The organism is Streptomyces sp. NPDC041940 (genome assembly GCF_055589465.1).
The window spans coordinates 1-230,044 of sequence record NZ_JBVJBP010000001.1; the positions used below are offsets into that span (position 1 = coordinate 1).

Sequence of the window (230,044 nt, forward strand, 5' to 3'; positions counted from 1 at the left end):
GAACTATCCAACGCCACCACCACTACCAGCCCCGACCTAAAAAAGAAAAGGGAAACAAACAGTGAAAACGCTCGCCAAAACAGACAATCATCCGCCCGCCCCCCCCCCCCCGTCCCTCCTCCCCCCCCCCCCCCCCCCCCCCCCCCCCCCTCCCCCTCCACGTGGTCAGGGGCGCGGGGAACTGCGCGACCAGCCCCCACGGACCCGCACCCGCCCACAGCGAACAATGTCACCGCCCCTCCGTAGACTGGGCCCGTGAGCGAGTTCCCTCCAGACCACAGCGACGACCAGCCCGACCCCCTCGACAACTTCGAAGAGATCATCGCGGAGGAGACCACCCGCGACCCCGACCTCGCGGTCATCGAAGCCGGCAGCCGAACCCTGCGCACCCAGGGCGGCCCGCCCGAGGCCGACATCCCCGCCCGGCCCGCCGACCCCGAGGTGGACAAGGCCCTGCGCGAGGTCGAGGCGGAGCTCGCCTCGCGCTGGGGCGAGACCAAGCTGGAGCCCTCCGTCAGCCGTATCGCCGCGCTGATGGACGTCCTGGGCGAGCCGCAGCGGTCGTACCCGTCGATCCACATCACGGGGACCAACGGCAAGACCTCCACCGCCCGCATGATCGAGGCCCTGCTCGGCGCCTTCGAGCTGCGCACCGGCCGCTACACCTCGCCGCACGTGCAGTCGATCACCGAGCGCATCAGCCTGGACGGCGCCGCCATCTCCGCCGAGCGGTTCATCGAGACGTACGAGGACATCAAGCCGTACATCGAGATGGTCGACGCCCAGCAGGAGTACCGGCTGTCCTTCTTCGAGGTGCTCACCGGCATGGCCTACGCGGCCTTCGCCGACGCGCCCGCGGACGTCGCCGTCGTCGAGGTCGGCATGGGCGGCTCCTGGGACGCCACGAACGTGATCGACGGTGACGTCGCCGTCGTCACGCCCATAGACCTCGACCACACCGACCGGCTCGGCACCACACACGCCGAGATCGCCACGGAGAAGGCCGGCATCGTCAAGCAGGGTGCGACGGTCATCCTGGCGCAGCAGCCGGTCGAGGCGGCGCAGGTGCTGCTGAAGAAGGCCGTCGAGGTGGACGCGACCGTGGCCCGGGAGGGTCTGGAGTTCGGCGTCGTCGACCGGCAGGTGGCCGTCGGCGGGCAGCTGGTGACGCTGCGTGGCCTCGGCGGTGAGTACCCGGAGGTGTACCTGCCGCTGCACGGCGCGCACCAGGCGCACAACGCGGCCGTCGCGCTCGCCGCCGTCGAGGCGTTCTTCGGGGTCGGCGCGCAGCGGGCCGACGCGCTGGACATCGACGCGGTCCGCAAGGCGTTCGCCGCCGTGGCCTCGCCGGGGCGGCTGGAGGTCGTGCGGAAGTCGCCGACCGTCGTGCTCGACGCCGCCCACAACCCGGCGGGCGCCCGGGCGGCTGCCGAGGCGGTCGGGGAGGCCTTCCAGTTCAGCCGCCTCATCGGGGTCGTCGGCGCCAGCGGCGACAAGAACGTCCGGGGGCTGCTGGAGGCCTTCGAGCCGGTGTTCGCCGAGGTCGTGATCACCCAGAACTCCAGCCACCGCGCGATGGACGCCGACGAACTGGCCGGTATCGCCGTCGAGGTGTTCGGCGACGACCGCGTCCAGGTCGAGCCGCGGCTGCCCGACGCGCTGGAGGCCGCCATCACGCTCGCCGAGGAGGAGGGCGAGTTCGCCGGCGGCGGTGTGCTCGTCACCGGTTCCGTCATCACCGTCGGCGAGGCCCGACTGCTCCTGGGGAAGGGCTGAGACCCGTGCGTACGCTCTGTTCCTCGACCCTGATCGGCGAGTTCTTCGTCATCGGCTTCGCCGGTCTGGTCGCCATGAAGGATCCCGATCTGTCCATGGCGACGGTGTGGACGGTCAGCGGTGTCGCGATGTTCCTGTGCCTGGTGCTGTGCGGACTGGTGACGCGCCCCGGCGGGGTCGTGCTCGGCTGGGCGCTGCAGCTCGCGCTCATCGCGTCGGGCTTCGTCGTGCCGATCATGTTCTTCCTGGGCGCGATCTTCGCGGCCCTGTGGTGGGCGTCCGTGCACTACGGGCGGAAGGTGGACGAGGCCAAGGCGCGATTCGCCGCCCAGGGGACCCAGGCGGGTCCTCCGGGTCCCTCCACACCTGACGCTGCGTAACGAGCGCCCCGACACGCCGGGTAATCTCGTGTTTCCGTAGAACCTTGACGCACACCTTGACGCTTAGGAGCCCCGTCGTGACCCAGCGCACCCTCGTCCTGCTCAAGCCCGACGCCGTCCGGCGTGGGCTGACCGGCGAGATCATCGGCCGCATCGAGCGCAAGGCGGGCTGGCGGATCACCGCGCTGGAACTGCGCACCCTGGACCAGGACACGCTGGAGCAGCACTACGGCGAGCACAAGGGCAAGCCCTTCTACGAGCCGCTGGTGGAGTTCATGGCCTCCGGCCCGGTCGTCGCGCTGATCGTGGAGGGCGAGCGGGTCATCGAGGGGCTGCGCGCGCTCGCCGGCCCGACCGACCCGATCGCGGCCGCGCCCGGCTCCATCCGCGGCGACTACGGCGTCATCGTCCGCGAGAACCTGATCCACGCCTCGGACTCGGAGGAGTCCGCGGAGCGAGAAGTGAAGATCTTCTTCCCGGGTCGCGCCTAAAGCGCGAAGGGCGAGCAAAGTCCGGGAGCGGCGCTCCCGGACTTTCCTGGCATATACGTGCCGATCGAGGGAACGATCGCCCCCGAACGCCCGTCTCCACAAGCGAACCCGCACAGCATCTGCTGACATTGGCGGAGACCCTCCCGCAGTGTTCGCGAAGGCGCGTCTACGATGGAAGCCTTCACGTCACAGCACCCACCTTTGCCTACCTGAAAAGCCCTCAAAAGCTAGTGGGAAGGCCAGACGAATCCTGATGGGGAACTCAATGTCGTTCATCGGCCGTGACATGGCTGTCGACCTCGGGACCGCCAACACGCTGGTGTACGTCAGGGGTCGCGGGATCGTACTCAACGAACCGTCCGTCGTCGCGATCAACACCAACACCGGTGGCATCCTCGCGGTCGGGGCCGAAGCGAAGAAGATGATCGGGCGCACGCCCGGCAACATCGTTGCCGTTCGTCCTTTGAAGGACGGCGTGATCGCCGACTTCGAGATCACCGAGCGGATGCTCCGCTACTTCATCCTGAAGATCCACAAGCGGAGGTATCTGGCTCGTCCGCGGGTCGTCGTCTGTGTGCCCTCGGGCATCACGGGCGTCGAGCGCCGCGCCGTCATCGAGGCGTCGTCCCAGGCCGGCGCCCGCCAGGTGCACATCATCGAGGAGCCCATGGCCGCGGCCATCGGCTCCGGCCTGCCGGTCCACGAGGCCACGGGCAACATGGTGGTCGACATCGGCGGCGGCACCACGGAGGTCGCGGTCATCTCCCTCGGCGGCATCGTCACCGCCCAGTCCATCCGCGTGGCGGGCGACGAACTGGACAACGCGATCATCCAGCACATCAAGAAGGAGTACTCCCTCCTGCTGGGTGAGCGGACGGCCGAGCAGATCAAGATCACGATCGGTTCGGCGTACGACCTCGACTCCGACGAGCACACCGAAATCCGTGGCCGGGACCTGGTGTCCGGGCTGCCGAAGACCGTCGTCATCTCCGCGGCCGAAGTCCGCAAGGCGATCGAGGAACCGGTCAACGCGATCGTCGACGCCGTCAAGACGACCCTCGACAAGTGTCCGCCGGAGCTGTCCGGCGACATCATGGACCGGGGAATCGTTCTGACCGGCGGCGGGGCGTTGCTCCGGGGCCTGGACGAGCGGCTGCGCCGGGAGACCGGTATGCCGATCCATATCGCCGAGGATCCGCTGGACAGCGTGGCTCTCGGTTCCGGTAAGTGTGTCGAGGAGTTCGAGGCGCTCCAGCAGGTGCTGGACGCCCAGCCGCGCAGATGACATAACTCTTCGATTCCGCCGTACGGGACGATCTCCTCTCGTACGGCGGATCGTTGATATAGAGGCATAAGCTCCCACAAAGCAGCCCCTCGGTTTTCCCTGGGGCTCCCCGAATTCCTATGAGGAAGGGCACGGCCGCCGCACGTGAGGGACACACGAGAGAGTCGGCTGCTCCTGGTGCTGCTGATCGCCATCGCGTTCGCTTTGATCACGGTGGACATCCGCGGTGGAGAGGACTCGCCCGTCGACGGTGCCCGGCAGGGCGCGGCGACGGTCTTCGGCCCGATCGAGAGCGGTGTCTCGGCCGCGGTCGACCCGGTCGGCAACGCGGTCTCCGCCATCCGTGAATCCGGCGAACGGCACGACCGGCTCGCCGTGCTGGAGGAGGAGAACGCGGCCCTGAAGGCGAGACTCGGCAGCGACGACCGCAGCCGCAGCCGCCTCAAGCAGCTCGACAAGATGCTGAAGGTCGCCGGTCAAGGCCAGTACGGCATCAAGGGCGCCCAGGTCATCGCCATCGGCGCCGCGCAGGGCTTCTCCTGGACCATCACCGTGGACGTCGGCGCCAACGACGGCATCAAGCGCGACATGACCGTCCTGAACGGGGACGGGCTCGTCGGCCGGGTCACCACCGTCGGCCCCAACACCGCCACGGTCCTGCTCGCCAGCGACCCCGACTTCACGGTCGGTACCCGGATGGAGTCCGGCGACGAGCTCGGCTTCGCCTCCGGGCAGGGCGACCGCCCGCTGCGCGTGGAGCTCCTCAACGGCAAGGCCGAGGTGAAGAAGGGCGACCGTCTGGTCACCTTCGGCTCGCAGGCTGACCGGCCGTTCGTGCCCGGCGTGCCCGTCGGCGTGGTCTCCCGTGTCGACCCGTCAGGCGGCGGCCTGACCCGCACGCTCTATGTCACGCCGTACGCGAGCTTCACCAAGCTCGACATCGTCGGTGTCGTCGTCGACGTGCCGAAGAAGGACCCGCGCGACACGGTGCTCCCGCCCAAACCCAAGCCCACCCCCAGGCCGACGGTGACGGTGACCGTGACGCCGTCCGCCGAGGCACCCGCAGACGGCCAGAACCAGCAAGAGCAGTAGGAGCTGTCACCTCATGCGCGTCAACCGGATCCTGCTCTCCTCCGCCCTGGTCGTCGTCGCCCTGGTGATCCAGGTGAGCGTCCTCGCCCGTCTGCACCTGCCGGGCGCCGTGCCCGACCTGATGCTCCTCACCGTCCTCGGCCTGGCCCTGGTGTACGGCCATATGGGTGGCGCCCTCGTCGGCTTCGGCGCGGGCCTGCTGGCCGACCTGGCCCCGCCCGCCGACCACGCCGCCGGGCGGTACGCGCTGGTGCTGTGCGTCATCGGCTATCTCGCCGGCCTGGCGAAGCCGGAGACGGGCCGGCTGAAGTCCGCCACCGGCCCCATGGTCGTGGTGGTCGCCGCCGCCGTCGGCTCGACCCTGCTGTACGCCGGGGTCGGCGCCCTCGTCGGTGACACCGCCGCCCGCCATGTGGGCCTGGGCAGCCTGCTGTTCACGGCCGCCCTGTACGACCTGCTGCTCGCCCCGTTCGTCGTGCCGGGGATCATGGCCCTGGCCCGGCGCGCCGAGAACGATCCGCTCGCCGATTCCGGCTCCGGCTCCAAGGCCTCCGACATCTCCTCCGGCTGGCTCTCCGGCGGCACGGGCCTGAAGATCGGCAGCCAGCGGAACGGGCTGCGGGTGAAGGCGGCCCGGGCCCGGATGGCGCGGGCCGGGCGCATCAAGGGGGTCAAGCGGCTGTGAACGCAGGGAAGTTCACCCGAACGAGGGCCTCCAGTCGGAACGCCGGCTCATGGGCCGGCCGTTCATCACTCGTATCCGCATACACGTGCCCGGACCTGCCGTCGCACCCGCTGTTCCGTACGCGCGCTGAGAGGGGGAGGCAGCACCCGTGACCAACATTCCCGAGACCGGCCGGAACACCCGGGTCCAGGTCCGGCTCGTCGTCATCCAGGTTCTCGTCCTCTCGCTCCTGCTCACGCTCGGCGGACGCCTGTGGTACCTCCAGATCCGTGAGGGCGCGGCGTACGCCAAGGAGGCGTCCGGCAACCACGTGCAGCAGGTCGTCCAGCCCGCCGTCCGGGGTTCGATCCTGGACGCGCGCGGGGTGGCCCTCGCCGACAACGAGACCCGGCTGGTCGTCTCCGCGTCCCGTACCGACCTGCTGAAGATGCCGGACGACGGCAAGGACGTCCTCGCCAAGCTCGCCAAGGTCCTGGGCATGAAGCCCGCGGAGGTCATGGCGAAGGTCCGGCTGTGCGACTCCGAGACGCCCCAGCCCTGCTGGAACGGCTCGCCGTACCAGCCCATCCCCATCACGGACGAGGCCACGCCCAAGCAGGCCCTGCAGATCCGCGAGCGAGCCGAGGACTTCCCCGGCATCACCGCCGAGCCGGAGGCCATGCGCCGCTACCCGAGCCCGGGCAAGGCCAACACCGCCCAGGTCCTCGGCTACCTCTCGCCGGTCACCGACGAGGAGATCAAGCAGGCGCAGAACACCAACTCGCCGTATCTGCGCTCCGACCAGGTCGGCCGCTCGGGCCTGGAGCGCCAGTACGACAAGGCGCTGCGCGGCAAGGCCGGCGTCACGCGCTACGAGGTCGACAACCTCGGCCGCGTCATCGGCCAGGCCGAGGCCGACCCCACCCACCCGGGCGACAACCTCGTCACCAGCATCGACTCGCGCGTCCAGCGGATCGCCGAGTACCAGCTGAACGAGGCCATGAAGGAAGCCCGCAAGCAGAACGACCGGAACACCGGCGTCAACTACAAGGCCGACTCCGGTGCCGTCGTGGTGATGGAGGCCAAGACCGGCCGGGTCGTCGCCATGGCGTCCAACCCGAACTACGACCCCAATGCCTGGGTCGGCGGCATCTCCGCCAAGGACTACGCGCGGCTCACCGGCAAGAGCTCCAACTACCCGCTGCTCAACCGCGCGATCCAGGGCCAGTCGGCGCCCGGCTCCATCTTCAAGGTCGTCCCCACGGCCGCCGCGATCAACGCCGGCTACTCCTTCGACGGCCCCTACCAGTGCTCCAGCTCGTTCTCCCTCGGCGGCCAGGTCTTCAAGAACTTCGAGTCCAAGGGATACGGCCCGATCAGCCTCGGCCGCGCCCTGGAGGTCTCCTGCGACACCGTCTTCTACCGGCTCTCCCACGACGAGTGGAAGCGCGACGGCGGAGCCAAGCCGAAGAAGAAGACCAAGGACTGGTTCTACAAGACCGCCCACCAGTTCGGACTCGGCAAGGAGACCGGCATCGACCTGCCCAACGAGGTCACCGGCCGCATCCCCGACCGCCAGTGGAAGCTGGACTACTGGAAGGCCAACAAGGACGTCTGGTGCCGCACCGGCAAGCGCAACGGCAGCTACGCCGAGAAGATCGCCTACGAGAACTGCCTCGAGGGCAACCGCCTGCGCGCCGGTGACTCTGTCAACTACTCCATCGGCCAGGGCGACACCCTCGTCACGCCGATCCAGATGGCCACCATCTACGGCGCCATCTCCAACGGCGGCACCCTCTACGACCCCTCGGTCGGCAAGGCCGTCATCAGCGCCGACGGCAAGACCGTCACGCCGATCAAGCCCAAGTCGCACGGCAAGCTGCCGATGACGAAGACGACACGCGACCGGATAGACGACGCCCTCGCGGGAGTCGCCACCCGCGGTACGGCCGCCTGGAGGTTCGGCGGCTGGCCGCAGGACAAGATCCCGATGCACGCCAAGACGGGTACGGCCGAGGTCTACGGCAAGCAGACGACCTCGTGGTTCGCCACCTACACCAAGGACTACGCGATCGTCATGACGATCGCGCAGGGTGGTACGGGCTCGGGCGCCTCGGGCCCCGCCGTCCGCAACATCTACAACGCGCTGTACGGCGTCTCCGAGGACGGCAAGATCGACAAGAGGAAGGCCCTGCTGTCCACCCCGCAGGAGGCCCTGCCGAAGGTCAGGACCGACGGCACCATCTCCTCCCCGAAGGTCTCCAAGGACCCGGCCAAGGACCAGCAGGCCGAGAAGAAGGACCCGAACGCCCCGGCGGACCCGCTCCAGCCGGCGACGGCCGCCCCGCCGACGCCGGAGAACCGTGACACCCGAAGGCGGCGGCGCCGCGGGGGAAGCCGGAGGTGGGCGGCATGACCGGCGGTGTGAACAGCTTCCAGGTCTCCGGCTACGGGCCCGAGCGCTCCGGCTGGACCCGGCTCCTCGCCCGTGACTCGGTCGTGCGGCGGCTCGACTGGCCGATCCTGCTGTCGGCACTGGCCCTGTCGCTGCTCGGCACGCTCCTCGTCTACTCGGCGACCCGCAACCGCACCGAGCTCAACCAGGACGACCCGTACTACTTCCTCGTGCGGCACCTGCTGAACACCGGCATCGGCCTCGCCCTGATGGCCGGCACGATCTGGCTCGGCCACCGCGCCCTGCGCACGGCCGTGCCGATCCTGTACGGCCTCTCGGTCCTGCTGATCCTGCTGGTGCTCACCCCGCTCGGCTCCACGATCAACGGCGCCCACTCCTGGATCAAGCTCCCCGGCGGCTTCTCGCTCCAGCCCTCGGAGTTCGTGAAGGTCACGATCATCCTGGGCATGGCGATGCTGCTGGCGGCCCGGGTCGACGCGGGCGACAAGCAGTACCCCGATCACCGCACGGTCGTGCAGGCCCTGGGCCTGGCCACCGTGCCCATGCTGATCGTGATGCTCATGCCCGACCTCGGGTCGGTCATGGTCATGGTCATCATCGTGCTCGGCGTGCTGCTCGCCTCCGGCTCGTCCAACCGGTGGGTGTTCGGCCTGCTCGGCGCGGGCACCCTCGGGGCGGTCACCGTCTGGCAGCTCGGGGTGCTCGACGACTACCAGATCGCCCGCTTCGCCGCCTTCGCCAACCCCGAGCTCGACCCGGCAGGCGTCGGCTACAACACCAACCAGGCCCGGATCGCCATCGGCTCCGGCGGACTGACCGGCTCCGGCCTCTTCCACGGCTCGCAGACCACCGGCCAGTTCGTGCCCGAGCAGCAGACGGACTTCGTCTTCACCGTGGCGGGGGAGGAGCTGGGCTTCCTCGGCGGCGGCCTGATCATCCTGCTGCTCGGCATCGTCCTGTGGCGGGCCTGCACCATCGCCCGGGACACCAGCGACCTGTACGGCACCATCGTGGCGGCGGGCATCGTCGCCTGGTTCGGCTTCCAGACGTTCGAGAACGTCGGCATGACGCTCGGCATCATGCCGGTCACCGGCCTGCCGCTGCCCTTCGTGTCGTACGGCGGTTCGTCGATGTTCGCCGTGTGGATAGCGGTCGGGTTGTTGCAGTCGATCCGGGTGCAGCGGCCGATGTCCGCGTGAACCCGAGCGGGGCGGCGCACTGCCGCCCCGCCCTCGATCCGACTAGATTCGGTTCATGGCGGACAGCAAGCGCGAAATCGAGCGGAAATACGAGTCCGAGGACAGCGGGCTCCCCGACCTGACCGGTGTCGCCCGGGCCGCGGCCGTTGTCGACAAGGGCGTCGCACACCTCGACGCCACCTACTACGACACCCTGGACGAACGCCTCGCCGCGTCGTCCGTCACCCTGCGCCGCCGCACCGGCGGCTCCGACGCGGGCTGGCACCTGAAGTTCCCGATCGCCCCGGGCGTCCGCGACGAGCTGCACGCCCCGCTCTCCGACACCCTCCCCGAAGACCTCGCCGGGCTCGTCCGCTCCCGCGTCCGCGGCGCCGAGCTGCTGCCCGTGGTCCGGCTGCGCTGCGAGCGCGACGTACGGCACCTCGTCGACGCCGACGGCGCACTGCTCGCCGAGGTCGCCGTCGACGCCGTACACGCCGAGCGGCTCACGCCCGGCGGCGCCGAGACACAGTGGACCGAGATCGAGGTGGAGCTCGCCGACGGTGGCGACCCGGCCGTGCTCGACAAGGTGGAGAAACGGCTGCGCAAGGCGGGCGTACGGCCGTCGGCGTCGGCGTCGAAGCTGGCCCGTGCCCTCGCGGAGACGGTGCCGGCGACGAAGCGCCCGTCCGCCTCCGCCGGGGCCCCGGTGACCGCAGGGGACCATGTGCTCGCCTACGTACGCGCCCAGCGCGACGCGATCGTCGAACTCGACCCGGCCGTCCGCAGGGACGCCGAGGACTCCGTGCACAGCATGCGCGTGGCCACCCGGCGGCTGCGCAGCACCTTCAAGTCGTACGGCGCGGTCCTCGACCGGGCCGCCACCGACCCGGTCGGCGACGAGCTGAAGTGGCTGGCCGGCGAGCTGGGCCTGGACCGGGACCGGGAGGTGCTGACCGAACGGCTGACGGCGGCCCTGGACGAGGTGCCCGCCGGCCTGGTCCGCGGCCCGCTGTCCGAGCGGCTGCACACCTGGTCGAGCGCCGAGCACGGCGGCGCCCGCGGCAAGCTCCTCGGTGTCCTGGACTCCCGCCGCTACCTGGACCTGCTCGACACCCTGGACGCGCTGATCGCCGACCCGCCCCTGCTCAAGGCGGCCGGCGAGAAGCCCCGCAAGGTGATCGCCAAGGCCGTGAAGAAGGACTTCCGCAAGGTCACCGGGCTGGTCCAGCAGGCACGGGAGCTGGAGCCCGGCACCGACCGGGACGTCGCGATCCACGAGGCTCGCAAGAAGACCAAGCGCACCCGCTACGCGGCGGAGGCGGGCGGACCGGCCCTCGGCAAGGCGGCCAAGAACCTGGTCAAGTCCATGAAGGCGCTGCAGAACCTGCTCGGCGAGCACCAGGACAGCGTGATGGCCCGGCAGACCCTGCGCGAGCTGTCCGCGGTGGCCCACGCGGCGGGGGAGAGCGCCTTCACCTACGGCCTGCTCCACGAGCGGGAGGAGCAGCGGGCCGCGCGCGTGGAGGCCGAACTGCCCGGATTCTGGGACGGGATCAAGGACGGGGCGGCGAGCCTCTGAGCCTCGGGCGTACGGAGACGCCCCGCGATCACGTTAGGCTGGATGGTCACCCCTGTCAGTACAGTCCAGCCCACGAAGGTGCGCGACATGCCTGCCGAAGTCGCTGCGTCGGTGTTCCCGCAGCTCGAAGCTCTGCTCCCGCACGTGCAGAAGCCGATTCAGTACGTCGGCGGGGAGCTCAACTCCACGGTCAAGGACTGGGACTCCAGCGATGTCCGCTGGGCGCTCATGTACCCGGACGCCTACGAGGTCGGTCTGCCCAACCAGGGCGTCATGATCCTCTACGAGGTCCTGAACGAACAGCAGGGCGTCCTCGCCGAGCGCACCTACAGCGTGTGGCCGGACCTGGAGGAGCTGATGCGGGAGCACAAGGTCCCGCAGTTCACGGTGGACAGCCACCGGCCGGTCAAGGCCTTCGACGTGTTCGGCCTGTCCTTCTCCACGGAGCTGGGCTACACGAACATGCTGGCGGCCCTGGATCTGTCCGGCATCCCGCTGGAGTCCAAGGACCGCGGCCTGGACGACCCGATCGTCATGGCCGGCGGGCACGCCGCGTTCAACCCCGAGCCGATCGCGGACTTCATCGACTGCGCGGTCATCGGCGACGGCGAACAGGCCGTCCTGGAAGTCACCGCGATCATCCGCGCCTGGAAGGCGGAAGGCCGCCCCGGCGGCCGCGAGGAACTCCTCTTCCGTCTCGCCCGCACGGGCGGGGTCTACGTCCCCGGCTTCTACGACGTCGAGTACCTGCCGGACGGCCGCATCGCCCGTGTCGTGCCGAAGCGCAGCGGTGTGCCGTGGCGGGTCTCCAAGCACACCGTCATGGACCTGGACGAGTGGCCGTACCCCAAGCAGCCCCTGGTCCCGCTGGCCGAGACGGTCCACGAGCGCATGTCGGTGGAGATCTTCCGCGGCTGCACCCGCGGCTGCCGCTTCTGCCAGGCCGGCATGATCACCCGCCCGGTCCGCGAGCGCTCCATCACGGGCATCGGCGACATGGTCGACAAGGGCCTCAAGGCGACGGGCTTCGAGGAGGTGGGCCTGCTGTCCCTCTCCTCGGCGGACCACACGGAGATCGCCGACGTCGCCAAGGGCCTGGCGGACCGCTACGAGGAGGACAAGATCGGTCTGTCCCTCCCCTCCACCCGCGTGGACGCCTTCAACATCGACCTGGCGAACGAACTGACGAGGAACGGCCGCCGCTCCGGCCTCACCTTCGCGCCCGAGGGCGGCTCGGAACGCATCCGCAAGGTCATCAACAAGATGGTCTCCGAGGACGACCTGATCCGCACGGTCTCCACCGCGTACGGCAACGGCTGGCGCCAGGTGAAGCTGTACTTCATGTGCGGCCTGCCCACGGAGACCGACGACGACGTCCTCCAGATCGCCGACATGGCGACGAGGGTGATCGCCGAGGGCCGCAAGGTCTCCGGCCAGAACGACATCCGCTGCACGGTCTCGATCGGCGGCTTCGTCCCCAAGCCCCACACCCCCTTCCAGTGGGCCCCGCAGCTCTCCGCAGAGGAGACGGACGCCCGGCTGCAGAAGCTGCGGGACAAGATCCGCGGCGACAAGAAGTACGGCCGCTCCATCGGCTTCCGCTACCACGACGGCAAGCCCGGCATCGTCGAAGGCCTGCTCTCCCGCGGCGACCGCCGCATCGGCGCGGTCATCCGCGCGGTCTACGACGACGGCGGCCGCTTCGACGGCTGGCGCGAGCACTTCTCGTACGACCGCTGGATGGCGTGCGCCGAGAAGACGCTGCCGGAGTTCGGCGTCGACGTCGACTGGTACACCACCCGCGAGCGCACCTACGAGGAGGTCCTCCCCTGGGACCACCTCGACTCCGGCCTGGACAAGGACTGGCTCTGGGAGGACTGGCAGGACTCCCTCGACGAGACCGAGGTCGAGGACTGCCGGTGGACGCCCTGCTTCGACTGCGGCGTGTGTCCGCAGATGGACACGGAGATCCAGATCGGCCCGACGGGGAAGAAGCTGCTGCCCCTGTCGGTCAAGAACGCCGGCCCGGCGCCCGCCGCGAGTGGGCACGCGCACTGAGTGCCCGTGCCGGTCAGGGCGTCGAAGTGCCGCTGATCGACCGGATCGCCGTCGTGCCGTACGCGCGAGAAGACTGAGCGGACCGAGGGGTGAGGTCGCTCCTCCGGGGGACCCGCTGAGCAAGGCGGGGTCGGTGACGCTCCCCCGGGGGACCGGCCCGGCCCAGGTTCCCCCAGTTCAGCCATGTGCTGGGGGAGCCGTCAGGCGAGGCGGCCCTGTTCGCAGACCCGCCGGGCGACCTCGCGGAGCTTGATGTTCTTCTCCTGGGAGAAGCGGCGCAGCACGTCGAAGGCCTCCTTCTCGGTGAGGTGGTGGCTGCCCATGAGGATGCCCATGGCCTCGCCGATGACGTGACGGGTGGCGACGGCCTGCTCCAGCTGGGCGTGGCTGCGGGCGCTGGAGAAGGCGACGGCGGCGTGCGAGGCCAGCAGCCAGCCCGCCGTCTCGCTGTCCTCCGTGAAGGATCCCGGGCGGCCGGAGTAGAGGTTGAGAGCGCCGAGTTCCTCGTCCTCGGTGTACAGCAGGAAGCCCATCATGCTGCCCAGGCCCAGGTCACGGGCCTGTGCGGCATACGCGGGCCAGCGGGGCTGCTCGCCGGTGAAGTCCTTGATGCGGTAGATCCGCTCCGCTGCGTCGCTGCGGGCCGCGTCGAAGCAGGGGCCCTCCGCCAGGCGCTCCTGCAACTGGTCGCTCTTGACGACCAGATCGGATGTGGGAGCCAGTGTCTCCACCCGTTTGCCGTGCAGGAGCAGGATGCCGGCCGCTTCGCATCCCGCCACGAGCTTCGTGGCCGAGTCGGTGATGCGTTCCAGGGTGGCATCGACCGACTGCTGGGCGAGCAGGTCCCGTGCCATGACGGCCATCTGCTGCGCGAACACGCGCCATTCCACGGTGCTTCTCCCTCGGTCGTCGCCTCGGCGTGCTCTCTGCCCACGGTGTCACGTTTCCCCGGGGTGGGCCGCCCTCTTGCGCAGTCTATCGAATCTCGATAGATTTCCATCGTAGTTCGATCGAAGGAGTGGTGATGGGGAAGCTGGCCGTGGCGACGTTGCGTGGAGTGCTCGTGGTGCTGCTCGCCGGTTCGCTGTTCGTGCAGGCGGTGATGGTCCCGCTGCTGGCCGTCGATCTGGACGGCCTGAACCCGGATCACGCCCACCTCCGCACCCCGATCCTCGTGATCACGATCCTCGGTATCGTGACGGCCCAGGTCGTTGTGGTCTGTGTGTGGCGGCTGGTGACGATGGTGCGCCGCGGGACGGTGTTCTCCACCGCCGCCTTCCGGTACGTGCACATCGTGATCGGCGCGTTCGTGGCGGCCGCGCTGCTGGTCTTCGCCCTCGCGGTCGTCCTCGCGCCGGGCGAGGCCGTCGCCCCCGGAGTGGTCCTGCTGCTGTGCGGGGTCGTCGTGGCCGTGCTGGGCGTCGCGCTGGTCGTGCTCGTGCTGCGCGTGCTGCTCGCGCAGGCCGTCGCACGCGACATCGAGGCGGCCCGGATGCGGGCCGAGTTGGAAGAGGTCATCTGATGGCGATCGCCGTCGACATCGACGTGATGCTGGCCAAACGGAAGATGTCCGTGGGCGAGCTCGCGGAACGCGTCGGCATCACCCCCGCCAACCTGGCGGTCCTCAAGAACGGCCGCGCCAAGGCGGTCCGCTTCTCGACCCTCGCCGCGCTCTGCGAAGTACTGGAATGCCAGCCGGGGGACCTGCTGCGCTGGGAGTCCGACGGCGTGGACGGCTGAGAGAACAGGAACGGGGGATCCGAACGGGACGCTGCGGCGTCCTCGACGGTATGGATGTGGATAAGCCGGCCCGCGAGGGGTCCGAGGCGCGGGTCGATCTGCGCAAGAGGGTGCCCGAACCGACCGCGCCGCCCGTACGTGAGGGCGCCGCGCCCGAGGGGTGTCTCGCTGTCGCGATCCGGATTCCCGTGCGGATCGTGGTGCTCGTACTGGTCGTCCCCGTGCGGATCGTGTGGGACGCGCTCGTCGTGGCCGGGCGGTTCCTGAACGACGCGCTGTTCCGGCCGGTGGGGCGGGCGCTGCTGTGGCTCGGGCGGGCCGTCTTCGTCTGGCCGTTCGTGGGGCTGTGGCGGTATGTCGTCGTGCCGGTGGGCAAGGCCCTCGGGTGGCTCGCGCACGTGCTCCTCGTCGTCCCCCTGGTGTGGCTGTACCGGTACGTGCTGACGCCGGTGGGGCACGGGGCCGCCTGGGTCGCGCGGGGTGCCGGGGCCGCGCTCGGCTGGGTCTACGCGTCTGTGCTCGCGCCCGTCGGGCGTGCCGTGATGTGGGTGATCGAGGGCCTCGGCGCCGTGCTCGCCGCGATCGGCATCGGGCTCTGGACAGCCCTGGCGTGGCTCGGGAAGTACCTCCTGGTCGTACCCGCCGTATGGCTCCACACCTGGGTGCTCGCGCCCGTCGGGCGCGCGGTCGCCTGGTGCGGCAAGGGGCTGGTGTGGCTGCTGAGCGCGATCGTCACCGGCATCGGAGCGGCCCTCTACTGGATCACCCGGATCCTGCTCGTCCTGCCCGCGCTCGCGCTCTGGCGCTGGATTCTCGCCCCCGTCGGCAGGGTCCTCGCCGTCATCGGACGGGAGATCGGGGACGCCCTCGGGCACGCCTGGCGCGTCGCCGGGCACATCTCGCTCGCCGTCGGGCGGTTCCTCGGCACCCTCTTCCGGTGGATCTTCGTCGAGCCGGTGCGGTGGGTGTACCGCACTGTGCTGACACCGGTCGGACACGTCGTGCGGGACACCGTCCTGCGGCCCGCCGCCGAAGCCGCCCGCAGCATGGGGCGCGCCACCCGACAGGCCCTGGCCACCGCCCGGGAGTCCGTACGGCAGGCGCGTGCCGACTTCCGGCGGATGCTCTTCGGCGAGCCGAGGCGGCCCCGGCCGGTCGACCGCGGGGAACCTTCCGGGCGCGGGACACGTACTCTTGGTAGCAGTACGACCGCTCTCACGAAGGACTGAACGACACTGGGCAAGCGACAGCCCGAAGGCCCGCCGCCCGCACCCGCGGTGCAGCGCATCCGACTGCGCTACACCAAGCGCGGCCGCCTCCGGTTCACCAGCCACCGTGACTTCCAGCGCGCCTTCGAGCGTGCGTTGCGCCGTGCCGAGGTGCCGATGGCCTACTCGGCGGGCTTCACACCGCACCCGAAGGTGTCGTACGCCAATGCCGCACCCACCGGCACGGGCAGTGAGGCGGAATTCCTGGAGATCGCGCTCACCGCACCGCGTGATCCGGAGCAGCTCAGGGCCCTTCTCGACGCGTCGATGCCCACCGGGCTCGACATCGTCGAGGCGGTCGAGGCCCGGACCTCGGGACTCGCCGACCGGCTGACGGCTTCCGTATGGGAGCTGCGGCTGGACGGTGTGCCGCCGGAGGAGGCCCGCCGCGCGGCGGACGTCTTCACCGCGGCCGAGACCGTCGAGGTCCAGCGCCAAGCCAAGAACGGCATCCGCACCTTCGACGCCCGCGCCGCCGTCGTGAGCCTGGAGATCCCAGACCACGCGGAAACGCACAGTTCGCAGGCTGATAGGCCGACCGACCAGCCCTGTGCGATACTGCGGCTGGTTGTTCGGCACGTGACGCCTGCCGTACGACCCGACGACGTCCTGTCCGGTCTCCGCGCCGTGGCCGACCTGGCGCCGCCGGTCCCCGCAGCGGTGACCAGGCTGGCGCAGGGGCTGTTCGATGAAGAGACCGGCACGGTGACCGACCCGCTCGCGCCCGACCGCGAGGCAGCGGAGGCCCACTCAACGGCCGAACCGACTGCCGCCGCGACGGCGCCGGCGTAAGGAAGGTTCCGCGAAGGGACGGACGTCGTAGCGCCGCCCTCGGACTCGGGAGCCACCTGGGTCGGGCAGCGTACCGACCAGCAGACTTTCGCCAGGCCGTACGCATTCGGCGTACGGAACCGGCGAGACAGGACACGGAGAGCTCCCGTGCGGCGCCCGCGCCCCGGACGGCGGCGACGCGCACAGCGCGAGCCGCGGACGTCACCGGCATCGCCGGACCAGGTGCGGCGCCCGGGAGCCTGACGGGAGAAAAGCCCGCATGCTCGAACCGACCGAAACCGCAGAGTCCTCAACGGGCTCCGAACAGAACACCCCCAGCGACACCCTGCCGCCTCGCCGGCGGCGCCGTGCCGCGTCCCGCCCGGCGGGTCCCCCCGTCGGCGGCACCTCCGACGCCCCGGTGGAGACCGTGGCGCCGGCCATACCGGCCGCCGATCCCGACGAACTCGCCGAGGCCGTGGAAGCCGAGGAAGCCGCCGCCGAGACGGACGAGACGTCCGAGGCCGCGCAGGCTGCTGAGGCCGCCGAAGCCACCGGGAGCGCCGAAGAGGCCGCGCCCGCCCCCCGCAAGCGGCGCCGCGCGGTCCGTCGCGCCTCCGCGCCCGCCGGGACTCCGGAGGCCACGGAGGCCGCCGAGACCGTGGTCCCGGCGACCGCCGCCGCTCCGGCCGGCTCCGAGGCGTCGGAGCAGGCCGAGGTCTCCACCCCCGCCGCGTCCGCCGCGGTGTCCGAGGACGCCGCTCCCCGGCGTGCCCGGCGTCGTGCGACGCGCACGGTGACCTCGCCTGCTGCGGCTCCGGCGGAGACGCCCGAGACAGCGCCGGCGGCCGTCACCGATGGGCCCGCCGAAGAGGCCGAGGCCGTCGCGTCCGCCGAGGTCTCCGAGGACGCCGCCCCGCGCCGGACCCGTCGCCGTGCCTCGCGGCGGGCGTCCGCGCCTGCCGGTGCGCCGGAAGGCAACGCCGAGGAGGCGAAGGCACCTGTGACCGAGAACCCCGCCACCGAGCCCGCCCGTGCCACCGAGGCCCCCGCCTCCGAGGCCGCGCCCGAGGCCCCCGCCGAAGCCACCCCTGCCGCGGAACCCGCCGAGGCCGCCGAGGACGCAGCCCCGCGGCGTCGTCGCCGGGTCGCCCGCAGGGCCGCCGGCGGTTTCGCGGAGCCTGCCCAGACCTCCAGGTCCTCCAGGTCCTCGAAGTCCGCCGCCGCGGCCACGGACACGGCCGCCGGTGAGAGCGAGTCGGCCGCGCGCCCAGCGCGTCCGGCCGTCGCCGTGTTCCAGGCACCCGTGTTCACCGAGCCCCAGTTCCAGACGCCGGAGCGGGCCGCCGCCGCTGCCGCCGCCGAGGCGGCCGTGGCCGAGGAGCCCGAGGAGACCGAGGAGACCGCCTCCGCCGAAGCCCCCCGCGAGGAGCAGTCCGGCGGTTCGCGCCGCCGGCGCCGCCGCCGGGGTGCCGGCGACGAGTCCGAGGCCCCGGCCGCCGAGGCCGCTGCCGCGCAGAGCGCCGACGACGAGTCGGAGGACGCCGACGACTCCGCCGACGGCGACGATCAGGAGGAGTCCGAGGGGAGCGGCTCGCGCCGCCGCCGTCGCCGGGGCGGTCGCCGCCGTCGGCGTGGCGACTCGGCCGACTCCGACGAGACCACGGACGACGAGTCCGAGCAGGCCGCCGGCCAGGACACCGACGACACGGCCGAGGACGACGAGGAGTCCGACGAGGCCGCCGACCGTGACGAGTCGTCCGGCGGGGGCGGCTCCAGCAGCAGCAGCCGCCGGCGCCGTCGCCGCCGTCGCCGTGCCGGTGACAGCGGCACCGAGTCCGAGGCCTCCGAAGACGACCCGGAGCGCACGGTCGTCAAGGTCCGCGAGCCCCGTCCCGCGCGGGAAAAGGGTGCCGAGCCGTCCGACGAGGTGCAGTCCATCAAGGGCTCGACCCGTCTGGAGGCCAAGAAGCAGCGCCGCCGCGAAGGCCGCGAGCAGGGCCGCCGGCGCGTCCCGATCATCACCGAGGCGGAGTTCCTGGCCCGGCGCGAGGCCGTCGAGCGTGTGATGGTCGTCCGCCAGCACGGCGACCGCACGCAGATCGGCGTCCTCGAGGACGACGTGCTCGTCGAGCACTACGTCAACAAGGAGCAGTCGACCTCGTACGTCGGCAACGTCTACCTGGGCAAGGTCCAGAACGTGCTGCCGTCGATGGAGGCCGCCTTCATCGACATCGGCAAGGGCCGCAATGCCGTCCTGTACGCCGGTGAGGTCAACTTCGAGGCGCTCGGCATGGCCCACGGGCCGCGCCGCATCGAGTCGGCCCTGAAGTCCGGCCAGTCCGTGCTCGTCCAGGTGACGAAGGACCCCATCGGGCACAAGGGCGCCCGTCTGACCAGCCAGGTCTCCCTCCCGGGCCGCTACCTCGTGTACGTGCCCGAGGGCTCCATGACCGGCATCAGCCGCAAGCTGCCCGACACCGAGCGGGCCCGGCTGAAGACCATCCTCAAGAAGATCGTTCCCGAGGACGCGGGCGTCATCGTGCGCACCGCCGCCGAGGGCGCGAGCGAGGACGAGCTGCGCCGGGACGTCGAGCGGCTGCAGCAGCAGTGGGAGGACATCCAGAAGAAGGCCAAGAGCGGCGGCAGCTCGAACGCACCGTCGCTGCTGTACGGCGAGCCGGACATGACCGTCCGGGTCGTGCGCGACATCTTCAACGAGGACTTCTCCAAGGTCGTCGTCAGCGGTGACGAGGCGTGGTCGACCATCCACGGGTACGTCTCGCACGTCGCCCCCGACCTCGCCGAGCGGCTGTCGAAGTGGACCTCCGAGGTCGACGTCTTCGCCACGTACCGGATCGACGAGCAGCTCGCCAAGGCCCTCGACCGCAAGGTCTGGCTGCCCAGCGGCGGCTCGCTGGTGATCGACCGGACCGAGGCGATGGTCGTCGTCGACGTCAACACCGGCAAGTTCACCGGCCAGGGCGGCAACCTCGAGGAGACCGTCACCAGGAACAACCTGGAGGCGGCCGAGGAGATCGTGCGCCAGCTGCGGCTGCGCGACCTCGGCGGCATCATCGTCATCGACTTCATCGACATGGTGCTGGAGTCCAACCGGGACCTGGTGCTGCGGCGCCTGCTGGAGTGCCTGGGCCGGGACCGGACCAAGCACCAGGTGGCCGAGGTGACCTCGCTGGGGCTCGTGCAGATGACCCGCAAGCGGGTCGGGCAGGGCCTGCTGGAGTCCTTCTCCGAGACCTGCGTCCACTGCAACGGCCGCGGTGTCATCGTGCACATGGAGCAGCCGACCGGCGCCGGCGGTGGCGGTGGCGGCAAGCGCAAGAAGCGCGCGCGTGCCGGTGCCGCCGACCAGCCGCACGTGCACGAGGCGGCCGCCGTCGAGACCGCCGAGCAGGAGGCGGAGACCGAGGCGGAGGTCGGTGCCGAGATCGCCGAGCCGATCGCCCTGCCCGAGCCGTCCTTCGAGCCCGACGAGGAGCTGTACAGCAGCGCCGCCGAGGCGGAGGCCGCGGCCGGGCGTGGGCGTACCCGGCGCCGGGCGAGCCGGCGGGCGTCCGCTCCGGCCGGTGCGCCGCGCGCTGAGGCGGCGGAGCCGAAGGCCAGGAAGGGCCGGAACAAGGCCGAGCAGGCCGAGGCCGAGGTGCCGACCGCTCAGGACGTGACCGCCGCCGAGGAGGTCGCCCGTCCGGTGCAGCCGGAGCCGGCCGCCGAGGCGCAGGCCGAGCCGATGGCCGTCGAGGACCCGGTCGTCGAGGCCCCGGCCGCCGAGGAGGCCGCGCCCAAGGGCCGTGGCCGTCGGCGGGCGACGCGCAAGGTGTCCGCGCCGGCCGGTTCTCCGGCGGGGGCGGAGGCGACCGTGGTGACGGTCTCCGAGACCGCGCCCGCCGCGTCCGAGGCCACTCAGGCGCCCGAGCCGGCCGAGCCGGCCGCCGCCGAGGTGCCCGCCGAGAGCGCCGCCCCGGCCCGTCCGCGGCGCCGTGCCGTGCGCAAGCCCACCGCGTCCACCGCGTCCGAGGAAGCGGCCGTCCTGGTCGTGTCGTCGGCCGCAGAGGAGCCGTCGGATGCCGGAGCCCCGGCCGCCGAGGCGACCGCGGAGAGCACCGAGGCCGCCGAGGAGCAGGCTCCGGCCAAGAAGACGGCCCGCAAGACGGCGAAGAAGGCCACGGCGAAGAAGGCCGCCACCAAGAAGACGGCGGCGAAGAAGACCGCGGCCAAGAAGACGACGGCCAAGAAGGCGGCGACCACCAAGACCGCCGCCAAGAAGACCGCGTCGAAGAAGACCGTGGCGGCGGAGCAGACGGTGTCGTCCGCGTCCTCCGTCTCGGCCTCCACCGACGAGGGCTGACCTTCCCGCCCCTGTGCGACCGGCGTGACCGGTCGCACAGGCGGCGGACCGGCCTCGGTTTGACCCCCTTGGCCGGGGCCCCGTAACCTTGACCGTCGGCGTGTCGAATGACTGACGCGTCACATCCCCGTAAACCTCACCCTCCGGGCGCCGGGCGCCCAGGAGAGGCTGCTCGCTGAGTCGGGCGGCTGGCCTGCGGGGGTGCCGTTTCCCCGAGCGAGAGAGAGTTCCGCGTGTACGCCATCGTGCGCAGCGGTGGTCGCCAGCACAAGGTTGCTGTCGGCGACATCGTTGAGGTTGACAAGATTTCCACTGCCCAGGTTGGCGACACGGTCGAGCTCTCGACCCTGCTCGTTGTCGACGGCGACTCCGTGACCAGCGACCCGTGGGTGCTGGCCGGCATCAAGGTCCAGGCCGAGATCGTGGACCACCACAAGGGCCAGAAGATCGACATTCTGCGCTACAAGAACAAGACCGGTTACCGCCGTCGCCAGGGCCACCGCCAGCAGTACACGGCGATCAAGGTCACTGAGATCCCCGCGGCTGCGAAGTAAGGGACTGAGGAGAAATGGCACACAAGAAGGGCGCATCGTCCACTCGGAACGGTCGCGACTCCAATGCCCAGCGGCTCGGCGTGAAGCGCTTCGGCGGTCAGGTCGTCAACGCTGGTGAGATCCTGGTCCGTCAGCGCGGCACCCACTTCCACCCGGGCACCGGTGTGGGCCGTGGCGGCGACGACACGCTGTTCGCCCTGGCCGCCGGTTCGGTGCAGTTCGGCACCCACCGTGGCCGCAAGGTCGTGAACATCGTTCCGGTCGCCTGACCGGAAGCTTTCGCGAGGCGGACCTCACTTCCCTCACGGGAAGCGGGTCCGCCTTTCGCGTGTTGGTTTAGAGAACACCCCGTACGTAACTGGAGGCACATCCCATGACCACCTTCGTGGACCGCGTCGAGCTGCATGTCGCCGCGGGTAACGGAGGCCACGGCTGTGCCTCCGTCCACCGTGAGAAGTTCAAGCCGCTGGGCGGACCGGACGGCGGCAACGGCGGTCGTGGCGGGGACGTGATCCTCACCGTCGACCAGTCCATCACCACGCTTCTCGACTACCACCACTCCCCGCACCGCAAGGCCACCAACGGCAAGCCCGGCGAGGGCGGCAACCGCTCCGGCAAGGACGGGCAGGACCTGGTGCTGGCGGTGCCGGACGGCACGGTGGTGCTGGACAAGGCGGGCAACGTCCTCGCCGACCTGGTCGGGCACGGCACGTCCTTCGTCGCCGCGCAGGGCGGCCGGGGCGGGCTCGGCAACGCGGCGCTGGCCTCCGCGCGGCGCAAGGCGCCCGGTTTCGCGCTGCTCGGCGAGCCGGGGGACCTGCGGGACGTCGTCCTGGAGCTGAAGACGGTCGCCGACGTGGCGCTCGTCGGGTATCCGAGCGCCGGCAAGTCGTCCCTGATCTCGGTGCTGAGCGCCGCCCGGCCGAAGATCGCCGACTACCCCTTCACCACGCTCGTGCCGAACCTCGGTGTCGTCACGGCCGGTTCGAACGTGTACACGATCGCCGACGTGCCCGGGCTGATCCCCGGGGCCAGCCAGGGCAAGGGCCTGGGCCTGGAGTTCCTGCGGCACGTGGAGCGGTGCAGTGTGCTCGTGCACGTCCTGGACACCGCCACGCTGGAGTCGGACCGCGACCCGGCCTCCGACCTCGACGTCATCGAGGAGGAGCTGCGGCAGTACGGCGGGCTGGACAGGCGCCCGCGGATCGTCGTGCTGAACAAGACCGACGTACCGGACGGCAAGGACCTGGCCGAAATGGTGCGGCCCGACCTGGAGGCGCGCGGGTACCGCGTGTTCGAGGTGTCGGCCGTGGCGCACCTGGGGCTGAAGGAGCTGTCGTTCGCACTCGCGGAGCTCGTGGCCACGGCCCGGGCGGCGAAGCCGAAGGACGAGGCCACCCGGATCGTGATCCGGCCCAAGGCCGTGGACGACACGGGCTTCACCGTGACCCTCGAGGCCGACGGCCTGTTCCGGGTGCGCGGTGAGAAGCCCGAGCGGTGGGTGCGGCAGACCGACTTCAACAACGACGAGGCGGTCGGGTACCTGGCGGACCGGCTCAACCGGCTCGGTGTCGAAGAGGCGCTGGTGAAGGCGGGTGCCCGGGGTGGCGACGGCGTCGCCATCGGACCCGAGGACAACGCGGTCGTCTTCGACTGGGAGCCGTCCCTGACGGCCGGGGCGGAGATGCTCGGCCGACGGGGCGAGGACCACCGGTTCGAGGAGGATCGCCCGGCCGCGCAGCGCCGTAGGGACCGGCAGGCCGAGCGGGACGAGGCGCAGCAGGAGTTCGACGACTTCGAGCCGTTCTGAGTTAACAGAGAGCAAATTCGCGACCGACTTTGATGCAACCAAGTCGTTCTCCGGGGTGTCGTAGAGGGCAGAGCGGATGAGGATCTTGTTCCTCGCCGTGCAGTAACTGCCCTACGATCAACGGAGTTGACGTACGTGCCCCAGTCCACGAGCAAGCGCAGGATCGGCCGAGGCATCGGAGTCGCGGCGGCGATCGCCGTCGCCGCCGCCGTGACCGCCCCCGTGGCCGCGCAGGCCGCCGGCGCGGCCGGCGCCGCCCCGGCCGCCGCGTCGAAGCTCCACGACGACTTCAACGGCGACGGCTACCAGGACCTGGCGGTCGCCGCCCCGTACGGCAAGGTCGACGGGAAGGCACAGGCCGGGTACGTGGCCGTCGTGTACGGCTCGGCCAAGGGTCTCGACCTCGGCCACAAGCAGGTCATCAGCCAGAACACCCCGGGCATACCGGGTGCGGCGGAGGCCGACGACTACTACGGCGAGGGCATCGCCGCCGGCGACCTCGACGGCGACGGTTACGCCGACCTGGTCGTGGGCGCCCCGAGCGAGGACGTCGGCGAGGTGACGGCCGCCGGCACGCTCGCCGTGCTGTGGGGCGGGAAGCAGGGCCTGTCCGGCGGCACGGCCGTCGCCACGGGCACCGAGGAGGACCGGGTCGACCCCAAGACCCCGGCGCTCGGCGACTTCGACGGCGACGGCAACCTGGACCTCGCCACCGGCAACCGCCTGCTGTCCGGGCCGTTCGACCGCACCGGCGGCGCCGCGAGCAGCCGCACCCTCGCCCTGGAGCCCAAGTACGTCACCGACGACGTGGCCGCGGGCGACGTCGACCACGACGGCGTCACCGACCTGGTCGCGCTCATCCACGACGACAGCGACGACGACATGCACGACCCCGACTACAGGCACCGTCGCGCGGTCTATCTGCGCGGTACGCAGGACGGCCTGAGCAAGCCCGTCGAGCTGAAGAACCCCGACGGCACGCGCATGCGCGGCGGCGAGAGTCTCGGCATCGGTGACGTGGACAAGGACGGGTTCGCCGACCTCGTGATCGGCCGTTCGAACGACGGCTTCGGCGAAGTCGACCTCGACGACCCGTTGCTGAAGGGCGGTCAGATCGGCGTGGTGCACGGCTCGGCCGACGGACCCGACACCTCCCGTACGACGATCATCACGCAGGACACTCCCGGTGTGCCGGGCGGTTCGGAGTGGGCCGACGGCTTCGGCGGGAGCATCTCCGTCGGCGACATCAACGCCGACGGCTACGCGGACGTCTCCACCGGCAGCTCCAGCGAGGACATCGGAGAGGTGTACGCGGCCGGCCAGGTCACCGTCCTGCGCGGCGGCAAGTCCGGGCTGACCGGCGACGGCTCCTACAGCATGAGCCAGAACACCAAGAACGTCCCGGGCGACGCGGAGCAGAACGACTTCTTCGGCGCCGACACCAAGCTGCTCGACGTCAACGCCGACGGCCGGGCCGAGCTGTTCGCCGGTGCGACCGGCGAGAACCGGGACGGGGGAGTCTGGGCGTTCCCGAACCCCGTCAACGCGCCCACCGCCAAGGGCTCGGTCAGCTTCGGCGCGGGCACCCTGGGCACGGTCGCGAACGGCTCCGCCCTCGGCTCGGGCTTCACCCGATGAGCGCCCGGATCCGCTCCCACCGCGGACGACTCGTGCTCGCCACCGGCGTCGCCCTCCTGGCCGGCGCCCTGGTGGTCCCCGCCGCGCCCGTGAGCGCCGCACCCGCCGCCGCCGAGCGTCCGCGCGACGACTTCAACGGTGACGGCTACGCCGATCTCGCCGTGTCCGCGCCGAACGCGACCGTCGGCGGCAAGAAGGGCGCCGGCTACGTCGCCGTGCTCTACGGCACGGCGAACGGGCTGAACACCACGAAGCGGCAGGTGTTCAGCCAGAACACGGCCGGTGTGCCCGGCAGCGCCGAGACAAATGACGAGTTCGGCAGCGCGCTCAGCACCGCCGACCTCGACCGTGACGGGTACGCCGACCTGGTCGTGGGCGTCGGCCGCGAGGACACGGCCGACGGCGGTGCCGAATCCGGGCTGGTCGAGGTCCTGTGGGGCGGTCCCAAGGGCCTGTCCGGTAGCGCGGTACTGGATACGGGCAAGGAGTACGACGGGATCAACGGTCAGGCGAGCCTGGCCCTCGGGGACATCGACGGCGACGGTGCCGAGGACCTGGTGATCGTGCAGAACAAGCACGATCTGCGGGTCCTGAAGGGCCCGTTCTCCCGGGACGGCTCCACGGCCCACGGCGAGCAGGTCGTGAAGGACGAGTTCGACAGCCGGATCCTCGACCTGGCCACCGGCGACGTCAACGGCGACGGTGTCACGGACGTCGCCGCCACCCAGAACGACGGCGACGAGTGGGACGCCCGCCGGGTCGTGTACTGGCCGGGCTCCCGGCAGGGACTGGAGCCGTACGCCACTGTGGAGGGCGCCGACGGCTACCGGCTCCAGGGCGGCGAGAACCTCGACGTCGGGGACATCGACCAGGACGGTGTCGACGACATCGTGGTCGGCCGGGCCGTCACCGGGTACGACAGCGACCTCGACACGCCCGCCGCCAAGGGCGGCCGGGTCACCTGGATCCCGGGCACCTCGAACGGGCCGGACGGCACCAAGGCCAAGCACCTCAACCAGGACAGCCCCGGGGTGCCCGGCAGCGCCGAGGCGGGCGACGGCATGGGTACCGACGTCCGGATCGCCGACGTCAACGGCGACGGCTACCCGGACGTGGCGACCGGGCTGCCCTGGGAAAACCTGGGCAGTGTCGCCGACGCGGGCGCGGTCGTCGTGCTGCGCGGTACCGCGCAGGGGCTCACCGGAACCGGCGCCCAGGTGGTCACGCAGAACACACCGAACGTGCCGGGTGCCGCCGAGAAGGGCGACACCTTCGGCTCGGCCGTGCACCTCGCCGACGCGAACGGCGACGGCCTGGCCGACCTGGCCGCCGGCGCGGCGGGGGAGAACGCCAAGGCCGGGTCCGTCTGGTACTTCAGGTCCGGCCCGAAGACCGTCGTCAGCCCGAACGGCACCACGACCTTCGGTAACACCCTTCTCGGCACTACCGCCACAGAGGCCCGGCTCGGCACCGGCTTCGCTGACTGATCACCTGTCAGACTCGCCCCAGCAACGGCTTGTTCCGGTGCTGGCGGCGAGTCTCTTTTTGTCTGCTTAGTTGTCATGTACGTGAACCCCGGCGTTCAGCGGGCGGGTCGCCCGCGAGCGTGAAGCTTCCCAGAGTCCATGTGGCCAGCGAGGTAAGGGAGTCAGCCGATGACAGCAGGATCGCCCGACCGACGCCGCTTTCTGACCGCCGGCGCCGCGGTGCTCGGCGCCGCCGCCTCCGCCCAGTTGTGGCTTCCGGCCGCCGCCCGCGCGGCCGAGACACCGCTGCCCGACGGTGTGTTCAGCCTCGGCGTCTCCTCAGGTGACCCGCTGCCTGACGGCATCGTGCTGTGGACCAGGCTCGCGCCCGACCCGCTGAACGGCGGGGGCATGCCCGACCGGGTGGTGCCGGTGGAGTGGCAGCTCGCGGAGGACCACCGGTTCAGAAAGCTCGTCCGCCGGGGCACCGCCCAGGCCCGGCCCGAGTACGGGCACAGCGTTCACGTGGACGTACGCGGGCTCCGTGCGGACCGTGCGTACTACTACCGCTTCCGCACCAGCGGGCAGCTCTCGCCCACCGGCCGCACCCGCACCGCGCCCCACCCCCACAGCTCCGGTGGCTCCCTGCGCATGGCCCTCGCCTCCTGCCAGAACTGGCAGCACGGCTATTTCACGCCATACGCGGACATGCTTGAGCAGGACCCCGACGTCGTGGTCTTCGTCGGCGACTACATCTACGAGTCCACGCCGTCGGCGACGGGCGTACGGCGGCACGAGGGCACCGGTGAGCCGTTCAGCCTCGTCCAGTACCGCAACCGGTACGCCCAGTACCGCACCGACCCGGACCTCGCGGCGATGCACGCGAACGCGCCCTTCGTGGTGAGCTTCGACGACCACGAGGTGGACAACGACTTCGCGGGCGAGATTCCGCAGGACCCCGACAAGCAGCCGCACGACGCGTTCGTGGCCCGGATCACCGCGGCCTACCAGGCGTTCTACGAGCACATGCCGGTCCGTGCCACCGCCGTCCCGGACGGCCCGCACATACGGATGCACCGCCGTCTGGAGTTCGGCCGCCTGGCCCGGCTCAACGTCCTGGACACCCGGCAGTACCGCAGCGACCAGGCCACCAGCCAGGCCGGGGCCCAGGACCCGTCGCTGACCATGCTGGGCGCGCAGCAGAAGCGGTGGCTGCTGGACGGGCTCAAGGACTCGCCCGCCCGCTGGAACCTGATCGCCTCCCAGATCATGATGGCCGAGACGGACCTCAAGGTCGGCGAGGGCAAGCTCTGGTTCTACGACGCCTGGGACGGCTACCAGGCCGAACGCAACGCGTTCCTCCAGGAGTTCAAGCAGGTCCGCAACCCGGTGGTGCTCTCCGGCGACCGGCACCTGACGATGATCAGCGACCTCAGGGAGGACTACGCCGACCCGGACTCCGCGGTCGTCGGCGCCGAGTTCGTCGGCACGTCCATCTCCAGCAACGGCGACCAGGACCAGGAGGCGTTCCGCAAGGAGTGGGACCCGCGGCGCCCGGACAACCCGCACTGGAAGCTGCTCGACGCGCACCGCGGCTACCACCTCTTCGACGTCCGCCGTGACGGCATCGACGCGCAGGTGAGGGTGGTCGACACCGTACGGCAGCCGACCTCGACACCGAGCACGATGGCGACGCTGCGGGTCGAGGCGGGCCGGCCGGGCGTCGAGGTGGTCTGACGGCCCTTCGACCGCCGCGCTGACGGGAGCCCGGGACTCATCGGAGTCCCGGGCTCTTCCCTTACCCCGACCGATACCGAAACGCTGCGGAATTCGGGACTTGCCCGGTCCGCGGCCACCGGCCCGTGACGATTGCCACGGCGCTCGGGTGCCGCACCACGCCGCCAAGGCGCGTAGCGTGCACCAGACACCGTCCAAGGAACTCGTGAAGGCTTCACGGAGTCGTCCCGCCAATCACCGGCACTCCCAGGTGAATGGCAGGTTGCGCGCACATATGTGGCGAAGGTCGCTCACCTTGCACTGCGGTAACCACAAGTGGGACCATTTCCAAGTTCCCTGTTGCCCCGAGGTAGGTCACCTGTGTCCCAGCACATAGCCAAGCCCCGTACCACCGCAGTGATCCTGGCCGGTGGTACCGGTCAGCGCGTGGGTCTGTCGATCCCCAAGCAGCTGCTGAAGATCGCCGGCAAGGCAGTCATCGAGCACACGCTGACCACCTTCGAGAACGCCGACTCGATCGACGACGTCATCGTGCTGATGGCGCAGGGCTACGTGCCCGACATCGAGAAGATCGTGGCGAAGGCCGGCTTCAAGAAGGTCTCGAAGATCATCGAGGGCGGCTCCACGCGGAACGAGACCACCGAGCGCGCCATCGCCGCGCTGGGCGAGGGCCTGGCCGAGGGCGAGGACGCCAACGTCCTCTTCCACGACGCCGTGCGCCCCCTGCTGTCGCAGCGCGTCATCGACGACTGCGTCGTCGCGCTGGAGCGCTTCCAGGCCGTCGACGTGGCCATCCCGTCGGCGGACACCATCATCGTCACGCGCACGCACGGCGAGGACGGCGAGTTCATCACCGAGATCCCGGACCGCTCCCGGCTGCGCCGCGGCCAGACCCCGCAGGCCTTCAAGCTGTCCACGATCAAGCGTGCCTACGAGGTCGCCTCGAACGACCCCAACTTCCAGGCCACCGACGACTGCTCCGTCGTGCTCAAGTACCTGCCGGACGTGCCGATCCACGTCGTCGCGGGTGACGAGTACAACATGAAGGTCACGCAGCCCGTCGACGTCTTCATCGCCGACAAGCTCTTCCAGCTCGCCTCGACCGCCGCGCCGGAGCAGGTCTCCGAGGAGGCCTACCGCGAGCTCCTCACCGGCAAGACGATGGTCGTCTTCGGCGGCTCCTACGGCATCGGCAAGGACATCGGCGAGCTCGCCGAGTCCTACGGCGCCAAGGTCTACGCGCTGGGCCGCTCCACCACCGGCACCCACGTGGAGAACCCGGAGGAGGTCGACGACGCCCTCTCCAAGGCGTACGCCGAGACCGGCCGGATCGACTACGTGGTCAACACCGCGGGCGTGCTGCGCATAGGCAAGCTCGCCGAGACCGACAACGCCACCATCGAAGAGGCGCTGAAGGTCAACTACCTGGCCCCGGTGCAGATCGCCCGGTCGTCGTACAAGTACCTGTCCGAGACCAAGGGCCAGCTGCTGCTGTACACCTCCAGCAGCTACACCCGCGGTCGCGCCGAGTACAGCCTGTACTCCTCGACCAAGGCGGCCATGGTGAACCTCACCCAGGCCCTGTCCGACGAGTGGGCCGGCGACGGCGTCCGCGTCAACTGCATCAACCCCGAGCGCACCGCCACCCCCATGCGCACCAAGGCTTTCGGCCAGGAGCCCTCGGGTTCCCTGCTGTCCTCCGAGGCCGTGGCCCGCACCTCGCTCGACGTGCTGCTGTCCGAGCTGACCGGCCATGTCATCGACGTCCGCCAGCAGGACCCGACGGCCGGCGCGGCCCGGGCGTCCGGCTTCGAGGGGGCGCTCGCCTCGGTCCTGGACCGGCAGGACGGCGTGTAATAATTGGCGCCAAATAGACCCCGGTAATTCAGGCCTCTGCGCTCTCCTGTTCGCGAAGTTCATCGACAGGAGTGTTCGCAGGGGCCTGAATCCATACCGTCCCGCGAATATTCACAGACCAGCCGCAATTCCGAACCAGACCGGCACACCCCTCCCAAGAGCAGGTTTCTCCGTGATATCCACCGCTATTCGCGTCGCCCGGGTGGGCAGTGCGGCCCAGCTGGCCGCGGCGGTCCTCATGATGGCGGGCTACCCCGCCCTCATGCTGGCCGCGCTCGTCCCGAGCGTTCCCGCCTTCGCGGCAGCGGCCGCCGTGACGTACCTGGCGGACCACTATCTGCACCGCAAGGGCAGCTATCTGATCAACCGCCTCAGCAAGGTGCGGGCCGGCCTGTCGATCCGCTTCCTGATCAGGCAGCTCCTGCTCGTCCTGCTGCTGGCCCGGCTGTCCCTCGCGGACAACCTGATCTACTACGGGGCGATCGCCTGCTTCATCGCCTTCTACGGTCTTCAGGCCCCGCACGGCGCGCTGGTCCAGCTGATCCGCAACCGCCGCCGCATGCCGGTCGCCACCCGCAACGTCGACCTGAAGTCGCGGATCCGCATCCCGGACGCCCCGCCGCGCAAGCTGCTGCACCGCTCCGCCGAGAAGATGCTGCACCTCGACCTCTTCGCGGTCGCCGGCATCCTGCTCGCCGCGCAGGTGAAGTCCGCCCTCGTCGGCTTCGTCGGCATCGGTATCACGGTCGCCCTCGGCACGCTCTACGTGCTGGCGCTCGTGCCGCTCGTGCGCGGCCGGAGGATCCCGCCGAAGGCCGAGACGGTCCTGGCCGCCGTGGACGACTGGCTGGGCGAGTACCAGCCGGAGACGGTCCTGTACTTCTCCGGTTCGAAGGACTCCGCCTACCAGGTCAACATGTGGCTGGACACCATGGAGAACCTGGACTCCAAGCCGCTGATCATCCTGCGTGAGCGGGCCATCCTGAACAACATGGCGCCCACCACGGTCCCCGTCGTCTGCGTGCCCGGAGGGGTGCACCTGATGAACCTGGACCTGTCCACGGTGCGCGTCGCGCTCTACGCGGCCAACGTCGGCAAGAACATCCACATGCTGCGCGTGCCCACGATCAAGCACGTCTTCATCGGCCACGGCGACAGCGACAAGCTCGCCAGCGTCAACCCGTACAGCAAGGTCTACGACGAGGTGTGGACGGCGGGCCGCGCGGGCCGCGACCGCTACGCCATCGCCGACGTCGGTGTCCGCGACGACGACATCGTCGAGGTCGGCCGCCCGCAGCTCGCCCCGATCCAGACCTGGCAGGGCGTGCCCGACGGCCGCATCCCGACGGTGCTCTACGCCCCCACCTGGGAGGGCTGGGACGGCAACCCGGGCAACACCTCGGTCGTGCTGGCCGGCGAGAACATCGTGCAGCAGCTCGTGCAGGCCGACCCGCCGGTCCGCGTCCTGTACAAGCCGCACCCGTTCACCGGCAACGTCAGCAAGGAGGCCGGCGCCGCGCACCGGCGGATCGTCGCCCTGGTCCAGAAGGCCGCAGCCGAGCGCGCCATCGACACGCGTTTCGTCGCCGACACGGCCGTGCAGGCCGACGCCAAGGCCGAGCTGGCCCGTATCGAGGCCCGGCTCGCGCAGCTCTCCGGCTCCGGCGGCGAGCGGCGCGACGAGGCCGAGGCCACCCGTGACGGGCTGGTCGACGTCGCCCGGCACGAGGAGGTCGCCCGGCTGCGCGCCGAGTGGAACGACGCCTACTGGCGTTCCTTCCCCGCCTGGGAGCACCGCGTCATCACCGGCGCCGACCCGCGGCTGTACGACTGCTTCAACGTGTCCGACGCGATGGTCTCCGACATCTCCAGCGTGGTCTCCGACTTCATCGCGAGCGGCAAGCCGTACGCGGTCACGGACTCCGCCGAGGTGGGCGTCGAGGAGTTCAAGCGGAACAACACGGCCGTGCGCGCCGCGGTGATCCTGTCCAACAGCGCGGCCGAGCTGGGCGAGCTGCTCGGCGCCGTCCGCGACCGGGCCGCCGATCCGCTGGCCGAGGACCGCAAGGAGCTCAAGCAGTACCTGCTGGGTCCCGACGAGCCGACCTCCCTCGTCCAGTTCAACACCGCCGTCGCGAACCTCGCGCTCAAGGCCGAGACGCGCAACGTCGGCCAGGAGTCACGGGTGGCGGCCGCCCTGGCCGAGGCAGAGGCCGATGCCGAGGCCGAGACCGAGCTGGCGAACGCCGTGCCCGGGCAGCGGGCGACCGCGGCCGGTGACACGGACGGCGTCGGCGCCGGCTGACCCGACCCGCCTGCAACAGGGCTCGGCCCCGAGGAGTCTCCTCCTCGGGGCCGAGCCCTTTCGCGTGCCCGCTGTCTGTCGATTCATTGTGTGACGTGTCCCACTAACACGTGCGTGCGAGGCAACCGCTTGCCCTGATCACCCGTCTACCAAGTAGCGAATGAGGCGATACGGGGGGAATATCCCATTGACTAGGGGGAAACGTGACCGTTGCGCAGCCTGATGTGAGTGTGATCATCGGTGCGTACGAAGCGATGCCGTATCTGATCGAGTGCCTCTCGTCCGTCGAGGCACAGACCATCGATCCAGAGCGCGTCGAGGTCATCGCGGTGGACGACGGGTCGACGGACGGGACGGGGGAGTACCTGGAGGAGTTCGCCGAGCGCGCTCCCATGCACGTCCTGGTGATCCGGCAGGAGAACTCCGGCGGCCCCAGCGGCCCGCGCAATGTCGGCCTGTCCAAGGCGACAGGGCGGTACGTCTTCTTCCTCGACGCCGACGACCGGCTGGGCCCCGAGGCCCTGGAGCGGATGGTCGCCATGGCCGACCGCGCGGGCACGGACGTCGTCCTCGGCAAGGTCGAGGGCGTCAACCGCTCCGCGCCGAAGTCCATGTGGGGCAAGACGGTGGAGCGGACCGACGTCTTCTCCTCCAACATCAAGTTCACGCTCAGCGCGCAGAAACTGTTCCGCCGCGAGCTGCTGGACCGGCACGGCATGCGGTTCGACGAGTCGCTGTTCACCGGCGAGGACGCGCTGTTCACCATGGAGGCCTACCTGCGGGCGGACGGCGTCTCCGTGGTCGCCGACCACACCTGCTACTACCTGGTCGGCCGCGACGACGGCAAGCACGTGACCAAGAGCGGCAGCTACGCGCTGCGGTTCGACTCGGCGCGGGCCCTGATGAACCTCATCGCCGAGCACGTCCCCGCCGGCGGCCGGCGCGACCAGCTGATGCTGCGGCCCTTACTGGTCACGCTGCTGCCGCAGTTCGGGCCCAAGTACCTCACGGACAGCGAGGAGATCCGCCGGCACAAGTTCGAGCTGGCCAAGCCCCTGCTGGACGCCCACTGGACCGAGGGCGCCGCCCAGCGCCTCAAGGTCCACGAGCGGCTGCGGCTGCACCTGGTCGCCGAGCAGCGGCCCGAACTCCTCGTCGAGGTCGTGAAGTTCGTCAAGGCCAAGAAGCAGGCGGCGGCGCTCCTGGAGCGCAAGGGCCGCCGTGTCTACCTGGCCTACCCGCACTTCCGCGACCGCGACGCGGGCATACCCGACTCGGTGTACCTCGCCGAGCCGCGCGAGGCCCGGGCCTTCCCGGGCTACCGCGAGGGCGGCGCCCACACGTTCGTACGACGGGCGGTGCGCAAGGCGCGGCGGGTGCTGACGCCGCGTGAGGTGCGGTCGGCGGCGTGACCACGGAAGCGGGGGCCGGCTTTCGCACGGCCCTCGCGTTCGTTCCGCCCGTACCGCCGCTCAGCGCGGTGCGGTCGGGACCGCTGCCCCGGTGCGCTGGCCGGGCAGTTCGGCGGCCAGCCGTTCCGCCACCCGTGCCCGGTGCTCCCCGGCCGTCTCGCACAGCTCCCGCACGGCCGTGTTGAAGCGCTCCTGGGACGGCGGCTCGGCCGGTCCCAGCAGACGCAGCTTCAACGCGGCCCGTGCCTCGGCCAGTCCGTCCTTCTCCGGGTGCCGGACCGCCTCCAGCAGGGCAGGCACCCCGTCGGCGTCCGGCGACAGCACCGTCGCCGCAGCCACCGTCGGGAACGCCGTACGGAACGCGTCCTCGCTCAGCCCGCTGGTGTTCGCCACCGCGTGCGGCTTCTCGCTCGCCAGGAAGTCGCTGATCACGCTCGACACATCACTGACCAGCAGGTCCGCCACATCGAAGCAGGAGTACAGCGCGGGCCGGACGTCCGTGATGACCTGGTGCTCACCCTCCGGCAGCGACGCCCAGTACGCCTCCTCCCAGGCCGTCGTCGCCCGCGCCACCGCCTCGGCCCGGCCCGGCTCCGGCGCCGACTGCACCCGCATGCGCTCCACCGTGTCGGCCCCGGCCCGGAAGTCGGCCGTGGTGAGGCGGTCCAACTCCCGCGTGAGACGGTCGAGTCCGACGTCGCCCGGCGGGCGAGCCCCCGTCCGTTCCCGGTTCGCCGCCCGGATCAGCTCCCGGATCCGCAGATCGGCCGCGCCCGCGCGCGGGTCCACCGACCCCGTCAGCGGATGCGGCTTGTACAGCAGCCGCACGCCCGGGTCGGCGAGCAGCGCCCGCACCAGGTTCTCGCCGGCCGCGATCACCGAGGTGTTGCCGGGGTTGCCGTCCCAGCCCTCCCAGGTCGGCGCGTACAGGACCGTCGTCCACGCACCGGCCGGCGGGCCCGCGTACGGCCGTACGGCGTCCAGCTGCGGGCGGCCGGTCTCCACCACGTCCTTGTCCTCGACGCCCACCTCGGCCAGCGCGTACCGCTCGCGCGCGGCGGGCCCGGCCACCCACACCTCGTCGTAGGCCTTCGCGTACGGGTTGCACGAGGACAGCTTGTCGCTCTCGCCGTGGTTGACGAAGGTGTGCTTGATCGTGGGGATGCGCAGCACCTGGGAGGTCTTGCCGGAGTTCGACGGGTGGACGAGCACCTGCAGCGTGGAGTGCTCAAGACGCATCAGCGTCGACACCTTCGGCAGACAGACGACCGGGATGTCCGTCGCCGCGATCTTCTGCACCATGAACCGCTCGCGCAGCACGATGACCGGCCTGCCGTCCACCCGCGCGAGCGGCTCCAGCCACATGTTCGCCTGGTAGGCCGAGGCGGCGCCGCCGGAGAAGTACAGACCGACCGTCGGCCGGTACGCGGCCAGCCACGCGTCGAACCACTCGAGCACCTCCTGCTCACCGGCCGGGCGGCGGCCCGGCAGCAGCCGGAGCAGCAGCGCGCCGAGGCCGGTCAGCGCGAGGGCGAGGGAGAGCGCGATGCCCGCCGCCGCGTACACCGGCTCGTCGCCCGGCGCGGCGGCCAGCAGCCCGGCCGTCGCGGGCAGGCCGAACGCCAGCAGTCGGTGGCCGGGGCGGCGCAGCAGCACGGCCGGGGCCGGGGACAGCCGCAGCACCGAGGCGTCGATGTTCCGGGTCACCACCGGCAGGGTGCGGGTACGGCGCACCAGGACGGAGACCGCCTGGATCGCGCAGTGCAGCACGTAGAAGGCGAGCAGCCCGGCCACCAGCGGGGCGTACACCGTCTCCCGGTCCTGCTCGCCGAGCCGCAGCAGGCCCACGACCAGCAGCAGATCGCGCAGGACGTGCCGCACGGTGATGTCCGCGTGCGACTTGGCGAACAGCGACAGCACCCCGCGCTGCCACCGGTACAGGGCGCCCTCGGTGGCCAGGGAGACGGCGGTCGCGGCGATCAGCAGCGGTACGTGGGGCAGCAGCGCCGCGACCGCCTGAGCGGCGAACGCGGCGGCCAGGACGACGGTGACCAGCCCCTTCAGCAGGGCCGGTGGACGGGGAAGAGGTACGGGCACTGCGGTCACTCCAGGAGCGTCGGGTGTCGGCGCAGGTCGGCCGTCCGGGTTAACGCGCGGCGACCTCCCGACGACACGCGCGTGTCGCCGGGCCGTAGAGGGCACTACCGTCCCGCCGTGACGTCGGACCGTAGCGGAAGATCGCATTCCTGTCGTGGGGTGGGACGGAAACAGCGCGACTGCCGTCCCGTGACGCGGGCGGCACCGTCCGTAGCGTGGACCGGCGCCGCGCCGCCCCGCGCCGTCCCGTAGATTTCCTGGTGAGGGACCGAATCGACGCGAGGGGCGGACGGGGACGTGGCAGGGGCAAGGCAGGCCGTGGGCGAGGCCCGCAGAATCGTCGTCAAGGTCGGTTCCTCCTCGCTGACCACCGCCTCGGGCGGCCTGGACGCGGACCGTGTGGACGCGCTGGTCGACGTGCTCGCCAAGGTCCGCAGCGGCGGGGAGCGGGAAATCGTCCTGGTCTCGTCCGGCGCCATCGCCGCCGGTCTCGCCCCGCTGGGCCTGCGCCGCCGGCCCAAGGACCTCGCCCGGCAGCAGGCCGCCGCCAGCGTCGGCCAGGGCCTGCTCGTCGCCCGCTACACCGCCTCCTTCGCCCGCTACGGCGTCCGCGTCGGCCAGGTGCTGCTGACCTCCGACGACATGAGCCGCCGCGCCCACCACCGCAACGCCTCGCGCACCCTCGACAAGCTGCTCGCGATGGGCGCCTTCCCGATCGTCAACGAGAACGACACCGTCGCCACGGACGAGATCCGCTTCGGCGACAACGACCGCCTCGCCGCCCTGGTCGCCCACCTCGTCCACGCCGACCTGCTGGTCCTGCTGTCCGACGTGGACGGCGTCTACGACGGCGACCCCGCGAGGCCCGGCACCTCCCGTATCGCCGAGGTGCGCGAGCCCTCCGACCTCGCGCACGTCGAGATCGGCAGCGCGGGCAAGGCCGGCGTCGGCACCGGCGGCATGGTCACCAAGGTCGAGGCCGCCCGGATCGCGGCCGCCGCCGGTGTCCCCGTCGTGCTCACCAGCGCCGTCCACGCGGCCGACGCCCTGACCGGTGAGGACACCGGCACCCACTTCCACCCCACCGGCAAGCGCTCCGCCGACCGGCTGCTGTGGCTCCAGCACGCCTCCACCCCGCAGGGCGCGCTGACCCTGGACGACGGTGCCGTCCAGGCCGTCGTGGACCGCCGCAAGTCGCTGCTGCCGGCCGGGATCGCCGCCGTCGAGGGCGAGTTCAGCGCCGGCGACCCGGTCGAGCTGCGGGACGGCACTGGACGGGCGGTGGCCCGCGGGCTCGTCAACTTCGACGCCAAGGAGATCCCCCGGCTGATCGGCCGCTCCACCCGCGAACTGGCCCGCGAACTCGGCCCCGCGTACGAACGCGAGGTCGTACACAGGGACGACCTGGTGGTCCTCCACCCGTAATGGGCCGAAACATCCGCCCCCGGTGGTGGACGTTCCGCAAAACCGCCACGCGATCCCTTGCGGCCTGCTGAACTTTGTCTCAGGGCAATATTCCGCAGGAGCACCACTGTGCAAAGGAGGCCGTCGTGAGACGAGTGCGCCCTGGGGCCACGGCGTCCCGTGGTGGTGCCGGCTCCCGCGCGGCCGGTGACGAGCGTGCCCTGACCAGTGTGGCGGCCGGGGACCGGTTCCAGGGCGAGGCCCCCGGCGACATCCCGCGCCTGTGGCACGTCACCCTCAGCGTCTCCGGCCGGGAGGCCCCGCTCACCGAGGTCCGGCGGGCCCTGGAACAGCTCGCCCACGACCACCCCTTCCTCCTGACGAGCCGCTACGCGGTCGACCACGCGGAGATCCGCTACTGGGAGGAGGCCCGCGACCTGCACGACGCGGCCGCCGTCGCCCTGCGCCTGTGGGGCGAGCACCGGCAGACCGCCGGGCTGCCGCCCTGGGAGATCGTCGGCCTGGAGGTCATCGACCGCGCGACCTACCACCAGCGCGTCGCCGAGGGGTACGGACCGCCGCCGGCGTCCCCGGTCGGAGTTCACCCGTTCTGACCCGGTCCAGGGGGTGTCTCGGGAGTGCCCCGGGGGTGTCTCGGGGTGTGAAACGAACGATGAACGCACCGGCCCGGCGCACTACGCTTCTTTCATGACCACGCTTTCGCCGTACGACTCGATGTCCCCGGTCACCGAGGCCGCCTACCGCGCCAAGGCCGCCGCCGCGAGCCTCGCGCCGCTGCCACGGGCCGACAAGGACGACGCGCTGCTCGCCATCGCGGACGCGCTGGAGGTCCGTACGAGCGAGATCGTCGAGGCCAATGGCAAGGACGTCGCCAAGGCCCGCGAGGCCGGCATCAGCGAAGGCATGATCGACCGGCTCACCCTCACCCCCGAGCGGGTCCGCGCCATCGCCTCCGACGTGCGCGACGTCGTCGCGCTGCCCGACCCGGTCGGCGAGGTCGTCCGCGGCTCCACGCTGCCCAACGGCATCGACCTGCGCCAGGTCCGCGTGCCGCTCGGCGTCGTCGGGATCATCTACGAGGGCCGGCCGAACGTCACCGTCGACGCCGCCGCCCTCTGCCTGAAGTCCGGCAACGCGGTCCTGCTGCGGGGCTCCTCCTCGGCCTACCAGTCGAACACCGCCCTCGTGCGCGTCCTGCGCGACGCCGTGGGCGGGGCCGGGCTGCCCGCCGACGCCATCCAGCTCGTCCCCGGCGAGAGCCGCGACAGCGTGCGCGAGCTGATGCGCGCCCGCGGCCTGGTCGACGTGCTCATCCCGCGCGGCGGCGCCTCGCTGATCAACACGGTCGTGCGGGAGTCGACGGTCCCGGTCATCGAGACAGGCACCGGAAACTGCCACGTCTACGTCGACGCCGCCGCCGACCTCGACATGGCCGTCGACATCCTGATCAACTCCAAGGCCCAGCGGGTCGGCGTCTGCAACGCCGCCGAGACCCTCCTGGTCCACCAGGACATCGCCGCCGAGTTCCTGCCCCGCGCCCTGGAGGCCCTCGCCGGAGCCGGGGTGACCGTGCACGCCGACGAGCGTGTGCTGGCCTTCGCCAAGGACTCCAAGGCGACCGTCGTCGAGGCGACGGCCGAGGACTGGGAGCGGGAGTACCTGTCGTACGACATCGCCGCGGCCGTGGTGGACTCCCTGGACAAGGCCGTCGAGCACATCCGGCTGTGGACCTCCGGCCACACCGAGGCCATCGTCACGACCTCCCAGCAGGCCGCCCGCCGCTTCACCCAGCTGGTCGACTCGACCACCGTCGCCGTGAACACCTCCACCCGCTTCACCGACGGCGGCCAGTTCGGCTTCGGCGCGGAGATCGGCATCTCCACGCAGAAGCTGCACGCCCGCGGCCCGATGGGCCTGCCGGAGCTGACCAGCACGAAGTACATCGTGACCGGGGACGGGCACGTGCGCCGCTGAGCGCCCGCCGCGTGAGTATGGGGAGCGGCGCATATGCGTGCGGCAGGGGCGGACCGGCCGGGCGTGCGCCGTAGGGAGCCCCGTGAACGCCGTCTCAACCGGCGGATGAATTTCCATACCGTCTGCCCAAATTGACCCCCCAGGTCTACTCTGGATCCGTGCCGGAGGACGTGGGGGGCACGCCGTTTCCGGACGGCCGGGAGCCCGACGACGACCACGACCGCGGGGTGTCGGACGAAGAGTTCGCCTCCGTGGTCTTCGACGAGGCCTTCGTCAGCGCGGCCGTGGTGCACGAGCCGACCGCCGTGGAGCGCCTCCTTGCCGCCGCACAGGCGAGAGCCGAGGCCTCCGAAGCGGAGGCGCGCCGCGCCCACTCCAGAGGCGAGCGCTACGACGACGGGTACGGCTCCGAGAGGCATGGCGATTTCGGCCATGATCCCGACCTCGACGAGCTGGACGACCCCGACATCATCGAGGACGAGTACCGCGGCACGGGTCCGTACGGCAAGCAGGTCCGCTGGCACCGCCCCGTGGCCTGGCTGCTCGCCCTCGTGATGGGCATCGGCATGGTCGCGCTGGCCTTCACGGCGGTCTACCGGGGCGCGTCCTCGAATCGCCAGGAGCCCCTGCCGACGCCCACCTCGACCGGGCTGGAACAGAGCGGTGGCGCGACCCCCTCCGCGTCCGCCGATTACACCGGGCCCGCCGTCTCGGTGATCCCGCGCACCCCCTGACCGGAACCCGCCTGTCCTGGTGAGAACCTGTCAGAACTTGTCATGGAGCGGGGCGTTTACCTGACCTTCCGGCGACCTACCCTGAAGATATGGGCGGGCCTGGCGACCCACCTGAGGGGGCCCCCGAGGGCGCTCCCGGAGGTGGAGAGGACGAGTATCGATCCGTCGTCTTCGACGAATCGTTCATTCGTGCTGCCCGCCTCCAGGAATTCTCCGCTCAGGAGCGCATCGCCGACCACGCGCCCGCCGTGCGCCGCCGTCCGCCCCTGCGCCGGGGCCTGTCCCGGCAGGCACTGGTCCTGGTCCTGCTGATCGCCGTCGCCTTCGGCACCGCGATCTACATGGGTGTACGGCACCCCTACCAGACCCCCGCCGCCCAGGAGCCCGCCGAGCCCCTGCGGATGACCGTCATCCCGCTCGCCCCCGCGGGCAAGGTGCCCGGCACGGCCGACACGGCGTATCTGTACGAGCACAGCCCCGCCGCACAGTTCAAGAGCGGCGCGGAGGGCGTGCCGCTGCCCGCCTCGCGGCGCACCGCGCACTTCTCGGACAGCCAGGTCGTGTCCGCCCTGTCCACCGCCAAGGACTACATCGTCCGGTCGGCCCTCGACCCGGACGTGCTCACGGGCGGTGAGGTCCGCGCGGTCCGCGTCCTGCTCGACCCCGAGCAACTGGGTCAGTTCGACCAGAGCTTCTCCCGCCCCACCGCGGACGGACGGCACGCGCCCACCGGCTGGCTGGTCCGCTTCGACCCCTCCCGCGCGGAGCTGGCCGACCGCAAGGTGCGGGTCCAGGGCACCCTGCAGGCGGCCGAGGCCGACTCGTCCACGCTCGAGGTCACCGCCGACCACACGTTCGTGTACGCGCTGCGGCCCGCCGGGGCCGACGGCAAGGACGAGGTGTCCCTGTTCACCGTCCGGCGCGAGCTGCACTTCCGCTTCGACCGCGACGACCTGCGCCTGCACCAGGGCCAGCTGGTCGTCTCCTACGTCCAGGCCGGACCGCTCTCCTGCGCCGAGGACTCCACGAACCACCTCCGCCCCCTCCTGGCCGGCCAGACGGCCAAGGAAGGCGGCCCCGCCGGCACGGACCCCTATGCCACAGGCAGTGCGACGGCCCTGTGCGGGTCCCTGGCGACGAGCGCGCAGCCGAAGGTGTGAGACGGGGCGGCTCGGGCGCCTCAGCTGTTGCCGCGCGGCGGCTGGTCGTCTCCGGGGGAGTCCGGCCCCGGGGAGCCCGGCGTACCCGGTGCCTCCGGGTCCTGCGGCGGCTTCGGGGACGAGTTCGTGAAACCGCCGAAGCCCCGGCGGACCCGGTCGCCCAGGTCACCGGCGCCGTCGGCGAGGTCCGTGACCAGCTTCATCAGCGGGTCCTTGGAGCTCTTCACATGGCTCGTGTAGTGGTTCGCCGAGTCCCGCCAGGAGTCCCTGACCGAGGTGTCCTTGTCCTCGTCGCGCCGGGGGTAGTGGCCGTCCATGATCCGCTGGTAGTCCCGCGACTCGGCCCACTTCTTCAGCTCGGCCGCGCGCACGGTGGTGAAGGGGTGGGAACGGGGCAGCACGTTCAGGATCTTCAGCACGGAGTCCCGCAGGTCGCCCCCGGCCTCGTACTCCTCGGCCTGAGCGAGGAACGCGTCCACGTTCATCTCGTGCAGGTGGTTGCCGCCCGCGATCTTCATCAGGCCGCGCATGGAGGCGGTCAGGTCCTGGCCGACCAGCAGCCCCGCCCGGTCCGCCGACAGCTCCGACTTGCGGAACCACTCCCGCAGCCCGGTCACGATCGCCATGATCGCGAGGTTGCCCAGCGGGATCCAGGCGACCCGGACGGCGAGGCTGGTCAGGAACAGCAGGATCGTCCGGTAGACCGAGTGGCCGGACAGCGCGTGCCCCACCTCGTGCCCGACGACCGCCCGCATCTCCTCCTCGTCGAGCAGCTCGACGAGCCCGGTCGTGACGACGATGATCGGCTCGTCCAGGCCGATGCACATCGCGTTCGGCACCGGGTCCTGGTTCACGTACATCGGCGGGACCTTCTCCAGGTCCAGGATGTAGCAGGCGTCCCGCAGCATCACGTTCAGATGGGTGAACTGCTGGTCCGAGACCCGTACCGAGTCGGACAGGAACAGCAGCCTCAGACTGCGCTCGGGCAGCAGACCGCTGAGCGCCTTGAACACCGTGTCGAAACCGCTGAGCTTGCGCAGCGCCACCAGGGCGGAGCGGTCGGCCGGGTGCTCGTACGTACGCGAGGAGATTCCGGGGAAGCGCCTGCGCTGCCTGCTGGGCACATGCTCGTGCCCGCTGTGCTCGTGGCCGTCGGACATGTCTTCCCCCATGCGTCTGTGTGGCCTTTGCGGCCCCTTGTGCGGCCTTTTGCTTCCCCGAGGCAGAGCCCAGCCTAGGCGGAGTTACGGTGGTCGGGCAGTACAGCGAAGGGAACCACCGTCATGGAGCACCACCCCGCATCCGCCTGGCTCGCCGAGGCCGCGAGCGCCGCCGAGCGGCAGGGACCGGGGATGCTCCGGATCGTCCTCATCGTGATGATCCTGGGCTGTGTGCTGACCGCGTGGTTCCTGCTGCGTGGCTACAGACGGAAGGACGACTGAGGCACCGGGAAGGTTCCCCGTCACCGACATGCGGAGTCGGGGTGATCGCGTTCGGGGCGCCCGCTTACGATGAGCCGACGTCTTTATGCCGCCCACACGCGATAGGTCCTGCCGAAGATGAGCTTCCACAGCACCGCTGCCCAGTTGGTCACCCTCGCCGCCGAGGGCGAGGAGCACGGCGGAAACCACGAGAGCCTCAGCCCCTACCTCACCGGTGGCGCCGCCCTCTTCATCCTGCTGCTCCTGCTGTGGATCACCACCCGCTTCAACCGCGACCGCTGAGCCCGGCAGGGTGCCCCGCGCAGGGCATTGCGGGGATCACAGGGGCGGCCGGACCCCTCAGGCAGGGCCGGTAGGGTCTGCACGCATGGGAGAGCAGGACATGCCTACCGGTCCGGCGAACGAGACGCCGCACGACCCGGCACAGGACACGGCGAGCGGCACCGAGCGACACTCGGAGCCTCGCCGTGCCGCCACGGAGCCCCGCCAGGCCGCCTCGGAGCCCCGCGGGGCCGACGGCCCCGGATCCGGTCCGTCGCGGCCGGGCAAGCGCCGCCTCGGCGTCATGGGCGGCACCTTCGACCCGATCCACCACGGGCACCTGGTCGCGGCCAGCGAGGTGGCCGCGGCGTTCCACCTCGACGAGGTGGTCTTCGTCCCGACCGGCCAGCCCTGGCAGAAGAGCCACCGCAGCGTCTCCCCGGCCGAGGACCGCTATCTGATGACGGTCATCGCGACCGCCGAGAACCCGCAGTTCTCCGTGAGCCGTATCGACATCGACCGCGGCGGTGCCACCTACACCGTGGACACCCTGCGCGACCTGCGCGCGCTCAACCCGGACACGGACCTCTTCTTCATCACCGGCGCCGACGCGCTCGCCCAGATCCTCACCTGGCGGGACAGCGAGGAGCTGATCTCCCTGGCGCACTTCATCGGGGTCACCCGGCCGGGCCACCACCTGAACGACCCCGGACTCCCGGAGGGCGGCGTCTCCCTCGTCGAGGTTCCCGCCCTCGCCATCTCCTCCACCGACTGCCGTGCGAGAGTCGCCAAGGGCGACCCGATCTGGTATCTGGTGCCGGACGGAGTCGTGCGCTATATCGACAAGCGCGAGCTGTACCGCGGCGAGTGAGCCGAGAGGGGCACCGGTGAACGACCGATACGACGCGGGGGCCGCGGGACATGGCGCCGACCAGTACGAGCTCGTCGGCTACGACGAGTACGGCCGGCCTGTCTACCGCCCGATCCCGGCACAGCAGACCCAGACCTACGACCCGTACGCCCAGCAAGGCCAGCAAGGCCAGCAGCAGGGCTACGGCTACGACCCGTACGCGACGGCCGCGCAGCAGCCTCCGGCGTACGACTACGGGACCTACGGCTCCTACGACCCGTACGCCACCGGCACCCACCAGGGCGGCCCCGCTGCCCCCGACCCCTACGGCCAGAACGCGGCCGGCGCCGGCACGGACCGGCAGCCCCGCGTCGCCGAACAGACCGCGCACATCCCGCAGCAGGCGGGCCCGGCAGACGAGGAAGCCCCCGGCCGGCCGGAACCGGAGTACCACACCGAGCAGTTCGCCTTCGTCGAGGAGCCCGACGCCAACTCCGAAGACGTCATCGACTGGCTGAAGTTCACCGAGAACCGCACCGAGCGCCGTGAGGAGGCCCGGCGCCGCGCCCGCAGCCGGATCGTCGCCCTGGTCGTCGTCCTCGCGCTCGCCGCGGCCGGCGGCGTCGGCTACCTCGGGTACGCGGGGAAGCTGCCCGGCCTGTCCTCCGACGACTCCACGACGGGCACCGCGACGGCGGCCGGCGCCCAGAAGCGCGACGTGATCGTCGTCCACCTGCACGACACCAACGGCGCCCCCACCGCCACGGCCCTCCTCGTCGACAACACCACCACCAAGCGGGGCACCACCGTCCTCGTGCCCAATTCCCTGGCTCTGACCAGCGACGACGGCACCACGACGACACTCGCCAAGTCGGTCGAGGACGACGGCTCCGACGGCACCCGCGACGCCCTCGACTCGGCCCTCGGCACCGACATCCAGGGCACCTGGCGCCTGGACACCCCCTACCTGCAGAACCTCGTCGACCTCGTCGGCAACGTCGACGTCGACACCGACACCGACGTCCCCGACCCCGCCGCCAAGAAGAAGGGCACGGCCCCCCTGGTCAACCAGGGCAAGGACCAGACCCTCAGCGGCAAGATGGCCGTCGCCTACGCCACCTACCGCGCCCCCGGCGAGGCCCAGAACGCCCAGCTGGAGCGCTTCGGGCAGGTCATGCAGGGCGTCCTGCGCAAGGTGTCCTCCGATCCGCAGGCGGCCACGACCACGATCCAGACCCTGGCGCAGATCCTGGACCCGTCCCTGACCGACAAGGACCTCGGCACCTTCCTCGCCCGGCTCTCCGATCTCGCCAAGGGCGGCGACTTCAGGACGGACCTGCTGCCCGTCCAGACCGACGGCACGCTCAGCGCCCAGGCGAGCGCGGGTGTGGTCAGGAACGTACTCGGCGGCACCGCCAAGAGCCCCGACAAGGACGCCGCGGTCAGCGTCTCCGTCCAGAACGCCACCGGTGTGAAGGACAACACGGAGAAGGCCCGCGTCGTGCTCCTCAACGGCGGCTTCACCTTCCTGGAGGGCGGCACGGCCGGCGCAGCCCAGGCCGCGTCCAAGGTCGTCTACGCCGACGCCGGCGACAAGGCGAACGCCGCCGAGGTCGCCAAGACCCTGGGCCTGCCCGCGGGCTCGGTCGGCAAGGGCAAGATCTCCGCGAACGCCGACGTCGCCGTGGTCCTCGGCCAGGACTACAAGCCGTAGTCCGACCGGCAGGCAGGGCTCGCCCCCCCATGTGATCCCCGTAATCACGTGGGGGGCCCACGGCGGTCCGTGAGACCCTTGGTGGCAAGTGTCCGCCGATCGAAAGCCTTGTAGTGACCGCGACCGACCGCTCTCACGAGCTCATCATCACCGCCGCCCAGGCGGCCGCCGACAAGCTGGCGCACGACATCGTCGCCTACGACGTCAGTGACGTGCTGTCCATCACGGACGCCTTCCTGCTGGCCTCGGCACCCAACGACCGCCAGGTCAAGTCGATCGTCGACGAGATCGAGGAGCGGCTCCAGAAGGAACTCGGCGTCAAGCCGGTGCGCCGCGAAGGCGACCGCGAGGCCCGCTGGGTCCTGCTCGACTACGTCGACATCGTCGTCCACGTCCAGCACAGCGAGGAGCGCGTCTTCTACGCCCTGGAGCGGCTCTGGAAGGACTGCCCCGAGCTCGACCTGCCCGAGGACGCCAAGGCCACCCGCGGCAAGGCCGAGGAGCACGCCAAGCTGCAGGCGGCGGAGGAGGCGGCGGAGCTGGACGGAGACTGGCGGTGAGCTTCGGCGAGGCCGGCAGGCCGGGCCGGGGCCGCCGCGTCATCCTCTGGCGGCACGGCCAGACCTCGTGGAACGTGGAGCGCCGCTTCCAGGGCACAACGGACGTCGAGCTCACCGAGACCGGCGTCGCCCAGGCCCGCCGCGCCGCCCGGCTGCTGGCCTCCCTGAAGCCGGACACGATCGTCGCCTCCGACCTGAAGCGGGCCGCGAACACGGCCGCCGAACTCGCCGCGCTCACCGGCCTCGACGTGACCCACGACGAGGCTCTGCGCGAGACCTACGCGGGCGTCTGGCAGGGCCTGACGCACGAGGAGATCATCAGCCGGTACGGCGACGAGTACGCCGCGTGGAAGCGCGGCGAGCCGGTGCGCCGCGGCGGAGGCGAACTGGAGAGCGAGGTCGCCGACCGCGCCGCTCCCGTGGTGCTCCGGAACGCCGAGAAGCTCCCCGAGGGCGGCACGCTCGTCGTGGTCAGTCACGGCGGCACCATCCGCACCACCATCGGCCGCCTTCTGGGGCTGGACTCCCGCGACTGGGAGAGCCTCGGCGGGCTCTCCAACTGCTGCTGGTCCGTCCTCGGCGAAGGCGCCCGCGGCTGGCGCCTGCTGGAGCACAACGCCGGCACCCTGCCCGAACCGGTGCTCGGTGACGACGACTGACCTCGGATTTCACTTTCCGGCAGGTCGCAGGCTAAAGTTCTTCTTGTTCGCCCCGCCAGCGGGGAAGGAACACGAGGGGCTATAGCTCAGTTGGTAGAGCGCCTGCATGGCATGCAGGAGGTCAGGAGTTCAATTCTCCTTAGCTCCACGTCAAGATCCCGTTCCCTTCCTGGGGGCGGGATTTTTCGTGCCCCCGGGGTTGAGTCACTCGGGCCTGCTGAGGCGTATACCTCTACGGCCACGACGCGTGCCGTGTCCGGACTGGTGCTGAGGCGTCGCTGACCGTATTGGTCCGGCCGTGGCAGAATCAAACGGCCGGAAGGGAGCGCGGCCCGACGGGAGGAGTAGCGATGCCTGCGAGCATCCTCGAGGAGGTCGACCACCTCCTCGGAGCAGCGTTGACACGGCAGATGTCCACCCGCCTCAGCTGCCCTTCCTGCGGTTCCGGGCATGTGGCCCAGATGCTCGGCGACAACGGCGGGATCTCCTACGTGTGCACGGCCTGCGGCCACAGCTGGAGCTGATCGATGGGTGCACACAGGCGGAAATGCGACTGGTGCGGCAGCGGGACTCCGATCGTCCGTGACATGGAACCGATCAATCCCGACTACCAGTACTGGTGCGAGGAGTGCGCGCGGGCGCTGATCATAAAAGGCGACCCGATCGAGACGTACCGCGAGCTGGAGGGCGAGCCGATCTACGGCCGGCTTCTGGAGGAGCACTGCACGCTCAAGCGGTTCTATTCGTTCGTCACGGCCTGAGATCCGTCAAATCGGTCATTTCAGGCAAGGCGAAACCGATTTGGTGTTGGGCCCGATGGGCCAGTAATGTTGGCGTCGCCGCCGGGGAAACCCGGAGACGCGAGGGGCTATAGCTCAGTTGGTAGAGCGCCTGCATGGCATGCAGGAGGTCAGGAGTTCAATTCTCCTTAGCTCCACAGAAGATGAGAAGGCGGGCCATCCGATCGGATGGCCCGCCTTCTTGTGTGTATGAGTACGGCGGGCTCCCCCGGAGGGGAGCCCGCCGTACGTCTGCTCAGCGGCCGAGAGCGCGCCGTCCGCGGCCCTGGGAGAGGACCGGGAGGTTGCGGGACGACGGCGCGCCCTGGGAGCGCGTGTCCTCCTCCAGGCGCAGGGCCAGCGCCGGGCAGCGGCGCACCGCGCGCAGCGCCTTGGCCTCGGCGTACCGCGGCACCTGGGCCTGCGCCACGGTGGGGAAGCCGTCGGCCCCGAGCTGGAACACCTCGGGGAGGATGTCCGCGCACAGGCCGTGGCCCCGGCACAGCGTCCAGTCGACGTAGATCTTCTGGCGGCTGGGGCCGTTCTCCTCGGACTCGCCGCCGCCCGGGATGCCCGTGGGGGCCCTGCCGCCCTCGAAGAGCGGCAGAACGCCCTCCACGGGCCTGCCGCAGCCGTTGCCGAGGACATGGGCGGCCAGATCGTCCGTGAACGCCTTGATGGTCGACTCGAGGAACATCGCCGAGCCGTCCGGGTGTGAGCACGCGCCGCGCCGCTTCACGTTCTTGGCGACCTGCTTGACCGCCTCCAGGGCGGCAGGGCCGCCGCCGTTGAGGATGTCCTCCAGGCCGCGTGCGGCGGCCGGCAGACCGAGGTAGCAGGGGCCGCACTGGCCCGCGCTCTCCTCGGCCAGCCACTGGGCGACCCGCAGCGACTCGCCCAGCGGGCAGGTGTCCTGAGTGATCGGCAGGATCGCTCCGGCGCCGAGCGCGCCGCCCACCGCGTCCAGGGAGTTGCGGGAGACGATCGCCTCGTTGACCGTCGCCGCGTCGATCCACTTGCCGTGGTAGCCGCCGGTGAGCACGCCCTGGGGCACCGGCGGTGCGCCGGCGAGCTGCAGGACGTAGCGCAGCGGCACGCCCGTCGGGACCTCGATCACCATGGGGCGGGCCACCGCCCCGGAGACCGTGAGCATGACGGTGCCCGGCTCGTCGTACAGGCCGGTGTTGCCGTAGCGCTCCGGGCCGATGCGGGCGGCGATGGCGAGCTGGGCGAAGGTCTCGGCGTTGGAGAGCAGCGTGGGGGCGCCGCCGACGCCGTTCTGCGAGGCGCTGACCTTGCGGCCCGGCGGGACGGCCGGTCCGCCGTCGATCGAACGGACCAGCGACGCGGCGGCGCCGGTGACCATGCGGACCGGGTTGCGCTGCACACGCGCGCGCAGTGCCGACCGGCGGCCGTTGTTCAGGCCGCGTTCGGCGAGCGCCGCCTCCATGGAGCGCTGTGTCGACTCACGGGTGACCCCCACCACGAGCGTGCGGGCACCCAGAGCCTCCGCGCACAGCAGTGCGCCGTCCAGGATCAGATGCGGGGCACGGTTGATCAGCACCGTGTCCTTGCGGCAGGCCGGCTCGTCCTCGCTTCCGTTGACGACGACGACCGGCCGGATGCCGCGCTTGATCGCCGATTCGGCGACCGAGCGCAGCTTCTTGTGGAAGGGGAAGCCCGCGCCGCCGCGGCCCTTCAGGTTGATGCGTTCGGCGAGTTGCGCGAGCTGCTCGCCGCCCATCGGCTCGAGCGGCCCGTGCACCTTCAGATGCATGGGCAGATCGAGCCGATCGACAAGGTCGAAGCCCGACGTGAGCTGAGGAAGTCCGACGACGCGGACTTCGGGTACGTCGGGCAGAGCCTCGTTCACTTAAAGCCTCCGGAGGGCGTGTTCCAAGGTTCGCCCGAGCCCGGAGCGTCGAAGTCGTAGGACGCACCGGGCGTTGTTTCAGTGGCGGGACCGCTGTTGTACGTGTCGTTCGGGTAGTACGTGTCGAAGGCGGCATTCGACTCACCCGTGTCGTACACGTCACTCGATCCATAGCCGGCGGCGCCTGGATTGCCATAGGCCGGGATGCTTTGTCCGGTGTCCTGCATGGGGTCGTAGGGCGGGATGTTGAAGCCCGTGTCCTGCATGGGGTCGTAGGCCGACGGCGGGGCCTCGCCGACCGGGGGCGGGGACGGGATCGGCCAGTTGCCCGAGGTGCTGGAGGGGCCGTCGACGAGCGGCATGTTCTGGGTGGGCTGCATGTCCAGCGGCAGCTCCGTGCGAGTGCTCGGCCCCGGTGCGAAGGCCTGCTGGCCCGTGGGAGGGCCGGAGACGGCCCGGTAGGCGGCCGCGAATCCGTTGGCGGGCTCCTTGGCCGCGGGGCGTTCCGCCTTCTCGTACAGCGGCCCCGACGGGGACGCCGCGGCCCTGCGGGGCGCGTCCCGGCTCTCGTAGCCCGGCAGCGTGGAGCCGCCGGTCGCCCGGGCCCGGCTCTCCTCCAGGTCCCGGCGGGCCGAGGGCTCCCCGGGGCCTATGAGGCCGGCGAACATGTCGGCGATCTTGCGCTTGACCGGGCGCGGGGCGGCGCGCAGGGCGAGGGCGGCGGCCACCCCGGCCAGGGACAGGCCGTACAGGATGACGAAGATCGGCTTGGCCGCGCGACCCGCGTAGAGCCCGTGGACCAGGGCGGCGCACCAGGCCGGGTAGGCCAGCATGTGCATGGCCCGCCAGCGGGCGGCGACGGGTGCGGGGGAGGCGAAGCGGTTGCGCAGTACGCCGGTGACGCCCACGAAGATCATGAGCGTGCTGGCCACGGTGCCGAGGCTGATGAGGAACGCCCTGCCCGTGACGGCCTCTTCGCCGGTCAGGAGCAGCCCGAAGGGGATCACGGCGGCGACCCACGAGGTGTGTTCCAGCGCCAGCTTCACCCCGATGTGGACCAGGAGGAAGACGATCGAGGCGACCGCCGTGGTCCGGTGCACGGCCTGCGCCAGGATGCGCCTGCGCGTGTCGAGCAGGACCCGGTCCTGGGCGACGAGTCCCCAGATCACCGAGCAGGACAGACACACGAGGGACAGCACACCGGCGCCGAAGTTGAGGAACTCGGCGAACGAGTCGTCCGCCGTGGAGTCGTAGGGGTTCACGGCCGGCCTCCCCACATCCCGGCGGCCGGGGGTAGCGAGGTGTTACTGCGATGAGGGTTCATGGGGGCAACTCCGAGCGGTTCGGGAAAGCGGTCCCGCTGCCGCACTCTAAGCGGAGCCATACCGATGGGTACGAGGTTTGAGTTATTGCGTTGTTATCAAAGGACAATATGGATGTTGTGATGTCCCTTAGTGACTATTACGCGAAGTAACCTTTGACCCTGGTTCAGCTTTTCGGGTACCGAACGGCCGTCCAGAAGCGCGTCGCGGCGTGCTGGGGGCCTGCGGTACCCTAACGCCATGCGTGCCGTACGCCTTCTGCTTAGCGGGCCGCGCTGATCAGTCCCGGCCACCGGACGAGTCGAGTGGCCGGAATCGGCGCGGCGTCCCCTCCTGTGCGAGGGGATTTTTCGTTTCTCGAACCCACAGCCGCAGGCAGAGACGATCGATGGAGCTTTGAGGATCATGAGCGAGACGAACCCCGCTGCCGCCGCCGAGGTGGCGGCGCCGCACCGCTACACGGCCGCCATGGCAGCCGACATCGAGGCACGCTGGCAGGACTTCTGGGACGCCGACAACACCTACGGCGCTCCCAACCCCAAGGGTGACCTGGCGGGCGATCCGGGGACCGTCGCCAAGCCCAAGAAGTTCATCATGGACATGTTCCCGTACCCCTCCGGCGCGGGCCTGCATGTCGGTCACCCCCTGGGCTACATCGCCACGGACGTGTTCGCCCGCTTCCAGCGGATGACCGGCCACAACGTCCTGCACACCCTGGGCTTCGACGCCTTCGGCCTGCCCGCCGAGCAGTACGCGGTGCAGACCGGCACGCACCCGCGCGTGTCCACCGAAGCCAACATGGAGAACATGAAGTCCCAGCTGCGCCGGCTGGGCCTGGGCCACGACAAGCGCCGGTCGTTCGCCACGATCGACCCGGACTACTACAAGTGGACCCAGTGGATCTTCCTGCAGATCTTCAACTCCTGGTACGACCACGAGGCCGGGCGGGCCCGCCCCGTCGCCGAGCTGATCGAGCTGTTCGCCTCCGGTGAGCGGCCCGTCCCGGGACACACGCGCGCGTGGAGCGAGCTGAGCGCCGCCGAGCAGGCCGACGTGCTGGGTGAGTTCCGGCTGGCCTACGCCTCCGACGCGCCGGTCAACTGGTGCCCCGGTCTTGGCACCGTGCTGGCCAACGAGGAGGTCACCTCCGAGGGCCGCTCCGAGCGCGGCAACTTCCCGGTCTTCAAGGCCAAGCTGCGCCAGTGGAACATGCGCATCACCGCCTACGCCGACCGGCTGCTGGACGACCTGGACGCGCTGGACTGGCCCGAGGCCATCAAACTGCAGCAGCGTAACTGGATCGGCCGATCCGAGGGCGCCCGCGTCGACTTCCCCGTCGACGGCGAGAACATCACCGTCTTCACCACCCGCCCGGACACCCTGTTCGGCGCCACCTACATGGTGCTGGCCCCCGAGCACCCGCTGGTCGAGAAGTTCACCCCGGCCGCCTGGCCCGAGGGCACCCACGAGGTGTGGACCGGCGGCCACGCGACCCCCGGTGAGGCCGTCGGCGCCTACCGCGCGCAGGCCGCCTCGAAGTCCGACGTGGAGCGGCAGGCCGAGGCCAAGGACAAGACCGGCGTCTTCATCGGCGCGTACGCCACGAACCCGGTCAACGGCGAGCAGGTCCCGGTCTTCATCGCCGACTACGTGCTGATGGGCTACGGCACCGGCGCGATCATGGCCGTCCCGGCCGGAGACCAGCGCGACTTCGAGTTCGCGCGCGCCTTCGAGCTGCCGATCCACTGCATCGTCGAGCCGACCGACGGCCGTGGCACGGACACCTCGACGTGGGAGGACGCCTTCTCGTCCTACGACGCGAAGATCATCAACTCCTCCGGTGAGGGTGTCTCCCTGGACGGCCTGGGCGTCGCCGAGGCCAAGGCGCGCATCACCGAGTGGCTGGAGCGTTCCGGCGTCGGCGAGGGCACCGTCAACTTCCGGCTGCGCGACTGGCTGTTCAGCCGCCAGCGCTACTGGGGAGAGCCCTTCCCGATCGCCTACGACGAGGACGGCATCGCCCACGCGCTGCCCGAGTCGATGCTGCCGCTGGAACTGCCCGAGGTCGAGGACTACTCGCCGCGCACGTTCGACCCGGACGACGCCGACACCCAGCCCGAGACGCCGCTGTCCCGCAACGAGGACTGGGTCAACGTCACGCTGGACCTGGGTGACGGCCGCGGCCCGCGCAGGTTCCGCCGCGAGACCAACACCATGCCCAACTGGGCCGGTTCCTGCTGGTACGAGCTGCGCTACCTGGACCCGCACAACAGCGAGCAGCTGGTCGACCCCGAGATCGAGCAGTACTGGATGGGCCCGCGCGAGGGCCAGCCGCACGGCGGTGTCGACCTGTACGTCGGCGGCGCCGAGCACGCCGTGCTGCACCTGCTGTACGCGCGTTTCTGGTCCAAGGTGCTGTACGACCTGGGGCACGTCTCCTCCGCCGAGCCGTTCCACAAGCTGTACAACCAGGGCATGATCCAGGCGTACGTCTACCGCGACAGCCGCGGCATCGCGGTGCCGGCCGCCGAGGTGGAGGAGCGCGACGGCGCGTACTACTACCAGGACGAGAAGGTCACCCGTCTGCTGGGCAAGATGGGCAAGTCGCTGAAGAACGCGGTCACTCCGGACGAGATCTGCGCCGAGTACGGAGCCGACACGCTGCGCCTGTACGAGATGGCGATGGGCCCGCTGGACGTCTCCCGGCCGTGGGACACGCGCGCGGTGGTGGGCCAGTTCCGGCTGCTGCAGCGGCTGTGGCGCAACATCGTCGACGAGGCGACCGGTGATGTGACGGTGGTGGACGCGGAGGCCGACGAGGACACGCTGCGCGCCCTGCACAAGGCGATCGACGGGGTGCGCGGTGACCTGGAGGGCATGCGGTTCAACACCGCCATCGCCAAGGTCACCGAGCTGAACAACCACCTGACCAAGGCGGGCGGCGCCGTCTCGCGTCCGGTCGCCGAGGCCCTGGTGCTGATGGTCGCCCCGCTGGCCCCGCACGTCGCCGAGGAGCTGTGGCGCCGGCTGGGGCACACCGACTCGGTGGTGCACCACGACTTCCCGGTGGCCGACCCGCAGTACGTCGTCGACGAGACCGTGACGTGCGTCGTGCAGATCAAGGGCAAGGTCAAGGCGCGGCTGGAGGTCTCGCCGGCCATCTCCGACGACGAGCTGGAGAAGGTCGCGCTGGCGGACGAGAAGGTCGTGGCCGCGCTGGGCGGGGCCGGGATCAGGAAGGTGATCGTGCGGGCACCGAAGCTGGTGAACATCGTCCCGGCGTAGGCGCGGGGCCTTGGGACCGCGTTCGGGGTGACCCCTAGTGGTCCTCTGGTGGTCCTCTACGGGCAGGTTCGGGGTTCTTCCGGAACTCCGGACCTGCCTGTTGCGTTTACCGTTGAAGAGCGACGTGAGGTGTGCCGCGATGTCCTGAGGAGGAGCCGGTGGAAGCAGTGATCGCAGTATTCGCCCTGCTTTTCGTGCTCTTTCTCGGGCTGGGCGTCTACGCGACCGTGAAGGTGGTCGGTGCCGCCAAGCGCGGTGTGGACCGCGGCCTCACCCAGGCCCGCCGTACCGTCGAGGACCACACCCTGCGGGCCAAGTCCTTCGCCCAGCCCGGCGCCGCGGGCGAGATCGCCCAGCTGCGGCTGAAGCTGCGCACCTCGATGCGCGCCACCCAGGACGCGCTGAACGCGGCCGTCGCCGAGGACGAGTCCCTGAAGGAGTCCATCGGCCTCTTCCAACGGCTCAGTGCGCACGGCCACGAGCTGGACGACGAGCTGAAGCGCCTGGAGACCGAGCCGGACCGCGGCGCGCTGACCCAGCGGCTGCCCGGGCTGCGCGAGCGCACCGAACGCATCACGCAGTCCGCGGACGCACTGCGCTGGGCGGCCCGCGACCGGGCCCGCCGTTTCGCCGAGGACGACCTGGACACGCTCAGCGCCCAGATCGACGTGGAGGCCGGGGCGCTGCGGCACTGGACGACGCCGGAGCCCGAGCCCGCCTCCCGGCCGTGGCCCGAAGCGCCCGCCGCCGACGCCGCCACAGCCGGGCAGACCTGGCCGGAATCCCCGCAGTCGAGCCCTGAGCAGGAGTCGGCGCGGCCCGCCATCACGCCGCCGGGACCGCGCCCCACCTACTCCTGGCAGAAGAAGGCCCGCCCCGAGAGCACCACTTGATCCGGCCACGCGCGCCGCGGGGCACCGGGGCCGGGCTGCCACGCGGGCACTACGGCAGGTAACCTCCAGCTCATGTCCCGCCATGTCGCGATCGTCACCGATTCAACGGCCTACCTGCCGGCCCGGACGATGGAGCGCCACGGCATCACAGCGGTGCCCCTGACGGTGGTCCTCGGTGACCGGGCGCTCGAAGAGGGCACCGAGATCTCGACCCGTGCTCTCGCGCAGGCTTTGCAGAAGCGGCGTCCCGTGACGACCTCGCGGCCCAGCCCCGCCGTCTTCGAGGAGACGTACCGCAAGGTCGCCGAGTCCGGCGCCACCGGCATCGTCTCCCTCCACCTCTCCGCCGAACTCTCCGGCACCTACGACGCGGCCGTCGTGGCCGCGCGCCAGGCGCCGGTGCCCGTGCGGGTGGTGGACACCGGCATGATCGCGATGGCGCTCGGGTTCTGCGCGCTCGCCGCGGCGGAGACCGCGGAGTCCGGCGGCACGGTGGACGAGGCCGTCACGGCCGCGGAGAAGAGGGCCGCCGGCACGTCCGCCTACTTCTACGTCGACACTCTCGACTACCTGCGCCGCGGCGGCCGTATCGGCGCCGCGCAGGCCCTGCTGGGCTCGGCGCTCGCGGTGAAGCCGCTGTTGCAGCTGGCCGACGGCCGTATCGAACCGCTGGAGAAGGTGCGGACCGCGTCCAAGGCGATCGCCCGCCTCGAGGAGATCGCGGCCGACCGGGCGGGCGGCGCGCAGGTCGATGTCGCCGTCCACCATCTCGCCGCCCCGGACCGGGCGTCGGCCCTCGCCGACCGGCTGCGGACACGGTTGACCGGGCTGGCCGATCTGCATGTCAGCGAGGTCGGCGCGGTGATCGGGGCGCATACGGGGCCCGGGCTGCTGGGAGTTGTGGTTTCGCCGCGGTGAACGTTGCTGCGGGGCTGCGGGCATCGGCTCCGATCACCCGTGTGAGTGGCGGAGTTGTCCACAGCCGGGCGGTTGTCCCCGGGAATTGACCAAGATCATCGCGGGTGGGCCGAGGTGGCCGATCCTCGTCGCATGGCACTTCGATCACGTTCACGTACAGCGACTGCGACCAGCGGCCCGGGCCGTGCACCCACGTCCGACGGGCGCGTCCGCCACCATCGCCGCCGCCCGCCTGTCGCACGCGGCCGGGCTCGGCACCGTCATGCTTCGGCGGAGGAACTGCGTCGGCGGGCGGGGGTGCTGTTCGGGGAACCCGGCGGACGGGCTGGGCCTGCCGAGCGGGCCGGGCCGGCTGCACGGGTCGAGGAGCGGGCAGGGCCGGCTGAACGCGTCGAGGAGCGGCGGGAGTCGGGGCAGGGGCCGCCGGCTCGGGCGCGGCCTTCCTGGGCTGTCGTGGAGCCGGCTGACGGGGATCGTGCTCCACAGGAGCGGGATCGGCACGGAGCCGTTGCGGAGCCCGGCCTTGAACCCGACCTGGAACCCGGCCTCGTCCCCGCCGAGTCGGACAGCGGGGCGGCGGGCCGCGTCGCGGAAGGGGACTGGCGGGAGCGGGCCGGGCTCGCGCTGCGGGAGCGCATGCCGCTGTGGTTGCAGGCCAGGTGTGGGCTGGAACGGCGGAGTGTGCTCGCTCTGAGCGTGGTGCTCGTCGTGGCCGCGGCGTTCGCCGTGCAGCACTTCTGGACCGGCCGGCCCCAGTCCGTGCGGCCGCCCGAGGTGGTGCGAGCGGCGGCGCCGTACGGGGAGCAGGGACAGGGCGAGCGGGCCGGGGAGGAGCGAGGACCGGGCGTTCCCGCGGGGGCGGCGAAGGCGACAGGTGCCGCGGGGGCGCCCGAGATCGTCGTGGACGTCGGCGGCAAGGTCCGTGAACCCGGAATCCATCGGCTGCCGAGCGGCTCGCGCGTCGCGGACGCCCTGCGCGCGGCGGGCGGTGTGAAGCCCGGGACGAAGACCGACGGTCTCAACCGCGCCCGCTTCCTCGTGGACGGCGAACAGGTGGTCGTCGGAGGACCGGCCCCCGTCACGGGAACCGGGGCAGGAACGGGGGCGGGTGGTGCGGCGGCCGGAGGCCCGGCCGGTGGGACGGCGGGCGGGGCGATGCCGGCGGCCCCGGTCTCCCTCAACACGGCCACCGCCGACCAGCTCGACACCCTGCCGGGTGTGGGCCCGGTGCTGGCGCAGCACATCATCGACTACCGCACGCGGCACGGCGGTTTCCGTTCCGTGGACGAACTGCGCGAGGTGAACGGCATCGGCGACCGCCGCTTCGCCGACCTGCGGAATCTCGTACGGCCATGAGGACGGTCCCTGACCCGCCGGTGCGGCGGGACGAGGCCGCTCCCGGGGCCGCGCCCGATCCGGCCCGGTCGTCCGTGCACGCCTCGTCCGGGCAGCGGCTCGGCAGCGCCCGCCCGCGGCAGGAAGGGCCCACCGACCTACGGCTCGTGCCACCAGCCCTCGCGGCCTGGGGCACGGCGGCGCTGGTGCTGGGCGCATCGCCGGGGTGGGCCGTCGGCATCGTGGCCGGCTGTCTGCTCGCCGTCGGTCTGCTGCCGACGGCCAGGAGATCCGGAACGGCGTCCTGGCCGCGAGCGTCGGCCACCGCCGTGCTGCTCTGCGTCGCCGCTGCCGCCGCCTCGGCCGGGCTGCACGGGGCGGATCTGCGCCGGGGGCCCGTGCCCGGCCTGGCGCGGGAGTACGCGACGGTGACCGCCGAGGTCGAGCTCACCTCTGATCCCCGCCTGACCCGTCCCAAGGTCCGGGGCGATCACGTGGCGCCCACCGCCGTACTGGTCGATGCCGTGGTGCGGCGGGTCCACGAGGCGGGTGGCGGGGCGGCGGTGGCGCGGACGCCGGTGCTGATGATCGTCGACGTGAGGTCGGCCCACCGCGGTGCCTGGGGTGCCGGGAGCGGGCTGCCGCGGTCGGCTGCCGGCGAGCGGGTGCGGTCGCCGTGGCTCGGGCTGCTGCCGTCGACGCGGCTGCGGGTCAGCGCGCGGCTGGCGCCCGCGATGACGGGCGGCGACCGGGTCGCGGCCGTGCTGCGGGTGCGGGACCAGGGCGCACCGTTGGTGGTGGGAGAGCCCTCGGGCACTCAGCGGCTCGCCGGGCGGTTGCGCGCCGGGCTGCGGGAGGCGACCAGCGGGCTGTCGGCGGACGCCCGGGCCCTGTTGCCGGGGCTGGTGGTGGGGGACACCTCGCGGATCACCCCGGAGCTGGAGGAGGCCTTCAAGGAAACCGACCTCACGCACACCTTGGCTGTTTCCGGGGCGAATTTCACCATTCTGCTAGCCCTGCTGCTCGGGCCGCCGGGCCTGGCGCAGCATGCCGAACGGCGGGGGATCGCGCCGCGTCTCGGTATCTCCCTGCGGGGGACGGCGGTGCTCGGAGGTGCGCTCTCCCTGGGGTTCGTCGTGGTCTGCAGACCGGATCCCAGCGTGCTGCGGGCGGCGGCCTGCGGGGCGGTCGCGCTGCTCGCCCTTGCGACCGGCCGGCGGAGGTCGCTGATCCCGGCGCTGGCCACGGCGGTCCTGCTGCTGGTGCTGTACGACCCGTGGCTGGCGCGGAGTTACGGGTTCCTGCTGTCCGTCGTGGCCACCGGGGCGCTGCTCACACTCGCGCCGCGGTGGAGCGCCGGGCTGCGGCGACGCGGGGTCCCGCCCAGGCTCGCCGAGGCGCTTGCCGCCGCTGCCGCCGCGCAGGCGCTGTGCGCGCCCGTGGTCACCGTGATCTCGGCGCGGGTGAGCCTGGTCGCCGTGCCGTGCAATCTGCTCGCGGAGTTCGCGATCGCGCCCGCCACCGTCCTGGGCTTCACGGCACTGGCCACGGCACCGGTGGGGATGCCGGTGGCCAAGGCCCTGGCGTGGTGTGCGCAGTGGCCCGCCGAGTGGATCGCGGAGATCGCCCGGACCGGAGCGGCACTGCCGGGGGCGGGGGTGGACTGGCCGGGCAGCTGGGCGGGCGCGGCGCTGCTCGCAGCCCTGACCCTGGTGGTGCTGCTCGTGGGGCGGCGGCTGCTCGGGCACCCGTGGTGGTGCGGGGTCTGCGGGTTGTTACTGGCCCTGGCGGTGGTGCAGCCGCCGCCGCTGACCCGGGTGATCACGGGCTGGCCGCCGCCGGGCTGGCGGCTGGTGATGTGTGACGTGGGGCAGGGCGACGCCATGGTGCTCGCGGCGGGTGAGGGCGCCGGTGTGGTGGTGGACGCCGGGCCCGATCCGCAGCTCGTCGATCACTGCCTGCGCGCACTCGGCATCACCAGGATCCCACTGGTCGTGCTCACCCACTTCCACGCAGATCATGTGGCGGGGCTGCCCGGCGTGCTGCGCGGACGGGCCGTGGGCGCGATCGAGACGACGGGCTTCGAGGAGCCCGCTGACCAGGCCGCGTTCGTCCGGAGACAGGCGGCGGCCCGGCGGGTGCCCGTGACGACCGCCGCCGCCGGGGAGCAGCGCCGCGCGGGCGGGTTGTCCTGGCAGGTGGTGTGGCCTCCGCCTGGCCCGCCACCGCAGTCAGCGAGTTCGCCGCCGGGCTCATCTCCGCAGGTGCTCCCGGCCCACCCGGTGCCGGAGGGGCCGAACGACGCCAGTGTGGCCATGCTGGTCCGGTCGGCGGGGCTGCGGCTGCTGCTCCTCGGGGACCTCGAACCCCCGGCCCAGCGGGCACTGGCCAGGTCGCCGGCGGCCGAGGCGCTGGAGGGCGTGGACGTGCTGAAAGTCGCCCATCACGGCTCGGCCTACCAGGACCCCGGCCTCATAAGCCGGGCCGCCCCGCGGCTGGCCCTGATCAGCTGCGGGGCGAACAACACCTACGGCCATCCGGCGCCCGGCACGGTGGCGGCACTGCGCGCCGGGGGTGCGACGGTGCTGCGGACGGACCGGGACGGCGCGCTGGCGGTCGTGGGAGGGGGCGGAGAGCTGAGGGTGGCGCGAGACTGAGGGCATGAACTCAGCACAGGTTGATGCCTATCTCCGCCGCCTGGGGGCCGAGCCCCCGGCGTGGCCCACCGTCGACGCGCTGCGCGAGCTGCACCTGCGGCATCTGCGGACCGTGCCGTTCGAGAACCTCTCGATCCATCTCGGCGAGGAGATCGTGCTGGAGGAGAAGCGGCTGCTGGACAAGGTGGTGGGAGCCCGGCGGGGCGGGTTCTGCTACGAACTCAACGGAGCCTTCGGGGCGTTGCTCGCCGCGCTGGGCTACGAGGTGGCGCTGCTCGCGGGGCGGGTGTACGGGGAGGAGGAGCGGCTCGGGATCCCGTACGACCATCTGGCGCTGAGGGTGCGGACGGTGGACGGGGGCGACTGGCTGGCCGACGTCGGGTTCGGGGCGCACAGCCACCTTCCGCTGGCGTTCGGGGAGAGGGGAGAACAGGAGGACCCGGGGGGCACGTTCCGGATCGTGGAGGCGGGGCCGGACGCGGCCGGGGTGCGCGGTGGGCACGACACGGTGGAGGCGGCGGACCTGCACGTGATCCGTGACGGCAGACCGCAGTACCGCCTGGAGACGCGGCCGCGGGCGCTCGGTGACTTCGTGGCCGGGGCGTGGTGGCACAGCACGTCGTCGGTGTCGCACTTCACGCGGTCGCTGGTCTGTTCGCGGGTCACGCGGGACGGAGGGAGGATCACGCTCAGCGGACGCAAGTTCACGGTGACGGCGGCCGACGGGACGCGGGAGGTGACGGAGCTGGGGACGGACGACGAGGTGCTCGGGGTGTACCGGGAGCGGTTCGGGATCGAGCTCGGTGCGGTGCCCGTGGTCCGGGGCGACGGCGGGGAAGGCTGATCCGGACTGGCAGGGAAGGCCGATCCGGATCAGAAGGGGCACACCGTCCACACATGGTCCACATGGTTCCAGTCGGTTCTACTCGGGAGTAGTCCCATCACATGGGCTGGATTCCCGTGATGTGGTCGCGTGTTGCCTCGAAAGCCTCATCGGTGGTCGAATGCGTCCTCGGTGAACAGTGATCGAACCGCTGACTTCGAGTCGCACGAGGTGTCCAGATGATCGGCCGCTGGCTGGGAAGCCGAACCAACCGGGTGCACCGGACGAGCCCTCTGGCGGCGGTGCCGACACCGCCGAGCGCGGGGGTGCTGAGCTGCCGGGTGCTCGACCCGGTCAACGAGCCGGTCAGACACGCCGAGTTCGCGGTCACCGACGCCATGGGGCGTGCGGTGGTCAGCGGGGGCGCGGATCCGTTCGGGTCGTTCGTGACGACGGTGCCCGCGGGGGAGTACCGGCTCGCGGTGTCGGCGGAGGGGTACACGCCGTACCGGGCGACCACGCAGGTCGCCGAGAACACGCTCGCGTCGCTCGGGGACGTGACGCTGCAGGTGGCCCGGCCGCCGGAGCTGCCCGAACCCGGCGACTGGGAGATCGAGTCGGCGCACTCCTCGCTCGCCTTCACCGCGCGGCACATCGGACTGGCCCGGATCCACGGGCAGTTCAAGTCGTTCGCGGGTGTCATACGGGTCGCCGACCCGCTGGAGCGGTCGGCGATGCATGTGGTGATCGACGCGGCGTCCATCGACACCAACGTGAAGATGCGTGACGACCATCTGCGGTCGGCGGACTTCCTGGACATCGCGAAGTTCCCGACGCTCGAGTTCTACAGCGACCGGTTCGTGCACAAGGGCGCGAACCGGTGGGCCGTGACGGGGGCGCTGTCGCTGCACGGCGTCACACGGACGGTCACGCTGGACACGGAGTACCTGGGGCTGGGCAACGGCATGGAGGGCGAGGAGCGGGCGGCCTGCCGGGCCACGACCGAACTGCACAGGGACGACTTCACCGTGAGCTGGCAGACGATGCTGGCGCGGGGCATCGCGGTGGTCGGGCCGAGCATCAGGATCGACCTCGACGTACAGGTCGTCCGCAAGGGCTGAGACGGCGGATCCGGCGGATCGGGCCGCGACACGGTGTCGGACAATGTCCGGCGTGAGTGATGTGCGACATGTGCTGGTGCTGCCCGACCGTGATGCCGCGGAAGAGGTGGTCGAGGCGCTCGGGGAGCGGTTCGGGGTCGTCGAGGAGCCGCAGCTCGTCCGGGACGCGCTGGCCGGTGAGGACGACGCCGAGGACGCGCAGTGGCTGGTCGTCCTGAGGGACGAGGACGGGCGGCTGGACGCCGGGGAGCTGGACCGGTTCGCCGGGGAGTGGGACGGCTGGCGGGAAGAGCCGTAGGGAGCCCGGCCCGCCGCGGTCCGTCCGGCCTCGTTGTCAGTGCCGCGTGGGATGCTTGTCGCGATGGCCAGGAAGACTGCGAATGACGACCCTCTCGCCCCGGTGACGCTCGCCGTGGGCCAGGAGGACCTGCTGCTCGACCGTGCCGTGCAGGAGGTGGTGGCCGCGGCGAAGGCCGCCGACGCCGACACGGACGTACGGGACCTGACCCCGGACCAGTTGCAGCCCGGCACGCTCGCCGAGCTGACGAGTCCGTCGCTCTTCGCGGAGCGCAAGGTCGTGGTCGTACGCAACGCGCAGGATCTCTCGGCCGACACGATCAAGGACGTCAAGGCCTATCTCGGTGCGCCCGCCGAGGAGATCACCCTCGTGCTGCTGCACGCCGGAGGGGCCAAGGGCAAGGGGCTGCTCGACGCGGCACGCAAGGCCGGGGCACGCGAGGTGGCCTGTCCGAAGATGACGAAGCCGGCGGACCGGCTGGCGTTCGTGCGGGGCGAGTTCCGGGGGACGGGAAGGTCAGCCACGCCGGAGGCGTGCCAGGTGCTCGTCGACGCGATCGGGAGCGATCTGCGGGAGCTGGCGTCGGCGGTCTCGCAGCTGGTCGCCGATGTCGAGGGGACGATCGACGAGGCGGTCGTCGGGCGGTACTACACCGGCCGGGCCGAGGCATCGAGCTTCACGGTCGCCGACCGGGCGGTCGAGGGGCGGGCGGCGGAGGCGCTGGAGGCGTTGCGCTGGTCGCTGGCGACCGGGGTGGCGCCGGTGCTGATCACCAGCGCGCTGGCGCAGGGCGTCCGGGCGATCGGGAAGCTGTCCTCGGCGCGCGGAGGCCGGCCGGCCGATCTCGCGCGCGAGCTGGGGATGCCCCCGTGGAAGATCGACCGGGTCAGGCAGCAGATGCGCGGCTGGACCCCGGACGGCGTGTCCGTGGCGCTGCGGGCGGTCGCCGAGGCGGACGCGGGGGTGAAGGGCGGCGGGGACGACCCGGCGTACGCGCTGGAGAAGGCGGTGGTCGCCATCGCCCGGGCCGCCCGGTCCAGGGGACGGGGGTAGGGGCCGCTCCTCCGACCTCGGCGAATGCGTCGAGGGCATCGGCAAGAACACCGCGTTCCGGGCCTGAACAGGCCGAAGGCCGGGTGCCCTCCCATGGGGAACAGGAGAGGCGCCCGGCCTTCGGTACAAGTTGCTGGATCCGCGCCCGCGTGGCGAACGCAGGCCGCGCGCGGATCCGAGGGGTGCCGGAAGGGAGCGGATGAGAGGGCCCGCTCGATTCCCTCCGGCGTCACATCAGATGTCAGCCCTTGAGCGCGGCGACCTTCTGAGCCAGCGCCGACTTCTTGTTGGCAGCCTGGTTCTTGTGGATGACGCCCTTGGAGACGGCCTTGTCGAGCTGACGCGCGGCGACGCGCTGGTACTCGTTGGCCTTCTCGACGTCACCCGCGGCAGCAGCCTCGCGGGCCTTGCGGATCGCGGTCTTGAGGGAGGACTTGACGGCCTTGTTGCGCAGCCGCGCCTTCTCGTTGGTCTTGATCCGCTTGATCTGGGACTTGATGTTCGCCACGAATGAGCCTTTTCAGGTTCTGGCACGGGACCGCGCGGGACCCGCACCGATGATTTCTTGAGGTAGCGCCTCCTGCTGAGAGGGCATGAGGCACAGCCCCCCACGGTACCAGCGGGCCCATCCACGGCCCAAACCCGTCCATGCTCGCCACCCGTGGGACCATGGAGGCTACGTATCGATCCGACCCGAGACCGCAGACACTGCGGACGCCTCAAGAATCAGGACCCTGCGTGCCCGCGATCCCTAGCCATGTGCCCGAACCGAGCCGTACCGACCCGGCTCTGATCCGCAACTTCTGCATCATCGCGCACATCGACCACGGCAAGTCCACGCTCGCCGACCGGATGCTTCAGCTGACCGGAGTGGTCGAGCAGCGGCAGATGCGCGCTCAGTACCTCGACCGCATGGACATCGAGCGTGAGCGCGGCATCACGATCAAGTCCCAGGCGGTGCGTCTGCCCTGGGCTCCCACCGAGGACCCAGGCAACACGCACATCCTCAACATGATCGACACCCCGGGGCACGTCGACTTCACCTACGAGGTCTCGCGGTCGCTCGCCGCCTGCGAGGGCACCGTCCTCCTGGTCGACGCCGCCCAGGGCATCGAGGCCCAGACTCTCGCCAACCTCTACCTGGCGATGGAGAACGACCTCAAGATCATCCCTGTGCTGAACAAGATCGACCTCCCGGCCGCCCAGCCGGAGAAGTTCTCCGAGGAGCTCGCCAACCTCGTCGGCTGCGACCCGGACGACGTCCTCAAGGTCTCCGCGAAGACCGGACTGGGCGTCGACGCGCTGCTCGACAAGGTCGTCGCCGAGGTGCCGGCCCCGGTCGGCGTCGCGGACGCGCCCGCCCGCGCGATGATCTTCGACTCGGTCTACGACTCCTACCGCGGCGTCGTCACGTACGTTCGAGTCGTCGACGGCCAGCTCAACAAGCGCGAGCGCATCCGGATGATGTCCACCAACGCCACGCACGAGCTGCTCGAGATCGGGACGAACTCGCCCGAGATGCTGTCCGCCGACGGCCTCGGTGTCGGCGAGGTGGGCTACATCATCACCGGTGTGAAGGATGTCCGCCAGTCCAAGGTCGGTGACACGATCACCAGCTTGCACAAGGGCGCCACCGAGGCCCTCGGCGGGTACAAGGAACCCAAGCCGATGGTGTTCTCCGGCCTCTACCCCCTCGACGGATCCGACTACCCGGAGCTGCGCGAGGCCCTCGACAAGCTCCAGCTCAACGATGCCGCGCTGGTCTACGAGCCGGAGACCTCCGCGGCCCTCGGCTTCGGATTCCGCGTCGGCTTCCTGGGCCTTCTCCACCTCGACGTCATCCGCGAGCGGCTCGAGCGCGAGTTCGGGCTCGACCTCATCGCCACCGCTCCGAACGTGGTCTACCGCGTGGTCATGGAGGATGGCACCGAGCACACGGTGACCAACCCGAGCGAGTTCCCCGACGGCAAGATCAACGACGTGTACGAGCCGGTCGTGCGCGCCACGCTCCTCGCCCCGAGCGAGTTCATCGGCGCGATCATGGAGCTGTGCCAGACCCGGCGCGGCACGCTGCTCGGTATGGACTACCTCTCCGAGGATCGCGTGGAGATCCGCTACACGCTTCCCCTCGCGGAGATCGTCTTCGACTTCTTCGACCAGCTGAAGTCCAAGACCAAGGGCTACGCCTCGCTCGACTACGAGCCCACCGGCGAGCAGGCCTCCAGCCTGGTCAAGGTCGACATCCTGCTGCACGGCGACAAGGTGGACGCCTTCTCGGCGATCACGCACAAGGACGCGGCGTACGCGTACGGCGTACGGCTCGTCGCCAAGCTGCGCGAGCTGATCCCGCGCCAGGCCTTCGAGATCCCCGTCCAGGCGGCCATCGGCTCCCGGGTCATCTCCCGCGAGACCATCCGCGCCATCCGCAAGGACGTCCTCGCCAAGTGCTACGGCGGTGACATCTCCCGTAAGCGGAAGCTGCTGGAGAAGCAGAAGGAGGGCAAGAAGCGGATGAAGATGGTGGGTTCCGTGGAAGTTCCGCAGGAGGCCTTCATCGCGGTCCTGTCCAGCGATGACAGCGCGGGGTCGGGCAAGGGCAAGAAGTAGTCACGGATTACCGTGGGTTACGCCCCAAACCGGGTAGAACAGGGGCCCGTCGCGCGAGAGCGCGGCGGGCCCCTGTGCGTACGTGGGGTAGCTGTCTGTACGAAGAGACAGGCCGCGGGCCCTTACGCGGGGACCGGTCGGCCTTTACTCTGATCCCTGCTCGATAGTTACTCGCGAGTTAAACAACGGCTCGCGAGTAAAACCAGCCGCACCTGAGCCAGCCGCCTGACGCGGGCCCCGGAGGACGTCGTGAGCGACACACAGACCCTGATCGAGAACCGTCCGCCGTCGGTGGCGGGCCTGTTCCTGGAGCGCGTGGCGGCCACGCCGGACGCCGAGGCCTATCGGTATCCGGTCCCATCGCCCTCCGGTCAGGGGCCGGACGAGTGGAAGTCGCTGAGCTGGGCGCAGGCCGCCGAGCGGGTCTACGCCATCGCGGCGGGACTCATCGAGCTGGGCGTGCGGGCCGAGCAGCGCGTCGCGCTCGCTTCCAGCACCCGGATCGAGTGGATCCTCGCCGACCTCGGCATCATGTGCGCCGGCGCCGCGACCACCACGGTGTACCCGCAGACCAACGCCGAGGAGTCCGCCTACATCCTGTCGGACTCCGAGAGCCGGGTGCTGATCGCGGAGAACGTCGACCAGCTGGCCAAGGCGAAGGAGAAGCGCGCCGAGCTTCCCGAGCTGACCCATGTCGTGGTCGTCGACCCGGCGGGTCTGGCGAACGAGGAGAGCGCCGACTGGATCCTCACCCTCGACGAGCTGGAGAAGCGCGGCGCGGCCCGCCTGGAGAAGGACCCCGACCTGATCAAGGAGCGGGTCGGCGCGATCACCAGGGACCAGCTCGCCACCCTCATCTACACCTCCGGCACCACCGGCCGCCCCAAGGGCGTACGCCTCCCGCACGACAACTGGTCGTACATGGCGAAGGCGATCGCCGCGACCGGCCTGGTCAGCAGCGAGGACGTGCAGTACCTGTGGCTGCCCCTCGCGCATGTCTTCGGCAAGGTGCTCACCTCCGGCCAGATCGAGGTCGGGCACGTCACCGCCGTGGACGGCCGCGTCGACAAGATCATCGAGAATCTGCCGATCGTGCAGCCCACCTACATGGCTGCCGTGCCGCGCATCTTCGAGAAGGTCTACAACGGCGTCGCCGCCAAGGCCCGTGCGGGCGGCGGGGCCAAGTACAAGATCTTCCAGTGGGCGGCCGAGGTCGCCCGCGAGTACGCCAAGGTCTCCCAGGACAACTTCCGGCGCACCGGCACGCTGTCCGTGCCCTTCGGTCTCGGCGCCAAGCACAAGGTCGCCGACGCGCTGGTGTTCGCCAAGATCCGTGAGGCCTTCGGCGGCAACCTGCGGGCCTGTGTCTCCGGGTCGGCCGCCCTCGCGCCGGAGATCGGGTACTTCTTCTCCGGCGCCGGCATCCACATCCTGGAGGGCTACGGCCTGACCGAGTCCTCGGCGGCTTCGTTCGTGAACCCGGGCGAGGCCTACCGCACCGGTACGGTCGGCAAGCCGCTGCCCGGTACGGAGGTGCGGATCGCGGACGACGGGGAGATTCTGCTGCGCGGCCCCGGCATCATGGAGGGCTACCACGGGCTGCCCGAGAAGACCGCCGAGGTGCTGGAGTCGGACGGCTGGTTCCACACCGGGGACATCGGGGAGCTGTCGGCCGACGGGTACCTGCGGATCACCGACCGCAAGAAGGACCTCATCAAGACCTCGGGCGGCAAGTACATCGCGCCGGCGGAGGTCGAGGGGCAGTTCAAGGCGGTGTGCCCGTACGTGTCCAACATCCTGGTGCACGGGGCCGACCGGAACTTCTGCACGGCGCTGATCGCGCTCGACGAGTTGGCCATCGTGGAGTGGGCGAAGGAGAACGGGCTCGGGGGGAAGTCGTACGCCGAGATCGTGGCCGCGCCCGCGACGGTGGCGATGGTCGACGGGTATGTGAAGCAGCTCAACGAGGGGCTTCAGAAGTGGCAGACCATCAAGAAGTTCCGGTTGCTGCCCCGGGATCTTGACGTGGAGCATGGTGAGATCACGCCGAGTCTGAAGTTGAAGCGGCCGGTTGTGGAGCGGGAGTACAAGCATCTGATCGAGGAGATGTACGAGGGATCTCGCGAGGCGTAGGGGGTGGCGGGGGCTGCGCGCGGCGGGTGCGGGTCCGTTGTGGCTTGTCGCGCCCTTCCCCGCGCCCCTAAGGGGCGTCACCCACCCGGCGTCGCAGGTCCTGGACCTGCGTGCGTAGGCGTTCCACCTCTCTGCCCTTGCGGTAGAGGTCCAGGAAGACGCTGACCTTTGCCCTGAGGACCCACGGGTCGAAGGGCTTGGTCAGGTAGTCGGCGGCGCCGGTCGCGTAGCCGCGGAAGGCGTAGCCCGAGTCGTCGTCCGCGCCGGTCAGGAAGATGATCGGGACGTCGCGGGTCTGGTCGAGGCGTTTGATGTGGGCGGCCGTCTCGAAGCCGTCCATGCCGGGCATGCGGATGTCGAGCAGGACCAGGGCGATCGGCTGCCGCAGCAGGGCCTTCATCGCCTCCTCGCCCGAACGGGCGCGCACCAGCGGTTCGTTGAGGGAGGCGAGGACGGCCTCCAGGGCGGTCAGGTTGTCCTCCATGTCGTCGACCAGGAGGATTCCGGCGTGGTCGGTGCTCATGACGGTCGGGCCTCCTCCTGCGAGTCCTCCATGGCCTCCGGCTCCAGGAGTTCGCACACGACCGTCAGCAGCCGGTCGATGTCCACCGGCTTGGGCACGTAGTCGTTGGCGCCGCGGGCGATGGACTTCTCCCGGTCGCCCGGCATCGCCTTGGCGGTCAGCGCCACGATCGGCAGGCCCGTCCAGCGGGGGGTGCGGCGGATGGCGGAGATGGTCTCGTAGCCGTCCATCTCCGGCATCATGATGTCCATCAGGACCAGTTCGACGTCCGCGCTGCGCTCAAGGGTCTCGATGCCCTCGCGGCCGTTCTCCGCATACAGCACGGTCATGCCGACCCGGCCCAGGACATGGGTGAGGGCGAACACGTTGCGGATGTCGTCGTCGACGATCAGCACCCGGCGCCCGGCCAGGATCCGGCCCGGCCTGCCGGACGTCCACGCCTCCAGCTTCGTCGGCGCCGGCCAGGCGTCCTCCGTGTCGTGTGCGGCCGGGTACGGTCCCGCGGTCGACTGGAGGGGCAGGGGCAGCGCCGTGCGCTCCTCCGGGACGGGCACCGGCGCCGTGTGGCCGGGGCTGACGACCGGGACGTACAGGGTGAACCTGGAGCCCTTGCCGGGCTCGCTCTCGGCGATGATCCGGCCGCCGAGCAGGCCCGCGATCTCCCGGCTGATCGACAGGCCGAGGCCGGTGCCGCCGTACTTGCGGTTGGTGGTGCCGTCGGCCTGCTGGAACGCCTCGAAGATCACCGGGAGTTTCTCCGGCGCTATCCCGATGCCCGTGTCGGACACGGCGAACGCGACGACGTCGTCGGTGTCCCGCACCCAACGGTGCTCGGTGTCCTGTACCCGGTCGACCCGCAGCTCGACCTTGCCCGACGCGGTGAACTTGATCGCGTTGGACAGGAGATTGCGCAGGATCTGCTGGAGCCGCTGTTCGTCCGAGTACATCTCGCGCGGTACGTCCTCGCCGACCGCGACCTCGAAGGCGAGCCCCCGGTCGATGGTGAGGGGGCGGAACGTGGCGTGGACGTAGTCGAGCAGCTTGATGAGCGGGAGCCGCTTGGGGCGTACGTCCATCCGGCCCGCCTCGATCTTCGACAGGTCGAGGATGTCGTTGATCAGCTGGAGCAGGTCCGAGCCCGAGCGGTGGATCGTCGTCGCGAACTGCACCTCCTGGTCGGAGAGACGGCCGTCCGGATTGTCGGAGAGCAGCCGGGCCAGGATCAGCAGGGAGTTCAGCGGGGTGCGCAGCTCGTGCGACATGTTCGCCAGGAACTCGGACTTGTACTGGGAGGACGTGGCCAGCAGGGCGGCCTTCTCCTCCAGCGCGGCGTTGGAGCGCTGCAGCTCGCCCTGCTGCTTCTGGAGTTCGTCCGAGCGTTCCTGGAGCTGCATGGCGAGGCGCTGGGACTCGCCGAGCAGGGACTCCGTGCGGGAGTTGGCGATGATCGTGTTGATGGCGACGCCGATGGTGTTGACGAACTGGTCGAAGAACGCCAGGTGTACGTCGGAGAAGCGGGAGAACGAGGCGAGCTCGATGACACCGAGGAGCTTGTCCTCGAAGAGGATCGGGATGATGACGATCGTGGTGGGGGCCGCCTCGCCGAGGCCGCTGTTGATCTTGATGTAGTCGGGCGGGGCGCCCTCCACCAGGATCCGCTTCTTCTCCCGGGCCGCCTGCGCGACCAGGCCGTGCACGGGCAGGCCGCCGGTCTCGACGGTCGCGTCCTGGGCGGCGCCGTAGCCGGCGATGAAGGCCAGGCCCTTGATCGGCACGGTGGTGCGCAGGGCCGCGCCGTCCTCGTCCGCCAGGTAGAACGCGCCGTACTGGGCGTTCACCAGCGGGGTCAGCTCGCGGAGTATCAGGTCGGCGACCTCCATCAGGTCGCGGTGGCCCTGCATCAGGGCGGCGAGGCGGGCCAGATTGGACTCCAGCCAGTCCTTCGCGCGGGTCGTCTCGCGGAGGTTGGCCACCATCAGGTTGATGTTGTCCTTCAGCTCGGCGACCTCGCCGCGCGTCTCGACCGTGATCGAGCGGGACATGTCGCCCTGGGCCACGGCGGAGGCGACCTCGGCGATCGCGCGGACCTGGGTGGTGAGGTTGAGTGCGAGTTCGTTGACGTTCGTCGTCAGGCGCTTCCAGGTGCCGTAGACGCCCTCGACCCGGGCCTGACCGCCCAGTTGGCCCTCGCTGCCGACCTCGCGGGCCACGCGGGTGACCTCGGAGGCGAAGGAGGACAGCGTGTCGACCATCGTGTTGATGGTGGTCTTCAGCTCCAGGATCTCGCCCCGCGCGTCCACGTCGATCTTCCGGGACAGGTCGCCCTGCGCCACGGCCGTCGCCACCTGGGCGATGTTGCGCACCTGGGAGGTGAGGTTGTCGGCCATGTAGTTGACGTTGTCCGTCAGATCCCGCCAGACGCCTGAGACGCCCAGCACCTGGGCCCGGCCGCCGAGCCGGCCGTCGGTGCCGACCTCGCGGGCGACGCGGGTGACCTCGTCGGCGAAGGCGCGCAGCTGCTCCACCATCGTGTTGACGGTGTCCTTCAGCTCCAGGATCTCGCCGCGGGCGTCGACCGTGATCTTCTTCGACAGGTCGCCGTTGGCGACGGCGGTGGTGACCTGGGCGATGTTGCGGACCTGGGAGGTCAGGTTCAGCGCCATGAAGTTGACGTTGTCGGTGAGGTCCTTCCAGACGCCGGAGACGCCCCGGACCTGGGCCTGACCGCCGAGGTTGCCCTCGGTGCCGACTTCGCGGGCGACCCTGGTCACCTCGTCGGCGAAGGCGGAGAGCTGGTCCACCATCGTGTTGATCGTGGACTTGAGCTCCAGGATCTCGCCCTTGGCCTCCACCGTGATCTTCTTGCCGAGGTCGCCCTGGGCGACGGCCGTGGAGACGAGGGCGATGTTGCGCACCTGGGAGGTGAGGTTGTCCGCCATGAAGTTGACGTTGTCGGTGAGGTCCTTCCAGACCCCGGAGACGCCCCGGACCTGAGCGCGGCCGCCGAGGTTGCCCTCGGTGCCGACCTCGCGGGCGACCCTGGTCACCTCGTCGGCGAAGGCGGAGAGCTGGTCCACCATCGTGTTGATGGTCGACTTGAGCTCCAGGATCTCGCCCTGCGCGGCGACCGTGATCTTCTGGGACAGATCGCCGTTGGCCACGGCCGTCGTCACCTGGGCGATGTTGCGGACCTGGGAGGTCAGGTTCGACGCCATGAAGTTGACGTTGTCGGTGAGGTCCTTCCAGACCCCGGAGACGCCCCGCACCTGCGCCCGGCCGCCCAACTGGCCCTCGGTGCCGACCTCGCGGGCGACGCGCGTGACCTCGTCGGCGAAGGCGGAGAGCTGGTCGACCATCGTGTTCACGGTCAGCTTCAGCTCCAGCAGCTCGCCGGTCGCCTCCACCGTGACCGTGCGGGTCAGGTCGCCCCGGGCCACCGCCGTCGTCACGGCCGCGATGTCCCGCACCTGGGCCGTCAGCCGGGACGCCATGGTGTTGACGGCCTCGGTGACGTCCCGCCAACTGCCCGACAGGCCCCGCACATTGGCCCGGCCGCCGAGCCGGCCCTCGGTGCCGACCTCGCGCGCGACCCGTGTCACCTCGCCCGTGAACAGGGACAGCTGATCCACCATCGTGTTCACGGCCCGGCCGAGACGGCGCAGGTCGCCGCGTAACTGCCGGGTCCCGTCGTGCAGATCGACCCGCTGGGTCAGATCGCCTCCGGCCACCGCGTCCAGCACCCGCGTGGCGTTCGCCGCCGGGGCGACCAGGGCGTCGAGCAACTGGTTCACGTCGTTGACGCGGGAGGTCCACAGGCCCTGGCCCGGGCTGGCCGAGAGGCGCTCGTCGAGCCGGCCGTGCCGCACCAGCTCCCGTCGGACGCGCTGCACCTCGGTGGTGAAGTGGACGCTGCGGTCCATGATCTGGTTGTGGACCGCGGTGAGTTCGGCCACCATCCCGTGGCCGGATTCCGGCACCTTGGTGAAGTCGCCGTCGCGTGCGGCGGTCATCGCGGCAAGTAGTGGACGTAGATCGGATGTACGAATCTGACCGTCTTCGTACCGGTCTTCGACCACAGGAGTAGCACTGTTCTCACTCATGGCGGCCCACTTCGGTAACTCGGCGCTTATGGGCGGGGCCAGTCTGTCACTCTGTCGGCATCGACTGTGGCGTATTCGTACGAACTGCCCGGGGAGCCGTCCATGGGGGCCATTCCGACGCAACGGGAGACCGCCTCCCGTGCCTCGCAGGCGCCTGCACACGCTTCGGAGACGCCTGCGTCCGGTGAGGACGCGCTCGTCTCCGAGGAGCCCGCACCGACTGCCGAGACGCTCACGCCCGACGCGTGCGCCCCGGCCTGCGCGGCGCCCGCACCCATATCCCAGGCGCCCGCACGGGAGTGCGCGCGGGCGCACGCGACCCTGTCCGGCAGCTCGCTCGCGCCGGGCACCGCACGCGCCCTTGTGCGCTCGGCGCTCGCCGAGTGGACCCGGCTCGGCCTGCCCGGCACCGGGCACCTCACCGACCGTCTCGCCGACGACGCCACGCTCGTCGTCAGCGAACTGGTCACCAACGCCGTCGTGCACGCCGGCACCGATGTCGAGCTGGAGTGCCGGCTGGAAGGCGCCGACGCTGGCCAGGGCGATGACGGCGGCGACGGCGGCGACAAGGAGACGGTCGCGCTCGTCGTCGAGGTCTGCGACCACCACCCCTCACGCGCCCCGCGCGGCGGCGAACCGGAGACACCGCACGACATGCCCGAGTACGGGCGCGGCCTGCGGCTCGTCGGCGCGCTCTCCGAGGCCTGGGGCATCACGTACCGCACGGGCCGCAAGACCGTCTGGGCGCGGTTGCCCGCCGGGGGGTGCGCGGCGGGCGAGCAGATCGAGGCGTACGCCGAGGAGCAGACGCTGGCGCGCGGGATGCGGGTGGCGGAGATCCTGGCGCCGGAGCCGCGCCAGGGCTGGGAGGCCGAGGGATCGGGTGCGGAGGACGCGGGGGATGCGGGGCACGCGGGGGAGTCGAGGGCGGCCGGACGGGGTCGGCGTGACGGGCGGGGCTCGCGGGACGCGCAGGAATCGCGGGACGCGCAGCACTCTCGTGGCTTACGGGACCGGCAGGGCTCACAGGACCCCCATGCCCTACGGGACCGGCATGACCCGCATGACGCCCGCGGCGCCCTACGGGACTCGCGTGACTGGAACGACGTACGGGACTGGCGGGACCGTCACGAGGGTGGCAGTGACGGGTGCGACGGTGCCTGGCTGGGCCGCGGGGCCCTCTCCTTCCTCGCGGAGGCCTCCGATCTGCTCGCCGGGCAGCTCGACGAGGATCTGGTCGCCGCGCTCGCCGGGCAGCTGATCGTGCCCCGGCTGGCCGACTGGTGCGCGGTGTGGCTGGAGGACGAGGCCACCGGCGGCGGCTGGAGCGGCGGGGCCGGAGCGGGCGGGGCGCGCCTGGCCCGGGTCTGGCACGGCAGCGAGAACCGCATCGAGGAACTGCGCCGGGCCCTGGAGAAGGACCCGCCGCACCCGTCCGACCCGCCCGGGTCCTGGCCCGTCGACTACCTCTGGCCGGGCGAGGCGCTCGGTGACGCGCCGGGCGAACCGGGTTCGGCACTCGCGTACCGGCTGGTCGCCGGGGGACGCCCGCTGGGCACCCTGGTCATCGGCCGCTCCGGGGCCGCCGGCTTCCCCGACGAGATCACCGGCCTCGTGGAGGACCTCAGCCGCCGCGTCGCCCTCGCCATCGGCGCCGCCCGCCAGTACGCCCGCCAGGCCACCATCAGCGCCGTACTCCAGCGCGGACTGCTGCCCGGCGCCGTCGCCGAGATCCCCGGGGTGCGCAGCGCGCTCGTCTACGAGCCGTACGACAAGGGCGGGCCCAGCGGCGACTTCTACGACCTGTTCCCGGCCGGTGACGGCCGCTGGTGCTTCGCCGTGGGCGACGTCCAGGGCAAGGGGCCCGAGGCGGCCGTCGTGATCGGCCTGGCCCGGCCCTGGCTGCGGCTGCTGGCCCGCGAGGGCTACCAGGTCGCCGACGTCCTGGACCGCCTCAACCAGCTCCTGCTCGACGACGCCACGGAGGCCGCCGACGCGGCGACCCGGGCGCTGGTGGCCGCGGGCGCCCGGCCGACCCCGCCGGGCGACGGCCCCCAGACACGCTTCCTGTCCCTGCTCTACGGCGAACTGGTCCCCTTCGACGGCGGCGTCCGCTGCACCGTCGCCTCCGCCGGGCACCCGCTGCCCCTGCTGCTCGGGGCGGGCGGCGAGGTCCACGCGACAGCGCGGCCGGGGACCCTCCTGGGCGTCGTCGAGGACGCCACGTACACCAGCGACACCTTCGAGCTGCGGCCCGGCGACACGCTGCTGTGCGTCACCGACGGCGTGACCGAGCGCCGCTCGGGATCCCGCCAGTTCGACGACGAGGACGGGCTCGCGGCGGCGCTGGCCGGGTGCGCGGGGCTGGACGCCGAGCTGATAGCCGAGCGGATCAAGCGGCTGGTGCACGAGTTCGGGGCGCGGCCCCCGGCCGACGATCTCGCGCTGCTGGTGCTGCAGGCGGAGTGAGCGGAGTGAGGAGGCGGAGCGAGCGCGCGGGTGCTGGACAATGGAAGGCATGCCTTCCGCACTTCCCGACGGCGAGCCCGTCCCCGACGACGGCTCACTGCCCGCGTCCGCGCTCGCCGGGGCCGCCGACCGTCCGCTCGGGTTCTATCTGCACGTCCCGTACTGCGCGACCCGCTGCGGCTACTGCGACTTCAACACCTACACGGCGACCGAGCTGCGCGGCACGGGCGGCGTGCTGGCCTCCCGCGACAACTACGCCGAGACGCTGGTCGAGGAGGTCCGCCTGGCGCGCAAGGTGCTGGGTGATGATCCGCGGCCCGTTCGTACGGTGTTCGTGGGCGGGGGAACGCCCACGCTGCTGGCCGCCGGTGACCTCGTACGGATGCTGGGCGCGATCCGTGACGAGTTCGGGCTCGCACCGGACGCCGAGATCACGACGGAGGCGAATCCGGAGTCGGTGGATCCGGCGTATCTGGCCGCGCTGCGGGAGGGCGGCTTCAACCGGATCTCGTTCGGCATGCAGAGCGCGCGGCAGCATGTGCTGAAGGTCCTGGACCGTACGCATACGCCCGGGCGGCCCGAGGCGTGCGTGGCGGAGGCGCGGGCGGCGGGGTTCGACCATGTGAACCTGGACCTGATCTACGGCACGCCGGGGGAGAGCGACGACGACTGGCGGGCCACGCTGAGTGCCGCGCTGGGGGCGGGGCCGGACCATGTCAGCGCGTACGCGCTGATCGTCGAGGAGGGCACGCAGCTGGCTCGTCGTATCCGCCGGGGCGAGGTCCCCATGACGGACGACGATGTGCACGCCGACCGCTATCTCATCGCCGAGGAGGCGCTGTCCTCGGCGGGCTTCGAGTGGTACGAGGTGTCCAACTGGGCGACCTCGGAGGCGGGGCGGTGTCTGCACAACGAGCTGTACTGGCGGGGGGCCGACTGGTGGGGGGCCGGGCCGGGGGCGCACAGCCATGTGGGCGGGGTGCGGTGGTGGAACGTCAAGCATCCGGGGGCTTATGCGGGGGCGCTGGCGGTGGGGCGGTCGCCGGGGGCCGGGCGTGAGGTGCTGTCGGAGGAGGACCGGCGGGTGGAGCGGATTCTGCTGGAGTTGCGGCTGCGGGAGGGGGTGCCGTTGACGTTGCTGCGGGAGGAGGGGCTGGCTGCCTCGCGCAAGGCGCTGTCGGACGGGCTGCTCCAAGAGGGTCCGTATGAGGGAGGGCGGGCCGTGCTCACTCTGCGGGGGCGGTTGTTGGCCGATGGGGTTGTTCGGGATCTCGTGGACTGAGGTGCTCGGCGTGGGTGCTGGGGGCGGGGTGGGTGCGCAGCCCGGCGTAGCGGGGTGCCGCTGCGCCCACCCGTGCCGCCCTTAGCGGCACGCATGCCCGCAGCTAAGCAGCTACGCAGTGACGAAGTCGATCAGTTCCTCCACCCTGCCCAGCAGCTCCGGCTCCAGGTCCTTGTACGACCGCACGCCCGACAGGATCCGCTGCCAGGCCGCGCCCGTGTTGGGTGGCCAGCCCAGGGCACGGCACACGCCCGTCTTCCAGTCCTGGCCGCGCGGGATCCGGGGCCAGGCCTCGATGCCGAGGGACGTCGGCTTCACCGCTTCCCAGATGTCGATGTACGGGTGGCCGACCACCAGGGCGTGCTCGCTCGTGACCGACTCGGCGATGCGCCACTCCTTCGAGCCCGGCACGAGGTGGTCCACCAGGACGCCCAACCGCGCGTCGGGGCCGGGGGCGAAGTCGGAGACGATCGAGGGCAGGTCGTCGACGCCCTCCAGGTACTCCACGACCACGCCCTCGATGCGCAGGTCGTCGCCCCACACCTTCTCGACCAGCTCGGCGTCGTGCCGGCCCTCGACGTAGATGCGGCCGGCGCGGGCGACACGCGCGCGTGCGCCGGGAACGGCCACCGAACCGGAGGCGGTGCGCGTGGGACGGGAGGGGCCGGACGACGGGCGGACCAGCGTCACCGGCCTGCCCTCCAGCAGGAAGCCGCGCGGCTCCATCGGGAACACGCGGTGCTTGCCGAAGCGGTCCTCCAGTGTCACCGTGCCCGCCTCGCAGCGGATCACCGCGCCGCAGAAGCCGCTCCCGGCCTCCTCGACCACCAGGCCCGGATCCGCCGGAACCTCGGGTACCGGCTTCGGCTTCTTCCACGGCGGGGTCAGGTCGGCGGAGTACTGGCGCATTCGAATGACGATAGGAGAAGGCGTACGGCGATCACCGCGACACGCCGAAACGCGCCGCCAGCGCGTCCCGCTGGGCCCGGACGAACGCCGCGTCCACCACCGCTCCGTGACCGGGCACGTACAGCGCGTCCTCGCCGCCCAGATCCAGCAGCCGGTCCAGGGCGGCCGGCCAGTGCGACGGCACGGCGTCGGGGCCCGCCTGGGGCTCGCCGGACTCCTCGACCAGGTCGCCGCAGAACACCACCTCCGGATCGCCCGGCACCAGCACCGCCAGGTCGTGCCCGGTGTGCCCCGGGCCCACGTTCGCCAGCAGCACCTGGCGGCCGCCGCCCAGGTCGAGCGTCCACTCGCCGGAGACCAGATGGCGGGGCGGGACCAGCCGCTCCGCCGACTCCCGCGCGACAGGCTCCGCCAGGCCGTTGCGTACCGCGTCCGCGCGCAGCTCCTCGCGGTCCCGCACGCGGGTGAGGACCGCGTCCACGCCCACGGCGCCGAACAGCTCCGTCTCCGGGAACGCCGCCGCTCCGAAGACGTGGTCGAAGTGGGGGTGGGTCAGCGCGAGATGCGTCACACGATGACCGGTGAGCGACTGCGCCTGTGTGCGCAACCGCGCGCCCTCGGCCGGGCTCGACCCCGCGTCGATCATGAGGACCGCGCCCTCACCGGCGACCAGTCCCGCCGTGCAGTCCCACACCGGAAGGCGGCACCGCCCCACCCCGGCGGCCACCCGCTCCCACCCGAGCTCTTCCCAAGTCACCGTCATACGGCGACGCTAGCGGTGACACCCGTCGCGGGCACGACAACGCACGACCAGCCTTGCCGGGGGTGCACCCCACCGCCGTACACTGGGCCGGGGAATGCTGGCACTCGCACGCGTAGAGTGCCAGGCCACGACAGGCAGGCAGCAGGCGGACGACTTCTGGAGGTGCGCGCGATGCTCAGTGAACGCAGGCTTCAGGTACTGCGCGCCATCGTCCAGGACTATGTCGGCACCGAGGAGCCCGTCGGCTCCAAGGCCCTCACCGAGCGGCACAGCCTCGGCGTCTCCCCGGCCACCGTCCGCAACGACATGGCGGCCCTCGAGGACGAGGGATACATCGCCCAGCCGCACACCAGTGCCGGGCGCATCCCCACCGACAAGGGCTACCGGCTGTTCGTGGACAAGCTGGCCGGCGTCAAGCCGATGACCGCGCCCGAGCGGCGCGCGATCCAGAACTTCCTCGAGGGCGCCGTCGACCTCGACGACGTCGTGGCGCGTACGGTTCGGCTGCTGGCGCAGCTCACGCGCCAGGTGGCCGTCGTGCAGTACCCGTCGCTGACCCGGTCGACCGTGCGGCATGTGGAGTTGCTCTCCCTCGCGCCCGCGCGGCTGATGCTCGTGCTGATCACGGACACCGGGCGGGTCGAGCAGCGGGTGGTCGACTGCCCGGCGCCCTTCGGCGAGGCCTCGCTCGCGGATCTGCGCGCACGGCTCAACAGCCGTGTCGCGAACCGCCGTTTCGCGGATGTGCCGAGTTTGGTGGAGGATCTGGCGGAGGCGTTCGAGCACGAGGACCGGGGTACGGTCTCCTTGGTGCTCTCCACGCTTCTGGAGACGCTCGTCGAGGAGAACGAGGAGCGGCTGATGATCGGCGGCACCGCCAATCTCACCCGCTTCGGGCATGACTTTCCCCTGGTGATCCGGCCGGTGCTGGAGGCGCTGGAGGAGCAGGTCGTGCTCCTCAAGCTGCTCGGCGAGGCGAAGGATCCGGGCGTGACCGTACGTATCGGTCATGAGAACGCCCACGAAGGACTCAACTCCACGTCCGTCGTGTCGGTCGGCTACGGTTCGGGCGGCGAGGCAGTCGCCAAGCTCGGCGTGGTCGGACCGACCCGCATGGACTACCCGGGAACGATGGGAGCGGTACGCGCAGTGGCACGGTACGTCGGACAGATCCTGGCGGAGTCGTAGTGGCCACGGACTACTACGCCGTACTCGGCGTGCGCCGCGACGCGTCGCAGGAAGAGATCAAGAAGGCCTTCCGGCGGCTCGCACGCGAGCTGCATCCGGACGTCAACCCCGATCCGAAGACCCAGGAGCGGTTCAAGGAGATCAACGCCGCCTACGAGGTGTTGTCGGACCCGCAGAAGAAGCAGGTCTACGACCTCGGCGGTGACCCGCTCTCGCAGGCCGCGGGCGGCGGCGCGGGCGGCTTCGGAGCCGGTGGCTTCGGGAACTTCTCCGACATCATGGACGCGTTCTTCGGCACGGCGTCGCAGCGCGGTCCGCGCTCGCGCACCCGCCGCGGCCAGGACGCCATGATCCGGATCGAGATCGAGCTCGACGAGGCCGCCTTCGGTACGACGAAGGACATCCAGGTCGACACGGCCGTCGTCTGCAACACCTGCAGCGGCGAGGGTGCCGCGCCGGGGACGAGCGCGCAGACGTGTGACATGTGCCGCGGTCGCGGTGAGGTGTCGCAGGTCACCCGGTCGTTCCTCGGCCAGGTCATGACGTCCCGGCCCTGCCCGCAGTGCCAGGGCTTCGGGACCGTGGTGCCGACGCCGTGCCCGGAGTGCGCCGGTGACGGCCGCGTGCGCTCCCGGCGGACCCTGACCGTGAAGATCCCCGCCGGTGTCGACAACGGCACGCGCATCCAGCTCGCCGGTGAGGGCGAGGTCGGGCCCGGTGGTGGTCCCGCCGGTGATCTCTACGTCGAGATCCACGAACTCCCGCACTCCACCTTCCAGCGGCGCGGCGACGACCTGCACTGCACGGTGACGATCCCCATGACGGCCGCGTGCCTCGGCACGAAGGTGCCGCTGGAGACGCTGGACGGCATGGAGGAGGTCGACATCCGCCCGGGCACCCAGTCCGGCCAGTCGATCCCGCTGCACGGCCGGGGCATCACGCACCTGCGGGGCGGCGGACGCGGCGACCTCATCGTCCACGTCGAGGTCCAGACCCCGACGAAGCTCGACCCCGAGCAGGAGCGACTGCTGCGCGAGCTGGCCAAGCTGCGCGGCGAGGAGCGGCCCACGGGGCAGTTCCAGCCCGGGCAGCAAGGGTTGTTCTCGCGGCTCAAGGATGCGTTCAACGGGCGCTGACGCGGGCGGTCCGGCCGCTGCCGGGGGTCCGGGGGTCGCCCCCCGGGCAGGCACAGCCCTCTGGTCTATGCCACACCGCAGGCCGGTTTCGGGGTTGTTCGGAGGACGTGACAACATGCGGTCATGTCCTCCGCGCTGACCGATCTCTTCCCGCACCCGATCGTGCAGGCCCCCATGGCGGGTGGCGTCTCCGTACCGCAGCTCGCCGCCGCCGTGTGCGAGGCGGGCGGGCTCGGATTCCTCGCCGCCGGGTACAAAACCGCCGACGGGGTGTACGAGGAGATCAAGCAGCTGCGGAGCCTCACGAGCAGGCCCTTCGGCGTGAACGTGTTCATGCCGCAGCCCGAGTACGCCGACCCCGCCGCCGTCGACGTCTACGCCCACCAGCTGGCCGGCGAGGCCACCTGGTACGAGGCCGAGCTCGGGGACCCCGACAGCGGTCGCGACGACGGCTACGAGACCAAGCTCGCGGTGTTGCGCGACAACCCCGTGCCCGTGGTGTCGTTCCACTTCGGCGTGCCGAGCCGCGAGGTCGTCGACACCCTGCACCGCGTCGGCACCTTCGTCCTGGCCGCCGCGACCACCCCCGACGAGGCCCGGGCCGTGGAGCGGGCGGGCGCGGACGGGGTCATCGCGCAGGGCGTCGAGGCCGGCGGCCACCAGGGCACGCACCGGGACATCCCCGAGCTGGACGGTTCCGGCATCGGGCTGCTGTCGCTGGTCGCCCAGATCCGGGAATCCGTGAACATCCCGATCGTCGCCGCCGGCGGCATCATGCGCGGCGGCCAGATCGCCGCGGTGCTCGCGGCCGGCGCGAGCGCGGCCCAGCTCGGCACCGCGTTCCTCGCCACGCACGAGTCCGGCGCGAACGCCCTGCACAAGCAGGCGCTGACCAACCCCCTGTTCGTGCGTACCGAGTTGACCCGGGCCTTCTCCGGGCGGCCGGCGCGCGGGCTCGTCAACCGTTTCCTGCGCGAGCACGGCCCGTACGCGCCGCCCGCCTACCCCGAGATCCACCACCTGACCTCGCCGCTGCGCAAGGCCGCCGCCAAGGCGGGTGACGCGCAGGGCATGGCACTCTGGGCCGGGCAGGGCCACCGGATGGCGCGGGAGCTGCCCGCCGGGCAGCTGGTGGAGGTGCTGGCCGGTGAACTCGCCACGGCACGCGCGGTGTTGTCGGGCGGAGGCGGCGTCCGATGACCGCGCCGGTGTTCGTGGTCGAGCACCTCGACGCGGGCGGTGCCAGTGGCAGTAGCGGTGGCCGGTACGTCCTCGACGGTCCGGAAGGGCGGCATGCCGTCTCCGTGAAGCGGCTGCGGCCCGGCGAGGACATCGTCCTCACGGACGGGGCCGGCCGCTGGGCGGACTGCGTCGTGCTCGACACCGAGGGCAAGGACCGGCTGATCGTCCGGCTGGACTCGGTGACCGAGGAGCCGGTGGAGCAGCCCCGGGTCACCGTCGTCCAGGCGCTGCCCAAGGGCGACCGCGGGGAGCTGGCCGTCGAGACGATGACCGAGGTCGGTGTCGACGCGGTCGTGCCCTGGGCGGCGGCGCGTTGCATCACGCAGTGGAAGGGCGAACGCGGGCTGAAGGCGCTGGGCAAGTGGCGGGCGACGGCCCGGGAGGCCGGGAAGCAGTCACGCCGCGTGCGGTTTCCGGAGGTCGCGGAGGCGGCTTCGACCAAGCAGGTCGCCGCGCTGCTGGCCGGTGCCGACTTCGCCGCCGTGCTCCACGAGAGCGGAGACGAGCCGCTGGCTACCGCCGAACTGCCGTCCTCCGGCGAGATCGTGCTGGTCGTGGGCCCCGAAGGGGGCGTTTCGCCCGAGGAGTTGGCGCAGTTCGAGGAGGCGGGGGCGAAGGCGTACCGGCTCGGGCGCAGTGTGCTGCGCACGTCGACCGCTGGGACCGCGGCTGCCGCTGTACTCCTGGCTCGGACCGGTCGCTGGTCCTGAGCCCGCACGGGCAGTGCGCGTCGGGACACCCGTCCGCTGTCCGTTGACGCGCCGGCCGCTGCGGGCCGTGGTGGCCGTATGCGCTCTACCGCCCCGCCCTCGTCGGTGGCAGGCTGCCTTCCATGGGGGCATCGAGGAGGACCGGGCGGGGCTCGCGAGGCCGGCGGGTCGCGGCCGTGGTGGCGTTCGCGGTGGTCGGCGTGGGCGGTGCCGTCGCCTGTGAACCCGGGGCGGGGATCAGTTCCGCGGCCGTCGCCTATACGACCGACGAAACCGTCACCAAGGAACTCAACCGGCAGAAGGCGGGCGTGCGTTGGCTGACCTGTACCGCCTCGTACGGGAACTCCGGCAAGGGCGGGAACGCGTCGCCCTCGGCGCGGGAGAAGACCGTCGCGACCGTCGACTGCGAGGGGGAGACGGAGGACGGGAAGGACATCACCGTCACCGGCAGGGTCACCCACGCCGTGGACGGCGAATGCGTGCGCGGGAAGATCACCGCCAAGGTCGACGGCAAGGTGTGGTTCGAGGTCGACGGGCTCGGCAACTGTGATGCCACTCCGTCGCCCGTGGGAGGCGGCCCGACGAACGGGCGGCCAGGACCCACCGTCACCGTGACCGTCACACAGACCATCTGGTGCGAGCGGTATCCGGACTGCCGGCCCGTCGAGGGCAAGTGATCCGAAGTCTGTCCGCGCGGCGTCGTCCCTGCATAGGGTGATCGGGTGACTCAGTCCGCATCGCCTGCTTACCTCCGGTTCCCCCACGTGCGCGGCGACCTGGTCGCCTTCACCGCCGAGGACGACGTGTGGCTCGCCCCTCTCGACGGGGGCAGGGCCTGGCGGGTCAGCGCCGACAACGTGCCGGTGACCCAGCCCCGCATCTCGCCCGACGGGACCACCGTCGCGTGGACCTCCACCCGCGACGGCGCTCCCGAGGTGCACATCGCCCCGGCCGACGGCGGGCCCGCCAAGCGGCTGACGTACTGGGGCAGTTCGAAGACCCAGGTGCGCGGCTGGACCCCGGACGGCGAGGTCCTGGCCACCAGCACCCAGGGGCAGGCGAGCCTGCGCCGCAGCTGGGCGCGTGCCGTCCCGCTCGACGGCGGTCCGGCCACCACCCTGCCGTACGGGCCCGTCGGCGACATCGCCTACGGGCCGAGTGTCGTCCTGCTCTCCGCGCCGATGGGGCGCGAAGCCGCCTGGTGGAAGCGGTACCGGGGCGGTGGCGCGGGCAAGTTGTGGATCGACCGGGACGGGGACGGGGAGTTCGTACGGCTGCATCAGGAGCTCGACGGGAACATCGAGTACCCGCTGTGGGCCGGCGACCGCATCGCGTTCCTGTCCGACCACGAGGGCACCGGCGCGCTGTACTCCTCCCTCGCCGACGGGTCCGACCTGCGGCGCCACACGCCGCTCGACGGGTTCTACGCCCGGCACGCCGCGACCGACGGCACCCGGGTCGTCTACTCCAGTGCCGGTGAGCTGTGGGTGCTCGACGATCTGGACGGGGCCGAGCCGCGTCGGCTGGACGTGCGGCTGGGCGGGCAGCGCGTCGATCTTCAGCCGTTTCCGCTGCACGCCTCCCAGTCGTTCGGGTCGGCGTCCCCGGACCACACCGCGCGCGGCAGTGCCGTCTCCGTACGCGGCTCCGTCCACTGGGTCACCCACCGCGCCGGCCCCGCCCGTGCCCTCGCCGCGACGCCCGGCGTGCGGGCCCGGCAGCCGCGTGCCTTCCGCGCCGACGGCGAGGAGTGGGTGGTGTGGGTGACGGACGCCGAGGGCGACGACGCCCTGGAGTTCGCGCCCGCCACCGGGCTCGCCCCGGGAGCGACGCCGCGCCGGCTCGCCGCCGGGCAGCTCGGCCGGGTGCTGGACCTCGCCATGTCGCCCGACGGCAGCCGCGCCGCCGTCGCCTCCCACGACGGGCGGCTGCTGCTCGTCGAGCGGGAGACGGGTGAGGTGCGGGAGGTGGACCGCAGCGAGGACGGTGATGTGTCGGGGGTCGTCTTCTCGCCCGACTCCTCCTGGCTGGCCTGGTCCCACCCCGGACCGCGGCCCCTGTCCCAGCTGAAGCTCGCCAACACCACCGACCTGTCGGTCACCGAGGCGACCCCGCTGCGCTTCCAGGACTACGCGCCGGCGTTCACGGTGGACGGCAAGCACCTCGCGTTCCTGTCGACCCGCTCCTTCGACCCGGTCTACGACGAGCACGTCTTCGACCTGGCCTTCGTGGAGGGTGCGAGGCCGCATCTCATCACCCTCGCGGCGACCACCCCCTCCCCGTTCGGGCCGCAGCGGCACGGCCGGTCCTTCGAGACGCCCGACCGCGAGGAGACCCCCGACAGCGAGGGCACCCCCACCACCCGCATCGACCTCGAAGGCCTCGCCGACCGCATCGTGCCCTTCCCGGTCGAGGCCGCCCGCTACTCCAACCTGCGGGCAGCGAAGGACGGCGTCCTGTGGCTGCGCCACCCGGTCGCCGGTGTGCTCGGCGCGTCCCGGGCCACCCCCGGCGACCCGGAGCCCAAGTCCGAGCTGGAGCGGTACGACCTCGCCCAGCAGCGCGTCGAGCATCTCGCCGTCGACGCCGACCACTTCGAGGTCAGCGGCGACGGCAAGCGGGTCCTGTTGTGGACCGACGGGCGGCTGAAGGTCGTCCCCAGCGACCGGCGCGCCTCGAACGACGACGACAGCGACTCCAACATCACCGTCGACCTCGGCCGCGTACGCCAGTTCATCGACCCGGCCGCCGAGTGGCGGCAGATGTTCGACGAGAACGGCCGCATCATGCGGGACCACTTCTGGCGGCCCGACATGAGCGGCGTCGACTGGACCGGCGTCCTCGACCGCTACCGCCCGGTCGTGGACCGGCTCGCCACCCATGACGACCTGGTCGACCTGCTGTGGGAGGTGCAGGGCGAACTCGGCACCTCGCACGCCTATGTCACCCCGCGCGGCGGCTACGGCCGCGGCGCCCGCCAGGGCCTGCTCGGCGCGGACATCTCCCGCCACGAGGACGGCAGTTGGCGCGTCGACCGCATCCTGCCCTCGGAGACCTCCGATCCCGACGCCCGCAGCCCGCTGGCCGCACCCGGTGTCGCCGTACGCCCCGGGGACGCGATCCTCGCCATCGCCGGACAGCCGGTCGACCCGGTCGCCGGGCCCGGCCCGCTGCTGATCGGCACGGCGGGCAAACCGGTGGAGCTGACCATCTCCCCGTCCGGCGGCGGCGACCCACGGCATGCCGTCGTCGTCCCGGTCGCGGACGAGGAGCCGCTGCGCTACCACGCCTGGGTCGCCGACCGGCGCGCCTACGTCCAAGAGAAGTCCGGCGGCCGCCTCGGCTATCTGCACGTCCCGGACATGCAGGCGCCCGGCTGGGCCCAGATCCACCGTGACCTGCGCGTCGAGGTCGCCCGCGAGGGCCTGGTCGTCGACGTCCGCGAGAACCGCGGCGGCCACACCTCCCAGCTGGTCATCGAGAAACTCGCCCGGCGCATCGTCGGCTGGGCCGTGCCCCGTGGCATGCGCCCCTTCAGCTACCCGGAGGACGCCCCCCGCGGCCCCGTCGTGGCCGTCGCCAACGAGTTCTCCGGCTCCGACGGCGACATCGTCAACGCGGCCATCAAGGCCTTGCGGCTCGGCCCCGTCGTCGGCACCCGTACCTGGGGCGGCGTCATCGGCATCGACAGCCGCTACCGCCTCGTCGACGGCACCCTCGTCACCCAACCCAAGTACGCCTTCTGGCTGGAGGGCTACGAGTGGGGCGTCGAGAACCACGGTGTGGACCCGGACGTGGAAGTCGTGCAGCGCCCCCAGGATTACGTAGCGGGCAGGGACGCCCAACTGGACGAGGCCATCCGACTCGCGCTGGAGGCCTTGGAGGCCAGTCCCGCAAAAACGCCCCCGACTGTGCCAACTCTTTAGGGGCGCGGGGAACTGCGCGACCAGCCACAACGCACCCGCAGCCGACGACGATACGATGCCCAAGTCGGACCACACGGCCCAACCCTCGGAGGAGACATGGCAGGGGAGCCCCAGGAAGACTGCCTGTTCTGCAAGATCGTCGCCGGCACCATCCCGGCGACCATCGTCCGCCAGACAGACACCACCATCGCGTTCCGCGACATCAACCCCCAGGCCCCCACCCACGTCCTGATCATCCCCAAGGCGCACTACGAGAACGCCGCCGCCCTCGCCGCCGCCGACCCCGGCCTCACCGCGGACGTGATCCGCGAGGCCCAGGCCGTCGCCGACGAGGAGAAGCTCGACAGCCACCGCCTCGTCTTCAACACCGGCAGCGGCGCCGGCCAGACCGTCTGGCACGTGCACGGCCACGTGCTCGGCGGCCGCGGCCTCGAATGGCCCCCCGGGTAGTCCGCCTTGTCCGTACGCGAACTCGTGGTCCTCGGCACCGCCAGCCAGGTGCCGACCCGGCACCGCAACCACAACGGCTACCTGCTGCGCTGGGACGGCGAGGGCATCCTGTTCGACCCGGGCGAGGGCACGCAGCGCCAGATGCTGCGGGCCGGGGTCGCCGCGCACGACCTGAACCGGATCTGCGTCACGCACTTCCACGGTGACCATTCCCTCGGCCTCGCCGGCGTCATCCAGCGCATCAACCTCGACAAGGTGCCGCACGCGATCACGGCCCACTACCCCGGCTCCGGGCAGCGCTTCTTCGACCGTCTCCGGTACGCCACCGCCTACCGCGAGACCGTCGGGATCACCGAGGCACCCGTCTCCGCCGACGGGCCCCTCGCCCGTACGGGCGGCTACACGCTGGACGCCCGGAAGCTGTCGCACCCCGTGGAGTCGTACGGCTACCGGATCGTCGAGCCCGACGGCCGCCGGATGCTGCCCGAGCGGCTCGCCGCGCACGGCATCAAGGGCCCGGACGTCGGCCGGATCCAGCGTGAGGGCTCGCTCGGCGGAGTTCCGCTCGACGACGTGAGCGAGACGCGGCGCGGGCAGCGGTTCGCGTTCGTCATGGACACCCGGCTGTGCGACGGGGTGTACGCGCTCGCCGAGGGCTGCGACATGCTCGTCATCGAGTCGACCTTCCTCGACGAGGACGAGCAACTCGCCGTGGAACACGGGCATCTGACGGCGGGGCAGGCCGCGCGGGTGGCCCGGGACGGTGGGGTGCGGCATCTGGTGCTGACTCACTTCAGTCAGCGATATTCCGACCCGGACGAGTTCGAGCGGCAGGCGCGGGCCGCCGGGTACGAGGGTGAGCTGACCGTGGCGCACGATCTACTGAGAGTGCCGGTTCCGAAGCGTCGGTGAATCAGCCGTACGATGAATTGATGTCCCTCCCCAAAGCCGAACTGCACCTTCACATCGAAGGCACCCTGGAACCGGAACTCGCCTTCGAGCTTGCCGCGCGCAACGGCGTCACGCTGCCGTACGCCGACACGGACGAGCTGCGCGAGGCGTACCGGTTCGAGGATCTGCAGTCCTTCCTGAACCTGTACTACGAGCTCATGGCCGTCCTGCGCACCGAGCGTGACTTCGAGGACCTGGCCAACGCATACCTCGCCCGCGCCGCCGCCCAGGGGGTCCGGCACGCGGAGATCTTCTTCGACCCGCAGGCCCACACCGGCCGGGGTCTTGAGATCGGCACGGTCGTCGAGGGGCTGTGGCGGGCCCTGGGCAGCAGCGAGGCGAACCACGGTGTCTCGACCCGGCTGATCCTGTGCTTCCTGCGCGACGAGTCCGCCGAGTCGGCCCTGGCGACCCTGGACGCGGCGAAGCCGTACCTCGACCGGATCACCGGCGTCGGCCTCGACTCGGCCGAGGTCGGGCATCCGCCGGTGAAGTTCCGCGAGGTCTACGAGGCCGCCGCCGCGCTCGGGCTGCGCCGGGTCGCGCACGCCGGTGAGGAGGGGCCGCCGGAGTACATCACCGAGGCGCTGGACATCCTCGGCGTGGAGCGGGTCGACCACGGTCTGCGCTGTGTGGAGGACCCGGCGCTGGTGGCGCGGCTGGTACGGGACCGGGTGCCGCTGACGCTGTGCCCGCTGTCGAACGTACGGTTGCGGACCGTCGACACCCTCGCCGACCACCCGCTGCCCGCCATGCTGGACGCCGGGCTCATGTGCACGGTGAACTCGGACGACCCGGCCTACTTCGGCGGGTACGCCGGCGAGAACTTCGACGCCGTGCGCGCCACCCTCGGCCTGAGCGAGGAGCGGCTGCGGGAACTCGCCCGCAACTCCTTCCTCGCCTCCTTCCTGGAGGACGACGAGGAGCTGCGGGCGCGGTATCTCGCCGAGGTGGAGGCCTACACCTTCCCGTAGGCCCGCCTGCCTCACTTCCCGTGGATGCGGTCCACCAGGATGTCGATGACCAGCGGCGTGCGCGGGCCGTAGCCGAGCAGCACGCCGTCCTCGACGTCGACGACGCGGCGGTTCATGCCGGCGGGGGTCTGGGCGATGCCGGGGATCTTGACGAGTCCGTCGAGGCCGCCGACGGACTCCAGGCCCTTCGACATCATCAGGATGACGTCCGGCTGGGCCTGGGCGAGGGCCTCGGTGGTGATCGGGGTGAACGGCTTGTCCAGGCCGGCTTCGGTGCCCGCGTCCACCGCGCCCGCCGCCTCGATCAGGGAGTCGGCGCCGGAGCCCTTGCCGCCGATCAGATAGACGGCCGCGCTGCCGCGCAGGTAGAGGAACGCGACCTTCGGCCTGCTGCCCTCGGGCACGGCGTCCCGGGCGGACGCGAGGTCGGTGCTCATCCGCCGGTTGAGCGCCTTGCCCGCGTCCGGGACGCCGAGGGCCTCGGCGATACGGGTCGTGCGCGTGGTGACGTCGGAGAGCTTCGTCGCCGGGTCGAGGACGACGACGGGGATGCCGGCGTCCCGGATCTGGTCGAGCGCCTCGTCGGGGCCGGTGTCGGTGTCGGCGAGCACCACGGTCGGCCGCAGGGACAGCACGCTCTCGGCGCTCACGTCGTGCGCCTTGGTGACCTGGGGGAGCTTCCTCGCCTCCGCGAACGTCGCGGTGATGTCGCGGCCCACGACGCGGTCGCCGAGCCCCAGCGTGAACACGATCTCCGCCACGCCGCCGTTGAGCGGCAGGATGCGGGAGGCGTCCTCGACGGTGACCTCGCGGCCGTCGGAGGAGTCGACGGTCACAGGCAGTTTCGGCGTGGGAGTCTCGCCCTTCAGGGGCGCGATCGTGTTCTTCGCGAGCTGTTTCCGGGCCTCCGCGGCACGGGCGTTCGCGGAGGCCGGTGCGGCGTCCGAGCCGCCCGAGGACGACGATCCGCCGCCCGGGCCGCAGGCGCCGGTCAGCAGTCCGAGGGTGAGGGCGAGTGCGGCGAGGGCGCGCCTGCGGGCGGGGGGACGGCATCTCGCTGAGTTGAGCATGGCTCCACTTTTCCTCTCACGCGACGCACAATTGACGGTTAGTTTAGGTTAGGCTCACCTTAATAAACCGTGGTGGGGGTGTTTCATGCCATCGTCAAGTGGCCTGCGCCGCAAGGGAGTTGCCCGATATCGGGGAGCTTGGGGGACAGTGGGGGCCGTCGCGGCCCTGATGGTCCCGGCCGCGGCTCCGGCCGTTGCCGCCGGTGGCTCGGCGACCGGCCCCGAGGGGCAGAAACTCACCGTCTCCAAGTCCTCCGGCCTGAAATCGGCGGGCGAGACGGTGACCGTCACCGGCTCCGGCTACAACACGGAGAAGGGCATCTACGTCGCCTTCTGCGTGGACAACGGCCCGGGCAAGACCCCCACTCCCTGTGTCGGCGGCGTCGACATGTCCGGCGAGTCCGGCGCTTCGGCCTGGATCTCCTCCGACCCGCCCTCGTACGGGGACGGGCTGGCGAAGCCGTACGGCGGCAGCGGGCACGACGGCACCTTCAGCGTGAAACTCAAGGTGCGCGCCAAGGACGCCAACACCGACTGCACGAAGACCGGCGTGACCTGCGCCGTCATCACGCGCAACGACCACACGCGCGGCGGCGACCAGAGTCAGACGGTCCGGGTGCCGGTGACCTTCGGCGGCGGTTCGTCCGGGGACGGCGGTGCGTCGGCCACGCCGAGCGCGACCGCCGGGACGAGCACGACCGCCGGGACGAGCACGACCGGCGGGGGCGGCACGGGCGGTTCCGACGACGGTGGCGGGAGCGGCGACAAGGACTCCGGCGGCCCGCTGGCCAGTACCGGCTCCGCCGCGCTGCCGCTCGGGCTCACCGCAGCAGGGCTGGTCGGCGCCGGCACCGGGACCTGGTTCTGGGCGCGCAGGCGCCGGGCCGGGCGCGCGGACGCGAGCTGACCACAACCTCGGCTGACCACAACCTCATAGGGAGAGGGACACGAAGATGGCGAAAAGACCCGGCGCCGTCACCCTGGCCGTCGGTGCCGCCCTGTGCGCGGTGCTGTCGCCGGGCGCGGCGGCCGCGCAGGAGGGGGAGGCCCTTCCGCGCGAGGTGTCCGGAGGGTACGCGAGCTGGAACACGGCCGTACCCGGCCTCACCGGCAGAGGGATCGCGCTGACCACGGACCGGTCGGCCGTACAGGGGGCGGCCGACCGGTCCTGGTTCCCGGCGACGGGCGGCGGCGCGGATCCCGGAACCGGGGCGGCGGACGTCGAGTTGGGCGGTACCGCCCGCCTCGCCCGGTCCGCCGCACCGGACGACCCGCTCGTCCTGGGCGGCCTGCGGCTGGAGTTGACCGGCGGCGGGGACGGCGGCGCCCTGCGCGTCCGTGCCGTACGCGACGGCCGCGCCCAGGAGGTGACGCTGGCCGAGATCGCCACGGGCGGCGCCGAACCCGCCGTACGCGAGGGCGGCATGACCTGGACCGGTCTGCGGGCGTCCCTCACGGACGAGGGAGCGGGGCTGCTGTCCGACTGGAGCGGAGAGCGGTTCGCGTCGGGGGACGCGCTGGGGGTGCTGGACGTGACGGCCGGTACCGGGGCCGGGGGCGGTGCTCCCGGTGACGTACCGCCGTCGCCGATCCCCACGGCCCCGGACGCTCCCGCGCCCGAACCTCGGCGGGAGCAGGCGAGCGCGCCCACGGCCTCCGTCGCGCGTTCCTCCCTCGCTCCCGGCGAGGAACAACGGGTCACCGGAGAGGGCTTCGCGCCCGGCGCGGTCGTGCTCGTCGCGATCGACGGTGACACCCGGTACCAGGCGGTGGCCGACGAGGAGGGCCGTGTCGCCCGGGCCTTCCCGGTGTACGCCACGGCCGTCGAGGGCGGGCACACGGTCGAGTTGTCCGCCGTGACCGGGCAACAGGGCGCCGCTGTAGCGCAGTTCACGGTCCGTATCGCGAACTGACCCTTGCTTAGTTAGGTAAGGCTTACCTAATCTTTGCTCGCTGTCGACCAGCGAGGTCGACCGACGAGAAAGGGCTCGTACCCCATGAGATCCGCCTTCTCCGCCCGTACCGCCGCCCGTGCCGGCGTGGCCGTCGCCGCGTCAGCCGCCCTCACCCTGGGCCTGGCCGGCTCGGCATCCGCCGCCACCTCGACCCGCACGATCACCGACGGCGGCACCACGTACAACCTGTCGGTGACCGCCCCGAACACGGCCTCCGCGGCCGGTCAGGTCATCAAGGTCACCGGCTCCGGCTTCAACCCGGGCCAGGGCATCTACGTCGGCCTGTGCGTGGTCTCGGGCGCTCCGGGGGCCGCCAAGCCGACCCCCTGTCTGGGCGGCCAGGACGAGAGCGGCTCCACCGGCGCCTCGCACTGGGTGAACAACACCTTCGGCGGCATGTTCGCCAACAGCTCCAAGTTCGGCACCGGCGGCACCTTCGACGTGAACATCTTCGTCAAGGCCACCCTCGACAACGGCCAGGTCTGCGGCGACGACGTCACCTGCGCGATCGTGACCCGCGCCGACCACTTCGACAGCAACGACCGCAAGTACGACGTCCACGTCCCGGTCACCTTCCAGTGACGGCCGGCTGACGCACCGCCAGGCCGGGCCCCGGGGCACTCCGGGGCCCGGCCCTCGGCGTCCGTACGGGCCCACCCGACCATGTGAGGAACCGCTCATGCATCACAGACGCCCGGCGGCGCTGCTCGGCGTCGCCGCCCTGGTGGCCGCCTCGGTCGCCCTGGGCGCCGGCACCGCCGCGCAGGCCGCCGACACCCCCAGGACGGGCCTCGGCAAGAACGGCCAGAAACTCACCGTCTCCGCCTCCGCGAACCTCGACCCGGACGGGGAGACCCTGCGCGTCACCGGCTCCGGCTACGACACCGCCAAGGGCATCTACGTCGCCGTGTGCAAGGACAACGGCGACAACCGCATCCCCACCCCCTGCCTGGGCGGCGCCGACCAGAGCGGCGGCAGCGGGGCCTCGAAGTGGATCGTCCCCGAGGGCGACCCCAACGAGGGCCCCCTCACCGAGACCTTCGGCGACGGCGGCACCTTCGACGTCGAGATCGAGGCCGAGGCGAAGGACGGCGGCCTCGACTGCACCCAGGTCGGCTGCTCGGTCGTCACCCGCGTCGATCACCGGGCCGCCGGCGACCGCTCCCAGGACGTCCGGATCCCGGTCACCTTCGAGGGCCAGGACCCCGGTGGCGGCGACGGCGACGGCGTGGACGTCCCGGCCGGCACCGTCACTTACGCGCGCTCCGCCGAGATCACCACGGTCGGCCGCCCCAACGCCCTGCTCCTGCACCCCGAATCCAAGAAGCTGTACGTCGGCTCCGACAACATCCCCGACACCGCCGACGTCAACGAGGCGGGCCTCTACGTCCTGAACCCCGAGGACGGCAGGCTGCTCAGCCATGTCGCCCAGGCCCCCGGCTCCACCGGCACGATGCAGCCCCGCGCGGTGCAGCGGATCATCGCCCCGCTCGCCGGTGACGGGGTCGTCTTCCAGTACCCGGTGCGCGGCATCGGCACCGCCAAGGACGGCGACACGGCGGCGAAGGGCGTCTGGCCGCCCGGCGGTGCCGTCACCGGGGCCGCTCCGGGCACCGGCGCCGACACCGTCCTGATCTCCCAGGGCGCCGTCCTGTCCGAGGTGGAGACCGCCACCGGGGCCGTCCGGCGGACCGTCACCCTCGACGGCGGCGGCGACCTCGCGGCCGACACCGCCCGTAAGGCCATCTGGTCCGCCGAGGCCACCGGCGGCAAGCTCCGCCGTGTCGATGCCGGTTCCTTGACGGTGACCGCCGAGGCCGCCCTGCCCGGGGAGATCCTCGCCTTCGTCGAGGTGGACCCCGAGACCGGCAACGTCTGGGTGGGGACGGGCTCTTCGGTGCTCGTGTACGACAAGGACGCCAAGCTCCTGACGACCCTCAAGGGCAAGGACCGGCCCACGGCGGTCGCCTTCGACAAGACCACGGGTGAGGCCTTCGTCCTCCGCGAGGACTACGGCAGCGCGGAGGACGGCGCGGACAACAACGGCGTCCTGGAGGTGTACGACAGCGTCACCTTCCAGCAGGCGGCCCTGCCCGTCGCCCTGCCCGGCAGCCGGGCGGGCGGCTTCGGCGGTGTCGCCGTCACCCCGGGTGCCGCCTCCGTCTACGTCACCCACCAGGCGGAGAGTTCGGTCCTCCGGTTCGACCGACGCGTCTCGCCCAAGGTCACCCAGTCCCCGACCGACCAGACCGTGGCCCCGGGCGACAAGGTCACCTTCGTCGCGGCGGCCGAGGGCACCCCGGAACCGACCGTGCGCTGGCAGGTCAGCACCGACGGCGGCCAGACCTGGTCCGCGATCGAGGGTGCCACGCGCACCTCGTACTCCTTCACGGCCCAGGCGGGGCAGAACGGCTACCGGTACCGCGCCGAGTTCAAGAACACCGCCGGCACCACCCGCACCTCCCCGATCACCCTGGCCGTGAAGGAAGCGGGCGGCGGCCCCGGAGGCGGTGACGGCGACGGTGACGGCGACACCGAGCCGTCCGGCACGAAGACGGTGACCGGTCCCAACGGGCAGAAGCTCACCGTCACCCCGGTCAACCACCTCTCCACCGAGGACCAGACCCTCAAGATCACCGGCTCCGGCTACGACATGAAGAAGGGCGTCTACGTCGCCCTGTGCGTCGACAACGGCGACGGCGAACTGCCCACCCCGTGCATCGGCGGCGTCGACATGTCCGGCACCTCGCACTCCTCGGCGTGGATCTCCTCCAACCCGCCGGACTACGGCCAGGAGCTGGCGATCCCGTACGGCAAGGGCGGCACCTTCGAGGTCGAGCTGACGGTGGACGCCAAGGACGAGTACACCGACTGCTTCAAGGCGACCTGCGTCCTGGCCACCCGCGCCGACCACACCCTCTCCGGCGACCGCTCCCAGGACGTCAAGGTCCCCGTGGCCTTCGTCGGCCAGGACCCGGTGGACACCGACGACGGGAACGGCGGGGGTGCCGGGGGCGGCACCGGCGGTGGCACCGGAGGCGGTGGCACGGACGGCGGCACCGGTACGACGGGCGGCTCCGGCGGTACCGGTGGCGGTACCGGTACGTCGGCCGCCGGGTCCTCCGGCAGCCTCGCCTCCACCGGTGTCACCGTCCTGACGGTGGCCGCGCTGGCGGCGGCCCTGGTGGCCACGGGCTGGGTCGTGCACCGGCGCGCCCGCGGCACTCTCAGCTGACCTACAGGGCTCCGGACCCCGGTGAGGCACCCGCCTGCCGGGGTCCTGCCTTGTCGTAGGCCCGCTGGGTGGGGATGGCCGCGGCCTCCACGGCGATCTCCACGACCGGCTGTTCCGGGGCGCCGATCTCGGGGACCGCGCCGGTGGGCGTGCCCGTGGCGGCGGCGACCAGGGCGGCCGGGTGGCCGCCGCGACGGCGGATCGCGCCGGGCAGCAGCGGGCGTCCGCCGGTGTGCAGGGCGACGGCGGTCATCGGCACGGCGATGACCAGCAGTCCGGCGGCCAGGATCACGCCCATGACCGGGAACCCGGCCTGTGCCGACAGCACACTGCCGGTGAGCGGTCCGGCGGCCGTGCCCAGCGAGGACGCCGAGCCGACCAGCACCGCCCAGCGGCCGCGCGGGTCGAGCGAGGCGGCGAGCCCGATCAGATACGACAGCACCACCGGGTACATCGTGTTCCAGGCGATCTCGCCGGTCGCGAAGCTCGTCAGGTCGCTCGAAGAGGCGCTGAGCACGATGCAGCCGGCGATGAGGACGGTGCCCGCCCCGATCGGCACGGCGCGACCCAGTCGCGCCCCGAGCAGGCCCGCCAGCAGGACACCGGTCAGTCCGGCGATCAGGGCCACGGCGAAGACGACACCGACGGTGGCCTCACTCAGGTGGGCCTGGTCAAGACCGATCCGTCCGCTCACGCCCCACAGGGAGTTCTGGGCGAGCGACCAGCACAGCATGGCGGCGGCCAGCACCAGTCCCGAACGGGCGTGCGGCAAGCGGGCCTTGTGATGCCGCGTGGGTGCGGCGGGCGCACCTGCGGGGAGGCGGCCGGCCAGCGGCCACACGACCAGGGCCGTGAGGGCGATCGCGGCCAGCGGCAGTCCGTGCCCCGGGCCGAGGTGCGGCACCGTCAGATACACGGCACCCGCGAGGGCGGAGACGGTGAGCAGCCCGGCGGTGGAGGCCCGGTGCGGATCCCGCTGTCCGGCGATGAGGGTGGCGGCGACGGTGGTGGCCGTGCCGGACCCGAACCCGCCGAGGACGGCCCCGGCGACGACGGCCGGGACAGCGGTGGTGAGGGCGGCGCCGCCGTAGCCGAAGAAGGCCAGGGCGAGACCGATGCGGGCGAGGGTGCGGGCCCCGATCCGTTCGACCCGTGAGGCCAGGACGAATCCGGCCGCGGCCGAACTCAGCAGCAGCGCACTGCCGACGGCGCCGGCCTGCGTGGCGGAGAGCGGAAGGCCCGAATCGAGTCGGCCGACGGTGGTCGGCAGCAGATACGGAGCGAGGTACCCGGCCGTGAAAAGGGCGACGAGGGACCAGGGAGTGGTGCGGGGGGCGAACACGGGCGTTCCCAGGGCATGCGAAAGGAGCGGGGGAAATGGGGGGATTGGCGACGACCGTCGATGGACAGGAACGCGCGAGCAATTTGTATCAAGCACGTAGTCGCACACGTGAACCGAAAGAGCGTGATCTGGATCACGTTGTGTTTGGTGTGGTGAAGCCCGGGTAAACGAGCGCCTTTCACCAGGTGGCGCGGGTGTTCCCGCTAGCGCCAGTGGACGGCTCCGGCACCTGTCGGAACCGTCGTCTCGGCCTTCGCCCGGATCTCCCGCATCACGGCGACGATCCGCTCCTCGTGCTCCGGAGTGAGCCGGGCGACCGGCACCGAGCAGCTGATCGCGTCCAGCGCGGGGGAGTCGTAGCGCAGCGCGAACCCGAAGCCGACGATCCCGCTCACGCCCTCCTCCCGGTCCACGGAGTGGCCGCGGGCCCGGATCCGCGCGAGGTCGGCCGCCAGGGACTCCCGGCTCGTGTGCGAGTTCGGGGTCAGCGCCTCGTACGGCCCGTCGGGCAGCCCCTCGTCCGGGCGTTCCGCCAGCAGCGCCTTGCCCAGGGCTCCGACGTGGGCGGGCAGCCGGCGCCCCACCCGGCTGATCGTGCGCAGGTACTCGTGCGACTCCCGGGTCGCCAGATAGGCCACGTCCCGGCCGTCCAGGCGCCCCATGTGGAGGGTCTCGCCGAGTGCCTCGGACGCCTCGTCGAGATACGGCCGTACGGCCCGCACCCGGGGGTCGGAATCGAGATAGCCGGTGCCGGTGAGCAGGGCGTGAATGCCGATGCCGTACAGGGAGCCGGTGACGTCGGTGCGGACCCAGCCGCGCGAGATCAGGGTCTGGAGCAGCGCGTACATCGAGCTGCGCGGCACGCCGAGCGCGTCGGCCAGCTCCTGCAGCCGGGCCGGGCGGTCGCCGCGTGCCGCGAGGAGTTCCAGCAGCTCGACCGTGCGCGCCGCGGACTTCACCTCGCGGACGCCCCCTGTGTCTGACATGCGCCGATCGTAATCGGGCGGCCCCGGGCGGTTGACGTTCGCGTATCCAACCGCCATTCTCATATATAGATGACGTCTACATAAGGAGATGACGTGAGCGCTGGCGCTGGACCGGAAGCGGTCGCGCAGCGGCTGCGGGACGGCATGGCCGGTGGCGTGCTGTCGTTCCCGCTGACCGGCTTCCGCGACGACGGCACCCTCGACCCGGAGGGCTTCCGCGCCTACGTCGCGCAGCGGCTCGCCGCCTCGCCCGGCGCCGTCTTCCCCGCCTGCGGCACCGGCGAGTTCTTCTCGCTGGACGAGGACGAGTACCGGCAGGTCGTCACCATCACCGTCGAGGAGGCGGCGGGCCGCGTACCCGTCGTGGCCGGCATCGGATACGGCTGGGCGCAGGCCGTGCGGTTCGCGCGCATCGCCGAGGACGCCGGCGCCGACGCCCTCCTCGTGCTGCCGCACTACCTCGTCGCCGCCCCGCAGGACGGCCTGGTCGCCCAGCTGGAACAGATCGCCGCCCGCACCCGGCTGCCGCTGATCGCCTACCAGCGCGGCCAGGTCGCCTTCACCGCCGAGTCGCTCCGGCGCATCGCCGCCCTGCCGAACGTCATCGGCCTCAAGGACGGCCACAGCGACCTCGACCGGCTCCAGCGCCTCACGCTCGCGGCCCCCGAGGACTTCCTGTTCTTCAACGGCGCCGCCACCGCCGAGATTCAGGCCCGGGCCTACGCCACCGTCGGCGTCCCCGCCTACTCCTCCGCCGTGCACGCCTTCGCTCCCGAGATCGCCGACGCCTTCTTCGCCGCCCTGCGCGACGGCGACCACGGCACGGTCGACAAGCTGCTGCGCGACTTCTACGTCCCGCTCGTCGAACTGCGCGACCGCGTCCCCGGGTACGCCGTGTCGCTGGTGAAGGCGGCGGCCCGGCTGCGCGGCCACCGGGTCGGGCCGGTCCGCGCCCCGCTCACCGACCCCTCGCCCGCCGACCTGGCGACACTCACCACCGTCCTCACCACCGGCCTCGACCTCGTGGGAGTCGCCCTGTGAACCTCACCATCACGGACGTACGGCTGACGCCGATCCTGGTCGCCGACCCGCCGCTGCTGAACACGCAGGGCGTGCACCAGCCGTACACGCCCCGGCTGATCGTCGAGGTCGTCACGGCCGACGGGATCACGGGCGTCGGGGAGACCTACGGCGACGCCAAGTACCTGGAACTGGCCCGCCCCTTCGCCGAGCGGCTGAAGGGGCACCAGGTCAGCGATCTGAACGGCCTGTTCACCCTCGCGGACCAGGTCGCCGTCGACCGCTCCCGGGTCGAGAACGCCGTCGACGTCGGCGGGCTGCGGGGCGTCCAGACCGCCGACAAGCTGCGGCTGTCCGTCGTCTCCGGCTTCGAGGTCGCCTGCCTCGACGCCCTCGGCAAGGCGCTCGGACTGCCCGTGCACGCGCTGCTCGGCGGCAAGGTGCGCGACGCCGTCGAGTACAGCGCCTACCTGTTCTACAAGTGGGCGGACCACCCGGAGGGCGTGGCGGCCGAGAAGGACGACTGGGGCGCCGCCGTCGACCCGGCGGGCGTGGTGGAACAGGCCCGCCGCTTCAAGGAGCGCTACGGCTTCACCTCCTTCAAGCTCAAGGGCGGCGTCTTCCCGCCCGACGAGGAGATCGCGGCCGTACGCGCGCTCGCCGAGGCCTTCCCCGGGCATCCGCTGCGGCTCGACCCCAACGGCGCCTGGTCCGTCGAGACGTCGGTCAAGGTCGCCCGGGAGCTCGGGGAGGTCCTGGAGTACCTGGAGGACCCCGCGCTCGGCACCCCCGCCATGGCCGAGGTCGCCGAGCGCACAGGCGTGCCGCTCGCCACCAACATGTGCGTGACGACCTTCGCCGAGATCAAGGAGGCGTTCACCAAGGGCGCCGTGCAGGTGGTCCTCTCCGACCACCACTACTGGGGCGGACTGCGCAACACCCAGCAGCTCGCCGCCGTCTGCCGCACCTTCGGCGTCGGCGTGTCGATGCACTCCAACACCCACCTGGGCATCTCGCTCGCCGCGATGACCCACGTGGCGGCCACCGTCCCCGACCTCCACCACGCCTGCGACTCCCACTACCCCTGGCAGTCGGAGGACGTCCTCACCGAGCGGCTCACCTTCGAGGGCGGCAAGGTCGCGGTGCCGGACGTGCCCGGCCTCGGCGTGGAGCTCGACCGCGAGCGCCTCGCCGTACTGCACCGGCGGTGGCTGGACGACGACGGCGCGCTGCGCGACCGCGACGACGCGGCGGCCATGCGGATCGCCGACCCGGAGTGGGTGACGCCCTCGATGCCCCGCTGGTAGGACATGACCGCGTGATCGACGTCACGCTGTCGGTGGTGTGGTGCAGACTGGCCTGATCCGCACCACGTCAGGGAGCGCACCGTGACCGCGTCCACCGCCCCGGCCGGAAAGGGCCCGAGAAAGGGATCGCACCGCCAGAACCAGGTCGATCCCCTCGCCCCGCTGCGCGTGCCGGACGACCCGCCCTGGGATGTCTATCTCACCGGCACCGTCTTCCTCGACATCATCTTCACCGGGCTCGACTCCGCCCCGGTGCGCGGGACCGAGTCCTGGGCACGCGGAATGGGGTCGAGCCCCGGCGGCGTCGCCAACATGGCGACCGCGCTGGCCCGCCTCGGCCTCAGGACGTCCCTCGCGGCGGCCTTCGGCGACGACCACTACGGCGACTACTGCTGGGACGCCCTGGAGCACGGCGAGGGCATCGACCTCTCCCCGTCGCGCACGGTGCCCGGCTGGCACTCCCCGGTGACCGTCTCCATGGCGTACGAGGGGGAGCGCACGATGGTCTCGCACGGCCATGAGCCGCCCCCGGAGGAACCGGCCCCCGAGTGCCCGCCCCGCGCCCGTGCCGCCGTAGCCTCCCTCGCCCCGGGCGTCAGCGCGCCCTGGATCGCCCAGGCCGCGAGCAAGGGCACCCGGGTCTTCGGCGACGTCGGCTGGGACGACACCGGCGCGTGGGACCTGGCGGCACTGCCCGACCTGAGGCACTGCGAGGCGTTCCTGCCGAACGCGCAGGAGGCGATGCGGTACACGGGCGCCGACTGCCCGCGGGCCGCGGCGCACGCCCTGACCGAGTACGTGCCGCTCGCGGTGGTCACGCTCGGGGCGGACGGGGCCTACGCGGTGGACCGGCGTACGGGGCAGACCGCCGAGGTGCCGGCCATCGAGGTCGAGGCGCTCGATCCGACCGGGGCCGGTGACGTGTTCGTCGCCGGGTTCGTGACCGCGACGCTGGCGGACTGGCCGCTCGCGGACCGGCTGGCCTTCGCGGGGCTGACCGCGGCGCTGTCGGTGCAGGAGTTCGGCGGGTCGTTGTCGGCGCCGGGGTGGTCGGAGATCGCGGGGTGGTGGCGGAAGGTGCAGTCGGTCCAGGGGCAGTCGGCGACGGCGTTGCGGCGGTACGGGTTCCTTGCAGGGCTTGTGCCGGAGAAGCTTGTGCGGCCCTGGCCGTTGCGAAGGGCTGTTCCCACGATCGGGTTCCGGCGCTCGGCGTGACGTCCTGGCCTGCCGGAGGTCTCCGGTTAAGGGAAACCGTCGCCTCGGTTTCCAACCCCACCCCTAAAAGCCCTACGGCGTTGTCAGTGCTCCGTCGTACCCTTGGAATCGCGAGGCCGCCCTCAGCTACGCGGCCGTGACGAGGAGGAACCGCAGGCCTTAAGCGCCGGCCCATGACTCAGACACCCACAGCTCACACCCCCGCGCAGGAGCGGGCGAGAGCGCAGTTCACCGTCCCCGCCCAGCACCCCATGGTGACCGTGCTGGGGTCCGGCGACAGCCTCCTGCGCGTGATCGAGAAGGCCTTCCCGGCGGCCGACATCCACGTCCGGGGCAACGAGATCAGCGCGGTCGGCGACCCAGCGGACGTCGCCCTCATTTCGCGCGTGTTCGACGAGATGATGCTCGTGCTCCGCACCGGGCAGCCGATGACGGAGGACGCAGTGGAACGCTCGATCGCCATGCTCAAGGCGAGCGAGAACGGGCAGAGCGACGGCCAGGAGACCCCGGCCGAGGTGCTCACGCAGAACATCCTGTCCTCGCGGGGCCGCACGATCCGCCCCAAGACGCTCAACCAGAAGCGCTACGTGGACGCGATCGACAAGCACACCATCGTCTTCGGCATCGGCCCCGCCGGCACCGGCAAGACGTACCTGGCGATGGCCAAGGCGGTACAGGCCCTGCAGTCCAAGCAGGTCAACCGCATCATCCTGACCCGCCCGGCGGTCGAGGCCGGAGAGCGCCTCGGCTTCCTCCCGGGCACGCTCTACGAGAAGATCGACCCGTATCTGCGCCCGCTCTACGACGCGCTGCACGACATGCTCGACCCGGACTCGATCCCGCGGCTGATGGCTGCGGGGACGATCGAGGTCGCGCCGCTGGCGTACATGAGGGGTCGGGCGCAACCGCGCTTCACAAACGTACTGACGCCAGATGGGTGGCGCCCCATCGGCGACCTCGCGGTGGGCGACCTGGTCATAGGCTCGAACGGTGAACCGACCCCGGTGCTCGGCGTCTACCCGCAGGGCGAGAAGGACATCTACCGCGTCACCGCCCAGGACGGCTCCTGGACCCTGTGCTGCGGCGAGCACCTGTGGACGGTCAGGACACGCGACGACAAGCGCCGCGACAAGCCGTGGCGGGTCCTCGAGACGCAGGAGATGATCGGCAACCTGCGGGCGGCCCATGCTCGCCGGTACGAGCTGCCACTGCTCACCGCGCCTGTGCAGATGCCCGAGCGTGAGGTCCCGATGGACCCGTACGCGCTGGGACTGCTGCTCGGTGACGGATGCCTGACCGGTTCCACCACACCCTCCTTCGCCTCGGACGACCCGGAGCTGGCCGAGGCGCTGGAGGCCGCTCTCCCCGGCATCGCGGTACGGCATCGCGGTGGCCCGAACTACGTACTCAATCGGGTCAAGTCGCCGGGCGACGTGGTCACGCTGGAGAATCCGGTCACCGCTTTCCTGCGCGAGCTGGACCTCCTGCGCACGCGCTCCCACTCCAAGTTCGTCCCGGACGACTACCTGCAAAACTCCGCCGAGGTCCGGCTGGGCCTGTTGCAGGGCCTCCTCGACTCCGATGGCGGCCCGGTCACGCAGCAGGACCGCACCTGCCGGATCCAGTACACGACGACGTCGATCCTGCTCCGTGACGATGTGATCGCTCTCGTCCAGTCGCTGGGTGGCGTCGCGTACACCCGCCGCAGGGCTGCGGAGGGCCGCAAGCCCGGACTCGCGAACGAGCGGGAGGTCGCTTACCGTCACGACGCCCATGTCGTCGACATCCGCCTCCCCGAAGGCATCGAGCCCTTCCGTCTCGCCCGCAAGCGCGACAAGTACCTCGCCGCAGGAGGCGGCGGGCGCCCCATGCGGTTCATCGACAGCATCGAGCCCGCAGGCAAGGAGGAGGCCGTCTGCATCCAGGTGGCGGCCGAGGACTCGCTGTACGTCACGCAGGACTACCTGCTGACGCACAACACCCTCAACGACGCCTTCATCATCCTGGACGAGGCCCAGAACACGAGCCCCGAACAGATGAAGATGTTCCTCACCCGCCTCGGCTTCGACTCGAAGATCGTGATCACGGGTGACGTGACGCAGGTCGACCTCCCCAGCGGGACGAAGAGCGGTCTGCGGCAGGTACAGGACATCCTGGAGGGCCTGGACGACGTCCACTTCTCCAGGCTGTCGTCGCAGGACGTGGTCCGGCACAAGCTGGTGGGCCGTATCGTCGACGCGTACGAGCAGTACGACACCGAGCACGGCACCCAGAACGGCGGGCACAAGAGCCGCGGCAAGTCCGTGCACAAGGGGAAGTAGACAAGCACCACACCATGTCGATCGACGTCAACAACGAGTCCGGCACCGAGGTCGACGAGCAGGCGATCCTCGACATCGCCCGCTACGCGCTCGCCCGGATGCGCATCCACCCGCTCTCCGAGCTCTCGGTCATCGTCGTGGACGCCGACGCCATGGAGCAGCTCCACATCCAGTGGATGGACCTCCCCGGCCCGACGGATGTCATGTCCTTCCCGATGGACGAGCTGCGCCCGCCGTCCAAGGACGACGACGAGCCGCCGCAGGGGCTGCTCGGCGACATCGTGCTCTGCCCCGAGGTCGCCACCAAGCAGGGCGCCGAGGCCGACACGCAGCACTCCATGGACGAAGAGCTCCAGCTGCTCACCGTCCACGGGGTGCTGCACCTGCTGGGCTATGACCACGAGGAACCGGACGAGAAGGCCGAGATGTTCGGCCTTCAGGCGGCCATCGTGGACGGCTGGCGCTCGGAGCGGGGCCTGACCGGCCCGTCCCCCGCGCCGACGGTCTCGTAGAGCCGCCGCCGATGAATCCGCAACTCGCCCTGGGCGCGGTCGCCCTGGTCGTCGTGGCCTGGCTCGCCGCCTGCGCGGAGGCGGGCCTCGCCCGGGTCTCCAGCTTCCGCGCCGAGGAGGCCGTACGCGGCGGCAGGCGCGGCAGCGCCAAGCTCTCCCAGGTCGCCGCCGACCCGACCCGCTATCTCAACGTGGCGCTGCTGGTGCGCGTCGCCTGCGAGATGGCCGCCGCCGCGCTGATCACCTACGGCTGCCTGCAGGAGTTCGACAACACGACCGAGGCCCTCCTGATCGCCATCGCGGTCATGGTGCTCGTGTCGTACGTCGCCGTCGGGGTGTCCCCGCGCACCATCGGCCGCCAGCACCCGCTGAACACGGCGACGCTCTCGGCGTACGTCCTGGTGCCGCTGGCCCGGATCATGGGCCCCATCCCCTCGCTGCTCATCCTCATCGGCAACGCGCTCACCCCCGGCAAGGGCTTCCGCCGCGGCCCCTTCGCCTCCGAGGCGGAGCTGCGTGCGCTGGTCGACCTCGCCGAGAAGGACTCCCTCATCGAGGACGAGGAGCGCCGCATGGTGCACTCGGTCTTCGAGCTGGGCGACACCCTCGTCCGCGAGGTCATGGTCCCGCGCACGGACCTGGTCGTCATCGAGCGCTTCAAGACCATCCGCCAGGCCCTCACCCTCGCCCTGCGCTCCGGCTTCTCCCGGATCCCGGTGACCGGCGAGAGCGAGGACGACATCGTCGGGATCGTGTATCTGAAGGACCTGGTCCGCAAGACGCACATCAGCCGTGAGGCCGAGTCCGAGCAGGTGTCCACGGCGATGCGCCCGGCGTTCTTCGTGCCCGACACCAAGAACGCGGGCGACCTGCTGCGCGAGATGCAGAAGGAGCGCAACCACGTCGCCGTCGCCGTCGACGAGTACGGCGGCACCGCCGGCATCGTCACCATCGAGGACATCCTCGAGGAGATCGTCGGCGAGATCACCGACGAGTACGACCGCGAACTGCCGCCGGTGGAGGACCTCGGCAAGGACCGCTTCCGGGTCACCGCCCGGCTCGACATCGGCGACCTGGGCGACCTGTACGGCCTGGAGGAGTTCGACGACGAGGACGTCGAGACGGTCGGCGGTCTGCTGGCGAAGGCGCTGGGACGGGTCCCCATCGCGGGTGCGTCCTCCGTGGTGGCCCTGCCCGACGGCCGGGAACTGCGTCTGACGGCGGAGGCCGCGGCCGGCCGCCGCAACAAGATCGTGACGGTGCTCGCGGAGCCGGTGGAGCCGGCGGACGCCGCTCAGGAGGAGACGCCCGAATGACCCCGCGGGAGCTGCGCGCGTTCTGCCTGTCCTTCAACGCGGCGGTGGAGGACTTCCCCTTCAGCCCGGAGATCTCGGTCTTCAAGGTCCAGGGCAAGCTGTTCGCCCTGTCGCATCTCGACGAGCGGCCCCTGAAGGTCAACCTCAAGTGCGACCCGGACGACGCGATCCGGCTGCGCGGCGAGCACGAGGGCCTGATCGTCCCCGGCTGGCACATGAACAAGCGGCACTGGAACACGGTCACGGCCGACGGCGGACTCCCGGACCAGCTGGTCCGGGAGCTCGTCGAGGACTCGTACGACCTGGTCGTCGCGGGCCTGCCGCGGGCGGACCGCCTCCGCCTCGACCGTCCCTGAGACCTGGCCGGGACGGTCGCTACGTATGCTCGGATCATGACCGACAGCAGCGCGCTCGACCCCGAGAACCGCAAGATCGTCACCCTGGCCCGCTCCGCGCGGGCCCGCAACGGCGTGCCCGAGGGCGCGGCCGTACGGGACGAGACCGGACGTACGTATGTCGCGGGGACCGTGGCCCTCGACTCCCTGAAACTCAGTGCCCTGCGGACGGCGGTGGCGATGGCGGTCGCCTCGGGGGCGCGGTCCCTGGAGGCGGCGGCGGTCGTGACCGAGGCGGACACCGCGTCCGCCGAGGACCGGGCGGCGGTACGGGATCTCGGCGGCGCGGGAACGCCGGTGTTGGTGGCCGGGCCCGACGGGACGGTCAGGACCACCGTGACCGCTGGTTGACATGCGGTTGACGTGTTGGCCGAACTTCGCTGTAACCGGCGGTAATTAGGCCAGTTTTCAACCTTGCCGCCGTCTGCCCCACACGCATCAATGGAACCGTCAGTTCCGACGGACCGTCAGGTTCGACTCTCGGCAGTGTGTCCGCATCCACGTGCCGAGCGGTCCATCCCCCCCACGGAAACGGAGCCGGAATCCCATGAGATGCAAGCGAATCGCAGCAGGTGCGGCACTGGCGGCCGGGGCCCTCGCGGTCAGCGGGCTCGCCTTCGCCCCCGCCGCTCTCGCCGTCACCCCCCAGGCGGCGACGATCAGCGCGGACTGCGGCACCTTCGGCAGTGGCGAGGCCACCCTCACGGCCACGCAGAACGGCACCGCCGCCACCGTCACCGTCAAGTCCTCGGCGATCACCGCGCCGATCGCCCTGGGCGCGGACTCGATCTCGTCCTCGCTCACGCTGGTGAAGTCCGGCGGCGGCACCGTCGCCTTCACCGGCACGAAGAACCCGGCGATGGCCGCCGGCGCTCCCGTCGAGGTCGGCCCCCTCAGCGGCACCGTTGCCTCCGGCGACAGCCTGGAGGCCTTCGGCGGCTCGCTGAAGATGACCGTCTTCGGCATCACCATCACCTGCACGGCGACCGGGCCGCAGTCGCCGGGCCCGTTCGTGTTCGACTGATCCCGGGGGCCGGGCGCGACCTACAGCGCGTCCGGCCCGCGCTCGCCCGTCCGCACCCGTACGACGGTGTCGACGGGCAGCGCCCACACCTTCCCGTCGCCGATCTTGCCGGTGTGCGCGGCCCTGACGACCGCGTCGATGACGGCCTCGGCGTCCGCGTCCTCGACGACGACCTCGATACGGACCTTCGGCACCAGGTCGACCTGGTACTCGGCGCCGCGGTACACCTCGGTGTGGCCGCGCTGCCGGCCGTAGCCGCTGGCCTCGCTCACGGTCAGGCCGTGCACGCCGAGTTCCTGCAGGGCGTTCTTGACCTCGTCGAGGCGGTACGGCTTGACGATCGCGGTGATGAGCTTCATGCCTGGGGGGTGACCTTCTGGGCGTGGGGGACGACGGAGGAGGAGACCGGGGCGCCGTGGCCCAGGACCCCGTGATCGTAGGCGGTCTCGGCGTGCACCGTAAGGTCCAGGCCGGTCTGCTCCTGCTCCTCGCTCGCGCGGAAGCCCATGGTGACGTCGATCAGCTTGCCGATGCCGTACGTCACGGCGAACGCGTACACCGCCACCACGACCACGGCCAGCAGCTGCTTGCCGAGCTGGGCGAGGCCGCCGCCGTAGAGGAGGCCCTCGGCGCCGCCGGTCATCGACTCGACGGCGAAGACGCCGATGAGGAGGGTGCCGATGACACCTCCGACCAGGTGGACGCCGACGACGTCCAGGGAGTCGTCGTAGTTCAGCTTGAACTTCCAGCTCACGGCGTACGAGCAGACGGCACCGGCGGTGAGGCCGACGACCAGGGCGCCGAGCAGGGAGACCGAGCCGCAGGACGGCGTGATGGCGACCAGGCCGGCGACCGCGCCGGACGCCGCGCCCAGGGTCGTGGGGTGGCCGTCGCGCTTCTGCTCGACGAAGAGCCAGCCGAGCAGGCCGGTGCAGCCCGCGGCGAGGGTGTTGAGGAACGCGGCGGCCGCGAGGCCGTTGGCGCCCAGGGCGGACCCGGCGTTGAAGCCGAACCAGCCGAACCAGAGCAGGCCGGCGCCCAGCATCACCATGGGCAGGTTGTGCGGGCGCATGGAGTCCTTCTTGAAGCCCATGCGCGGGCCCAGGACCAGGCACAGCGCGAGCCCCGAGGCGCCGGAGACGATCTCGACGGGCAGACCGCCCGCGAAGTCCAGCGCGCCCAGCTTCTCCAGGATCCAGCCACCGGGACCCCACACCCAGTGCGCGACCGGAACGTATACGAGCAGCGCCCACACCGGTACGAAGACCAGCCACGCCCCGAACTTCGCCCGGTCGGCGACCGCGCCGCTGACCAGGGCGGCGGTGATGATCGCGAAGGTGAGCTGGAAGGTGGCGAAGAGGAGCGTGGGCACCGTCCCCTGGACGCTGTCCGGGCCGAGGCCGCTCATCCCGATGTGCTCCAGGCCGCCGATGAGACCTCCCGCGGCGTCCTCGCCGAAGGTGAGGGAGAACCCGGCCGCCAGCCAGACCACCGTCACCAGGGCGATCGACACGAAGCTCATCATCAGCATGTTGAGCACGCTCTTCGTGCGGACCATGCCGCCGTAGAAGAGGGCCAGGCCGGGAGTCATCAGCAGGACGAGGGCGGTGGCGGCGAGCAGCCAGGCGGTGTCGCCGGTGTCGGCGCTTGCGGCGGCGAGGGTCACGGTTGTCTCCAACGGTGCGGGGGCTCGTCAGAGGTTCACCGGCGTCCGTTTCCGGTTGCGTACGGGTGTGTTTCCGTGACGTTTCGTTGCGTGAGGGTTTCGAGAAGCTCACGACGCACGTCCGGTACCGGGCGGCTCCGGGGATCAGGGAGAATGGGCGCCATGAGCGTTCGTACCCCGTCATCCGAAGAGCCGGCCGAAGCTGTCCACAGGGCTGGCTTCGCCTGCTTCGTGGGCCGTCCCAACGCGGGCAAGTCCACCCTCACGAATGCTCTGGTCGGCCAGAAGGTGGCGATCACGGCGAATCAGCCGCAGACGACGCGGCACACCGTGCGGGGCATCGTGCACCGCTCGGACGCGCAGTTGATCCTGGTCGACACCCCGGGCCTGCACAAGCCGCGCACGCTGCTGGGCGAGCGGCTGAACGACGTCGTGCGCACGACGTGGGCCGAGGTGGACGTGATCGGCTTCTGCCTGCCCGCGAACGAGAAGCTCGGCCCCGGCGACCGCTTCATCGCGAAGGAACTGGCGTCCATCAAGAAGACGCCGAAGATCGCGATCGTCACGAAGACCGACCTGGTGGACAGCAAGACGCTCGCCGAGCAACTCATCGCGATCGACCAGCTCGGCAAGGAGCTCGGCTTCGAGTGGGCGGAGATCGTCCCGGTGTCGGCGGTCGGGGACCAGCAGGTGAGCCTGCTGGCCGACCTGATCGTCCCGCTCCTGCCGGAGGGCCCGGCGCTCTACCCCGAGGGCGACCTGACCGACGAGCCCGAGCAGGTCATGATCGCGGAGCTGATCCGGGAGGCCGCGCTGGAGGGTGTCCGCGACGAGCTGCCGCACTCCATCGCCGTGGTCGTCGAGGAGATGCTGCCCCGCGAGGACCGCCCCGCCGACAAGCCCCTCCTCGACATCCACGCCTTCGTCTACATCGAGCGCCCCAGCCAGAAGGGCATCATCATCGGCCCCAAGGGCAAGCGCCTGAAGGACGTCGGCATCAAGTCCCGCAAGCAGATCGAGGCCCTGCTGGGCACCCCGGTCTTCCTGGACCTCCACGTGAAGGTCGCGAAGGACTGGCAGCGGGACCCCCGGCAGTTGCGCAAGCTGGGGTTCTGAGGGGGCTCACCTCTCTATATCGGCGTCGCCAGGCTCGCCCACACCGCGTTGCCGCCCGTGAGGGTCGAGCGGGTGATGCCCCAGCTCTCCGCTATCTCCCGGACGAGCAGCAGGCCGCGGCCGTTCTCGTCGTCGAGACCGGGCCGGCGGTCGGGGATGCCGCGGCCCGAGCGGTCGCCGTCGTGCACCTCCAGGCGGAAGCGCTCGTCGGGCGTCAGCCCGACGCCGCACAGGATCCGCTCACTGAGCGTGTGCAGCACGGCGTTGGTCACCAGCTCGGATATGAGCAGGACGGCGTTCGCGCACACCTCGTCGGGCACCTGCCACGAGTCCAGCCGCGCCCGCATGCCGTGACGGGCGCTTCTGACGCTGGTCCGGTGCGGCGGCAGTTCCAGCCAGTGGGTGCGGCCCGGGCGCACCGCGTCCAGGAACCGGGGGGTGGATGTCGTGTGGGGGGACACGGCGGTCGCCTTCCGTGGGGGGTGGGAAGGGGCGAGGCGGACAACGGACCGGCCGGAAAAGGGGAGTGGGGGCTTCCGGCACCCTGGTCACACAAGTAACTATGCTCGTAGAGCAGTTCACGCTGCAACCATCTCCCTGATAATTTCAGAAGGAAGGTATCGCCTCACCTCGATGCCTGGCGGAACGAACAAGTCCTTGTCAGACCCCCGCCGGTGACGGCCCCTCAGGAGGTACGGCGTGAACGACGCGCGATCAGGCACCGGCGCCGGCGCACCCACCGTCCTCCGCATGATCCTCGGCCGCCGCCTCCAGGAAGCCCGGCAGCACGCGGGCCTCACCCTCGACGACGCGGCCAAGGCCCTGCGCGTGACCCCGCTGACCATCCGCCGCCTGGAGAAGTCCGAGGTCGGCCTGAAGATCCTCTACGTCGAGAAGCTGCTGGAGACCTACGGCGCCGGCCGGCAGGAGATCGACGAGTTCGTCACCCTGGCCGAGCGCGCCAACGAGCCCGGCTGGTGGAACCCGTACCGCGATGTCATGCCGTCCTGGTTCACCGCCTACGTCAGCCTGGAGACCGGCGCGAGAACGCTGCGCACCTATGAGCCGCAGTACGTCACCGGCCTGCTCCAGACGCCCGGATACGCCCGTGCCGTGCTGCGCGGCGGCTTCCCGAACGACAGCGACGGGGATCTCGACCGGCGCGTGGAGCTGCGGCTGCGCCGCCAGAGACTGCTCACCAAGCAGGACGCGCCCACGCTGTGGGTGGTGATGGAGGAGGCCGTACTGCACCGCGTGGTGGGCGGCCCCGAGGTGATGCGGGAGCAGATCGACCGGCTCCTGGAGGCGTCCGAGCTGGAGCATGTCAGCGTCGACATCGTGCCGTTCGCCGCGGGTGCCCACGTCGGGGCGTGCGCGCCGTTCACCTATTTCCGGTTCGAGGAGCGGGAGCTGCCGGACATCGTCTACAGCGAGATCCTCTCCGCCTCCGTCTACCTCGACCAGCGTGCCGACGTCGTGGCCCATCTGGAGGCGCACAACCGGCTGTCTCTGAAGACCTCGTCCGCGGACAGCAAGGCGCTGTTGAACCGCATGCGGAAGGAGTACTCATGACCATCGCCGAGGGCACCGTCTACAACGGGATGCCCGCGTCGGACCTGGGGGAGCAGGGCTGGGAACGGCCCTGGAGCGGTCCGAACGGGGGGCAGTGCGTGGAGGCCAAGCAGCTCGCCGACGGCCGCGTGGCGGTCCGGCAGTCCACGGATCCGGCCGGCCCCGCGCTGATCTACACACCCGAGGAGATCACCGCGTTCGTCGCGGGGGTCAAACAGGGCCTCGCCGACCATCTGACGGCTCACTGAAGCCCCACTGAGCCGGCTCGCACCACCACCCCCCACCGAGAGGCACGGCATGACCCACTCGCAGGCCGCGCGGGACATAGACACCAGCAGGCCCCACTCCGCCCGCATGTACGACTACTACCTCGGCGGCAAGGACCACTTCGAGGTCGACAAGCAGGCCGCCGAGCGGGTCGCCGAGGCCTACCCCGCCATCTTCGTGTGCGCCCGCGAGAACCGGGCCTTCATGCACCGGGCCACCCGGGTCCTCGCCCGCGAGCACGGCATCCGCCAGTGGCTGGACATAGGCACCGGCATCCCCACCGAGCCCAACCTGCACCAGGTCGCCCAGTCCGTGGTCCCCGACGCCCGGGTGGTCTACGCCGACAACGACCCCCTGGTCCTCAAGTACGCCGAGCGCCTGATGCGCAGCTCCGCCGAGGGCCGTACGACGTACATCGAGGCGGACGTCAACGACCCCCAGACGCTGCTGAACGCGCCCGCGCTGGCCGAGATCCTGGACCTGAGCCGCCCGGTCGCGCTGTCCCTCAACGCCCTCATGCACTTCGTCACCGACGCCCAGGACCCGTACGGCATCGTGCGCCGCCTGCTGGACGTCCTGCCCTCGGGCAGCGCCCTGGCGCTGAGCCACTGCACGCCCGACTTCGACCCCGCCACCTGGCAGAAGGTCACCGACATCTACACCTCGGCCGGGACCCCGGTGCGGTTCCGGTCCCAGGAGGACGTCGCCCGCTTCTTCGACGGCCTGGACCTGCTGGAGCCGGGCGTCACCGTGGGCCACCGCTGGCGCCCGGACCCCTCCGACGGCGACGCCCCGACGGACGCCGAGGTCAGCCTGTGGACCGGCGTGGGCATCAAGCCGTAGCGCCCTGGGACTTCAGCAGCTCCCGGTACCAGCGGTACGACGACTTCGGGGTCCGCTCCTGGGTCTCGAAGTCGACGTGGACCAGGCCGAAGCGGCGTGCGTAGCCCTCCGCCCACTCGAAGTTGTCGAGCAGGGACCAGACGAAGTAGCCGCGCACGTCGACGCCCGCCTCCAGCGCCCGGTGCAGGGCCCGGACATGGCCGTCCAGGTAGGTGACGCGCTCCTGGTCGTCGACGCCCGGGTAGGAGCAGCCGTTCTCGGTGATGACGACGGGCGGGAGCCGGTCGCCGTAGCGCTCGCGGAACGTCGTGAGGAGTTCGGTGAGGCCCTCGGGTACGACCGGCCAGCCGAAGTCCGTGACCGGGCGGCCTTCGATCTCCCGGACGGAGAAGGGCAGTTCGGCGGGCATGGAGACGCCGCCGAACTCGATCTCCGTGCCCTGCGGGGCGCCCACCCGGGTCGGCGCGTAGTAGTTGACGCCGTACCAGTCGAGCGGCTCGGCGATCACCTTCAGGTCGGCCTCGACGTCCCCGGGCATCAGCTCGCCGATGCCGTCCGGGTACCGGCCCAGCAGCAACGGGTCCGCGAAGAGGCGGTTCAGCAGCAGGTCGTAGAACTCGGCCGCCTCCACGTCCGCCGCCTCGGCCGACGCCGCCCAGGTCGGGCCGTGCGAGTTGGCGACGCCGATGTCCGTGGCCCCCGAGGCGCGCAGCGCCCGGACGGCCAGACCGTGGGCCAGCAGCTGGTGATGCGCGACCGGCAGCGCGTCGAACAGCAGCTTCCGGCCCGGTGCGTGCACGCCCAGGGCGTGGCCCAGCAGGGTGTGCTCGGCGGGCTCGTTCAGGGTGATCCACTTGGTCACCCGGTCACCGAGGCGCTCGGCGACCAGCGCCACGTACTCGGCGAAGCGGGCGGCCGTGTCCCGCTCCAGCCAGTCCAGGTCCGCCGGCAGGTCCCAGTGGAACAGGGTCGGCACCGGGCGGACGCCCGCCGCGCACAGGTCGTCCACCAGCCGGTCGTAGAAGTCCAGGCCCTTCTCGGAGCGCACCCGCGGCCAGGAGACGGAGAAGCGGTACGCGTTCACGCCGAGGTCCGCCAGCAGCGCCACGTCCTCGCGGTGGCGGTGGAAGTGGTCGCAGGCCACCGCCGCCGTCGAGCCGTCCTTGATCCGTCCCGGCTCGGCCGTGAAGGCGTCCCACACGGACGGCTCGCGCGCGTCCACCGCGCCCTCGATCTGGTGCGCCGAGGTGGACACGCCCCAGAGGAAGCCGGCCGGGAAGCGGGGGATCGGGTTGCCTGCGTCAGTCGCCATGCGCGGATCATCCGTACCAGTGGTAACTCACGTCAACAGGCCGCCGCCCAGGACCTGTTAAGCCCCCTCCTTCAGCACCCGCGAGATCAGCTTGCGCTGCTCGTCCGTCAGCCGGGGGTCGGAGCAGTAGACGGTCTTGTCGTCCACCGTGATCTGGTAGCTGAAACCGTCCGGCACCCCGACCGGCGGAGTGCCCCGGCCGGCGGCCACCGCCTGCTCGGCCAGGGCGTGCCACTCGGCGGCATCCGGGCGGCCCGAGGTGTCCACCTCGGCAAACCGCTCGATGCCCGCGAACCCGCCTGTGCGCCTCACCTGAATCCGCATGGCACCTGTCTAGTACGGAACTACAGGGTCCGCACCCCGACCTGCTCCCAGGCCTTCGACACGGCGTCCAGCTCCTCCCCGTCGCCGAAGCGCTCCCGGGCGGCCTTGACGGTGAGCGTGGCGAAGTCGGTGAACATCGCCTTCTCCTTCAGCTCGCCGCCGGTCAGCACGTCGTACCAGACCTGTCCCGCGCGCTCCCAGGCATGGCCGCCGAGGGCCGTGGCCGCGAGGTAGAAGGCGTGGTTGGGGATGCCCGAGTTGATGTGGACACCGCCGTTGTCGCGGCCGGTGCGGACGAAGTCGTCCATGGTCGCGGGCTGCGGGTCCTTGCCGAGGACGTCGTCGTCGTACGCCGTGCCCGGCTCCTTCATGGAGCGCAGCGCCACGCCCGTCACCCGCGGGGCGAGCAGGCCCGCGCCGATCAGCCAGTCGGCCTCGGCGGCGGTCTGGCCGAGCGTGTACTGCTTGATCAGCGCGCCGAAGACGTCCGACACGGACTCGTTCAGCGCGCCGGGCTGGCCGAAGTAGGTGAGGTTCGCGGTGTACTGCGTGACGCCGTGGACGAGTTCGTGGCCGATGACGTCGATCGGGATGGTGAAGTCGAGGAAGATCTCCCCGTCGCCGTCCCCGAAGACCATCTGCTCGCCGTTCCAGAAGGCGTTGTTGTAGTCGCGGTCGTAGTGCACGGTCGCGTCCAGCGGCAGGCCGTTCCCGTCGATCGAGTCGCGCTGGTACGCCGTGAGGAGCAGCTCGAAGGTGGCGCCGAGACCGGCGTAGGCGCGGTTGACCGTGGCGTCCTTGCCGGGCTTGTCGCCCTCGCCGCGGACCTTGTGTCCGGGCAGGTCGGTGCCGTGCCGGGCGTCGTGGACCGTGCGCTGCGGCTTGCCGTCGGCGACCGAGGCGACGGCGCTCGCGCCGAGGACCGTGGTGAGGCGGCGCTGGGTGCGCTCGAAGGCGTCGCGCTGCAGGGTGCGGCGGGCGGGTCCGGCCAGCGCGGGGTCCTCGGCCTGGGAGAGCTTGTCGAGGACATGGGGCGGAACGATGGTGCAGAAGACGGGCTCGAAGCCCCCGTGAGTCGTCATGACCGGCACCCTTGCACTGCGTGACGAAGCTGTCACTAGTCGCCACCATGATTGGTGAAATACGCGGACAAGCGACTTCACGCTCCGTGGCTGAGTGGTATAGCGAAGTGGCATAGCGCACTTTTTGTCCCGAATGTGCGCCCGGTCCCGCATACTGATACGGATCCGCACACCTGGAGGGCCTCGGCTAGCATGCTGCGCATCATGCGTTTCGGGCTGCTTCTCCTTAGCTGCCGCGGCGAGGGCCTGTAGTCGAGGCCGACCCCCTCCCCGCGGAGCTTGGTGCTGCGTCGTCGGCCGTCCATCCGGACATCCTGAGGAGCCCCCGCATCATGGCGAACCGCCAGCAGCCCAGCACCATGCCGATCCACAAGTACGGCCGCTACGAGCAGGTCGACATCCCGGACCGCACCTGGCCGGCCAACCGGATCACCACCGCCCCCCGCTGGCTCTCCACCGACCTGCGCGACGGCAACCAGGCGCTGATCGACCCCATGTCGCCCGCCCGCAAGCGCGCCATGTTCGATCTGCTGGTCACCATGGGCTACAAGGAGATCGAGGTCGGCTTCCCGGCCTCCGGCCAGACCGACTTCGACTTCGTGCGCTCCATCATCGAGGAGCCGGGCGCGATCCCCGACGACGTCACCATCTCCGTACTGACCCAGGCCCGCGAGGACCTGATCGAGCGGACCGTGGAGTCCCTGAAGGGCGCCAAGCGCGCCACGGTGCACCTGTACAACGCGACGGCCCCCGTCTTCCGCCGGGTCGTCTTCCGCGGCTCCAAGGACGACATCAAGCAGATCGCGATCGACGGCACACGGCTGGTCATGGAGTACGCGGAGAAGCTGCTGGACCCGGAGACGGAGTTCGGCTACCAGTACAGCCCGGAGATCTTCACGGACACCGAGCTGGACTTCGCGCTGGAGGTCTGCGAGGCGGTCATGGACGTCTGGCAGCCCGGCCCGGGCCGCGAGATCATCCTCAACCTGCCGGCGACCGTCGAGCGCTCCACCCCCTCCACGCACGCCGACCGCTTCGAGTGGATGGGCCGCAACCTCACCCGCCGCGAGCACGTCGTGCTGTCCATCCACCCGCACAACGACCGCGGCACCGCCGTCGCCGCCGCCGAGCTGGCCCTGATGGCCGGCGCCGACCGCGTCGAGGGCTGCCTGTTCGGGCAGGGCGAGCGCACCGGCAACGTCGACCTGGTCACCCTGGGCATGAACCTCTTCTCCCAGGGCGTCGACCCGCAGATCGACTTCTCCGACATCGACGAGATCCGTCGTACGTGGGAGTACTGCAACCAGATGGAGGTCCACCCGCGCCACCCGTACGTGGGCGACCTGGTCTACACGTCCTTCTCCGGCTCCCACCAGGACGCCATCAAGAAGGGCTTCGACGCCATGGAGGCCGACGCGGCAGCTCGCGGGGTCACGGTCGACGACATCGAGTGGGCGGTGCCCTACCTGCCGATCGACCCGAAGGACGTCGGCCGCTCCTACGAGGCGGTCATCCGGGTCAACTCGCAGTCCGGCAAGGGCGGTATCGCGTACGTCCTGAAGGACGGCCACAGCCTGGACCTGCCGCGCCGTATGCAGGTCGAGTTCTCCAAGGTCATCCAGGCCAAGACGGACGCCGAGGGCGGCGAGGTCACGCCGAAGGACATCTGGGCGGCCTTCCAGGACGAGTACCTGCCCAACCCCGGGAACCCGTGGGGCCGGATCCAGGTCAAGAACAACCAGTCGACCACCGACACCGACGGCGTGGACACGCTGAAGGTGGAGGCCACGGTCGACGGCCAGGACACCGTGCTCACCGGCTCGGGCAACGGCCCGATCTCGGCCTTCTTCGACGCCCTGCAGTCCGTCGGCATCGACGTGCGCCTGCTGGACTACCAGGAGCACACGATGAGCGAGGGTGCCTCCGCGCAGGCCGCCTCCTACATCGAATGCGCGATCGACGACAAGGTTCTGTGGGGGATCGGAATCGACGCGAACACCACGCGCGCCTCCCTGAAGGCGGTCGTCTCGGCCGTCAACCGCGCGACGCGCTGACCAGTCGTAACGGGGATTGTGGGGCTCTGCCCGCCGTTGTCCGGCGGGTGGAGCCCCGTCACATACCGGCCAATCCCTGTGAGGGTCACGGAAAGGTCTCCTCCAGGGTGCTGACTCCTCCTCATGGATGTGGCTAACATCACGCAAGCGCGGCGACGCTGCCGTGCGGCGTGACGGAGGTGCGACGTGCTGCCAGGACGGGGACGAAACGGCCATGCCGCCAGGTTTTCCAGCATCCTGGGCACCCGTATCGCATGGACGGCCGCCGGCGACGGGGAGTTCTTCTGCCCCGGCTGCGGCGGCGACCGCAACTACCAGCGGCTGACCGGACAGCGCCGCTTCACCCTGCTCGGCCTGCCCGTGCTGCCGCGCGGCGAGACCGGCCCGGTCGTGGAGTGCGCGGCCTGCCGCCGCCACTTCGGCACGGACGTCCTCGACCATCCGACGACCACCCGCTTCTCCGCGATGCTCCGCGACGCCGTGCACACCGTCGCCCTCGCGGTACTGGCAGCGGGCGGTGCCGGGTCCCGTGCGGCACTGGAGGCCGCCGTGCCGGCCGTGCGCGCGGCCGGCTTCGACGACTGCACGGAGGAACAGCTCGCCGCCCTCGTCGAGGCGCTGGAGGCCGACACCGGCCGGATCACCGGCGAGCCCTGCGGTGCCGGGCTGGCCATAGAGCTGCACGAGGCCCTGGACCCGCTCGCCCCGCATCTCGCCACCGTCGGCCGTGAGTCGATCCTGCTCCAGGGCGCCCGCATCGCCCTGGCGGACGGGCCGTACACCCCGGCCGAGCGGGACGTCCTCGCGACGGTGGGGGCGGCGCTGACCATCTGCTCGGACGATGTGACCCGGCTGCTGGCGGCGGCCGCGCGTACGCCCTCGTGAAGCGCCCGTTACTCCCCGGGGAGTAATCCACCGCCCGGACCACCCCTCGCAGTAGCCCCCGGCTCGACCTCACGCCCGACGAATCGGCCCCCGCGCGCCGGGAGTCTGGAGAGCGTTCCAGACACCCGACCGGAGGGAGCCGGACAGATGGGGGCTGTGAAAGCACGTACGGGGCGACGGCGGGTCGTGCCCTGGGCGGTGGTCGGGCTGTGGCTGGCCGCGCTCGTCCTGCTCGGGCCGCTCGCCGGGAAGTTCGCCGATATCCAGCAGAACCGCGCGGTCGACTACCTGCCCGACAGCGCCGACTCCACCCAGGTGGCCCGGATCCAGGACCGGCTGCCCGGCGGGGAGTCGACCGACCTGGTGCTCGTCTACCACCGGGACGGCGGCCTGACCGACGCCGACCGGCGCACCGCCGCCGAGCAGGTCGCCGAGGTGAGCGGTGCCCACGACCTGACGGGCGGCGAGGCGCGGGGCGTTCCGTCCCAGGACGGCTCCACCCTGATGTACCCGGTCTCCAGCACCCAGCCGGGGCAGGACGAGGAGGCCCGGGACGCCTTCGTCGACGGGGTGCGCGACATCGCCGAGGGCGGCGGCGGGCTGAGTGCCGAGGTCGGCGGTCCCGGAGCGCTGAACACCGACATGAACAAGGTGTTCGGGACGCTCGACGCCACCCTGCTGCTCGCCACCCTCGGCGTCGTCACCGTGCTGCTCATCCTCATCTACCGCAGCCCCTTCCTGTGGCTGGTCCCGCTCGGCGTCGCGGGCGTCGCCGCCGCCACGGCGATGGCGGCCGGATACGGACTCCACGAACTGTTCGACGTCACCGTCACCGGCCAGAGCGGCGGCGTGATGACCGTGCTCGTGCTCGGCGCCGGCACCGACTACGCGCTGCTGATCGTCTCCCGCTACCGCGAGGAACTGCGGCGCCACGAGCGGCCGTACGACGCCATGCGCGCCGCCCTGCGCGGCTGCGGTCCGGCGGTCCTCGCCTCCTCGGGCACCGTCGCGGCCGGGCTGCTGTGCCTGCTCGCCGCCGACCTCAACAGCAGCAGCGGCATGGGGCCGGTCGGCATGGTCGGGGTGCTCGCCGCGCTGGTCGCCATGACGACCCTGCTGCCCGCGGTGCTGGTCCTGCTCGGGCGGCGCGTCTTCTGGCCGCTGATCCCCGCGTTCGGGAGCGAGCCGAGGGCCCGGCGGTCGCTGTTCGCCGCGATGGGCACCTCGGCGACGCGCCGGCCCGCCCTGGTACTGGTCGGCGGGGGCGTGCTGCTCGGCGCCCTCGCGCTCGGCACGCTCAATCTGTCCGGCAGCGTCAAGCAGGAGGACTCGTTCACCGAGCGGCCCGAGTCGATCACCGCGATGCGGACGCTGGCGCGGGAGTATCCCGAGCGCAGCAGCCGGCCCGTGACGGTCATGGCGCCCGAGGGACGGGCCGGGGCGGTGGCGGAGCGGGCCCGTGCGACCGACGGTGTCGCCGAGGTGGTTCCCGGGCGGAGTGGTTCCGGGTGGACGGAGATCGCCGTCTTCACGACCGCCGCGCCCGAGACGCCGGCGGAGACCCGGACCATCGAGGCGTTGCGGGCCGGGCTGGATCCTAGGGGCGCGTATGTCGGCGGGCCCAGCGCCCAGCAGATCGACCTGGCCGACAGCGAGTCCAGGGACCGCAAGGTGGTCGTGCCGTTGGTGCTCGTCGCCGTGTTCGTCATCCTGGTCGGCCTGTTGCGCAGCCTTGTCGCGCCGTTGCTGCTGCTGGCGGCGGTGGTCGCGGTGTGGGGTGCGGCGCTGGGCATCGGCGGGCTGGTGTTCGAGCCGGTGTTCGGGTTCGGCGGTACGGACGCGGGGCTCGGGTTGCTGTCCTTCGTGTTCCTGGTCGCGCTCGGTGTGGACTACGGCATCTTCCTGATGCACCGGATGCGGGAGGAGTCCGTGCGGGGGGCCGAGCCGGAGGCGGCCGCGTTGACCGCGTTGCGGACGACGGGCGGGGTGATCGCCTCCGCGGGGGTCGTGCTCGCGGCGACGTTCGCCGTGCTGACGACCTTGCCGATGGTCGCGCTGGTGGAACTCGGGTTCGTCATCGCTGTGGGGGTGCTGCTGGATACGTTCCTGGTGCGTACGTACTTGGTGACCACGGCGAGTGTGCCGTTGCGGCGGCGGGTCTGGTGGCCGGGGAGGCTCTCGCGTGCGCCGGAACCGGTCGCCGAGGCCGAGCCGGGGCGAGCGCGCACGCCCGCCCGCAGCTGACTGAGGATGTGACCGTGCAGGCACCCACCACCAGCAACCGGATCATCGCGGCGATCAACCGCGACCCCCTCACCGCCCCGCACGCCCTCCGCAACGACGCGCTGCTCGCGGTCGCCGCCGCCGCGGTCGCCGTCGCCCTCGGGCTGCTGGTCGACGACGGGCGCGGGCCCGACGCGCTGGGGTGGGTGCTGCTTCTCGCGTGCAACGTGCCGATCGTGTGGCGGCGGCGTCGGCCGTTGCTCGCGCTCCTCGGGGTCGTGGCCTGTGTCGCCCCGTACCACGCCCTCGACAACCCCCACTCCGCGCCGACCCCGGCCACGTACATCGCGCTCTACACCGTCGCCGTCACCGGCCGTCCGCTGCGTGCCGTTCTGGTCGGGGCCGGTGTCCTCACCCTCTCGACCAGCGTGATGCTCACCATCAACGCCCACGAGGCCCTGCGGATGCTGCAGATCTCGGGCTGGGTCGTCGCCGTGCTGTTCTGCGGCGTCGACGTGCGGTTCTACCGCCAGTACGTCGCCTCCATCGTGGAGCGGGCCGAACGGGCCGAACGGACAAGGGAGGAGGAAGCCCGGCGGCGGGTCGCCGAGGAGCGGCTTCGGATCGCCCGGGACCTGCACGACCTGCTCGCCCACAGCATCACCCTCATCGGTGTGCAGACCTCCGTCGCCGCCCATGTGCTGTCCGCCGACCCCGAGCGGCTCGACCGGGAGACGGTCGCCAAGGCCCTCGACGACATCGCCGAGACCTGCCGCAGCGCCCGCGGCGAACTCCGTACGACGCTGGAGGTGCTGCGCGAGCACGGCCCGCCGGAGGCCCGCGGCCCGCTGCCCGGACTCGACGGCCTGCCCGACCTCGCGGAGGCCGCACGGCTGGCCGGTGCCCGGGTCGAGCAGACCGTACGGATACGGCAGGCACCGCCCGCCGTCGGCGCCGCCGCCTACCGCATCGTGCAGGAGGCCCTGACGAACGCGGTCCGGCACGCGGGACCCGGCGTCTCGGTCCGGGTGGAGCTGGACGAGCGGCAGGGCGCCCTGCAGCTGTCGGTCAGCGACGACGGCACCGGACCCGCCCCGGGCGGCACCCCGGGCTTCGGGCTCGTCGGAATGCGCGAGCGGGCCCGCAGCGTGGGTGGCACACTCGACGCCGGACCGCGTGCCGGGGGCGGGTTCGAGGTGACCGCCGTCCTGCCGCTGACGATGACGGGGGAGAGAGCCGGATGACCGTCCGAGTGCTGCTCGCGGACGACCAGACCCTGGTGCGCGAGGCGTTCGCCATGCTCGTGGAGTCGGCCCGTGACATGGAGGTCGTCGGCCAGGCCGCCACCGGCCGCCAGGCCGTGGAACTGGCCCGCACCGGGCGCGCCGACCTCGTGCTGATGGACATCCGCATGCCCGACCTGGACGGCATCGAGGCGACCCGGCTCATCGCGGCCGACGACGACCTCGCGGGCGTCCGCGTCCTGGTCCTCACCACCTACGACACCGACGAGCACATCGTGGACGCCCTGCGCGCCGGCGCCTCCGGGTTCCTGGTCAAGGACACCAGGCCGGCCGAACTCCTCGACGCCATCCGCACGGTCGCGGCCGGAGACTCCCTGCTGTCGCCCGGGCCCACGGCACGGCTGATCGAGCGGTTCCTGCGCAGCCCCTCGGCACCGGCGACCGGCGGGCCCGAGTGTCTGTCCGAGCGCGAGCGGGAGGTGCTCGGCCTGGTCGGGCGCGGCCTCAACAACACCGAGATCGCCGAGGTGCTGGGCCTGAGCCCGCTGACCGCGAAGACCCACGTCAGCCGCATCATGGGCAAGCTGGCGGCGCGGGACCGGGCGCAGTTGGTCATCGTGGCGTACGAGTCGGGGATCGTGACACCGGGGAGTATCTGACGGACAGGCACCTTCCGACTCCCCCGTTTCAGGAGCAGGATGAGACTCGTCAGCCGCACCCTCCTCGTCACCACGGTCCTCCTCACCCCTCTCACCGCGACGGCCGCCGCCTCGGCCACCCCCGGCTGCACGTCCTCCGTCCCGTACGTCTCGGGCGAGGGCGGCTACGACACGTACCGCATCCCCGCCGCCGTCACCACGCGCGAGAACACCGTCCTCGCCTTCGCCGAGGGCAGACGCGGCGGCGCGGGGGACACCGGCGCCATCGACATCGTCCTCAGGCGCTCGACGGACGGCGGCTGCACCTGGGGACCGCTCACCGTCGTCGCCGCCGGGAAGGGCGACACCCGGGGCAACCCGGCACCCGTCGTCGACCCGCGCACCGGCGCGGTCGTGCTCCTCACCTCCTACAACAGCGGCAAGGTGACGGAGGCCCAGATCATGCGGGGCGAGGTCACGCCCGAGCAGAGCCGCCGCGTGTTCGTGCAGCACAGCCGGGACGACGGCCGGCACTTCACCGCACCCCGCGAGATCACCGCCCAGGTGAAGCGCCCGGCCTGGCGCTGGTACGCGACCGGCCCCGGCCATGCGATCGCCCTCACCCGGGGCCCGTACGCGGGCCGGCTGGTCGTCCCCGCCAACCACTCGGCGGCACCGCCCGCCGGTTCCCCGGACACCGGCCAGGAGCCCCGCTACTACGGCGCCCACGCGCTCCTCAGCGACGACGGCGGCAGGACCTGGCGCCTGGGCTTCGTCGACGACTCCTACGACGGCGTGAACAACGCCAACGAGTCGATCGCCGCCCAGCTCCCCGACGGCAGGGTCTACTTCAACGCGCGCGACCAGCACGGCACGAGCCCCGGCAACCGCCTCGACAGCCGTTCGCGCGACGGCGGCCGGTCCCTGGAGCGGCCCTACACCGTGCAGCCCGCGCTGAACGACGTCCCGGTCGTCCAGGGCAGCGTCCTGCAACTCTCCGGGAAGCGGGGACCGTTGTTGTTCTCCGGACCGTCCGTCCCCACCGCGCGCCGGGCGATGGCCGTATGGCGCAGTACCGACGGCGGCGCCACGTTCACCAAGGCCCTGACGCTCTCCCAGCAGCCCGCGGCCTACTCCGATCTGGTGCCGCTCGGCCGGAAGACGGTGGGGATCCTCTACGAGACGGGGGTCCAGGGGACCTACGAGACGATCGAGTTCCGCCGCCTCCCCGTCGGTGACCTCTAGAGCAGCCCGGCCGCCGCCAGGTACTTCCCGACCCGTTCCACCTCGTCCGGCGACAGCGGCACCTGGGGCTCCGCAGTCGCCGGGCAGTCGATCACGCCCCGCAGGTGCAGCGCGGCCTTGAAGGCGCCGATCGCCGAGGAACCGGGGCCCATCCGGGCCGGGTCGCCGACGCCCACCATGCCGAACAGGGCGCACAGCCGCTCCTGTTCGGCACGGGCCTCCGCCCAGTCCCCGGAGCGGCAGAGCCTGTCCAGGCGGACGTAGCCGTGCGGGTCGACATTGCCGAGGCCGGGCACCGCCCCGTCCGCGCCGAGCGCGAGCGCCGCGTCGACGATCAGCTCCGAGCCGGTCAGCACGCTGAAGCCGCTGATGCCCTGGCGGTCCCGGGCGCCGGTCAGGACCTGGCGGAAGGCGGCCAGGTCCCCGCTGGAGTCCTTGAGTCCGGCCAGGACACCGTCGGCGGCCAGTTCCAGGACCACGTCCGTGGGCAGCTTCGTGTGGACGGCGACGGGAAGGTCGTAGGCGATGACCGGGACCGGGCTGCCGGCCGCGACGGCGCGGTAGTGGCGGGCGATCTCCGCCGGGTGGGTGCGGGCGTAGAACGGGGCGGTGACGACGACCGCGTCCGCTCCGGCCGCCGTGACCGACGCGACATGGTCCAGGACCCGGGCCGTCGTCATGTCGATCGCCCCGGCCAGCACCGGGAGCTGTCCGCCCACGTGCGCCGCGACCGACTCGACCACCAGCCTGCGCTGCCGGTCCGGCAGATACGCCGCCTCGGACGTCGAGCCGAGCACGAACAGTCCGCTCACCCCGCCGGCGACCAGATGGTCGACCAGTCTGAGCAGCGAGGGGACGTCCACCTCGCGGTCCGGTGTCAGGGGCGTGCACACGGGCGGGATGACACCGGTCAGCGGGGTGAGGGTCATGGAGCCTCCATCGGGGCGCGTCGGTGGACGAGGTCGCGGGTCGACTCGTCCTCCTGGACAGGATGGTGGCAGCGGAAGCGGTGCCCGGGGGCCGACGCGGCCGAGAAGTCCGGCATAGCCGACGCGCACGTCCCGTCCGCCTTCCAGCAGCGCGTCCGGAACGGGCAGCCGCTCGGCGGACGGGTCGCCGACGGCACCGGACCGACCAGCGGGATCGGGTCGATCGGGTCGAGCAGACCGGGCGTGGCGGAGAACAGGGCGCGGGTGTACGGGTGCCGGGCCCGGTCGGTGACCAGGGCGGCCGGGGACTCCTCCACGATCCGGCCCAGGTACATGGTGATCACACGGTCACTCATCCGCCGTACCGTCTGGATGTCGTGCGAGACGAACACCAGGGCCAGCCCCAGGCGTTCCTTCAGATCCAGCAGGAGATTGAGGATCTGCGCCCGGACCGACACGTCCAGGGCACTCGTCGGCTCGTCCGCCACGACCAGGTCCGGGTCCAGTGCCAGCGCCCGGGCGATCGCCACGCGCTGCCGCTGCCCGCCCGACAACTGGCCCGGCAGGGCGTCGGCGAGGGCCCGGGGGAGACCGACGAGGGACATCAACTCCCGGACCCGGTCCTCGCGACTGCTTCTGGTGCCCCGGTCGTGCACGTCCAGCGGGTCCCGCAGGATCTGCCGGACGGGCAGGCGGCGGTTCAGGGCCGTCGACGGGTCCTGGAAGATCATGCCGGTACTGCCGCCGACGGCCCGGCGGCGCTCCCCGGCCGGCATCGCCCACAGGTCCCGGCCCCGGAACGACACCGTCCCCCGCGTCGGCCGTTCCACCCCCACCAGCACCTTCGCCAGCGTCGACTTCCCGCAGCCCGACTCGCCGACCACGCCGATGGTCTCGCCGGGCGCGATGGCCAGGTCGGCGCCGGTCAGGGCGTACACCCGGTCCCGGGTGAACAGGCCGCCGCTGCGGGCCTTGTGGACGACGTGAGCATCCGCCAACTCCACGAGCGCGCTCATGACACCGCCTCGGTCTCGGTGGCCGACAGCTCTATGGCCGGGTGATGGCAGGCCGCCGTGTGCGCCTCGGGGCCGGCCAGGACCGGAGCCGTCGTACGGCAGACCTCGCTCGCGCGCGGGCACCGGTCCGCGAACCGGCAGCCCGCCGGGAAGTCGGCCGGGGACGGCACGACGCCCCTGATCTGCGTCATCCGCTCCTGCGCCGACTCCAGCGACAGCACACTGCCCAGCAGGCCGCGCGTGTAGTGGTGGGCGGGTGCCTCCACCAGGTCGGCGGTCACGCCCGTCTCCACGATCTGCCCGCCGTACATCACCACCACCCGGTCGGTGACGTCCGCGATCAGCGCCAGGTCGTGCGAGACGAGGATCAGCGCGAAGCCCAGCTCCTCGCGCAGCCGCAGCAGCAGCTCTATGACCTGGGCCTGCACGGTGACGTCGAGGGCGGTCGTCGGCTCGTCGGCGACGATCAGCTTGGGGTCGCGGGACAGGGCCATGGCGATCAGGACGCGCTGGCGCTGTCCGCCGGACAGTTCGTGCGGGTAGCTGCGCAGGGTGCGTTCGGGGTCGAGGCCGACCATCGTCAGCAACTCGGCCGGACTGCGCCGCCCGCCGCGCCGGACGACCTGCCCCAGCTGGGCGCGGATCGTCATCGCCGGGTTCAGCGACGACAGCGCGTCCTGGTAGATCATCGCCATCTCGTGGCCCAGCAGCTTGCGGCGTACGCGCATCGGCTCGGCGATCAGGTCCCGTTGGTGGAAGCGGACCTGTCCGCTGACGCGCGCCCCTTTCGGCTGGAGGCCCATGACCGCCAACGCCGTCAGCGACTTGCCGCAGCCCGACTCGCCGACCAGGCCCAGCACCTCACCGGGATGCACCTCGAAGCTGATGCCGTCCACGATGTCCACGCCGCCGTGCCGCCGGTCGAAGCCGATGGCGAGGTTCTCCACCGCGAGCACGGGCTGACCGCCCCGGGGCAGCCGGCGGGCCCGGGCCCGCAGCCGCCGGGCCGCCTCCGCCAGTCCGGGCAGTTGTACGACCTCCCCGGTGCCGGGCTCCGGCGCCTCCAGCCGGTCCTCGCCGGGCGCGTCCACCTCCCGCGCCGACGGGGCCGCCCAGGCGTCGGACACGCCCTCGGACAGGATGTTCAGGGACAGTACCGTGACCAGCATCAGCAGCCCGGGGAACACGGTCGCCCACCAGCCGCCGGTCAGCACCATGTTCTTGCCGTCCGCGATGACACTGCCCCAGGACGGGTCGGGCGGCCGGACACCCGCCCCGATGAAGGACAGCGACGCCTCGAAGACCACCGCCTCGGCGACCTGGACCGTGCAGAACACCAGCACCGGCGCGGCACAGTTGATCGCCACGTGCTTCAGCACGATGTGCGGGGTCCGGGCGCCGATCACCCGTTCCGCCGTCACATAGTCCTCGCCGTACTGGTCGAGGACGTTCGCCCGGACCACCCGTGCCACCGGCGGGGTGAACAGGAACGCGATCGCGCAGATCAGCACCGTGATGCCACCGCCGAACACCGCCACCAGCACGGCGGCCAGCGCGATGCCCGGGAACGCCATCACCACGTCCAGACAGCGCATCAGCGTCTCGTCGACCGCCTTGCGCGAGGTGGCGGCGATCGCCCCGAGCAGCGCACCGACCACCAGCGCCAGACCGGTGGCGCCGAGCCCGATCGCGAGCGACCAGCGCGCCCCGTACATCAGCCGGCTGAGGATGTCCCTGCCGAGGCTGTCCTGGCCCATCCAGTGCGCGGCGGACGGATGCCCGGTGCCGTCGACCGGCGGCTGCTGGTCGAACGGGTCGTGCGGGGCGAGGACCGGCGCGAGCAGCGCCATCAGGACGACGACCGCCAGGAAGCAGACGGCGACCTTCGACAGCAACGGCAGCCGGCGCAGGCCGCGCAGCCGTACGCCGGGCCGGGACAGCGCCTCGGAGAGACTCTTGCGGGTCATCATGTGGTCGCATCCCTCAGTCGCGGGTTGACCAGCAGGTAGAGGACGTCGATGACGAGGTTCACGACGACGAACCCGGCCGCCGTGGTCAGGACGACGCCCTGGACGACGGCCGGATCGCCGTTCTTCACGGCGTCGATCATCAGCTTGCCCATGCCGGGCAGCGAGAAGATCGTCTCGATGACGACCGCGCCGCCGAGGAGATAGCCGACCCGCAGCCCGAGCACGGTGAGGGGATTGATCAGGGCGTTCCGCAGCACGTTCCGCCCGACCACGACCCGGGGCGGCAGCCCGCTCCCGATCGCCGTCCGTACGTAGTCCTTGTCCAGCTCCTCCACCACGGCCGTCCGTACGATCCGGGTCAGCTGTGCCGCCACCGGCAGGGAGAGGGCGAGGGCGGGGAGCGTCATGGTCTTCAGCCAGCCGGTGAAGGAGTCGGCCGGGTTGATGTAGCCGCCGGTCGGGAACCAGCCCAGGTCGACGGCCAGGTACTGGATCATCAGCAGCGCCAGCCAGAAGCCGGGCGCGGCGACGCCGGTCAGCGACACGACCCGGATGATCTGGTCGGGCAGCCGGTCCCGGTAGATCGCCGCCGTCACACCACCGAGGAGGGACAGGACGACCGCGATGCCCAGGCCCAGGAAGGTCAGCTGGAGGGTGAGCGGCAGCGCGGTGGTGACCTGGTCGATCACCGGTGCCCGGGTCAGCGCGCTGGTGCCCATGTCGCCGTGCAGCACGTCGGCGACGAAGTCCACGTAGCGCACGGGCAGCGGGTCCAGCAGGCCGTGTTCCTCCCGGAAGTCGTGCAGCTGCCTCGGTGTCGGGTTGGCGCCCTGGAAGAACGCGGACGCCGGGTCGACGTCCGAGAACCGCATCACCAGGAACACGAACAGCACGATGCCGAGCATCAGCGGAACGAGCAGGGCGATGCGGCGGAGCAGGATCCGAAGAACAGCGGTCATACCGCTAGGCCCACTTGGCCTGGAGGAGGTTGATGCCGGGGTACGGCTGTGGCCTTATCCCGCTGAGCCGCTCGGGGTTCCAGGCCGTCATCAGCTCGTTGTGGACGACCGGGTAGAGCACGGCCTGTTCGGCGACGACGTCGATGTAGTCCTGGACCATCGCCGTCTTCTTCGCGGCGTCCGGCTCCCGGGTGGCCCGGTCCATGTCCCTGAAGAGCGCCTTGGCGACGGAGTTGCCCGCCCACCGGGTGTACTGCATCCAGAGGTTCTCGGGCCCGTAGTTGTAATGCATGATCAGATCGGCGTCGAGACCGAACTGGTTGGGGTTCGATGCCGCGGCGACGACCTGGTAGTCCTGCTTCTGGTCCATCTTGGTGAAGACGGCCGTGGTCTCCTGCGGCGACAGGGTCGTGCGGACGCCGATCGCGTCCCAGGAGGACTTGACGGTCGGCAGGCAGTCCACGATCCAGCTCACGTTCACGGCGAGGATCTCGATGCTCAGCCCCTTGACCCCGGCGGCCTTGAGCAGCGCCTTCGCCTTGTCCGGGTCGTAGTCGTAGACGGCCTTGGCCCGGCGGTAGGACGGGTTGCTCTCGTCGAGGAACGAGCTCGACGGCTTCCCGCGCCCCTTGAGCGCGACCTCCACCATCTTCTCGGTGTCGATGGCGTAGTGCAGGGCCTGGCGCACGCGTACGTCGTCGAAGGGCTTGTGCTTGGTGTTGAACATCAGGAACAGGTTGTTCATCCCGGCCCCGCCGGCGACCGTCAGACCGCCGCTCTCCAGCTGTCCGATGTTGGCGTACGGGATGTTGTCCGCGATCTGCGCCCCCGCGCTCGACCCCGAGATCTTCGCGACGCGGGGCGCGGCGTCCACGATCGTCAGCCAGTTCATCTTCCGGAAGGCGGGCTTGCGCGGCCCGTTGTAGCCGGCGAACGCCTCGAAGGTGGTGTTCGACTTGGGGTGGTGCGCGGTCTGCCGGTACGGTCCCGACCCGACGGCCAGCCCCTTGATGGCCTCGTCCCAGCCGCCCGGCTCGGAGAACACGTGCTTCGGCATGATCTTGGCGAGCGTCAGCCGGGAGAGCCCGTCCGGGAACGGGAACTTGAGCACCAGCTCCACGTTCCGCGCGTCGATCTTCCGGACCTCTTTCAGCCAGCTCGCGAAGAAGCCCTTGGCGAGGGTCTGGGTGTCCGGGTCGAGGATCCGCTCGAAGACGAACACGACATCGTCGGCGGTGACGGGCTTCCCGTCGTGGAACTTCGCACCGGCCCGCAGCGCGAACTTCCAGGACGTGCTGTCCGGGTCCTTCGGCACCTCGGTCGCCAGGGCCGCGTACGGCTCGCGAGAGATCGGATCCGTGTCGAGGAGCCCCTCGTAGATGTGGTTGTTGGCGGCCATGCAGAACGCGGAGGCCGTCTGGGTGGGGTCCCAGCTGCCGTCGTTGCCGTAGCCGATCACCGCGGTGAGCGTCCGGTCGGCGCCGTCGCCCCCGCCGGTCTCGTTGGTGGACTCCGGCCCGGACGAACAGGCCGACAGCGACGCGGAGACGGCGGCGGCCGCGCCCAGCGCGCCGGTGTACTTCAGGAACGTCCGGCGGTGCGGCGCCGGTACGTCGTGGGTCACGTCGCGCACGGGTCCTCCAGCGGAGAGGTGGGAAAGGTGCGAAGGGGAGGGGGAGATACGACGTCCTACGTCCTGCGGTCAGCGCGACCATAGGAGGGGGCGTGAGGGCGGTCAAGGGGTCGCACACGAATGGCGTAGCCGCCAGAGGTCGCACCAATGGTGCTGTGGGGCGGGGCAGTTGACGGACTATCAGGACAGGTCCGGGACCGGGTACCGCCAGAGGTGGGACGTGGGATGTCCGGGGCGCGTACGATGCGGCGCATGTCCGAGGAGCCCAGGACCAGCCGGATACAGCGCCAGGTCGTCCAGCTCATCCTCGACCGCAGACTCACCGCCGGCGCGCCGCTGCCCACCGAGGCCGAGCTGATGGAAGCCCTCGGTGTCAGCCGCAACTCCGTCCGCGAGGCCCTCAAGGCCCTCCAGGCCCTCGACATCGTCGAGATCAGACACGGCTACGGCACCTATGTCGGCAAGGCCTCCCTCACCCCCCTCGTCGACGGCCTGACCTTCCGCACGCTGGCCCGGCACGGCGACGACACCGGCGCCCTCGCCGAGATCCTCCAGGTCCGCGAGGTGCTGGAGGAGGGCCTGATCCGCCGGGTCGCCGCGACACTCACCGAGGCGGAACTGGACCACCTGGAGGGCGTGGTGACCCGCATGGAGTCCGCGGGCGCCACGGCCCGCACGGGCAGCACCCTTCCCGACCTCGACCGCGAGTTCCACGAGGCCCTGTACGCCTCCCTCGGCAACGCCCTCGTCCCGCAGCTCCTCGCCGCCTTCTGGACGGTCTTCCGGCGGGTCTCCGGCGCCCGCGGCTGGACCGACGACCCGACCCCCGAGATCACGGTCCGCCGCCACCGCGACATCGTCACCGCGCTGCGCGCCCGCGACGTGGAGGGCGCGCAACGGGCGATGGCGGTCCACTTCCGGGGGATCGAGGCGCGGGCCGCCGAGGAGTCGCGGGGGGTGGGCTGAATTCGCTCCCGGGCCGGCGGGCGCGGAGCATGATGAGATGCGTGACCGATCTGTGGAGTGAGAGTGACACAGGCGTCCTGAGACTGCCTTCCGGCCGGCTGGTACGAGGACGAGGCCTCCGCAACCCCCTGGACCCCAGCGCACCCCTGCCCTCCCACGGCGCCTACCTGCTCGGCAAGCAGCCGCCCGAGGTCCCCTGGGAATCGGACTGGATCCGCTGGCCCGACTTCCGCCTCCCGTCGGACCGGGCCGCAGCCCGCGAGGTACTGGCCGATACCTGGGAGCGGGCCGCGCGGGAGCGCGTGGAGATCGCCTGCGCCGGAGGCCGCGGCCGCACGGGCACGGCCCTGGCCTGCCTGGCCGTTCTGGACGGCGTACCGGGTGAGGAGGCAGTGGCGTATGTGCGGCGGCACTATGACCGGCGTGCGGTGGAGACGGTTTGGCAGCGGCGCTACGTACGCCGGTTCGGGTAGGGCCTGTCGGTCTCTCCTTCGGCACGGCGGCTCATACCTTGGTCGCGCTGCCGTAGACCGACGGCCGACAGTGGACCCGGGGTCCTGCTCGGCACAGTGAACGGCATGGAAGAGACCAAGGGGAGCAAGCAGGGCAAGGGGATCAGCCGGGCGCAGTTCCTGGCCGGGGCCGCGGCGCTGGGGGCCGCCGGGATGGTGGCATCGGCCGGACAGGCCCGGGCCACGGAAGCCGGGCACGGCCGGGGGCTGCGTCGGCAAGGCGTCGTCTACACCGTCGGGGCGGGGGAGACACCGGGCACCGCGTGGAGTGCGCGCCGGATGCGGGCGGATGTGCGCGCCATCCGTGACGACCTGCACGCCGACACGATCGACGTCACGGGGGACGGTGTCGAACGGCTCACCGCCACCGCCGCCGAGGCCGCCGAACGGGGGCTGCACGTCTGGCTGCAGCCGACCCTCGGCGACGCCCCGCAGCGGGACATCCTGGAACACCTCGCCGAGACCGGCCGGTTCGCGGAGCGGCTGCGGCGCCAGGGCGCGAGCGTCGACCTCAGCGTCGGCTGCGAGTTCTGGCTGTTCGTCCCCGGCATCCTGCCGGGCGAGACGGTCCTGGAACGCATCAGGAACCTCCAGAACGGCACGGTCGACTGGCCCCGGGCGCTGCGCCGCCTCGCCGAGTTCACCGCGAAGGCCGCCGAGGTCGGCCGCTCGGTCTTCAAGGGCGACCTCAGCTATGCCGCTGCCCAGAGCATCGACGACCCGGACTGGAGCCTCTTCGACATCGTCGGCATCGACTACTACTCGTACTTCGAGAAGCGGTCCGACTACGTCCGGGAGCTGAAGCAGTACCTGCGGTGGGGCAAGCCGCTCGCCATCACCGAGTTCGGCACGTGCGCGTACGCCGGTGCCCCCGAGACGGGCGGCATGGGCTGGGACATCGTCGACTATGACAAGGAGCCGCCGGAGATCAAGGGGGACCCGGTCCGCAGCGAGCGCGTCCAGGCCGGCTACGTGGGCGAGCTGCTGGACGTTTTCGCGTCGATGGGCCTGTACGCGGCGATGACCTTCGAATTCATCAGCGCGGACGCCCCGCACCGCCCGGACGAGCCCCGGCTCGACCTCGACATCGCGACGTACGCCATCACCAAGGTGATCAAGGACCGTCCTGACGACCCCGCCTCCGGCTGGCACTGGGAGCCGAAGGAGGCGTTCCACGCGGTGGCCCGCCGCTACGCCCGACGGGCGTGACCCGGGGCACGGAGGGACCATGGCTGAGGAGGTGCACGCATGGAATGGACCCTTGAGGTGATCACCGTGCCGGTCACCGACGTGGACCGGGCCGAGGCCTTCTACGTGGACCGCTGCGGTTTCCGCGCCGAGATCGACGCGACGTTCTTCGAGGGCGTGGGCCGCTTCGTCCAGCTCACGCCACCCGGCTCCCGCTGCTCCGTCGTGCTGGAGTCCGGCATGCCCGACGCACCGGGGCAGCCGCCCATGGCCCCGGGGTCGCTGCAGGGCCTCCAGCTCTGCGTCACGGACATCGAGAAGGCCAGGGCGGAGCTGGTGGGACGCGGGGTGGAGGTATCGCCGGTCCTGCACGTGAGCGCGTCCGGCTGGGCGGAGGGGCGGGGCGAGGAGGGCTGGAACTCCTTCCTCTTCTTCCAGGACCCCGACGGCAACGGCTGGGCGATCCAAGAGGCCCCGGCGCCCCTCGCCCAGCGCTGACCTAGGCGCAGTAGGTGTCCCGGTCCGGGCGCTCGCCCGTCGCGAGGAAACGGGAGACGGCCGCGTCGCCGCAGGCGTTGCCGTTGTCGAGGTAGGCGCCGTGGCCCGTGGAGTTCACCGTCACCATGACGGCCCGGTCGCCGAAGGCACGCCGGAGCTCGCGGGCCCCGCTCAGCGGAGTGGCGACGTCCCGCTCGTTCTGGACGAGCAGGATGTTGGAGGGACCGTCGTCGGTGATCCGTACCGGAGGCTCCTTCGGTGCGAACGGCCAGGCGGCACAAGGCATGGCACCGCGCGGCATGCCCGCCGTCAGGGGGAACTTCGCCCGGCTCTCGGCGGTCCCCTTCTGGTAGTGGGCGACGGACTTGGGCCAGGCGACGTCGTTGCAGAGCGTGCCGACGCCGATGGCGGCAGCGTTCTGCATCATCGACTCGTCCGGGGCCTCGGGCACGGGCGGCACGGTGCCCTTGCGGGCGGCGAGGATCATCTCCGCCAGCACGGGGTAGTCGTCGCGGCCGTACAGGCTGCTCAGCATGGTCTGGCGCAGGACGTTGCCGTTCAGCTCCGCGGGGTCGGCGCCGGGCCAGGGGAGGGGCTCGCGGTCGAGCCGTTCGGCGAGGCGCAGGAAGAGGGGGCGTACGTCGGCAGCCCTACGGGCCACCCGATGCGGATTCCCGGGCCGGGAGGCCCACTTGGCGAACTCCGGGAAGTTGTCCTCCACGCCGGTCTCGAACGCGGCGAACCAGGCGCGTCCGACGCGGGTGTGGTCGGGGTTGAGGTTGCTGTCCAGCACGATGCGGTCGGTGCGGTGCGGGAACAACTGGCTGTAGACGGAGCCGACGTAGGTGCCGTACGAGTCGCCCCACGCGGAGATCCGGCTCTCGCCCAGGGCGGCCCGGACGCGGTCGAGGTCGCGGGCCTCGTTGGCGCTGCTGATGTGCCGTATCAGCTCACCGCCGTTACGGGCACAGGCGCCGGCGATACGCCGGGCGGTGGCCATGTTCTCGGTGACGGAGCCGTCCGGGGCGGGCCAGGGCATTTTGGCGAGGGCGAGGTCCTTGCTCTCCAGCCCACACCCGGCGGTACTGGACGGCGCCATCCCGCGAGGCGCGAACCCGATCAGGTCATAGGCGTCCCGCACCTCCTGCGGCAGCTTCTGCCCCTTGCCCGACGGGTCATCGAGACTGACCCCACCGGGCCCGCCCGGGATGAGTAACAGCGCACCCCTGCGAGCGGACGGTTTCTCACTGGGGATACGGGAGACGGCGATCCGGAGTTTCCGTCCGTCAGGGTCGGAGTAGTCCATGGGTACGGTGACGGTGGCGCACCGCTGACGGGGGTCGAGGCCGGTGCCCTCGCACTTGGTCCACTTGAGGGACTCGGCAACGGCCGCGGACACACCAGTGCCAGGCCCGGCCAGACCGAGAACGACACCGGCGGCGGCGATCAGTGCCGCGTACTTCGTGATCTGCTTCATGTGCAGCAGCGTGGCGGACTCTGACAGCCCTCCCCATCCGGACAACTGCCCGAAATCGCGGGGGGATTACCCCCGGTCCGCCCTTCGGGATACCGTGAGTGAGTGACGTCGGGATCGTCGTGGAACGCTCGGCCGGGGAATGCCGATGTGAACTGGGCGGCATTCGATCCGATCGCCTATGTCGAGCACAACTACCGAGACGTGCAGGCAGAGGACGCGGAGATTCTGCGCATCGTCCGGGATCACTTCGCTGATCATTTCCGTACGACGGACACGCCCGGGCCCGTTTCCGGTATCGACGTGGGTGCCGGCGCGAACCTCTATCCCGCGCTCGCCATGCTGCCGTGGTGCGACGAGATCACTCTCCTCGAGTACTCGTCCGCGAACGTGAGGTACCTGGAGAGCCAGGTCGCGCACTACGACGCGACCTGGGACCGGTTCTGGGGCGTCCTGGGTGAGCACGAGGCGTACGGTGCGCTGGAGTTGGACCCGCGCGAGAGGTTCCGCAGGTCCGTAGAGGTGAAGGAGGGCAGCATCTTCGACCTGGCACGACACGAGGGGCGGTGGTCCCTGGGGACCATGTTCTTCGTCGCCGAGTCGATGACCACGTCGGTGCAGGAGTTCCGACTCGGCGTCGAGCGTTTCCTGCGGGCGCTGACTCCCGGTGCCCCCTTCGCCGCCGCCTTCATGGAACATTCCAGGGGCCACTATGCAGGCGAGTATTTCTTCCCCGCCTGTGACGTGGGGGAATCCGAGGTGCACGCGAGCCTTGAAACACTCGCGGATGACCTCAAGATCGTGCGCCTGGCTTCGTCGGAATGCCTGCGCGACGGCTATTCGGGAATGATCCTTGCCTGTGGCCGGCGTCGGCAGTGACGGCTGTGTGAGCTGTACGGGGGCGAGGGACTTGCAGATCAAACCGCGGCAGCAACTCCTGGACATCTGGCAGGCGATAGCCCGCCACTCCTTCGACGGGGGAACGTGGGACTGGGGCGACCTGGGCGGGGCAAGCAGTGTCGCCGACGCGGAACGGCTGCTCTGTCTGCTGTATCCGGCCATGGAGATCCCCGCGTTCCGGCTGGACGATCCGGACACCACGGAGCGGGACGTCCTGCGCGCGATGAGAAGGGCCGGCGGCCGGCTGGACCTCCCGGCGGCGCTCGTCACGGTCGTCGCCGAGTTCATGCGGACGCACACGCGACCCGGCGACAGCCCCAGCTTCGCCGGCGGTTACTGCTTCCGGCCTGCGGGCGAGACCACGGACCTCACCGACGAGCAGCGCGAACTCGGCGTGGTCGACTCCTACTCCCTGTCGATCACCCTCTGTCTGGCCACGCTCGGCTTCCTCAAGCACTACGGGACCAGGACCCGGCGTCCCGAGGTCCAGGCGGCGATCGCCGAGCTGCGCCACGCCACCAGCACCCGCCTCACAGCCGCGATGGTGGGCCTGCTGCGTTCCTTCACCGTCAGCGTCTACGACCCCGACTCCTCCCAAGGTGAAGTTCTCACCGGCCTCCTGGGGCAGGGCCGGGTGCCGGGGCGGCATGTGGTGGAGAGGTTCCGGCACCGCTTCAAAGCCCTGCGTGCCGTGATCACCGAGAGCCTCGTCCTCGGGCTCGACGTCCATGAGGGGCTGCTGGACGAGAACCGGCTCTTCGAATGCGGCTGGGCCTGGGGCATCGTGAAGGACGCGCCCGAGGTCGAGACCGACGAACCCGTCGGTCCTCAGCCGTACGGCATCGCCGACCCGGTCCCGTACCTCTACTTCACCGTCGTGGCACTCGACGGCATCGAGGACCTGTTCTCCGACCGCACCCTCACCCTCGGGCTGCTCGACTCCGAACAGCAGAGGCTCGCCGAGGCGCTCCGGCTGCGCTGGGAGATCACCCAGCAGTTCTGGTCCGGCATCGCCCGCTTCGACGCCGACCATTGGCCCCTGGAGGACATCCCCTGGCGTACGACCGGGCCGCGGCAGGAATCCGAGTACTTCTCGCTCTCCGTCACCTCCCTCCTCGTCCACGACCTGATGCGGCGCCGCGCCACCGACGACGACCTGATCCGTGTCGTAGGCGTTCTGGAGCGTCTCGCCGATCGCGCCCGCATCACCAGCCGCGTGACACACGACGACCCGATGGTGCGGCTGCACGACCCCGGCGTCACGATGCCGCTGCTGGGCACCGAACGGATCGGGCCGCCGCTGCGATGGACGATGACCGACTTCTCGGCACAGCTGCTGAAGCGGGCCGTGCAACTGCGCTCGCTCGCCCGCGACCTCACCGCGCACGACCGGCTGTCCGGACTCGCGGAGGACATCCTGCGGCACGTGTGGCAGCGCCGTATCAGCCACGGTGAAGGGGCCGGCCTGTGGGACTCCTGGAGTTTCACCGAGCGCGTCGTCGAGGTGATGGTCCAGGCCCACCACATGTACCGGCAGCCGCCGCTCCGCAGCCCCGAACTGACCCATCTGGCCAAGGCGCTGCTCAGCGAGGCCGCCCAGCTCTTCGGCATCGAGGAGTCGGAACTGTCGCCCATCGATGGCGGCAGCCGGGAGAGGGCGCTCAGAGACATTGAGCTCAAGCTGCGCCGCGCCCGTGCACTCGTCGGCGAACAGCCGGGCACCTCCTACGCGTTGGCCCTCGACGCCCTGGGCCTGCTGGACGTTCTCGCCCAGGCCCGGGCCACCGCCCGCCCGGGAGGCGGAACATGCTGATCTTCGCGGCCTCCGACAAGGGCGGCGCGGGCCGCTCCGTCACCAGCGCCAACCTCGCCTACCACCGGGCGCTGGCCGGAGACGACGTCTGCTACCTGGACTTCGACTTCGGCTCGCCCACCGCCTCGGCTGTCTTCGACGTGCCCGAGGCCTGCCGGGCCGCCGAGGGCCGCGGCCTGCATGCCTACCTGAAGAGCGAGGTCGTCGACCCCGCCCGCATCGACGTCTGGGCGGAGACCGAGCACGAGGTGCTGCGCCACCGGCCGTCCTGCTCCGGACGGCTCGTGCTGATGCCCGGTGACCTCAGCGGCGGCGACTTCGCCACCACCGAGAACGACCAGCGGCGGTGCGTCGACCTGCTGCTGAAGCTGCACCACGAGTTCGACCTGATCCTCGTCGACCTCCGGGCCGGCCGCAGCTACGCCCTCGACCTGGCCTTGGCCGCCACCGCACAGCCCGAGATGGAGGCGGTCCCGGCCCGCTGGCTGGTCTTCCACCGCTGGACCCGCCAGCATGTGACCGCCGCCGCGCACCTGGTCTTCGGCAGGCACGGCCTCGTCGCCGGTGGCGTGGCCCGAGGCCATGACGAGGCCGCCCTGCGCGGCGCCATCCGCTTCGTACGGTCCGCCGTGTCCGATCCCGACGCGCCGCCGTGGTCGCAGGTGCCGCCCGCGCAGTCGGCGTGGATGCAGGCGTGCGACAACCGCCTCGATGAACTCGCCTGGGAACACGGCATGGGGCGCAGCCAGGTCCTCGGCTCCGTACCCTTCGAGATCGTCCTGCAGTGGCGTGAGCAGCTCATCACCGACGAGGACGTGCTCAGCAGCCGGATCGCGGACATGACGACCTTGCAGGCCCTGATCGACCTGGCAGATCGGCTCACCGACGACAGGCACTGGGAACTGGCGTGAACCGCACCCCGTGCCGCCGGGGCACCACGAGGCGGGTCGGTTAGTCTCGGCGCAGAGTCGCGGACCAGGGAGGCGAGCCAGTGTCGGCCAGTGCGGTGGTGATCGGCGCCGGAGTCTCCGGGCTCACCACGGCGGTGTGCCTGGCGGAGTCCGGCATGGACGTCCGGGTGGACACCGACCGGCCCCCGTCCGCGACGACCTCGGCGGCCGCGGGCGCCATGTGGGATCCCTATCTGGCCGAACCCCGCGACCTGGTGGAGCGATGGAGCCGGGTGACCCTGTCGGAGCTCACCGAGCTGAGCGCGGACGCCGGCACGGGGATCCGGCTGCTGGAAGGGACCCAGGAGTCCAGAGTCCCCTGTGACCTGCCGGCCTGGGGCGGCCTGGTCGGGGCGGTGGCATGCGCGCCGGACGACCTGCGCGAGGGCTTCGTGTCCGGCTGGCGCTACCGCGCCCCGCTCGTGGACATGCCCCGCTACCTCCAGTACCTCGTCGAACGGCTCGCCAAGGCCGGCGGGCACGTCCGCGATCACCACTACGACACCCTCGACGACGCGCTGGGCGAAGCGCCTGTGGTGGTGAACTGCACCGGTGCCGGGGCCCGGGACCTCGCCGCCGACACCGCGGTCGAGGCGGTGCGCGGCCGGCTCGTAGTCGTGGAGAACCCCGGCATCCGGGCGTTCTTCACCGACGACACCCCTGGCGCCGAGGAACTCACCTACATCTACCCGCACTCCGACGTCGTGGTCCTGGGCGGAACCTCGGACCGGGGCAACTGGGACCTCGGCCCCGACCAGGCCGAGGCCGAGGCGATCATCCGGCGCTGCGCCGACATCGAGCCGTCGCTCGCCGGAGCCCGGGTCGTCGAGCACCGGGTGGGACTGCGGCCGGTCCGCAGCCGGGTCCGGCTCACGGAGGAGCGGCATCGGAGCACGCTGCTGATGCACAACTACGGCCACGGCGGAGCCGGACTGACCCTGTCCTGGGGATGTGCCCGCGAGGTCGCGGACCGGGTCCGCACGGCACTTCGGTCGCATCCCTGAGCCGTGCCGGGACCTACCCCCGGATCTGCCACTGCCTGCGCTCCGCGATGTCGGCCTCCGCGCCTCTGCGAAAGAGATACAGCCAGGTGCGGGCCATGAGCGTGGCGGTCAGGGCGATGGTCCAGGGCCAGCTGACGGCATCCGCCTCCACCAGCGCCGCACCGGCCGTCGGAGAGGCGGCCGTAAGGACCATCAAGCTGACTTCGCTCCGGCTTCGCCGGAATCGGTGGGCGATGGAGAATTCCGACCGCTCGTACCAGGCCATGGCCGCGCTGATCACCACGGCCAGCACCATGGTCGTCCAGGGATTGCCGCTGACCTGCGCGTAGGTGACAGGCAAGGAGATGAGGAAGGGGAACACGCCGCCGTATTCGGACAGCACGTTTCCCCACTTCATTATCTTGCCGAACGCGTTCGAGCGGATCCGGGCGAGTTCGCCGGAGGCACTCGCGTAGACGATCAGGGAGAGCACCGTGCTGAACGTCGCCCCGATGAGAAGCAGACGGACGTCGTCGGGGAACCGGGTGGACGAGAAGGCGAAGCCCAGGAGGAACGTGATGGCGGCCAGGATGGAGCCGGAGAACGCGATGCCGGCAGCGGCCTCCCCGGACTGGAGCGTCGCGGGGTCGTCCTTCTCGAACCGGGCGATCTCGAAGGCGGGTTCACCGCCCAGGCTCACCAGCGCCGTCACCGCGTGGTCGGACGGCCCCAGCGACTCCGCGAGCTGCTCCTTCGCTGTGACATGGACGAGATGCCGCGCGTCCGGATCGATGTACTCGACACGCGACTTGTACTGGTAGTAGATGCGGTCGGCGCCGTCCGCGGCACCCGCGCGCATGACCCGCGTCCCGATGAACCCGCAGGCCAGGAGGAGGCGTGTCACCGCCAGTTCCTCCGTCCCCGCCACGGCGGAGATCAGCGGCGGCTCGCTCGACCTTCCGGGCAGATCCCGCACCATCTCGCCCAGCAACCGCGCGGCGACACCCTGCCGCCGCATTCGGTCGCGCACCGCGATCAGCGACAGCCGCGCATGCCCCGGTGACGGCATCTCCGCGGCGATGCACCCCACCAACTCGCCCTCGGATTCGACCACCCGGACCAGCTCGCGTTCCATGGCTTCGATCAGAAGAGCCGGCGACGGAACGACCGACGCTTCGCACGATTCGGCCAGAAACAGATGGAGCCGGTCCAGATCAGCGGGGCGGGCCGCCCGGGCGGACCATGCGGTCATATCCGTCCATTTCATTCAGTTCGCAGTCGTGTCTCGGCATAGTGCAGCACAACTGGCGAAGCCTGGCACTGAGTTGTACGTTCTGAGGACGGCGCGAAGGGGGGTCGGCCATGACGGAGTCCGTGTTCCGGGAGGCCACCGCCGAGCCCCGTACCCAGGCCGTACCGCTCGCCCATCTCTCCCTGGAAGTGGGCCACCTCTACACGGAGGACTTCGAGGCCGGACCCGGGCGGCTGCGTGCGCACTTCGCCGAGACGCGCCTCTGGGCGGACGCCGCCCGCGCCGCCGCGGCCCGCCGCATCGGCGACCGGCGCCTCCGTATCAGCACCTGCTTCCTCGTCGACGACTACTTCACGCGTTTCTCCACCCCGGCGGAACTCCTCCCCGTCGTCCTGGGTGAAGCGGAGAAGGCAGGCCTGGTCATCGACTATCTGGCACGCGAGTCCGGTTGCGCGGCCGACGGCAGGACCGAGCCGGCCGAGTCCGTCGCGCACCGTCTCGTCGAATCGCCGCCGCCCGGCAGCTACGGCGCCCGCCCACCCGTCGGCCAGACCGGCTGGCTCTCCAACGGGCAGCGCACGCCCGGCGCCGCCCGCAGCGCGCTCTCCGAGGCCCCCGGCTGGCAGCCGCCCCAGGAAACCGCCGCCCGCAACCACTCGGTCTTCATGGACGTCGAGCTCTGGTCGGAGCGGGACGGGCGGCGCCTGTGGTCCTGCCCGTTGCTGGCCGCCGTGTGGCAACTCGCCCGCCTCGGCCTCCTACGGCACCTCGGCGAGCCCGTCCTCACTCCGCAGCCCTGGACCGGCGGCGGCTTCCCGCGCGACTGGGACCAACTGCCCCCGCTGCTCCGCCTCAACGGCTCCGCGGCCCCCTTCAGCGCCTACCGCACCTGCACCCTGCTGCCCAACCGCTTCCTGCCCGTCGAGAACGCCGTACGGCTCATCCTGGACCAGACGGACGTCGACGCCGGGGCGCTGCGGCAAGTCGCCGAGCGGTCAGCGAGTGAAGGGGTGCAGGTGCCGGACGGGATCGCGCAGCGTACGACGTACGTCTTCTACGAAGAGCCCCCGGACTTCTGCTTGTCCGAGGGGACTTGAGTGGCCACCGCCGACCAGCCGGTGCGTCCCGTCCTGGCCTGCGGTGAGGTGCGCACCTGTCTGCTGCCGACCCTCCGGGCGCTGGACAGCCGGGCCGCTCCCCAGGCGCTGCGGCTGCGTGCCGACGAGCACGTCCGTGTCTCCGAGCGGCCGAACCTGTACGTCCGTTCACCGGAGGTCCTCACCGGCGTGGACTGCGGGCTGCCGACCTCCAACGGTGCCAAGGTCCGTGCCGTGGGGACGGTGGCCGCCCGCGCCGCGCTCACCGAGGGGCGTGTCCTACAGGCCACCGCCTACTTCAGCGCACCGGCCTTCGGACCGGAAGCGCGTCGGCCCTGGGGCCAGTACCTCGTACGGCCGGGCCTGGTCGAACCCATCGGAAAGCTGCCCGAGGAAGCGACGGCGAAGGGCGTCCTGCGTGGCCCCGGACGTGACGAGCTGAACCTCGGGATGGTCGCTGAGGGGCTGCTCGCCCAACTCAGCCGAGGTCCCCTACTCGATCAGAGGGTGCCATTCAAGTCCCGCCCCACACGGCTGCGTTGGGTCGCACGGTACGTCCCGATGGGGGAGAAGGCGTCACTGGAGCGCTTCACCCTGGCCGAGGGAGGGCTGCGGACCGTGGAGCTGCGAATGCCGGAAGACATCCCGGCCTCCGCGGCGGCGGGCCTGTGCGAGGACTTCGCGCTGCACGATTGGCTGCTCACGACCGTGACGCACCTGCTGGACGGCAGTCGCGTTCCCGCCTCCTCCGTCCCGGCACTGGGCGCAGCCGCGGAGCACCTCCTGCATCTGTGGATGCCGCGCGCCCGCGTGGCCCCCTCACTGGGCCACCTGTGGGACCCCCTGGAGCAGACACCGGGCTTCACCCGCCAGTGGCAGAACCTCGTCCAGTCCATCCGCGATCGACTGGCCGTCCAGGCCGTATCGCTGCCGACCCAGTCGCGGAACGCGCGTGGAGGGGAGGAATGAGGCCGCCTGGCCCGTCATGACACGGGCAGCAACTGTCGGGGCCGCCCGCTTCTTGCCAGTGTCGTGCCTCCACGAGCCGAGTAAAGGGCGCTGCGCGCCGGCTTCGCCGATGGCCCTGCGGGCCACCCTTGACTCGCCTCGCTCCAGCACGGGAGAGAAGCGAGCGAGCGGCCCGGAAAGGCGGGTGGCCAGGCCCTGTGTGCGAGCTTCGGTCCGTTGCCTCGCCGACCGGCGTGAGCGGGCGCGCTCGCGTCTCGCCTGCACGCCGCGTGGGTGCGGCGGCCGACGGGGCGTGGGTGGCTGAGCCGGGGGGAGTGGAGCGTTTGGGCGGGGGTGACCTCTGTGTTGGCGGGTGGGGGCTCGGCCGGTTGGCCCATGTGCTCCATTTGCTCCCATCGCGGGGATGGGCTGGCTCGTGAGCCCCTCAGTGGTCTCCGTTCGTGCTTGGCGGGCGCAGCATGAAGACGTCGACCGGGTCCTGGGTCTCGACGGTGAAGCCATGGCGTTCGTAGAGGCGGCGGGCCGGGCTGCCCTGGAGGACGTTCAGGCGTACGGGTTCGGCGTCGGCGTCGGTTCGGGCCAGCAGGGTTCGGAGGACTGCCGTACCCAGGCCCCGGCCCTGGAGGCCGGGATCGAGGTAGAAGTGCTCCAGCCAGGTGCCGTCCTCGGACGGTCGCAGTGTGACGCTGCCCGCGAAGGTGCCGGCGGCCTCGATGATCGACGTGTGGTGCGGGGCGAAGCCGTCCCGCAGGCGCTGCCTCACCCGGTGCGCGTCGTAGCGGCCCAACCGCTCCAGGTCCGGGCGCATCACCACGGCCCGTAGTTCCGCTATCGCCTCGACGTCCGCCGGTTCGGCGGGGCGCATGGTCCAGTGCACGGCCGGATCATTTCAGTGGCGATGGTGACGTATGAACGCGCCCCAGGCGTCGGCCCCGACCAGGACCACAGGGCTGTCGGCCAGTTTGCTGTCCCGGACGGGGACCGTGCCGGGGACTCCGTCGGCGACCTCGACGCAGCTGCCGCCCTCGCCGTTGCTGTAGCTGCTCTTGCGCCAGCGGGCGAACTCCACCCAGGCGGCTGCCCCGACCAGGACCACAGGGCTGTCGGCCAGTTTGCTGTCCCGGACGGGTACGGTGCCGGGGATTCCGTCGGCGACCTCGACGCAGTTGCCCCCGTTGCCGTCGCTGTAGGTGCTCTTGCGCCAGTGTGCGGTGGTCAGGTCGTACTCGCGCATCGTCTGAAGTCCTCCGCCGCCGATTCGATCAGGTCCAGGGACGCCTCCGGTGGCAACGCGGCAGCCCTGAGCAGATCGTAGGCCGACTGTGCGTGCTTCACCACGGCCGGATCGTCCAGCAAAGTCCCCGAATACACGGCTTCTGTATAGGCCGTCGGCGGCGCGTCTTCGAACTCCATGAGGCGCAGGTCGCCGGTCATCACGGCGTACGCCCCAGCCGCGTACGGCAACACCTGCACCATCACCGTCCGCTCTCGCGCCAGTGCCACCACGTGCTCCAGCTGTTCCGCCATGACGGCCGGGCCACCGACCGGGATGCGCAGCACGTTCTCGTGGAGGATCACCCAATACAGGGGGCGGGTAGCGTCCTTGAGGATCTGCGCGCGTTCCACGCGGCCCGACACCTTCTCGGCGATGAACTCGTCCGGCGCGAACGGGTTCATTGCCAGTGTGACCGCCCTCGCGTAGGCCGGTGTCTGCAGGAGTCCCGGCACCAGCGCGGGCGCGAACTCGCAGATTTTCGTAGCCTGCGCCTCCAGCTCCGCCGCCCTCGCGAAATAATCCGCATACCGCTTATCGTCAATCAGCTTCCTGCACAACCGCTCGAAAATACCGTCGGTTTGCAGCACCCCGTCGATCCGCTGGGCCACATCCAGCTGTGGCTTGCGAATGGCCTGTTCGAACTGGCCGATGTATCCGCCGGAGACGAAAACCCGTAGCCCCAGCTCCACCTGGGTGATCCCCGCGTCCTCCCTCCGCCGCTTGAGCTCCGTGCCGAAGAACTCCCACGCTGCCTGCCGAGAACCGTTGGCCATTACCGAACCCCTTTGTGCTGCCCCGCAGTTGTAGGGCACAGACCCCTCCCGAGTGTAGGCGCGGAGCGTCACCGTGGGGATGCGAAGAGTGAAACTCCGAATGGAAGGGGAGCACGGTGGAGGCACGACACTCGGCGCACTGCGTCGAAGAAGCGGAGGACGCGGTGAAGGAATTGCGGGCAGAACTCGCGAAGGCGGGAATTATCCTGCCGTCACTGGGCCTGGACCCGGTGAGTCTTGCGCGGGAAGCACCCTGTCCGCTCGTGGAATTGGGCCGGTGTTCCGTGGAGACCGCCCGGCGGCTCGCGGCGGTGCTGCGATGAACCCCCCGGTCGGCGCGTACGTCGTGGACACCCGCAGCGGACGCATCGGCATCGTCATGGGGCATGAGGGGCCCTATGTGCAGCTGCGGCCGTACGGGGGCGGGAAGGAATGGGACGTGGACCCCGGCGCCGTCCGGCACGCCACCCCGGCCGAGCGGCTGAGCGCGGCGACGGCGTACGCCAACGCCCGCAGCAGGGGTGAGGTCCCTTGACCCGGAGGACCCGGGCGACCCGGTGACCCTGCGAGAATGACGCCATGAGTCTGTTCCGCGACGACGGCATCGTGCTGCGCACCCAGAAGCTGGGTGAGGCGGACCGGATCATCACGCTGCTCACACGCGGTCACGGACGCGTACGGGCCGTGGCCCGGGGCGTGCGCCGGACGAAGTCGAAGTTCGGTGCGCGCCTCGAACCGTTCTCGCATGTCGATGTGCAGTTCTTCGCGAAGGGGAGCGAGCTGATCGGGCGCGGGCTGCCGCTGTGTACGCAGAGTGAGACCATCGCGCCGTACGGCGGCGGGATCGTCAGTGATTACGCTCGGTACACCGCCGGGACGGTCATGCTGGAGACCGCCGAGCGGTTCACCGATCACGAGGGCGAGCCGGCCGTGCAGCAGTATCTGCTGCTCGTCGGCGGGCTGCGGACCCTCGCCCGGGGGGAGCACGCCCCGCATCTCGTGCTCGACGCCTTCCTGCTGCGCTCCCTCGCCGTCAACGGCTACGCCCCGAGCTTCACGGACTGCGCGAAGTGCGGAATGCCCGGGCCGAACCGGTTCTTCTCGGTTGCCTCAGGAGGTTCCGTCTGCGTGGACTGCCGGGTGCCCGGCAGCGTCGTACCCTCGCCTCAGGCCCTCGAACTCCTCGCCGCGCTGCTTACGGGAGACTGGGACACCGCGGACGCGTGCGAGGCGCGGTACGTCCGCGAGGGCAGCGGGCTGGTGTCCGCGTATCTGCACTGGCACATGGAGCGCGGGCTGCGCTCCCTGCGGTACGTGGAGAAGTAGCCCCGCCCGTACAGACGCATGGCAAGCGAGCACGAGGAGCGAGAGACACATGGCCGTACGCGGGATCCTGGGGCGGCAGCGCCGGGAGTACAGGACGCCGGAGCCGCACCCCTCCGGCGCACGGCCGCCGAAGCTCGGAGAGCTCGTACCGAAGCATGTGGCGATCGTCATGGACGGCAACGGGCGGTGGGCCAAGGACCGGGGGCTGCCGCGCACCGAGGGGCACAAGGTCGGCGCCGAGCGGGTGCTGGACGTGCTCCAGGGCGCCATCGAGATGGGCGTCGGCGCGATCTCCCTGTACGCCTTCTCCACCGAGAACTGGAAGCGGTCGCCGGACGAGGTGCGCTTCCTGATGAACTTCAACCGGGACTTCATCCGCAAGACCCGCGACCAGCTCGACGAGCTGGGCATCCGGGTCCGCTGGGTGGGCCGGATGCCGAAGCTGTGGCGTTCCGTGGCCAAGGAGCTGCAGATCGCCCAGGAGCAGACCAAGGACAACGACAAGCTGACGCTGTACTTCTGCATGAACTACGGCGGCCGGGCCGAGATCGCCGACGCCGCGCAGGCGCTCGCCGAGGACGTGAAGAGCGGCAAGCTCGACCCGTCCAAGGTCAACGAGAAGACCTTCTCGAAGTACATGTACTACCCGGACATGCCGGACGTGGACCTGTTCCTGCGCCCGAGCGGCGAGCAGCGCACCTCCAACTATCTGATCTGGCAGAGCGCCTACGCCGAGATGGTCTTCCAGGACGTGCTGTGGCCGGACTTCGACCGGCGTGACCTGTGGCGGGCGTGCCTGGAGTTCGCCTCGCGCGACCGGCGGTTCGGCGGGGCCATCCCGAACGAGGAGCTGCTGGCCATGGAGGGCAGGCAGGAGTAGCCGGGGCGGCCCGGTCGCCCTCCGGTGGCAGCCGGGCCCCACCGGCGGTGTGCTGGTGGCATGGGTTCGACGGCCGTCAGCGCACCCCCGCAGACCTCGAAGCGGGCCGGGGCCTTCGTCGCGGCCTCGCTCGCCCTGTTCTGCATCCAGCTGGACTTCTTCGCGCTGAATCTGGCCATCCCCGGCATCTCCGCCGAGCTGGACACGACGGTCTCCGCCGCCCAGTGGACGCTGTCCGCCTACATGCTCGCCATCGGCTGTCTCTTCATCGTCGGCGGGCGGCTCGGGGATCTGCTCGGCCGCCGTCCCGTCCTGCTCGTCGGTATCGGGCTGTTCGCCGCCGCTTCCGTGGGCTGTGCTCTCGCTCCCACCCTGGGCGTCCTCGTCGTGTGCCGGGTGGTGCAGGGCGCGGGCGCGGCGCTGATCTTTCCCGTGTCGGTCTCCGTCATCAGCAACGCCTTTCCCGAGGAGACCCGGGCCCGGGCGCTCGGCGCGGTGTTCGGGATCGCCAACGTCGGCACCGCCCTCGGGCCGTTCGTGGGCGGTGGCTTCACCGACGGCCCCGGCTGGCGGTGGATCTTCTGGCTGCTGGCTCCGCTCAGCGCCCTCTCCCTGCTGATCGCCCTGTGGTGCGTCCCCGACTCCCGGGACGAGAGCGCCCCGCGCCAGGTCGACCTGCCCGGCTGTGTGGCCGTCGTGATCAGCCTGGCCGCGCTGACCCTCGCCGTGGAGCGGGGCAGCGCCTGGGGATGGGACCACGCGCGCACCCTCGCCCTGCTCGGCGTCGCGGTGGTGGCCGGTGCGCTCTTCGTCCGGCGTGAGCGGACCTGCCGGCATCCGCTGGTCGACTTCCGGCTCTTCCGCAACATCCCCTTCGACCTCGTCACCGTGATGGGGTCGGTGGCCAACATGGGCTACGCCGTCACCGTGTTCCTCGCCACCCTGCAGTTGCAGCAGGTGCGGGGCCTGTCCGCGATCCTGTCCGGCACGGTGTTCCTCGCCCCGGCCGTGATGGTGGCCTGCGCCGGTCCCATCGGCGCCTGGCTCTCCACGCGGATGCGTCCCACCAGCGTCATGGCCCTGGCCGGGACCATCGCGGGCACCGGCATGATCGGGCTGAGCTGGGCCTGGTCCTGGTGGGCCTACCTGCCCGTCTTCACCTGGTGCGCGCTCGGCCTGGGCCTCGGCTGGACCTTCGCCAGCGTGGCCACCCAGCAGGTCGTCTCGCCCGCCCGCGCCGGCGAGGCCTCGGGTGTCGTCCTCACGGCCCTCGTCACCCTGGGCGCCATCGGCCTGGCCGCCGTGGCCGCGGCGATCACCTCCCTCACCCCGGAGACCGGCCCGGAGCACGCCTACGACCTCCTCCTGCGCATCGGCGGCGCCGTCATCCTCGCCGCCGCCGCGCTGTCGCTGCTGGTCCGCCGCGGGCTCGGCGCACGAGGCCTGATGCCGTCCGGCTGAGGATTTTTTGGCAAGGGCAGGACGGTCGGCCACGCCCCGGCCGCCACCGGGCCACCCGAAATTCACGTACCGGTTCGACGATGCGGCGGATCACCCGGTCTGCCGCATCAGTCGCTTCAGTCGCTTTGGTGTGGTCCCGAACGAAACGGCACCTCCATGAGACGTCTCACCCCCGCTCTGGCCCTCGGCCTCGCGACCCTCGTGGTGGCCCCGTCGGCCGCCCAGGCGACGGACCACCACACCCGCCATGACACCGGCACCGTCCGCGACAGCTTCGGCACCAAGGCCTCCTACGTCCCCCAGCAGAACGCCCGCACCTACCAGCGGCCCCCGGCCGGCTTCACACCCGTCTTCACCGAGAACGTCTCCCGACACGGCTCCCGCGCCGCCACGGACGGCGAGGACGGCGACCTGATCCTCGCCCTGTGGGACAAGGCGCAGGCCGAGGGGCAGCTCACGCGCGAGGGGCGGGAGTTCGGGCCCCGGGTGCGGGCTCTGGAAGCCGCAATGGCCAAGGTCGGCTACGGCAACCTCAGCGGACGCGGCAAGCAGGAGATCGCGGGCACGGCCGTACGCATGGAGCAGCGCCTGCCCGGCCTGTTCCGGCAGATCGCCAAGAGCGGCGAGAAGATCGACGTCGTCAGCTCCGGGCAGGGCAGGGCCGTCGACAGCGGCAACCTGTTCGCGGCGACCCTCGGGGACACCGACCCGGCGCTGAAGCCGCTGATCGGCCCGGCCCGCGCCGACGCGAACCTGCTGTACTTCCACAAGGCGGCCGGAGGTGCCGCCTACCGCGACTACATCGACAAGGACCAGCGCCTCGCGGACACGCTCGACAAGCTCACCGACCAGCCGAAGACCCACCGGGCCGCCCGCAGTGTCCTGCGCGGGCTCTTCACCCCGGCGTTCGTCCAGCGGATCACCGACGGCGAGTTCGCCTCGATCGGCACCGAGGTCGAAGCCGCGCAGGCCGTCTTCAACCTGTACGCGATCGCCCCGGCCATGAGCGAGGAGAGCCCCGGCGGCAAGGGCTGGGGCATGGAGCGGTACATCTCGCACGGCGACGCCGCCTGGTTCGGCTACCTCAGCGACGTCGAGGACTTCTACGAGAAGGGCCCCGGCTTCGCCGACAGCGACATCACGTACAAGATGGCGGACGTCCTCCTCGACGACTTCTTCAAGCAGGTCGAGGCCAAGCGCGCCGGCACCGGCGACCTGGGCGCCGAACTCCGCTTCACCCACGCCGAGGAGATCATCCCCCTCGCCGCACTGATGAAGCTCCCGGGCAGCACGGCGGGCGTCACGGCCGACCACCCCTACACCTACGCCGACAACCCCTGGCGCGGCGCCTCCGTCGCCCCCATGGCCTCCAACATCCAGTGGGACGTCTTCCACAAGGGCAACACCTATCTCGTCCGCATGCTCTACAACGAGAAGGAGACAGCCTTCAAGGCCGGCTGCCACCCGATAGCCAAGGGCAGCAAGTTCTACGACCTCAAGGAACTGGAGCGCTGCTTCAATCGAACCTGAAGGTGACTAACCCAGGGGCGCGGGGAACTGCGCGACAAGCCCCAACGCACCCGCACCCGGCAACTCAACCCTTGGCGGCCGCCGCACACTCCGCACAGGTACCGAAAATCTCCACCGTGTGAGCCACGTTCACATACCCATGCTCCGCCGCGATGGAATCCGCCCACTTCTCCACGGCCGGCCCCTCCACCTCGACAGCCTTGCCGCACCCCCGGCACACAAGGTGATGGTGATGGTCATCCGTGGAGCAACGGCGGTAGACGGACTCGCCGTCGGCGTTACGCAGGACATCGACCTCACCGGCATCGGCGAGGGACTGCAGCGTCCGGTAGACCGTGGTGAGCCCGACCGAGTCGCCCTTGTGCTTGAGCATGTCGTGCAGGTCCTGCGCACTGCGGAACTCGTCGACCTCTTCCAGGGCCGCCGACACGGCGGCCCGCTGCCGGGTGGCGCGGCCCTTCACGGACGGTCCAGCGGTCGTCACCGTTGCCTCCTCACGTCTGCCTTGCCCGGGCCATTGTGCCAGCCCGGGGTGGGGGCGGTCAGACGCCGACCTCGTCGGCCGCCTCCCGGGTACCCGGAATCGCGCACTCGCCGGGGTCGTGGGCGGATTGCGCGGAAGTCCGGGCGCGGGCGCGGCGGCGGGCCAGCGGAGCCGCGAGTGCCGTCAGCACGATGAACGCGCCGATGGTCAGCAAGACGATCGTCGCACCGGGCGGGACATCCTGGTAGTACGAGGTGACCGTGCCGCCGATCGTCACGCTCACACCGATGGCGACGGCGATCACGAAGGTGGCGGCGAAGCTGCGGCTGATCTGCTGGGCCGCCGCGACGGGCACCACCATCAGCGCGCTGACCAGCAGCAGACCGACCACGCGCATCGCCACCGTCACCGTGACAGCCGCGGTGACCGCCGTCAGCAGGTTCAGGGCGCGCACCGGCAGGCCCGTCACCCGGGCGAACTCCTCGTCCTGGCTGACCGCGAACAGCTGCCGCCGCAGGCCGAGCGTGACCAGGACGACGAAGGCGGCCAGCACGCAGATCGCCGTGACGTCCGACTCGGACACCGTCGACAGCGAGCCGAAGAGGTACGACGTCAGGCTGGCGTTGGAGCCCGTCGGCGCCAGGTTGATGAACATCACACCGCCGGCCATGCCGCCGTAGAAGAGCATCGCGAGGGCGATGTCGCCGCGGGTCTTGCCGTACCAGCGGATCAGCTCCATGAGGACCGCGCCGAGGACGGAGACGAGGGTCGCCATCCACACCGGGGACCAGGTCAGCAGGAAGCCGAGGCCGACGCCCGTCATCGCCACGTGGCCGATGCCGTCGCCCATCAGGGCCTGGCGGCGCTGGACCAGGTAGATGCCCACCGCGGGGGCGGTGATGCCGACCAGGACGGCGGCGAGCAGGGCCCGCTGCATGAAGGCGTAGTCGAGGAAGTCCATCAGCTCAGCAGTCCCGTACGGATCGGTTCGGCGCCCGCGGGGGCGTGCGGGTGTACGTGGTCGTGGCCGGGGAGGGCGTGCTGCCCGACCGCCTTCGGGGGCGGTCCGTCGTGCACGACGCAGCCGTCGCGCAGGACGACCGCCCGGTCGATGAGGGGCTCCAGGGGGCCCAGTTCGTGCAGCACGAGCAGCACGGTGGTGCCCTGGGAGACCTGCTCGGTGAGGGTGTGCGCGAGGACTTCCTGGCTGGCCAGGTCGACGCCGGCCATCGGCTCGTCCATGATCAGCAGCTCGGGCTCGGAGGCGAGCGCGCGGGCGATCAGGACCCGCTGGTGCTGGCCGCCCGAGAGGGCGTCGACGGAGTCCTTGGCCCGGTCCGCCATGCCGACGAGGTCCAGGGCGCGTCGTACGGCCTCGCGGTCGGCCTTGCGCAGCACGCCGAAGCGGGCCCGGGACAGGCGGCCGGAGGAGACCACCTCGGTCACCGTGGCGGGCACGCCGCCCGCGGCCGTGGTGCGCTGCGGGACGTAGCCCACGCGGTGCCAGTCACGGAACCGCGCGCGGGGGGTGCCGAACAGCTCGATCTCGCCGGCGCCGGTCTGCACCTGGCCGATGACGCTTCGCACGGCCGTGGACTTGCCGGAGCCGTTGGCGCCGAGCAGCGCGACGACCTCACCGCGGTGCACGGTGAGGTCGATACCGCGCAGGACGGGGCGCGAGCCCAGGTCCGCGCGGACGCCGCGCAGGGATACGACGGGCTCGGTCATGCCGTCCTCCGATGAGTGAGTCACTTGGCTCCCAGTGCCGTCTGCAGGGCCTTGAGGTTGGCTTCCATGACCTGGAAGTAGTCGTCGCCGCGGGACTTGTCGGTGATGCCCTCGAGCGGGTCGAGGACGTCCGTCTTCAGGTTCGCGTCCCTGGCCAGGGTCTTCGCGGTGCGGTCGGAGACCAGCGTCTCGTAGAAGACGGTGGTGACGCCGTCGGCCTTCGCCTCCTGCTGGAGCTCCTTGACGCGGGCGGCGCTGGGCTCGCTCTCGGGGTCGACGCCGGAGATGGCCTCCTGGGTGAGACCGTAGCGCTCGGCGAGGTAGCCGAAGGCGGCGTGGTTGGTGAAGAAGACCTTGGACTTGGAGTCCTTCAGGCCGTTCTCGAAGTCGCTGTTCAGGCCGCCCAGCTTCTTGACCAGGGCCTCGGTGTTCTTCTTGTAGTCGGCCGCGTGGTCCGGGTCGGCCTTCTCGAAGGCCTTGCCGACGCCCTGGGCGATCTCGGCGTACTTCACGGGATCGAGCCAGACGTGCGGGTCGCGGCCGTGCTCCTCCTCCTCGGAGTGGGCTTCCTCGCCGTTCTCGTGGGTGTGGCCGCCGGTCCCGTGGTCCTCGAGGTGGGTCAGCGAGGCCGCGTCGATCTTCGTCTCGATGCCGGTCTGTGTCACGGCCTCGTCGACGGCGGGCTGGAGCCCCTTGAGGAAGAGCGCCGCGTCGGCCTCTTCGAGCTGGGCGCGCTGCTGGGTGCTGATCTCCAGGTCGTGCGGCTCCTGGCCCGGCTCGGTCAGACTGGTGACGTTCGCGTGGTCGCCGCCTATCTGCTCGGCGAGGAAGGCCATCGGGTAGAACGACGCGACGACGTCGAACTTCTCCGTGTTGCCCTTCGCCGCGCTGTCGCTGGAGCAGGCGGTCAGAGCGCCGAGGCCGAGAGAGGCGGCCGCGGCGGCGGGTATGAGTCGTCGTCGTACGTTCATGACAGTCATTTTCAACAAATATGGAAACCGTTGTCAACAAACGTCCTGAACAGGCTCGAATCAAGGGCCGTGGCCCTCTGGCGGTCGCTGAGGGGGGAGCGATTTGATTGAGGGGGCGTCCCCGCCGGTAACCTGAATCATTCGCTGGAAGCAACTCGCTTCGTCGCCCGTCGTCGTAATGAAGAGAGCACCGTGGCCGCCGACAAGATCGACACCATCGTCAGCCTGAGCAAGCGCCGGGGCTTCGTATTCCCCTGTAGTGAGATCTACGGCGGTCAGCGCGCCGCCTGGGACTACGGCCCGCTGGGTGTCGAGCTCAAGGAGAACCTCAAGCGCCAGTGGTGGCGCTACATGGTGACGTCGCGCGAGGACGTGGTCGGTATCGACTCGTCCGTCATCCTGGCCCCCGAGGTCTGGGTCGCCTCCGGCCACGTCGCCACGTTCACCGACCCCCTCACCGAGTGCACCTCCTGCCACAAGCGGTTCCGCGCGGACCATCTTGAGGAGGCCTTCGAGGAGAAGAAGGGCCGCGCCCCGGAGAACGGGCTCGCGGACCTCAACTGCCCCAACTGCGGCAACAAGGGCACCTTCACCGAGCCCAAGCAGTTCTCGGGCCTGCTGTCGACCCACCTCGGCCCGACGCAGGACTCCGGCTCCGTCGCCTACCTGCGGCCCGAGACCGCGCAGGGAATCTTCACCAACTTCTCCCAGGTGCAGACCACTTCGCGCCGCAAGCCGCCGTTCGGCATCGCCCAGATGGGCAAGTCCTTCCGCAACGAGATCACGCCCGGCAACTTCATCTTCCGCACGCGCGAGTTCGAGCAGATGGAGATGGAGTTCTTCGTCAAGCCGGGCGAGGACGAGACGTGGCAGGAGTACTGGATGGAGCAGCGCTGGAACTGGTACACCGGCCTCGGCATGCGCGAGGAGAACATGCGGTGGTTCGAGCACCCGAAGGAGAAGCTCTCCCACTACTCCAAGCGCACCGCCGACATCGAGTACCGGTTCTCCTTCGGCGGCAGTGAGTGGGGCGAGCTGGAGGGCGTCGCCAACCGCACCGACTACGACCTCGGTGCCCACTCCAAGGCCTCCGGCCAGGACCTCACCTACTTCGACCAGGAGGCCGGCGAGCGCTGGACGCCGTACGTCATCGAGCCCGCGGCCGGTGTCGGCCGCGCGATGCTGGCGTTCCTCCTGGACGCCTACGTCGAGGACGAGGCGCCCAACGCCAAGGGCAAGATGGAGAAGCGCACCGTGCTGCGCCTCGACCACCGTCTCGCGCCGGTCAAGGTCGCGGTGCTCCCGCTGTCCCGGAACCCGGAGCTGTCCCCGAAGGCCAAGGGCCTCGCCCAGGCGCTGCGCCAGAACTGGAACATCGACTTCGACGACGCCGGCGCCATCGGCCGCCGCTACCGCCGTCAGGACGAGATCGGCACGCCGTTCTGCGTGACCGTCGACTTCGACACGCTCGAGGACAACGCGGTCACCGTCCGCGAGCGTGACTCGATGAAGCAGGAGCGGGTGTCCCTCGACCAGATCGAGGGTTACCTGGCGGCCCGCCTGGTCGGCTGCTGATCGCCTTTCTCGCGCACGACGGTGCCGGGTTCCTCTTCGGAGGGGCCCGGCACCGGCGCGTTCACCTGTTTCTTGCGAGGATGCCCCGGTGTTCATGCCGGGGAGGAATCGCATCCGGGTGTTGCGGCGCGGAGCGTCGCCGCATCCTGTTCGGGGCGTGGAGCGCTCATGCCGTTGTCCGGCGCTTTCGGAGTGATGCGAAGGTGTGGTCCTGTTGCGCGGCCGTCGATTGGCTCTGTTTCCCGGGGCGCGGCGGCGACACGGTGAGCGCATGAGTATCGCGTTTCTGCTGACCACCCTGGTCGTCGTCGCCACGCCCGGTACCGGTGTCGTCTACACCCTCGCCGCCGCGCTCTCCCGGGGGCGCCGCGCGAGTGTCGTCGCGGCCGTCGGCTGCACGCTCGGGATCGTGCCGCATCTGCTGGCCACGGTCACCGGCGTCGCCGCGCTGCTGCACGCGAGCGCGACCGCCTTCGAGGTGCTGAGGTACGCCGGGGTCGCGTACCTGCTGTACATGGCGTGGGCGACCGTGCGGGACAAGGAGGCGCTGGTGGTGGAGGAGCGGGCGGCGCAGGCGCCGGTGTCGGCGCTGCGGGTGATCGTGCGGGGTGTGCTGGTCAACATCCTCAACCCGAAACTGACGATCTTCTTCTTCGCGTTCCTGCCGCAGTTCGTGAGCCCGGGGGAGCCGCACGCGGTGGCGCGGATGCTGGGGCTGGGCGGGGTGTTCATGCTGGCGACCTTCGTCGTGTTCGCGGTGTACGGGGTGCTGGCCGCGTCGGTGCGCAGCCATGTCATCGGACGGCCGCGGGTGATGGCGTGGCTGCGGCGGGGGTTCGCGGGGTCGTTCGTGGCGCTGGGGGCGAAGCTGGCGTTCACGGCGCGGTAGTCGCTGGAGGGGGTGGCGACGGACGGTGGCAACTATGGAGTGACAGATATTGAAATCTGTCAGCTGTCATGTCATGGTGGTTGGCATGACGATGCGAACCCGCCCCCTCGGAACCACCGGCCCCCAGGTCTCCGCCCTCGGTCTCGGCTGCATGGGCATGTCCGCGCTGTATGGCGAGACGGACCGGGCCGAATCCATCGCGACCCTCCACGCGGCGCTCGAAGCGGGCGTCACCCTGCTGGACACCGGCGACTTCTACGGCATGGGCCACAACGAACTGCTGATCGGCGAGGCCCTCCGCGCGGCCCCCGCCGCCCGGCGTGAACAGGCGCTGGTCAGCGTGAAGTTCGGCGGCCTGCGCGACCCGGACGGCGGCTGGTCCGGCTACGACGGCCGGCCCGCCGCCGTGAAGAACTTCGCCGCGTACTCCCTCCAGCGGCTGGGCGTCGACCACATCGACGTCTACCGCATCGCCCGCCTCGACCCGGACGTGCCGATCGAGGAGACGGTCGGCGCGATCGCGGAACTCGTCGAGAAGGGACACGTGCGGCACATCGGCCTGAGCGAGGTCGGCGCCGAGACCATCCGCCGGGCCGCCGCCACCGCGCCGATCTCCGACCTCCAGATCGAGTACTCCCTCATATCGCGCGGCATCGAGGACGAGATCCTCCCGACCACGCGCGAGCTGGGCATCGGCATCACGGCGTACGGGGTGCTCTCCCGGGGGTTGATATCGGGCCACTTCACCGCGGACCGGCAGCTCGGCGCGGGTGACTTCCGGGCGATGTCGCCGCGCTTCCAGGGCGAGAACCTCCGGCACAACCTGGACCTCGTCGAGGCGCTGCGGAAGATCGCCGAGCAGAAGGGCGCCAGCGTCGCGCAGACGGCCATCGCCTGGGTGCTGTCCCGCGGTGAGGACATCGTGCCGCTGGTCGGCGCCCGCCGCCGCGACCGGCTCACGGAGGCGCTGGGCGCGCTGGACGTGACGCTGGACGCGGCCGACCTGACCGCGATCGAGGAGGCCGTGCCGGCGGGTGCCGCAGCCGGTGAGCGCTACCCGGCGGCCCAGATGGCGCACGTCGAGCGCTGAACCGGGCTCCGGGTACGGTCAGGGGCATGGCACCGACCAGCGAGACACTGACCGCCGAGCGCATCCTCGAGGCCACAGAGGAGGTGCTGCGGCGCCACGGCCCGGCCAAGGCCACCGTCGTGGACGTGGCCCGGGCGCTCGGTGTCAGCCACGGCAGCGTCTACCGCCACTTCCGGACCAAGGCGGCGCTGCGCGAGGCGGTCACCAAGCGCTGGCTGGACCGCACGTCCGGGGAGCTGTCCGGCATCGTCGCCGGCGACAGCGCCCCGGAGGCCCGGCTGCGGGACTGGCTCGCCGCGCTGTTCGCCGCGAAGCGCCGCAAGGCGGGCGACGATCCGGAGCTGTTCGCCACGTACATGGTCCTCACGGACGAGGCCGGCACGGCGGTGAACGAGCACATCACCGACCTGGAGTCCCAGCTGACCCGCATCATCCAGTCCGGCGTGGAGGACGGCGACTTCGCGCCCACCGACCCGGAGGCCTCGGCCCGCGCGGTGTTCCAGGCGACGGGGCGGTTCCACGACCCCTGTTACGCGCGGGAGTGGGAGCAGCCGGGCGCGGAGGCCGACTTCGCCGCGGTCGTCGACCTGATGGTGCGGGGTCTGCGCGGCGCGGGGACGACGCCTTAGAGAACTGCGGCCGCCCGAACGAATGCGGCCTCCGCTCCGTCGATACGTATGAGGCCGGGCACATCTGCGGCCCGGAGTGCGGCAGTTCCGGAGATGAGCCCCCGGGGAGGTATCCAGGTGACAGCGGTGACTTCGCCTGACGCTCCCGTGCCTCTCGGCGGTCACGCCGCCGTCGGGTCCACCGTCGCCTGATGGGCCTCCGTCAGATGTTCCTCCGCCTTCAGCCACGGCAGGAACTGCGCGCTTCTGCGCCAGCCGCAGGTGTCGCATCTGATCGTGCGCTGCATGCCCGTGCGCTGGACCCGCACCACGTGTTCGCGGCCGTGCTGGTCCCAGCGGCTGACCTTGCTGGTGTCGATCTGCGTCATGACGCCTCCCGCGTCCAGAAATCCGGCCCGTCCGGTCCGCTCGCAGTAAGGAGTGTGCGGCATGACCAACATCAACAGGGTTTCCCCGGATGCGAGTTATCAGGCCGTGAGATGCCTCAGAAGACCGTGCGCGGCGGCCTGAGGCGCAGCAGACCTCTCAGCACCACCCCGGCGAGCTGCACCAGCGGCGGCGTGACCAGGGCGTCCCGCATGCCCATCGCCGGGACCAGGGACGGGAACAGCGCGCCCAGGGTGGCCAGGCCGAGGGCCAGTGCCGACTGCCGAGTGGTGATCATCACGCCGCCGCCGACGCCGGCACGGGCGGGCGGCACCTCGGAGAGGATGACCCGGTGGATGACGGGCAACCCGGTAGCTGACGGGCAGTTGCAGTGCCTGGCCCGCGCCCGTGCCGGCGATCGCCGCGCCCGGGAGCAGTTCGACGAAACCGAGGTGCGGCCAGAAGCGCCAAGCGGCCAGCGGTCCGCCTCCACGCCGAGATGGCCGGCCATCTCACCGAGCCCGCCTGGAAGATGCTGCTCAAGCGCCTGCGCACGGAGTCCCCCGAGTTCCGCACGCCTGTCCTCACCAGTTCTGGCTGCCCACCAGGTAGGCGATGCCCATGAGGACGGCCAGGATCAGTACCGGGATCGCCAGGCCCTTCGCGACCGCGGTCAGGCTGTGCGTGACGCTTTCCGCCTTGCTCGTCTGGTGCTCCCGAGGTGTTCCCAGATCGTGCCGGGCGAACGCGCCGACGACCAGTGCCAGCGCACCGGTGATCAGGGACACGGTGAGCGGTGTGATCGCTCCGTGCTCGCGGATGTTGTCCTCGACGTTGCCGTAGGCCCCTTCGCCGCCCCGCTCCGTGATGGCCACCACCGCCGCCTGGATGGCCAGTACGAGCGTGATGACAGACGTGACGGCGAGAGCGAGGGCGGCGCCGGCGAGGGGCAGAGCGCGGCGGGACGGCGATGAACGGTCCGTTCGCGTCTGGTGCGCAGCCGTGCGCGCCTGGTCCGCAGAGGGCTCGGGCGGCCTCTTGGGAGGGGGCGGGATGCGCCGGTGCTTGACGGTCACCGTGTCCGGCTTGCCTATCACCGCCTCGACGTGGATCACCGACTCGTCCGCCACACCCTTCAGCACGATGTCGCCGGACAGACGCCCCTCGGCCGTCGTGCCGACGTGGACATCCAGGCCCCGTGGGGTCGGATCGACCCGCAGCCACGACTGCTTGGACTGGGCCACGCAGTGACGGGCCAGGGGTGGGCCGTGCAGGGTCACCGACTGCTTCCGAGGAGGCGAGCCCTTTGGTGCCTGGCCGAAGTCCAGGTGGTCAGGGGACGGTGCCAGGTGGATCTCACTCAAGGCCTCGGACGCCAGTTCGGCGATCGGCTGGATGTCGTTCCGCGCGACCTCCTCCAGGTGCTGACGCGCCCCTTCCGCCACGGGCAGCTCCGTGTGCCGCAGTCGTTTGCGCAACTCCGTCACGGCGCCCTGCCGTGTGAGGAACTCGTCGCTGTTCATGGCCGCCCGCAGGGCGGGCGGCGAGGGAACGGCGGCGATCTTGATGCGACCACGCCGGCTGTGTGCCAGATGCAGCTCCCCGCGCAGCTCCGCCGCCTTCTTCGGCCTCTGATGGGGGTTCTGCTCCTGTACGTGCCGGTAGACGTAGTCGTACAGGTCGTCCAGGGAGACCTTCCCGTCCGCGTCGAGGTCGGCCTCGCCGGTCTCCAGGCCCTCGACGACCGCGTGTGTGAACAGCGAAGGCCGCGGACCGGAGTTCTCCGCGAGTTCGCTGCCCTCGAAGGCGTACTCCATGGAGTCGGACGCGGTGATCACGGCCCACCCCCGCCCAGTGGCCGGCTCGCCCTTGGCGAACGACTCGAGGGCGTTGATCTCTCCGGAGGCGCGTACCGAGGTCGAGCCCCGGGAGAAGGCGCCGCCGTAGCAGCAGTCGAGGAACAGCACGGTGAGGCCCGCACGGGTGCCGTACATGCAACCGCGGACGAACTGGGAGGGGACGGCCGTGGCGGCCAGCAGCGGGGGCTCGGTGTCGCTCGCGGCCAGGTACAGCTCGCCGGACTCGCTCTTGATGCCGTGGCAGGAGAAGTGGAGCAGGAGCGTGTCGGCGCCGCCGCGCTCGTTGAAGAAGCCCTGGATGCGCCTGCGCATGAGGTCGGCGGACGCGTTGTGCACGACCTCCACCTGGAAGTCGCCGATCTGGGGGTCGTGCAGCACCCTTTCGAGGGCGGCGGCGTCCTGGGCGGGTGCCTTGAGTTTCTTGAGCCCCTGGTCGTCGTACCGGCCGTTGGCGATGATCAGCGCGTGTCTGGAATCCGTCATGGCTCGGCTCCAGCCGGGGAATGGCGCTGGACGAAGAGCGTGAACACCTCCGCGACCTGATCGTCGGTCGCCTCGGACACCTCCAAGACGTCGTCGCCCATCTGCAGACGCAGGGACGGGTGGGTGTCGTGGTGCCTGCCCATCCAGGACCGGATCACGGTCACCACCTGGCTCAGGGCGGTTGCCGAGCTGCCCAGGGTCACCAGCAGGGCGCCGATCTGAGTGATGTCCACGGCCCGCGCTCCGGGCGGGGCCTCCCCGCCGGGGAGCGTCGTGACGTCGTCCACGTCGAGTTCGAGCAGTTCCTCGCGCAGGTAGCCGGTCAGCTCCGCGACACGTTCGGCTTCCGCGTCCTCTTCGGCGAGGAGGATGTGCAGTGTGTTGTCCACCGGGTCAGCCCCTTCGTGCTCGTCGGGGCGGCGCAGAGTCGGACTATCGGTGGGCTCTGCGTCCTCACTTACAGTTTCTGCTGCTCAGAGCGGGGTGGCAAGTCGCCACCGGAGGAATGAGTTTGACGCTTCAACCGAAAGGGGTCTCGCCGAACCGCCGCGGACGGGCCCCGTGTTACCGAAGGGCTGCGAACCACGGCTACGAGGTCACGAGGTCACCAGGTCACGAGGTGCGGTGTGCGGTCACCGCCACATCCCGCACCTCCGCCGACTCCAGCCGCTCCGCCGTCCCCTCAGCGGTACGGCGAGCCCACCGCCCGCTCGTCACCGCCCCCAGCAGCAGCACGGCGAAGCCGCACACCGCGAGGATCCACCAGCCCGGTCGCGCCGCCGACACGAACGTCTCCCGGTACGACGACGAGCCCACGCCGGAGGCGAGCACCGCCCCCACCACCGCGACACCCAGCGTCTGCCCGAGCTGCCGGCTCGTCGAGGCGACCGCCGCGGCGACCCCCGCCTGGGCGCGCGGCATCCCGGACACCGCCGTGTTGGTGATCGGCGCGTTGACGAAACCGAAGCCGATGCCGAAGAGGACGTATCCGGCGAAGAGCGTGACGTCGGAGGTCTCGGCCTCGAACGCGGCGAAGAGCACGCCGCTCGCGGTCATCGCGAAGCCGGCGATCAGGAGGGGGAGGCGGGGGCCGCGGGAGCCGACCAGGCGGCCGGAGAGCGGGGCGCAGAGGAACGTCGGGGCCGCCATCGGCAGCATCCACAGGCCCGCCTCCAGCGCGGTCAGGCCGCGCACGTTCTGGAGGTACAGCGTGGACAGGAAGAGGAACCCGCCGAGCGCGGCGAACGCGCTGACCGCGATGGCCGTGGCCCCGCTGAACGGCGCCGAGCGGAAGAACCGCAGATCGATCAGGGGTTCGGTGCGGCGGGGCTCGTACCAGAGCAGGCCGAGCAGGGCGGCCAGGGCGACCGCGGCCAGCGGGGCCGTCGAGGCGAACGGTGTGCTCGGCGCCTCGATGATCGCGTAGGTCAGGGAGCCGAAGAGGGCGATCACCAGCAGCTGGCCGACCGGGTCGGGGCGGCGGGCCTTGGCGGCGCGGGACTCGGGGACGAAGCGGAAGGTGAGGAGGAGGGCGGCGAGGCCCACCGGCAGGTTGATCCAGAAGATGGAGCGCCAGCCGACCGAGTCGACGAGGAGGCCGCCGACCAGCGGGCCGGCGGCCATCGATATGCCGACGACCGCGCCCCACACGCCGATCGCGCGGGCCCGTTCGCGCGGGTCGGTGAAGGTGTTGGTGATGATCGACATGGCGACCGGGTTCAGCATCGAGCCGCCCACCGCCTGCACCATCCGGAAGGCGACCAGCGCCTCCAGGTTCGGTGCGAGGGAACAGAGGACCGAGCCGATGGTGAAGACCACCAGGCCCGCCATGAAGACCCGCTTGCGCCCGATCCGGTCGGCGGTGGAGCCCGCGAGCATCAGCAGCGAGGCCAGGACCAGGGTGTAGGCGTCGATCGTCCACTGCAGACCTGAGGTGCTCGCGTGCAGGTCCTGCTGCATGGAGGGCAGGGCCACGTTCAGGACCGTGTTGTCGAGGCTCACGATCAGCAGGCTCATACAGCAGATCGCGAGCACCAGCATGCGGCGGCGGGGGCTGAGCTCGGGCATGCGGGCCATCGTACGCCGATTTCAATAGTGTGGCTAACTAACGAATTTTACGTTCTCATTGCACGGCACAATGGAGGCATGTCCACGCCCCTCCACATCGGCCCGCACACCGTCCAGCCCCCCGTCGTCCTGGCCCCCATGGCCGGGATCACCAACGCGCCCTTCCGCACCCTGTGCAGGGAGTTCAGCGGAGGAAAGGGCCTGTTCGTCAGCGAGATGATCACCACCCGGGCGCTGGTCGAACGCAACGAGAAGACGATGCAGCTCATCCACTTCGACGAGACGGAGCGGCCCCGGTCGATCCAGCTCTACGGCGTGGACCCGGCGACCGTCGGCAAGGCCGTCCGCATGATCGCGGAGGAGGACCTCGCCGACCACATCGACCTCAACTTCGGCTGCCCCGTGCCGAAGGTCACGCGGAAGGGCGGCGGCTCCGCGCTGCCGTACAAGCGGAACCTGCTGCGGGCCATCCTGCGCGAGGCCGTCAGCGGTGCCGGCGATCTGCCCGTCACGATGAAGATGCGCAAGGGCATCGACGACGACCACATCACCTTCCTGGACGCCGGCCGGATCGCCGTCGAGGAGGGCGTCACCTCCATCGCGCTGCACGGCCGCACCGCCGCCCAGCACTACGGCGGCACCGCCGACTGGGACGCCATCGCCCGGCTGAAGGAGCACGTGCCGGAGATCCCGGTGCTCGGCAACGGCGACATCTGGTCGGCCGAGGACGCGCTGCGGATGGTGCGCGAGACCGGCGTCGACGGCGTGGTCGTGGGACGCGGGTGCCTCGGGCGGCCGTGGCTGTTCGCCGATCTGGTGGCCGCCTTCGAGGGGCGCCCCCAGGACATCGCCCGCCCGGCGCTGCGCGAGGTCGCCGACGTCATGGTCCGGCACGCCACGCTGCTCGGCGAGTGGATCGGGGACGAGGCGCGCGGGGTCATCGACTTCCGCAAGCACGTCGCCTGGTACCTGAAGGGCTTCGCGGTCGGCTCCGAGATGCGCAAGCGCCTCGCGATCACCTCCTCGCTGGAGGAACTGCGCTCCGGGCTGGACGAGCTGGACCTCGACCAGCCCTGGCCCGCCGGCGCCGACGGGCCCCGGGGCCGTACGTCCGGCAACAACCGTGTGGTGCTGCCGGACGGCTGGCTGAAGGACCCCTACGACTGCGCCGGGGTCGGCGAGGACGCCGAACTCGACACCTCCGGCGGCTGATCAGCCTTCCGAGCGGTGCGGTGTGGAGCCGTACGCCTTGAGGAAACGGTCGCGGAAGGAGCTCATCTTCCACACCGGGGCGTCGCGGTCGGGCTTGAGGCCCTCCGTCCAGTTCCAGTCGGCGACCTTGTCGAGGACCTTCGGGTCCTTCGCGACGATGGAGACCGGCACGTCGCGGCTGGCGCGGGTGCCGCTGACCCGGGCCATGGGCTGGTGGTCGCCGAGGAAGACCAGGACGGTGTCGTCGGTGCCGTAGCGCTCCAGCCACTGGGTGAGGCTGGTGACCGAGTACTGGATGGACTTGCCGTACTCCTGCCGGGACTGGGTGGTGTCGGTGAGGACGTCCGACGCCTTCTTGCCGGCCTTCTGGACGGCGTCGAAGCGTGAGCCGTCGCCGAGTTCGTCCCAGTCGACCATCTTCGGCAGGGGCGCCCAGGGCTGGTGACTGGAGGTCAGGATGACGAACGACATCAGCGGCTTGTCGCGCTTCTCGCCGTGCACCTGGCGCTGGAACGCCTCCAGCGCGTACTGGTCGGGCATGGTCGACCAGCTGAACTTCGGGCCCTTGTATCCCAGGTCGTAGGCGTCGTAGAGCTTGTCGAGGCCGTACCACTTCTCCTCCGGCCAGCCCTTCTGCACGCCGGGCATCACGCCGACCGTGTCCCAGGCGCCGCTCTTGCGGAACGCCTTGGTGAGGGTGAGATGGTCGCCCGCGGTGACCGTGCGGTAGCGGCGCTGGTTGTCGATCCACAGGCCGGACATGGTCGTCGAGTGGCCGAGCCAGCTGCTGCCGCCAAAGGTCGCCGAGGTCAGCCAGCCGCTGCGGGCCGCGAAGCCGGCCTTCTCCAGGGCCTTGCCGCTGGTGTCGAGGGTGCGATCGACGCCGGGTGCCATGATCGGGTCCTCGATGGCGCTGCGGCCGTAGCTCTCGATGAACGTGAAGATGACGTCCTTGCCGCGCAGGTCGGGCAGCAGCTGGTCGGGCGGGGTGTTGCCGAAGGTGTCCGCCTGGGCGTGCTTCGCGAAGGCCGCCTCGTCGCGCAGGGACTCCACCGTCCGCTGGGCGTGGACCCGGAGGGCTCCGGCGCCGCGCTCGGAGGCGATCGGCCCGCCGAAGAGCGTCAGGCCCAGGGCGGAGCAGGTGACCCAGACGACGCCGGCGATCAGCGCGCCCCGGGCCGCCCGGGGCCGGTGGCGTACGAGCAGGTCGCTGAGCCGGACCGTCGCCGCGACCATGACGGCCGCCAGCAGCAGGACCAGCACGATCGCGCCGACGGCGGCGGCGGTCGCGACGCCCCCGCCCAGCGTGTCCCCGACGTACGCCTGGGCGTCGGGCAGCAGGTCCCAGTCGAGCGCGGCGTTGAAGCCCCGGCCCAGATACTCGTTGAACCCCATGTCGAGCAGGTTCACGGCGGTCAGCGCGGTCAGGCCCAGTCCGTACAGCGCCGCCGCGACCAGCCGGGGCCGACGCGGCAGCCACAGCACCACGACGGCCCCGACGACCGCCTCGGCCGGTATGCGCGTGAAGCTCTTCGGCCCCATGGCGGGGAGGGTGTTGGGCAGCAGCAGGGCACCGAGGACCAGGACGGCGGCGAGGGCGGTGGTGGTCCAGCGGAGGGCGCGGGCGGCTCGGGGGTGGCGGGCGCGGAGACCGGATTCCGACACGGGAGTCTCCGGTGCCGGTGCCGGTGCCGACGCAGGCTCTGACCGCGATGACTGGCGCAAGCGTGTGAAGACAGGCACCCGAAGGTCCTTCCCGTACGAAACCCGGTGAGGTGGGCGGACCCGCATGGGGATCGGGTCCGCCTCAGTTCCGTACGGGGCGCTCACCAGGTGCGTTCAGCCCGCCGGGCCAGCGCTCGGCAAACACCCGGCAAACGCCCGGCCAACCGTCCCTAGGGCGTGTTGCGAAAGTAGCGTCGTCCGCCCGAAGGGCGGGGCCGGGGGCGTCTGGTGCGTGCGATCGCAAGGCGGAGGGAGGAGAGCGCAGCGGGCTGCGCCGACGACCGACAACGCGGCGAGCGTGCGTGCCAGGGGTTTCCGGCCAGACGGGACTTTCGCAACACGCCCTAGACGCCCCCGACCGCCGTGAGCAGCGCCAACGGGGCCGAGGCCGAGCGGGATTCGCGTACGCAGGCGTGCGGGTACGGCACCGGCACCGGGTGGGTGTCGCGGCCGTAGCCCGCGAGGACCTCGGGGAGCCGGTTGCCGGTCGCGGTCGCCGCGTCGACCAGGCCGCGGGCGATCGCGCGGGCCTCGTCGTGCAGCCCGTAGCGGGCCAGGCCCAGCGCGATCAGCGCGTTGTCGTGCGGCCAGACCGAACCGCGGTGGTAGGAGAGCGGATGGAACGCCGGCTGGCCGGCGGCCAGGGTGCGCACGCCCCAGCCGGAGAAGAAGTCCGGTTCGAGGAGGCGCCGGCCGACCTGTTCGCCGTACTCCTTGTCCAGCAGGCCCGACCACAGCAGATGCCCGGCGTCGGAGGCCAGGGCATCGACCTGGGCGCCCCGGCCGTCGAGCGCGAGCGCCGGGAAGGAGTGCTCGTCCATCCAGAAGTCCCGCTGGAAACGGTCGCGCAGGTCACCGGCCGCCTGCTCCAGCAGGTCCGCGTACGTCCCGTCCTGCCACACCGTGCGCGCGAGCCACGCCGTGCGGCGCAGCGCGTCGTAGGCGTAGCCCTGGGCGCCCGCGGCCGTCACCGGGCCGTGGGGGCGGGTGCCCTCGGCGGAGCAGATGGCGCCGGGGGAGTCCTTCCAGTTCTGGTTGGCGAGGCCGCCCTGGTCGGCGCGGTAGACGAGGTAGCCGCGCGAGGTCAGGCCGCCGTGGTCGAGCATCCAGCCGACAGCCGCGCGGGCGTGGGACCGGAGGCGGTGGGCCAGGGCGGTGTCGCCGGTCTGTTCCGTGTAGGCGCCGAGGAGGACGAGGAACAGCGGTGTGGCGTCGACCGAGCCGTAGTAGCGGCCGTAGGGGACCTGGCCGAAGTGCGCCAGTTCGCCGTGCCGCACCTCGTGGACGATCTTTCCGGGCTGGGCGACCTCGCTCGCGGCCGCGTCCGTGGCCTGGGTCGCGGCGAGCGCGGGCAGGGTGGCGGCGGCCAGCCGGGGCCGGTAGGGCAGCGCGAACAGCGAGGTGAGCAGGGCGTCCCGGCCCAGCAGCGTCAGGAACCAGGGGGCACCGGCGGCCGGGACGCGCAGTTCCTCGCCGTCCGGTCCCTTCGCCGGGACCTGGAGCGCGGCGAGGTCGGCGAGACCCCGGGAGCAGGCCGCGGCCAGCTCCGGCCAGCCGGTGGGGAAGGCCAGGCCCTCCACGAACTCGCCCTCCCGGGCGAGCAGTCGCTCCCGCACGGCGGCCGGGGAGCGGGGGACACGCAGGGCCCGCTGCTCGCCGTGCGGGCGGGCCATGACCCGCAGGACCAGCTCGGCGGTGCCGTGCGGTGCGAGCTCCAGGGTCCACACCAGGCGGCGGGCGCCGGTGCCGGTCTCCTCCACGGCGTCCGGCTGGGGCTCGGCCGTCACCGTCGTGCACGAGCGCCACTCGCCGCGCCGGTAGGTGAACTCCACGCCGTGGCCGAGGACCTGGCGGGAGCGGACCGCACCGGCCTTGGTGTAGGTGCGGTGGTCGGAGCGCAGCTCGAACTGGTCGGTGAAGTCGGCGTCGGCGGTGAGCGCGAGGCGGACCGTCGTCGGCGCCGGGCGGTTGCTGGTGATCCGCAGCGATTCCACGAAGGAGGCGTCGCCGACGGCCTGTTCACGGAAGAGCGTGTACGCGGGCGGCTCGTCGCGGCCGCCGCGCGGGACGAGGACGCAGCGCGCGGTGTCCCCGTCGGCCACCGGCGTCAGCGTGTCGGGCACGGCCCCGTCCACGGTGAGCTGCCACCGGCTGAGATGCCGTGCGTCCCGTACGAACATTCCGTCCGGGGCGCTGCCGCCCCGGTAGCCGCTGATGTCGCCGCGGTCGCCGACGGCGGCGAACGTCCCGCCGTGCACGAGCAGATGATGCCGGTCCGTCATCCCCGGTCCCCTCCCTTGATCGCCGTGACGCCGTTTCTGTCCCCTGCGGGCCGGTCGTGCAGCAGGTCGAGCGTGAGCGCGGCGGTCCAGCCGAAGCCGGTGGCGCCGCAGGCCTGTGCCGTGTACGGGTCGACGTACTCCGCGAAGTCGGAGGCGCCGGCGGTGTGCAGGATGCCCTTGCGCAGGGCGTCGGCCCGGCCGCGCTCGCCGTGCAGCCGCAGACCGCCCTCCAGGAGCCAGTTGGTGTTGATCCAGGCCGGGCCGCGCCAGTAGCGGTGCGGGTCGAAGGCCTCGCCGAGCAGGTCGTAGCTGGGCACCAGGCGGGTGGTGCCGCCGAGGCCGAAGTGCGGGCCGCACATCGTGCGGACCAGGGTGGTGGCGAGCTCGCGGGGCAGGGTCGGCAGCAGCAGCGGGATCAGGCCGGAGACACCGCGCTCGGGGATCAGCTCCCCGGCGCGCACGTCCCGGCACAGGAACATCCCCGCGGCGGGCTCCCACAGCCGCTCCACCAGGGCGGCGGTGAGCCGCTCGGCGCGGGCCTGCCGGGCCGTCGAAGCCGCGCCCAGCTCGTGGGCGATCCGGGCCAGGGCGTACTCGGAGGCGATGAGCAGCGCGTTGAACGCCGGGTCCTCCACGGCGAACTCCCCTGCCCCGTCGGCGTATCCGCGGTCCCGGTAGTCGCTCGCGAGGCGCACGTACCGCCCGTAGTCCAGATCCGTCGGCCGGTCCTCGGGGGAGCCGTGGTCGAGGTCGGCGCGGCGGAAGGAGCGGGCCGGGGCCGGGGTGACCCGGGACAGCGGACGGTCCCAGCAGGGGCTGTTGTCCATACCCTGCTCCCAGGGGTGCACGACGGAGACCAGCCCGCCCCCGCCCAGGTCGCGCCGGTGCAGCAGATACCGGTGCCAGGCGGCGAGGCGGGGATACATCCGGGCGAGGAAGCCGCGCGCCCGCGACAGGCCCGGGTCGGCGAGGTGCACCAGCCACACGGCCAGCGCGTGGACCGGTGGTTGCACGATCCCGGAGGTCTGTACGGTGCGCGGGGCGCCCGCGGTACGTCCGGCGGTCGAGGAGCGCCAGAAGTCGGGGCTCGGGAAGTACGCGTCGAGGGGGACGGAGGGGTTGAAGACGATGTGCGGGATCCGCCCGTCCGCCCACTGGGCCGCCAGCAGCGTGTCCAGTTCCGTCTGGGCGCGTAACGGCGAGACGTGCCGCAGGCCGATCGCGATGAACGCCGAGTCCCACGACCACTGGTGCGGATACAGGCTGCGCGAGGGCACCGTGGACGTACCCGTCCAGTCTGCCTCCAGCACGGCGGCGGCCCTGACCTGCAGGGGTGAGACGGTGCTGGGCGGATCGTATGCAACGGTGCGTCCGGTACGACGTAGGGCGCGTTGGGCGGTGCGGTCCACTCGGGGCTCTCCGAAAAGACGTCCGGCCGGCCGGTTCGGCTGCGGCTACCGTGGGGTTACGTCTATTTAACACGCAAAACCCACTATGTAAGGCAAGGTTGGGAAACACAAGGGGGTGTGCATGACCGGACAGCCCGGAAGAACGGGACAGCGGACGGGACGAGGTGCCGGCCAGGCGAGCGCCGGCGAACTGCTCGAACTGGTGCGCAGTCGCCGCGCGGTGACCCGGGGCGCGCTCCAGCAGGCGACCGGACTGTCCCGGGCCACCGTCGGACAGCGGCTCGACCGGCTGTTCCGCGCGGGCTGGCTGCGCGAGGGCGCCGGGGGACCGGTGGACTCCCCGCTGGGCGGACGCCCCTCCATCACCCTGGAATTCGACGACGAGCACGCCGTTGTCCTGGCCGCCGACCTCGACACCCGGCACGCACGGGCGGCCGTGCTGTCGCTGAGCGGCGAGATCCTCGCCGAGCACTCCGGCACCCTGGTCGTCGAGGACGGGCCGGACCTCGTGCTCGGCGAACTCGGCCGCTGGTTCGCCGGGCTGCTGGAGAAGGCGGGCTGCCCGGCCGCGTCGGTGTGCGGGGTCGGGCTCGCGGTGCCCGGCCCGGTCGACACCGAGACCGGCCGTGTCGTCCAGCCGCCGATCATGCCCGGCTGGGACGGCTACGGCATAAGGGACCGGCTGGCCAGGGCGCTCACCGAGCACACCGGCGCCGCCGCCGTGCCCGTGCTGGTGGACAACGACGCCAACCTCATGGCGTACGGCGAACAGCGCACCGGCTATCCCGACTGCTCCGCCTTCGTGCTGGTCAAGGTCTCCACCGGCATCGGCGCCGGGGTCGTGGTGGACGGCTCGGTGTTCCGGGGCATCGACGGGGGCGCCGGGGACATCGGGCACATCCGGGTGCCGGAGGGCGCCCAGGCGCTGTGCCGGTGCGGTTCGTACGGCTGTCTGGCCGCCGTCGCGAGCGGCGGGGCGGTGGCGCGGCGGCTGGCGGAGGCCGGGGTGCCGGCGGCCTCCGGCTCGGATGTGCGGGACCTGCTGGCGTCCGGGCACCCCGAGGCGGTCGGTCTCGCCCGGGACGCCGGGCGCCGGGTCGGGGACGTCCTGGCGACCGTCGTGACCCTGCTGAACCCCGGCGTGCTGATGATCGCCGGGGATCTGGCCGGAACTCCCTTCCTGACAGGGGTGCGCGAACTGCTCTATCAGCGGGCGCTGCCCCGCTCCACGGCCCACCTGGACGTGGTGACCTCACGGCTGGGCGAACGAGCCGGGCTGGTGGGAGCCGGTGCGATGGTCGTGGAGCACCTGTACGCCCCCGAGCGGGTCGAGGAGCGGCTGCGGGCGCTCGGAGTGTGACAGGGACATTTCGACCCCGTCACGCGTCCGCATGGTGAAATCCGGCGGGCTGTGGCAGCGTGATTCTCGCCACCTCTGATAAGCGTTGCGCTCAGATGAGCGGATCATGAGCGGCTGCACTTCTCCAAAGGGTGGCACTGAGTGCCATGCTTTGATCGTTCATCGATCGAACTCAAGCGTGCTGAACGCCGCTCAGGTGAGCGCTCAGAGAGCTCGATGGAGGTTCATGCGTTCAAGAAGTGAACACATGCGGCTGTGATTGCTTGCCAAGCCTTGACTTTCGATCCGCTGGCGGACGAGTGGTTACAGGCGCATGACGCGCGCATGGACGTACCCAGACGCCTTCGATCTGGGTATGTTCCTCGCCGTCAGGGCAGCCACCGCGTCCTCGAGGAGTCGAGACCCGTGTCGGAAAACAAAGATCTCCCGGTAGCCGAGCAGGCCGCGAGCGTTGAGGGCGTGAAGTTCGTTTACGACTTCACCGAGGGAAACAAGGACCTCAAGGACCTCCTCGGTGGCAAGGGCGCGAACCTCGCCGAGATGACGAACCTCGGCCTGCCGGTCCCGCCCGGCTTCACGATCACCACCGAGGCCTGCAAGGTCTACCTCGACAGCGGCGCGGAGCCGGCGGCACTGCGTGACGAGGTGAGTGCGCACCTCGACGCCCTCGAGGCCCGCATGGGCAAGAAGCTCGGCCAGGCCGACGACCCGCTGCTGGTGTCGGTGCGCTCGGGCGCCAAGTTCTCCATGCCCGGCATGATGGACACCGTCCTCAACATCGGCCTCTCCGACAAGTCGGTGCAGGGCCTCGCCAAGCAGGCCGGCGACGACCGGTTCGCCTGGGACTCCTACCGCCGCCTCATCCAGATGTTCGGCAAGACCGTCCTCGGCGTCGACGGGGAGCTCTTCGAGGACGCGCTGGAGGCGGCGAAGGCGGCCAAGAAGGTCAGCGTCGACACCGAGCTGGAGGCCGCCGACCTCAAGAAGCTCGTCACCAAGTTCAAGAAGATCGTCAAGACCGAGGCCGGCCGGGACTTCCCGCAGAGCCCGCGCGAGCAGATGGACCTCGCCATCCACGCGGTCTTCGACTCCTGGAACACCGACCGGGCCAAGCTCTACCGCCGCCAGGAGCGCATCCCGCACGACCTGGGCACGGCCGTCAACGTCTGCTCCATGGTCTTCGGCAACCTCGGCCCCGACTCCGGCACCGGCGTCGCCTTCACCCGCGACCCCGCCTCCGGCCACCAGGGCGTCTACGGCGACTACCTGCAGAACGCCCAGGGCGAGGACGTCGTCGCGGGCATCCGCAACACCGTGCCGCTCGCCGATCTGGAGCAGATCGACAAGAAGTCGTACGACCAGCTCATGCAGATCATGGAGACGCTGGAGAACCACTACAAGGATCTCTGCGACATCGAGTTCACCATCGAGCGCGGTGTGCTGTGGATGCTCCAGACCCGCGTCGGCAAGCGCACCGCGGGCGCGGCCTTCCGTATCGCGACCCAGCTGGTGGACCAGGGCCTGATCGACGAGGCCGAGGCGCTCACCCGCGTCAACGGCGCCCAGCTCGCGCAGCTGATGTTCCCGCGCTTCGACGAGGACGCGAAGGTCTCCCAGGTCGGCCGGGGCATCGCGGCCTCGCCGGGCGCGGCGGTCGGCAAGGCCGTCTTCGACTCCTACACGGCCGTGAAGTGGTCGCGTTCGGGCGAGAAGGTCATCCTGATCCGCCGCGAGACCAACCCCGACGACCTGGACGGCATGATCGCCGCCGAGGGCATCCTGACCTCGCGCGGCGGCAAGACCTCCCACGCGGCCGTCGTCGCGCGCGGCATGGGCAAGACCTGTGTCTGCGGCGCCGAGGAGCTGGAGGTCGACACCAAGCGCCGCCGGATGACCGTCCCGGGCGGGCACGTCGTCGAGGAGGGCGACGTCGTCTCCATCGACGGCTCCTCCGGCAAGGTCTACCTCGGTGAGGTGCCGGTCGTGCCCTCACCGGTCGTGGAGTACTTCGAGGGCCGGATGCACCCGGGTGCCGACGACGCCGACGAGCTCGTCGAGGCCGTCCACCGGATGATGGCCTTCGCCGACCGCAAGCGCCGGCTGCGCGTGCGCGCCAACGCGGACAACGCCGAGGACGCGCTGCGGGCCCGCCGCTTCGGCGCCCAGGGCATCGGCCTGTGCCGCACCGAGCACATGTTCCTCGGCGACCGGCGCGAGCTGGTGGAGCGGCTGATCCTGGCCGACACCCAGGCCGAGCGCGAGGAGTCCCTCAAGGAGCTGCTCCCGCTCCAGAAGCAGGACTTCGTCCAGCTCTTCGAGTCGATGGACGGCCTCCCGGTCACCATCCGCCTCCTGGACCCGCCGCTGCACGAGTTCCTCCCGGACATCACCGAGCTGTCCGTCCGGGTGGCCCTCGCCGAGTCCCGCCAGGAGCCGCACGAGAACGAACTGCGCCTCCTCCAGGCGGTCCACCGCCTGCACGAGCAGAACCCGATGCTGGGCCTGCGCGGCGTCCGTCTCGGCCTGGTCATCCCCGGCCTGTTCACCATGCAGGTCCGGGCGATCGCCGAGGCCGCGGCCGAACGCAAGGCAGCCAAGGGCGACCCGCGCGCCGAGATCATGATCCCGCTCGTCGGCACGGTGCAGGAGCTGGAGATCGTGCGCGAGGAGGCCGACAAGGTCATCGCCGAGGTGGAGGCGGCCTCGGGCGCCCAGCTCAAGCTGTCCATCGGCACGATGATCGAGCTGCCGCGCGCCGCCCTGACCGCCGGTCAGATCGCCGAGGCCGCGCAGTTCTTCTCCTTCGGCACGAACGACCTGACCCAGACGGTGTGGGGCTTCAGCCGGGACGACGTGGAGGCCTCGTTCTTCACCGCGTACCTGGAGAAGGGCATCTTCGGCGTCTCCCCCTTCGAGACGATCGACAGGGACGGCGTCGGCTCCCTGGTGAAGCTCGCCGCCAAGGCCGGCCGCGAGACCCGCCCCGACCTCAAGCTCGGCGTCTGCGGCGAGCACGGCGGCGACCCGGAGTCGGTCCACTTCTTCCACGAGGTCGGACTCGACTACGTCTCCTGCTCCCCGTTCCGCATCCCGGTGGCCCGTCTCGAGGCCGGCCGGGCGGCGGTCCAGTCCCAGGGCAGCGACCACCGCTAGCCCGGCGGCCCTCGCGGCCCCCAGAACCCGGAGCCGTCGTCGGTCCCCGACCCTCATTCCGATCGCGGCGGCTCCGGACCACGGAAGAGAGCGGAGACGGCACCTTGTGCGGGGTGCCGTCCCCGCTCTCTCGCGCGTGTACGCGGGTGCGGCGCCCTACTCGGGCAGGCCTTCCCGCAGGCACACGGCGGTGCCGGTCAGCGCGGCGGTGTGCAGGGCGGTCAGGGTCTCCGGCTGGTTCGTCAGCGGGGTGGACTCCAGGTCGCCGAGGGCGAACAGGCCGTGGTCGTCGTGCTCCGCGCTGCGCGTGACCGACAGCCCGGCCGGGAGACGGCCGCCGTGGAAGTAGAAGTCGATCACCGGGCCCGTGCCGTTCACGTCCGCCCGGTGGTCGTAGCCGATGAGCCGGGGATCCCGGTCGAGGACGATGCCGGTCTCCTCGTACAGCTCCCGGCACGCGGCACCGAGGGGGTCCTCTCCGTGGTCGAGCATGCCGCCCGGCAGCCCCCAGAGCCCGGCGGCGGGCTGGTGCCCGGCGTAGCGCAGCAGCAGGATCCGGTCCTCGGCGTCGAGGAGCAGGACGCAGGACGCGACGATGATCTGCGGCAGCGTCTTGACCCACTCGTCGCGCGGCAGCACGGGCTGTGCGTCGGGGGCGGGCACGGTCGTGTCCACGGTGGTGTTCCTTCCGTCGGCCGGGCAGCCCGTACGAGCTGCCCAACCGGAGGAACGGCCGGACGCGCCGATGGTCACCGGCCCACCGGGTCACGTGTCGCAGGCGACCCCGTCGTTGTCCCGGTCCAGGTGGGAGGCGTACCCGGGTTCACCACGGCTGATGGGCGCGGCACCGGCGGCCCGGACGGCGCTGCAGTTGGCGTAGTAGACGTCCTCGCCGCCCGAGTCGCTTCCCGAGTCACTGTCGTCGGAGCCGCCGCCGGCCGCCGGCCGGGCGGTGACCGTGGTGGTGGCCCGGACCGTCTTCGTGGCGGTGACGGTGGGTGCGGGCTCCGGCTTCTTCGCGAGCGGCGTCGCGGTGGCGGTGGTCGTCGCGGTGACCGTGACGGTCGGCCGCGGCTTGGCGGCCGCGGGCTTCGCGTCGGTCGTCGTGGACTCCCCTCCGCTCGCGCCCATGCCGATGCCGAGGAACAGGGCCAGGCCGAGGGCCGGGAGAACGTAGCGCTTCCGGGCCCAGCGGGGCGCCGGGCGCATGGGCCCCGGCATGGGCGGCGGCGCGGGATAGGGATTGTTGTGCGGGCCGGTGTACGGATTGGTCATGGTCATCCCCCCAGAGGTGTTACGTGAGGGGATGACCGTAGGGCCGAGAAGCCCTTGATGAGGGCTAGGTGACCATCTTGTGATGGTTGTGTGAAGCCGAGTTGGGCGGCTACGAGCGGAACGGGCCCTTCACCTCGTACGTGATGCCTCCCGACGAGCTGCCGGTCGTGCCGCGCTGGCTGGAGAAGTAGAGGCGGGTGCCGTCCGGGGAGAACGCCGGGCCCGTGATCTCGGAGCCCGACTGGCCGTCTACGCGCAGGAACGAGGCGACGACGTCGTCCGGGGTGATGACGCAGATCTCCATGTTGCCGCCGTCCTCGGCGACGAAGAGGTCGCCGGAGGAGGTGCCGGTGATGTTGTCGACGCCGGTGAGGGGGGCCGTGCCGTTGACGAGGGAGTCGTCGTAGGCCAGTTCGTACGTGTTGTTCAGCAGGTTGAGCTGCCAGACGCGGTTGTCGCCCTTGGTCGTGAACCAGACGGTGTCGTTCGCGTAGTGGCAGCCCTCGCCGCCGTTGAAGGACTTCGAGCCGGAGACCTGGGAGCGGGTGGCCGTGGGGGAGCCGTCCGGGTCGGGGACGTCGGTCCAGGTGAAGGAGCCGCTCGTGGCGCTGCCCGCGACCATCACCTGGAGCTTGCCGGACGCCAGGTTGCCCCAGGCCGTCGGGACGAAGCGGTAGAAGCGGCCGTTGGTCTCGTCCTCGGTCAGGTAGACCACCTTGCGCACCGGGTCGGCGGCCGCCGCCTCGTGCTTGAAGCGGCCCATAGCCGGACGCTGCACCGCCGCGTTCGTGCCCCACGGGTCGGTCTCGTAGACGTAGCCGAGGGACACCTCCTCGCAGGACAGCCAGGTGTTCCACGGCGTCTTGCCGCCCGCGCAGTTCTGGCGGGTGGAGGAGAGGATGCGGTACGCGGCCGTGATCGCGCCCGTCGACGAGAACTTCACCGCGCTCGCGCCGCCCGAGGGGTTGATCTCGGAGTTGGAGACATAGATCCAGCCCGTGCCGTCGGCGTAACAGGCGCCGCCGTCCGGGGCGTTGTGCCAGGTGTACGACGTGCTCCCGACCCGCTGGCCGGAGCGGGCGATCACGCGGCTCGTGAAGCCGCCGGGGAGTCTGATGCCGTTGGCGTCCGGGGAACCCAGCGCCCCGTAGGGGCCGGATCCGGGCTGGGCCGGGGCCGCGTGGGCGGCGCCGCGCCACAGGGTTCCGCCCAACGCGGCCGAGGTGCCGCCGATGACGGCCGCACGCAGAAGGCTACGACGTTCCACTCTCACTCCAGGAGGTGCCGTACCGCCCTGCCGACGGTCGACGGCAGGGTCGAACTCGGGGAGGCGGAAAGGACACTAGGGGAGCGGGGTTGACGGGGCATGGACAACTCGTGGCCGTGCGGCGGCAGCGTACTCACGCGGGCAGCGCCGGTGCCTCCCGTCTCGGCTTCCTCGAACGGTCGCCGCCCGGTCCTGGCCCCTCGACCGGCGGGCGTACGGAGGGGAGGCGGATCACCACGTCCAGGCCGCCCGTCGCCGCCGCGTGCAGGGTCGCCTCGCCGCCGCTGGCGTGGGCGAGGCGCTGCACCAGGGCGAGGCCGAGCCCCGTGCCGCCCTTGGGGGCGCCCGGGGCGCGCCAGAAGCGGTCGAAGGCGCGGGCGCGCTGCTCCTCCGTCATGCCCGGGCCCTCGTCGGTGATGTGCAGGTCGACCCAGCGGGGGCGGCTGTCGCGCAGGGCGCGGCGCGAGGGGGCGTGCAGGCGCAGCTCGACGGTGACGGTGCTGCCGGCCGGGGACGCCCGCAGCGCGTTGGAGAGCAGGTTGTCCATGATCTGCTCGACGGCTCCCGGCACCGCGAGCACCGGGCCCACGCTCCCCGCGAAGAGCACGAGGGAGACGTCCTCCCGCGCGAACAGGGGCTGCCAGGTGCGATGCCGTTCCGTGCAGAGCGCGCCCAGGTCGACGGTGGCGGGGATGGCCGCGTGCTCCTCCAGCCGGGCCATCGCCAGCAGGTGCTCGACCATCCGGGCGAGCCGGTCCGTCTCCGTGACCGCGGCGGTGAGGTTGCCCCGGGCCCGGACGGCGATGTCCGGCTCCAGGTTCTCCAGGCGCAGCCGCAGCGCCGCCAGCGGCGTCTTCAGCTGGTGCGAGGCCTCGCCCGCGAACGCCCTCTGGGAGGCGAGCAGATGTGCGAACCGGGCCGCGGTGTGGTTGAACGCGGCGGCCAGGCTGCGGACCTCCGGCGGTCCCTTCGTGATCGTCACCGGCGTGAACCGGCCGCCGTCCGCCAAGTCGTGCGTGGCCTGCTCCAGTTCGAGGATGGGGCGGCTCGTCCACCGGGCGAAGGCGAAGCCGACCACGGTGACCGCCGTCAGCACGGCGAGGCCGCCCAGGGCGAGCAGCAGCCACACATGGTGGACGCGCTCGTGCACCATGCGCGTGGGCACCGTCAGCCACACCGCGCCCACCGGCCGCGCCTCCTGGCCCACCGGCGCCGCCACCGACAGGTACTCCACGCCCCCGATGGTGGAGGTGCGGACGTCCACCGTCGAGGTGCCTCGCAATGCTGCCGCGATGCCCGGCCGAGCGGCCAGATTGCCGGACATCGCGGGGTCCCTGGGGTGGGAGGTGGCGAGTGACGCGCCCGAGGCGTCGACGATCACCACCTTCCCGCCGATGCGCTGCGCGCAGTGCGTCACCCGCTTGGGCAGGTCCCGCTCGGCCCGCCCCGCCGCGAGGGACAGCCCGGCGTACGCGGAGACCGACTCGGCCTCGTCCTTCGCCGCGTTGACCACCCGCTCCCGCTCCCCGCGCGAGTAGACGAAGCCCAGCGGGATCTCCAGGCAGAGCAGCACCAGCGCGGCGAGACTGAGGTAGCTGAGCAGCAGCCGACGGGTCACGGAGAGGCCACCTGCGCGGCGTTCGGCCCGGTGTGCACGGACAGCCGGAAACCGACGCCCCGCAGCGTGCGGATCCACGCCGGGTGCCCCAGCTTGCGGCGCAGCGCGGCGACATGGACGTCCAGCGTCTTGGTCGGGCCGTCGTAGTGCGGGTCCCAGACGCGGTCCAGGATCTGCTGGCGCGAGTAGACCGCCCCCGGGTCCTCGCTGAGGAGTGCCAGCAGGTCGAACTCCTTGGGTGTGAGCAGGACGGGGGCCTCGCCGACCCAGACCTGGCGGGTGCGGCGGTCCACCACGAGCGGGCCCGGGTCGTGCGGGGTGTCGGGGGCGGGGTCGTACGAGGCTGCCGCGGGGGCTTCGTAGGACATGGCCGGGGCCGGTTCGTAGAGGGGTGGCGGTGTGGGGGTGGGGTCGTACGAGGGCTGGGGCTGCTGGTCAGGCTGTTGCTGTGTACCTGGTGCGCCCGGTGTGCCCGGTGCGCCCGGTGCGCCCGGTGCTTCGGGGAGCGCCTGGTGGGTGCGTTGGGTGCGGCGGGTCACCGCCCGGACCCGGGCCACCAGCTCTCGTACGCTGAAAGGTTTCGCCAGGTAGTCGTCGGCGCCCAGTTCCAGGCCCAGTACGCGGTCGGCCTCCTCGCCGCGTGCGCTGAGGATGACGATGGGGACGTCCGAGACCTGCCGGATGCCCCGGCAGACGTCGATGCCGTCCATGTCGGGCAGTCCCAGGTCGAGCAGGACGACGTCGTTGTACGGCCCTCTCAGTCCGTCCGTGCCCGTGGCGACATGATCGACCGTCAGTCCGAAGTGGCCGAGGCCCTCGGTGAGCGGCTCGGCGATCGTCTCGTCGTCCTCGATGAGCAGCACTCGTATGCCCATACGTCCTGTCTCTCCGTGAGCCGGCATGAATCCGGGCAGCGCGAATTCGCATTCTCTGCCCTGGAGTTCACACGCTACAAGACGACCGTTCGTATGTATATGAGGGGCAAAGAATGTTCAATTCCTTGCCGGGCTCTGGAGTTCGCTTAACCTTCCTCTGTAGGTCGGCCGTCTACGGTGGGGTGCAGAGAAAGAAACCCCAGCTCAGGAGGCGGAGTTGAAGGCACTGCTCGATCGGGCCCGCACGTTCAGGAAGCGCATCGATTTCGACAGCAGCGAATACCGGAAACTGGCTGAAGGGCAATATCCGGAGGTGCTGTTCATCACCTGTTCGGATTCGCGGGTCATTCCAGCTCTGATCACGGGCGCGCGGCCCGGAGAGATATTCGAGCTGCGCAACGCAGGCAATATCGTGCCGCCCTACGGACGGCCCGGGGCCTCCGGCGAGGCGGCCACCATCGAGTACGCACTGGAGGTGCTCGGGGTTCAGGACATCGTGGTGTGCGGTCACTCACACTGCGGTGCGATGGGCGCGCTGAAGTCCGGCGACGACCTGTCCGGACTGCCCGGCGTCGACGCCTGGCTCCGCATCGCCCGCCCGGAGCTGGCCGCCGTACTGGAGACCGCGCCGGACGACCCGTCCCTGCCGGAGGTGTCCCAGGGCAACGTCGTCAACCAGCTGGCCGCACTGCGGAGTTACCCCGTCGTCCGGCAGCGGCTCGACTCGGGCCGGCTGCGGCTGCACGGCTGGTACTACGAGGTCGACACGGGCTTCGTGTACGAACGCGGCGACGACGGCACGTTCCTGGTGCATGCCGCATGAGCGGGGCGCACGCGCGAGGACGGGGTGCTGCCGCACGGGCCGGCCGCGGGGCCGGCCCGGGGGGAGGCACGGCGGAGCCAGGAGCGGCCGGGGCCGAGGGGGGTGTCTCGGACTGGGGGGCGAGTGCTTCGGGGCAGGACAGCGGGGGTTGGCGGCCGGCGGGGGCGGCGGGGAGTGGCGCTGACTGGGGGGCGGGGGGTTCTGCGGGCTGGGAGTCGAGTGATCAGGGGCAGGACACGGGGAGTTGGCGCTCGACTGCGCCACCGGAGGCCGCTGCGGACTGGGGAGCTGGTGGTCGTTCGGGGGACGGGGCTGGCCGGGGGGCGAGTGGTCCGGGGGAGCGTACGGGGGGTTGGGCGTCGGCTGGGTCTGGGGAGGCCGTTGAGGACTGGGGGGCGAGTAGTGCCGGGGAGGGCACGGGGAGTTGGCGGTCGGCCGGGTCTGCCGAGGCTGCTGCGGACTGGGGGGCGGGGGATCTTCCGGGTTGGGGGCCGGGTGGTGCCGGGGAGGGCACGGGGGGTTGGCGGGCGGACGGGGCTTCGGACGTCGTCGCGGACTGGGGGGCGGGCGGTCGTTCCGAGGGTGGGGGTGACCGGCGGTCGGGGGGCTCCGTAGGGGGTGACGCGGACTGGCGGGCCGGTGTGTCGGGGCAGCCCCGGGGGCGTCCGGGGGGTGGTTCTGGCGGAGGTCCGGCGGCGGGTGGGCCTCCTGGAGGTGCGGCAGGGGGAGGTCCTGCCGTAGGCCCATCAGGGAGTGTGCTGGGCGGGCTCGCCCGCAGGGCGAAAGGTGGCGCGGGTGGCAAGGCCGGGGCCAAGGCTGATCTCGTCACCGACATCACCGCCTCGCTCGTCGTCTTCCTCGTCGCGCTGCCGCTGTGCATCGGCGTGGCCGTCGCCTCGGGCGTCCCGGCCGAGCTCGGGATCATCTCCGGGGTGATCGGCGGCTTGGTCGTGGGCGCGGTCAAGGGCAGTACGCTCCAGGTCAGCGGCCCGGCCGCCGGACTCGCCGCGCTCGTGGCGGACACCGTCGCCGACGTCGGCGTGGCCATGCTCGGCGTGATCGTGCTCTTCGCCGGCCTGCTGCAGATCGTCCTGGGCCTGGTGAAACTGGGCCGGATGTTCCAGGCCACCTCGGTCGCCGTCGTCCAGGGCATGCTGGCCGGCATCGGCGTGCCGCTGATGTTCAGCCAGGTCTATCCGATGGCCGACGCCAAGGCCCCCGGCGCGGCGATCGAGAACATGGCCGGCATCCCCGGGCTGCTGGCCGGCATCCTGACGAACCCGCAGGCGATGATCGCCACGCTGCTCGGCATCGTCACGATCGTGCTCAGCTTCGTGTGGAAGAAGGTGCCGGGCCCGGCCGGGAAGATCCCGGCCGCGCTGGTCGCCGTAGGCATCGGCGTGCTCGTCGCCGCGCTGCCCGGCGTGGACGTGAAGACGCTCCAGGTGGGCAACCTGCTCGCGTCCGTGAACCTGCCGGGCGCGGAGCAGTTCGGCGCGCTCACCGACGGGGCGATCATCACCGCCATCCTCACCTTCACGGTCATCGCGTCCGCCGAGAGCCTGTTCACGGCCGCCGCCGTGGACCGGATGCACAGCGGCCCGCGCACCCGCTACAACACCGAGCTGGTCGCCCAGGGCGTCGGCAACACCGTCGCGGGCGTCCTCGGCGCACTCCCGATCACCGCGGTCGTGGCGCGCAGTTCGGCCAACGTCCAGGCCGGGGCCAAGACCCGGCTCTCCCGTACGCTGCACGGCCTGTGGCTGCTCGCGTTCGCGCTGCTGCTGCCGCAGGTGCTCGCGCTGATCCCGATCTCGGTGCTGGCCGGTGTCCTCGTGCACAGCGGCTGGAAGCTGTTCGCGCCCGCCGAGTTCCCGAAGATGTGGCGGCAGGACCGGGGCGAGTTCGCGGTGATGACGCTGACCACGCTGGTCATCGTGGCGACCGCGCTGCTGGAGGGCGTGCTGTTCGGCGTCGCCGCGGGGATCGTGCTGGCCGCGCTGCGCATGTCGCAGACCGTGATCCGCCAGCACCTGGAGGAGGACACGGCCAAGGTCGTGATGGCCGGCAACGCCACGTTCCTGCGCCTGCCGAAGGTGATCGAGGCGCTGGAGGCGGCCGCCGCGTCCGGGAAGCCGCGGATCCGGCTCGACCTGACCGGCGTGACCCACCTGGACCACGCCTGCCGCAACCAGGTCGAGGAGTTCACCGCCCAGCAGCGCGGGCTGGGGCTCCGGGTGGAACTGCTGATGCCCGGGGAGGCGAAGCAGGCCGAACCGGCCGGGTCCCGTACCGCCGCGTCCGCGGGGGAAGCCCCGGCCACGACGCCGCTGCCCAGGCGCCCGGTCACCGGCATGGGGGAGGAGCCGGCCGGAGCGGGAGAGCCGCCGCCCTGGCCCACCGCCGACGCCGAGTGGTTCTACCTCGACACCCGGCCCCTCCCCGAGGAGCAGTCCCGCTCATCCCTCCTGGGATGACCCCCCACGCGGGACACGTCGCGGTGGCGTGCACGCAGGAGCGGGCGTGCGCGCCACCGCGTTCGGATCACCGGGGGCGTCAGCCGCAGCTGCCGCTGATCCACCGGTGCGAGCGGACCTTGTACGTACCGGCCAGGTTGCCGCCGTGCTGCTGCCGGGTGCAGCCGATCCGGTCGCTGTAGTCGGCGCCCCGGTAGTAGGCGACACCGGTGGAGCTGCTGGTGCCGGCGTTCCACACCGACTTCACGTTGGTCGTGGCGGCCCAGGAACACCTGATGGCACCGCTCTGCCAGTCGGGGTCGGCCACGTCCCACGCGCACTTGCTGCCGGTGAAGTTGGCGCCGGTCCAGAAGCAGATGTGCCCACTCGCGCAGTCCACCGCCGTGGGAGCGGCCGGGGCGGCCGAAGCGGAGGACGGCACGGCCAGCGTGGTGATCGCGGCGGCGCTGACGGCGAGGACCGCGAACAGCGGTGTGGTGCGGGAGTTCCTGCGGACGGAAAGGCGCATGGGCCTGGTCTCCTCGGGAGTCGGGGGCGGTCGTTCGGACGGCCCGACGCTGGCAAGGCGCGACCGGGTCCGGCAAGGGCAGCGGGGCCGGGTGGGATGCCGGGACGGCTGGGACGGCGCTTGACTGGCGCGTTCCGTAACCGTTGGGACGGCCATGGGATGCCTTTGGTGGCACAGTGGCGCCTGAGGCGCCCGACCTGCGCCCGTGGGGGTATCCGAGGGGGGAATCCCGATGTCCGTATGCCCGGAAACGGAACGGTTCGCCGCGCTGCTGCGTTCGCTGAAGAGCCGGTCGGGCCTGAGTTACGAGGCCCTCGCCAAGAAGTCCGGCCTGGCCGGTTCGACACTGCACCGCTACTGCCGTGGCACGTCCGTGCCCCAGGACTACGGCAGCGTCCACCGGCTGGCCACGGTCTGCGGCGCGACCCCGGAGGAACTCCGCACCCTGCACCGCCTGTGGGCCCTGGCGGACGCGGCGAGAACCGCGGCGGCCGGTGCGGAGGAAGAGGCGGCGGCAGCGGAAGCGCGGCAGGAAGCACCTGAGGAAGCACCTCAGGAAGCGGAGGACGCGGCAGAAGAGAAAGCGGAACCGGGGGGCGAGGAGCGAGCGGAACCTGGGGGCGAGGAGCACGCGGTCCCTGACGACGCCGGGGAGCCCGCCCCCGAAACCACCCACGAAACCGCCCCCGAAACCGGTCCCGAACTCGCCCCCGCCTTCCGCCCCGACGCCCGCTCACGCCGGCGCCGCCTGCGCACCTCCGTCGTCACCGCCGCCCTCGTCGCGGCCCTCAGCGTCTCCGCCTGGGCGCTGTACAGCGGCCGGACGCCGTCCGGCAGCGGCGGTGGTGGTGGGCGCGGTTCCGGTGACGACCGGGCGTTGTTCTCGGCCAGCTGCCCACCCGTGATCGCCATGGGCGAGCACGACGAGTGCGTGCGGGAGGTACAGCGCCTGCTGCACGCCAAGGGCGCGGACATCGGCGTCGACGGCAGCTTCGGGCCGCAGACCCTGCGCCGTGTCACCGCCTTCCAGGTGCTCGCCGGGATCCAGCCCAACGGCGTCGTCGAGGAACCCACCAAGAAGGCGCTGTACGCCTCACGGGTCCGGATGAGCGTGTGGTCGCAGGAGAAGGTGCGGCAGCGGGTCCGCGAGGTGTTCCCCGAGGTGCCGGACAAGGCGGTGGCCATCGCCGACTGCCAGTCCTTCCTGGACCCGCTGCACATCCTGCCCAACACCAACGGCACTCGGAACTGGGGCCTGTTCCAGATCTCCGACGCCCGGCTGCGCGAGCTGGGAGGAACGCCCCGTCAGGCCCTGGACCCGGAGTGGAACATCCAGGCCGCCAGACGGCTGTGGAGCGAGGACCGCGACTTCGGTGACTGGCCGCACTGCGCACGGGCCGCCGGAGCCACCCCGCTCACCGGGACACCGTCACCGCATTGAGGAAACAGAAGAGACACCCCTCAAAGGACGAGGGGTGTCTCGGCCCGGCACTCCTACGCGGTGCGCACCCGGTACGCCGTCACACGTACCTCCTCGTCGTCCAGGCACTGCCCGGACGCCAGGTCGAAGCGCTGCTTCAGCAGCGGCGAGGCGACGAACGGGCGGCCCTGGTGGGTGCCGGTCAGGCCGCGGGAGAGGACGGCCGCGCCGGTGAAGGGGTCGCGGTTGTCGATGGCGAACAGCTCGCCGGAGCGGTCGCGGAAGACCGCGGCCTGGTGGCCGTCCGGCAGCAGGGCCGCCACCCCGCGGCCCGGGAGCAGCGTGCTCAGGTCGCAGACCGTGAACCAGTCGCCGTCCAGGGAGAGTTCGATCTTCAGCTCGGTGGTCTCGGGTGCCAGGGTCATCGCTGGGCGCTTCCTTCCAGAACGTCGGCGGGTCGCATGCCGATGGACAGCAGCGGCAGGTCGGGCTTCATCTGGTCGCGCTCGGGCACGAAGGCGACGACCGGGTCCGGGGTGTCCGGGGCGTTCACGAAGGACACGAACCGGGCCAGCTTCTCGGGGTCGTTGATGGTCTCGGCCCACTCGTCGCGGTAGTACGCGACATGCGCCCGCATCAGCTTCTCCAGCTCGTCGCAGATGCCGAGGGAGTCGTGCACGACCACGTCCCGTACGTGGTCGAGGCCGCCCGGGATCCGCTCCAGCCAGGTCGAGGTGCGCTCCAGCCGGTCGGCCGTACGGATGTAGAACATCAGGAACCGGTCGATCAGGCGGACCAGTTCGGCGTCCGACAGGTCCTGGGCCAGCAGGTCCGCGTGCCGCGGGGTCGCGCCGCCGTTGCCGCCGACGTAGAGGTTCCAGCCGTTGGCCGTGGCGATCACGCCGAAGTCCTTCGACTGGGCCTCCGCGCACTCGCGCTGGCAGCCGGAGACCGCCGACTTGAGCTTGTGCGGCGACCTGAGGCCCCGGTAGCGCAGCTCCAGGTCGATCGCCATGCGGACCGAGTCCTGGACGCCGTAGCGGCACCAGGTCTGGCCGACGCAGGACTTCACCGTGCGCAGCGACTTGCCGTAGGCGTGGCCGGACTCGAAGCCGGCGTCGACCAGGCGGGCCCAGATCAGCGGGAGCTGCTCGACGCGGGCGCCGAACATGTCGATCCGCTGACCACCGGTGATCTTCGTGTAGAGGCCGAAGTCGCGGGCGATCTCGCCGATGACGATCAGCTTCTCCGGGGCGATCTCGCCGCCGGGGATGCGCGGGACGACCGAGTAGGAGCCGTTCTTCTGCAGGTTGGCCAGGAAGTGGTCGTTGGTGTCCTGGAGGGAGGCCTGCTCGCCGTCCAGGACGTAGCCGCTCGCGCCGATCGCCGGGGCGAGGGAGGCGATGATCGAGCCGACGGCCGGCTTGCAGACCTCGCAGCCGTCACCGCCCCGGGCCTCCTCGCGGCCGTGCCGGTCCAGCAGGTCCTGGAAGGTGGTGACGCGCAGGGCGTGGACGATCTCGTACAGCTCCTCGCGGGTCTGCCCGAAGCAGCCGCACAGGCCCTTGTCGACCTCGATGCCGCCGGCCTCCAGCTCGGCGTTGACGAGCTGGCCGAGGACCTTGACGCAGGAACCGCAGCCGGTGCCGGCCTTGGTGCACTTCTTCACCTCGGGCACGGTCACGCACTGGTGGTCGGTGACCGCGCCGCGGATGGTGCCCTTGGAGACGTTGTGGCAGGAGCAGACGATCGCGTCGTCCGGCAGCGCGGACGGGCCGAGCTGGACCGACTCCCCGGACCCCGCGGGCAGCACCAGCGACTCGGGGGAGACCGGCGGGACCGAGCCGGTGAAGGCCTTGAGCGTGCCGTACGCCTCCGCGTCGCCGACCAGGATGCCGCCGAGCAGCGTGCCGTCGCGGCCGATGACCAGCTTCTTGTACAGACCGGAGCGGGAGTCGGAGTAGACGACGTCCAGGCAGTCCTCGGCGGTGCCGTGCGCGTCACCGAAGGACGCCACGTCCACGCCGAGCAGCTTCAGCTTGGTGGACAGGTCGGCCCCGACAAAAGACGCCTCATCGGAAGCGATCGTCGCCGCCGCCGTCTCCGCCTGCTCGTAACCAGGGGCGACCAGGCCGTACACCCGGCCGTCGGAGGCCAGCGCGCACTCGCCGATCGCGAACACGTGCGGGTCGTCGACCGTGCGGCACTGCTCGTCGACCGTGATGCCGCCGCGCTCGCCGACCGTGAGACCGCAGTCGCGGGCCAGCTGGTCGCGGGGGCGGACACCGGCGGAGAACACCACCAGGTCGGTGGCGAGTTCGGAGCCGTCGGACAGCTTCATGCCGGTGACGGCGCCGTCCTCGCCGACCACGACCTCCTGCGTGCCCACGCCCGTGTGGACGCTCAGGCCCATCTCCTCGATGGTGCGCAGCAGGGCCGCGCCGCCGCCGTCGTCGACCTGCACCGGCATCAGCCGGGGCGCGAACTCCACGATGTGGGAGGTCAGTCCGAGGCCCTTGAGGGCACCGGCCGCCTCAAGACCGAGCAGACCGCCGCCGACCACGGCACCCACCTGGGCGTTCTTCGCGTACTCCTCGATCGCGAGCAGGTCCTCGATCGTGCGGTAGACGAAACAGCCCTCGGCGTCCTTGCCCGGGACCGGCGGCACGAACGGGTAGGAGCCGGTGGCCAGGACCAGCACGTCGTAGTCGACGACGAGCCCGGAACGGGCGGTGACCCTGCGGGCCTCCCGGTCGACGGTCTCGGCCGGGTCACCGATGTGCAGCTCGATGCCGTGGTCCTTGATGAACTCCATGTCCGTCATGGACAGGTCCTCGGGCGTCCGGCCCGCGAAGTACGAGGTGAGCTGGACGCGGTCGTACGCCGGACGCGGCTCCTCGCAGAGCACCACCACGCGGTGCGTGGCGGTCAGGCCGCGCTCGGCGAGCGCTTCGAGGAAGCGCTGGCCGACCATGCCGTGGCCGACGAGCACGATCGTGGGGGTGGCCTCCGTGGCCTCCGGGGTGGCGGTCATCAGGAGCCTCCATCGTTGGTGAGCAGGTGGAGCAGCGGGCCGCCGTCGGAGGGGAGCGGCTCTGCTCCCTCCCAGGCGCGGGCGAGCGCGCCGACGGTGCCGAGTTCGCCGACGAGGACCCCGCCGACCAGGCGGTCGTCGCGGACGACGACCTTGCGGTAGGTGCCGCGGGTGGCGTCGGCGAGCTGGACGACGTCGTCGCCCGGGAGGGCCTCGGTCTCGCCGAACGCGGCGAGGTCGAACGGGCTGTCGTGCCCGTTCAGGGTGAGCCGGGTCAGGGAGCGGGTGCCGGTGTAGCGGGCGTCCGCGTCACCGGCGAGCAACTCCGCGAGCGCGTCGGCCTGTTCGAGCGCCGGGGCGGCGAGGCCGTAGAGCACGCCGTCGTGCTGGGCGCAGTCGCCGATCGCGTGGACGTACGGGTCGGAGGTGCGCAGCTCGTCGTCGACGACGACACCCTTGCGGACGTCGAGCCCGGCGGCCTGCGCGAGACCCACCCGGGGGCGGACACCGCAGGCGACGACCACGAGATCCGCGTCGAGCGCGTACCCGTCGGCCATCTCCACCGAGCGGACGGCACCGCCGACGCAGCGCACGTCCCGTACGCGGCACTCGGTGTGCACCTCCACGCTCAGCTCGGTCAGATGCCGCTTGACGAGCTTGGACGCGGCCGGGTCGAGCTGGCGCTCCATGAGCCGCTCGGACTGCTGGGCGAGCACGACCTGGGCGCCGCGCAGGGCGAGCGCCCGGGCCGCGGAGACCCCGAGGAGCCCGCCGCCGATGACGACGGCCTTCGCTCCCGGCCGGACCGCCTTGGAAAGACCCAGGCAGTCGTCCATGGTCCGGAAGGCGTGCACGCCCTCGGGCAGTTGGCGGCCTTCGGTGAACAGCCCGCGCAGCGGAGGCAGTACGGGGTTCGAGCCGGTGGCCAGCACCAGCCGGTCGTATGCGATCACCGAACCGTCCGCGCACACGACGCTCCGCCGCTCGCGGTCGATGCCGGTGACCCGGCCCCGGGTCAGCTCCGCGGGCGCGGGCAGGGCGATCACCTCGGGGCTGTACCGTCCGGCCAGCACCTCGGCGAGCAGCACCCGGTTGTAGGGCCGGTGCTCCTCCTCGCCGATCAGCAGCGCGGGCGTGCCGAGCTCACCGAGCCGCCGGGCGAGGCGTACGCCCGCGAGGCCGGTGCCGATCACCACCACACGCTCATTCGAGGTCATGCCCTTGAGCGTGCGGTGCCGGTGTTACCCGGCAGCATCACATCTGTTTCCCACGGGGAACGCTGCCCTCAGCGTGGGCGGGGGGCGGATGTGAGGGTTCCTGACGTGGGGCGGAGGCGGGCTGTGAGGGGCGCGTGGGGGCCTCGCATAGGGTCTCGATCATGCCCGACATATCGCTGACCATGATCGTTCTGCTCTGCCTCGCGGCTTTCGCCGCCGGATGGATCGACGCCGTGGTCGGCGGCGGCGGGCTCCTGCTGCTGCCGGTCCTGCTGCTCGGGCTGCCGACGCACACACCCGCCGCGCACGCGCTCGGCACCAACAAGGCGGTCGCCATCGTCGGCACGACGGGAGCGGCGGTGACGTACGCCCGCAAGGCCCCGGTGGACGTGAAGACAGCGGTCCGCATCGGTCTCGCCGCCCTCGCCGGATCCTCCGCCGGGGCCTTCTTCGCGGCCGGGATGAGCACCGAGGTCCTCAAGCCGGTGATCATGGTGGTGCTGCTCGCCGTCGCGGCCTTCGTGATCCTGCGGCCCGCCTTCGGCACGGCCCCCGCGACCGGCCCGGCCTCCCGCCGCCAGATCCTCGCGGCGATCGGCCTCGCGGGCCTCGGCATCGGCTTCTACGACGGTCTGATCGGCCCCGGCACCGGCACCTTCCTGGTCCTCGCCCTCACCGCGGTCCTCCACCTCGACCTCGTCTCCGCCTCCGCCACGGCCAAGATCGTCAACTGCTGCACCAACGCGGGCGCCCTGGCCACCTTCGCCTGGCAGGGCGCGGTCCTGTGGCAACTGGCCGCCCTGATGGCCGTCTTCAACCTGGCGGGCGGCACCCTGGGCGCCCACACCGCCCTGAAGAAGGGCAGCGGCTTCGTCCGCGTGGTGCTGCTGACGGTGGTGTTCGCCCTGGTGGCGAATCTGGCGTATGAGCAGTGGCTGGCTTGAGGGCGTGGTCGGAGTACGGCCGTTCACGGCGTGGGGATGCCCGCGGGGCGCGCCGGACGGCCGAGGCGGACGGGGACGCCGGGGGAGTACAGCACGCTGGCCGGGGCGCCGTCCGGGGTGGGGAGGCCGGATGACGCGATCAGGTTCTCGTCGCAGGTGATCAGGTCGGCGCGGTACAGGGGCCAGCGGGGGTGGTGGTTGGGCAGGTAGCCCGTTCCGCCGAAGAACGCGTTGTGCATGCCCCAGCGGGCGGTGAGGAAGTGCTCCAACTCCGTGGGTTCTTCGATGCGTTCACCGGTTCGTACGGTGATGCGGCTGGAGGCGCCGCGAGGACCGGGCCAGCGGCGGGAGCTGGTGTAGGTGACGGTGTCTCCGGCACGGCGGACGGTCATCCGGGACCACAGGTACGGCAGCCGGAAGCCGACGCGCCCCATCAGAACTGGTATCAGCCGGGAGGCGTCCATCGACCGGAAGACGACTCCGCGCCGCCCGTGGGCGTCCACCGAGTACAGGCGCACGTTGGTCTCCGGAAAGGTCCCGAGATACGGGACTCCCGGCAGCCGCAGCCAGCCGACCCGGTGCATCCGGAAGGCCACGAGCCCGACGTAGGTGACCCCGTCGTGCGTATCGGGAACGGTGCCGCTCGGCAGGTGCGGCGCCACGGTGTCCGGGTCGACGGCCCAGTGGATGAAGGCGAGGTCGAGCCACTGCTGGGTGAGGAGCGGGGCGGCTATGGCGGCGGGCGCGTCGGGGGTGACGGAGGTCGGCTTCTGCACCGTGCCAGCGTGGCAGAGGCTTCGGGAGGGGCGCTCCGCTTTCCCTCGGGCGCTGGCTTTCCGCCGTGCCCTGGCTTTCCGCCGTGCCCTGGCTTTCCCCGTGCGCTGGCCTTCCCGTGTGCCCTGGCTTTCCCGGTGCGCTGGCTTCCCCTCGTGCGCCGGGATTCGGGTCTCGTGCGCTCGGATCCGGATCCGGATCAGGATCAGGATCCGGGTCCGGGTCCTGTCTCGGGCTCGGGAGGGGCCGCAGCGTCGTCGTCGGCATGCGGGCCGGCCGCCCGCCCGGGCGGCGGGAAGCGCGCACGGCTGAGACTGGAGAGTGACGCGCACCGGCCTGCCCCCCGGGGGTCGCCCTGTCATCGGGCCGCGCGGCCCGGAACGGCTGGGCCGCTTCGCCCCCTCAGCCTCGCGGAACGCCCCCTGGACGCGACGCTCGCCGCCGCCTGCTCCGAGGGGCTGCGGCGGCCCTCTGAGCCAGGTCGCCGGTCGACCGGCGCTCACCGCAAGGGCGGCGGGAGTGGTCGGGCCATCCCGGCCGGTCCCGGGGCGGTGCGTCACCGTCCGGAGCAGGGCGAGGCATCGCCACCCGCTACGAGGAGGCCGCGCCTCCCTGTGCCAGCAGTTCGACGATCCCCGTCCCGTCCTCGTCGCCGTGTCCCTGGGCGAGGCGCCGCTCCATCAGGGCCATGTACGGGGTCAGCAGCTCCGGGCTGACCCGCTGTTCCTCGGCCGTGCGCAGCAGGGTGGTGTTGCCCGCGACCTGCATCGCGAGGTTGGAGACGACGTTCCTGGTGTAGTCGCCGCTCTCCAGCCCGTCGGCGGTCTGGTGCACGGCCGGTGCCATCGCGGTCAGCCAGTCCATGAGCAGCGGGGCGAAGTCCTTCGGGGCGATGTCCTCGGGGCGGATCAGCGCGAAGGCGTGGGTGACGCCCGCGAACATGCCGCTCATCGCGCTCAGCAGTGCCACGTCGTGCAGCGCGGCGAAGCCCGGGTCGGCCCCGACATAGCGGGTGGCGACCGGGACGGCGAGGGTGCCGCGGTGCTCCTCGAACAGCTCGGGGGAGCCGCTGTAGAAGACGTAACCTCCTGCTTCGGGCTGCCCCACCATCGGCGGTACGGCCATGATCCCGCCGTCCAGGAAACGGGCGCCGCGGGCCTCGGCCCAGGCGGCACGGGTACGGCCCTCGGCGGGCGTTCCAGTCGTGAGGTTCACCAGGTCCCGACCCGCCAGGTCGGCCCCTTCCAGGGCGTCGCCCACGGAGGCGTCGTCGAGCAGGCAGGCGATCACAAGGCGGTTCGCGGCCACCGCCTCGGCGGCACTCGCGGCCACTGTCGCGCCCTCGGTGGCGAGCGCTTCGGCGCGGGCGGGGGTGCGGTTCCAGACGGTCACCGGGTGACCGGCGGCGAGCCAGGCGCGGGCGAGGGCGGTGCCCATGGCGCCGGCGCCGAGGAGGGTGAGGGGCGTACGGGAAGCAACGGCGTTGTCAGTCATGGCGTTTAGGCTCGTCGGAAGGGACCGGCCTGCTCAAGTACGTACTTCGAAGTGGGCGGTTACCTCGGGGGAAGCGTGCAGGCGGCAGGGGAAGGGGCTCGGGCATGGGGACGACGGTGCGGCGGCCGGGTGCGTACATCTGCGGGATCGACGCGGCGATGGACGTGATCGGCGGCAAGTGGAAGGTGCTCATCCTCTGGGCGTTGAACGAGCGGCCCCGCCGCTTCGGCGAACTGCGCCGGGAGCTGCCGGGCGTCACCGAGAAGGTGCTCGCCTCACAGCTGCGGGAGATGGAGGCCGACGGCCTGGTGCATCGCGAGGCGTACGACGAGGTGCCGCCCCGCGTGGAGTACTCGCTGACGCCGCGGGGCGTGTCCCTGAACGAGGCCCTGGAACCTCTGGGGGCCTGGGGGAGGACCAACATCCTGGGCGGGTCACCGGCTCCCGGTCAGGTGCGCGAAGACGACCACGTTGCCCTGATAGCCGGTGGCCCGTGAGTAGCCGCCGCCGCAGGTGATGACCCGCAGCTCGGGGCGGCGGGCGGGGCCGTAGACCTTGCGGTCGGGGAAGTCCTTCGCGGCGTACGCCTCGACGGCGTCCACGGTGAACACGGCGACCCTGCCGTCGCGCCGGTCCACCTCGATCGTGCTGCCCTTGGTCAGGGAGCCCAGGCCGTAGAAGACGGCGGGGCCGTCGGCGTTGTCGACATGGCCGGCGACGATCGCGGTGCCCCGCTCACCGGGGGTGGTGCCGGCCTCGTACCAGCCGGCGAGGTTCGCGCGCGCGGCGGGCGGTGCGTCCAGGCTGCCGGTCCTCGTCAGGCCGAGCCCGGTCAGGGGCGCGTTCACGCGGATCGCCGGGATGCGGATGCGGTCGGGAGGCGAGGGCGGCAGCGCGGGCGCGGCATGCCGCTCACCGGCCCGGCCGGCCTGCCCGGCGCGGCCGTCCTGTCCATCCTGCCGCTCGCCCCCGTTCTGCTCCTCCCGCCCGTCCTGACCCGCGCGGGCCTGGGCGAGCGACGGCTGGGGCGGGGCATGTGTCTCGGCGCCGTTGCGCAGCAGCCATGCCCCGGAGCACAGGGCGAACACCGTGACCGCCGCCATGGCGGCGTTGGCCGGGTTGCCGAACGTGCTGCCGTACCTGGGGAATCTGCGCATGGCCCACCCTTTCTCCTGATCACCCCTCTGCGTTCCAGGAGCCCTGCGGGCCCCGTACCCCCCTCCGGGCCGCGAGGGGCGTCGGACCCGGAGGGGGAGGGGACATGCGGTACCGGCGACGGACAGCGGAGGGTGTCCGTCAGATCCCGTCGCCTCTCGCCCGGCGATGCAGGAGCCAGGTACCGCCCGCGGCGGCGACGGCGAGAGCCGCCACACCGGCCGCGGTCTGCACGGGATCGGCGCTCAGGGCGCCGCCGACCCCCGTCTTCACACTCCCCCTGGGATCTACCCGCTGGCGCACGGATGTCAGCGTGACCACCAGGTCACCCGTGACCGGCCGGCCGCTCCCGGTGCACGTCGCCGTGATCTCGTACGTCCCCGGCTGCGCGCTCGGCGGCACCCTGAACCGCCCGGTCGCGTCCTGGTCGTCCGGGCCCGGGGCCAGACTGAGGGAACCGGCCCCGACCGCGCTGGCGTCACCCGTCGCCGTGCCGCCGTCGCCGCAGGCCGCCGTGCGGACGGTGACCTGGCCGCCCGGCACCACGGAGGAGGGGGAGACCTCCAGGCCGCCGGTGGCGCCGTACGCGGGGGCGGCGGCGAGGGCCGCGGCGGCGACGGCGAGCGCGGTGCCGGTCAGCGGCCGGGCGGTACGTCGCATCGGTGCTCCTTCGAGCGGTTCGTTCGTGCACCTGCCCTTCCGAGGTAACGGGCAGTGCGGCGACCGCGCTTTCTGATGGTGCGTCAGAATTGGGGTGAATGGGTGTCAGGGGGTGCTCGGCCGGGCGACTCCTCGGGGGTGTTTGGCCAGGTCAAGGGCGTTCTGCTGGCAGGTCCCGGAAAAGCCTGCCGAGCACGTGTGAACGGGTGACCGCGGGCCTGGTCCGGACATGGGGGCGCACCCGGGCTTGACCTCAACAAAAGTTGAGGTACGAGGCTGTGCCGCATGAACGCATCCGGTACCCACGCACCCACCCCGGCCCACGTATCCGCCGCTGCCCCCTCCGCGACCGAGCCGCTCCAGGTGACCCTCATCGTCGGCAGCAACCGCCACGGCCGCTTCGGTCCCGTCGTCGCCGACTGGCTCCTCGACCGTCTCCGGGGCCGGGACGACCTGGTCACCGAGGTCGTCGACGTCGCCGGAACCGACCTGCCGATGTCCTTCGAGCGAACCCCCGACGCGACCGCCACCCTCTCCGGCATCACCCCGAAACTGGCCCGCGCGGACGCCTTCGTCGTCCTCACCCCCGAGTACAACCACTCCTACCCGGCGGGCCTGAAGAACCTCGTCGACTGGCACTTCACCGAGTGGCGGGCCAAGCCGGTCGCCCTCGTCTCCTACGGCGGCCTCTCCGGCGGCCTGCGCGCGGTGGAACACCTCCGCCAGGTCTTCGCCGAACTCCACGCCGTGACGGTCCGCGACACCATCTCCTTCCACAACGCGGGCGCGTCCTTCGACGACGAGGGCGCCCTACGGGACCCCGCGGGCCCGGACGCCGCTGCGAAGACCATGCTCGACCAACTGGCTTGGTGGGGCGAGGCGTTGCGGGAGGCCCGGGAGAGGCGCCCGTACGGGGGCTGACTGACCTGCGCCCCTGGTCCGACGGTGCTTGGCGGCACTCAGCGGACCGAGGGGCCCCTGGATAGACTGCGCCGCTGCAGCCCGACAGGAGGTCGTCCGCGTGTTCACCGCACGGTTGCTCGCCGGTGCCGCGTCGGCTCTGGTGGTGCTCGCCCTGTCCGGCTGCTCCGCGTCCTGGGGCTGCACGGACACGACGGCGGAGCGCGGTGAGGCCCGGGTCGAGGTACAGGTCGAGGACCCGTTCGGGCGGCCTCTCGGCGTCACCGCCGAGGTCGTCGACTGGCGCCTGGAGCCCCACCCGCAGGTGCCCTCCGAAGGTGACTGGGTCAGCTTCCGCTTCCGCTTCGACGGGGCTGACGAGATGTCCGACCCCGCGGTGGACGCCTGCGCGGTCGATGAGAAGCGCGTGGCGCTGGGGTGCGAGACGGTCCACGCGGCCGAGGCGTTCGGGCCGGGCGGTGACCCCACAGGCGAGGCCTGGCTCGACGTCGAGCACCCTGAGCGGGTCGCCGGAGTGCTGCTGATCCCCAACGACCAGTCCTACGACCGGCGGACCTGCGAGCAGGACATCAAGGACGGTGGCGGCCGGCATCCTCCGGAGCCGGCCGTCATGGGGGACCAGCTGTAGGCCGCCCCCCCGGCCCGGTGAGCCGACGGTGGCACCGGCGCGCGGTGATGGCGGGGGAGTGTCCTCACCCCCGCCACTCCCCGCCCTCGATCCGCCGCCCCCTCTCCCGCAGCCGCGCCGCCACCCCCGGCCCCGCCACATAGACCCAGGCCCGCACGGTCGCCCCGTCCAGCTCCCGGACGACCTTCCGCTCCACGCGCAGATACAGGCTGTCCGGGTCGCCCGGGGCGTACTCCTCCAGCCGGTCCAGCTCGGAGAGCAGCCCCGCGTACGCCTCCGGCAGCGCGGTCACCAGCTCCCCGCCCACCCCGCCGCCGCCCGGCTCCTCGACCGCGTACGGATAGCCCGGACCCTCGTACAGCACCGCCCCCGCGAGGCGGCCCGCCTCCTCGGAGCGGGTGCGCCCCCGCAGGAAGAGGTCGTGGTTGACCTCGCCGGGGCGGAGCGTGCCGTAGACGAAGAAAGGGAGGGTCACAGGAACGATTCTGCACCCTCACACACCTGCACAACGGGCCTATGGACATGCCATGTCCGGGCCGCCTTAACTCGCGGTCAACATCAACGCCGCCCCCGGTCGACCCCACGCGACCGGGTGCGCCCGTATGAGGAGACCGATGAGTCGGATACGTCCCGTCCGAGGTTCCCGTCTCGCCACCGCAGGCGCGGCCGCCACCGGCATCGGCGCCCTGGTGGCCGCCGTACTCTCACCCACCGCCCAGGCGGACGAACGGCCGACCCGGTCCGACGCGATCGAGAGTGCGGAGACGGTCCTCGCCGACCGGGCCGCCGAACTGGGCCTCGGCTCGGCCCAGGAGACGAAGGTCCGGGACGTGGTCGTCGACGAGGACGGTACCCAGCACGTCCGCTACGACCGGACCTACCACCGACTCCCGGTCCTCGGCGGCGACTTCGTGCTCCACCTGAACCCGGACGGCAGCTACCGCGGCGCCAACCGCGCGACGAAGTCCGCGCTCTCCATAGCCGACGTCACCCCGAAGGTGACCGCCCCGAAGGCCGCCGACCTGGCCGCGAGCCTGCTGCGCGCCGCACACCTCGGCGAGACCCTGAAGAAGCTGACCGCCAAGCCGCGCCTGGTCGTCGACGCCCTGCACGGCGCCCCGAAGCTGGCCTGGCAGACCGACGCGGTCGCGCACGACGGACTCGGCAACCCCGTCGGGCACACCGTGCTGACCGACGCGACCACCGGCGACCGAATAGACGCCTGGGACACCATGGAGACGGTGTCGGGCGACGGCAAGTCCCTCTACGGCGGCACGGTCGGGCTGAACACGACGAAGTCCGGGTCGTCGTACCGGCTGAAGGACGCGACGCGCGGCGGCACGTACACGGGCGACGCGGAGAACAAGACGGACAAGTGCCTGCTGACGGTCTGCGTGACCCGCGCCCCCGCGACGCTCTTCACGGACGCGGACAACCACTGGGCCACGGGCAAGACCTCCGACCGCGCCACGGTGGCGGTCGACGCCCAGTACGGCACGGACGTCACATGGGACTACTACAAGAACGTCCACGGCCGGAAGGGCATCGCCGGCGACGGCAAGGGCTCCTTCAACCGCGTCCACTACGGCAAGAACTACAACAACGCCTTCTGGGACGACAACTGCTTCTGCATGACGTACGGCGACGGCGACGGCAAGCAGCTCGGTCCGCTGGTGTCGCTGGACGTCGCCGGGCACGAGATGTCCCACGGTGTCACCTCGAAGACGGCGGCGCTGACGTACTCGGGCGAGTCCGGCGGACTGAACGAGGCCACCTCCGACATCTTCGGCACGCTGGTGGAGTTCCACGCGAACAACGCCAAGGACCGAGGTGACTGGCTCATCGGCGAGAAGGTCGTCCGCTCCGGGCTCGGCCGGGAGTCCCTGCGCCGCATGGACAAGCCGTCGAAGGACGGCAAGTCCGCCGACTGCTGGAGCGACAAGGCCGCCGACCTCGACGTGCACTACTCCTCGGGCATCGGCAACCACTTCGCCTACCTGCTCGCGGAGGGCAGCGGCACCAAGACGATCAACGGCGTCAGCCACTCCTCCCCGACCTGCGACGGCGCCACGGTCAAGGGCATCGGCAAGGCCAAGCTGGGCAAGATCTGGTACCGCGCCCTGACGGTCTACATGACCTCCTCGACCGACTACGCGGCCGCCCGCAAGGCGACCCTGAACGCGGCCAAGGACCTCTACGGCAGCGGCAGCACGGAGCAGAAGGCCGTGGCCGCCGCCTGGAGCGCCGTCGACGTGGGCTGAACCGCCCCCTCACGACCCTCGGTGGTGTCCGCAGTTCGGGTGCGGACACCACCGAGGCCTGTGCCGGAGGGCCCGGGTCCGGCAGCACGGGGACTCAGCCCCGCACCGCCTCCAACCGCACCGCACACGCCTTGAACTCCGGCATCCGGGAGGTCGGGTCGAGCGCGGGGTTGGTGAGGGTGTTGGCGCGGCCCTCGCCCGGCCAGTGGAAGGGCATGAACACGGTGTCGGGGCGGATGGAGTCGGTGATCCTCGCGGGCGCCACGGCCCGGCCCCGCCGCGACACGACGGCGACCGGATCCCCCTCGGCCGCCCCGAGCCGCGCCGCCAGCCGCGGATGCAACTCCACGAACGGCCCGGGCGCGGCAGCGTTCAGCTCCGCCACACGCCGCGTCTGCGCCCCGGACTGGTACTGCGCCACGACCCGTCCCGTGGTCAGCAGCACGGGGTACTCCTCGTCCGGTTCCTCGGCGACCGCCCGATGCGAGACAGCGACGAACCGGGCACGCCCGTCGGGGGTGGCGAACCGGTCGAGGAAGAGGCGGGGGGTGCCGGGGTGGGCCACGGCCGCCGTGTCACCTGCGGCGGGCCGCTCCGCAGTCTCCCCACCCCCCGGACAAGGCCAGAACACCCCGTCCTCCTCCACCAGCCTGCGGTACGTGATCCCCGAGTAGTCCGCCGGGCCGCCCGCGCTCGCGCGGCGCAGTTCCTCGAAGACCTCCTCGGGGTCGGTCGGGAAGCCCTTCTCCACGCCCAGGCGGGCGGCGAGTTCGTGGAGGACCTCCAGGTCGCTGCGGACACCGGAGGGCGGGGTGATCGCCCGGCGGCGGAGCAGGACCCTGCCTTCCAGGTTCGTCGTCGTGCCCGTCTCCTCCGCCCACTGCGTGACCGGCAGGACCACGTCCGCGAGCGCCGCCGTCTCCGACAGCACCACGTCACACACGGCCAGGAAGTCCAGCGACCTGATGCGCTCCTCGATGTGCGCGGCACGCGGCGCCGACACCACCGGGTTGGAGGCCATCAGCAGCAGGGACCTGATGTCCGTGCCCAGCGCGTCCAGCAGCTCGTACGCACTGCGCCCCGGGCCGGGCAGTGCATCGGGGTCCACCCCCCACACCTCGGCGACATGCCGCCGCGCCGCCGGATCGTCGAGCTTGCGATAGCCCGGCAGCTGGTCGGCCTTCTGCCCGTGTTCGCGTCCGCCCTGCCCGTTGCCCTGCCCGGTCAGACAGCCGTACCCGGACAGCGGGCGTCCCGCCCGGCCGGTCGCCAGACACAGGTTGATCCACGCGCCCACCGTGTCCGTGCCTTTGGACTGCTGCTCGGGCCCGCGCGCGGTGAGCACCATCGCCGACTCCGGCGCGCAGAACAGCCGTACGGTCTCCCGCAGTTGAGGAACGGACACCCCCGTGATCCGCTCCACGTACTCCGGCCAGTGCGCCATCGCCGCGGCCCGCGCGTCCTCCCAGCCCACCGTGCGCTCCTGGACGTACTCCTCGTCCACCCGCCCCTCGGCGATCACCAGATGCAGCAGGCCCAGCGCCAGGGCCAGGTCCGTGCCCGGCCGGGGCGCCAGGTGCAGGTCCGCCTGCTCGGCGGTCTTCGTACGGCGCGGGTCGATCACGATCAGCGTGCCGCCGTTCTCCCGCAGCTCGTTGAAGAAGCGGAGCGACGGCGGCATGGTCTCCGCGAGGTTCGACCCGACGAGGATCACACAGCCCGTCTTCGGGATGTCCTCCAGCGGGAACGGCAGCCCCCGGTCGAGCCCGAACGCCTTGATGCCGCCGGCGGCCGCCGACGACATGCAGAAACGGCCGTTGTAGTCGATCTGGGACGTGCCGAGCACGACCCGCGCGAACTTGCCGAGCGTGTACGCCTTCTCGTTCGTCAGTCCGCCCCCGCCGAACACCCCGACCGCGTCCGGCCCGTGCTCCGCGCGCGTCCGGCGCAGCCCCGCGGCGATCCGGTCCAGCGCCTCGTCCCAGGAGGCGGGCACCAGCTCGCTCCCGGAACGCACCAGCGGCGAGGTCAGGCGGACGTTCGACGCCAGTACCGCCGGTGCCGTACGGCCCTTGCCGCACAGCGCGCCCCGGTTCACCGGGAAGTCCGCGCGCTCGCTCACCTCGACGGTCCCGTCCGGCGCGGGCGTCAGGTTCATCCCGCACTGCAGGGCGCAGTACGGGCAGTGCGTGGGCGTCGCGGTGTTCTGCATACCGTTCAGCGTGCTTCGGCCGTGTTACGCCCGGCACGGCTCCCTGTTACGCGGCCGGGACGGGGACCTCCCCGCCGCCGCCGGGTCCGCGTGAGGCACACGGGCCGGGGGCGGGAGCCCCGCTCCCACCCCCGGCCGCGTTCAGGGACCGTGCCTGGTCAGGGCACGGCCCCGGTCAGCACTCGTACGCGTAGTACGGCTCGTCGCCCACGTCCAGACCGATCCTCCCGACGCCGCCGGGGCCGATCTGGATGCACGAGGGGTCGAAGCCGTCGACTTCCACGCTGGCGGAGATGGTGTGCCCGCACACGTTGTGGATGTCGGCCCACCACTGGCCGGAGGCGCCGAGCTTCGCGCAGCCCGGCTCCGGGGCCTTGACCGCCGCGGCCGCCACGGGCGCCGCCGAGGCGGTCCCCATGGCGGCCGGTACGGCCAGCAGCGCGCCCGCGGCGGCCATCACCAGCGCGGAGCGAAGTCGAGTCATGAGATGTCCTTTCCCCCAGTTCGCGACGGCGGCCCGATCCGCCGCCGCACGGCGAAGACACTAAGCGTGACCGCGTGAACACGCAGAGCGCCCGGGCTGTATTTCATGCCCTGGGGTGAAATGTGCGCGTCAAACCCGCTCCGGCAGAACGTCCTGATTCATCCGACAGGCTATTCGGCCGTGGCCAACGCCCGCTCCACACCCGGCTCCTGAGGCCCGAGGAACCGGGGATCCGGCCGGAACACCGCGTCCAGTGCCGCCTTCCCGGCCGCGAAGATCTCCCGGGCGCCGCCGTAGTACCAGGTCGCGTCGTGCACCGCGTCCACCCCGACCCCGTACGACTCGACCCCCGCCGCCCGGCACAGCGCCACCGCCCGCCGGATGTGGAAGCCCTGGCTGATCAGCACGGCCTCGTCCACACCGAAGATCTTCTTCGCGCGCACGCAGGAGTCCCATGTGTCGAACCCCGCGTAGTCGCTGACGATCCGCCCGTCGGGCACCCCGTGCCGCGTCAGATACCCGCGCATCGCGTCCGGCTCGTCGTAGTCCTCGCGGCTGTTGTCCCCGGTGACGAGCACCACCTCCACCCGCCCCTTCCGGTACAGCTCCGCCGCCGCGTCCAGCCGGTGCGCGAGGTACGGCGACGGCTCCCCCTCCCACAGCCCCGCCCCGAACACCACCGCCACATCGGTACGCGGCACGTCCGCCGCCGTCCGCAGCCGGTCACCCGCCACCGCGTACATCCAGGTCGCCGGAAGCAGCGCGAGCACGCACCCGGCCATCACGGCCTGTACCAGCCGCCGCTGCCCCCGGCGGGTACGCGGCAGCCTCGGTCTGCGGAACTTCGGAGCACGCATCGGACAGGTCCCTCCCCAGGTCGGTCTGACCTTCGAGGACGTCCGATCGGCCCGTCCGGTTCACCGCCGGGTGTCCCCGACGGTGAACCGCCGGAAAACACCTGTGACCCCCACGCAACGGGGAGGCAACGTGGCGCGGCGACCATCGGTACATGCCCAGCCAGCTCAGCCTCGTCCCGCCGACCGCGGCCCGCCGCCCGGTCCCGCCCGCCCTCGTCGTCGTGGCGCACGGCAGCCGTGACCCGCGCGCGCTGAGCACGGTCCGCGCCCTCCTCGACCGGGTCCGCGCGCTGCGCCCCGGCCTGCCGGTGCACCTCGGGCACATCGAACTGAACGCCCCCCTGCTCCCCGACACGCTCGCCGCCCTCGGGGACACGGAAGCGGTCCTCGTCCCGCTCCTCCTCAGCCGCGGCTACCACGTCAAGCAGGACATCCCCGAGATGGCGGCAGCCTCCCCGGCCCGCACGCACCTGGCGGCCCCCCTGGGCCCGCACCCCCTCCTGGTGGACGCCCTCCAGTCCCGCCTCACGGAGGCCGGCTGGGGCCGCACACCCCGCGGCACCAGCGCGGTCGTCCTCGCCGCTGCGGGCTCCCGCGACCCGGACGCGAAGCGGGACACCGCCCGCACGGCCCACCTCCTGGCGTCCCGCCTGGGCGTCCCCGTCCTCCCCGCCTACGCCTCGGCCGCGACCCCGACGGTCGACACGGCCGTCCGTACCCTCGTCGCGAGAGGCCGCCACCAGATCGCCCTCGCGTCCTACTTCACGGCCCCGGGCCGCTTCGCCACGGAGTGCGCCCAGCAGGCCCCCTGGATAGCGGCGTCCCCCCTCGGCACCCACCCGTCGATGGCCCGCCTCCTCCTCCACCGCTACGACGAGGCTCTGGCGAAGTCGCTGGCTACAAGGGAACTGGCCTCGGCCTAGAACGCCAGGTGGCGCAGTTCCCTCAGGGGCGCGGGGAACTGCGCGACAAGCCACGACCACCCCGCACCCGCCCGAATTCAGAACCCGGCACAGGCACAGGCGCATACTGTCGACACATGGACGGCACCGCACAACACCCCCCGGCCTACGACCCGACGTCAGTCGACCGCTGGGCCCAAGAACCCGACAAACGCCCCGGCCGCACAGCCTTCCAGCGCGACAGGGCAAGGGTCCTGCACTCTGCCGCCCTGCGACGCCTCGCCGGCAAGACCCAGGTCGTGACGCCCGGCACCATGGGCCCGGCCTGGGACGCCAGCCCCCGTACCCGCCTCACCCACTCCCTCGAATGCGCCCAGGTCGGCCGGGAGCTGGGTGCGGCCCTCGGCTGTGACCCGGACCTCGTGGAAGCCGCCTGTCTCTCCCACGACCTGGGCCACCCGCCCTTCGGGCACAACGGCGAACAGGCCCTCAACGAGTTCGCGGCGGACTGCGGCGGCTTCGAGGGCAACGCCCAGTCCCTCAGGCTCCTCACCCGCATCGAGCCCAAGCGGTTCACCCCCGAGGGCTCCGTCGGCCTCAACCTCACCCGTGCCGCCCTCGACGCCGCCACCAAGTACCCCTGGCCGCGAGGCGCCCACCCCACCGACCCGGACTCCCCGAAGTTCGGGGTCTACGAGGACGACCGCCCCGTCTTCGACTGGCTCCGCAAGGACGCCCCCGGCACCCGCACCTGCTTCGAGGCACAGGTCATGGACTGGGCCGACGACGTGGCCTACTCGGTGCACGACGTGGAGGACGGCCTGCACGCCGGCCACATCGACCCGAACTGCCTGCACGCCGACCCCGAACGCCAGGACGTCTTCGAGGTCGCCCGCGGCCGCTACGTACCGTCCGACACCGACCCCGCGGAACTCGCCGAGGCCCTGGACGGGCTCCTCGCCCAGGAGTGGTGGCCGCACGGCTACGACGGCACCGCCGTGGCCCAGGCCCGGCTGAAGGACGCCACCAGCCAGCTCATCGGCCGCTTCTGCCTGGCCGCCGAGTCCGCGACCCGCGCCGCGTGGGGTACCGGACGGCTCACCCGGTACGCCGCTGAACTGGTCGTGCCGCGCCGGGCCCGGATGGAGTGCGCCGTCCTCAAGGCCGTCGCCGACCTCTACGTCATGCAGCGCGCCGAGCAGGAACGCCTGCGCGCCGACCAGCGCGTCGTCGTGGCCGAACTGGCCGAGGCGCTCACCGCCCGCGCCCCCGACGGCCTGGACCCGCAGTTCCGCGCCCTGTTCGACCAGGCGCCGGACGACCGTGCGCGCAAGCGGGTGATCGTCGACCACATCGCCTCCCTCACCGACACGTCGGCCCGTTCGCTTCACGCCCGTCTGACGGGGCAGGCATGAGACTGACGCGACGTCCGGGACGTGAGCACCCCCGAATGTGACCCTCCGTGGCCTGATCGGGTCACTCCCTCTTCCCGCATCACGCTCCGTGCGGGACGCTCGCAAGTGGCGACATCATTACGAGGAGGCATCAAGTGGTCGACGCGGATCAGACATTCGTCATCGTCGGAGGCGGACTGGCAGGCGCCAAGGCAGCCGAGACGCTCCGCACGGAGGGCTTCACCGGCCGCGTGATACTGATCTGCGACGAACGTGACCACCCCTACGAGCGCCCGCCCCTGTCCAAGGGCTACCTCCTCGGCAAGGAGGAACGCGACAGCGTCTTCGTGCACGAGCCCGCCTGGTACGCGGCCAACGACATCGAGCTCCACCTCGGCCAGACGGTGGACGCGATCGACCGCACGGCGAAGACGGTCCGCTTCGGCGAGGACGGCACCGTCGTCCGCTACGACAAGCTGCTCCTGGCGACCGGCGCCGAGCCCCGCCGCCTCGACATCCCGGGCACGGACCTGGCGGGCGTGCACCACCTGCGCCGCCTCGCCCACGCCGAACGGCTCAAACACGTCCTGGCCAACCTCGGCCGCGACAACGGCCACCTCGTGATCGCGGGCGCCGGCTGGATCGGCCTGGAGGTCGCGGCGGCGGCCCGCGAGTACGGCGCCGAGGTCACGGTCATCGAACCCGAGGCGACCCCGCTGCACGGCGTTCTCGGCCCGGAGCTCGGCGGGCTCTTCGCCGAGCTGCACCGCGAGCGCGGCGTCCGCTTCCACTTCGGCGGCCGGCTCACCGAGATCGTCGGCCAGGACGGCATGGTCCTCGCGGCCCGCACCGACGACGGCGAGGAGCACCCGGCGCACGACGTCCTGGCCGCGATCGGCGCGGCCCCCCGCACCCACCTCGCCGATGCGGCAGGCCTGGAGATCGCCGACCGTGCCCACGGCGGCGGCATCGTCGTCGACGAGCGGCTGCGCACCTCCGACCCCGACATCTACGCGGCCGGCGACGTGGCCTCCTTCCACCACGCCCTCTTCGAGACCAGCCTGCGGGTGGAGCACTGGGCCAACGCGCTGCACGGCGGACCGGCGGCCGCCCGCTGCATGCTCGACCGCGAGGTGACGTACGACCGCGTGCCCTACTTCTTCTCCGACCAGTACGACCTGGGCATGGAGTACTCCGGCTGGGCGCCTCCGGGCACCTATGACCAGGTGGTGATCCGCGGGGACGCGGGCAAGCGCGAGTTCATCGCCTTCTGGGTGAAGGAGGGCCGCGTCCTGGCCGGGATGAACGTCAACGTGTGGGACGTCACAGACAAGATCCAGCACCTGATCCGCACCAAGGCCCAGGTGAACACGGAGTCGCTGGCGGACCCGCACGTTCCGCTGGAAAACCTGGCGCCGTAGGCCCGCTCCGGCCCCCGTAGAATTCACGCGTGGCTGGACGGATCAACGACGAGGACGTGAAGGCGGTACGGGACGCGGTCCCGATCGACGCCGTGGTGTCCGAGTACCTCCAGTTGCGCAACGCGGGCGGCGGGAACCTCAAGGGTCTCTGCCCGTTCCACGACGAGAAGTCGCCCTCCTTCCAGGTCAGCCCCAGCAAGGGGTTCTTCCACTGCTTCGGCTGCCAGGAGGGCGGCGACACCATCACGTTCGTGATGAAGATCGACCACCTCTCCTTCTCGGAGGCGGTCGAGCGCCTGGCCGGCCAGGCGGGCATCACCCTGCGCTACGAGGAGGGCGGATACAACCCCTCCCACCAGCGCGGCGAACGGATCCGCCTGGTCGAGGCCCACAAGATCGCGGCGGAGTGGTACGCGGAACAGCTCGCGACGTCCCCCGAGGCCGACACCGGCCGGGTCTTCCTCGCCGAGCGCGGCTTCGACCAGGCCGCCGCCGTCCACTTCGGCGTCGGCTACAGCCCCCAGGGCTGGGATCACCTCACGCGCTTCCTGCGCGGCAAGGGCTTCACCGACAAGGAGCTCCTGCTCTCCGGGCTCGCCCAGGAGGGCCGCCGCGGCCCCATCGACCGCTTCCGCGGCCGTCTCATGTGGCCCATCCGCGACATCGGCGGCGAGGTCGTCGGCTTCGGCGCCCGCAAGCTCTACGAAGCGGACAACGGCCCCAAGTACCTCAACACGCCCGACACGGCGATCTACAAGAAGTCCCAGGTCCTCTACGGCATCGACCTGGCCAAGAAGGACATCGCGAAGTCGAGCCGCGCGGTCGTGGTCGAGGGCTACACGGACGTCATGGCCTGCCACCTGGCCGGCGTCACCACGGCCATCGCCACCTGCGGCACCGCCTTCGGCGGCGACCACATCAAGATCCTGCGCCGGCTCCTCATGGACAACGGCTCGGCCCGCGTCATCTTCACCTTCGACGGCGACGCCGCCGGCCAGAAGGCGGCCCTGCGCGCCTTCGAGGACGACCAGAAGTTCGCCGCCGAGACGTACATCGCCATCGCCCCGGACGGCATGGACCCCTGCGACCTGCGCCTCGCCAAGGGCGACGAGGCCGTGGCCGACCTGGTCGAACCCCGCACCCCGCTCTTCGAGTTCGCCCTGCGCCAGATCGTCGCCCGCTACGACCTCGACACCCCGGCGGGCCGCGCCGCCGCCCTGGACGAGGCGGCCCCCATCGTCGCCCGCATCAAGAACAGCGGCGCCCAGCACGAGGTCGCCGTCCAGCTCGCCGGCATGCTCGGCATCCTCGACACCCAGTTCGTGGTCAAGCGCGTGGCCCAGCTGGCCCGCTGGGCCCGCGACCGCGGCGGCAAGGGCCCGGCCCCCGACCGGCACCAGCAGGCGTCACCCCAGTACGCCTCCGCCCAGCGGTCCGCCGCCCCCCGCGGCCCGGCCCTCAACCTCCGCAACCCCGTCTTCGCCACCGAACGCGAACTCCTCAAACTGGCCCTCCAGCGCCCGGAACTCGTCTCCCCGGCCTTCGACGCCTACGGAGCCGACGAGTTCACCGCCCCGCCCTACACCGCCGTCCGCATGGCCATCCTGGACGCCGGCGGCGCCGAACTGGGCGTCGAGGACCCCCAGGACTACCTGGTCAAGGTCCGCGAGGCCGCCCCCGACGACGCGGTCCGCGCCATGGTCACCGAACTGGCCGTAGAGGCGATCATGCTCCACAAGGGCGTGAAGGGCGTCGACGAGGTGTACGCCGGCGCCCAACTGGTCACCGTCCGCCGCCGCGCCGTGGAGCGCCGCATCCGGGACATCACCGGCCAGCTCACCCGCCTCAGCACCCACGGCGACCCGGCCCAGCTCGCCGCCGTCCAGAACGAACTCTGGGTCCTCCAGCAGTACGACCAGACCCTGCGCGAACACGGCGCCGCCGCGCTCTGAGGTCACCGCGCGGTCACGTCCCGGATGCAAAAAGTCATCGCACGCCCCTCGTGGCGACGATGTGTCTTCCCCCACACTGGGTTGCGGTGCCTGAGTCCTCGGAGCGCGGCCGATCCGTCACCCACGGGTCCCAGACCCCCGCGGTTCCGCTCATCGCGTGCGGGACGGAAAGCGGCGAGGCCGTCGACTCCGCCCCCGAAGTACCGCTGCCGCCCGCCTTGGCAGCGATCATCCTGGAGGTCGCCCCCGTGCAGACCCAGACCCTCACCCAGACCGACGCCGATGGCGCGCCGGACGCGGAGGCCGACACCCTCCCGGCGGTTCCGGCGCAGAGCCTCGTCGTGCACCACCCCGAGACGGAACCGGAGCCGGAGGAGCCGCCCGCCGAGGCCATCGAGACGGCCGAGGCTCCCGAAGCCGTCGTGCGGCCGCCCGTCCGCACCGAGAGCGGCAGTCCCTCCTCGGACCTGTTTCGCCAGTACCTGCGGGAGATCGGCCGCATCCCCCTGCTGACCGCGGCCGAGGAGGTCGAACTCGCCCGCCGGGTCGAGGCCGGCCTGTTCGCCGAGGAGAAGCTGAGCAACACACCCGATCTGGACAGCCAGTTGGCGCTGGACCTCGACCGGCTCGTCGTCATGGGCAGGATGGCCAAGCGCCGGCTCATCGAGGCGAACCTGCGGCTCGTCGTGTCCGTGGCGAAGCGGTACGTCGGGCGCGGGCTGACCATGCTCGACCTCGTCCAGGAGGGCAACCTCGGCCTCATCCGGGCCGTCGAGAAGTTCGACTACGCCCGCGGCTACAAGTTCTCCACCTACGCCACCTGGTGGATCCGCCAGGCCATGTCCCGCGCCCTGGCCGACCAGGCCCGCACCATCCGGGTCCCCGTCCACGTCGTGGAGCTCATCAACCGCGTCGTACGGGTGCAGCGGCGGATGCTCCAGGAACGGGGGTACGAGCCCACGCCCGAGGAGGTCGCCGCGCACCTGGACCTGGCGCCGGAGCGGGTCAGCGAGGTCCTGCGTCTCGCCCAGGAGCCCGTGTCGTTGCATGCGCCGGTGGGCGAGGAGGACGACGTCGCCCTCGGCGACCTCATCGAGGACGGCGACGCGACCAGCCCCGTGGAGTCGGCCGCGTTCCTCCTCCTCAGGGAGCACCTGGAAGCGGTCCTGTCGACCCTGGGGGAGCGGGAGCGGAAGGTCGTCCAGCTCCGCTACGGGCTGGCGGACGGCCGCCCCCGCACCCTGGAGGAGATCGGCCGCATCTTCGGAGTGACCAGGGAACGGATACGCCAGATCGAGTCCAAGACCCTGAACAAACTCCGCGACCACACCTTCGCGGACCAGCTGAGGGGCTATCTGGACTGACGCCGCCCGCGCCCCCGGTGGGGGCTGGTCGCGCAGTTCCCCGCGCCCCTGAAGGGGCTCAGCTGCACGTACCTCAAGGGGCGCGGGGAACTGCGCGACCAGCCACGACGGGCCCGCGGCCGCCCCACGACACGCGACTCAGTCCACCTCGGCCACCGCCTGCGCGAACTGCGCCTTGTACAGCCGCGCGTAGGCCCCGTCCGCCGCCAGCAGCTCCCCGTGCGTGCCCTGCTCGACGATCGAACCGTTCTCCATCACGAGAATCGCGTCCGCGTCCCGGATCGTCGACAGCCGGTGCGCGATGACGAACGACGTACGCCCATGGGCCAGCTTCGCCATGGCCTTCTGGATCAGCACCTCGGTCCGGGTGTCGACCGAGGACGTCGCCTCGTCCAGCACCAGGATCACCGGGTCGGACAGGAACGCCCGGGCGATGGTGATCAGCTGCTTCTCGCCCGCGCTGACCCCGGTCCCCTCGTCGTCGATCACCGTGTCGTAGCCGTCCGGCAGCGTACGGATGAACCGGTCCGCGTGCGCGGCCCGGGCCGCCTCCTCGATCTCCCCCCGGGTCACCTTCCGGGACGCCCCGTACGCGATGTTCTCCGCGATCGTGCCGCCGAACAGCCAGGTGTCCTGGAGCACCATGCCGATCCCGGCCCGCAGTTCGTCCCGGGACATCCGCGCGATGTCGACCCCGTCGAGGGTGATGCGCCCGCCGGTGACGTCGTAGAACCGCATCAGCAGATTCACCAGCGTCGTCTTCCCGGCGCCCGTCGGCCCGACGATGGCCACCGTGTGCCCGGGCTCGACCTTCAGGGACAGGTCCTCGATCAGCGGTGTGTCGGGGTCGTAGCGGAACGACACCCGCTCCAGCGCCACCAGCCCGCGCAGCTCCTCGGGCCGCACGCCCGGCACCGGATCGGCCCCCTGCTCCTCCGCGTCCAGCAGCTCGAAGACCCGCTCCGCCGAGGCGACACCCGACTGCACCAGGTTCGCCATGGAGGCGACCTGCGTCAGCGGCATCGAGAACTGCCGCGAGTACTGGATGAAGGCCTGCACATCACCGATGGACAGCGAGCCCGAGGCGACCCGCAGCCCGCCGACGACCGCGACCAGCACGTAGTTGAGGTTCGACACGAACATCATCAGCGGCTGCATGACCCCGCTGTTGAACTGCGCCCGGAACCCGGCCTCGTACAGCGCCTCGTTCTGCTCGGCGAACTGCCGGGCCGACTCCTCCTGCCGCCCGAACACCTTCACCAGGGTGTGACCGGTGTACATCTCCTCGATGTGCGCGTTCAGCTGGCCCGTCGTACGCCACTGCTGCACGAAGTGCGGCTGCGACCGCTTGCCCACCCGCGTGGCGATGACGAACGACAGCGGCACGGTCACCAGCGCGACCAGCGCGAGGATCCAGGAGACCCAGAACATCATCGCGAGGACGCCGATGATGGTCAGCACGGAGTTGATGAGCTGCCCCATCGACTGCTGGAGCGTCTGCCCGATGTTGTCGATGTCGTTCGTGGCCCGGGACAGCACCTCGCCGCGCTGACGCTTGTCGAAGTACGACAGCGGCAGCCGCGACAGCTTCGTCTGCACGTCCTCCCGCATCCGGAACATGGTCCGGTTCACGGCCCGGTTCACCAGCCGTGTCGCCACCGCCATCAGCAGTCCGGCCACCGCGAACACGCCCAGCGCGAGCAGCAGCACATGTCCCACGGCCGTGAAGTCGATGCCCTGGCCCGGGGTGAAGTCGGTGCTGCGCAGCATGTCGGCGACGTCACCGTCCCCGCGCTCCCGCATGGAGTCGAGGACCTGCTCCTTGCTCGCCCCCTCGGGCATGTCCCGCCCGACGATTCCCGCGAAGACCAGGTCGGTCGCCTTGCCGAGGATCTTCGGCCCGACGACGCTGAGCCCGACGCTCAGCACCACGCACAGCAGCAGTACGCAGATGGTCACGCGCTCCGGCCGGAACCGCGCGACCAGCCGTTTGCCCGACCCCTTGAAGTCCAGCGAGCGCTGGTCGGGGCCGCCCCCGGCCATCATCCGCCCCATCGGCCCGGCCATCAGGCAGCCTCCGCTTCCGTGAGCTGGGAGAGCACGATCTCCCGGTAGGTCTCGTTGTCCGCCATCAGCTCGTGGTGCCGGCCGGTGCCGACGACCCGGCCCTCGTCGAGGACGACGATCCGGTCGGCGTCCCGGATGGTCGCCACCCGCTGGGCGACGATCACGACGGTCGCCTCGGCGGTCTCCTCAGCGAGCGCGGCCCGCAGGGCGGCGTCCGTGGCGTAGTCGAGCGCGGAGAAGGAGTCGTCGAAGAGATAGATCTCGGGCCGCTGCACCAGCGTCCGGGCGATCGCCAGCCGCTGCCGCTGACCGCCCGACACATTCGTCCCGCCCTGCGCGATCGGCGCGTCGAGCCCGCCCTCAAGCCGCTCGACGAAGTCCTTGCCCTGCGCCACCTCCAGCGCGTGCCACAGCTCCTCGTCGGTGGCGTCCGGATTGCCGTAGCGCAGGTTCGTCGCCACCGTGCCCGCGAACAGATACGGCTTCTGCGGCACCAGCCCGACGGTCCGCGCGAGCAGCACCGGATCGATCTCCGCCACCCCGACACCGTCCACGAGCACCTGCCCGTCGGTCGCGTCGAACAGCCGCGGCACCAGCCCGAGCAGTGTGGACTTGCCGCTGCCGGTCGAGCCGATGACGGCGGTCGTCTCGCCCGGCCGGGCGAGCAGGTCCACGGCCCGCAGCACCGGCTCCTCGGCCCCCGGATAGCGGAAGCCCGCCCCCCGGATCTCCAGATGCCCGTGCCGGCGCAGCTCCCGCACCGGCGCCGACGGCGGCACCACACTCGACGAGGTGTCCAGCACCTCCTGGATCCGCTCGGCACACACCTCCGCGCGCGGCACCATCATGAACATGAAGGTGGCCATCATCACGGACATGACGATCTGCATCAGATAGGCCAGGAACGCCGTCAGATCACCGATCTGCATACCGCCGCTGTCGATGCGGTGCGCGCCGAACCACACCACGGCGATCGACGACAGGTTCACCACCGTCATGACGATCGGGAACATCAGCGCGAGCAGATTGCCGGTGCCCAGCGCGAAGTCCGTGAGATCGGTGTTGGCCTTCCGGAAGCGCTGCTGCTCGTACTCGTCCCGGACGAAGGCGCGGATCACCCGGTTGCCGGTGATCTGCTCGCGCAGCACCCGGTTCACCGTGTCCAGCCGCTCCTGCATCGCCCGGAACAGCGGCCGCAGCCGCCGCACGATCAGCGTCACGCAGACGCCCAGCACCGGCACGACCGCCACCAGCACCCCGGACAGCGGAACGTCCAGCCCGAGCGCCAGCACGATGCCGCCCACGCACATGATCGGCGCCGACACCATCAGCGTGAACGTCATCAGCGCCAGCATCTGCACCTGCTGGACGTCGTTCGTCGTACGGGTGATCAGCGTCGGCGCCCCGAAATGACCCACCTCGCGCGCGGAGAACGACTGCACCCGGTCGAACACGGACGCCCGCACGTCCCGCCCGAGCGCGGCGGCCGTACGGGCGCCGTAGTACACGGCACCGATGTTGGTGACGACCTGGACCAGCGAGATGCCGATCATCAGGCCGCCGTAGCCCACGATGTAGCCGGTGTCACCGTTCACGACACCCTGGTCGATGATGTCCGCGTTCAGCGTGGGCAGGTAGAGCGTGGCGCAGGTCTGCAGGAACTGCAGCAGCACCAGCAGGGCTATGGGTTTCTTGTAGGGCCTGAGATAGGTCCGCAGAAGTCGTATGAGCACGCTGCTTCTCTCGGAGTGGGCGACGGGGCGGTTGGTTGCCCCTGGCCCCTATCGTCGAACACTCCACCCGCGTTACCTCAACCGAATTAACCCAACAGGGCCTCCGGACCCTCCTACCGAAGCGCTCCGGGATGCGTCTGCTCCCGCACCGCCACGAACTGCTGCCGCACCGCCTGCCCCACGGCCAGGTCCTCCCCGGGATCCAGCACCTGGGCGACCGCGCCCTGCCAGGTCGGCGGGGTCCGCGCGTCGAGCGAGCCCTGCGACACCCCGAGCGCCCAGGCCGCCTGGCGGGCCGCGCCGATCGCGGCGTAGTCCGCGGGCTGCGGCACCACGACCTGCGTCCCGAACAGCGAGGGCGCTGCCGCCTGCACGGCGGGCAGTTCGGCGGCCGACCCGAGCAGGAAGACCCGCCGCACCTCCACACCCCGGCCGCGCAGCACGTCCAGCGCGTCCGCGAGCCCGCACAGCATGCCCTCGAACGCGGCCCGCGCCAGATGCTCCGCCTTCATCGACTCACGCCTCAGCCCCGCCAGGGTCCCGGCGGTGTGCGGCAGATTAGGCGTCCGCTCGCCCTCCAGATAGGGCAGCAGCACCAGCCCGTGCGACCCCGGCGTCGACTTCATCGCCAGGTCGGACAGGCTCTCCAGATCGGGCAGCCCGAGCAGCTCGGCGGTCCCGCGCAGCGTCCGTACGGCGTTCAGCGTGGTGACGACCGGCAGGTGCATGCCGGTCGCGTCGGCCAGCGCGGTGATCATCCCGGAGCCGTCGACCAGCGCCTCGGGGTGTACGGCCATCACGGACCCGGACGCGCCCAGCGACACGACCGCGTCCCCGAGGCCGATGCCCAGGCCGAACGCCGCCGCCATGGTCTCGCCGGTCCCTACGGAGATCAGCAGCCCCTCCGGGGTCCGGCCGGCCGCGTCCGCCGGGCCGATCACCTCCGGCAGCATCGCCTGCTGCCCGAGCGCCAGCTCGACGAGATCGGTCCGGTAGCCGCCGGTCGCCGCCGACCAGTACCCGGTGCCGGACGCCCCGCCCCGGTCGGTGGTTCTTCTGACCGGCCGGCCCAGCAACTGCCACACCAGCCAGTCGTGCGCCTGCAGGAGGATCGCGGTGCGCTGCGCGTTCTCGGGCTCGGTCCGGGCCAGCCAGCGCAGCTTCGTCACCGGCTGCGCGGCCTGCGGCACACAGCCCACCGCCTGCGCCCACGCCTCGCGTCCGCCGAGCGCGTCGACCAGATCGGCCGCCGCGACCTGCGTCCGCTTGTCGCTGCCGACCATCGCGGGCCGCACGGTGTTGCCCTGCGCGTCCAGCGGCACGACGGCGTTCTGCTGCGCCGACACGCCGATGGCCTGCACGCCTTCGAGGAGCCCGCCGCCCGCGGCCTCGCCCAGGGAGAGCAGCCAGGCCTGCGGATCGACGTCGGACGGCCGGCCGCCGCCCTCGGGGCTCTCCACCGGATGCTGCGCATATCCCTGCCTGAGCACGGCTCCGGAGTCCGTGTCACAGACGACGATACGAGTGAATTCGGGTGAACTGTCCAACCCGGCGACTATCCCCATGGCCAAAATTCTGCCGCACGCTCCGCTCGGGTCGGGCCGTGGGCGCTGTGGGGGTGTGTCGCCGAGTCTGTGTGCGGGCGCGTTGTGGCTGGTCGCGCCCACGCGGCGGAGCCGCACATCGATACAGCCCCGCGCCCCTGAGGCAGTGCCCCGCCCGGCGTCACAGCAGAACTGTCACGTGTTACTGGTCCCCCAGTCGTCCTCGCCGCCGTTGTGGGTGGCGCGGTCGCGGAGGTGGCGGACGCGGTCGGCCACCGACTCGGGGACGCGGTCCCCGACCTTGTCGCTCACCACGTGGTACGCCTTGCCGGCGAACTCCCGGCCCTGGTGCGCCGCCGACTCCGCGGTGTTGCGGACGGCGGGGTTCTGCGCGAACTGCTGGGCCGTCTTCTTCAGCTGCTCGTAGCGCTCGCGTCCGGCCCTCGTGCCCAGCACGTAACCCAGGACGGCTCCGGCGACGAACGTGAGCCGGTAACGCATGGCGGCCACCCTTCCCTTGCGTAGGTCTCCTGTGCGGTGTCGGCGCCCCGCCGGGTACCGATTGGCGGAGCACCCCCCTGCTTGCGCTAATGTATGTGTCGCAGCGAGCGAGCGCCCCCTGGCGAATACCCAGGTAGGTACGTTCGATGCAACGAGGCATTCCTCGGTAGCTCAATTGGCAGAGCAGCCGGCTGTTAACCGGCAGGTTACTGGTTCGAGTCCAGTCCGAGGAGCTCGGTCCTCCGTAGCTCAATTGGCAGAGCAGCCGGCTGTTAACCGGCAGGTTACTGGTTCGAGTCCAGTCGGGGGAGCATGGTGAACGAGGACCCCTCTCAGGGGTCCTTTTTCATGTCCGTTCCGATCTTCTGGGAACCGCGCGGAGCCCGTCGCAGTCCTCATGGTCACGAAGGCCGTGCGAAGCCGCCCAGCCGAAGCAGGAGATCGTATGAGCGGCTATGCTGCGGCAGACGGCGCGCACACATGTACGCGACACGCCGCTATGGGGCGGTAGCTCAGCCGGTTAGAGCAGCGGACTCATAATCCGTCGGCCGTGGGTTCGAGTCCCACCCGCCCCACTCCAGCAGAATCGTCGTGACCTGCTGAAACGACCCGCCGTAAGCTCCTTCGTTTGGCTTACAACATGTGGCTTACAACATGGCCCACGAGCGCCTTCGCGCCGGCGCGGTAGCGGCGCATGACAGCGTCAGGGACGGCTGTCAACGGGCTTGTCTCCGACCGAAGTTGACGATGAGTAGAGAAGCCCTCCGGTAGCGCGCGTCGCGCGTGGGGGGCTTCTGGCGCGTTGGTGACGGGTGGACGTGCTTCTGTGCCCCTGTGCAGCCCTGCTGTGGTGATGGAAGGGATCAAGAGGCCGGGGTCTCCGGCAGACAGCAGGGTGCCGACCGTCGCCCACGTCCGGTCGGCGACAGCGAGAGGACGGGCTTCGTTGAGCCACCCCCAGGAAGACGACGCGATCACCACGGTCACCACAGCGCAGCTGAGCCGGATCGCCGAGCAGGGCGTCTACGCTTCGCCCACGTCGCTCGATCCGGCCGCGGCCAATGTCGCCGCGGCCCTGGTCGCGACGCTGAACGGCACGACCGAGGAAGCGGTGCTGCCCCCTGACCTCCAGGAGCTGACGGAAGAGGTCCGGCGGAAGGCGACCATCGGCTTCCCCCGCATCACCGCCGACGACGGAGTACGGCTGTCGGCGCACACGATCAAACTGAACACCGACGAGCCCCGGCCCGTGGTGATCGTGCCCTCGGGCTGGACGCCCTTCGGCTGGGCCTTGTTCGAGTACACGTACCTCCAGCTGGCGCTGCGCGGCTACCACGTGCTGGCCTACACCCCCCGTGGCATCGGCTACACGATGCGCCTCCCCGGCGGCGGCTACATCGACGCCCCGTTCACCTCCGGGGGCACGATCGATGTGGCCGGCCCCGCGGACTGGGCCGACGGTTCGACCGTCATCGACTACGCCCAGCAGCACTTCAACCCGAGCGCCATCGCCTTCCTGGGCGAGTCGTACGGCTCGGGCATCAGCCAGCTGGTCGCGGCGCACGACCCGGCGGGACGGGTGGCCGCGGTGGTCGCCCTGAGCACCTGGGGAGACCTGGCCGACAGCCTCTACCTCCACGACACCCGGCACCTGGCGGCGGTGGACGCACTGATCGACTTCACCGGCGGCCCGCCCGAGCGGAAGTTCGACCCGGCCACCCAGCAGTTGCTGGCGGACTTCCAGGCCGGCCAGAACCTCGACGATGTCGTGGCCTGGGGCAAGGAACGATCGCCGTCCTCGTACGTCGACCTGACCAACGCCCGCGGCGTGCCCACGTTCCTCTCCAACACCTGGCACGAGACGCTCTTCCCGGCCAACCAGGTCGTCGAGCACTTCGGTCAGCTGACCGTGCCCAAGCACCTCAACCTGTGGATCGGCGACCATGCCGCGCCGGAGGGCGCCGGTCTCACCGTCCCGCTCAGCGGCCCGAACGCGCCGGTCGAGGAGGCGCTCGCCTGGCTGGACCACTATGTGGGCGGGGTCGCGAACGACGTGCCCTCCTGGTCCGAGGTCCGCAGCCAGATCATGTTCACCTACGAGACCCGGACCGATCCGGACACCGGGAAGAACGTCATCACCGTGCCGGCCGTGCGCGAGTCCAGGCAGTCCTGGGCGGACGTCACCACCTCCGTCGAGCCCTGGTACCTCACCGCCTCGTCGGACCGTCCCGACGGCGTTCTGGGGACGGCTCCGCGGACGGGCTGGGCACGGGAGTTCACCGCCGGGCAGTCGACCGACTGCACCGCCGTGGACGCCATCATCACCACCGGCCAGGCCGAGTGGAACGGCAACCCCAAGAGCTACCAGCCGGACAAGTTCGACCGCCGCAGCCTCGCGGTCTTCACCAGCGACCCGATCGCGGCAAGCGGCGACGGCGACGGCGGCGGCACCGGTGAGGCCCGCCGGATCCGGGGCATCCCCGAACTCACGCTGACCGTGCGCAGCTCCGCCGACTCCACCACCCTCGTCGCCTACCTCTACGACGTCAGCCCCGACGACACGGCCCGCATCATCACGCACGAGCCCCTCACCCTCACCGGTCTGACCCCCGGCCAGGACCGCACCAGCACCTGGAGGTTGCAGGCCGCCGGATACGACCTGCCCCCGGACCACCGGCTGATGCTGGCCATCACCAGCAAGGACCCCCTCTACTCCGACGCGAGCGTCGAAGGCAGCACCACCACGATCACCTCGCCCGACAACCGTCCCTCCTTCCTGGCTCTGCCCCTGGGATGACCGCACGGCCCTGCTCCGTGGCAGCCGGCCACGGAGCCCTTCACCCTCGGCGAGATCCCAGGCACCCTGTGGACGCCGGGCTCCGCTGGATCCGCGGCGTACGGCTACGCGGCGGCCACCATCGACGCCGCCGGGTGCGGTGACCGGCCCCGTTTCGCCGCCGACGAGCAGGCCCGCGCCGACATCCGCCGGGGCGATCCAGGCCGGCGAGCCGGTCGACGAGATCTTCGAGTCCTGTATCGGCCCGCTGGTCGAGAAGGCGGTCCCGGACTGGCGGCCCCCCTGGATGCCCTCCTCGCGCTGCCCGGGATCGGCGGCCCGGTCGGGTACTCGGGGCGGACCGCCGTCGGCATTCGGCTGGCGGTGGCCGAGCCGCGCATCGCGGCCGCCGGATTCTTCGCCGGGGATTACGTGCCCCGCGCCCAGCGCGAGGAGGTCCGGCAGGCCGGCGGCAGATGACAGGCAGGTGCCGGGTGGGGTGCGGGCTCTTCGGCAGTGTGGGCGTGCACGCGTGGGTGGCGGCGGGGGACGATGGGATGGCCGGGGTGCCGGTGCGTGGTCGGACCCGGCGGGACGGCGGCCTGGTCGGCGGCCGGAAGGAGCCTGGGGTATGGGTGCGACCGAACCCTTCCGGGACGGGCCCGGCGCGGCGGGTGTGGTCGCGTCCACGCCGGGTGGCCTGCTGGACGTACTGAACGTGGCGGCCGTCCTCCTCGATGCCGAGGGCAGGATCGATCTCTGGAGCCCGCAGGCCGAGATCCTCTTCGGCTACAGCGCCGAGGAGGCCCTGGGGCAGTACGCGGGCCGGCTGCTGATCGACGAGGAGCACCTCGACACGGTGCTGGCGCTGTTCGCCCAGGTCATGCGGGACGGCAAGAGCTGGGCCGGGGTCGCTCCCGTCCGGCACAAGGACGGCGGCACGCGCATGGTGGAGTTCCGCAACATGCGGTTGCAGGACGACCAGCGCGACTTCTGGGCGCTGGGTCTGGCCACCGACCAGGAGACCCTGCGGCAGGTGGAGCGGAACCTGGCCCTGTCCGCACAGCTGGTGTCCCAGTCACCGATCGGGCTGGCCATGCTGGACACCGACCTCCGGTACATCTCCGTCAACCCCGCCGAGGAACGGATGAACGGCGTGCCGGCCGCCGAGCACATCGGCCGCCACATCCATGACGTGCTGCCCTATGTGGACCAGTCCTTCGAAGCCGCCATGCGTGAGGTTCTGGCGTCCGGGACGCCGGTCGTGGACCAGTACACAGTCGGCCGTACGGCGGCCGACCCGGACAACGATCACGCCTGGTCGATCTCCTTCTACCGGCTCGAGTCCCCCAACGGGAAAGTGCTGGGTGTGGCCACCTCCAGCGTCGACGTCACCGACCGGCACCGCGCCGTGGAGGAACAGCGCCGCATCGCCCTCACACTCCAGCGCAGCCTGCTGCCCCACCCCCCGCCACAGCGGCCCGGTCTCGACGTCGCCTGCCGCTACCGTCCGGCCCAGGCCACGATCGAGATCGGCGGCGACTGGTTCGACGTCATCCCCCTGAACGGCGACAAGACCGCCCTCGTCGTCGGCGACGTCATGGGGAGCGGTGTCACGGCCGCGGCCACCATGGGACAGCTGCGCACCGCCACCAGGACCCTGGCCGATCTCGATCTGCCCGCCGACCAGGTCCTGCACCACCTCGACCACATCACGGACGGCATCGACACCATCGCCACCTGCGTCTACGCCGTCTTCGATCCGCACACCGCGCGCTGCCACATCTCCCTCGCCGGGCACCTGCCGCCCGTCCTCCTCCGCCCGGACGGCACACGCGAGCTGCTCGACACACCCACCGGCGCGCCCTTGGGAGGCTGCGGCATTCCGTTCGACTCCACCTCCATCGACTTCGGACCGGGGGACCAGCTCGTCCTCTACACCGACGGCCTCGTCGAGACCCGCGACCAGCCGATCGACGTCCGGCTGGACGCCCTTCTCGATGTCCTCGACGACCCCGACCGCTCCCTCGACGCCACCTGCGACCTGCTTCTGCACTCCCTGCGCGCCGAGGGAGACCTCGATGACGTGGCCCTGCTCATCGCCCGGGCCAAGGCGGGGGCGTGACCCCGCACGGACGGCACTGACCGCGCGTAGACGCCCAAAAGGGATCAAAATAGTCGAAAGGTATGCCAAAACCCTGGAGGCGTGGCGATGCGTGGCAACGCCGGGAACGACGAGGAGTCTGTCGAGGAGTACGACGAGGACGCGTACGTCGATCCCGAGGCTTACGACGAGGACGAGGACGAGGACGAGGAGGACGCCGTCGGGGGGAGCCCTGATGTCTTCCTCGATGTTCCGGTCCTGAAGGTCGACGAGATCGACCTGGACGTCGAGGACCTGCGGGCACATGTCTCGTTGCGGGCCGAGGTGCTGGATCTGCTCAAACTGAACGTGGGCGCCGACGTCACGCTCGGACGGGTGCATCTGGGGATCTCGGGCGTCGAGGCACAGGCCCAGCTCAAGGTACGGCTCCATCACGTCGCGAAGATCATCGACCGCGTGCTCACCACGCTCGACAGCAACCCGGAGATCCTGCACGAGCTGGCGCGTGGCGCCGGGGCCGCTGTCCAGGACGTGGGCCGGGGCGTCGGATCCGTGGCGCAGGACGTCGGTCAGGGGGCCGGGAGGGCCGTTCAGGACGTGGGCGGTAGTGCCGGGCGCGCGGTGGAGGGCGTCGGGCAGGAGGCGGGCCGGGCCGTCGGAAGCGCCGGCGAGGCGCTGGGTGGCGCTGCCGAGGGCTTGGCCGAAACGGCCGCGAGTGGGACGGAGGCCGTGGGCGACGCGGTACGGGGGAGCGGCCAGGCCGTCGCGGGCGCCGCCGAAGCGGTCGAGCCGCGTGCGGCGCGCAAGGGCGCGGAGGAGGAGCGGGGGCGAGCCGGCCGGAGTCAGGGTGGCACCCGCAAGCGCCGGGTGCGGGGAGAGGACGGGAAGCTGCCGTCGAGGTCCGGTCGCCCTCGTGCCGCCAGGGAGTCGGAGCAACCGGAGGAGCCGGAGGAGCCGCCCTGAACGGGGGACATCTCGTTCCGGTCGACGGTCCACGCCGAACGGCTCCGCTTCAGGGAGGAACCCCGGACGGCCGTTCGCTTCACCGGCACCGGGAAGCGGGCGTCGACGAGCCGCGGTGACCGCACCCACCTGCCGGACCCGGTCGTCCCCGGTCGGGAGTACGAGGACGTCACCGTCGCCTACCGCCTTGCCACGGGGACACGCTAGGACCTGTCGTTTGGATCACGCCGCAGACGCGGGGTCTGGCACGCACATCTGCCGCGTTGTCGTCACTCGCCGATTCCCCCACGCTCGGCTTCGCTCGCGCGGGAGGGGCCCCCATCGCATCGACTCCCTCCTCCGCCTTGCAGCTGCACGCACCAGACCCCGCTCACCGGCGCTGACAAGGTGCCGCCGATTCCCTGCGACCTGATCCAAACGACAGGCCCTAGTCCAGCGGGCCCGCGGTGGCCGGAGTCGTGCCGTGGCGGCGTTGGCGGTGGGTGTAGGCGGTGACGGCCTGCCAGAGGTCGCGGCGGTCGGTGTCCGGCCAGAGACCGGGGGTGAAGTGGAGTTCGGCGTAAGCCGTGTGCCAGGGCAGGAAGTTGGAGACCCGGTGTTCGCCGCCCGTGCGCCAGAGCAGGTCCACGTCCGGCAGGTCCGGGCGGGGCAGGTGCCGGGCGAAGTCGTCCTCGGTGATCAGGTCCGGATCCAGGTGGCCGGCCCGGGCGCGGCGGGCCAGGGCGGCGGCCGTACGGGTGATCTCGTCCCGGCCGCCGTAGTCGATGCACATCGTCAGCGTCAGGCCCGTGCGGGTGCGGGTGGTGCGCTCCCGGAGGTGGAGCAGGTCGGCCAGGTCGGGCGGCAGACGGCCGGCGCGGCCGTGCCAGCCCAGCCGGACGTCGAGGTCGCGGAAGGGGTCGTCGGCCAGTTCACGGCGCAGGAGGTCGAGGATCGCGTCGACCTCGTCGGTGTCGCGGTGCCAGTTCTCGGTGGAGAAGGTGTAGAGGGTCAGATGCCGCAGGCCGATGTCCAGGGCGCCGTGGACCACCTCGCGGACGGCGGTGGCACCGGCGCGGTGGCCCTCGTGGCGGGGGAGGCCCCGCTGCTGGGCCCAGCGGCCGTTGCCGTCCATGATCACGGCGACGTGGGCGGGCAGGTGGGTGAGTGCGATCTCCGGTGGCCGCTCGCCGCTGGGGTGAGGTGGCGGAGAGCGGAAGGCGGCGGTGCGGGGCGGGCGAGCCGGCGTGGGGCGTCTGCCGTGGGCGGGCCGGTGTGCGGGCGGCACCGTCAGCGGGGTCAGGCTCCAGGCCAGGGTCGCGCGGGCCCGGGCGGGGGCGAGGATCCGGGCGCGGGTGAGGGGCGCGGGCCGGGGCGGGGCCTGGAGCACGGCCGGACCCGCGGTGTCGATGGCGTCGAGCTGGGCGCGCAGCAGGGCCGCCATGGTGTGCAGGACGGTGGCGGGGCCGGGGTGCATGCCGCGGCTGAGGGTCTCCTGGGTCACCCACCGGCGGGCCAGGCCCGTCAGGTGCGTGACCAGGGCGGACACGGCGGGACTCCAGCGGCGGTGCGCCAAGTCGGCGGCGGACCCGGGGTGGTCGTCGAGGACCTCGTCGGGCAGGAGGAGGTCGCCCTGGGCGAGGTCGGCGGACAGGTCGGTGAGGATGTCCGTGAGCCGGACGCCGTCGAGGAACTCCTCGTAGGTCTCCCGGGTGTCCAGCCGGAGCGCCACGGGTACGCCGGCCCGGTCGAAGAGGGTGCGGACCTGGCCGAACCAGGGCAGCAGGTTGTCCCGGCCCCAGGTCCGCCACTCGGTCCAGTCGGCGAAGTGCCTGCCCCGGGTGTCGTCCTGGACCTGGGCCATGGCGGCGTGCAGTTCGGACAGGTCCAGGCGCCAGCGGACCGCGGTGTGCACGAGGGCGTGGCGGATCGGGTCGAGGCTGGTGCCGGTGGGCAGTTCGCGGTGCAGGGCGGTGATCCACTCCTCGACCCGGGTGGCCCGTTCGGCGGCGGGGGCGGTGCGGTCGTCGCCCAGGTCGTCGAGGGCGTTGGCGGCCGCCCACAGGGCGTGGAGCGCCGGGCGCAGCGGGGCGGGCACCAGCTGGATCAGGGCGTACTCCGCGGGGTCCTGCCGCCTGGTCCGGAGCCGGCACAGCCGGTAGGCCGCCCGTAGCGCCGGGTCGTCGCCGATCACCGCCCGAGCGGTGGTCGTGCGTCGGTCTGCCGGGGCTGGGGTCGCGGGAGGCACATCGCTGACAACGAGAGCGGTTCGTCCAGGTATTGCGCTGATCAAGTGGGTTGCTGCGCGGCGGCCGGCCGCCACCCCCGGGTCAGCCGTGGTGGCGTCGGGCGAGGGCCTTGTTCAGGGCCGTGCGGAGTTCGGGGGGCGGCGGAGGGCCGTCGGATTCCGCGCTGGCCGTGACCGCGGCGGCGACGTCGCGGAGCTTGGTGTTGGAGAGCTGGGACGTTTCCCGCAGGATGTGCCAGGCCTGGTCGGAGCTGCAGCCGTGGGTGGCCATGAGGATGCCGCGGGCCTGGTCGATGACCGGGCGGGAGGCGATGGCCTGGCGGAGCTGCTCGACCTCCGACTGGAGGAGGTGCAGGCGCTCCGCGCGTTCCAGGGCGACCGCGGAGGAGGCGGCCGGGGCGGGGTCGTGGGCCGCGGGGCGCAGCGGATCCGTGGTGTCCAGGCCCGCCAGCTCCAGGATCCGGCGCGGCTGGCCGTTCCAGTTCGTGGTCGTGACCGTCGTCGTCGTCGCACGCTCCCGGCCGTAGTCGCCCAGGACGTCCAGGAACTGCAGTCCGGCCGTGTCCATGAAATGCACGCCCCCCATGTCCAGGTCGACCCGGGTGATCGTGGCCGGCAGCTCGGCCAGGATTGCGGCCAGGATGTCCGCGCAGCCGTGAACGAGCTCACCACGCGGGGTGAGCTCGGCACGATCCGCGTCGACGCGGCCACTGATGACCAGGGTGTTCAGCCCTCCTGTGAGGTGTGGTGATGCCGCTGACGTCATGTCACCGCCCTGTCGTTCCTCGTCGGTCGTCATCGGTCCCAGCCGGACTGCGCAACGATCACGTCGCCCCCCGGTGGACGTCGGTGTGACGTGCGCCTGCCCCCCTTACGGCGTACTACACCCGGTTCGGGGGAATGAGATTTTCCCGGGCGGGTACGAGCGTTGTGGTCCGCGAGCGTGGGGAGAGGGGCTTGAACACTCGATATCAGGTGCCTGCCGCCGGTCCCCGCGTGCCGGGCCTGGCGGTGTTTCCGCTGGCCGGGCGGCAGGGGGTCCGGGCTGCGGGAGAAGTCGGCCTGACGACCCGTGCGATCTGGGAAGGCGTACTGGAGCAGGCCGTTCGCGAGGATGAGGACGTGTACTACCTGGAGCTGTCCGACGTGACGTTCGTCGACGTGGCGGGCGCCGGTGCGCTCGCGGCCGCGGCCGGGCAGCTCAGGGACGGCCGCAGGTTCGTCGTGCGCCGCCCGCCGCCGGCCCTGCGACGGACGCTGGATCTGCTCTGGCCCGACCAGGAGGGAATCGAGGTGGCGACGTCATGACCGCTGTCGCGACCGAGCCGTTCGGGCCTCTCGCCCCCTTCGTCCACCCCGCGCTCTTCTACCGGGACGAGCGGGAGTACCTCGACGTCACCGTGCCCTTCGTGCGTGACGGCCTTGCCGCCGGCGAGCCCGTGGCGGTCGCGGTGCCCGGCAAGAACCTCGCGCTGATCCGGGACGCCCTGGGCGAGGTCGCGGGCGCCGTGAAGTTCCTGGACATGCGGGAGGCCGGGCGCAACCCCGGGCGGATCATCCCGGGCGTGCTACGCGCGTTCGCCGACGCCCAGCCGTCCGGCCGCCGGGTGCGGATCATCGGCGAGCCCGTCTGGGCCGGGCGCTCCGCCGCCGAGTACCCGGCCTGCGTCCAGCACGAGGCGCTCATCAACGCGGCCTTCCGGGGCCGTTCGGCGACCATCCTGTGTCCGTACGACGTCCAGGAGCTCCCCGAGTACGTCCTCGCCGACGCGTACGCCACCCACCCCACCGTCATCCCCTCCGGCTCCCGGACGGAGCGGAACAGCGACACGTACGCCCCCTGGGCCGTCGTCGACCGCTACAACGAGCCGCTGCCGCCCGTACCGGACGCGCTGACGTTCCCCTTCGACTCCGACTCGCTCTCCCCGGCCCGGCACGTGGCCGTCGGTGAGGCGGCGCGGCTCGGTCTCACCGGCGTCAAGCTGGACGACCTGGCCCTGGCCACGGCCGAGCTCACCACGAACAGCGTGGTCCACGGCGGTGGTTCGGGTGTGCTGCGGATGTGGACCGAGGACGGGTACGTGGTGTGCGAGGTGCGCGACGAGGGACGGCTCGCCGACGTCCTGGCCGGGCGCCGGCCCGTCCCCCGCGACCAGCGCGGAGGGCGCGGGATCCTGCTGGTCAACCTGATCGCCGACCTGGTGCGGGTGCACCGGAGCGACGGCGGTACGACGGTGCGCTGCTGGTTCGTCCGCTGAGGGGCCCGGGGCGGCTCAGGCCCCCAGCGGAGCCAGCGCGAGCGGTTCGATCTTGCCCTCCAGCATGGCGCCGAGGCCCTGCACGGCGCACACGTCCGGGCGCTCGGCGATACGCACGGGCATCCCGGTCGCCTCGCGCAGCATCTCGTCCAGGCCCGGCAGCAGCGCGCTGCCGCCGACCATCATGATCCCCCGGTCGGCGAGGTCGGCGACCAGGTCGGGCGGGCAGTCCCGGAGCACCTTGCCGATGCCGTCGAGGATGGCGGTGAGCGGCGTCTGGATGGCGTCCCGCACGGCGGCGGTGTCGACCGTGACCGAGCGGGCCAGGCCCGTGGCGACGTCCCGGCCGTGGATCTCCGTCGAGACCGGGCCGTGCGGGGTGAGGCCGTTCCCGGACAGGGCCAGCTGCAACGGCCGTACGGACTGGCTCGGCAGCATCAGCTCGTGTTGGTGGCGCAGGTGCTGCACGATCGCGTGGTCGACGGCCTCGCCGCCCACCGGGATGCGCTCGGCGGTCACGATCGCGCCCAGGGACAGCACGGCCACCTGGGTGGCCGCCGCCCCGCACACCATGATCATCGTGGCCTCGGGCTGCTCCACGGGCAGCCCGCAGCCGACGGCGGCGGCGATCAGCGTGTCGACCAGTTCCACGCGGCGGGCCCCGAGACCGACCAGGGTCTCGATTGCGGCGCGCTGGGCCAGCGGGTCGGCGTCGTGCGGGGTGCAGGCCGCGGCGCGCAGGATCGGCTTGCGGCGCAGGCTGCGGCGCATCTTGTCGCCGAGCAGGTGCCGCAGCATGCGCTGGGCCATCTCGATGTCCACGACCGTGCCGCCGGAGACCGGCCGCACCACCCGGATGTAGTGCGGCGTACGGCCCGTCATCTTCTCGGCGAGCTCGCCGACCGCGATCAGGGCGCCGGTGCGGGTGTTCACGGCGGCGGCGGACGGCTGGTCGACGACGAGCCCGGCACCCTTGACGTAGACGCGGGTGCGGGCCGCACCCAGGTCGACGGCGAAGTGGCAGCGGCGCAACTGCTCCAGACTGGCGGTCATGGCAGGTCCTCCCGAGAGCACAGACCGTGGAGGGCCGCCAGGATGGCGGGCCTCCTTCGCATCGTGCGCGGGAGGCGCCGGGGCCGCCTTTCCAAGGGGGCCGGGTGGGGCGCCGCCGAACGGGGGGTTCGGCCCAGGTCCTAGGGCTGGAGCGAGCGTGCGGCTTCCAGGAGGGGGGCCAGGGACGTGACGGTGGTGTCGCAGCCCGCCTCGTCGAGGTGCCGGGCGGCGGTGGTGTTGCGGGCGAGGCCGATGAAGCGCAGGCCGGCCTGCTGGGCGGCGGTGAGTTCGGCGACCGTGGAGCCGATGAGCACGCCGGTCGCGGCGGCGCCGCCGGAGGAGTGCATCGCGCGCAGCAGACAGTCGGGGTGCGGGGTCAGCAGGGCGAGGTCGTTGCCGCGGCCGTGGACGCCGGCCAGGGGGAGGCCGTAGGGCTCCAGGTAGCGGTGGACGGCCGGTGCGCCGACGTCCGTGACCACGCTGACCCGGCGTCCGGAGTCGTGCAGGGCACGGACCAGCGGCACGCAGTTGTGCGTGGTCGGCGCGGCGGGGAGCGCCAGCAGTTCGAGTTCCTCCAGGCGGTCCCGGAGCAGCGGGCCGAGCCGGTCGCGGGCGAACGCCCGCAGGACGTCCAGCGGATGGACGAACGTCTCCCGCCCCGCCCCCGCCACGGTGTCCCGCGGGTCGCGGTGCTCGGCGGCCAGGGCGAGCAGGTCGAGGGCGGCCTCGCGCGCGGAGGTCGCCGAGAACAGGCGGGCCACCGGGCCGTCGAAGCCCAGCAGCACGGTCTCGGCGTCGCCGAGGAGACCTGACAGCGGGCGCGCCGACGGGGCCGGGCCCTGCGGTCCGGGCAGGGCCGCCCCCTCCGGGGCCAGCTGCACCGACGCCGTCACCGAAAGACCCGGCACGGGCCACCGGCGCAGCCCGGCGTTGACCGCGCGCTGGGCCGCGCCCGCCCGGCGCAGCGGATGCCGGCGGGTGATCCGGGCCGCCTCCTCCAGCAGATGCTCCAGCAGCGGCTCCGACACCCGGGCGACCTCGCCGCGGACGAAGGCGACCGCGTCGTCCACATGCCAGGACAGCTCGACCGCCGCGGCGAAGGCGCCCTTGCCCGAGCTCGGCAGGGAGACCCGGTGGTGGGACTGGTGCGTGGTGAGGTCCACCTCGTAGTACGTGACGTGCCGCGGCGGCCCGTCGCCGTGCGGCTGGGCGGGGTTGAGGAGGGTGAGCGGGCCGTCCGGCTGGGTGTGGACGACGGCGGTGCGGCCCGGGGCCGGTATGCCGAGCCGGCGCAGATCGTGCGTGATGAAGGGCCCCCGCACCAGGTCGCGCTCCTCGGGTTCGGCGGCCGTGGAGGGGGACAGCGGGCAGTGCCAGGCGACGGGCGGGGTGTCCGTGGCGCCGCCCTGGTAGAGGGGCTGGAAGCGCCGGGGGCCCTGGGCCGCCGAGCTGCCGGCGAACTGCTCGTACACCGCCGGGGAGACGACCACCTGGAGGTCGGAGGGCACGGGCGCCGCCACGGCCGGCGGGGTGGGCCGGTCCCAGAACGTCACGGTGAGCGGCGGCGGGTCCACGAGCCCGGTCAGGACCTCGGGGAGCCAGCGCAGTACCGCGACCAGCACAGGGAGGACGTAGGTGCCGGGCTCGGTGTGGACCACGTAGCCGTTGCCGCGGACCCGGACGTCGACCTGGTGGGTGGCGAGGGCGCCGCGGGAGAGCATCTCGTGCACCGCGTACTCGAGGGTGATGCGTGCCTCGGGGTGGCCGGTGAGGTCGTCGGCCTCGAAGAGGATCGTGGGGCCGGCTCCCTCCTCGGACGACCTCCCGTCCTGCTCGGCCAGCGTGGTCTCGAGGTCCAGCCTGAGCGCGCGCAGACGGTCCCGGGTGGTTGCGGCGGCGGGGCCGGGGACGCCTTCGAGGGGGTCGCCGTACCAGAGGCCGAGAGCGCGCCGGAGCTCGGCGGGCCCGCGTGTCGTCCCGCCGCGGAGCTCCTCGCAATGGAGCGCGTCGACGTAGACGTCCGGCAGGTGCACGGCGTACGCGTGCGAGAAGGAGACGAGCGCGCCGGGGGGCAGCAGGGGCCGCACCTCCGCTGCCAGGCGCTCGAGGCGGTCGGCGGCCTCGTTCTCCGGCAGGGGCTCCTCCCACAGCCCCCCGGCCAGCTCGGAGTGGGTCACACGCCGGCCCTGGTCGAGGAGCAGCATGCACAGCAGTGCCTGGGCGTACGGCGAGGGAGGCTCGACGGGGTCCGTGCCGTCGCTGATGCGCAGCGGACCGAGCAGGGTGACGTGGCGTGGCGGCGACCACGGGGCCGTCGAGAGCAGGAGTGCGGCGTGGTCGGCGGCTTGGGACAGGCTGTGCTTGTCGATCAGGTCGAGCAGGCGTCCGTACTGGACCGGCACCGACATGCCCGCGGTCAGCTGCCTGAGCAGCCAGCGGAACTCGGCGACATCCGACTCGGGGTCCTTGCCCCGGGACTCCTCGCCCAGGGCGAACCGGCTCAGCACCACCGTGCCGTCGGGCCGCAGCAGCAGCCCCGCGGGCCCGCGCTCCCCACGCACCAGACCGTGTTCGTGGAGGGCCGTGAGGCCGGCCACGCCCTGGCACACCAGGCGGGCGAACGTCCGGAAGGCGACACCCGAGAGCACTTCGGACAGCGCCAGGCCGTCCACGAACTCCGTCACCAGGTACGGCGCGTCGTCCTCCACCCCGAAGTCGAGCACCCGCACCACATGCGGATGCTCCAGCTCGGCGAGCGCTCGTGCCTCCCTCAGGAACCGCTCGTGCGGAGCGGGCTGATCGCGATACTGGCGTACGACCACCTGCCGGTCCGTGCGGACGTCCACGGCCTTGGACACCCGGCCGCTCCACCCCCGCCGCCCGATCAGCCGGTACCGGCCGCCGATGAGGCGCTCCGGTGCCCCGGCGCCGCCCAGCCGCCGCACCGTCTCCTCGCTCACCGTCGCGAACGCCGGCCCCGGGCCGTGCTGTCCGCCGTCCGTCTCGGCCCGGAACTCCCCGGCCGCGAGCCCCGCCCGTTCGTCGATCAGACCGCCGACCCGTTCGAGGAACTCCCGGGTCCGTCCCCGGGCCGTGCGGGGCAGGGAGCGCAGCAGCAACTCCCGTACACCGGGCCGGAATTCATAGGAGCCGGGCGGGCCGGGTGCTGCCGCGAGCATGCCGCTGAGGATCACCTCGGCGAGGTGCTGGGGGCGCGGGTCACGGTCGACCGTGCGCTGGACGAGGCGCATCACCGGGACCGAGGGGACCGCCAGCGCGAGATGCCCGGCGAGGCGGAAGGCCTCCGGGGACGCGGTCGCGCGGAAGCGCAGCACCAGGTCCTCGGGGGAGGCGGTGGTGAGGTCGGGGGTGGGTTCGGCAGGCGGTGCGGGAGTCGGGGAAAGCCAGGCCGCCGCGCCCGGGACGCGGGCGCCGCCCGGGTCGGAGACCAGGGCCGCCCAGTGGGCGAGCCAGGGGGCGCCCGGTTCCAGGACCGGCAGGGGCAGGGCCTGGTCGGGGGCGGGCGTGGCCTCGTACGGGGTGAAGGCGAGTGCCGCCGAGGGCGCCGCCGTGGACGGGGCGGTCAGCAGGCCCGGTTCGGCGGGGAGGGCCGTGGTGGGCCAGAGGTGCTCCGGCAGGGGCTGGACCACGGCGAGCGGCAGGTGGCGGGCCCAGTGGCGCAGGGTGCGGTACCAGCGGTCGCCCGCCTCGCCAGGGCGCCACTGCGGGCCCATGCAGTCGCTGACGACGAGGGTGACCGTGCGGCCGTCGTCGAGGACGGGGACCTGGCGAGCCCGGCCGTCGGGCGTGGCCGGATGCAGGGTGACCGTACGGAAGATGCCCGACTGGGCGAGGGCCGTGTGCAGTTCGCTCACCAGGGGGCGCCAGACCGGCATGGTGGGGCCGGTGTCGTGCACGAGGTTCAGCCGCAGCCAGCGGTCGGGGGCCGGGCGCAGCACCGGGAGCCACACCTCGGGGTGGGCGCCGAGGCGGGCGATCCGGTCGGCCGTCGCCCGTTCGTCCAGCACCCGCAGGTGCGGGGAGGGCACCTTGCGCTGCAGCGGACGCAGGGCGCGCTGGAGTGCGAGGGGGTGGGACAGCATCGGGGGTGCCGGGGCGAGGAGGGGGGAACCGCCGCCGGTCGCTTCCCCCTCGGCGTGGCCCGGGGAACGCGGGGCGGGCAGGCGCAGGGGGACGCGGTCGGGTGCCGGAGCCGTCGGTGGTGGCTCGGAGGAACGTGGTGGTACGGGAGCGGCCGGGGGGTCACCCTCGGGCGCGGGGGCCTCCGCTGTCGCTTCGGGCGTGGCGGGACCGACGGTGCCGGGCTCCCGCCCGGACTGTTCGTCCGCCTCCAACCGGCCCGCCAGCCACAGCAGTTCCGCGAGCTCCCGGGGCGTCGGCGACGCACCCGCGGCGGACAGCGCGGCCGCCAGGCGGGCGACGGGGGACTGTCCGGCTCCGTGATCAGAAGCCATCGCCGTCGGCCGTCGCGCTGAGGTACGGCATCAGCTGCTCGGCGAGGTCGTCGCGGGACTCGGCGTCCAGGCCGGAGACTCCGGTGAGGTAGAGGGCGTTCAGGAGCTGGTCGGTGGCGAGTTCGCCGCCGTTGGCCCGCTCCAGGAATCGGGTGATCAGACGGTCCGCGGCGGCGTCCGGGGTGTCGAGGTGGGCGCGGACGATGTCGGTGAGCTGGTCGCGGTCGGGGCGGCGCAGCTTCAGCCGGACGCAGCGGCGCAGGAACGCGGGCGGGAACTCGCGTTCGCCGTTGCTGGTCAGTACGACGAAGGGGAAGGCCCGGCAGCGGACCCGGCCGCGCCGGACGGCGACCGGGGTGTCCGTGCCGTCGGCCAGGACCTCGGCCGCCGGGTCGTCCGAGTGGCGGGCGGCGCGGACCAGTTCGGGGATCTCGTACTGGCCCTCCTCCAGGACGTTCAGCAGGTCGTTGGGCAGATCGAGGTCGCTCTTGTCGACCTCGTCGACGAGCAGGGCCCGGGGCCGGTCGTAGGGGAGCAGGGCCGTGCCCAGCGGGCCCAGGCGCAGATGGTCCTCGACATCGCCGGCGGCCGGCCGGTCCTGCCGCTGCCGGTCCTGCCGGTCCTGCCGGTCCTGCCGCTCCCGGGCCGCGTACAGCCGGGACAGCGGGTCGTACTGGTAGAGGCCGTCGGACAGCGAGCTGCGGCTGGTGATGTTCCAGCGCAGCACCGGGCCGAGGCGCAGTTCGCGGGCCACCGCGTACGCCAGCGAGGACTTGCCGGTGCCGGGCGGTCCGGTGACGAGCAGGGGGCGGCGCAGGCAGAGCGCGGCGTTGACGAGCCGGACGCTCTCCGGGGTGGCCACGTACGACCTGGCCCGGTGCACGCGGTCGGGCGAGACGGCCGTCGCGTCGTCGGTGTCGCCGGGCGGCGGCAGGGCGGGCCCGCCGTCGAAGGCGCGCCAGGGCGGTGGGACGGGGAGGTGGTCGATGCCGTCGTGCGGCTCGTTCTTGCCGGTGTAGACCGACCAGTGCGGCATGGGGGGTGGTCTCCGCTCTCCGTTTTCGTGCTGGTGTCTCTCAAGGCGCCCCGGACCGCGTCCGGGTGGGTCAGGACACCGGCGACCCCGCGTGCGCGGCGACGACCGCGTGCGGGTCGGTGAAGACGCGCGGGTCGTCCCACAGCAGCTGGATGCCGTGGGCCCAGTGGTCGTCCTCCGCGTCGGCCTCCTCGCGCAGGGCCAGGACGCGGCGCGGGAGTTCGGCGGGCGGTACGGCCGAGAGGCAGGCGTCCAGCGCGTCGAGGAAGGCCTTGCCGGTGCAGCCGTCCGCTCCGGCACACTCCTCCTGCCCGGAGTCGCAGCCACCGCGCGACCACACGATGACCGGGGCCGGCGCGGTGAGCGAGGTGTCGAAGTGCGGCCGGGTACGGGAGGCGGCCGGGGCGGTGCCGAACCCGGCGAGGCAGGCGTCGGGCCGCCGCATCCGCATCCGCAGCCGCCCGGGTTCCTCCGGGACGCCGCACTCCACCCGGTGCATCCGCGCGCCCGGCAGGGCGTCCAGGCGCTTCCACGCCCGGGTCAGGACATGCCGGGTACTGGCCTTGCGCCGGGCGTGGTCGGTGACGACCAGCGGGTAGACGCAGCCGAGGGGCGTCGCGTCGTCGGGGGCGCTCTCCCAGAGGTCGACGGGCCAGTCCAGCCAGTCCCGGGGCAGCGCGAACGCGACGAGTTCGTCGGCGCCGGGCGTCAGGTACCGGAAGGCCGCCTCGATCCGGTCCCGCACATAGGCGTGCAGCCGGTGCTGTTCGACCGTGCCGGAGTCCACCGGGTGCCGTCGCCCCTCGCTGTACGCGGACACCTCGACCCGGACCAGGCCGTCGCCCGCTCCGCTGTGCCCCAGTTCGACGAGGATGGGCGACCAGTCGGGCGCCGACGGCTCCACGGCCGGGGTGTGCAACAGGGCTTCGAGCCGGTCGGCGAACCGGGACACGGTCCGCGCGGCGCCCGGCCCGTCGAGTTCGCACAGCACGAACAGGGCCGCCGACCACAGTGAGTCGAAGCCTTCCTCGGGCGGCGGCGGATCGAACGGGTCGGCGGCCGAGGAGTAGAGCCGGGCCGGGTCGCAGTCCACGCCCGCCCGGGCCGCCTTCTCGACCAGGG

190 protein-coding genes, 5 tRNA genes and 3 pseudogenes (1 of these 198 cut by a window edge) are annotated in these 230,044 nt (G+C 71.4%); 130 read left to right on the top strand and 68 right to left on the bottom strand.

Annotated elements, in window-relative coordinates; translation table 11 throughout:
* The first annotated feature begins 255 nt into the window (after nt 1–255).
* The 10 genes from folC (at nt 256) to ACZ6I3_RS00050 (ending at nt 12,922) form a co-directional block, all read left to right on the top strand.
* The gene (gene folC, locus ACZ6I3_RS00005; RefSeq protein WP_469410582.1) at nt 256–1,776 is read left to right on the top strand and encodes a bifunctional tetrahydrofolate synthase/dihydrofolate synthase; all 1,521 of its coding nucleotides are present in this window, start codon (nt 256–258) and stop codon (nt 1,774–1,776) included.
* A gap of 5 nt (nt 1,777–1,781) precedes the next feature.
* Complete coding sequence (locus tag ACZ6I3_RS00010) at nt 1,782–2,156, top strand: DUF4233 domain-containing protein (protein ID WP_469410583.1); 375 nt, start codon at nt 1,782–1,784, stop codon at nt 2,154–2,156.
* A 77-nt stretch (nt 2,157–2,233) separates the two neighbouring features.
* Entirely contained in the window at nt 2,234–2,647 is a 414-nt protein-coding gene (ndk, locus tag ACZ6I3_RS00015; RefSeq protein WP_184592637.1) for a nucleoside-diphosphate kinase, read from the top strand.
* A gap of 265 nt (nt 2,648–2,912) precedes the next feature.
* Nucleotides 2,913–3,932, top strand: a complete 1,020-nt coding sequence (locus tag ACZ6I3_RS00020; protein WP_004001297.1) for a rod shape-determining protein — start codon at nt 2,913–2,915, stop codon at nt 3,930–3,932.
* A gap of 144 nt (nt 3,933–4,076) precedes the next feature.
* Complete coding sequence (gene mreC, locus ACZ6I3_RS00025; RefSeq protein ID WP_382826839.1) at nt 4,077–5,024, top strand: rod shape-determining protein MreC; 948 nt, start codon at nt 4,077–4,079, stop codon at nt 5,022–5,024.
* A gap of 13 nt (nt 5,025–5,037) precedes the next feature.
* The gene (gene mreD / locus ACZ6I3_RS00030; RefSeq protein WP_469410584.1) at nt 5,038–5,709 is read left to right on the top strand and encodes a rod shape-determining protein MreD; all 672 of its coding nucleotides are present in this window, start codon (nt 5,038–5,040) and stop codon (nt 5,707–5,709) included.
* 148 nt (nt 5,710–5,857) lie between these two features.
* Entirely contained in the window at nt 5,858–8,104 is a 2,247-nt protein-coding gene (gene mrdA / locus ACZ6I3_RS00035; RefSeq protein ID WP_469410585.1) for a penicillin-binding protein 2, read from the top strand.
* Entirely contained in the window at nt 8,101–9,303 is a 1,203-nt protein-coding gene (gene rodA, locus ACZ6I3_RS00040; protein WP_469410586.1) for a rod shape-determining protein RodA, read from the top strand. Before mrdA ends, rodA begins: the two co-directional genes overlap by 4 nt.
* A 55-nt stretch (nt 9,304–9,358) precedes the next feature.
* On the top strand, nt 9,359–10,864 hold the full coding sequence (locus ACZ6I3_RS00045) for a CYTH and CHAD domain-containing protein (protein ID WP_469410587.1): 1,506 nt from the start codon (nt 9,359–9,361) through the stop codon (nt 10,862–10,864).
* A gap of 87 nt (nt 10,865–10,951) precedes the next feature.
* On the top strand, nt 10,952–12,922 hold the full coding sequence (locus ACZ6I3_RS00050; protein WP_469410588.1) for a TIGR03960 family B12-binding radical SAM protein: 1,971 nt from the start codon (nt 10,952–10,954) through the stop codon (nt 12,920–12,922).
* Between the two features lie 200 nt (nt 12,923–13,122).
* On the opposite strand, the gene ACZ6I3_RS00055 is transcribed toward ACZ6I3_RS00050, so the two are convergent.
* The gene (locus ACZ6I3_RS00055; protein WP_469410589.1) at nt 13,123–13,812 is read right to left on the bottom strand and encodes a GAF and ANTAR domain-containing protein; all 690 of its coding nucleotides are present in this window, start codon (nt 13,810–13,812) and stop codon (nt 13,123–13,125) included.
* 134 nt (nt 13,813–13,946) lie between these two features.
* Between ACZ6I3_RS00055 and ACZ6I3_RS00060 the strand changes: the two genes are divergently transcribed.
* From ACZ6I3_RS00060 to ACZ6I3_RS00125, 14 genes are all read left to right on the top strand, one after another.
* The gene (locus ACZ6I3_RS00060) at nt 13,947–14,444 is read left to right on the top strand and encodes a DUF2975 domain-containing protein (RefSeq protein ID WP_469410590.1); all 498 of its coding nucleotides are present in this window, start codon (nt 13,947–13,949) and stop codon (nt 14,442–14,444) included.
* Nucleotides 14,444–14,662: a helix-turn-helix domain-containing protein gene (locus ACZ6I3_RS00065; protein WP_382493662.1), complete on the top strand. Its 219-nt coding sequence runs from the start codon at nt 14,444–14,446 to the stop codon at nt 14,660–14,662. Before ACZ6I3_RS00060 ends, ACZ6I3_RS00065 begins: the two co-directional genes overlap by 1 nt.
* Before the next feature lie 50 nt (nt 14,663–14,712).
* Nucleotides 14,713–15,891, top strand: coding sequence for a hypothetical protein (locus ACZ6I3_RS00070; protein ID WP_469410591.1), 1,179 nt, complete (start codon nt 14,713–14,715; stop codon nt 15,889–15,891).
* 48 nt (nt 15,892–15,939) lie between these two features.
* Nucleotides 15,940–16,722 (top strand): TIGR03936 family radical SAM-associated protein, encoded by a 783-nt coding sequence (locus tag ACZ6I3_RS00075; RefSeq protein ID WP_469410592.1) that lies wholly within the window; start codon nt 15,940–15,942, stop codon nt 16,720–16,722.
* A 259-nt stretch (nt 16,723–16,981) separates the two neighbouring features.
* Nucleotides 16,982–21,067, top strand: a complete 4,086-nt coding sequence (locus tag ACZ6I3_RS00080) for an Rne/Rng family ribonuclease (RefSeq protein ID WP_469410593.1) — start codon at nt 16,982–16,984, stop codon at nt 21,065–21,067.
* 233 nt (nt 21,068–21,300) lie between these two features.
* The gene (gene rplU / locus ACZ6I3_RS00085; protein WP_382826884.1) at nt 21,301–21,621 is read left to right on the top strand and encodes a 50S ribosomal protein L21; all 321 of its coding nucleotides are present in this window, start codon (nt 21,301–21,303) and stop codon (nt 21,619–21,621) included.
* Between the two features lie 14 nt (nt 21,622–21,635).
* Nucleotides 21,636–21,890 carry a 50S ribosomal protein L27 gene (rpmA, locus tag ACZ6I3_RS00090; RefSeq protein ID WP_215121439.1) on the top strand — a complete coding sequence of 85 codons (255 nt, stop codon included), beginning with the start codon at nt 21,636–21,638 and terminating at the stop codon, nt 21,888–21,890.
* Nucleotides 21,891–21,994: 104 nt separating this feature from the next.
* Complete coding sequence (gene obgE / locus ACZ6I3_RS00095) at nt 21,995–23,431, top strand: GTPase ObgE (RefSeq protein ID WP_469410594.1); 1,437 nt, start codon at nt 21,995–21,997, stop codon at nt 23,429–23,431.
* A 135-nt stretch (nt 23,432–23,566) separates the two neighbouring features.
* Nucleotides 23,567–25,069 (top strand): FG-GAP-like repeat-containing protein, encoded by a 1,503-nt coding sequence (locus tag ACZ6I3_RS00100; RefSeq protein WP_469411639.1) that lies wholly within the window; start codon nt 23,567–23,569, stop codon nt 25,067–25,069.
* Nucleotides 25,066–26,556 (top strand): VCBS repeat-containing protein, encoded by a 1,491-nt coding sequence (locus ACZ6I3_RS00105; protein WP_469410595.1) that lies wholly within the window; start codon nt 25,066–25,068, stop codon nt 26,554–26,556. The genes ACZ6I3_RS00100 and ACZ6I3_RS00105 overlap by 4 nt, the downstream gene beginning before the upstream one ends.
* Nucleotides 26,557–26,724: 168 nt before the next feature.
* Entirely contained in the window at nt 26,725–28,272 is a 1,548-nt protein-coding gene (locus ACZ6I3_RS00110; protein WP_469410596.1) for an alkaline phosphatase D family protein, read from the top strand.
* A gap of 360 nt (nt 28,273–28,632) precedes the next feature.
* Complete coding sequence (locus tag ACZ6I3_RS00115; protein ID WP_469410597.1) at nt 28,633–30,129, top strand: D-ribitol-5-phosphate cytidylyltransferase; 1,497 nt, start codon at nt 28,633–28,635, stop codon at nt 30,127–30,129.
* 202 nt (nt 30,130–30,331) lie between these two features.
* Nucleotides 30,332–32,434: a hypothetical protein gene (locus ACZ6I3_RS00120; RefSeq protein WP_469411641.1), complete on the top strand. Its 2,103-nt coding sequence runs from the start codon at nt 30,332–30,334 to the stop codon at nt 32,432–32,434.
* A gap of 203 nt (nt 32,435–32,637) precedes the next feature.
* Complete coding sequence (locus ACZ6I3_RS00125) at nt 32,638–33,846, top strand: glycosyltransferase family 2 protein (protein ID WP_469410598.1); 1,209 nt, start codon at nt 32,638–32,640, stop codon at nt 33,844–33,846.
* Nucleotides 33,847–33,906: 60 nt separating this feature from the next.
* Here the strand turns inward: ACZ6I3_RS00125 and ACZ6I3_RS00130 are convergent, their stop codons facing one another.
* The gene (locus ACZ6I3_RS00130) at nt 33,907–35,943 is read right to left on the bottom strand and encodes a hypothetical protein (RefSeq protein ID WP_469411643.1); all 2,037 of its coding nucleotides are present in this window, start codon (nt 35,941–35,943) and stop codon (nt 33,907–33,909) included.
* A 318-nt stretch (nt 35,944–36,261) separates the two neighbouring features.
* Between ACZ6I3_RS00130 and proB the strand changes: the two genes are divergently transcribed.
* From proB to ACZ6I3_RS00155, 5 genes are all read left to right on the top strand, one after another.
* Entirely contained in the window at nt 36,262–37,368 is a 1,107-nt protein-coding gene (gene proB, locus ACZ6I3_RS00135) for a glutamate 5-kinase (RefSeq protein ID WP_382827162.1), read from the top strand.
* Nucleotides 37,369–37,502: 134 nt separating this feature from the next.
* On the top strand, nt 37,503–37,961 hold the full coding sequence (locus tag ACZ6I3_RS00140) for a hypothetical protein (RefSeq protein WP_469411645.1): 459 nt from the start codon (nt 37,503–37,505) through the stop codon (nt 37,959–37,961).
* A gap of 94 nt (nt 37,962–38,055) precedes the next feature.
* Entirely contained in the window at nt 38,056–39,342 is a 1,287-nt protein-coding gene (locus ACZ6I3_RS00145; protein ID WP_469410599.1) for a glutamate-5-semialdehyde dehydrogenase, read from the top strand.
* Between the two features lie 158 nt (nt 39,343–39,500).
* The gene (locus ACZ6I3_RS00150; protein WP_469410600.1) at nt 39,501–40,076 is read left to right on the top strand and encodes an SCO2584 family spore wall biosynthesis protein; all 576 of its coding nucleotides are present in this window, start codon (nt 39,501–39,503) and stop codon (nt 40,074–40,076) included.
* An 89-nt stretch (nt 40,077–40,165) separates the two neighbouring features.
* Nucleotides 40,166–41,236, top strand: coding sequence for an SCO2583 family membrane protein (locus ACZ6I3_RS00155; RefSeq protein ID WP_469410601.1), 1,071 nt, complete (start codon nt 40,166–40,168; stop codon nt 41,234–41,236).
* 20 nt (nt 41,237–41,256) lie between these two features.
* Here the strand turns inward: ACZ6I3_RS00155 and ACZ6I3_RS00160 are convergent, their stop codons facing one another.
* Nucleotides 41,257–42,396: a M48 family metallopeptidase gene (locus ACZ6I3_RS00160; RefSeq protein ID WP_469410602.1), complete on the bottom strand. Its 1,140-nt coding sequence runs from the start codon at nt 42,394–42,396 to the stop codon at nt 41,257–41,259.
* A 123-nt stretch (nt 42,397–42,519) separates the two neighbouring features.
* Between ACZ6I3_RS00160 and ACZ6I3_RS00165 the strand changes: the two genes are divergently transcribed.
* From ACZ6I3_RS00165 to ACZ6I3_RS00210, 10 genes are all read left to right on the top strand, one after another.
* Complete coding sequence (locus ACZ6I3_RS00165; RefSeq protein ID WP_468189672.1) at nt 42,520–42,678, top strand: hypothetical protein; 159 nt, start codon at nt 42,520–42,522, stop codon at nt 42,676–42,678.
* A 117-nt stretch (nt 42,679–42,795) separates the two neighbouring features.
* On the top strand, nt 42,796–42,960 hold the full coding sequence (locus tag ACZ6I3_RS00170; RefSeq protein WP_094057638.1) for a hypothetical protein: 165 nt from the start codon (nt 42,796–42,798) through the stop codon (nt 42,958–42,960).
* Nucleotides 42,961–43,045: 85 nt separating this feature from the next.
* Nucleotides 43,046–43,810 carry a nicotinate-nucleotide adenylyltransferase gene (gene nadD / locus ACZ6I3_RS00175; protein WP_468189670.1) on the top strand — a complete coding sequence of 255 codons (765 nt, stop codon included), beginning with the start codon at nt 43,046–43,048 and terminating at the stop codon, nt 43,808–43,810.
* Nucleotides 43,811–43,826: 16 nt separating this feature from the next.
* Nucleotides 43,827–45,503 (top strand): LytR C-terminal domain-containing protein, encoded by a 1,677-nt coding sequence (locus ACZ6I3_RS00180; RefSeq protein ID WP_469410603.1) that lies wholly within the window; start codon nt 43,827–43,829, stop codon nt 45,501–45,503.
* A 113-nt stretch (nt 45,504–45,616) separates the two neighbouring features.
* The gene (gene rsfS / locus ACZ6I3_RS00185; RefSeq protein WP_382826907.1) at nt 45,617–46,063 is read left to right on the top strand and encodes a ribosome silencing factor; all 447 of its coding nucleotides are present in this window, start codon (nt 45,617–45,619) and stop codon (nt 46,061–46,063) included.
* Nucleotides 46,054–46,722, top strand: a complete 669-nt coding sequence (locus tag ACZ6I3_RS00190) for a histidine phosphatase family protein (RefSeq protein ID WP_469411646.1) — start codon at nt 46,054–46,056, stop codon at nt 46,720–46,722. Before rsfS ends, ACZ6I3_RS00190 begins: the two co-directional genes overlap by 10 nt.
* 75 nt (nt 46,723–46,797) lie before the next feature.
* Nucleotides 46,798–46,870: transfer RNA gene (locus tag ACZ6I3_RS00195), tRNA-Ala, on the top strand.
* A gap of 202 nt (nt 46,871–47,072) precedes the next feature.
* Nucleotides 47,073–47,246, top strand: coding sequence for a hypothetical protein (locus tag ACZ6I3_RS00200; protein WP_382493611.1), 174 nt, complete (start codon nt 47,073–47,075; stop codon nt 47,244–47,246).
* A gap of 3 nt (nt 47,247–47,249) precedes the next feature.
* A complete protein-coding gene (locus ACZ6I3_RS00205) occupies nt 47,250–47,483 on the top strand; it encodes a hypothetical protein (protein ID WP_006136074.1) in 234 nt (77 codons plus the stop codon).
* Between the two features lie 103 nt (nt 47,484–47,586).
* Nucleotides 47,587–47,659, top strand: a tRNA-Ala gene (locus ACZ6I3_RS00210).
* Nucleotides 47,660–47,757: 98 nt separating this feature from the next.
* On the opposite strand, the gene ACZ6I3_RS00215 is transcribed toward ACZ6I3_RS00210, so the two are convergent.
* Together ACZ6I3_RS00215 and ACZ6I3_RS00220 are read right to left on the bottom strand one after the other, a co-directional pair.
* Nucleotides 47,758–49,374, bottom strand: coding sequence for an NADH-ubiquinone oxidoreductase-F iron-sulfur binding region domain-containing protein (locus ACZ6I3_RS00215; protein ID WP_432960185.1), 1,617 nt, complete (start codon nt 49,372–49,374; stop codon nt 47,758–47,760).
* Entirely contained in the window at nt 49,371–50,636 is a 1,266-nt protein-coding gene (locus ACZ6I3_RS00220) for a cytochrome b/b6 domain-containing protein (RefSeq protein WP_469410604.1), read from the bottom strand. Before ACZ6I3_RS00220 ends, ACZ6I3_RS00215 begins: the two co-directional genes overlap by 4 nt.
* A 465-nt stretch (nt 50,637–51,101) precedes the next feature.
* On the opposite strand from ACZ6I3_RS00220, the gene leuS reads away from it, so the two are divergent.
* From leuS to holA, 9 genes are all read left to right on the top strand, one after another.
* On the top strand, nt 51,102–53,981 hold the full coding sequence (gene leuS / locus ACZ6I3_RS00225; RefSeq protein ID WP_469410605.1) for a leucine--tRNA ligase: 2,880 nt from the start codon (nt 51,102–51,104) through the stop codon (nt 53,979–53,981).
* A gap of 158 nt (nt 53,982–54,139) precedes the next feature.
* On the top strand, nt 54,140–54,874 hold the full coding sequence (locus tag ACZ6I3_RS00230; RefSeq protein WP_469410606.1) for a hypothetical protein: 735 nt from the start codon (nt 54,140–54,142) through the stop codon (nt 54,872–54,874).
* 72 nt (nt 54,875–54,946) lie between these two features.
* A complete protein-coding gene (locus tag ACZ6I3_RS00235) occupies nt 54,947–55,792 on the top strand; it encodes a DegV family protein (protein WP_382826916.1) in 846 nt (281 codons plus the stop codon).
* 132 nt (nt 55,793–55,924) lie between these two features.
* Nucleotides 55,925–57,148: a ComEA family DNA-binding protein gene (locus ACZ6I3_RS00240; protein ID WP_469410607.1), complete on the top strand. Its 1,224-nt coding sequence runs from the start codon at nt 55,925–55,927 to the stop codon at nt 57,146–57,148.
* Entirely contained in the window at nt 57,145–59,784 is a 2,640-nt protein-coding gene (locus ACZ6I3_RS00245; protein ID WP_469410608.1) for a ComEC/Rec2 family competence protein, read from the top strand. The genes ACZ6I3_RS00240 and ACZ6I3_RS00245 overlap by 4 nt, the downstream gene beginning before the upstream one ends.
* 4 nt (nt 59,785–59,788) lie before the next feature.
* On the top strand, nt 59,789–60,628 hold the full coding sequence (locus tag ACZ6I3_RS00250; protein WP_469410609.1) for an arylamine N-acetyltransferase family protein: 840 nt from the start codon (nt 59,789–59,791) through the stop codon (nt 60,626–60,628).
* A gap of 218 nt (nt 60,629–60,846) precedes the next feature.
* Nucleotides 60,847–61,728, top strand: coding sequence for a YceI family protein (locus ACZ6I3_RS00255; RefSeq protein ID WP_469410610.1), 882 nt, complete (start codon nt 60,847–60,849; stop codon nt 61,726–61,728).
* A gap of 52 nt (nt 61,729–61,780) precedes the next feature.
* Nucleotides 61,781–62,026 (top strand): hypothetical protein, encoded by a 246-nt coding sequence (locus tag ACZ6I3_RS00260; protein ID WP_391097477.1) that lies wholly within the window; start codon nt 61,781–61,783, stop codon nt 62,024–62,026.
* A 63-nt stretch (nt 62,027–62,089) separates the two neighbouring features.
* A complete protein-coding gene (gene holA, locus ACZ6I3_RS00265) occupies nt 62,090–63,079 on the top strand; it encodes a DNA polymerase III subunit delta (protein WP_469410611.1) in 990 nt (329 codons plus the stop codon).
* 241 nt (nt 63,080–63,320) lie between these two features.
* Here holA and rpsT read toward each other — a convergent pair whose 3' ends face one another.
* On the bottom strand, nt 63,321–63,587 hold the full coding sequence (gene rpsT, locus ACZ6I3_RS00270; protein ID WP_311125643.1) for a 30S ribosomal protein S20: 267 nt from the start codon (nt 63,585–63,587) through the stop codon (nt 63,321–63,323).
* A gap of 230 nt (nt 63,588–63,817) precedes the next feature.
* On the opposite strand from rpsT, the gene lepA reads away from it, so the two are divergent.
* Together lepA and ACZ6I3_RS00280 are read left to right on the top strand one after the other, a co-directional pair.
* The gene (gene lepA, locus ACZ6I3_RS00275; RefSeq protein WP_469410612.1) at nt 63,818–65,686 is read left to right on the top strand and encodes a translation elongation factor 4; all 1,869 of its coding nucleotides are present in this window, start codon (nt 63,818–63,820) and stop codon (nt 65,684–65,686) included.
* 249 nt (nt 65,687–65,935) lie between these two features.
* Entirely contained in the window at nt 65,936–67,819 is a 1,884-nt protein-coding gene (locus ACZ6I3_RS00280) for an AMP-dependent synthetase/ligase (RefSeq protein ID WP_469410613.1), read from the top strand.
* A 67-nt stretch (nt 67,820–67,886) separates the two neighbouring features.
* Here ACZ6I3_RS00280 and ACZ6I3_RS00285 read toward each other — a convergent pair whose 3' ends face one another.
* Both ACZ6I3_RS00285 and ACZ6I3_RS00290 read right to left on the bottom strand, forming a co-directional pair.
* Nucleotides 67,887–68,342: a response regulator gene (locus ACZ6I3_RS00285; RefSeq protein ID WP_469410614.1), complete on the bottom strand. Its 456-nt coding sequence runs from the start codon at nt 68,340–68,342 to the stop codon at nt 67,887–67,889.
* Nucleotides 68,339–72,352 carry a HAMP domain-containing protein gene (locus ACZ6I3_RS00290; protein ID WP_469410615.1) on the bottom strand — a complete coding sequence of 1,338 codons (4,014 nt, stop codon included), beginning with the start codon at nt 72,350–72,352 and terminating at the stop codon, nt 68,339–68,341. Before ACZ6I3_RS00290 ends, ACZ6I3_RS00285 begins: the two co-directional genes overlap by 4 nt.
* Nucleotides 72,353–72,544: 192 nt before the next feature.
* Here ACZ6I3_RS00290 and ACZ6I3_RS00295 point away from each other — a divergent pair, with 192 nt between their 5' ends.
* Together ACZ6I3_RS00295 and hemW are read left to right on the top strand one after the other, a co-directional pair.
* The gene (locus ACZ6I3_RS00295) at nt 72,545–74,911 is read left to right on the top strand and encodes a SpoIIE family protein phosphatase (protein WP_469410616.1); all 2,367 of its coding nucleotides are present in this window, start codon (nt 72,545–72,547) and stop codon (nt 74,909–74,911) included.
* Between the two features lie 49 nt (nt 74,912–74,960).
* Nucleotides 74,961–76,193, top strand: a complete 1,233-nt coding sequence (gene hemW / locus ACZ6I3_RS00300; RefSeq protein ID WP_469410617.1) for a radical SAM family heme chaperone HemW — start codon at nt 74,961–74,963, stop codon at nt 76,191–76,193.
* A gap of 111 nt (nt 76,194–76,304) precedes the next feature.
* Here the strand turns inward: hemW and ACZ6I3_RS00305 are convergent, their stop codons facing one another.
* Both ACZ6I3_RS00305 and ACZ6I3_RS00310 read right to left on the bottom strand, forming a co-directional pair.
* On the bottom strand, nt 76,305–77,102 hold the full coding sequence (locus tag ACZ6I3_RS00305) for a DUF3097 domain-containing protein (protein ID WP_469410618.1): 798 nt from the start codon (nt 77,100–77,102) through the stop codon (nt 76,305–76,307).
* Nucleotides 77,103–77,133: 31 nt separating this feature from the next.
* On the bottom strand, nt 77,134–77,865 hold the full coding sequence (locus ACZ6I3_RS00310; RefSeq protein ID WP_469410619.1) for an MBL fold metallo-hydrolase: 732 nt from the start codon (nt 77,863–77,865) through the stop codon (nt 77,134–77,136).
* A gap of 171 nt (nt 77,866–78,036) precedes the next feature.
* Between ACZ6I3_RS00310 and hrcA the strand changes: the two genes are divergently transcribed.
* The 9 genes from hrcA to ACZ6I3_RS00355 all read left to right on the top strand — a co-directional run bounded on the left by hrcA (nt 78,037) and on the right by ACZ6I3_RS00355 (nt 88,442).
* Nucleotides 78,037–79,053 carry a heat-inducible transcriptional repressor HrcA gene (hrcA, locus tag ACZ6I3_RS00315; RefSeq protein ID WP_469410620.1) on the top strand — a complete coding sequence of 339 codons (1,017 nt, stop codon included), beginning with the start codon at nt 78,037–78,039 and terminating at the stop codon, nt 79,051–79,053.
* Complete coding sequence (gene dnaJ, locus ACZ6I3_RS00320; protein ID WP_189723487.1) at nt 79,053–80,189, top strand: molecular chaperone DnaJ; 1,137 nt, start codon at nt 79,053–79,055, stop codon at nt 80,187–80,189. The genes hrcA and dnaJ overlap by 1 nt, the downstream gene beginning before the upstream one ends.
* Nucleotides 80,190–80,312: 123 nt before the next feature.
* Nucleotides 80,313–81,389, top strand: a complete 1,077-nt coding sequence (locus ACZ6I3_RS00325; protein ID WP_469410621.1) for a nitronate monooxygenase — start codon at nt 80,313–80,315, stop codon at nt 81,387–81,389.
* Nucleotides 81,386–82,141 carry a 16S rRNA (uracil(1498)-N(3))-methyltransferase gene (locus ACZ6I3_RS00330; RefSeq protein ID WP_469410622.1) on the top strand — a complete coding sequence of 252 codons (756 nt, stop codon included), beginning with the start codon at nt 81,386–81,388 and terminating at the stop codon, nt 82,139–82,141. Before ACZ6I3_RS00325 ends, ACZ6I3_RS00330 begins: the two co-directional genes overlap by 4 nt.
* Nucleotides 82,142–82,263: 122 nt before the next feature.
* Complete coding sequence (locus ACZ6I3_RS00335) at nt 82,264–82,818, top strand: hypothetical protein (RefSeq protein ID WP_469410623.1); 555 nt, start codon at nt 82,264–82,266, stop codon at nt 82,816–82,818.
* 45 nt (nt 82,819–82,863) lie between these two features.
* A complete protein-coding gene (locus ACZ6I3_RS00340; protein ID WP_469410624.1) occupies nt 82,864–86,067 on the top strand; it encodes a S41 family peptidase in 3,204 nt (1,067 codons plus the stop codon).
* A gap of 96 nt (nt 86,068–86,163) precedes the next feature.
* Entirely contained in the window at nt 86,164–86,517 is a 354-nt protein-coding gene (locus tag ACZ6I3_RS00345; protein WP_469410625.1) for a histidine triad nucleotide-binding protein, read from the top strand.
* Nucleotides 86,518–86,523: 6 nt separating this feature from the next.
* On the top strand, nt 86,524–87,429 hold the full coding sequence (locus ACZ6I3_RS00350) for a ribonuclease Z (RefSeq protein WP_469410626.1): 906 nt from the start codon (nt 86,524–86,526) through the stop codon (nt 87,427–87,429).
* 20 nt (nt 87,430–87,449) lie between these two features.
* Nucleotides 87,450–88,442: an adenosine deaminase gene (locus tag ACZ6I3_RS00355; protein ID WP_469410627.1), complete on the top strand. Its 993-nt coding sequence runs from the start codon at nt 87,450–87,452 to the stop codon at nt 88,440–88,442.
* An 11-nt stretch (nt 88,443–88,453) separates the two neighbouring features.
* Here the strand turns inward: ACZ6I3_RS00355 and ACZ6I3_RS00360 are convergent, their stop codons facing one another.
* Nucleotides 88,454–89,512, bottom strand: a complete 1,059-nt coding sequence (locus ACZ6I3_RS00360; RefSeq protein WP_469410628.1) for a heme/hemin ABC transporter substrate-binding protein — start codon at nt 89,510–89,512, stop codon at nt 88,454–88,456.
* Nucleotides 89,513–89,660: 148 nt separating this feature from the next.
* Between ACZ6I3_RS00360 and ACZ6I3_RS00365 the strand changes: the two genes are divergently transcribed.
* The 4 genes from ACZ6I3_RS00365 (at nt 89,661) to ACZ6I3_RS00380 (ending at nt 94,702) form a co-directional block, all read left to right on the top strand.
* Nucleotides 89,661–90,419, top strand: coding sequence for a hypothetical protein (locus tag ACZ6I3_RS00365; protein ID WP_469410629.1), 759 nt, complete (start codon nt 89,661–89,663; stop codon nt 90,417–90,419).
* A gap of 46 nt (nt 90,420–90,465) precedes the next feature.
* Complete coding sequence (locus tag ACZ6I3_RS00370; RefSeq protein ID WP_469410630.1) at nt 90,466–91,425, top strand: HtaA domain-containing protein; 960 nt, start codon at nt 90,466–90,468, stop codon at nt 91,423–91,425.
* Nucleotides 91,426–91,509: 84 nt separating this feature from the next.
* Nucleotides 91,510–92,049: a hypothetical protein gene (locus ACZ6I3_RS00375; protein ID WP_469410631.1), complete on the top strand. Its 540-nt coding sequence runs from the start codon at nt 91,510–91,512 to the stop codon at nt 92,047–92,049.
* A gap of 97 nt (nt 92,050–92,146) precedes the next feature.
* Nucleotides 92,147–94,702 carry an immunoglobulin I-set domain protein gene (locus ACZ6I3_RS00380; protein ID WP_469410632.1) on the top strand — a complete coding sequence of 852 codons (2,556 nt, stop codon included), beginning with the start codon at nt 92,147–92,149 and terminating at the stop codon, nt 94,700–94,702.
* A 1-nt stretch (nt 94,703) separates the two neighbouring features.
* On the opposite strand, the gene ACZ6I3_RS00385 is transcribed toward ACZ6I3_RS00380, so the two are convergent.
* Both ACZ6I3_RS00385 and ACZ6I3_RS00390 read right to left on the bottom strand, forming a co-directional pair.
* On the bottom strand, nt 94,704–96,044 hold the full coding sequence (locus tag ACZ6I3_RS00385) for an MFS transporter (protein WP_469410633.1): 1,341 nt from the start codon (nt 96,042–96,044) through the stop codon (nt 94,704–94,706).
* Nucleotides 96,045–96,247: 203 nt separating this feature from the next.
* Entirely contained in the window at nt 96,248–97,030 is a 783-nt protein-coding gene (locus tag ACZ6I3_RS00390) for an IclR family transcriptional regulator (RefSeq protein WP_469410634.1), read from the bottom strand.
* A gap of 144 nt (nt 97,031–97,174) precedes the next feature.
* Here ACZ6I3_RS00390 and ACZ6I3_RS00395 point away from each other — a divergent pair, with 144 nt between their 5' ends.
* The 9 genes from ACZ6I3_RS00395 (at nt 97,175) to ACZ6I3_RS00435 (ending at nt 106,140) form a co-directional block, all read left to right on the top strand.
* Entirely contained in the window at nt 97,175–98,071 is an 897-nt protein-coding gene (locus ACZ6I3_RS00395) for a 5-dehydro-4-deoxyglucarate dehydratase (protein ID WP_469411647.1), read from the top strand.
* Entirely contained in the window at nt 98,068–99,357 is a 1,290-nt protein-coding gene (locus ACZ6I3_RS00400) for a glucarate dehydratase family protein (RefSeq protein ID WP_469410635.1), read from the top strand. The genes ACZ6I3_RS00395 and ACZ6I3_RS00400 overlap by 4 nt, the downstream gene beginning before the upstream one ends.
* Before the next feature lie 81 nt (nt 99,358–99,438).
* Nucleotides 99,439–100,572 carry a carbohydrate kinase family protein gene (locus ACZ6I3_RS00405; RefSeq protein WP_469410636.1) on the top strand — a complete coding sequence of 378 codons (1,134 nt, stop codon included), beginning with the start codon at nt 99,439–99,441 and terminating at the stop codon, nt 100,570–100,572.
* 173 nt (nt 100,573–100,745) lie between these two features.
* A complete protein-coding gene (locus tag ACZ6I3_RS00410) occupies nt 100,746–102,893 on the top strand; it encodes a PhoH family protein (RefSeq protein ID WP_469410637.1) in 2,148 nt (715 codons plus the stop codon).
* A gap of 14 nt (nt 102,894–102,907) precedes the next feature.
* Nucleotides 102,908–103,405, top strand: a complete 498-nt coding sequence (ybeY, locus tag ACZ6I3_RS00415) for an rRNA maturation RNase YbeY (RefSeq protein ID WP_248500566.1) — start codon at nt 102,908–102,910, stop codon at nt 103,403–103,405.
* A gap of 11 nt (nt 103,406–103,416) precedes the next feature.
* Nucleotides 103,417–104,721 carry a hemolysin family protein gene (locus ACZ6I3_RS00420; RefSeq protein WP_469410638.1) on the top strand — a complete coding sequence of 435 codons (1,305 nt, stop codon included), beginning with the start codon at nt 103,417–103,419 and terminating at the stop codon, nt 104,719–104,721.
* The gene (locus ACZ6I3_RS00425) at nt 104,718–105,077 is read left to right on the top strand and encodes an MmcQ/YjbR family DNA-binding protein (RefSeq protein WP_469410639.1); all 360 of its coding nucleotides are present in this window, start codon (nt 104,718–104,720) and stop codon (nt 105,075–105,077) included. Before ACZ6I3_RS00420 ends, ACZ6I3_RS00425 begins: the two co-directional genes overlap by 4 nt.
* A 36-nt stretch (nt 105,078–105,113) precedes the next feature.
* The gene (locus tag ACZ6I3_RS00430) at nt 105,114–105,467 is read left to right on the top strand and encodes a cytidine deaminase (protein ID WP_469410640.1); all 354 of its coding nucleotides are present in this window, start codon (nt 105,114–105,116) and stop codon (nt 105,465–105,467) included.
* A 196-nt stretch (nt 105,468–105,663) separates the two neighbouring features.
* Nucleotides 105,664–106,140 (top strand): hypothetical protein, encoded by a 477-nt coding sequence (locus tag ACZ6I3_RS00435; RefSeq protein WP_469410641.1) that lies wholly within the window; start codon nt 105,664–105,666, stop codon nt 106,138–106,140.
* Nucleotides 106,141–106,160: 20 nt separating this feature from the next.
* Here the strand turns inward: ACZ6I3_RS00435 and ACZ6I3_RS00440 are convergent, their stop codons facing one another.
* Entirely contained in the window at nt 106,161–106,499 is a 339-nt protein-coding gene (locus tag ACZ6I3_RS00440; protein ID WP_114252339.1) for a P-II family nitrogen regulator, read from the bottom strand.
* The gene (locus tag ACZ6I3_RS00445; protein WP_469410642.1) at nt 106,496–107,806 is read right to left on the bottom strand and encodes an ammonium transporter; all 1,311 of its coding nucleotides are present in this window, start codon (nt 107,804–107,806) and stop codon (nt 106,496–106,498) included. The genes ACZ6I3_RS00440 and ACZ6I3_RS00445 overlap by 4 nt, the downstream gene beginning before the upstream one ends.
* A 153-nt stretch (nt 107,807–107,959) precedes the next feature.
* On the opposite strand from ACZ6I3_RS00445, the gene era reads away from it, so the two are divergent.
* A complete protein-coding gene (gene era, locus ACZ6I3_RS00450; protein WP_469410643.1) occupies nt 107,960–108,922 on the top strand; it encodes a GTPase Era in 963 nt (320 codons plus the stop codon).
* A gap of 14 nt (nt 108,923–108,936) precedes the next feature.
* Here era and ACZ6I3_RS00455 read toward each other — a convergent pair whose 3' ends face one another.
* Complete coding sequence (locus tag ACZ6I3_RS00455; RefSeq protein WP_469410644.1) at nt 108,937–109,383, bottom strand: ATP-binding protein; 447 nt, start codon at nt 109,381–109,383, stop codon at nt 108,937–108,939.
* A gap of 238 nt (nt 109,384–109,621) precedes the next feature.
* Here ACZ6I3_RS00455 and ACZ6I3_RS00460 point away from each other — a divergent pair, with 238 nt between their 5' ends.
* From ACZ6I3_RS00460 to ACZ6I3_RS00470, 3 genes are read left to right on the top strand one after another with little or no spacing between them, the layout of a single operon-like run.
* The gene (locus tag ACZ6I3_RS00460) at nt 109,622–110,494 is read left to right on the top strand and encodes a helix-turn-helix domain-containing protein (protein ID WP_469410645.1); all 873 of its coding nucleotides are present in this window, start codon (nt 109,622–109,624) and stop codon (nt 110,492–110,494) included.
* Nucleotides 110,491–110,742 carry a DUF397 domain-containing protein gene (locus ACZ6I3_RS00465; protein WP_189723446.1) on the top strand — a complete coding sequence of 84 codons (252 nt, stop codon included), beginning with the start codon at nt 110,491–110,493 and terminating at the stop codon, nt 110,740–110,742. The genes ACZ6I3_RS00460 and ACZ6I3_RS00465 overlap by 4 nt, the downstream gene beginning before the upstream one ends.
* Nucleotides 110,743–110,791: 49 nt before the next feature.
* Nucleotides 110,792–111,604, top strand: coding sequence for an SAM-dependent methyltransferase (locus ACZ6I3_RS00470; RefSeq protein ID WP_469410646.1), 813 nt, complete (start codon nt 110,792–110,794; stop codon nt 111,602–111,604).
* Here the strand turns inward: ACZ6I3_RS00470 and ACZ6I3_RS00475 are convergent.
* The 3 genes from ACZ6I3_RS00475 to ACZ6I3_RS00485 are packed head-to-tail and all read right to left on the bottom strand — an operon-like array spanning nt 111,594 to nt 114,322.
* Nucleotides 111,594–112,916 (bottom strand): GH1 family beta-glucosidase, encoded by a 1,323-nt coding sequence (locus ACZ6I3_RS00475; protein ID WP_469410647.1) that lies wholly within the window; start codon nt 112,914–112,916, stop codon nt 111,594–111,596. The two genes, ACZ6I3_RS00470 and ACZ6I3_RS00475, sit on opposite strands and share 11 nt — an antisense overlap.
* 57 nt (nt 112,917–112,973) lie before the next feature.
* Complete coding sequence (locus tag ACZ6I3_RS00480; RefSeq protein ID WP_469410648.1) at nt 112,974–113,240, bottom strand: protealysin inhibitor emfourin; 267 nt, start codon at nt 113,238–113,240, stop codon at nt 112,974–112,976.
* A 20-nt stretch (nt 113,241–113,260) separates the two neighbouring features.
* Entirely contained in the window at nt 113,261–114,322 is a 1,062-nt protein-coding gene (locus ACZ6I3_RS00485; protein ID WP_468191668.1) for a M4 family metallopeptidase, read from the bottom strand.
* 332 nt (nt 114,323–114,654) lie between these two features.
* On the opposite strand from ACZ6I3_RS00485, the gene leuA reads away from it, so the two are divergent.
* The 6 genes from leuA to ACZ6I3_RS00515 all read left to right on the top strand — a co-directional run bounded on the left by leuA (nt 114,655) and on the right by ACZ6I3_RS00515 (nt 122,611).
* Nucleotides 114,655–116,376, top strand: coding sequence for a 2-isopropylmalate synthase (leuA, locus tag ACZ6I3_RS00490; RefSeq protein WP_469410649.1), 1,722 nt, complete (start codon nt 114,655–114,657; stop codon nt 116,374–116,376).
* Between the two features lie 186 nt (nt 116,377–116,562).
* Nucleotides 116,563–117,261 (top strand): tellurite resistance TerB family protein, encoded by a 699-nt coding sequence (locus tag ACZ6I3_RS00495; RefSeq protein ID WP_469410650.1) that lies wholly within the window; start codon nt 116,563–116,565, stop codon nt 117,259–117,261.
* Between the two features lie 147 nt (nt 117,262–117,408).
* Nucleotides 117,409–119,505 carry an MMPL family transporter gene (locus ACZ6I3_RS00500; RefSeq protein WP_469410651.1) on the top strand — a complete coding sequence of 699 codons (2,097 nt, stop codon included), beginning with the start codon at nt 117,409–117,411 and terminating at the stop codon, nt 119,503–119,505.
* 14 nt (nt 119,506–119,519) lie between these two features.
* Nucleotides 119,520–120,728, top strand: a complete 1,209-nt coding sequence (locus ACZ6I3_RS00505; RefSeq protein WP_469410652.1) for a sensor histidine kinase — start codon at nt 119,520–119,522, stop codon at nt 120,726–120,728.
* A complete protein-coding gene (locus ACZ6I3_RS00510; RefSeq protein ID WP_469410653.1) occupies nt 120,725–121,387 on the top strand; it encodes a response regulator transcription factor in 663 nt (220 codons plus the stop codon). The genes ACZ6I3_RS00505 and ACZ6I3_RS00510 overlap by 4 nt, the downstream gene beginning before the upstream one ends.
* A gap of 39 nt (nt 121,388–121,426) precedes the next feature.
* Complete coding sequence (locus ACZ6I3_RS00515) at nt 121,427–122,611, top strand: sialidase family protein (RefSeq protein ID WP_469410654.1); 1,185 nt, start codon at nt 121,427–121,429, stop codon at nt 122,609–122,611.
* On the opposite strand, the gene ACZ6I3_RS00520 is transcribed toward ACZ6I3_RS00515, so the two are convergent.
* From ACZ6I3_RS00520 to ACZ6I3_RS00540, 5 genes are read right to left on the bottom strand one after another with little or no spacing between them, the layout of a single operon-like run.
* Complete coding sequence (locus tag ACZ6I3_RS00520) at nt 122,608–123,540, bottom strand: dihydrodipicolinate synthase family protein (RefSeq protein WP_469410655.1); 933 nt, start codon at nt 123,538–123,540, stop codon at nt 122,608–122,610. The genes ACZ6I3_RS00515 and ACZ6I3_RS00520 overlap by 4 nt on opposite strands.
* A complete protein-coding gene (locus tag ACZ6I3_RS00525) occupies nt 123,537–124,556 on the bottom strand; it encodes an oligopeptide/dipeptide ABC transporter ATP-binding protein (RefSeq protein ID WP_469410656.1) in 1,020 nt (339 codons plus the stop codon). The genes ACZ6I3_RS00520 and ACZ6I3_RS00525 overlap by 4 nt, the downstream gene beginning before the upstream one ends.
* On the bottom strand, nt 124,553–126,526 hold the full coding sequence (locus tag ACZ6I3_RS00530; RefSeq protein ID WP_469410657.1) for a dipeptide/oligopeptide/nickel ABC transporter permease/ATP-binding protein: 1,974 nt from the start codon (nt 126,524–126,526) through the stop codon (nt 124,553–124,555). The genes ACZ6I3_RS00525 and ACZ6I3_RS00530 overlap by 4 nt, the downstream gene beginning before the upstream one ends.
* Nucleotides 126,523–127,485 carry an ABC transporter permease gene (locus tag ACZ6I3_RS00535; protein WP_469410658.1) on the bottom strand — a complete coding sequence of 321 codons (963 nt, stop codon included), beginning with the start codon at nt 127,483–127,485 and terminating at the stop codon, nt 126,523–126,525. The genes ACZ6I3_RS00530 and ACZ6I3_RS00535 overlap by 4 nt, the downstream gene beginning before the upstream one ends.
* Nucleotides 127,486–127,489: 4 nt before the next feature.
* On the bottom strand, nt 127,490–129,118 hold the full coding sequence (locus ACZ6I3_RS00540) for an ABC transporter substrate-binding protein (protein WP_469410659.1): 1,629 nt from the start codon (nt 129,116–129,118) through the stop codon (nt 127,490–127,492).
* Between the two features lie 243 nt (nt 129,119–129,361).
* Between ACZ6I3_RS00540 and ACZ6I3_RS00545 the strand changes: the two genes are divergently transcribed.
* From ACZ6I3_RS00545 to ACZ6I3_RS00560, 4 genes are all read left to right on the top strand, one after another.
* On the top strand, nt 129,362–130,084 hold the full coding sequence (locus ACZ6I3_RS00545; RefSeq protein ID WP_469411649.1) for a FadR/GntR family transcriptional regulator: 723 nt from the start codon (nt 129,362–129,364) through the stop codon (nt 130,082–130,084).
* A 41-nt stretch (nt 130,085–130,125) separates the two neighbouring features.
* Nucleotides 130,126–130,557 carry a protein-tyrosine phosphatase family protein gene (locus tag ACZ6I3_RS00550; RefSeq protein WP_469410660.1) on the top strand — a complete coding sequence of 144 codons (432 nt, stop codon included), beginning with the start codon at nt 130,126–130,128 and terminating at the stop codon, nt 130,555–130,557.
* A gap of 105 nt (nt 130,558–130,662) precedes the next feature.
* Nucleotides 130,663–131,805, top strand: a complete 1,143-nt coding sequence (locus ACZ6I3_RS00555) for an abortive phage infection protein (RefSeq protein ID WP_469410661.1) — start codon at nt 130,663–130,665, stop codon at nt 131,803–131,805.
* A gap of 39 nt (nt 131,806–131,844) precedes the next feature.
* Nucleotides 131,845–132,282 carry a VOC family protein gene (locus ACZ6I3_RS00560; protein ID WP_469410662.1) on the top strand — a complete coding sequence of 146 codons (438 nt, stop codon included), beginning with the start codon at nt 131,845–131,847 and terminating at the stop codon, nt 132,280–132,282.
* 1 nt (nt 132,283) lies between these two features.
* On the opposite strand, the gene ACZ6I3_RS00565 is transcribed toward ACZ6I3_RS00560, so the two are convergent.
* Complete coding sequence (locus ACZ6I3_RS00565) at nt 132,284–133,759, bottom strand: alpha/beta hydrolase (RefSeq protein WP_469410663.1); 1,476 nt, start codon at nt 133,757–133,759, stop codon at nt 132,284–132,286.
* 102 nt (nt 133,760–133,861) lie between these two features.
* Here ACZ6I3_RS00565 and ACZ6I3_RS00570 point away from each other — a divergent pair, with 102 nt between their 5' ends.
* From ACZ6I3_RS00570 to ACZ6I3_RS00585, 4 genes are all read left to right on the top strand, one after another.
* On the top strand, nt 133,862–134,635 hold the full coding sequence (locus ACZ6I3_RS00570) for an SCO2525 family SAM-dependent methyltransferase (protein WP_469410664.1): 774 nt from the start codon (nt 133,862–133,864) through the stop codon (nt 134,633–134,635).
* Nucleotides 134,636–134,666: 31 nt separating this feature from the next.
* Nucleotides 134,667–136,469 carry an SCO2524 family protein gene (locus ACZ6I3_RS00575; RefSeq protein WP_469410665.1) on the top strand — a complete coding sequence of 601 codons (1,803 nt, stop codon included), beginning with the start codon at nt 134,667–134,669 and terminating at the stop codon, nt 136,467–136,469.
* Nucleotides 136,463–137,380, top strand: coding sequence for an SCO2523 family variant P-loop protein (locus tag ACZ6I3_RS00580; protein ID WP_469410666.1), 918 nt, complete (start codon nt 136,463–136,465; stop codon nt 137,378–137,380). The genes ACZ6I3_RS00575 and ACZ6I3_RS00580 overlap by 7 nt, the downstream gene beginning before the upstream one ends.
* A gap of 80 nt (nt 137,381–137,460) precedes the next feature.
* On the top strand, nt 137,461–138,423 hold the full coding sequence (locus ACZ6I3_RS00585; RefSeq protein WP_469410667.1) for an FAD-dependent oxidoreductase: 963 nt from the start codon (nt 137,461–137,463) through the stop codon (nt 138,421–138,423).
* Nucleotides 138,424–138,436: 13 nt separating this feature from the next.
* Here the strand turns inward: ACZ6I3_RS00585 and ACZ6I3_RS00590 are convergent, their stop codons facing one another.
* Nucleotides 138,437–139,537 carry a GNAT family N-acetyltransferase gene (locus ACZ6I3_RS00590; protein WP_469410668.1) on the bottom strand — a complete coding sequence of 367 codons (1,101 nt, stop codon included), beginning with the start codon at nt 139,535–139,537 and terminating at the stop codon, nt 138,437–138,439.
* A 227-nt stretch (nt 139,538–139,764) separates the two neighbouring features.
* Between ACZ6I3_RS00590 and ACZ6I3_RS00595 the strand changes: the two genes are divergently transcribed.
* A complete protein-coding gene (locus ACZ6I3_RS00595) occupies nt 139,765–140,751 on the top strand; it encodes an SCO2522 family protein (protein WP_469410669.1) in 987 nt (328 codons plus the stop codon).
* A complete protein-coding gene (locus ACZ6I3_RS00600; RefSeq protein WP_469410670.1) occupies nt 140,752–141,720 on the top strand; it encodes an SCO2521 family protein in 969 nt (322 codons plus the stop codon). It abuts the gene before it with no gap.
* 424 nt (nt 141,721–142,144) lie between these two features.
* Here ACZ6I3_RS00600 and ACZ6I3_RS00605 read toward each other — a convergent pair whose 3' ends face one another.
* Genes ACZ6I3_RS00605 through ACZ6I3_RS00615 form a run of 3 tightly spaced genes read right to left on the bottom strand, consistent with a single transcriptional unit; the run spans nt 142,145 to nt 143,769 of the window.
* The gene (locus tag ACZ6I3_RS00605) at nt 142,145–142,585 is read right to left on the bottom strand and encodes a GNAT family N-acetyltransferase (RefSeq protein WP_469411651.1); all 441 of its coding nucleotides are present in this window, start codon (nt 142,583–142,585) and stop codon (nt 142,145–142,147) included.
* Between the two features lie 24 nt (nt 142,586–142,609).
* Nucleotides 142,610–142,954 carry a DUF397 domain-containing protein gene (locus ACZ6I3_RS00610; protein ID WP_469410671.1) on the bottom strand — a complete coding sequence of 115 codons (345 nt, stop codon included), beginning with the start codon at nt 142,952–142,954 and terminating at the stop codon, nt 142,610–142,612.
* The gene (locus tag ACZ6I3_RS00615) at nt 142,936–143,769 is read right to left on the bottom strand and encodes a helix-turn-helix domain-containing protein (protein WP_469410672.1); all 834 of its coding nucleotides are present in this window, start codon (nt 143,767–143,769) and stop codon (nt 142,936–142,938) included. The genes ACZ6I3_RS00610 and ACZ6I3_RS00615 overlap by 19 nt, the downstream gene beginning before the upstream one ends.
* Before the next feature lie 116 nt (nt 143,770–143,885).
* Between ACZ6I3_RS00615 and ACZ6I3_RS00620 the strand changes: the two genes are divergently transcribed.
* The 6 genes from ACZ6I3_RS00620 to ACZ6I3_RS00645 all read left to right on the top strand — a co-directional run bounded on the left by ACZ6I3_RS00620 (nt 143,886) and on the right by ACZ6I3_RS00645 (nt 148,966).
* The gene (locus ACZ6I3_RS00620; protein WP_469410673.1) at nt 143,886–144,092 is read left to right on the top strand and encodes a hypothetical protein; all 207 of its coding nucleotides are present in this window, start codon (nt 143,886–143,888) and stop codon (nt 144,090–144,092) included.
* Nucleotides 144,089–144,304 carry a hypothetical protein gene (locus ACZ6I3_RS00625; protein WP_382827025.1) on the top strand — a complete coding sequence of 72 codons (216 nt, stop codon included), beginning with the start codon at nt 144,089–144,091 and terminating at the stop codon, nt 144,302–144,304. The genes ACZ6I3_RS00620 and ACZ6I3_RS00625 overlap by 4 nt, the downstream gene beginning before the upstream one ends.
* 44 nt (nt 144,305–144,348) lie before the next feature.
* Nucleotides 144,349–145,095 carry a DNA repair protein RecO gene (gene recO / locus ACZ6I3_RS00630; RefSeq protein WP_189723392.1) on the top strand — a complete coding sequence of 249 codons (747 nt, stop codon included), beginning with the start codon at nt 144,349–144,351 and terminating at the stop codon, nt 145,093–145,095.
* Nucleotides 145,096–145,144: 49 nt separating this feature from the next.
* Nucleotides 145,145–145,975, top strand: coding sequence for an isoprenyl transferase (locus tag ACZ6I3_RS00635; protein WP_469410674.1), 831 nt, complete (start codon nt 145,145–145,147; stop codon nt 145,973–145,975).
* Between the two features lie 60 nt (nt 145,976–146,035).
* Nucleotides 146,036–147,436 carry an MFS transporter gene (locus tag ACZ6I3_RS00640; RefSeq protein WP_469410675.1) on the top strand — a complete coding sequence of 467 codons (1,401 nt, stop codon included), beginning with the start codon at nt 146,036–146,038 and terminating at the stop codon, nt 147,434–147,436.
* Between the two features lie 156 nt (nt 147,437–147,592).
* Nucleotides 147,593–148,966 (top strand): histidine-type phosphatase, encoded by a 1,374-nt coding sequence (locus tag ACZ6I3_RS00645; protein WP_469410676.1) that lies wholly within the window; start codon nt 147,593–147,595, stop codon nt 148,964–148,966.
* A 64-nt stretch (nt 148,967–149,030) separates the two neighbouring features.
* On the opposite strand, the gene ACZ6I3_RS00650 is transcribed toward ACZ6I3_RS00645, so the two are convergent.
* From ACZ6I3_RS00650 to ACZ6I3_RS00665, 4 genes are read right to left on the bottom strand one after another with little or no spacing between them, the layout of a single operon-like run.
* Nucleotides 149,031–149,450 (bottom strand): Fur family transcriptional regulator, encoded by a 420-nt coding sequence (locus ACZ6I3_RS00650; RefSeq protein WP_469410677.1) that lies wholly within the window; start codon nt 149,448–149,450, stop codon nt 149,031–149,033.
* A 58-nt stretch (nt 149,451–149,508) separates the two neighbouring features.
* Nucleotides 149,509–150,411: a metal ABC transporter permease gene (locus ACZ6I3_RS00655; protein ID WP_469410678.1), complete on the bottom strand. Its 903-nt coding sequence runs from the start codon at nt 150,409–150,411 to the stop codon at nt 149,509–149,511.
* A complete protein-coding gene (locus ACZ6I3_RS00660; protein ID WP_382827035.1) occupies nt 150,411–151,178 on the bottom strand; it encodes a metal ABC transporter ATP-binding protein in 768 nt (255 codons plus the stop codon). The genes ACZ6I3_RS00655 and ACZ6I3_RS00660 overlap by 1 nt, the downstream gene beginning before the upstream one ends.
* 20 nt (nt 151,179–151,198) lie before the next feature.
* The gene (locus ACZ6I3_RS00665; protein ID WP_469410679.1) at nt 151,199–152,149 is read right to left on the bottom strand and encodes a metal ABC transporter substrate-binding protein; all 951 of its coding nucleotides are present in this window, start codon (nt 152,147–152,149) and stop codon (nt 151,199–151,201) included.
* Nucleotides 152,150–152,341: 192 nt separating this feature from the next.
* Between ACZ6I3_RS00665 and ACZ6I3_RS00670 the strand changes: the two genes are divergently transcribed.
* From ACZ6I3_RS00670 to ACZ6I3_RS00685, 4 genes are all read left to right on the top strand, one after another.
* A complete protein-coding gene (locus ACZ6I3_RS00670; protein WP_469410680.1) occupies nt 152,342–153,724 on the top strand; it encodes a glycine--tRNA ligase in 1,383 nt (460 codons plus the stop codon).
* A 271-nt stretch (nt 153,725–153,995) separates the two neighbouring features.
* A complete protein-coding gene (locus tag ACZ6I3_RS00675) occupies nt 153,996–154,613 on the top strand; it encodes a LysE family translocator (protein WP_469410681.1) in 618 nt (205 codons plus the stop codon).
* 91 nt (nt 154,614–154,704) lie between these two features.
* Nucleotides 154,705–155,703: an aldo/keto reductase gene (locus ACZ6I3_RS00680; protein WP_469411653.1), complete on the top strand. Its 999-nt coding sequence runs from the start codon at nt 154,705–154,707 to the stop codon at nt 155,701–155,703.
* A 26-nt stretch (nt 155,704–155,729) separates the two neighbouring features.
* The gene (locus tag ACZ6I3_RS00685) at nt 155,730–156,332 is read left to right on the top strand and encodes a TetR/AcrR family transcriptional regulator (protein ID WP_469410682.1); all 603 of its coding nucleotides are present in this window, start codon (nt 155,730–155,732) and stop codon (nt 156,330–156,332) included.
* Nucleotides 156,333–156,493: 161 nt separating this feature from the next.
* Here the strand turns inward: ACZ6I3_RS00685 and ACZ6I3_RS00690 are convergent, their stop codons facing one another.
* Together ACZ6I3_RS00690 and ACZ6I3_RS00695 are read right to left on the bottom strand one after the other, a co-directional pair.
* The gene (locus ACZ6I3_RS00690) at nt 156,494–156,700 is read right to left on the bottom strand and encodes a hypothetical protein (protein WP_469410683.1); all 207 of its coding nucleotides are present in this window, start codon (nt 156,698–156,700) and stop codon (nt 156,494–156,496) included.
* A 116-nt stretch (nt 156,701–156,816) separates the two neighbouring features.
* Nucleotides 156,817–157,177 (bottom strand): annotated as a pseudogene (locus tag ACZ6I3_RS00695) (MFS transporter); the annotation flags it as partial.
* On the opposite strand from ACZ6I3_RS00695, the pseudogene ACZ6I3_RS00700 reads away from it, so the two are divergent.
* Nucleotides 157,177–157,272 (top strand): annotated as a pseudogene (locus ACZ6I3_RS00700) (XRE family transcriptional regulator); the annotation flags it as partial. The pseudogenes ACZ6I3_RS00695 and ACZ6I3_RS00700 overlap by 1 nt on opposite strands.
* Nucleotides 157,273–157,282: 10 nt before the next feature.
* Here ACZ6I3_RS00700 and ACZ6I3_RS00705 read toward each other — a convergent pair.
* The 3 genes from ACZ6I3_RS00705 to ACZ6I3_RS00715 form a co-directional block, all read right to left on the bottom strand.
* Complete coding sequence (locus ACZ6I3_RS00705) at nt 157,283–159,040, bottom strand: caspase family protein (RefSeq protein WP_469410684.1); 1,758 nt, start codon at nt 159,038–159,040, stop codon at nt 157,283–157,285.
* Nucleotides 159,037–159,429, bottom strand: coding sequence for a hypothetical protein (locus ACZ6I3_RS00710; protein WP_469410685.1), 393 nt, complete (start codon nt 159,427–159,429; stop codon nt 159,037–159,039). Before ACZ6I3_RS00710 ends, ACZ6I3_RS00705 begins: the two co-directional genes overlap by 4 nt.
* A 223-nt stretch (nt 159,430–159,652) precedes the next feature.
* Nucleotides 159,653–161,107 (bottom strand): MFS transporter, encoded by a 1,455-nt coding sequence (locus ACZ6I3_RS00715; protein WP_469410686.1) that lies wholly within the window; start codon nt 161,105–161,107, stop codon nt 159,653–159,655.
* Between the two features lie 78 nt (nt 161,108–161,185).
* Here ACZ6I3_RS00715 and dusB point away from each other — a divergent pair, with 78 nt between their 5' ends.
* Complete coding sequence (dusB, locus tag ACZ6I3_RS00720) at nt 161,186–162,319, top strand: tRNA dihydrouridine synthase DusB (RefSeq protein WP_469410687.1); 1,134 nt, start codon at nt 161,186–161,188, stop codon at nt 162,317–162,319.
* Here the strand turns inward: dusB and ACZ6I3_RS00725 are convergent, their stop codons facing one another.
* The 3 genes from ACZ6I3_RS00725 to ACZ6I3_RS00735 all read right to left on the bottom strand — a co-directional run bounded on the left by ACZ6I3_RS00725 (nt 162,320) and on the right by ACZ6I3_RS00735 (nt 167,735).
* The gene (locus tag ACZ6I3_RS00725; RefSeq protein ID WP_469410688.1) at nt 162,320–164,062 is read right to left on the bottom strand and encodes a sulfatase-like hydrolase/transferase; all 1,743 of its coding nucleotides are present in this window, start codon (nt 164,060–164,062) and stop codon (nt 162,320–162,322) included.
* A gap of 326 nt (nt 164,063–164,388) precedes the next feature.
* A complete protein-coding gene (locus tag ACZ6I3_RS00730; protein ID WP_469410689.1) occupies nt 164,389–166,326 on the bottom strand; it encodes an amylo-alpha-1,6-glucosidase in 1,938 nt (645 codons plus the stop codon).
* Nucleotides 166,323–167,735, bottom strand: a complete 1,413-nt coding sequence (locus tag ACZ6I3_RS00735) for an MGH1-like glycoside hydrolase domain-containing protein (RefSeq protein ID WP_469410690.1) — start codon at nt 167,733–167,735, stop codon at nt 166,323–166,325. The genes ACZ6I3_RS00730 and ACZ6I3_RS00735 overlap by 4 nt, the downstream gene beginning before the upstream one ends.
* Nucleotides 167,736–167,856: 121 nt before the next feature.
* Here ACZ6I3_RS00735 and ACZ6I3_RS00740 point away from each other — a divergent pair, with 121 nt between their 5' ends.
* Nucleotides 167,857–169,095 (top strand): ROK family protein, encoded by a 1,239-nt coding sequence (locus ACZ6I3_RS00740; RefSeq protein ID WP_469410691.1) that lies wholly within the window; start codon nt 167,857–167,859, stop codon nt 169,093–169,095.
* Nucleotides 169,096–169,500: 405 nt separating this feature from the next.
* Nucleotides 169,501–172,248, top strand: a complete 2,748-nt coding sequence (gene ppdK / locus ACZ6I3_RS00745) for a pyruvate, phosphate dikinase (protein ID WP_469410692.1) — start codon at nt 169,501–169,503, stop codon at nt 172,246–172,248.
* A gap of 156 nt (nt 172,249–172,404) precedes the next feature.
* Here ppdK and ACZ6I3_RS00750 read toward each other — a convergent pair whose 3' ends face one another.
* From ACZ6I3_RS00750 to ACZ6I3_RS00770, 5 genes are all read right to left on the bottom strand, one after another.
* Nucleotides 172,405–172,923, bottom strand: coding sequence for an NUDIX hydrolase (locus ACZ6I3_RS00750; RefSeq protein ID WP_469410693.1), 519 nt, complete (start codon nt 172,921–172,923; stop codon nt 172,405–172,407).
* 90 nt (nt 172,924–173,013) lie between these two features.
* Nucleotides 173,014–173,523: an excalibur calcium-binding domain-containing protein gene (locus ACZ6I3_RS00755; protein ID WP_469410694.1), complete on the bottom strand. Its 510-nt coding sequence runs from the start codon at nt 173,521–173,523 to the stop codon at nt 173,014–173,016.
* 109 nt (nt 173,524–173,632) lie between these two features.
* Nucleotides 173,633–174,790, bottom strand: a complete 1,158-nt coding sequence (locus tag ACZ6I3_RS00760; RefSeq protein ID WP_469410695.1) for an alkaline phosphatase PhoX — start codon at nt 174,788–174,790, stop codon at nt 173,633–173,635.
* A gap of 133 nt (nt 174,791–174,923) precedes the next feature.
* The gene (locus tag ACZ6I3_RS00765) at nt 174,924–176,408 is read right to left on the bottom strand and encodes a sensor histidine kinase (protein WP_469410696.1); all 1,485 of its coding nucleotides are present in this window, start codon (nt 176,406–176,408) and stop codon (nt 174,924–174,926) included.
* Entirely contained in the window at nt 176,405–177,283 is an 879-nt protein-coding gene (locus ACZ6I3_RS00770; protein WP_469410697.1) for a response regulator transcription factor, read from the bottom strand. Before ACZ6I3_RS00770 ends, ACZ6I3_RS00765 begins: the two co-directional genes overlap by 4 nt.
* Before the next feature lie 217 nt (nt 177,284–177,500).
* Here ACZ6I3_RS00770 and ACZ6I3_RS00775 point away from each other — a divergent pair, with 217 nt between their 5' ends.
* Together ACZ6I3_RS00775 and ACZ6I3_RS00780 are read left to right on the top strand one after the other, a co-directional pair.
* The gene (locus ACZ6I3_RS00775; RefSeq protein WP_469410698.1) at nt 177,501–178,106 is read left to right on the top strand and encodes a carbonic anhydrase; all 606 of its coding nucleotides are present in this window, start codon (nt 177,501–177,503) and stop codon (nt 178,104–178,106) included.
* Nucleotides 178,107–178,861: 755 nt separating this feature from the next.
* A complete protein-coding gene (locus ACZ6I3_RS00780) occupies nt 178,862–180,583 on the top strand; it encodes a SulP family inorganic anion transporter (RefSeq protein WP_469410699.1) in 1,722 nt (573 codons plus the stop codon).
* A 79-nt stretch (nt 180,584–180,662) separates the two neighbouring features.
* Here ACZ6I3_RS00780 and ACZ6I3_RS00785 read toward each other — a convergent pair whose 3' ends face one another.
* The gene (locus ACZ6I3_RS00785; RefSeq protein WP_469410700.1) at nt 180,663–181,091 is read right to left on the bottom strand and encodes a peptidase inhibitor family I36 protein; all 429 of its coding nucleotides are present in this window, start codon (nt 181,089–181,091) and stop codon (nt 180,663–180,665) included.
* Nucleotides 181,092–181,323: 232 nt separating this feature from the next.
* Between ACZ6I3_RS00785 and ACZ6I3_RS00790 the strand changes: the two genes are divergently transcribed.
* The gene (locus ACZ6I3_RS00790) at nt 181,324–182,532 is read left to right on the top strand and encodes a helix-turn-helix domain-containing protein (RefSeq protein ID WP_469410701.1); all 1,209 of its coding nucleotides are present in this window, start codon (nt 181,324–181,326) and stop codon (nt 182,530–182,532) included.
* A gap of 53 nt (nt 182,533–182,585) precedes the next feature.
* On the opposite strand, the gene nirD is transcribed toward ACZ6I3_RS00790, so the two are convergent.
* Genes nirD through ACZ6I3_RS00805 form a run of 3 tightly spaced genes read right to left on the bottom strand, consistent with a single transcriptional unit; the run spans nt 182,586 to nt 186,762 of the window.
* Nucleotides 182,586–182,936: a nitrite reductase small subunit NirD gene (gene nirD, locus ACZ6I3_RS00795; protein WP_469410702.1), complete on the bottom strand. Its 351-nt coding sequence runs from the start codon at nt 182,934–182,936 to the stop codon at nt 182,586–182,588.
* Nucleotides 182,933–185,545: a nitrite reductase large subunit NirB gene (gene nirB, locus ACZ6I3_RS00800; RefSeq protein ID WP_469410703.1), complete on the bottom strand. Its 2,613-nt coding sequence runs from the start codon at nt 185,543–185,545 to the stop codon at nt 182,933–182,935. Before nirB ends, nirD begins: the two co-directional genes overlap by 4 nt.
* Entirely contained in the window at nt 185,545–186,762 is a 1,218-nt protein-coding gene (locus ACZ6I3_RS00805; protein ID WP_469410704.1) for an NAD(P)/FAD-dependent oxidoreductase, read from the bottom strand. Before ACZ6I3_RS00805 ends, nirB begins: the two co-directional genes overlap by 1 nt.
* A 161-nt stretch (nt 186,763–186,923) precedes the next feature.
* On the opposite strand from ACZ6I3_RS00805, the gene ACZ6I3_RS00810 reads away from it, so the two are divergent.
* On the top strand, nt 186,924–187,706 hold the full coding sequence (locus tag ACZ6I3_RS00810; protein ID WP_469410705.1) for a sulfite exporter TauE/SafE family protein: 783 nt from the start codon (nt 186,924–186,926) through the stop codon (nt 187,704–187,706).
* Nucleotides 187,707–187,729: 23 nt separating this feature from the next.
* Here ACZ6I3_RS00810 and ACZ6I3_RS00815 read toward each other — a convergent pair whose 3' ends face one another.
* Both ACZ6I3_RS00815 and ACZ6I3_RS00820 read right to left on the bottom strand, forming a co-directional pair.
* Complete coding sequence (locus ACZ6I3_RS00815) at nt 187,730–188,482, bottom strand: YqjF family protein (protein WP_469410706.1); 753 nt, start codon at nt 188,480–188,482, stop codon at nt 187,730–187,732.
* A gap of 589 nt (nt 188,483–189,071) precedes the next feature.
* Nucleotides 189,072–189,974, bottom strand: a complete 903-nt coding sequence (locus ACZ6I3_RS00820) for an NAD(P)-dependent oxidoreductase (RefSeq protein WP_469410707.1) — start codon at nt 189,972–189,974, stop codon at nt 189,072–189,074.
* A gap of 104 nt (nt 189,975–190,078) precedes the next feature.
* Here ACZ6I3_RS00820 and ACZ6I3_RS00825 point away from each other — a divergent pair, with 104 nt between their 5' ends.
* A complete protein-coding gene (locus tag ACZ6I3_RS00825) occupies nt 190,079–190,471 on the top strand; it encodes a winged helix-turn-helix transcriptional regulator (protein ID WP_469410708.1) in 393 nt (130 codons plus the stop codon).
* Here the strand turns inward: ACZ6I3_RS00825 and ACZ6I3_RS00830 are convergent.
* Both ACZ6I3_RS00830 and ACZ6I3_RS00835 read right to left on the bottom strand, forming a co-directional pair.
* Complete coding sequence (locus ACZ6I3_RS00830; protein WP_469410709.1) at nt 190,409–191,131, bottom strand: class F sortase; 723 nt, start codon at nt 191,129–191,131, stop codon at nt 190,409–190,411. The two genes, ACZ6I3_RS00825 and ACZ6I3_RS00830, sit on opposite strands and share 63 nt — an antisense overlap.
* 139 nt (nt 191,132–191,270) lie before the next feature.
* Entirely contained in the window at nt 191,271–191,789 is a 519-nt protein-coding gene (locus ACZ6I3_RS00835) for a hypothetical protein (protein ID WP_469410710.1), read from the bottom strand.
* Between the two features lie 285 nt (nt 191,790–192,074).
* On the opposite strand from ACZ6I3_RS00835, the gene ACZ6I3_RS00840 reads away from it, so the two are divergent.
* Together ACZ6I3_RS00840 and ACZ6I3_RS00845 are read left to right on the top strand one after the other, a co-directional pair.
* Nucleotides 192,075–192,710 (top strand): NADPH-dependent FMN reductase, encoded by a 636-nt coding sequence (locus ACZ6I3_RS00840; protein ID WP_469410711.1) that lies wholly within the window; start codon nt 192,075–192,077, stop codon nt 192,708–192,710.
* A gap of 100 nt (nt 192,711–192,810) precedes the next feature.
* Nucleotides 192,811–193,338 (top strand): hypothetical protein, encoded by a 528-nt coding sequence (locus ACZ6I3_RS00845; protein ID WP_469410712.1) that lies wholly within the window; start codon nt 192,811–192,813, stop codon nt 193,336–193,338.
* Nucleotides 193,339–193,402: 64 nt separating this feature from the next.
* Here the strand turns inward: ACZ6I3_RS00845 and ACZ6I3_RS00850 are convergent, their stop codons facing one another.
* Entirely contained in the window at nt 193,403–193,813 is a 411-nt protein-coding gene (locus tag ACZ6I3_RS00850; protein WP_469410713.1) for a gamma-glutamylcyclotransferase family protein, read from the bottom strand.
* Between the two features lie 139 nt (nt 193,814–193,952).
* Here ACZ6I3_RS00850 and ACZ6I3_RS00855 point away from each other — a divergent pair, with 139 nt between their 5' ends.
* Nucleotides 193,953–195,599 carry a M4 family metallopeptidase gene (locus ACZ6I3_RS00855; RefSeq protein ID WP_469410714.1) on the top strand — a complete coding sequence of 549 codons (1,647 nt, stop codon included), beginning with the start codon at nt 193,953–193,955 and terminating at the stop codon, nt 195,597–195,599.
* Between the two features lie 94 nt (nt 195,600–195,693).
* On the opposite strand, the gene ACZ6I3_RS00860 is transcribed toward ACZ6I3_RS00855, so the two are convergent.
* The 3 genes from ACZ6I3_RS00860 to ACZ6I3_RS00870 form a co-directional block, all read right to left on the bottom strand.
* Nucleotides 195,694–197,811 (bottom strand): molybdopterin oxidoreductase family protein, encoded by a 2,118-nt coding sequence (locus tag ACZ6I3_RS00860; protein WP_469410715.1) that lies wholly within the window; start codon nt 197,809–197,811, stop codon nt 195,694–195,696.
* Nucleotides 197,812–197,986: 175 nt separating this feature from the next.
* A complete protein-coding gene (locus ACZ6I3_RS00865; protein WP_399023629.1) occupies nt 197,987–198,295 on the bottom strand; it encodes a hypothetical protein in 309 nt (102 codons plus the stop codon).
* A 170-nt stretch (nt 198,296–198,465) separates the two neighbouring features.
* Nucleotides 198,466–199,152, bottom strand: a complete 687-nt coding sequence (locus tag ACZ6I3_RS00870) for a SanA/YdcF family protein (protein ID WP_469410716.1) — start codon at nt 199,150–199,152, stop codon at nt 198,466–198,468.
* A 152-nt stretch (nt 199,153–199,304) separates the two neighbouring features.
* Here ACZ6I3_RS00870 and ACZ6I3_RS00875 point away from each other — a divergent pair, with 152 nt between their 5' ends.
* The 5 genes from ACZ6I3_RS00875 to ACZ6I3_RS00895 all read left to right on the top strand — a co-directional run bounded on the left by ACZ6I3_RS00875 (nt 199,305) and on the right by ACZ6I3_RS00895 (nt 206,185).
* Complete coding sequence (locus ACZ6I3_RS00875; RefSeq protein ID WP_469410717.1) at nt 199,305–200,075, top strand: sirohydrochlorin chelatase; 771 nt, start codon at nt 199,305–199,307, stop codon at nt 200,073–200,075.
* Nucleotides 200,076–200,191: 116 nt separating this feature from the next.
* Nucleotides 200,192–201,469 (top strand): deoxyguanosinetriphosphate triphosphohydrolase, encoded by a 1,278-nt coding sequence (locus ACZ6I3_RS00880; protein WP_469410718.1) that lies wholly within the window; start codon nt 200,192–200,194, stop codon nt 201,467–201,469.
* A gap of 134 nt (nt 201,470–201,603) precedes the next feature.
* Complete coding sequence (locus ACZ6I3_RS00885; RefSeq protein WP_469410719.1) at nt 201,604–202,869, top strand: NAD(P)/FAD-dependent oxidoreductase; 1,266 nt, start codon at nt 201,604–201,606, stop codon at nt 202,867–202,869.
* Between the two features lie 29 nt (nt 202,870–202,898).
* Nucleotides 202,899–204,821, top strand: a complete 1,923-nt coding sequence (gene dnaG, locus ACZ6I3_RS00890; protein WP_469410720.1) for a DNA primase — start codon at nt 202,899–202,901, stop codon at nt 204,819–204,821.
* Nucleotides 204,822–204,907: 86 nt separating this feature from the next.
* Nucleotides 204,908–206,185, top strand: coding sequence for an RNA polymerase sigma factor (locus tag ACZ6I3_RS00895; RefSeq protein ID WP_469410721.1), 1,278 nt, complete (start codon nt 204,908–204,910; stop codon nt 206,183–206,185).
* A 138-nt stretch (nt 206,186–206,323) separates the two neighbouring features.
* On the opposite strand, the gene ACZ6I3_RS00900 is transcribed toward ACZ6I3_RS00895, so the two are convergent.
* The 4 genes from ACZ6I3_RS00900 to ACZ6I3_RS00915 form a co-directional block, all read right to left on the bottom strand.
* On the bottom strand, nt 206,324–208,252 hold the full coding sequence (locus tag ACZ6I3_RS00900) for an ABC transporter ATP-binding protein (RefSeq protein ID WP_469410722.1): 1,929 nt from the start codon (nt 208,250–208,252) through the stop codon (nt 206,324–206,326).
* The gene (locus tag ACZ6I3_RS00905) at nt 208,252–209,985 is read right to left on the bottom strand and encodes an ABC transporter ATP-binding protein (RefSeq protein WP_469410723.1); all 1,734 of its coding nucleotides are present in this window, start codon (nt 209,983–209,985) and stop codon (nt 208,252–208,254) included. Before ACZ6I3_RS00905 ends, ACZ6I3_RS00900 begins: the two co-directional genes overlap by 1 nt.
* 113 nt (nt 209,986–210,098) lie before the next feature.
* A complete protein-coding gene (locus ACZ6I3_RS00910; protein ID WP_469410724.1) occupies nt 210,099–211,550 on the bottom strand; it encodes a xylulokinase in 1,452 nt (483 codons plus the stop codon).
* Between the two features lie 174 nt (nt 211,551–211,724).
* Entirely contained in the window at nt 211,725–212,030 is a 306-nt protein-coding gene (locus ACZ6I3_RS00915) for a YtxH domain-containing protein (RefSeq protein WP_469410725.1), read from the bottom strand.
* Nucleotides 212,031–212,190: 160 nt separating this feature from the next.
* On the opposite strand from ACZ6I3_RS00915, the gene ACZ6I3_RS00920 reads away from it, so the two are divergent.
* The 7 genes and pseudogenes from ACZ6I3_RS00920 to ACZ6I3_RS00950 all read left to right on the top strand — a co-directional run bounded on the left by ACZ6I3_RS00920 (nt 212,191) and on the right by ACZ6I3_RS00950 (nt 217,873).
* Nucleotides 212,191–212,263 (top strand) — tRNA-Asn (locus ACZ6I3_RS00920).
* Nucleotides 212,264–212,268: 5 nt separating this feature from the next.
* Nucleotides 212,269–212,341: transfer RNA gene (locus tag ACZ6I3_RS00925), tRNA-Asn, on the top strand.
* 190 nt (nt 212,342–212,531) lie between these two features.
* Nucleotides 212,532–212,605, top strand: a tRNA-Ile gene (locus tag ACZ6I3_RS00930).
* A 371-nt stretch (nt 212,606–212,976) separates the two neighbouring features.
* Nucleotides 212,977–214,827: an alpha/beta fold hydrolase gene (locus ACZ6I3_RS00935; protein ID WP_469410726.1), complete on the top strand. Its 1,851-nt coding sequence runs from the start codon at nt 212,977–212,979 to the stop codon at nt 214,825–214,827.
* A gap of 39 nt (nt 214,828–214,866) precedes the next feature.
* Nucleotides 214,867–215,271: pseudogene (locus tag ACZ6I3_RS00940) on the top strand (alpha/beta hydrolase); the annotation flags it as partial.
* Nucleotides 215,272–215,437: 166 nt separating this feature from the next.
* Nucleotides 215,438–216,931, top strand: coding sequence for a SpoIIE family protein phosphatase (locus tag ACZ6I3_RS00945; RefSeq protein ID WP_469410727.1), 1,494 nt, complete (start codon nt 215,438–215,440; stop codon nt 216,929–216,931).
* Between the two features lie 87 nt (nt 216,932–217,018).
* A complete protein-coding gene (locus tag ACZ6I3_RS00950) occupies nt 217,019–217,873 on the top strand; it encodes a hypothetical protein (protein ID WP_469410728.1) in 855 nt (284 codons plus the stop codon).
* Between the two features lie 427 nt (nt 217,874–218,300).
* On the opposite strand, the gene uppS is transcribed toward ACZ6I3_RS00950, so the two are convergent.
* Complete coding sequence (gene uppS, locus ACZ6I3_RS00955; RefSeq protein ID WP_469410729.1) at nt 218,301–220,046, bottom strand: polyprenyl diphosphate synthase; 1,746 nt, start codon at nt 220,044–220,046, stop codon at nt 218,301–218,303.
* Nucleotides 220,047–220,182: 136 nt separating this feature from the next.
* Nucleotides 220,183–220,866 (bottom strand): ANTAR domain-containing protein, encoded by a 684-nt coding sequence (locus ACZ6I3_RS00960; RefSeq protein WP_469411654.1) that lies wholly within the window; start codon nt 220,864–220,866, stop codon nt 220,183–220,185.
* 191 nt (nt 220,867–221,057) lie between these two features.
* On the opposite strand from ACZ6I3_RS00960, the gene ACZ6I3_RS00965 reads away from it, so the two are divergent.
* Nucleotides 221,058–221,408 (top strand): STAS domain-containing protein, encoded by a 351-nt coding sequence (locus tag ACZ6I3_RS00965; protein ID WP_469410730.1) that lies wholly within the window; start codon nt 221,058–221,060, stop codon nt 221,406–221,408.
* Nucleotides 221,405–222,358 carry an anti-sigma factor RsbA family regulatory protein gene (locus ACZ6I3_RS00970; protein ID WP_469410731.1) on the top strand — a complete coding sequence of 318 codons (954 nt, stop codon included), beginning with the start codon at nt 221,405–221,407 and terminating at the stop codon, nt 222,356–222,358. Before ACZ6I3_RS00965 ends, ACZ6I3_RS00970 begins: the two co-directional genes overlap by 4 nt.
* Nucleotides 222,359–222,373: 15 nt before the next feature.
* Here the strand turns inward: ACZ6I3_RS00970 and ACZ6I3_RS00975 are convergent, their stop codons facing one another.
* The 4 genes from ACZ6I3_RS00975 to ACZ6I3_RS00990 form a co-directional block, all read right to left on the bottom strand.
* On the bottom strand, nt 222,374–223,411 hold the full coding sequence (locus tag ACZ6I3_RS00975) for a rod shape-determining protein (RefSeq protein ID WP_469410732.1): 1,038 nt from the start codon (nt 223,409–223,411) through the stop codon (nt 222,374–222,376).
* A 140-nt stretch (nt 223,412–223,551) separates the two neighbouring features.
* Nucleotides 223,552–227,886: an SAV_2336 N-terminal domain-related protein gene (locus ACZ6I3_RS00980; RefSeq protein ID WP_469410733.1), complete on the bottom strand. Its 4,335-nt coding sequence runs from the start codon at nt 227,884–227,886 to the stop codon at nt 223,552–223,554.
* Nucleotides 227,876–228,922: an AAA family ATPase gene (locus ACZ6I3_RS00985; protein WP_469410734.1), complete on the bottom strand. Its 1,047-nt coding sequence runs from the start codon at nt 228,920–228,922 to the stop codon at nt 227,876–227,878. Before ACZ6I3_RS00985 ends, ACZ6I3_RS00980 begins: the two co-directional genes overlap by 11 nt.
* 70 nt (nt 228,923–228,992) lie before the next feature.
* A protein-coding gene (locus ACZ6I3_RS00990) for a VMAP-C domain-containing protein (protein ID WP_469410735.1) crosses the window boundary here: on the bottom strand, nt 228,993–230,044 show its 3' portion. It continues 649 nt past the right edge of the window; only the last 1,052 of its 1,701 coding nucleotides appear in the window; the start codon falls outside the window, past its right edge — the gene reads right to left on this strand; its stop codon occupies nt 228,993–228,995.

Coding starts and splice junctions, on each gene's coding strand:
- ACZ6I3_RS00020 (WP_004001297.1), top strand. CDS start 2,913: ATGTCGTTCATCGGCCGTGACATGGCTGTCGACCTCGGGACCGCCAAC.
- mreD (WP_469410584.1), top strand. CDS start 5,038: ATGCGCGTCAACCGGATCCTGCTCTCCTCCGCCCTGGTCGTCGTCGCC.
- rodA (WP_469410586.1), top strand. CDS start 8,101: ATGACCGGCGGTGTGAACAGCTTCCAGGTCTCCGGCTACGGGCCCGAG.
- ACZ6I3_RS00045 (WP_469410587.1), top strand. CDS start 9,359: ATGGCGGACAGCAAGCGCGAAATCGAGCGGAAATACGAGTCCGAGGAC.
- ACZ6I3_RS00050 (WP_469410588.1), top strand. CDS start 10,952: ATGCCTGCCGAAGTCGCTGCGTCGGTGTTCCCGCAGCTCGAAGCTCTG.
- ACZ6I3_RS00060 (WP_469410590.1), top strand. CDS start 13,947: ATGGGGAAGCTGGCCGTGGCGACGTTGCGTGGAGTGCTCGTGGTGCTG.
- ACZ6I3_RS00065 (WP_382493662.1), top strand. CDS start 14,444: ATGGCGATCGCCGTCGACATCGACGTGATGCTGGCCAAACGGAAGATG.
- ACZ6I3_RS00070 (WP_469410591.1), top strand. CDS start 14,713: ATGGATGTGGATAAGCCGGCCCGCGAGGGGTCCGAGGCGCGGGTCGAT.
- ACZ6I3_RS00080 (WP_469410593.1), top strand. CDS start 16,982: ATGCTCGAACCGACCGAAACCGCAGAGTCCTCAACGGGCTCCGAACAG.
- rpmA (WP_215121439.1), top strand. CDS start 21,636: ATGGCACACAAGAAGGGCGCATCGTCCACTCGGAACGGTCGCGACTCC.
- obgE (WP_469410594.1), top strand. CDS start 21,995: ATGACCACCTTCGTGGACCGCGTCGAGCTGCATGTCGCCGCGGGTAAC.
- ACZ6I3_RS00105 (WP_469410595.1), top strand. CDS start 25,066: ATGAGCGCCCGGATCCGCTCCCACCGCGGACGACTCGTGCTCGCCACC.
- ACZ6I3_RS00110 (WP_469410596.1), top strand. CDS start 26,725: ATGACAGCAGGATCGCCCGACCGACGCCGCTTTCTGACCGCCGGCGCC.
- ACZ6I3_RS00145 (WP_469410599.1), top strand. CDS start 38,056: ATGACCACGCTTTCGCCGTACGACTCGATGTCCCCGGTCACCGAGGCC.
- ACZ6I3_RS00155 (WP_469410601.1), top strand. CDS start 40,166: ATGGGCGGGCCTGGCGACCCACCTGAGGGGGCCCCCGAGGGCGCTCCC.
- ACZ6I3_RS00160 (WP_469410602.1), bottom strand. CDS start 42,396: ATGTCCGACGGCCACGAGCACAGCGGGCACGAGCATGTGCCCAGCAGG.
- ACZ6I3_RS00165 (WP_468189672.1), top strand. CDS start 42,520: ATGGAGCACCACCCCGCATCCGCCTGGCTCGCCGAGGCCGCGAGCGCC.
- ACZ6I3_RS00170 (WP_094057638.1), top strand. CDS start 42,796: ATGAGCTTCCACAGCACCGCTGCCCAGTTGGTCACCCTCGCCGCCGAG.
- nadD (WP_468189670.1), top strand. CDS start 43,046: ATGGGAGAGCAGGACATGCCTACCGGTCCGGCGAACGAGACGCCGCAC.
- ACZ6I3_RS00200 (WP_382493611.1), top strand. CDS start 47,073: ATGCCTGCGAGCATCCTCGAGGAGGTCGACCACCTCCTCGGAGCAGCG.
- ACZ6I3_RS00205 (WP_006136074.1), top strand. CDS start 47,250: ATGGGTGCACACAGGCGGAAATGCGACTGGTGCGGCAGCGGGACTCCG.
- leuS (WP_469410605.1), top strand. CDS start 51,102: ATGAGCGAGACGAACCCCGCTGCCGCCGCCGAGGTGGCGGCGCCGCAC.
- ACZ6I3_RS00235 (WP_382826916.1), top strand. CDS start 54,947: ATGTCCCGCCATGTCGCGATCGTCACCGATTCAACGGCCTACCTGCCG.
- ACZ6I3_RS00240 (WP_469410607.1), top strand. CDS start 55,925: ATGGCACTTCGATCACGTTCACGTACAGCGACTGCGACCAGCGGCCCG.
- ACZ6I3_RS00245 (WP_469410608.1), top strand. CDS start 57,145: ATGAGGACGGTCCCTGACCCGCCGGTGCGGCGGGACGAGGCCGCTCCC.
- ACZ6I3_RS00250 (WP_469410609.1), top strand. CDS start 59,789: ATGAACTCAGCACAGGTTGATGCCTATCTCCGCCGCCTGGGGGCCGAG.
- ACZ6I3_RS00255 (WP_469410610.1), top strand. CDS start 60,847: ATGATCGGCCGCTGGCTGGGAAGCCGAACCAACCGGGTGCACCGGACG.
- holA (WP_469410611.1), top strand. CDS start 62,090: ATGGCCAGGAAGACTGCGAATGACGACCCTCTCGCCCCGGTGACGCTC.
- ACZ6I3_RS00285 (WP_469410614.1), bottom strand. CDS start 68,342: ATGAGCACCGACCACGCCGGAATCCTCCTGGTCGACGACATGGAGGAC.
- ACZ6I3_RS00290 (WP_469410615.1), bottom strand. CDS start 72,352: ATGACCGCCGCACGCGACGGCGACTTCACCAAGGTGCCGGAATCCGGC.
- ACZ6I3_RS00295 (WP_469410616.1), top strand. CDS start 72,545: ATGGGGGCCATTCCGACGCAACGGGAGACCGCCTCCCGTGCCTCGCAG.
- hemW (WP_469410617.1), top strand. CDS start 74,961: ATGCCTTCCGCACTTCCCGACGGCGAGCCCGTCCCCGACGACGGCTCA.
- ACZ6I3_RS00305 (WP_469410618.1), bottom strand. CDS start 77,102: ATGCGCCAGTACTCCGCCGACCTGACCCCGCCGTGGAAGAAGCCGAAG.
- ACZ6I3_RS00310 (WP_469410619.1), bottom strand. CDS start 77,865: ATGACGGTGACTTGGGAAGAGCTCGGGTGGGAGCGGGTGGCCGCCGGG.
- hrcA (WP_469410620.1), top strand. CDS start 78,037: ATGCTCAGTGAACGCAGGCTTCAGGTACTGCGCGCCATCGTCCAGGAC.
- ACZ6I3_RS00325 (WP_469410621.1), top strand. CDS start 80,313: ATGTCCTCCGCGCTGACCGATCTCTTCCCGCACCCGATCGTGCAGGCC.
- ACZ6I3_RS00330 (WP_469410622.1), top strand. CDS start 81,386: ATGACCGCGCCGGTGTTCGTGGTCGAGCACCTCGACGCGGGCGGTGCC.
- ACZ6I3_RS00335 (WP_469410623.1), top strand. CDS start 82,264: ATGGGGGCATCGAGGAGGACCGGGCGGGGCTCGCGAGGCCGGCGGGTC.
- ACZ6I3_RS00345 (WP_469410625.1), top strand. CDS start 86,164: ATGGCAGGGGAGCCCCAGGAAGACTGCCTGTTCTGCAAGATCGTCGCC.
- ACZ6I3_RS00355 (WP_469410627.1), top strand. CDS start 87,450: ATGTCCCTCCCCAAAGCCGAACTGCACCTTCACATCGAAGGCACCCTG.
- ACZ6I3_RS00360 (WP_469410628.1), bottom strand. CDS start 89,512: ATGCTCAACTCAGCGAGATGCCGTCCCCCCGCCCGCAGGCGCGCCCTC.
- ACZ6I3_RS00370 (WP_469410630.1), top strand. CDS start 90,466: ATGGCGAAAAGACCCGGCGCCGTCACCCTGGCCGTCGGTGCCGCCCTG.
- ACZ6I3_RS00375 (WP_469410631.1), top strand. CDS start 91,510: ATGAGATCCGCCTTCTCCGCCCGTACCGCCGCCCGTGCCGGCGTGGCC.
- ACZ6I3_RS00380 (WP_469410632.1), top strand. CDS start 92,147: ATGCATCACAGACGCCCGGCGGCGCTGCTCGGCGTCGCCGCCCTGGTG.
- ACZ6I3_RS00390 (WP_469410634.1), bottom strand. CDS start 97,030: ATGTCAGACACAGGGGGCGTCCGCGAGGTGAAGTCCGCGGCGCGCACG.
- ACZ6I3_RS00395 (WP_469411647.1), top strand. CDS start 97,175: ATGGCCGGTGGCGTGCTGTCGTTCCCGCTGACCGGCTTCCGCGACGAC.
- ACZ6I3_RS00410 (WP_469410637.1), top strand. CDS start 100,746: ATGACTCAGACACCCACAGCTCACACCCCCGCGCAGGAGCGGGCGAGA.
- ybeY (WP_248500566.1), top strand. CDS start 102,908: ATGTCGATCGACGTCAACAACGAGTCCGGCACCGAGGTCGACGAGCAG.
- ACZ6I3_RS00420 (WP_469410638.1), top strand. CDS start 103,417: ATGAATCCGCAACTCGCCCTGGGCGCGGTCGCCCTGGTCGTCGTGGCC.
- ACZ6I3_RS00425 (WP_469410639.1), top strand. CDS start 104,718: ATGACCCCGCGGGAGCTGCGCGCGTTCTGCCTGTCCTTCAACGCGGCG.
- ACZ6I3_RS00430 (WP_469410640.1), top strand. CDS start 105,114: ATGACCGACAGCAGCGCGCTCGACCCCGAGAACCGCAAGATCGTCACC.
- ACZ6I3_RS00435 (WP_469410641.1), top strand. CDS start 105,664: ATGAGATGCAAGCGAATCGCAGCAGGTGCGGCACTGGCGGCCGGGGCC.
- ACZ6I3_RS00440 (WP_114252339.1), bottom strand. CDS start 106,499: ATGAAGCTCATCACCGCGATCGTCAAGCCGTACCGCCTCGACGAGGTC.
- era (WP_469410643.1), top strand. CDS start 107,960: ATGGGCGCCATGAGCGTTCGTACCCCGTCATCCGAAGAGCCGGCCGAA.
- ACZ6I3_RS00465 (WP_189723446.1), top strand. CDS start 110,491: ATGACCATCGCCGAGGGCACCGTCTACAACGGGATGCCCGCGTCGGAC.
- ACZ6I3_RS00470 (WP_469410646.1), top strand. CDS start 110,792: ATGACCCACTCGCAGGCCGCGCGGGACATAGACACCAGCAGGCCCCAC.
- ACZ6I3_RS00475 (WP_469410647.1), bottom strand. CDS start 112,916: ATGGCGACTGACGCAGGCAACCCGATCCCCCGCTTCCCGGCCGGCTTC.
- ACZ6I3_RS00480 (WP_469410648.1), bottom strand. CDS start 113,240: ATGCGGATTCAGGTGAGGCGCACAGGCGGGTTCGCGGGCATCGAGCGG.
- ACZ6I3_RS00485 (WP_468191668.1), bottom strand. CDS start 114,322: ATGACGACTCACGGGGGCTTCGAGCCCGTCTTCTGCACCATCGTTCCG.
- leuA (WP_469410649.1), top strand. CDS start 114,655: ATGGCGAACCGCCAGCAGCCCAGCACCATGCCGATCCACAAGTACGGC.
- ACZ6I3_RS00500 (WP_469410651.1), top strand. CDS start 117,409: ATGGGGGCTGTGAAAGCACGTACGGGGCGACGGCGGGTCGTGCCCTGG.
- ACZ6I3_RS00510 (WP_469410653.1), top strand. CDS start 120,725: ATGACCGTCCGAGTGCTGCTCGCGGACGACCAGACCCTGGTGCGCGAG.
- ACZ6I3_RS00515 (WP_469410654.1), top strand. CDS start 121,427: ATGAGACTCGTCAGCCGCACCCTCCTCGTCACCACGGTCCTCCTCACC.
- ACZ6I3_RS00520 (WP_469410655.1), bottom strand. CDS start 123,540: ATGACCCTCACCCCGCTGACCGGTGTCATCCCGCCCGTGTGCACGCCC.
- ACZ6I3_RS00525 (WP_469410656.1), bottom strand. CDS start 124,556: ATGAGCGCGCTCGTGGAGTTGGCGGATGCTCACGTCGTCCACAAGGCC.
- ACZ6I3_RS00530 (WP_469410657.1), bottom strand. CDS start 126,526: ATGATGACCCGCAAGAGTCTCTCCGAGGCGCTGTCCCGGCCCGGCGTA.
- ACZ6I3_RS00535 (WP_469410658.1), bottom strand. CDS start 127,485: ATGACCGCTGTTCTTCGGATCCTGCTCCGCCGCATCGCCCTGCTCGTT.
- ACZ6I3_RS00545 (WP_469411649.1), top strand. CDS start 129,362: ATGCGGCGCATGTCCGAGGAGCCCAGGACCAGCCGGATACAGCGCCAG.
- ACZ6I3_RS00555 (WP_469410661.1), top strand. CDS start 130,663: ATGGAAGAGACCAAGGGGAGCAAGCAGGGCAAGGGGATCAGCCGGGCG.
- ACZ6I3_RS00560 (WP_469410662.1), top strand. CDS start 131,845: ATGGAATGGACCCTTGAGGTGATCACCGTGCCGGTCACCGACGTGGAC.
- ACZ6I3_RS00565 (WP_469410663.1), bottom strand. CDS start 133,759: ATGAAGCAGATCACGAAGTACGCGGCACTGATCGCCGCCGCCGGTGTC.
- ACZ6I3_RS00580 (WP_469410666.1), top strand. CDS start 136,463: ATGCTGATCTTCGCGGCCTCCGACAAGGGCGGCGCGGGCCGCTCCGTC.
- ACZ6I3_RS00590 (WP_469410668.1), bottom strand. CDS start 139,537: ATGGAACGCGAGCTGGTCCGGGTGGTCGAATCCGAGGGCGAGTTGGTG.
- ACZ6I3_RS00595 (WP_469410669.1), top strand. CDS start 139,765: ATGACGGAGTCCGTGTTCCGGGAGGCCACCGCCGAGCCCCGTACCCAG.
- ACZ6I3_RS00605 (WP_469411651.1), bottom strand. CDS start 142,585: ATGCGCCCCGCCGAACCGGCGGACGTCGAGGCGATAGCGGAACTACGG.
- ACZ6I3_RS00610 (WP_469410671.1), bottom strand. CDS start 142,954: ATGCGCGAGTACGACCTGACCACCGCACACTGGCGCAAGAGCACCTAC.
- ACZ6I3_RS00615 (WP_469410672.1), bottom strand. CDS start 143,769: ATGGCCAACGGTTCTCGGCAGGCAGCGTGGGAGTTCTTCGGCACGGAG.
- ACZ6I3_RS00625 (WP_382827025.1), top strand. CDS start 144,089: ATGAACCCCCCGGTCGGCGCGTACGTCGTGGACACCCGCAGCGGACGC.
- recO (WP_189723392.1), top strand. CDS start 144,349: ATGAGTCTGTTCCGCGACGACGGCATCGTGCTGCGCACCCAGAAGCTG.
- ACZ6I3_RS00635 (WP_469410674.1), top strand. CDS start 145,145: ATGGCCGTACGCGGGATCCTGGGGCGGCAGCGCCGGGAGTACAGGACG.
- ACZ6I3_RS00640 (WP_469410675.1), top strand. CDS start 146,036: ATGGGTTCGACGGCCGTCAGCGCACCCCCGCAGACCTCGAAGCGGGCC.
- ACZ6I3_RS00645 (WP_469410676.1), top strand. CDS start 147,593: ATGAGACGTCTCACCCCCGCTCTGGCCCTCGGCCTCGCGACCCTCGTG.
- ACZ6I3_RS00655 (WP_469410678.1), bottom strand. CDS start 150,411: ATGGACTTCCTCGACTACGCCTTCATGCAGCGGGCCCTGCTCGCCGCC.
- ACZ6I3_RS00660 (WP_382827035.1), bottom strand. CDS start 151,178: ATGACCGAGCCCGTCGTATCCCTGCGCGGCGTCCGCGCGGACCTGGGC.
- ACZ6I3_RS00665 (WP_469410679.1), bottom strand. CDS start 152,149: ATGAACGTACGACGACGACTCATACCCGCCGCCGCGGCCGCCTCTCTC.
- ACZ6I3_RS00675 (WP_469410681.1), top strand. CDS start 153,996: ATGAGTATCGCGTTTCTGCTGACCACCCTGGTCGTCGTCGCCACGCCC.
- ACZ6I3_RS00680 (WP_469411653.1), top strand. CDS start 154,705: ATGCGAACCCGCCCCCTCGGAACCACCGGCCCCCAGGTCTCCGCCCTC.
- ACZ6I3_RS00685 (WP_469410682.1), top strand. CDS start 155,730: ATGGCACCGACCAGCGAGACACTGACCGCCGAGCGCATCCTCGAGGCC.
- ACZ6I3_RS00690 (WP_469410683.1), bottom strand. CDS start 156,700: ATGACGCAGATCGACACCAGCAAGGTCAGCCGCTGGGACCAGCACGGC.
- ACZ6I3_RS00705 (WP_469410684.1), bottom strand. CDS start 159,040: ATGACGGATTCCAGACACGCGCTGATCATCGCCAACGGCCGGTACGAC.
- ACZ6I3_RS00715 (WP_469410686.1), bottom strand. CDS start 161,107: ATGCCCGAGCTCAGCCCCCGCCGCCGCATGCTGGTGCTCGCGATCTGC.
- dusB (WP_469410687.1), top strand. CDS start 161,186: ATGTCCACGCCCCTCCACATCGGCCCGCACACCGTCCAGCCCCCCGTC.
- ACZ6I3_RS00730 (WP_469410689.1), bottom strand. CDS start 166,326: ATGACGGACCGGCATCATCTGCTCGTGCACGGCGGGACGTTCGCCGCC.
- ACZ6I3_RS00740 (WP_469410691.1), top strand. CDS start 167,857: ATGACCGGACAGCCCGGAAGAACGGGACAGCGGACGGGACGAGGTGCC.
- ACZ6I3_RS00755 (WP_469410694.1), bottom strand. CDS start 173,523: ATGACCAATCCGTACACCGGCCCGCACAACAATCCCTATCCCGCGCCG.
- ACZ6I3_RS00770 (WP_469410697.1), bottom strand. CDS start 177,283: ATGGGCATACGAGTGCTGCTCATCGAGGACGACGAGACGATCGCCGAG.
- ACZ6I3_RS00785 (WP_469410700.1), bottom strand. CDS start 181,091: ATGCGCCTTTCCGTCCGCAGGAACTCCCGCACCACACCGCTGTTCGCG.
- ACZ6I3_RS00790 (WP_469410701.1), top strand. CDS start 181,324: ATGTCCGTATGCCCGGAAACGGAACGGTTCGCCGCGCTGCTGCGTTCG.
- nirD (WP_469410702.1), bottom strand. CDS start 182,936: ATGACCCTGGCACCCGAGACCACCGAGCTGAAGATCGAACTCTCCCTG.
- nirB (WP_469410703.1), bottom strand. CDS start 185,545: ATGACCGCCACCCCGGAGGCCACGGAGGCCACCCCCACGATCGTGCTC.
- ACZ6I3_RS00805 (WP_469410704.1), bottom strand. CDS start 186,762: ATGACCTCGAATGAGCGTGTGGTGGTGATCGGCACCGGCCTCGCGGGC.
- ACZ6I3_RS00810 (WP_469410705.1), top strand. CDS start 186,924: ATGCCCGACATATCGCTGACCATGATCGTTCTGCTCTGCCTCGCGGCT.
- ACZ6I3_RS00820 (WP_469410707.1), bottom strand. CDS start 189,974: ATGACTGACAACGCCGTTGCTTCCCGTACGCCCCTCACCCTCCTCGGC.
- ACZ6I3_RS00825 (WP_469410708.1), top strand. CDS start 190,079: ATGGGGACGACGGTGCGGCGGCCGGGTGCGTACATCTGCGGGATCGAC.
- ACZ6I3_RS00830 (WP_469410709.1), bottom strand. CDS start 191,131: ATGCGCAGATTCCCCAGGTACGGCAGCACGTTCGGCAACCCGGCCAAC.
- ACZ6I3_RS00835 (WP_469410710.1), bottom strand. CDS start 191,789: ATGCGACGTACCGCCCGGCCGCTGACCGGCACCGCGCTCGCCGTCGCC.
- ACZ6I3_RS00840 (WP_469410711.1), top strand. CDS start 192,075: ATGAACGCATCCGGTACCCACGCACCCACCCCGGCCCACGTATCCGCC.
- ACZ6I3_RS00855 (WP_469410714.1), top strand. CDS start 193,953: ATGAGTCGGATACGTCCCGTCCGAGGTTCCCGTCTCGCCACCGCAGGC.
- ACZ6I3_RS00860 (WP_469410715.1), bottom strand. CDS start 197,811: ATGCAGAACACCGCGACGCCCACGCACTGCCCGTACTGCGCCCTGCAG.
- ACZ6I3_RS00865 (WP_399023629.1), bottom strand. CDS start 198,295: ATGACTCGACTTCGCTCCGCGCTGGTGATGGCCGCCGCGGGCGCGCTG.
- ACZ6I3_RS00870 (WP_469410716.1), bottom strand. CDS start 199,152: ATGCGTGCTCCGAAGTTCCGCAGACCGAGGCTGCCGCGTACCCGCCGG.
- ACZ6I3_RS00875 (WP_469410717.1), top strand. CDS start 199,305: ATGCCCAGCCAGCTCAGCCTCGTCCCGCCGACCGCGGCCCGCCGCCCG.
- ACZ6I3_RS00880 (WP_469410718.1), top strand. CDS start 200,192: ATGGACGGCACCGCACAACACCCCCCGGCCTACGACCCGACGTCAGTC.
- ACZ6I3_RS00900 (WP_469410722.1), bottom strand. CDS start 208,252: ATGGCCGGGCCGATGGGGCGGATGATGGCCGGGGGCGGCCCCGACCAG.
- ACZ6I3_RS00910 (WP_469410724.1), bottom strand. CDS start 211,550: ATGGGGATAGTCGCCGGGTTGGACAGTTCACCCGAATTCACTCGTATC.
- ACZ6I3_RS00915 (WP_469410725.1), bottom strand. CDS start 212,030: ATGCGTTACCGGCTCACGTTCGTCGCCGGAGCCGTCCTGGGTTACGTG.
- ACZ6I3_RS00945 (WP_469410727.1), top strand. CDS start 215,438: ATGGGTGCGACCGAACCCTTCCGGGACGGGCCCGGCGCGGCGGGTGTG.
- ACZ6I3_RS00950 (WP_469410728.1), top strand. CDS start 217,019: ATGCGTGGCAACGCCGGGAACGACGAGGAGTCTGTCGAGGAGTACGAC.
- ACZ6I3_RS00960 (WP_469411654.1), bottom strand. CDS start 220,866: ATGACGTCAGCGGCATCACCACACCTCACAGGAGGGCTGAACACCCTG.
- ACZ6I3_RS00970 (WP_469410731.1), top strand. CDS start 221,405: ATGACCGCTGTCGCGACCGAGCCGTTCGGGCCTCTCGCCCCCTTCGTC.
- ACZ6I3_RS00975 (WP_469410732.1), bottom strand. CDS start 223,411: ATGACCGCCAGTCTGGAGCAGTTGCGCCGCTGCCACTTCGCCGTCGAC.
- ACZ6I3_RS00980 (WP_469410733.1), bottom strand. CDS start 227,886: ATGGCTTCTGATCACGGAGCCGGACAGTCCCCCGTCGCCCGCCTGGCG.
- ACZ6I3_RS00985 (WP_469410734.1), bottom strand. CDS start 228,922: ATGCCGCACTGGTCGGTCTACACCGGCAAGAACGAGCCGCACGACGGC.